Origin of the sequence: Belnapia mucosa, from assembly GCF_016775475.1 — a bacterium.
Taxonomy (GTDB): domain Bacteria; phylum Pseudomonadota; class Alphaproteobacteria; order Acetobacterales; family Acetobacteraceae; genus Belnapia; species Belnapia mucosa.
Genome location: NZ_JAEUXJ010000002.1, coordinates 1 through 221380 on the forward strand (window position 1 = coordinate 1; position 221380 = coordinate 221380).

Annotated in this window: 210 protein-coding genes, 2 tRNA genes and 2 pseudogenes (1 of these 214 cut by a window edge); 119 read left to right on the forward strand and 95 right to left on the reverse strand. The window is 70.3% G+C overall.

Translation table 11 applies throughout. The features are described from left to right. On the forward strand, window positions 1-153 hold a 153-nt coding region (locus tag JMJ55_RS04645; protein WP_202824357.1), incomplete at its 5' end, for a transposase. 284 nt (window positions 154-437) lie between these two features. Further along, entirely contained in the window at window positions 438-857 is a 420-nt protein-coding gene (locus tag JMJ55_RS04650; protein ID WP_202824358.1) for a response regulator, read from the forward strand. Here JMJ55_RS04650 and JMJ55_RS04655 read toward each other — a convergent pair. Further along, the gene (locus JMJ55_RS04655) at window positions 815-1534 is read right to left on the reverse strand and encodes a response regulator transcription factor (protein ID WP_202824359.1); all 720 of its coding nucleotides are present in this window, start codon (window positions 1532-1534) and stop codon (window positions 815-817) included. The genes JMJ55_RS04650 and JMJ55_RS04655 overlap by 43 nt on opposite strands. A 331-nt stretch (window positions 1535-1865) precedes the next feature. On the opposite strand from JMJ55_RS04655, the gene JMJ55_RS04660 reads away from it, so the two are divergent. After that, the gene (locus JMJ55_RS04660) at window positions 1866-2264 is read left to right on the forward strand and encodes an NAD-binding protein (protein ID WP_236033427.1); all 399 of its coding nucleotides are present in this window, start codon (window positions 1866-1868) and stop codon (window positions 2262-2264) included. A 462-nt stretch (window positions 2265-2726) separates the two neighbouring features. On the opposite strand, the gene JMJ55_RS04665 is transcribed toward JMJ55_RS04660, so the two are convergent. Then, complete coding sequence (locus JMJ55_RS04665; protein WP_202824361.1) at window positions 2727-4268, reverse strand: alkaline phosphatase; 1542 nt, start codon at window positions 4266-4268, stop codon at window positions 2727-2729. A gap of 194 nt (window positions 4269-4462) precedes the next feature. Between JMJ55_RS04665 and JMJ55_RS04670 the strand changes: the two are divergent. From JMJ55_RS04670 to JMJ55_RS04685, 4 genes and pseudogenes are all read left to right on the forward strand, one after another. Continuing rightward, window positions 4463-4834: pseudogene (locus tag JMJ55_RS04670) on the forward strand (IS481 family transposase); the annotation flags it as partial. 32 nt (window positions 4835-4866) lie between these two features. Next, entirely contained in the window at window positions 4867-5007 is a 141-nt protein-coding gene (locus tag JMJ55_RS31520) for a hypothetical protein (protein WP_202824362.1), read from the forward strand. Next, window positions 5004-5222, forward strand: a complete 219-nt coding sequence (locus JMJ55_RS04680; protein WP_202824363.1) for an NnrS family protein — start codon at window positions 5004-5006, stop codon at window positions 5220-5222. The genes JMJ55_RS31520 and JMJ55_RS04680 overlap by 4 nt, the downstream gene beginning before the upstream one ends. A 46-nt stretch (window positions 5223-5268) precedes the next feature. Then, window positions 5269-5616, forward strand: a complete 348-nt coding sequence (locus tag JMJ55_RS04685) for a carboxymuconolactone decarboxylase family protein (protein WP_202824364.1) — start codon at window positions 5269-5271, stop codon at window positions 5614-5616. 26 nt (window positions 5617-5642) lie between these two features. Here the strand turns inward: JMJ55_RS04685 and JMJ55_RS04690 are convergent, their stop codons facing one another. Beyond that, entirely contained in the window at window positions 5643-6332 is a 690-nt protein-coding gene (locus JMJ55_RS04690; protein WP_202824365.1) for an NnrU family protein, read from the reverse strand. Between the two features lie 41 nt (window positions 6333-6373). After that, window positions 6374-6829: a group III truncated hemoglobin gene (locus JMJ55_RS04695; RefSeq protein ID WP_236033428.1), complete on the reverse strand. Its 456-nt coding sequence runs from the start codon at window positions 6827-6829 to the stop codon at window positions 6374-6376. 75 nt (window positions 6830-6904) lie between these two features. Here JMJ55_RS04695 and JMJ55_RS04700 point away from each other — a divergent pair, with 75 nt between their 5' ends. Together JMJ55_RS04700 and JMJ55_RS04705 are read left to right on the forward strand one after the other, a co-directional pair. Then, on the forward strand, window positions 6905-7354 hold the full coding sequence (locus JMJ55_RS04700) for an RrF2 family transcriptional regulator (RefSeq protein ID WP_236033429.1): 450 nt from the start codon (window positions 6905-6907) through the stop codon (window positions 7352-7354). A 64-nt stretch (window positions 7355-7418) separates the two neighbouring features. Then, entirely contained in the window at window positions 7419-9845 is a 2427-nt protein-coding gene (locus JMJ55_RS04705) for a recombinase (protein WP_202824366.1), read from the forward strand. 18 nt (window positions 9846-9863) lie between these two features. Here the strand turns inward: JMJ55_RS04705 and JMJ55_RS04710 are convergent, their stop codons facing one another. The 6 genes from JMJ55_RS04710 to JMJ55_RS04735 all read right to left on the reverse strand — a co-directional run bounded on the left by JMJ55_RS04710 (window position 9864) and on the right by JMJ55_RS04735 (window position 17423). Further along, a complete protein-coding gene (locus JMJ55_RS04710) occupies window positions 9864-10826 on the reverse strand; it encodes a Bug family tripartite tricarboxylate transporter substrate binding protein (protein ID WP_202824367.1) in 963 nt (320 codons plus the stop codon). Between the two features lie 102 nt (window positions 10827-10928). Further along, entirely contained in the window at window positions 10929-12593 is a 1665-nt protein-coding gene (locus JMJ55_RS04715) for an ABC transporter ATP-binding protein (protein WP_202824368.1), read from the reverse strand. Next, complete coding sequence (locus JMJ55_RS04720) at window positions 12590-13450, reverse strand: ABC transporter permease (protein WP_202824369.1); 861 nt, start codon at window positions 13448-13450, stop codon at window positions 12590-12592. The genes JMJ55_RS04715 and JMJ55_RS04720 overlap by 4 nt, the downstream gene beginning before the upstream one ends. Then, a complete protein-coding gene (locus JMJ55_RS04725) occupies window positions 13447-14409 on the reverse strand; it encodes an ABC transporter permease (RefSeq protein ID WP_328702569.1) in 963 nt (320 codons plus the stop codon). Before JMJ55_RS04725 ends, JMJ55_RS04720 begins: the two co-directional genes overlap by 4 nt. Next, the gene (locus JMJ55_RS04730) at window positions 14406-15956 is read right to left on the reverse strand and encodes an ABC transporter substrate-binding protein (RefSeq protein WP_202824370.1); all 1551 of its coding nucleotides are present in this window, start codon (window positions 15954-15956) and stop codon (window positions 14406-14408) included. The genes JMJ55_RS04725 and JMJ55_RS04730 overlap by 4 nt, the downstream gene beginning before the upstream one ends. A gap of 105 nt (window positions 15957-16061) precedes the next feature. Then, a complete protein-coding gene (locus JMJ55_RS04735) occupies window positions 16062-17423 on the reverse strand; it encodes an LLM class flavin-dependent oxidoreductase (protein ID WP_202824371.1) in 1362 nt (453 codons plus the stop codon). A gap of 231 nt (window positions 17424-17654) precedes the next feature. On the opposite strand from JMJ55_RS04735, the gene JMJ55_RS04740 reads away from it, so the two are divergent. Then, window positions 17655-18347: a GntR family transcriptional regulator gene (locus JMJ55_RS04740; protein WP_202824372.1), complete on the forward strand. Its 693-nt coding sequence runs from the start codon at window positions 17655-17657 to the stop codon at window positions 18345-18347. Window positions 18348-18483: 136 nt separating this feature from the next. Here JMJ55_RS04740 and JMJ55_RS04745 read toward each other — a convergent pair whose 3' ends face one another. The 4 genes from JMJ55_RS04745 to JMJ55_RS04760 all read right to left on the reverse strand — a co-directional run bounded on the left by JMJ55_RS04745 (window position 18484) and on the right by JMJ55_RS04760 (window position 22101). Continuing rightward, entirely contained in the window at window positions 18484-18753 is a 270-nt protein-coding gene (locus JMJ55_RS04745; RefSeq protein WP_202824373.1) for a hypothetical protein, read from the reverse strand. A 293-nt stretch (window positions 18754-19046) separates the two neighbouring features. After that, entirely contained in the window at window positions 19047-20681 is a 1635-nt protein-coding gene (locus JMJ55_RS04750) for a flavin-containing monooxygenase (RefSeq protein ID WP_202824374.1), read from the reverse strand. Window positions 20682-20758: 77 nt separating this feature from the next. After that, entirely contained in the window at window positions 20759-21499 is a 741-nt protein-coding gene (locus JMJ55_RS04755) for an SGNH/GDSL hydrolase family protein (RefSeq protein ID WP_202824375.1), read from the reverse strand. 2 nt (window positions 21500-21501) lie between these two features. Further along, on the reverse strand, window positions 21502-22101 hold the full coding sequence (locus JMJ55_RS04760) for a hypothetical protein (protein WP_202824376.1): 600 nt from the start codon (window positions 22099-22101) through the stop codon (window positions 21502-21504). 176 nt (window positions 22102-22277) lie between these two features. Here JMJ55_RS04760 and JMJ55_RS04765 point away from each other — a divergent pair, with 176 nt between their 5' ends. Continuing rightward, the gene (locus JMJ55_RS04765) at window positions 22278-22829 is read left to right on the forward strand and encodes a hypothetical protein (protein WP_236033430.1); all 552 of its coding nucleotides are present in this window, start codon (window positions 22278-22280) and stop codon (window positions 22827-22829) included. A 40-nt stretch (window positions 22830-22869) separates the two neighbouring features. Here the strand turns inward: JMJ55_RS04765 and JMJ55_RS04770 are convergent, their stop codons facing one another. The 7 genes from JMJ55_RS04770 to JMJ55_RS04800 all read right to left on the reverse strand — a co-directional run bounded on the left by JMJ55_RS04770 (window position 22870) and on the right by JMJ55_RS04800 (window position 29427). After that, complete coding sequence (locus JMJ55_RS04770) at window positions 22870-23094, reverse strand: hypothetical protein (protein ID WP_236033431.1); 225 nt, start codon at window positions 23092-23094, stop codon at window positions 22870-22872. A gap of 121 nt (window positions 23095-23215) precedes the next feature. Continuing rightward, window positions 23216-24739, reverse strand: coding sequence for a hypothetical protein (locus tag JMJ55_RS04775; protein WP_202824378.1), 1524 nt, complete (start codon window positions 24737-24739; stop codon window positions 23216-23218). A 212-nt stretch (window positions 24740-24951) separates the two neighbouring features. After that, a complete protein-coding gene (locus JMJ55_RS04780; RefSeq protein WP_202824379.1) occupies window positions 24952-25098 on the reverse strand; it encodes a hypothetical protein in 147 nt (48 codons plus the stop codon). 144 nt (window positions 25099-25242) lie between these two features. Then, window positions 25243-26109, reverse strand: coding sequence for a Bug family tripartite tricarboxylate transporter substrate binding protein (locus JMJ55_RS04785; protein ID WP_328702586.1), 867 nt, complete (start codon window positions 26107-26109; stop codon window positions 25243-25245). 249 nt (window positions 26110-26358) lie between these two features. Then, a complete protein-coding gene (locus JMJ55_RS04790) occupies window positions 26359-28032 on the reverse strand; it encodes a GMC family oxidoreductase (RefSeq protein ID WP_202824381.1) in 1674 nt (557 codons plus the stop codon). Continuing rightward, window positions 28029-29117, reverse strand: coding sequence for a mandelate racemase/muconate lactonizing enzyme family protein (locus JMJ55_RS04795; RefSeq protein WP_202824382.1), 1089 nt, complete (start codon window positions 29115-29117; stop codon window positions 28029-28031). The genes JMJ55_RS04790 and JMJ55_RS04795 overlap by 4 nt, the downstream gene beginning before the upstream one ends. 13 nt (window positions 29118-29130) lie before the next feature. Then, on the reverse strand, window positions 29131-29427 hold the full coding sequence (locus JMJ55_RS04800; RefSeq protein ID WP_202824383.1) for a hypothetical protein: 297 nt from the start codon (window positions 29425-29427) through the stop codon (window positions 29131-29133). A 253-nt stretch (window positions 29428-29680) separates the two neighbouring features. Here JMJ55_RS04800 and JMJ55_RS04805 point away from each other — a divergent pair, with 253 nt between their 5' ends. Continuing rightward, window positions 29681-30172 carry an FCD domain-containing protein gene (locus JMJ55_RS04805; protein WP_202824384.1) on the forward strand — a complete coding sequence of 164 codons (492 nt, stop codon included), beginning with the start codon at window positions 29681-29683 and terminating at the stop codon, window positions 30170-30172. On the opposite strand, the gene JMJ55_RS04810 is transcribed toward JMJ55_RS04805, so the two are convergent. Then, window positions 30169-30441 carry a hypothetical protein gene (locus JMJ55_RS04810; RefSeq protein ID WP_202824385.1) on the reverse strand — a complete coding sequence of 91 codons (273 nt, stop codon included), beginning with the start codon at window positions 30439-30441 and terminating at the stop codon, window positions 30169-30171. The two genes, JMJ55_RS04805 and JMJ55_RS04810, sit on opposite strands and share 4 nt — an antisense overlap. Before the next feature lie 211 nt (window positions 30442-30652). Between JMJ55_RS04810 and JMJ55_RS04815 the strand changes: the two genes are divergently transcribed. Next, window positions 30653-30856, forward strand: coding sequence for a hypothetical protein (locus JMJ55_RS04815; protein WP_202824386.1), 204 nt, complete (start codon window positions 30653-30655; stop codon window positions 30854-30856). A gap of 67 nt (window positions 30857-30923) precedes the next feature. Then, on the forward strand, window positions 30924-31313 hold the full coding sequence (locus tag JMJ55_RS04820) for a DUF4112 domain-containing protein (protein ID WP_236033432.1): 390 nt from the start codon (window positions 30924-30926) through the stop codon (window positions 31311-31313). On the opposite strand, the gene JMJ55_RS04825 is transcribed toward JMJ55_RS04820, so the two are convergent. From JMJ55_RS04825 to JMJ55_RS04835, 3 genes are all read right to left on the reverse strand, one after another. Next, complete coding sequence (locus JMJ55_RS04825; protein ID WP_202824387.1) at window positions 31310-32464, reverse strand: NADH:flavin oxidoreductase/NADH oxidase; 1155 nt, start codon at window positions 32462-32464, stop codon at window positions 31310-31312. The two genes, JMJ55_RS04820 and JMJ55_RS04825, sit on opposite strands and share 4 nt — an antisense overlap. An 84-nt stretch (window positions 32465-32548) precedes the next feature. Further along, window positions 32549-33535: a Bug family tripartite tricarboxylate transporter substrate binding protein gene (locus tag JMJ55_RS04830; RefSeq protein WP_202824388.1), complete on the reverse strand. Its 987-nt coding sequence runs from the start codon at window positions 33533-33535 to the stop codon at window positions 32549-32551. A gap of 111 nt (window positions 33536-33646) precedes the next feature. After that, window positions 33647-34615 (reverse strand): Bug family tripartite tricarboxylate transporter substrate binding protein, encoded by a 969-nt coding sequence (locus tag JMJ55_RS04835; RefSeq protein ID WP_202824389.1) that lies wholly within the window; start codon window positions 34613-34615, stop codon window positions 33647-33649. A gap of 93 nt (window positions 34616-34708) precedes the next feature. On the opposite strand from JMJ55_RS04835, the gene JMJ55_RS04840 reads away from it, so the two are divergent. Continuing rightward, the gene (locus JMJ55_RS04840; RefSeq protein ID WP_202824390.1) at window positions 34709-35752 is read left to right on the forward strand and encodes a TauD/TfdA family dioxygenase; all 1044 of its coding nucleotides are present in this window, start codon (window positions 34709-34711) and stop codon (window positions 35750-35752) included. A 62-nt stretch (window positions 35753-35814) separates the two neighbouring features. Further along, complete coding sequence (locus tag JMJ55_RS04845) at window positions 35815-36822, forward strand: Bug family tripartite tricarboxylate transporter substrate binding protein (RefSeq protein WP_202824391.1); 1008 nt, start codon at window positions 35815-35817, stop codon at window positions 36820-36822. A gap of 9 nt (window positions 36823-36831) precedes the next feature. On the opposite strand, the gene JMJ55_RS04850 is transcribed toward JMJ55_RS04845, so the two are convergent. Further along, window positions 36832-37713, reverse strand: a complete 882-nt coding sequence (locus JMJ55_RS04850; protein WP_202824392.1) for an LLM class F420-dependent oxidoreductase — start codon at window positions 37711-37713, stop codon at window positions 36832-36834. 171 nt (window positions 37714-37884) lie between these two features. Here JMJ55_RS04850 and JMJ55_RS04855 point away from each other — a divergent pair, with 171 nt between their 5' ends. Continuing rightward, window positions 37885-38175 carry a hypothetical protein gene (locus JMJ55_RS04855; RefSeq protein WP_202824393.1) on the forward strand — a complete coding sequence of 97 codons (291 nt, stop codon included), beginning with the start codon at window positions 37885-37887 and terminating at the stop codon, window positions 38173-38175. Between the two features lie 9 nt (window positions 38176-38184). Here the strand turns inward: JMJ55_RS04855 and JMJ55_RS04860 are convergent, their stop codons facing one another. Then, complete coding sequence (locus JMJ55_RS04860; protein ID WP_202824394.1) at window positions 38185-40227, reverse strand: hybrid sensor histidine kinase/response regulator; 2043 nt, start codon at window positions 40225-40227, stop codon at window positions 38185-38187. A gap of 563 nt (window positions 40228-40790) precedes the next feature. Here JMJ55_RS04860 and JMJ55_RS04865 point away from each other — a divergent pair. From JMJ55_RS04865 to JMJ55_RS04920, 12 genes are all read left to right on the forward strand, one after another. Further along, window positions 40791-41945 (forward strand): 2-methylaconitate cis-trans isomerase PrpF family protein, encoded by a 1155-nt coding sequence (locus tag JMJ55_RS04865; protein ID WP_202824395.1) that lies wholly within the window; start codon window positions 40791-40793, stop codon window positions 41943-41945. A gap of 26 nt (window positions 41946-41971) precedes the next feature. After that, the gene (locus JMJ55_RS04870) at window positions 41972-42361 is read left to right on the forward strand and encodes a VOC family protein (protein ID WP_202824396.1); all 390 of its coding nucleotides are present in this window, start codon (window positions 41972-41974) and stop codon (window positions 42359-42361) included. Window positions 42362-42675: 314 nt separating this feature from the next. Continuing rightward, window positions 42676-43662, forward strand: a complete 987-nt coding sequence (locus tag JMJ55_RS04875) for an ABC transporter substrate-binding protein (RefSeq protein WP_202824397.1) — start codon at window positions 42676-42678, stop codon at window positions 43660-43662. A gap of 13 nt (window positions 43663-43675) precedes the next feature. Then, window positions 43676-44416: an ABC transporter permease gene (locus tag JMJ55_RS04880; RefSeq protein WP_236033433.1), complete on the forward strand. Its 741-nt coding sequence runs from the start codon at window positions 43676-43678 to the stop codon at window positions 44414-44416. Further along, entirely contained in the window at window positions 44395-45204 is an 810-nt protein-coding gene (locus tag JMJ55_RS04885) for an ABC transporter ATP-binding protein (protein ID WP_202824399.1), read from the forward strand. Before JMJ55_RS04880 ends, JMJ55_RS04885 begins: the two co-directional genes overlap by 22 nt. Then, window positions 45201-45980 (forward strand): ABC transporter permease, encoded by a 780-nt coding sequence (locus tag JMJ55_RS04890; protein WP_202824400.1) that lies wholly within the window; start codon window positions 45201-45203, stop codon window positions 45978-45980. The genes JMJ55_RS04885 and JMJ55_RS04890 overlap by 4 nt, the downstream gene beginning before the upstream one ends. A gap of 23 nt (window positions 45981-46003) precedes the next feature. Beyond that, on the forward strand, window positions 46004-47044 hold the full coding sequence (locus tag JMJ55_RS04895) for a uroporphyrinogen decarboxylase family protein (RefSeq protein WP_202824401.1): 1041 nt from the start codon (window positions 46004-46006) through the stop codon (window positions 47042-47044). After that, window positions 47045-48010 carry a Bug family tripartite tricarboxylate transporter substrate binding protein gene (locus JMJ55_RS04900; protein WP_202824402.1) on the forward strand — a complete coding sequence of 322 codons (966 nt, stop codon included), beginning with the start codon at window positions 47045-47047 and terminating at the stop codon, window positions 48008-48010. Further along, window positions 48007-49593 (forward strand): FAD-dependent oxidoreductase, encoded by a 1587-nt coding sequence (locus tag JMJ55_RS04905; protein ID WP_202824403.1) that lies wholly within the window; start codon window positions 48007-48009, stop codon window positions 49591-49593. Before JMJ55_RS04900 ends, JMJ55_RS04905 begins: the two co-directional genes overlap by 4 nt. Window positions 49594-49683: 90 nt before the next feature. Continuing rightward, window positions 49684-50607, forward strand: coding sequence for a 2-dehydropantoate 2-reductase (locus JMJ55_RS04910; RefSeq protein ID WP_202824404.1), 924 nt, complete (start codon window positions 49684-49686; stop codon window positions 50605-50607). A gap of 24 nt (window positions 50608-50631) precedes the next feature. Then, entirely contained in the window at window positions 50632-51423 is a 792-nt protein-coding gene (locus tag JMJ55_RS04915) for an SDR family NAD(P)-dependent oxidoreductase (RefSeq protein ID WP_202824405.1), read from the forward strand. 5 nt (window positions 51424-51428) lie between these two features. Beyond that, a complete protein-coding gene (locus JMJ55_RS04920; RefSeq protein WP_202824406.1) occupies window positions 51429-51935 on the forward strand; it encodes a DUF1993 domain-containing protein in 507 nt (168 codons plus the stop codon). Here the strand turns inward: JMJ55_RS04920 and JMJ55_RS04925 are convergent. After that, window positions 51917-55090, reverse strand: a complete 3174-nt coding sequence (locus JMJ55_RS04925; protein ID WP_202824407.1) for an efflux RND transporter permease subunit — start codon at window positions 55088-55090, stop codon at window positions 51917-51919. The genes JMJ55_RS04920 and JMJ55_RS04925 overlap by 19 nt on opposite strands. 24 nt (window positions 55091-55114) lie before the next feature. Further along, on the reverse strand, window positions 55115-56308 hold the full coding sequence (locus tag JMJ55_RS04930; protein ID WP_202824408.1) for an efflux RND transporter periplasmic adaptor subunit: 1194 nt from the start codon (window positions 56306-56308) through the stop codon (window positions 55115-55117). Window positions 56309-56443: 135 nt separating this feature from the next. On the opposite strand from JMJ55_RS04930, the gene JMJ55_RS04935 reads away from it, so the two are divergent. Next, the gene (locus JMJ55_RS04935) at window positions 56444-57031 is read left to right on the forward strand and encodes a TetR/AcrR family transcriptional regulator (protein ID WP_202824409.1); all 588 of its coding nucleotides are present in this window, start codon (window positions 56444-56446) and stop codon (window positions 57029-57031) included. A 16-nt stretch (window positions 57032-57047) separates the two neighbouring features. Here the strand turns inward: JMJ55_RS04935 and ku are convergent, their stop codons facing one another. Further along, window positions 57048-57932: a non-homologous end joining protein Ku gene (gene ku, locus JMJ55_RS04940; protein WP_202824410.1), complete on the reverse strand. Its 885-nt coding sequence runs from the start codon at window positions 57930-57932 to the stop codon at window positions 57048-57050. Window positions 57933-58088: 156 nt separating this feature from the next. On the opposite strand from ku, the gene JMJ55_RS04945 reads away from it, so the two are divergent. Next, window positions 58089-58502 carry an Hsp20/alpha crystallin family protein gene (locus JMJ55_RS04945; protein WP_202824411.1) on the forward strand — a complete coding sequence of 138 codons (414 nt, stop codon included), beginning with the start codon at window positions 58089-58091 and terminating at the stop codon, window positions 58500-58502. 14 nt (window positions 58503-58516) lie between these two features. Continuing rightward, entirely contained in the window at window positions 58517-60907 is a 2391-nt protein-coding gene (lon, locus tag JMJ55_RS04950) for an endopeptidase La (RefSeq protein WP_202824412.1), read from the forward strand. Here the strand turns inward: lon and ligD are convergent. Further along, entirely contained in the window at window positions 60904-63480 is a 2577-nt protein-coding gene (gene ligD / locus JMJ55_RS04955; protein ID WP_202824413.1) for a DNA ligase D, read from the reverse strand. The genes lon and ligD overlap by 4 nt on opposite strands. Window positions 63481-63534: 54 nt before the next feature. After that, entirely contained in the window at window positions 63535-66105 is a 2571-nt protein-coding gene (locus tag JMJ55_RS04960) for an HWE histidine kinase domain-containing protein (protein ID WP_202824414.1), read from the reverse strand. A 263-nt stretch (window positions 66106-66368) separates the two neighbouring features. Here JMJ55_RS04960 and JMJ55_RS04965 point away from each other — a divergent pair, with 263 nt between their 5' ends. Next, window positions 66369-67847 (forward strand): NAD-dependent succinate-semialdehyde dehydrogenase, encoded by a 1479-nt coding sequence (locus tag JMJ55_RS04965; RefSeq protein WP_268885249.1) that lies wholly within the window; start codon window positions 66369-66371, stop codon window positions 67845-67847. Window positions 67848-67945: 98 nt separating this feature from the next. Here JMJ55_RS04965 and JMJ55_RS04970 read toward each other — a convergent pair whose 3' ends face one another. Beyond that, window positions 67946-68689 carry a tetratricopeptide repeat protein gene (locus JMJ55_RS04970; protein ID WP_202824415.1) on the reverse strand — a complete coding sequence of 248 codons (744 nt, stop codon included), beginning with the start codon at window positions 68687-68689 and terminating at the stop codon, window positions 67946-67948. A gap of 142 nt (window positions 68690-68831) precedes the next feature. Here JMJ55_RS04970 and gorA point away from each other — a divergent pair, with 142 nt between their 5' ends. From gorA to JMJ55_RS04985, 3 genes are all read left to right on the forward strand, one after another. Continuing rightward, entirely contained in the window at window positions 68832-70211 is a 1380-nt protein-coding gene (gorA, locus tag JMJ55_RS04975; protein WP_202824416.1) for a glutathione-disulfide reductase, read from the forward strand. A gap of 79 nt (window positions 70212-70290) precedes the next feature. Then, a complete protein-coding gene (locus tag JMJ55_RS04980; RefSeq protein ID WP_202824417.1) occupies window positions 70291-71664 on the forward strand; it encodes a class II 3-deoxy-7-phosphoheptulonate synthase in 1374 nt (457 codons plus the stop codon). Next, window positions 71661-72824: a beta/alpha barrel domain-containing protein gene (locus JMJ55_RS04985; protein WP_202824418.1), complete on the forward strand. Its 1164-nt coding sequence runs from the start codon at window positions 71661-71663 to the stop codon at window positions 72822-72824. The genes JMJ55_RS04980 and JMJ55_RS04985 overlap by 4 nt, the downstream gene beginning before the upstream one ends. A 261-nt stretch (window positions 72825-73085) precedes the next feature. On the opposite strand, the gene JMJ55_RS04990 is transcribed toward JMJ55_RS04985, so the two are convergent. The 4 genes from JMJ55_RS04990 to JMJ55_RS05005 all read right to left on the reverse strand — a co-directional run bounded on the left by JMJ55_RS04990 (window position 73086) and on the right by JMJ55_RS05005 (window position 78064). Continuing rightward, the gene (locus JMJ55_RS04990) at window positions 73086-74168 is read right to left on the reverse strand and encodes an SMP-30/gluconolactonase/LRE family protein (RefSeq protein ID WP_202824419.1); all 1083 of its coding nucleotides are present in this window, start codon (window positions 74166-74168) and stop codon (window positions 73086-73088) included. 82 nt (window positions 74169-74250) lie between these two features. Beyond that, window positions 74251-75864, reverse strand: coding sequence for an ABC transporter substrate-binding protein (locus tag JMJ55_RS04995; protein ID WP_202824420.1), 1614 nt, complete (start codon window positions 75862-75864; stop codon window positions 74251-74253). Window positions 75865-75916: 52 nt separating this feature from the next. Continuing rightward, a complete protein-coding gene (locus JMJ55_RS05000; protein WP_202824421.1) occupies window positions 75917-77293 on the reverse strand; it encodes a dipeptidase in 1377 nt (458 codons plus the stop codon). 45 nt (window positions 77294-77338) lie between these two features. After that, window positions 77339-78064 (reverse strand): class I SAM-dependent methyltransferase, encoded by a 726-nt coding sequence (locus JMJ55_RS05005; protein WP_202824422.1) that lies wholly within the window; start codon window positions 78062-78064, stop codon window positions 77339-77341. Window positions 78065-78125: 61 nt separating this feature from the next. On the opposite strand from JMJ55_RS05005, the gene gloB reads away from it, so the two are divergent. The 4 genes from gloB to JMJ55_RS05025 all read left to right on the forward strand — a co-directional run bounded on the left by gloB (window position 78126) and on the right by JMJ55_RS05025 (window position 81687). Next, window positions 78126-78854, forward strand: a complete 729-nt coding sequence (gene gloB, locus JMJ55_RS05010) for a hydroxyacylglutathione hydrolase (protein WP_202824423.1) — start codon at window positions 78126-78128, stop codon at window positions 78852-78854. A 32-nt stretch (window positions 78855-78886) separates the two neighbouring features. Then, on the forward strand, window positions 78887-79294 hold the full coding sequence (locus tag JMJ55_RS05015) for a cupin domain-containing protein (RefSeq protein WP_328702570.1): 408 nt from the start codon (window positions 78887-78889) through the stop codon (window positions 79292-79294). A gap of 79 nt (window positions 79295-79373) precedes the next feature. Next, window positions 79374-80579, forward strand: coding sequence for an MFS transporter (locus tag JMJ55_RS05020; protein ID WP_202824424.1), 1206 nt, complete (start codon window positions 79374-79376; stop codon window positions 80577-80579). A gap of 10 nt (window positions 80580-80589) precedes the next feature. Beyond that, window positions 80590-81687 (forward strand): mandelate racemase/muconate lactonizing enzyme family protein, encoded by a 1098-nt coding sequence (locus JMJ55_RS05025; RefSeq protein WP_202824425.1) that lies wholly within the window; start codon window positions 80590-80592, stop codon window positions 81685-81687. A 40-nt stretch (window positions 81688-81727) separates the two neighbouring features. Here JMJ55_RS05025 and JMJ55_RS05030 read toward each other — a convergent pair whose 3' ends face one another. The 6 genes from JMJ55_RS05030 to rpsU all read right to left on the reverse strand — a co-directional run bounded on the left by JMJ55_RS05030 (window position 81728) and on the right by rpsU (window position 85886). Continuing rightward, window positions 81728-82921: a pyridoxal-phosphate-dependent aminotransferase family protein gene (locus tag JMJ55_RS05030; protein WP_202824426.1), complete on the reverse strand. Its 1194-nt coding sequence runs from the start codon at window positions 82919-82921 to the stop codon at window positions 81728-81730. A 34-nt stretch (window positions 82922-82955) separates the two neighbouring features. Further along, entirely contained in the window at window positions 82956-83396 is a 441-nt protein-coding gene (locus JMJ55_RS05035) for a hypothetical protein (RefSeq protein ID WP_202824427.1), read from the reverse strand. A 110-nt stretch (window positions 83397-83506) separates the two neighbouring features. Further along, window positions 83507-84058 carry a carboxymuconolactone decarboxylase family protein gene (locus JMJ55_RS05040; protein WP_202824428.1) on the reverse strand — a complete coding sequence of 184 codons (552 nt, stop codon included), beginning with the start codon at window positions 84056-84058 and terminating at the stop codon, window positions 83507-83509. 11 nt (window positions 84059-84069) lie between these two features. Further along, a complete protein-coding gene (locus JMJ55_RS05045) occupies window positions 84070-84942 on the reverse strand; it encodes an MBL fold metallo-hydrolase (RefSeq protein WP_202824429.1) in 873 nt (290 codons plus the stop codon). Between the two features lie 14 nt (window positions 84943-84956). Then, window positions 84957-85586: a glutathione S-transferase family protein gene (locus JMJ55_RS05050; protein WP_202824430.1), complete on the reverse strand. Its 630-nt coding sequence runs from the start codon at window positions 85584-85586 to the stop codon at window positions 84957-84959. Window positions 85587-85682: 96 nt separating this feature from the next. After that, complete coding sequence (gene rpsU / locus JMJ55_RS05055; protein ID WP_007006360.1) at window positions 85683-85886, reverse strand: 30S ribosomal protein S21; 204 nt, start codon at window positions 85884-85886, stop codon at window positions 85683-85685. Window positions 85887-86118: 232 nt separating this feature from the next. Between rpsU and def the strand changes: the two genes are divergently transcribed. From def to bfr, 6 genes are all read left to right on the forward strand, one after another. Next, window positions 86119-86622, forward strand: a complete 504-nt coding sequence (gene def, locus JMJ55_RS05060) for a peptide deformylase (RefSeq protein WP_202824431.1) — start codon at window positions 86119-86121, stop codon at window positions 86620-86622. Then, window positions 86619-87200 (forward strand): COQ9 family protein, encoded by a 582-nt coding sequence (locus tag JMJ55_RS05065; RefSeq protein WP_202824432.1) that lies wholly within the window; start codon window positions 86619-86621, stop codon window positions 87198-87200. Before def ends, JMJ55_RS05065 begins: the two co-directional genes overlap by 4 nt. A 61-nt stretch (window positions 87201-87261) precedes the next feature. Next, complete coding sequence (locus JMJ55_RS05070) at window positions 87262-88050, forward strand: HpcH/HpaI aldolase family protein (RefSeq protein WP_236033434.1); 789 nt, start codon at window positions 87262-87264, stop codon at window positions 88048-88050. Window positions 88051-88121: 71 nt separating this feature from the next. Further along, complete coding sequence (locus tag JMJ55_RS05075; RefSeq protein ID WP_202824433.1) at window positions 88122-89159, forward strand: extracellular solute-binding protein; 1038 nt, start codon at window positions 88122-88124, stop codon at window positions 89157-89159. A 13-nt stretch (window positions 89160-89172) separates the two neighbouring features. Beyond that, window positions 89173-89367 (forward strand): (2Fe-2S)-binding protein, encoded by a 195-nt coding sequence (locus JMJ55_RS05080; protein WP_202824434.1) that lies wholly within the window; start codon window positions 89173-89175, stop codon window positions 89365-89367. Between the two features lie 58 nt (window positions 89368-89425). Then, window positions 89426-89926 carry a bacterioferritin gene (bfr, locus tag JMJ55_RS05085; protein ID WP_202824435.1) on the forward strand — a complete coding sequence of 167 codons (501 nt, stop codon included), beginning with the start codon at window positions 89426-89428 and terminating at the stop codon, window positions 89924-89926. On the opposite strand, the gene JMJ55_RS05090 is transcribed toward bfr, so the two are convergent. The 6 genes from JMJ55_RS05090 to JMJ55_RS05115 form a co-directional block, all read right to left on the reverse strand. Then, window positions 89902-91479 (reverse strand): GH3 family domain-containing protein, encoded by a 1578-nt coding sequence (locus JMJ55_RS05090; RefSeq protein ID WP_202824436.1) that lies wholly within the window; start codon window positions 91477-91479, stop codon window positions 89902-89904. The genes bfr and JMJ55_RS05090 overlap by 25 nt on opposite strands. Beyond that, the gene (locus JMJ55_RS05095; protein WP_202824437.1) at window positions 91476-93734 is read right to left on the reverse strand and encodes a penicillin acylase family protein; all 2259 of its coding nucleotides are present in this window, start codon (window positions 93732-93734) and stop codon (window positions 91476-91478) included. Before JMJ55_RS05095 ends, JMJ55_RS05090 begins: the two co-directional genes overlap by 4 nt. 78 nt (window positions 93735-93812) lie before the next feature. Beyond that, window positions 93813-94193, reverse strand: a complete 381-nt coding sequence (locus JMJ55_RS05100) for a response regulator (RefSeq protein WP_202824438.1) — start codon at window positions 94191-94193, stop codon at window positions 93813-93815. Then, window positions 94190-95731, reverse strand: a complete 1542-nt coding sequence (locus JMJ55_RS05105) for a sensor histidine kinase (RefSeq protein WP_202824439.1) — start codon at window positions 95729-95731, stop codon at window positions 94190-94192. Before JMJ55_RS05105 ends, JMJ55_RS05100 begins: the two co-directional genes overlap by 4 nt. 177 nt (window positions 95732-95908) lie before the next feature. Then, on the reverse strand, window positions 95909-97534 hold the full coding sequence (locus JMJ55_RS05110; protein WP_236033435.1) for an ABC transporter permease: 1626 nt from the start codon (window positions 97532-97534) through the stop codon (window positions 95909-95911). A 13-nt stretch (window positions 97535-97547) separates the two neighbouring features. Then, window positions 97548-98186, reverse strand: a complete 639-nt coding sequence (locus tag JMJ55_RS05115; RefSeq protein WP_202824441.1) for a flavin reductase family protein — start codon at window positions 98184-98186, stop codon at window positions 97548-97550. Between the two features lie 123 nt (window positions 98187-98309). Between JMJ55_RS05115 and JMJ55_RS05120 the strand changes: the two genes are divergently transcribed. The 4 genes from JMJ55_RS05120 (at window position 98310) to JMJ55_RS05135 (ending at window position 103324) form a co-directional block, all read left to right on the forward strand. Next, window positions 98310-100631, forward strand: a complete 2322-nt coding sequence (locus JMJ55_RS05120) for a methyl-accepting chemotaxis protein (RefSeq protein ID WP_202824442.1) — start codon at window positions 98310-98312, stop codon at window positions 100629-100631. Between the two features lie 52 nt (window positions 100632-100683). Further along, on the forward strand, window positions 100684-101553 hold the full coding sequence (locus JMJ55_RS05125) for an MBL fold metallo-hydrolase (RefSeq protein WP_202824443.1): 870 nt from the start codon (window positions 100684-100686) through the stop codon (window positions 101551-101553). 206 nt (window positions 101554-101759) lie between these two features. Then, window positions 101760-102176 carry a Zn-ribbon domain-containing OB-fold protein gene (locus tag JMJ55_RS05130; RefSeq protein ID WP_202824444.1) on the forward strand — a complete coding sequence of 139 codons (417 nt, stop codon included), beginning with the start codon at window positions 101760-101762 and terminating at the stop codon, window positions 102174-102176. Continuing rightward, on the forward strand, window positions 102176-103324 hold the full coding sequence (locus JMJ55_RS05135; RefSeq protein WP_202824445.1) for a thiolase C-terminal domain-containing protein: 1149 nt from the start codon (window positions 102176-102178) through the stop codon (window positions 103322-103324). The genes JMJ55_RS05130 and JMJ55_RS05135 overlap by 1 nt, the downstream gene beginning before the upstream one ends. 39 nt (window positions 103325-103363) lie before the next feature. Here the strand turns inward: JMJ55_RS05135 and JMJ55_RS05140 are convergent, their stop codons facing one another. From JMJ55_RS05140 to JMJ55_RS05150, 3 genes are all read right to left on the reverse strand, one after another. Continuing rightward, window positions 103364-104587 carry a carbohydrate-binding domain-containing protein gene (locus tag JMJ55_RS05140; protein ID WP_202824446.1) on the reverse strand — a complete coding sequence of 408 codons (1224 nt, stop codon included), beginning with the start codon at window positions 104585-104587 and terminating at the stop codon, window positions 103364-103366. A 440-nt stretch (window positions 104588-105027) separates the two neighbouring features. Beyond that, window positions 105028-105195, reverse strand: a complete 168-nt coding sequence (locus JMJ55_RS05145; RefSeq protein ID WP_202824447.1) for a hypothetical protein — start codon at window positions 105193-105195, stop codon at window positions 105028-105030. A 223-nt stretch (window positions 105196-105418) separates the two neighbouring features. Next, window positions 105419-105493 (reverse strand) — tRNA-Val (locus JMJ55_RS05150). Between the two features lie 101 nt (window positions 105494-105594). Here JMJ55_RS05150 and JMJ55_RS05155 point away from each other — a divergent pair. Next, window positions 105595-106479 (forward strand): N-formylglutamate amidohydrolase, encoded by an 885-nt coding sequence (locus tag JMJ55_RS05155; protein WP_202824448.1) that lies wholly within the window; start codon window positions 105595-105597, stop codon window positions 106477-106479. Window positions 106480-106659: 180 nt separating this feature from the next. On the opposite strand, the gene JMJ55_RS05160 is transcribed toward JMJ55_RS05155, so the two are convergent. Together JMJ55_RS05160 and JMJ55_RS05165 are read right to left on the reverse strand one after the other, a co-directional pair. Next, window positions 106660-107790, reverse strand: coding sequence for a CaiB/BaiF CoA transferase family protein (locus JMJ55_RS05160; protein WP_202824449.1), 1131 nt, complete (start codon window positions 107788-107790; stop codon window positions 106660-106662). Between the two features lie 2 nt (window positions 107791-107792). After that, window positions 107793-108962, reverse strand: coding sequence for an acyl-CoA dehydrogenase family protein (locus tag JMJ55_RS05165; RefSeq protein WP_236033436.1), 1170 nt, complete (start codon window positions 108960-108962; stop codon window positions 107793-107795). Window positions 108963-109096: 134 nt separating this feature from the next. Between JMJ55_RS05165 and JMJ55_RS05170 the strand changes: the two are divergent. Next, window positions 109097-109960: pseudogene (locus tag JMJ55_RS05170) on the forward strand (LysR family transcriptional regulator); the annotation flags it as partial. 55 nt (window positions 109961-110015) lie between these two features. Here the strand turns inward: JMJ55_RS05170 and JMJ55_RS30830 are convergent. The 3 genes from JMJ55_RS30830 to JMJ55_RS05180 are packed head-to-tail and all read right to left on the reverse strand — an operon-like array spanning window position 110016 to window position 113671. Beyond that, window positions 110016-111626: a thiamine pyrophosphate-binding protein gene (locus JMJ55_RS30830; protein ID WP_236033437.1), complete on the reverse strand. Its 1611-nt coding sequence runs from the start codon at window positions 111624-111626 to the stop codon at window positions 110016-110018. 1 nt (window position 111627) lies between these two features. Continuing rightward, window positions 111628-112818 (reverse strand): vWA domain-containing protein, encoded by a 1191-nt coding sequence (locus JMJ55_RS05175; protein ID WP_202824451.1) that lies wholly within the window; start codon window positions 112816-112818, stop codon window positions 111628-111630. A gap of 4 nt (window positions 112819-112822) precedes the next feature. Next, window positions 112823-113671, reverse strand: coding sequence for an AAA family ATPase (locus tag JMJ55_RS05180; protein ID WP_202824452.1), 849 nt, complete (start codon window positions 113669-113671; stop codon window positions 112823-112825). 89 nt (window positions 113672-113760) lie between these two features. On the opposite strand from JMJ55_RS05180, the gene JMJ55_RS05185 reads away from it, so the two are divergent. Then, entirely contained in the window at window positions 113761-114309 is a 549-nt protein-coding gene (locus JMJ55_RS05185; protein WP_202824453.1) for a DUF1003 domain-containing protein, read from the forward strand. Here the strand turns inward: JMJ55_RS05185 and JMJ55_RS05190 are convergent. Genes JMJ55_RS05190 through JMJ55_RS05200 form a run of 3 tightly spaced genes read right to left on the reverse strand, consistent with a single transcriptional unit; the run spans window position 114306 to window position 117299 of the window. Further along, window positions 114306-115283 (reverse strand): tripartite tricarboxylate transporter substrate binding protein, encoded by a 978-nt coding sequence (locus JMJ55_RS05190; RefSeq protein ID WP_202824454.1) that lies wholly within the window; start codon window positions 115281-115283, stop codon window positions 114306-114308. The genes JMJ55_RS05185 and JMJ55_RS05190 overlap by 4 nt on opposite strands. Window positions 115284-115315: 32 nt before the next feature. Further along, window positions 115316-116827 (reverse strand): tripartite tricarboxylate transporter permease, encoded by a 1512-nt coding sequence (locus JMJ55_RS05195; RefSeq protein ID WP_202824455.1) that lies wholly within the window; start codon window positions 116825-116827, stop codon window positions 115316-115318. 4 nt (window positions 116828-116831) lie between these two features. After that, on the reverse strand, window positions 116832-117299 hold the full coding sequence (locus JMJ55_RS05200) for a tripartite tricarboxylate transporter TctB family protein (RefSeq protein ID WP_202824456.1): 468 nt from the start codon (window positions 117297-117299) through the stop codon (window positions 116832-116834). Between the two features lie 148 nt (window positions 117300-117447). On the opposite strand from JMJ55_RS05200, the gene JMJ55_RS05205 reads away from it, so the two are divergent. From JMJ55_RS05205 to JMJ55_RS05215, 3 genes are all read left to right on the forward strand, one after another. Then, window positions 117448-118407 (forward strand): AAA family ATPase, encoded by a 960-nt coding sequence (locus JMJ55_RS05205; protein ID WP_202824457.1) that lies wholly within the window; start codon window positions 117448-117450, stop codon window positions 118405-118407. Then, on the forward strand, window positions 118404-119705 hold the full coding sequence (locus JMJ55_RS31885) for a VWA domain-containing protein (protein WP_202824458.1): 1302 nt from the start codon (window positions 118404-118406) through the stop codon (window positions 119703-119705). The genes JMJ55_RS05205 and JMJ55_RS31885 overlap by 4 nt, the downstream gene beginning before the upstream one ends. A 69-nt stretch (window positions 119706-119774) precedes the next feature. Next, the gene (locus JMJ55_RS05215) at window positions 119775-120209 is read left to right on the forward strand and encodes a hypothetical protein (RefSeq protein WP_202824459.1); all 435 of its coding nucleotides are present in this window, start codon (window positions 119775-119777) and stop codon (window positions 120207-120209) included. On the opposite strand, the gene JMJ55_RS05220 is transcribed toward JMJ55_RS05215, so the two are convergent. Next, window positions 120199-120897 carry a hypothetical protein gene (locus tag JMJ55_RS05220; protein WP_236033439.1) on the reverse strand — a complete coding sequence of 233 codons (699 nt, stop codon included), beginning with the start codon at window positions 120895-120897 and terminating at the stop codon, window positions 120199-120201. The genes JMJ55_RS05215 and JMJ55_RS05220 overlap by 11 nt on opposite strands. 101 nt (window positions 120898-120998) lie before the next feature. Between JMJ55_RS05220 and JMJ55_RS05225 the strand changes: the two genes are divergently transcribed. Together JMJ55_RS05225 and JMJ55_RS05230 are read left to right on the forward strand one after the other, a co-directional pair. Further along, entirely contained in the window at window positions 120999-121868 is an 870-nt protein-coding gene (locus JMJ55_RS05225) for an SDR family oxidoreductase (RefSeq protein WP_202824461.1), read from the forward strand. Window positions 121869-121978: 110 nt separating this feature from the next. Further along, window positions 121979-122719, forward strand: a complete 741-nt coding sequence (locus tag JMJ55_RS05230) for a YopT-type cysteine protease domain-containing protein (protein ID WP_202824462.1) — start codon at window positions 121979-121981, stop codon at window positions 122717-122719. Here JMJ55_RS05230 and ygfZ read toward each other — a convergent pair. Then, complete coding sequence (gene ygfZ, locus JMJ55_RS05235) at window positions 122716-123525, reverse strand: CAF17-like 4Fe-4S cluster assembly/insertion protein YgfZ (RefSeq protein WP_202824463.1); 810 nt, start codon at window positions 123523-123525, stop codon at window positions 122716-122718. The two genes, JMJ55_RS05230 and ygfZ, sit on opposite strands and share 4 nt — an antisense overlap. A 60-nt stretch (window positions 123526-123585) precedes the next feature. On the opposite strand from ygfZ, the gene JMJ55_RS05240 reads away from it, so the two are divergent. The 5 genes from JMJ55_RS05240 to asnB are packed head-to-tail and all read left to right on the forward strand — an operon-like array spanning window position 123586 to window position 129068. Continuing rightward, window positions 123586-124491 carry a glycosyltransferase family 9 protein gene (locus JMJ55_RS05240; RefSeq protein ID WP_202824464.1) on the forward strand — a complete coding sequence of 302 codons (906 nt, stop codon included), beginning with the start codon at window positions 123586-123588 and terminating at the stop codon, window positions 124489-124491. Continuing rightward, a complete protein-coding gene (locus tag JMJ55_RS05245) occupies window positions 124488-125249 on the forward strand; it encodes a glycosyltransferase family 2 protein (protein ID WP_202824465.1) in 762 nt (253 codons plus the stop codon). The genes JMJ55_RS05240 and JMJ55_RS05245 overlap by 4 nt, the downstream gene beginning before the upstream one ends. Beyond that, on the forward strand, window positions 125249-126268 hold the full coding sequence (locus JMJ55_RS05250; RefSeq protein ID WP_236033481.1) for a glycosyltransferase: 1020 nt from the start codon (window positions 125249-125251) through the stop codon (window positions 126266-126268). Before JMJ55_RS05245 ends, JMJ55_RS05250 begins: the two co-directional genes overlap by 1 nt. Then, window positions 126265-127308: a glycosyltransferase gene (locus JMJ55_RS05255; protein WP_202824467.1), complete on the forward strand. Its 1044-nt coding sequence runs from the start codon at window positions 126265-126267 to the stop codon at window positions 127306-127308. The genes JMJ55_RS05250 and JMJ55_RS05255 overlap by 4 nt, the downstream gene beginning before the upstream one ends. Next, window positions 127308-129068: an asparagine synthase (glutamine-hydrolyzing) gene (gene asnB / locus JMJ55_RS05260; protein WP_202824468.1), complete on the forward strand. Its 1761-nt coding sequence runs from the start codon at window positions 127308-127310 to the stop codon at window positions 129066-129068. Before JMJ55_RS05255 ends, asnB begins: the two co-directional genes overlap by 1 nt. A gap of 12 nt (window positions 129069-129080) precedes the next feature. Here the strand turns inward: asnB and JMJ55_RS05265 are convergent, their stop codons facing one another. Then, window positions 129081-129281: a hypothetical protein gene (locus JMJ55_RS05265; RefSeq protein ID WP_202824469.1), complete on the reverse strand. Its 201-nt coding sequence runs from the start codon at window positions 129279-129281 to the stop codon at window positions 129081-129083. A 178-nt stretch (window positions 129282-129459) separates the two neighbouring features. On the opposite strand from JMJ55_RS05265, the gene JMJ55_RS05270 reads away from it, so the two are divergent. After that, window positions 129460-130788, forward strand: a complete 1329-nt coding sequence (locus JMJ55_RS05270) for a dihydroorotase (RefSeq protein WP_202824470.1) — start codon at window positions 129460-129462, stop codon at window positions 130786-130788. Window positions 130789-130894: 106 nt separating this feature from the next. Here the strand turns inward: JMJ55_RS05270 and JMJ55_RS05275 are convergent, their stop codons facing one another. After that, window positions 130895-131248: a hypothetical protein gene (locus JMJ55_RS05275; RefSeq protein WP_202824471.1), complete on the reverse strand. Its 354-nt coding sequence runs from the start codon at window positions 131246-131248 to the stop codon at window positions 130895-130897. 81 nt (window positions 131249-131329) lie between these two features. Here JMJ55_RS05275 and JMJ55_RS05280 point away from each other — a divergent pair, with 81 nt between their 5' ends. From JMJ55_RS05280 to JMJ55_RS05300, 5 genes are all read left to right on the forward strand, one after another. After that, window positions 131330-131974, forward strand: a complete 645-nt coding sequence (locus tag JMJ55_RS05280) for a tetratricopeptide repeat protein (RefSeq protein ID WP_202824472.1) — start codon at window positions 131330-131332, stop codon at window positions 131972-131974. Then, window positions 131974-133323 carry an outer membrane protein assembly factor BamB family protein gene (locus JMJ55_RS05285; RefSeq protein WP_202824473.1) on the forward strand — a complete coding sequence of 450 codons (1350 nt, stop codon included), beginning with the start codon at window positions 131974-131976 and terminating at the stop codon, window positions 133321-133323. Before JMJ55_RS05280 ends, JMJ55_RS05285 begins: the two co-directional genes overlap by 1 nt. Before the next feature lie 34 nt (window positions 133324-133357). Next, window positions 133358-134701 (forward strand): ribosome biogenesis GTPase Der, encoded by a 1344-nt coding sequence (der, locus tag JMJ55_RS05290; RefSeq protein ID WP_202824474.1) that lies wholly within the window; start codon window positions 133358-133360, stop codon window positions 134699-134701. 45 nt (window positions 134702-134746) lie between these two features. Then, window positions 134747-134837: transfer RNA gene (locus JMJ55_RS05295), tRNA-Ser, on the forward strand. Between the two features lie 221 nt (window positions 134838-135058). After that, window positions 135059-135430 carry a transposase domain-containing protein gene (locus JMJ55_RS05300; RefSeq protein ID WP_268885261.1) on the forward strand — a complete coding sequence of 124 codons (372 nt, stop codon included), beginning with the start codon at window positions 135059-135061 and terminating at the stop codon, window positions 135428-135430. A gap of 470 nt (window positions 135431-135900) precedes the next feature. Here JMJ55_RS05300 and JMJ55_RS05305 read toward each other — a convergent pair whose 3' ends face one another. Both JMJ55_RS05305 and JMJ55_RS05310 read right to left on the reverse strand, forming a co-directional pair. After that, the gene (locus JMJ55_RS05305; protein WP_202824476.1) at window positions 135901-136497 is read right to left on the reverse strand and encodes a hypothetical protein; all 597 of its coding nucleotides are present in this window, start codon (window positions 136495-136497) and stop codon (window positions 135901-135903) included. 640 nt (window positions 136498-137137) lie between these two features. After that, complete coding sequence (locus JMJ55_RS05310; RefSeq protein ID WP_202824477.1) at window positions 137138-137611, reverse strand: Lrp/AsnC family transcriptional regulator; 474 nt, start codon at window positions 137609-137611, stop codon at window positions 137138-137140. A gap of 93 nt (window positions 137612-137704) precedes the next feature. On the opposite strand from JMJ55_RS05310, the gene JMJ55_RS05315 reads away from it, so the two are divergent. From JMJ55_RS05315 to JMJ55_RS05360, 10 genes are all read left to right on the forward strand, one after another. Beyond that, complete coding sequence (locus JMJ55_RS05315; protein WP_202824478.1) at window positions 137705-137947, forward strand: DUF6356 family protein; 243 nt, start codon at window positions 137705-137707, stop codon at window positions 137945-137947. A 33-nt stretch (window positions 137948-137980) separates the two neighbouring features. After that, window positions 137981-139423 carry an NAD(P)-binding domain-containing protein gene (locus JMJ55_RS05320; protein WP_202824479.1) on the forward strand — a complete coding sequence of 481 codons (1443 nt, stop codon included), beginning with the start codon at window positions 137981-137983 and terminating at the stop codon, window positions 139421-139423. Window positions 139424-139526: 103 nt separating this feature from the next. After that, window positions 139527-139802 (forward strand): exodeoxyribonuclease VII small subunit, encoded by a 276-nt coding sequence (locus tag JMJ55_RS05325; protein ID WP_202824480.1) that lies wholly within the window; start codon window positions 139527-139529, stop codon window positions 139800-139802. A 13-nt stretch (window positions 139803-139815) separates the two neighbouring features. Continuing rightward, entirely contained in the window at window positions 139816-140727 is a 912-nt protein-coding gene (locus tag JMJ55_RS05330) for a polyprenyl synthetase family protein (protein WP_236033440.1), read from the forward strand. Then, on the forward strand, window positions 140728-142650 hold the full coding sequence (gene dxs / locus JMJ55_RS05335) for a 1-deoxy-D-xylulose-5-phosphate synthase (protein ID WP_202824481.1): 1923 nt from the start codon (window positions 140728-140730) through the stop codon (window positions 142648-142650). A 7-nt stretch (window positions 142651-142657) separates the two neighbouring features. Further along, complete coding sequence (locus tag JMJ55_RS05340; protein ID WP_202824999.1) at window positions 142658-143404, forward strand: TlyA family RNA methyltransferase; 747 nt, start codon at window positions 142658-142660, stop codon at window positions 143402-143404. Then, complete coding sequence (locus JMJ55_RS05345; protein WP_202824482.1) at window positions 143401-143823, forward strand: PaaI family thioesterase; 423 nt, start codon at window positions 143401-143403, stop codon at window positions 143821-143823. The genes JMJ55_RS05340 and JMJ55_RS05345 overlap by 4 nt, the downstream gene beginning before the upstream one ends. A 26-nt stretch (window positions 143824-143849) precedes the next feature. Further along, window positions 143850-145052 carry an acetyl-CoA C-acyltransferase gene (locus JMJ55_RS05350; RefSeq protein ID WP_202824483.1) on the forward strand — a complete coding sequence of 401 codons (1203 nt, stop codon included), beginning with the start codon at window positions 143850-143852 and terminating at the stop codon, window positions 145050-145052. Between the two features lie 22 nt (window positions 145053-145074). Next, entirely contained in the window at window positions 145075-146667 is a 1593-nt protein-coding gene (locus JMJ55_RS05355) for an ABC transporter substrate-binding protein (RefSeq protein ID WP_236033441.1), read from the forward strand. Continuing rightward, a complete protein-coding gene (locus JMJ55_RS05360) occupies window positions 146664-148103 on the forward strand; it encodes an amidase (protein ID WP_202824484.1) in 1440 nt (479 codons plus the stop codon). Before JMJ55_RS05355 ends, JMJ55_RS05360 begins: the two co-directional genes overlap by 4 nt. Window positions 148104-148138: 35 nt before the next feature. Here the strand turns inward: JMJ55_RS05360 and JMJ55_RS05365 are convergent, their stop codons facing one another. Further along, window positions 148139-148480, reverse strand: coding sequence for an SWIB/MDM2 domain-containing protein (locus JMJ55_RS05365; RefSeq protein WP_202824485.1), 342 nt, complete (start codon window positions 148478-148480; stop codon window positions 148139-148141). Window positions 148481-148795: 315 nt separating this feature from the next. On the opposite strand from JMJ55_RS05365, the gene JMJ55_RS05370 reads away from it, so the two are divergent. Both JMJ55_RS05370 and JMJ55_RS05375 read left to right on the forward strand, forming a co-directional pair. Continuing rightward, window positions 148796-149398, forward strand: coding sequence for a DUF2383 domain-containing protein (locus tag JMJ55_RS05370; RefSeq protein WP_202824486.1), 603 nt, complete (start codon window positions 148796-148798; stop codon window positions 149396-149398). Between the two features lie 13 nt (window positions 149399-149411). Next, window positions 149412-150443 (forward strand): glycoside hydrolase family 43 protein, encoded by a 1032-nt coding sequence (locus JMJ55_RS05375; protein WP_202824487.1) that lies wholly within the window; start codon window positions 149412-149414, stop codon window positions 150441-150443. On the opposite strand, the gene JMJ55_RS05380 is transcribed toward JMJ55_RS05375, so the two are convergent. Both JMJ55_RS05380 and JMJ55_RS05385 read right to left on the reverse strand, forming a co-directional pair. Next, window positions 150375-151649: a beta-glucosidase gene (locus JMJ55_RS05380; RefSeq protein ID WP_202824488.1), complete on the reverse strand. Its 1275-nt coding sequence runs from the start codon at window positions 151647-151649 to the stop codon at window positions 150375-150377. The genes JMJ55_RS05375 and JMJ55_RS05380 overlap by 69 nt on opposite strands. Continuing rightward, window positions 151646-153178, reverse strand: coding sequence for a family 1 glycosylhydrolase (locus tag JMJ55_RS05385; RefSeq protein ID WP_202824489.1), 1533 nt, complete (start codon window positions 153176-153178; stop codon window positions 151646-151648). The genes JMJ55_RS05380 and JMJ55_RS05385 overlap by 4 nt, the downstream gene beginning before the upstream one ends. 416 nt (window positions 153179-153594) lie before the next feature. Between JMJ55_RS05385 and JMJ55_RS05390 the strand changes: the two genes are divergently transcribed. Beyond that, window positions 153595-155253: a GMC family oxidoreductase gene (locus JMJ55_RS05390; protein ID WP_202824490.1), complete on the forward strand. Its 1659-nt coding sequence runs from the start codon at window positions 153595-153597 to the stop codon at window positions 155251-155253. Here the strand turns inward: JMJ55_RS05390 and JMJ55_RS05395 are convergent. Beyond that, a complete protein-coding gene (locus JMJ55_RS05395) occupies window positions 155250-156068 on the reverse strand; it encodes a carbon-nitrogen hydrolase family protein (RefSeq protein WP_202824491.1) in 819 nt (272 codons plus the stop codon). The genes JMJ55_RS05390 and JMJ55_RS05395 overlap by 4 nt on opposite strands. A 302-nt stretch (window positions 156069-156370) precedes the next feature. Between JMJ55_RS05395 and JMJ55_RS05400 the strand changes: the two genes are divergently transcribed. The 4 genes from JMJ55_RS05400 to JMJ55_RS05415 all read left to right on the forward strand — a co-directional run bounded on the left by JMJ55_RS05400 (window position 156371) and on the right by JMJ55_RS05415 (window position 160522). Beyond that, the gene (locus JMJ55_RS05400; protein ID WP_202824492.1) at window positions 156371-157531 is read left to right on the forward strand and encodes a 2-aminoethylphosphonate--pyruvate transaminase; all 1161 of its coding nucleotides are present in this window, start codon (window positions 156371-156373) and stop codon (window positions 157529-157531) included. Next, on the forward strand, window positions 157528-158931 hold the full coding sequence (locus JMJ55_RS05405) for a glutamine synthetase family protein (protein ID WP_202824493.1): 1404 nt from the start codon (window positions 157528-157530) through the stop codon (window positions 158929-158931). The genes JMJ55_RS05400 and JMJ55_RS05405 overlap by 4 nt, the downstream gene beginning before the upstream one ends. Before the next feature lie 42 nt (window positions 158932-158973). Next, entirely contained in the window at window positions 158974-159756 is a 783-nt protein-coding gene (locus tag JMJ55_RS05410) for an inositol monophosphatase family protein (protein ID WP_202824494.1), read from the forward strand. A gap of 193 nt (window positions 159757-159949) precedes the next feature. Continuing rightward, entirely contained in the window at window positions 159950-160522 is a 573-nt protein-coding gene (locus JMJ55_RS05415) for a YgjV family protein (RefSeq protein ID WP_202824495.1), read from the forward strand. Between the two features lie 19 nt (window positions 160523-160541). On the opposite strand, the gene JMJ55_RS05420 is transcribed toward JMJ55_RS05415, so the two are convergent. The 3 genes from JMJ55_RS05420 to JMJ55_RS05430 form a co-directional block, all read right to left on the reverse strand. Beyond that, window positions 160542-161918, reverse strand: coding sequence for an NAD(P)/FAD-dependent oxidoreductase (locus JMJ55_RS05420; RefSeq protein ID WP_236033442.1), 1377 nt, complete (start codon window positions 161916-161918; stop codon window positions 160542-160544). A 140-nt stretch (window positions 161919-162058) separates the two neighbouring features. Beyond that, entirely contained in the window at window positions 162059-162199 is a 141-nt protein-coding gene (locus JMJ55_RS05425; protein WP_202824497.1) for a peptide chain release factor 1, read from the reverse strand. A gap of 85 nt (window positions 162200-162284) precedes the next feature. Beyond that, on the reverse strand, window positions 162285-163535 hold the full coding sequence (locus JMJ55_RS05430) for a hypothetical protein (RefSeq protein WP_202824498.1): 1251 nt from the start codon (window positions 163533-163535) through the stop codon (window positions 162285-162287). Window positions 163536-163677: 142 nt separating this feature from the next. Between JMJ55_RS05430 and JMJ55_RS05435 the strand changes: the two genes are divergently transcribed. Then, window positions 163678-165288, forward strand: coding sequence for a M10 family metallopeptidase (locus JMJ55_RS05435; RefSeq protein ID WP_202824499.1), 1611 nt, complete (start codon window positions 163678-163680; stop codon window positions 165286-165288). An 88-nt stretch (window positions 165289-165376) separates the two neighbouring features. Next, entirely contained in the window at window positions 165377-171622 is a 6246-nt protein-coding gene (locus JMJ55_RS05440; RefSeq protein WP_202824500.1) for a calcium-binding protein, read from the forward strand. 160 nt (window positions 171623-171782) lie between these two features. Here JMJ55_RS05440 and aroC read toward each other — a convergent pair whose 3' ends face one another. Next, window positions 171783-172886, reverse strand: coding sequence for a chorismate synthase (aroC, locus tag JMJ55_RS05445; protein ID WP_202824501.1), 1104 nt, complete (start codon window positions 172884-172886; stop codon window positions 171783-171785). Window positions 172887-172898: 12 nt separating this feature from the next. After that, window positions 172899-173732, reverse strand: coding sequence for an enoyl-ACP reductase FabI (fabI, locus tag JMJ55_RS05450; protein WP_202824502.1), 834 nt, complete (start codon window positions 173730-173732; stop codon window positions 172899-172901). Between the two features lie 113 nt (window positions 173733-173845). Between fabI and pdxH the strand changes: the two genes are divergently transcribed. The 6 genes from pdxH to JMJ55_RS05480 all read left to right on the forward strand — a co-directional run bounded on the left by pdxH (window position 173846) and on the right by JMJ55_RS05480 (window position 180880). Then, the gene (pdxH, locus tag JMJ55_RS05455) at window positions 173846-174433 is read left to right on the forward strand and encodes a pyridoxamine 5'-phosphate oxidase (protein ID WP_202824503.1); all 588 of its coding nucleotides are present in this window, start codon (window positions 173846-173848) and stop codon (window positions 174431-174433) included. Continuing rightward, window positions 174430-175896 (forward strand): bifunctional aminoglycoside phosphotransferase/ATP-binding protein, encoded by a 1467-nt coding sequence (locus JMJ55_RS05460; RefSeq protein ID WP_202824504.1) that lies wholly within the window; start codon window positions 174430-174432, stop codon window positions 175894-175896. Before pdxH ends, JMJ55_RS05460 begins: the two co-directional genes overlap by 4 nt. A 34-nt stretch (window positions 175897-175930) precedes the next feature. Then, on the forward strand, window positions 175931-176809 hold the full coding sequence (locus JMJ55_RS05465) for a universal stress protein (RefSeq protein WP_202824505.1): 879 nt from the start codon (window positions 175931-175933) through the stop codon (window positions 176807-176809). Window positions 176810-176878: 69 nt separating this feature from the next. Next, complete coding sequence (locus tag JMJ55_RS05470) at window positions 176879-177865, forward strand: TAXI family TRAP transporter solute-binding subunit (RefSeq protein ID WP_202824506.1); 987 nt, start codon at window positions 176879-176881, stop codon at window positions 177863-177865. 54 nt (window positions 177866-177919) lie between these two features. Continuing rightward, window positions 177920-179833: a TRAP transporter permease gene (locus JMJ55_RS05475; protein WP_202824507.1), complete on the forward strand. Its 1914-nt coding sequence runs from the start codon at window positions 177920-177922 to the stop codon at window positions 179831-179833. Window positions 179834-179851: 18 nt separating this feature from the next. After that, window positions 179852-180880 carry an amino acid ABC transporter substrate-binding protein gene (locus JMJ55_RS05480; protein ID WP_202824508.1) on the forward strand — a complete coding sequence of 343 codons (1029 nt, stop codon included), beginning with the start codon at window positions 179852-179854 and terminating at the stop codon, window positions 180878-180880. Between the two features lie 4 nt (window positions 180881-180884). On the opposite strand, the gene serA is transcribed toward JMJ55_RS05480, so the two are convergent. The 6 genes from serA to aroQ form a co-directional block, all read right to left on the reverse strand. Beyond that, window positions 180885-182132 (reverse strand): phosphoglycerate dehydrogenase, encoded by a 1248-nt coding sequence (serA, locus tag JMJ55_RS05485; protein ID WP_202824509.1) that lies wholly within the window; start codon window positions 182130-182132, stop codon window positions 180885-180887. 45 nt (window positions 182133-182177) lie between these two features. Continuing rightward, window positions 182178-182951, reverse strand: a complete 774-nt coding sequence (locus JMJ55_RS05490) for a hypothetical protein (protein ID WP_202824510.1) — start codon at window positions 182949-182951, stop codon at window positions 182178-182180. Then, window positions 182948-183622, reverse strand: a complete 675-nt coding sequence (gene aat / locus JMJ55_RS05495; protein ID WP_202824511.1) for a leucyl/phenylalanyl-tRNA--protein transferase — start codon at window positions 183620-183622, stop codon at window positions 182948-182950. Before aat ends, JMJ55_RS05490 begins: the two co-directional genes overlap by 4 nt. Before the next feature lie 129 nt (window positions 183623-183751). Beyond that, window positions 183752-185104 (reverse strand): acetyl-CoA carboxylase biotin carboxylase subunit, encoded by a 1353-nt coding sequence (gene accC / locus JMJ55_RS05500; RefSeq protein ID WP_202825001.1) that lies wholly within the window; start codon window positions 185102-185104, stop codon window positions 183752-183754. A gap of 94 nt (window positions 185105-185198) precedes the next feature. Further along, window positions 185199-185687 carry an acetyl-CoA carboxylase biotin carboxyl carrier protein gene (accB, locus tag JMJ55_RS05505; protein WP_202824512.1) on the reverse strand — a complete coding sequence of 163 codons (489 nt, stop codon included), beginning with the start codon at window positions 185685-185687 and terminating at the stop codon, window positions 185199-185201. 8 nt (window positions 185688-185695) lie between these two features. Continuing rightward, window positions 185696-186160, reverse strand: coding sequence for a type II 3-dehydroquinate dehydratase (aroQ, locus tag JMJ55_RS05510; RefSeq protein WP_202824513.1), 465 nt, complete (start codon window positions 186158-186160; stop codon window positions 185696-185698). Between the two features lie 131 nt (window positions 186161-186291). Between aroQ and thiS the strand changes: the two genes are divergently transcribed. The 4 genes from thiS (at window position 186292) to JMJ55_RS05530 (ending at window position 189373) form a co-directional block, all read left to right on the forward strand. Continuing rightward, window positions 186292-186504, forward strand: coding sequence for a sulfur carrier protein ThiS (gene thiS / locus JMJ55_RS05515; RefSeq protein ID WP_202824514.1), 213 nt, complete (start codon window positions 186292-186294; stop codon window positions 186502-186504). A gap of 3 nt (window positions 186505-186507) precedes the next feature. Next, entirely contained in the window at window positions 186508-187305 is a 798-nt protein-coding gene (locus JMJ55_RS05520) for a thiazole synthase (RefSeq protein ID WP_202824515.1), read from the forward strand. A gap of 428 nt (window positions 187306-187733) precedes the next feature. Beyond that, window positions 187734-188864: a type III PLP-dependent enzyme gene (locus JMJ55_RS05525; protein WP_202824516.1), complete on the forward strand. Its 1131-nt coding sequence runs from the start codon at window positions 187734-187736 to the stop codon at window positions 188862-188864. 44 nt (window positions 188865-188908) lie between these two features. Then, on the forward strand, window positions 188909-189373 hold the full coding sequence (locus JMJ55_RS05530) for an Lrp/AsnC family transcriptional regulator (protein ID WP_202824517.1): 465 nt from the start codon (window positions 188909-188911) through the stop codon (window positions 189371-189373). 12 nt (window positions 189374-189385) lie between these two features. Here the strand turns inward: JMJ55_RS05530 and JMJ55_RS05535 are convergent, their stop codons facing one another. Further along, window positions 189386-190975: an ABC transporter substrate-binding protein gene (locus tag JMJ55_RS05535; RefSeq protein WP_202824518.1), complete on the reverse strand. Its 1590-nt coding sequence runs from the start codon at window positions 190973-190975 to the stop codon at window positions 189386-189388. A 353-nt stretch (window positions 190976-191328) separates the two neighbouring features. Between JMJ55_RS05535 and JMJ55_RS05540 the strand changes: the two genes are divergently transcribed. Genes JMJ55_RS05540 through JMJ55_RS31525 form a run of 6 tightly spaced genes read left to right on the forward strand, consistent with a single transcriptional unit; the run spans window position 191329 to window position 196846 of the window. After that, window positions 191329-192828: an ABC transporter substrate-binding protein gene (locus JMJ55_RS05540; protein ID WP_328702571.1), complete on the forward strand. Its 1500-nt coding sequence runs from the start codon at window positions 191329-191331 to the stop codon at window positions 192826-192828. After that, entirely contained in the window at window positions 192825-193799 is a 975-nt protein-coding gene (locus tag JMJ55_RS05545) for an ABC transporter permease (RefSeq protein WP_202824520.1), read from the forward strand. Before JMJ55_RS05540 ends, JMJ55_RS05545 begins: the two co-directional genes overlap by 4 nt. Then, complete coding sequence (locus JMJ55_RS05550; protein ID WP_202824521.1) at window positions 193796-194710, forward strand: ABC transporter permease; 915 nt, start codon at window positions 193796-193798, stop codon at window positions 194708-194710. Before JMJ55_RS05545 ends, JMJ55_RS05550 begins: the two co-directional genes overlap by 4 nt. Continuing rightward, window positions 194707-195687, forward strand: coding sequence for an ABC transporter ATP-binding protein (locus JMJ55_RS05555; protein WP_202824522.1), 981 nt, complete (start codon window positions 194707-194709; stop codon window positions 195685-195687). Before JMJ55_RS05550 ends, JMJ55_RS05555 begins: the two co-directional genes overlap by 4 nt. Next, the gene (locus JMJ55_RS05560; protein WP_202824523.1) at window positions 195684-196721 is read left to right on the forward strand and encodes an ABC transporter ATP-binding protein; all 1038 of its coding nucleotides are present in this window, start codon (window positions 195684-195686) and stop codon (window positions 196719-196721) included. The genes JMJ55_RS05555 and JMJ55_RS05560 overlap by 4 nt, the downstream gene beginning before the upstream one ends. Further along, window positions 196718-196846, forward strand: coding sequence for a hypothetical protein (locus JMJ55_RS31525; protein WP_268885250.1), 129 nt, complete (start codon window positions 196718-196720; stop codon window positions 196844-196846). Before JMJ55_RS05560 ends, JMJ55_RS31525 begins: the two co-directional genes overlap by 4 nt. Here JMJ55_RS31525 and JMJ55_RS05565 read toward each other — a convergent pair. From JMJ55_RS05565 to JMJ55_RS05590, 6 genes are all read right to left on the reverse strand, one after another. After that, window positions 196831-198036, reverse strand: a complete 1206-nt coding sequence (locus JMJ55_RS05565) for an MFS transporter (RefSeq protein WP_202824524.1) — start codon at window positions 198034-198036, stop codon at window positions 196831-196833. The two genes, JMJ55_RS31525 and JMJ55_RS05565, sit on opposite strands and share 16 nt — an antisense overlap. A 24-nt stretch (window positions 198037-198060) precedes the next feature. Then, window positions 198061-198864 (reverse strand): NAD kinase, encoded by an 804-nt coding sequence (locus JMJ55_RS05570; RefSeq protein ID WP_202824525.1) that lies wholly within the window; start codon window positions 198862-198864, stop codon window positions 198061-198063. A 7-nt stretch (window positions 198865-198871) separates the two neighbouring features. Further along, the gene (locus tag JMJ55_RS05575; RefSeq protein ID WP_202824526.1) at window positions 198872-199726 is read right to left on the reverse strand and encodes a carbon-nitrogen hydrolase family protein; all 855 of its coding nucleotides are present in this window, start codon (window positions 199724-199726) and stop codon (window positions 198872-198874) included. A 63-nt stretch (window positions 199727-199789) separates the two neighbouring features. Beyond that, on the reverse strand, window positions 199790-200158 hold the full coding sequence (locus tag JMJ55_RS05580; RefSeq protein WP_202824527.1) for a hypothetical protein: 369 nt from the start codon (window positions 200156-200158) through the stop codon (window positions 199790-199792). A gap of 5 nt (window positions 200159-200163) precedes the next feature. After that, entirely contained in the window at window positions 200164-201156 is a 993-nt protein-coding gene (moaA, locus tag JMJ55_RS05585; RefSeq protein WP_202824528.1) for a GTP 3',8-cyclase MoaA, read from the reverse strand. A gap of 110 nt (window positions 201157-201266) precedes the next feature. Further along, entirely contained in the window at window positions 201267-201416 is a 150-nt protein-coding gene (locus JMJ55_RS05590) for a DUF3553 domain-containing protein (protein WP_202825002.1), read from the reverse strand. A gap of 110 nt (window positions 201417-201526) precedes the next feature. Between JMJ55_RS05590 and JMJ55_RS05595 the strand changes: the two genes are divergently transcribed. From JMJ55_RS05595 to JMJ55_RS05620, 6 genes are all read left to right on the forward strand, one after another. Then, window positions 201527-202150, forward strand: coding sequence for a histidine phosphotransferase family protein (locus tag JMJ55_RS05595; RefSeq protein ID WP_202824529.1), 624 nt, complete (start codon window positions 201527-201529; stop codon window positions 202148-202150). A 67-nt stretch (window positions 202151-202217) separates the two neighbouring features. Beyond that, window positions 202218-204785 (forward strand): hybrid sensor histidine kinase/response regulator, encoded by a 2568-nt coding sequence (locus JMJ55_RS05600; protein ID WP_202824530.1) that lies wholly within the window; start codon window positions 202218-202220, stop codon window positions 204783-204785. A gap of 12 nt (window positions 204786-204797) precedes the next feature. Continuing rightward, window positions 204798-205292, forward strand: coding sequence for a chemotaxis protein CheW (locus tag JMJ55_RS05605; protein WP_202824531.1), 495 nt, complete (start codon window positions 204798-204800; stop codon window positions 205290-205292). A gap of 20 nt (window positions 205293-205312) precedes the next feature. After that, complete coding sequence (locus JMJ55_RS05610) at window positions 205313-205708, forward strand: response regulator (protein WP_202825004.1); 396 nt, start codon at window positions 205313-205315, stop codon at window positions 205706-205708. Then, window positions 205705-206784, forward strand: coding sequence for a chemotaxis-specific protein-glutamate methyltransferase CheB (gene cheB / locus JMJ55_RS05615; RefSeq protein WP_407927527.1), 1080 nt, complete (start codon window positions 205705-205707; stop codon window positions 206782-206784). Before JMJ55_RS05610 ends, cheB begins: the two co-directional genes overlap by 4 nt. Next, complete coding sequence (locus JMJ55_RS05620) at window positions 206781-207602, forward strand: CheR family methyltransferase (RefSeq protein WP_202824532.1); 822 nt, start codon at window positions 206781-206783, stop codon at window positions 207600-207602. Before cheB ends, JMJ55_RS05620 begins: the two co-directional genes overlap by 4 nt. A 183-nt stretch (window positions 207603-207785) precedes the next feature. Here JMJ55_RS05620 and ctrA read toward each other — a convergent pair whose 3' ends face one another. Further along, window positions 207786-208529 carry a response regulator transcription factor CtrA gene (gene ctrA / locus JMJ55_RS05625; protein ID WP_202824533.1) on the reverse strand — a complete coding sequence of 248 codons (744 nt, stop codon included), beginning with the start codon at window positions 208527-208529 and terminating at the stop codon, window positions 207786-207788. Window positions 208530-208675: 146 nt separating this feature from the next. Between ctrA and JMJ55_RS05630 the strand changes: the two genes are divergently transcribed. The 3 genes from JMJ55_RS05630 to JMJ55_RS05640 all read left to right on the forward strand — a co-directional run bounded on the left by JMJ55_RS05630 (window position 208676) and on the right by JMJ55_RS05640 (window position 210752). Further along, entirely contained in the window at window positions 208676-210013 is a 1338-nt protein-coding gene (locus tag JMJ55_RS05630) for a FliI/YscN family ATPase (protein WP_202825005.1), read from the forward strand. Further along, window positions 210003-210395 carry a hypothetical protein gene (locus JMJ55_RS05635; protein WP_202824534.1) on the forward strand — a complete coding sequence of 131 codons (393 nt, stop codon included), beginning with the start codon at window positions 210003-210005 and terminating at the stop codon, window positions 210393-210395. The genes JMJ55_RS05630 and JMJ55_RS05635 overlap by 11 nt, the downstream gene beginning before the upstream one ends. A gap of 96 nt (window positions 210396-210491) precedes the next feature. Then, the gene (locus JMJ55_RS05640; protein WP_202824535.1) at window positions 210492-210752 is read left to right on the forward strand and encodes a hypothetical protein; all 261 of its coding nucleotides are present in this window, start codon (window positions 210492-210494) and stop codon (window positions 210750-210752) included. A 1-nt stretch (window position 210753) separates the two neighbouring features. Here JMJ55_RS05640 and hppD read toward each other — a convergent pair whose 3' ends face one another. Beyond that, a complete protein-coding gene (gene hppD / locus JMJ55_RS05645; RefSeq protein ID WP_202824536.1) occupies window positions 210754-211857 on the reverse strand; it encodes a 4-hydroxyphenylpyruvate dioxygenase in 1104 nt (367 codons plus the stop codon). A gap of 12 nt (window positions 211858-211869) precedes the next feature. Continuing rightward, window positions 211870-212703 (reverse strand): phenylalanine 4-monooxygenase, encoded by an 834-nt coding sequence (gene phhA, locus JMJ55_RS05650; protein WP_202824537.1) that lies wholly within the window; start codon window positions 212701-212703, stop codon window positions 211870-211872. 113 nt (window positions 212704-212816) lie between these two features. Here phhA and JMJ55_RS05655 point away from each other — a divergent pair, with 113 nt between their 5' ends. Next, a complete protein-coding gene (locus JMJ55_RS05655) occupies window positions 212817-213290 on the forward strand; it encodes an Lrp/AsnC family transcriptional regulator (RefSeq protein ID WP_202824538.1) in 474 nt (157 codons plus the stop codon). On the opposite strand, the gene JMJ55_RS05660 is transcribed toward JMJ55_RS05655, so the two are convergent. After that, the gene (locus JMJ55_RS05660) at window positions 213262-214530 is read right to left on the reverse strand and encodes a flavin-dependent oxidoreductase (protein WP_202824539.1); all 1269 of its coding nucleotides are present in this window, start codon (window positions 214528-214530) and stop codon (window positions 213262-213264) included. The two genes, JMJ55_RS05655 and JMJ55_RS05660, sit on opposite strands and share 29 nt — an antisense overlap. Before the next feature lie 137 nt (window positions 214531-214667). Here JMJ55_RS05660 and JMJ55_RS05665 point away from each other — a divergent pair, with 137 nt between their 5' ends. After that, on the forward strand, window positions 214668-216104 hold the full coding sequence (locus JMJ55_RS05665; RefSeq protein WP_202824540.1) for an alkaline phosphatase D family protein: 1437 nt from the start codon (window positions 214668-214670) through the stop codon (window positions 216102-216104). 80 nt (window positions 216105-216184) lie between these two features. Here JMJ55_RS05665 and JMJ55_RS05670 read toward each other — a convergent pair whose 3' ends face one another. Beyond that, window positions 216185-216565 (reverse strand): hypothetical protein, encoded by a 381-nt coding sequence (locus JMJ55_RS05670; protein WP_202824541.1) that lies wholly within the window; start codon window positions 216563-216565, stop codon window positions 216185-216187. Between the two features lie 165 nt (window positions 216566-216730). Between JMJ55_RS05670 and mmsB the strand changes: the two genes are divergently transcribed. Genes mmsB through JMJ55_RS05690 form a run of 4 tightly spaced genes read left to right on the forward strand, consistent with a single transcriptional unit; the run spans window position 216731 to window position 220154 of the window. After that, window positions 216731-217609 (forward strand): 3-hydroxyisobutyrate dehydrogenase, encoded by an 879-nt coding sequence (gene mmsB / locus JMJ55_RS05675; RefSeq protein ID WP_202824542.1) that lies wholly within the window; start codon window positions 216731-216733, stop codon window positions 217607-217609. A gap of 42 nt (window positions 217610-217651) precedes the next feature. Further along, window positions 217652-219460: a sensor histidine kinase gene (locus tag JMJ55_RS05680; protein ID WP_202824543.1), complete on the forward strand. Its 1809-nt coding sequence runs from the start codon at window positions 217652-217654 to the stop codon at window positions 219458-219460. 35 nt (window positions 219461-219495) lie between these two features. Then, window positions 219496-219732, forward strand: a complete 237-nt coding sequence (locus JMJ55_RS05685; protein WP_202824544.1) for a hypothetical protein — start codon at window positions 219496-219498, stop codon at window positions 219730-219732. Continuing rightward, window positions 219729-220154 carry a putative toxin-antitoxin system toxin component, PIN family gene (locus JMJ55_RS05690; protein WP_268885262.1) on the forward strand — a complete coding sequence of 142 codons (426 nt, stop codon included), beginning with the start codon at window positions 219729-219731 and terminating at the stop codon, window positions 220152-220154. Before JMJ55_RS05685 ends, JMJ55_RS05690 begins: the two co-directional genes overlap by 4 nt. Before the next feature lie 4 nt (window positions 220155-220158). Here the strand turns inward: JMJ55_RS05690 and JMJ55_RS05695 are convergent, their stop codons facing one another. Together JMJ55_RS05695 and JMJ55_RS05700 are read right to left on the reverse strand one after the other, a co-directional pair. Beyond that, window positions 220159-221040, reverse strand: coding sequence for a lipid A biosynthesis lauroyl acyltransferase (locus JMJ55_RS05695; RefSeq protein WP_202824546.1), 882 nt, complete (start codon window positions 221038-221040; stop codon window positions 220159-220161). Between the two features lie 2 nt (window positions 221041-221042). Further along, window positions 221043-221380, reverse strand: partial view of a zinc-binding dehydrogenase gene (locus JMJ55_RS05700; protein WP_202824547.1) — the end only. The gene runs 685 nt beyond the window's last position; 338 of the gene's 1023 nt are visible here — the last part of the coding sequence; its start codon lies beyond the right edge, outside the window; the stop codon is at window positions 221043-221045.

Below are 221380 nucleotides of genomic sequence, written 5' to 3' on the forward strand. Positions count from 1 at the left end.
GTCATCCCGCGCCGGTGGGTGGTGGAGAGGACCTTCGCCTGGCTGTCGCGGTCGCGCAGGTTCGCGCGTGACTACGAACGACTGCCCGAAACAGGGGAAGCCATGATCCACGCAGCAATGTCCCGCATCATGCTCCGGCGCATCGCCGCTTGATGGGCATTCCCACACAGTCAGTTGAAAGCCGCATCCCAGGGGCGGCCTTTTCTCTCGGTCTTTTGGTCGCTCGGCGCTTCGGATGCGCCACCAGCGCCGGCAACAGCCCCTTCAGGATTAAGCCTCGAAGAAGAGTCCACAACCACAAGATGCATCCGAAATTTTCCACAACTTATACGGGTAACTTGATCGTAATGTCCCTGCTCCGTGATCTCCCTGCTCATCAATATGGGAGCACGCTTTCACCCTGAGGTAGCGGACCTCAGGGAAAGAGGAACAGGACCATGACGGTGCTGCTGGTCGAGGACGACCTTATCGTACGCCTCACCCTGGCCGACTTTTTCGAGGAAGCCAGGCTCAACTTCCTCGAAGTGGGCAATGCCGAGGATGCCCTGGCCATCATCGGGAACCCGTCGCACTCTATCGACGTGCTGGTCACGGACCTCGACCTGGGCGCGGGCGACAACGGCCTGGTCCTGGCTAGTAAGGCCCGGCAGGTCCGCCCTGGGCTGACGGTTATCTACCAGACCGGCAGCCCCGAGATGTTCGCCGGGCACAGCTTCCTCCCAGGCGAGAGGGTCTACTACAAGCCCTTTGATCCGAGAGCCCTGGCAGCGACGGTCGCCTTGCTTGGAGAGAAGCGCCCAGCGACCCGGCGGCGTCAGCGGCTGGCGGCGAGGAGGACGCTCGCGTCCAATCTATAGCCGCGATTGTCAGTCAGCAGCAGGCGCGGCTGAGCGGGATCGGCCTCGAGTTTCTGGCGTAGCCGATGAACATGCGTCTGCAGCGTGTGTGTGGAGACAGCGCCACTGTAGCCCAGGACCTCGTTCAGCAGCACCTGACGCGGCACCCGCTTGCCCCCGGCGCGGTAGAGGAACTTCAGGATTGCGTTTTCCTTGTCGGTCAACCGCACCATGCGATTGCCCCTGCTGTCCTGCAGCAGTCGCCGGCTAGGGCGAAAGACAAAGGGCCCGATCAGCAAGGTGGCATCCTCGGAGTTGTCGAACACCCGCAGCTGGGCCCGCACCCGGGCCAGCAGCTCCGGCAGGCGGAAAGGTTTGGTTAGATAGTCGTTCGCGCCGGCATCGAGGCCGCGGACCACGTCCTGCTCGGTATCAGCGCCGGTGACCATGATGACCGGCATCTGCTGCCCGGCCCGACGCAGCTTGGCGCAGAACTCGCGCCCATCGGCATCGGGTAAGCCGACATCGAGCAGGATGGCGTCGTAGCGGGCGTCCGCGCAGTCGAGCTTGGCCTCAGCCTCGGCTGCGCTCGCCGCCTCGTCCACCGCGAACTCGCCGTCGAGCAGGATTTGCTCGGCCAGGGTGGAGCGTAACGCGGCATCGTCCTCGACGATGAGGATCCGGCGCAAGGCGGACATCGAGGTCTCCAGGGAAGAGAGGACCTCATCTCGGCCCTGGAACATCATCTACAGGTTGATAGTAATGGGCAAAACACACTCGAATGCGAGGCTTGCTCAACATTCTGCGGGCGGCTGTCGGCCTGATCCCCTCAAGGCGGCCTACAGGTAAGGTAATCCAGCGGCGCGGAGCTTGTCGGCTACGCTCTAGCGCCGACGCCGCTCGCGCCCGGTAGTGATCTCAACCGCCTTGCCGTCTATGGCCTTACAGCCGTCCTTACGCACGACGTTAGGGCCGCCGCGCTCCGCGCAGGTCAGCCCAGGCGGAAGGCGGCGCAGGCCGGACGCTCTGATGTCCGCAGTCAGTACATACGGGCGCGTGAGCTCGCTCGTTTACGGCAGGGCTGCGTGCCATCGGACGTCCCGTGCTGGTGATGGGGACACGGAGGAGGCTGTCACGGCGGCGCGGGCGGTGGACGTCGAAACGGTTCAGGGCAACGCCGCCGACCCTGAGGTGCTGGCGGCCGCCAATCTGCCTGCCACACGCCGGCTGTTCGTGACGGTTCCAGAAAGGCTCGAAGCCGGGCAGGCGGTGCAGCAGGCTCGCGCTGAGAACCCGGAGTTGAAAAACCACGCTCGCGCCCACTCCGAGGCCAGCGTAAGCCATCTGCAGCGGCTGGGCGCTAACCGCGTGATTATGGCAGAGTGGAAGGCCACCCACCGGATGCTGGATGATACGGCGGAGGCTTAGCTCAGGCTCCACCCCGGCGTGAAACCTTCGGGACCTACGACGCCGCTTGTCTGATCACGCTGAGTGCAGCGGCCGCAAGGTGCGGCGGGGCTGTGAGGTTCTCGCCGAAGCGAAGGCACCGACGGCGGAGACTCCGATAGCTGACTTAGAGCCCATCCGGGAAGTTTGTGTTTATGCTGAGGGTTTCGCAGCCAGACGCCTGAACATGAAGCGGATCATGGCGATGCGAGTGAAGGCGGCGGCGATGCGGCAGTGTCGCTCGAAGTCGCGCGCCAAGCGGCGGTTGCGGCTGATCGAGGCGAGGATGCGCTCCTGCTCGGATACCGCTCCCTGCGCCAGTTCATCCGTGCCACGTTAACAGCCTGACCCGGTCCGGGCATTCGGGGGCAACAACACCCAGGCCGATCCGCCCCGATTGACCGAGTGCGCATCCGAGCACCCGGTCGTCGCGTCAGGCGACCGTCAGGAAAAGAACCACTGACCAGTCTCGGCATAGTTCGCCAGCACCCGCTCGGCGGTGGCGTTCCAATCAACGGTCTCACCGAGCTGGAACTGGTCCAGCACGTAGTCCCCTAGTTCCGCCTCATCAGTATAGGTGCGCCCGCTGCCGCCAATCGCCTGACCTTGCTCATTTCGTACCACATCGACCTGGTCCGACAAGGCAAGCGTATCACCTGCATTGGCCCCGGTGGTGTAAAGGGGAACCAGCTGGTTTGAATGGTTGTTGCTGAACCAAGCATATTCCGGCACACCGTCGCCGTCCTGGTCCGGCAGCACCGGCTGGTAGGGAATGGTAGCGCCGTCAGGGCCGAAAAGCAGGTGGTCATGGTCTGCGGTGACAATGAGGAGCGTGTCCTCAAAGGTTGCCCGGCTTTCTTCCGAGTTCACCCAGTCGACCACGTATTTCACAGCGTCATTGAAGTCGACGTATTCCTCAATCATTCGGCCGAAGTTGTTGGCGTGCATGGCGCGGTCCACGGCGCCGCCTTCGATAGAGATGTAGAGGCCGTCCTCATCGGCGTTCAGCCGGTTGAGCGCTGCGGCCGAAAGCTCGGTCAGGGTCGGTGAGCTTTCCAGGCGCGGCACCGAGAACGGGATTTCCGTCTCGCCAGCCGCACTGGCCCCCGCCCGATAGAAATTGCTGCCGGTGAAAGCCTCGACCAGGATGGCCAGACGCTCATCGGTAGGGGCGCCAGTGCCCGCCGCGATGATGTCGGCACGGTCTTGGAGCAGTTCCCAAGTGCCGCCATCAGACGAACTATAGGAGTCGTTCTTCAGGTCATTCCAGATATCCGGGCCAATCCACTGGTAGTTTGGCGTGGCACGCAGTTGACCGTCATCATTGTAGTCTGGGTTGCCCGTTCCGGCGATGACATCGAGAATGCCCGCGCCGAACATCTCAGCGGCGATATCTTGGGCATTGGAGCGGGCAACGTTATGGGCGCCACCGCCGGCTGCAGGCGTTGCATCCGAGAACTGAACGGTGGACACCACACCAGTGGCCTTGCCGAGCGAATGCGCCAACTCGGCAGTTGAAAGTTGTGCGTCGCCGCTCCCATCAACGTTGATGGCGTTGTTATAAGTCTTCTGGCCGTCCGAAATCGCCGACGCGGTGTTGCCCGAATCCGGGTAGGTCGCGCGGTTCCAATCGTAGCCTGCGAAGGCGCGAGGATAACCAGCGGCATTGGTGCCAGCGACAGGCGTGGCATCGTAGTTCTGCTCCGGGTCATAGATGACATCCGGATTTTGCTCATCGCTGCCCGGAACGGTGCGGGTATCGAGCGGGTAGACCGACTGCATGGTGTTGGTGAACCCAGGTCCATCAACCACCAAAGAACCAGCGGTGCCGCCGCGCTCGTCGCCAGGGGGCAGGCTTTGAAGGTAAAGTCGAGTTGCCTCCAGGGTGTTCGCTCCGGCGCCATCGGCAATCATGAGAATGACGTTCTTGATGGGGCTCAGCGTGGGAAAATCATCGCCTGCGCCAGTGGTCCTGATGTCGCTCATGTCTGCTCCGTTTGGTGCGCCATTCTTAGGACGCCCTGACCAATTCATGTAACGTCTGTCACATTTGGTCGACGCAGTTTCGGTGTCAGTTAAATGATGTTCTGCCTCTAATCTGACGGGACGGCGACGCCGCACTAGGTCTTTGATCCCGGGGTTTGATGGTGCAGCCTTTTCCAGGCATGGAAGGCCGCGCTATGGGCCAGGTTCTCCACGGCAGCGCCACCGTGACGGAGGCGGTCCGTCGCGCGATCCAGCATAGTCGAGCGAGCCTGAGGGAGTTGGCGCGACGCTACGGGGTAAACCCCAACACGATCGCCAAATGGCGCAAGCGGACCTCAGTTGCTGACCTGCCGACCGGCGCACGGGAGCCACGGTCCTCCACGCTGTCGGCCAAGGATGAGGCGGTCATCGTGGCCTTCCGGCGTCACACGCTCTTGCTGCTGGATGACTGCCTCTACGCTCTGCAACCCACCGTGCCGCAGCTTACGCGCTCAGCCCTGCACCGCTGCCTGCATCGCCACGGCATCTCCCGGCTGCCAGAGGTCGAGGGCGATAAGCCAGCCAGGGGCTGCGGACGCTCGGGCGCCCGATCCTGCCGGTGCTGCACCTCGCCTATTTCATGGTCCCGGTCGCCCTGGCGGTGAAGGCGGTGCATCGCCTCGGCGGCGCGGCCTGGGCGGCGAACTGGCTGCACCTGCAGGGCATCGGCGCCGTCGCCTTGATGATCCTGGCCGCATGACGCGGGCGACGCTCGGCCATACCAGGCATCCGCTCCTCGCCTCGCCCGCCATGCTGGCGGCCTGGGCGCTGCTGCGCGCCTTCGGCCCGGCGGTCCTGCCGGGCCTGCTGCCCTACGCGGCCGCCGGGGCGCTCTGGGCGCTGGCCTTCGGTCTGTTCCTCCTGGCGCATGGGCCGATGCTGATCCGGCCGCGGGCGGATGGGAAGCCGGGCTGAGCCTGGCGCGTTGCACGCGGCGTTTGAAGGATGGGAGACGGCACCGATGCAACAGGATGAGGAACTCCCCGCCGCGGCGGGGCAGGTGGCACGGGCCTATCCGGAGCTCTACCGTGCCTATGCCGCCCTCGGCGAGGCCTGCGCCAAGGCGGGCCCCATCGAAGGCGAGGCGCTGCGGTTGGTGAAGCTGGCGCTCGCCATCGGCGCCGGCTCGGAGGGGGGCGTCCACTCGCACTGCCGCCGCGCCCTGGAGGAGGGCGTATCGAATGAGGCGCTGAAGCAGGTGGCGCTGCTGGCCGTCCCGACGCTGGGCTTCCCGCGGGCGGTCGCGGCCCTGACCTGGATCGAGGACATCACCGACGGACAGCGCGGCCCGGCGCAGCCCCGCGGCTGAGGCGGATCGGCCGGCTTGCGCAACCGTCAGGGCGGCAAGGGCGAGACGCCGATAACCGGCCCATGCAGCAGGAGAAGGGCGAGCCATAGCAACGCCGCCGCGGCGAGCCGCCAGGGGGAGGGCAGGGCGGTAGGTCGCCACCGTCCGGCGGCCAGCGCCGCGCCCGGCAGGAGGGAGGTGCGGTGGGCGAGGCGCGCCCAGGCCTCGGCACCGAACTGCCGCTGGCGGCGCCGGTCGATGACCCGCACGCCGAGCAGCGCGAAACCCGCGAAGCCGCCGAAGAGCAGCAGATGCGCGAGGTCGCCATTCGGCACGACATGCGCCCCGGCCCAGAGCACGAGGGCCCAGAGCAGCGGATGCCGGGTCAGGCCCGCGATCCCCGGATGCTCCGGATCGAACCCGGCGCCGCGGCCACCGAGGGAGAGCGGGTTCGGCGCGGCCGTCCCGAAGGCCACCAGCAGGCAGGCGGGCGGCATGGCGAGGTTCGGCACCCACCATTGCCAGGGCGCCATGTCCCAGAGCGCGAGATAGGGCGCCCGCCCGGCCGCCACGACCAGCCAGGCGAGCGCTGCCAGCGACAGGAGGCTGTAGAGGGCGAGATAGCCGCCTTCCCCGAGCGCCCCGACAAGGCGGCGGCGCAGCGCGGGGCGTGCGGGCAGCGCGTGCGAGAGCAGGAAGAGACCGAAAGCCCCGGCGAACTCGCCCCAGCCGCCCATACCTGCTCAGGTCATCTCGTGCTGAGGAGCCAGAGCTTCCGTCAAGGCCGCGCTCCTGTCGCCGTTGCGCGGACCCTGGCCGGCAGCGCGAGGGGAATGAGCCCCATCTCCAGGCTGCGGGCGATGCGCCGGGCACGTTCCAGCATGTGCTCGGCACCCTCCGCGGTGAAATGCGCCCGGGCCGTCGCCTCGAACAACGTGAGCCAGCGGGCGAAATGCGCCGGGGTGAGGGCCAGATGCGCGTGGGCCCGCATCGGCTGGCCGTGATAGTCCCCGGTCATCAGCGCGACCGAACCCCAGAACCGGGTGAGGGTGGCGATATGCCGCTCCCAGTCCTCCACTCCGGCAAAGGCCGGGCCGAGCAGCGGATCCTGGCGGGCGGCGCCGTAGAAAGTGCGCAGGAAGGCCTCGATGCGGGCCTCGTCGAGGCCGGTCTGGGCGGCGATCTCGCGGGTCAGGGCGGCCCGGCGCTCCGGGGTCTCGGGGATGGCGGACAAACTGGTATCTCCAATCCCAGTTAATTTCACTCCTGATTGTGGTATCGTCAATACCAGATTCGAGGAGCCTTCCGGTTGCGCCTGCTCGCCTCCACCGACATCGCCCTGCGCCTGCTGATGCGGCTCGCCGCCGAGCCCGGCCGGGTGCGCAATGCCGAGGAGCTTTCCGGCGAGGTCGGGGCGCCGCGCAACCACCTGCACAAGATTATCCAGGACCTGGCGGGAGCAGGGCTGGTGCGGACTCTGCGTGGCGCCCGCGGCGGCGTGCTGCTGGCCCGCCCGGCGGCGGAGATCCGGATCGGCGAGGTGGTCCGCCTGCTGGAGGAAGGGCAGGCGCTGGTCGAATGCTTCCGCCCGGATGGCGGCGCCTGCTGTCTCTCGGCCGATTGCCGCCTGCGGGGCGTGCTGGCCCGGGGACGCGTCGCCTTCCTGGCGGAACTCGACGCCGCGACGCTGGCGGACTGCCTGCCCGGTTTAACCGAGACCCTGCGTTCCCTATATGTGGGGGGTGACACTCCGGTCTGATCACCATATACTGTTTTCGCCGACTCGCTCAGACTGGCGGACGGCGAGTACAGGGATGCCCCCGATGGATGGTTACCTCTCGCGCGCCCCCGAGGCGCGGCAGGCCCCGAGCCCCGGTGCGAGCTTCGGCACCGCGCCGCTTCCTGCCCGCGCGCTCGATCCCGGGATGGGACTGGCCGTGGCTCGCCGGACGGTATTCCGCCCCGCGGACGGGGAGGATTTTGGCCGCGTGGCCGAGCGGGTGGCCGCGGGCAACATGGCGCTGCTGGGTGACGCGGCGGACCCGGTGGACCAGGCGCGGTTGCGCAATGCCATCGCCACCGGTGCCCTCATCACCTCCGGCCGGCACCTCCAGCATGGCGATCGGGACCAGCCCGGCCGGAACATGGAGGTCTTCACCAACTGCTCGACCGCGAATGCCTCCTTCACCCTGTTCTACCTGCTGCTGAATGGCAGCGGCGTCGGCCGGGCCTATGATGACGAACTGGTCGTGGTGGATTGGGGCCGGGCGCCGCGGCTGCTGCTGCGGTTGGACTCCACGCATGCCGATTGGCCGCGTACACGCGCCGACCTGCACCGCTTCGGTGCCGAATTCGGCCTACTGCCCTGGGGCACCAGCCTCGACGCCTTCTCCGAAGCACAGGAGGCGGAGATCCGCGCCTGGATCGCGCGGGAGTTCACGGAGGCGGCCGCCGGGGAGCTGCCTCCCGGCACCATTCGCCACGAGATCGCTGACAGCCGCGAGGGTTGGGGCAAGGCGGTAGAGCTGCTGGAGAGCCTGGCCTTCGAGGGTGCCGCCGACCGCACCCTGCTGCTCGATTTCTCGGCCATCCGGCCGCGCGGCGCGCCGATCGGCGGCATGCAGGGCCGTCCTGCCTCCGGCCCGATTTCCTTGATGCGGGCCTTCGTGAACCTGCGCCATCAGGTCATCGAGCCTGCCCGGCATCGTGCGCCCGGGGACGAGGCTCTCCAGCCCTGGGAGCAGGCGCTGCTGGTGGACCACCATCTTTCGGTCGAGGTGCAGGTGGGTGGCGCCCGCCGGGCCGCACGCATGGCGACCAAGTCCTGGCGCGACCCGGGCATCCTGCGTTTCATCCGCGCCAAGTCCGAGGGCGGGCTCTGGACCGCCAACAACTCCGTCATGGTCGATGCGGAATTCTGGGAGGGCGTGCGCGCCGCCCGTGCGGGCAGCGCCGAGCCCTCGCATCGTCACGCGCTGGCGGTCTTCGATGAGGCGACGCGCTGCGCCTATATCAACGGCGAACCAGGCTTCATTAACGGCGACAAGCTGGAGGATGCGCGCACCGGCGATGCCTGGCGCAAGCCCGTGCATGAGGATGGCCGCGACATCCGCTCCGCCCGGTACCGGGCCGATCTCGCGGTGCCGCTGCTCGCCGAGCTGGCGCGCCGGGCGCAGACCGCGCGCTTCCCGGTCACCACCAATCCCTGCGGCGAGATCACGCTGCATGTCACCGGCGGCTATTGCGTCATCGCCGATTTCGCGCCGCTCTTCGCCTGCCCCGTGGATCTCGCCACGGTCACACCCGGCCTCGTGCCGGACGATCTTGCTGCCGAGTGGGATGCGCGGGTCGAGGACAGCGTCCGCCTCGGCGTGCGCTTCCTGATGCGTGCCAACACCATGGATGCCCTCTATGCGGAGGAGGTGCGGCGCACCAACCGCATGGGCATCGGACCGACCGGCCTGCACGAATGGGCCTGGATGCGCTGGGGCCTCGGCTTCGACGACCTGCTGGACGAGGTGCGATCCGCCCCCTTCTGGGCCATGCTCAACCGGCTTTCGGCGGCCGCGAAGGAGGAGGGGGTCGCATATGCCGAGGAGCTCGGCCTCGAAACGCCGGTCACCGTCACCACGGTCAAGCCGGCCGGCACGACCAGCAAGCTCTTCGGCCTGACCGAGGGCGCCCATCTGCCCGCACGGCGCCAATATCTGCGCTGGGTCCAGTTCAAGGGCACCCGCGACGGCACGGAAAGCTGGGCCACCGACAGCGACCCGCTGCTGGCGGACTACGAGTCCCGCGGCTACCCGGTGCGGGTGCTGCGTTCCTTCCCCGGCATGTCGGTGGTGGGCTTCCCGACCCTCTCGCTGATCCAGCGGCTCGGCATCGGGGAGCGGCTGGTGACGGCGCCCGAAGCCTCGCCCGAGGACCAGTATCGCTGGCTGACCCTGCTGGAGCGGCATTGGATCGGTGCCGACCGCGGCAACCAGGTCTCCTACACGCTCAAGGTCTATACCGACCGGCACGACCTGGAGGCCTTCCGCGCCATGCTGCTGGAGCACCAGCCACGCATCCGCTGCTGCGCCATCCTGCCGAGCCGGCCGGACCAGGCGCTCGGCTACGAATACCTGCCCGAGGAGGAGGTGCCGATGGACCGCTTCGCCGCGCTGGTCGAGGGCATCCGCGACCCGGCGCTGCATGAGGCAATCGACCTCGCCCATCTGCAATGCGCCTCGGGCGTCTGCCCGATCTGAGACCCTGCCGCGCGATGATCAGTCCACCCCGATCCGCGCCGCCTGCACCACGGCACGCCATTTCGTGACCTCCTCGGCCATGAAGCGCGTCGCCTCCTCGGGGCTGCCCGGAAGCGGCTCCACCCCCTGGGCGGCCAGCTTGCGCACGGCCTCGGGGTCTGCCTGCGCTGCCCGCAGGGCCGCATTCAGCCGAGCGGTGGTGGCGCTCGGCAGGCCACGCGGGGCGACCAGGGCATACCAGTTCAGCACCGCATAGCCTTGCACCCCGGTCTCCGCCATGGTCGGCAGCCGGGGCATCAGCTCGGACCTTTGGGCCGAAGGCACTGCCAGCGCCCGCAGCCGCCCCGTCTCAACATGCTCCAGCGTGGTCGCCGCGGTGGCGAAGGCGAAATCGAGCTTGCCCGAGAGGATATCCGTGATCAGCTGCCCGCCGCCGCGATAGGGCACGTGCACGCATTCGGTCCCCGCCACCTGGTCCAGCAGCGCCCCCGCCAGGTGCCCGGCCGAGCCGACGCCGGAGGAGCCGTAGGTCAGCATCCCCGGCCGCGCCTTCGCCGCCGCCACCAGCTGCGCCACATCCCGCCAGGGTCGGTCCGCCGGCACGACCAGCAGGTTGGTCACCTGCACCGCCAGCCCGATATGGGTGAAGTCCCGCAGCGGATCGACCGACAGGTTGCGCTGGATCAGCGGATTGACCACGAGATTGCCGATGGTGCCCATCTGCAGGGTATGGCCATCCGGCGCGGCCTGGGCCAGCAGCTCATTCGCCAGATTGCCGGACCCGCCGGGGCGGTTGTCGGCGACCAGGGGCTGACCCAGCTCGGCCGCCATGCGCGGGATGAGGATGCGGGTGGAGGTATCCGACCCACCGGCTGCGACAGCGGGGACGATGATGCGGAGCGGGCGGCTGGGAAAGGCCTGCGCTCGCGCCAGGGCAGGCGCGGCCAGGGCGGCGAGCAGCACGGCGCGACGTGCGGGCATGGGGTTTCCTCCGGTTCTTGCCGTGGAGGATAGGGCCGGACCTGGCGGAATGCGCGAATCCCGCATGCCCTTGTGCCCCCTGCGGTGCCTGCCGCCCCGGTCTTACAAGGCCGGCACCTTCGCCTCCTGCCCCTCGGCAGCCTCCTGTATCCCGGCCCTCAGGCGAATTGCCTCCTCGAGCCAGCCGGGTCGCAGCTGCGGCACCGAGCTCACCAGAAGGTGGGTGTAGGGGTGCTGCGGCGCGCTGAAGATCCGCGCCGGCGCACCCTCCTCGACGACCCGCCCGCGGCGCATCACCTTCACCTCATCCGCCAGCCCCGCGACCGTCGGCAGGTCGTGGCAGATCAGCACCACGCCGAGTTGCCGCTCATAGCAGAGGCGCGCGATGAGCCGCACCACCTCATCCGCGATCACCGTGTCGAGCGCCGAGGTCACTTCGTCGCAGATCAGCACATCGGGCGAGGCGGCCAGGGCGCGGGCGAGATTCACGCGCTGCTTTTCCCCGCCCGACAGCTCCCGGGGCGTCCGGCCCGCATGCTCCGGCCGCAGCTGCACCATGGCGAGCAGCTCCTGCACCCGCGCCTGCCGCGCCCGGCGGCCGAGGCCGAAGCAGAAGCGCAGCACCCGGCCCAGAATCCGCTCGACCGTGTGCCGGGGGTTCAGGGCCGTGTCGGCGGATTGGAACACCATCTGGATCCGCCGCCGCTCGTCCCGGCTGCGGGCCGAGGCCAGCCCGGCCAGGGGCTTGCCATCCAGGACCACGCCGCCCGCTCGCGGCGCGCAGAGCCCGGCGATGGCCTGTGCCAGGGTGGTCTTGCCGGAGCCGGATTCCCCGATGACCGCGACCACCTGCCCGGCCCGCACCGTCAGGTCGGCCCGGTCCACCGCCAGGAAGGTTGCCTCGCCCTCGCCGAAGCCGACGGTCAGGCCCCGGGCCTGCAGCAGCACCCGCGCGGTGGAATCCGGCTGCCGAGGCGGCGCCGCGCCGCGCCGATGGAAGGCCCCGAGGAGGGAGCGCGTATAGGTCTCCGCCGGCGCATCCAGGATCTGCCGCGCCGGTCCCTCCTCCACCAGCCGCCCGTGGCGCATGACCACGATGCGGTCGGCGAGCTGCGCCACGACAGGCAGGTCATGGGTGACGAAGAGAGCGGCGGCATTGCGCCCCTCGATCGCGGCACGGATGGCGGCCAGCACCTCCACCTGCGTTGTCGGGTCCAGCGCGCTGGTCGGCTCGTCGAAGACGATCAGGCGCGGCTGTTCCACCATCGCCATGGCCAGCATGAAGCGCTGCAACTGCCCGCCGGAAACCTCGTGCGGGAAGCGCTCGCCGATCCGGCCGGGCTCCGGCAGCTCCATGCGGTGATACAGCGCCTGCGCCGCCGCCAGCGCCGCCGCCGGCGGGCGCGAGCGGTGCAGCCGTGCCGGCTCCGTCACCTGCGCATTCAGCCGGAAGGCCGGGTTGAAGGCCGCGGCGGCGCTCTGCGCGACATAGGCGACGACCTGGCCGCGCATCCGGCGCACCTCCTCCCGTCCGGCGCGCAGCATGTCGACACCGTCGAGCGTGACCTGCCCGCCGCGGAAGGCCAACCCCGCGCGGATATGCCCGAGGGCGGAGAGCGAGACGGTGGTCTTGCCGGAGCCGGATTCCCCGATCAGCGCCACCACCTCCCCGGGCGAGACGGAGAAGGAGACGTCGCGGACCACGGCCGGACCGCCGGTCAAGGGGCCGATGACGAGGTTCTCGACCCGCAGCAATGGCGCGCTCAATGCAGCGCCTCCCGCGGCCTGGCCGTGGAGCCCCAGCGGTCCACCAGCAGGTTCAGGGCGATCGTCACGCTGCCGATCGCCAGGGTGGGATAGAGCGCGGCCGGGGAGCCGGAGGCCAGGCCCTCCAGATTCTCCCGCACCAGCCCGCCCCAATCCGCCGCCGGCGGCTGAAGGCCGAGGCCGAGGAAGCTCAGATTGCTCATGAACAGGATGGAAAAGCTCATTCGCAGCGCGAAATCCGCTGCCAGCAGGGGCAGCATGTTCGGCAGCAGCTCCCCGAAGATCAGCCATCCCATGCTCTCGCCGCGCAGCCGTGCGGCGCGTATGAAATCGAGGGCGACGAGGTCGAGCGCGATCGCGCGGGAGATGCGGAAGACGGTGGCGGCATAGACCGCCGCGGTGACGGCGACCAGCACCGTCGCGGAAGGCCCGACCACGGCGATGACGACCAGTCCGACGATCAGCTTCGGCATGGAGAGCATGACCTCGGCCACGCGGCTCAGCACCTGGTCGAGGACGCCGCCCCGGAGCGCCGCGAGAATGCCGAGCGTATCGCCGATGAGATGCGCGCCGAGCGTCGCCAGCAGGCTGATCGCCAGGGTGGAGCGGGCAGCGGCCACCAGCCGCGCCAGCATGTCCCGCCCGAGATAATCCGTGCCGAGCGGATGCGCGGCGGAAGCCGGGGCGAAGCCGTCATCGGTGACGAAATCGGCCGGGCCATGCGGCAGCAGAGCCGGCCCGGCCAGCGCGGCCAGGATCCAGAAGCCCAGCACGGCGAGCGAGAGCAGGGCGGCGGTCGGTGGCAGGCGCGACCCCAGGCGCTGCGCCGGGCCGGCATCCGCGGCGAGGTCGCTCATCGGGCGCTCCGCCGCAGGCGCGGGTTGAAGGCGGCGCCGAACAGGTCGGCTGCCAGCAGCAGCAGCACATAGGTCGTGCAGAAGATCATCGCGCAGGCCTCGACCACCGGCATGTCGCGGTTGGAGACGGCATTGATCATCAGTTGGGCCAGCCCGGGCACGGCGAAGATCGTCTCCACCACCACCACGCCGCTGACCAGGAAGGCGATGTTGAGCGTGACGATATTCGCCAGCGGGCCGATGGCATTGGCCAGCGCATGCACCAGCAGGACCCGCAGGCGCGACGCCCCCTTCAGCTGCGCCATCTCGATGAAGGGGCGGTCCGCCAGGCCCACCAGGGTCGCCCGCGTCATGCGTGCGATCTGCGCGACGATGATGAGGGAGAGGGTCAGGACCGGCAGGGCCAGTGCCCGCGCCGCATCTGCCAGCCCGGCATCAGGACTGACGCTGCTGATCGCCGGCAGCCATTGCAGCCGCACCGCGAAGACCAGCACGCCGGCGGTTGCGATCAGGAATTCCGGCATGGCGGAAAGCCCGAGCAGCAGGACGGAAAGGCCCCGGTCGAAGACGGTGCCGGCGAACAGCGCCATCAGCACGCCGAGGCCGAGCGCCACCGGGACAGCCACCAGCACCGTCAGCACGGTCAGCAGGGCGGTGTTGCGGGCCCGCACCGGCAGGATCTCGCCGATCGGTCGCTTGGTGGTGTAGGACACGCCCCAGTCGCCCTGCGCCATGCCGCCGAGCCAGTCGAGGTAGCGCTCCGGCGCCGGGCGGTCGAGGTTCAGCTGCCGCCGGAGCTGCGCCACCTCCGCCTCGCTCGCCCCTTCGCCCAGCATGATCTGGGCAACATCGCCGGGCAGCATCTCCCCGCCGGCGAAGACCAGCAGGGAGACGGTCAGCAGCACGGCGCCCGCGCCGAGCAGCCTTGTCGCCAGGAGGCGGCCGAGACCGCGCCTCACGCCCCAAGCCACGCATTCTGGATGCCGTTGAAGCCGCCGAGATAGCCGACCGGCACCGGCTCGATCCCCATGACCCGATTCGAGATGCCGTCCACATAGCTCTGCATCGCCGGGATCACCTGCGGGGTCGTGTCATGGATCAGCTTCTGCATGCGGAAATACAGCTCCCGCCGCTTGCCCTGGTCATGGGTGGCCCGCGCCTCATCGGCCAGGGCGTCGAAGCCCGGGGCGGTGAAGCGGCATTTGTTGAAAGCGCCGTTGGATTTCCAGAACAGGGCAATGTTCATGTCGTCGGAGGGGCGCGGCGTGACCTGGTTGTTGGTGAAGGGGTGCATGCCGGAGACATTGACCCAGTAGCCATCCGCCGGCACGCGCTTGAGCGACAGGTTCAGCCCCGCCCGGGCCGCTTCCCGCTGCAGGAGCTGGCCGATATCGATGCCGCCATTCGCCGCATCGGTCACATAGACCTCGACCGGGGCGGAGCCGATCCCGGCGCGGCCGAGATGGAACTTCGCCCGGTCCGGATCGAGCGCCCGCTGCGGCAGGTCCGTGTTGTAGAGCGGGCTGGTGGAGAGGATTGGGACATCGTTGCCCAGCACCGCCTGGCCGCGCAGCACCACCTCCACGAAGCGCCGGCGGTCCATGAGATGGGCGAGGGCGAGGCGGAGGTCGAGATTGTCGGACGGCTTCATGTCCACCCGCATATGGACGCTGGCGAAGCCTGCGGTCGGCGTGGTTAGCAGCTTCGCCGCGGTGGATTGGCGCACCTGGTCGATGCCGACCCCGCGCAGGTTCACCGCCAGGTGGACATCGCCCGCGAGCAGCGCATTGACGCGGGACTGCATGTCGGACAGCGGGATCAGCTCGAACCCGTCCACATAGGGGCGGTCGGGCACCCAGTATTCGGGATTGCGCGTGCCGATGGTCCGCACGCCGGGCTGGAAGGTTTCGATCCGGAAGGGCCCGGTGCCGATCGGCCGGCTGAACTCCGTCGTGCCTTCCTTCACGATGGACATATGCAACTCGCTCATCGCCAGCGGGAAGCTCACATCCGGGGAGGTCAGGGTGAAGACCACCGAATCCGGCCCGTCCGCCGCCACGGAGGCGACATTGGCGACGATGGCGCTGCCGAGGGAGGGGCCGGTCTTGTGCCGCATGATGGAATAGACGACATCGGCCGTCCGCACCGGGCTGCCGTCATGGAACCGCACGCCCTTGCGCAGCCGGAAGACCCAGCGCATCGCCTGCGGGTCGGATTCGAAGGATTCCGCCAGGTCGGGCACCGCCTCGGCCCGGCTATTCACCCAGGTCAGCGCGTTGAAGGCAGCCTTGGCCCGCAGATAGTCGGAGCCGGAGCGGGCGAGGACCGGGTCGAAGGTGTCAGTGCTGCTCTGGTCGGCTGCGGCGATGCGGAGGATGCCGCCGCGACGCGGCCTCGCCTCCTGCGCCTGGGCGCCGAATGTGGCCGCGAGCGCACCAGCTCCGGCCCCCTGCAACAGGCCCCGGCGGGAGAGGGGAGGAGATGAGGCAGGTCCGGTCCCGATCATGATGCGCTCTCCTTCTCAAATGGCAGGCCGCCGCTACAGGCCGGGTCGACAACCGGCGCCTCGGGCAGGACCTCCTTCCCCACTATGCAGACCCGGTCGCCCCGTTCAGGCGGAGACCGGTTCGGGCGCGGCCTGCCGGCTGTAGCGGTTCACATGCGGCTTCAGGCCGAGATTCTCCCGCAGCGTCTTGCCTTCATAGGCGGTGCGGAACAGGCCGCGGCGCTGCAATTCCGGCGTGATCATCTCGACGAAATCGTCGCAGCCGCCGGGCAGGATGGACGGTGTGATGTTGAAGCCGTCGCAGGCCTCCGCATCCATCCACTCCTCCATCACATCGACGATCTCGGCGGCAGTCCCAATCAGGTGGAAGCCGCCGGCCCCGGCCTTGTGTTCATACAGCTGGCGGATTGTCAGGTTCTTCTCGCGCACGAGCTGCACCCAGCGCTCGGAGAAGCTCTTCAGCTCCTGCGGGCCGAGCCGGTCGAGCGGCACCGGTCCATCGACGTCGTAGCCGGTCAGGTCGCCGAAGGTGCCATAGAGCCGCTGCAAGCCCACCATGGGGTCCAGCAGGGATTGCAGTTCGTCGAATTTCGCCTGTGCCTCGGCCGCGGTGCGGCCGACAATAGGCCGCAGCGCCGGCATGATCTTGAGGTCGTCCCAATCCCTGCCATAGCGCGACAGGCGCCCCTTCACATCGGCATAATAGGCGCGCGCTGCGCCGATCGTGTCATGCGCGGCATAGATGACATCGGCCGAGGCGGCTGCCATCTCCCGTCCCTGCTCCGAGGCGCCGGCCTGGAACAGTATGGGCCGGCCCTGCGGCATCTCGCCCACATTCAGCGGCCCGCGGACCTGGAAATGCTTGCCGCGATGATTCAGCACATGCGCCCGGCTCTCGTCGTAGAACAACCCGCGCGCCTTGTCGTAGAGGAAGGCGCCTTCTTCCCAGCTGTCCCAGAGACCCGTGACCACCTCGACGAATTCCGCCGCGCGCTCGTAGCGCGTGTCGTAATCCAGGTGATGCTCCCGGTTGAAGTTGCGCGCCTCTGCCTCGGACCAGGAGGTGACGACATTCCAGCCCGCCCGTCCCTCGCTGATCAGGTCGAGGGTCGCGAATTTGCGGGCGATGTGGAAAGGCTCGTTATAGGTAGTGGAGGCGGTGGTGACGAGGCCGATCCGGCTGGTGCGCGCCGCCAGGGCCGGCAGCAGCGTCATCGGCTCCATCTCGATGATCTCGTAGCCCGAGCGCGCCAGCGCGCCGCGCGGCTGGTCATGCTCGCGGATGCCGATGCCGTCGGCGAAGAAGATCATGTCGAACAGCCCACGCTCCGCGGTCTGCGCGTTCCGCAGGTAGTGCTGGAAGCTGACGGTGCCGTTCGCCGGCACATCGGGGTGGCGCCAGGCCGCGGGGTGATAGCCAAGGCCCCGCATCGACATGCCCAGCCGCATCATCCGCTTCGAGCCCATACTACCCTCCCTGCTTCTGCCACGAGAAAGCCGGCTGGCCGGAAGAACCCGGCCTTGGGTCAGTCTAGGCAGTGAAGAATTCGCAATGCAATCCTGTATGCAGCTCTGTGGTATGGACTTTTCAGGCCAACTTCAGGCAGATAGGCCAGGATTGCAAAAAGGCTGGACGGTCTGCCCAAAGCCTGGGCACGAGCATCCGGGTCAGATCCATGGCCCAAGGAGGACGCCGGCATGAAGACGGTCAGAAATTCGGCCGTGAATCCGGCCTCAACCGGCCGCGTCTATGAGCGCATCAAGGTCATGGCGATGACCTACCAATTCCGGCCTGGGGAACGGATCAACGAGATCGCCCTGGCGGAACAGCTCGAGGTGAGCCGCACGCCGCTGCGTGAAGCGCTGAATCGGCTGGTCTCGGAGGGCTTCGTCACCACCGTGCCGGGGCGGGGCTTTTTCGGCCGGATGCTGGACGCGAAGGAGATTCACAACCTCTACGAATTGCGGGTCTCGCTGGAGGAGGCGATCATCCGCCTTGCCTGCGAACGGGCGACCGAGGAGGAGCTCGCGGCGCTCGAGGAATTCGCCCAGTCCCGCCCGACGCAGGAGAATGGCAAGAGCCTGGAGGCGCTTCGCCATGATGAGGAGTTCCATCTGCGGATTGCGGGCATGACGCACAACCCGGAATTCGTCCGCCTGCTGGAGAGCATTAACAGCCGCATTCACTTCGTGCGCTGGATCGATATGCGCCGGCGCGAGAGGCTGGACATGATGGCCCATGTCCGCTTCGCGCAGCTCCTCCGCAGGCGCGACGTCGCCGCCTGCCTGACGGATAGCAGCATCGTCATCCGCCGCCGCTACAGCGAAATCGTGGATGTCATCCGCAGCGGCATCGCCGAGATCTACATGGCGCCGGATGAGCGCATATAGGCTGGTCCGCCCAGCCGCATCCCTGGCCGGTGGGCAGACGCCCAGGCCGTGGAAGCTGAGATGAATTCCAGGAGCGCGGCGCCATCAGCGCCGCCTCCGTTATCCCAAGGTGCTGCGCATCAGGTCGCAGGACGCGTCATCGATATGCCGGCTCATGTTGCGGTGTAGCCCGCACGGTCGTGTTGTCGCCATTCATGCCGTCGCTCGGGGCCACGGGATTCGTGGTGACGATCGTCAGCACATCCGTCCCCTGGCTTTTGACGATGATCAGAATCCCAGAGATCATGACAAGGAACGCCGCTGGCGTGGCAAGCCCCGCCCAGCCCAAGGCAAGGCCAAGCACAAGCAATCCGGCAATCCAAAACCAGACATGGTCGCGCATATGCGCCAGAACCGGGTGCCTCATCGCGTCCTCCCCTCCGGGTCTTTTGCCCGAGATTGCAAAGCCGCAATATGTAAGACATTCAGCTTACAGAAATGCAAGCGGGTTGGATGGTCCGCAAGCTGATATGCCGGTGCGCTGCACCCGGTGGACCCTAAGGCAAGAGAATACGCCTCCGCTTCAACCAGCGGCTGAGTCGGAAGCCCGGTATTGAGGGGCGAGCCAGGAGATGCATCCGGCGAAACCGTCATCTGGCTGCACGACCTAATGCCGAGTTTGCCGCCCAACTGCAGCGGGATGTGCCGCCAAGCCGAACCCTATCGCAGCATCAGCTCCTGATACCCCTTCGCCGCCACCGCATCGCACCAGGCCCGGTAAGCCGGAGCGCTGCCGGCATAGCGCGCGATGGTGCGGGTCTGCTTGCCCTCGACATTGCGGTTGACGCCCGTCATCCAAGAGTCGACCTCGAAGGTCAGCAGCCCGGCCGCACAGGATTTCACATGGTCGGTCCAGGCCTGCACCGCCTCCGGCCTCGCCTCGACCCGGGTCAGGCCATGCTCTTGCATATGGCGCAGGAGATCGCTCACCCATTCGACATTGTACTCGATGCTGCGCGGAATATTGCCCAGGGCGGTATGCGGCCCCAGCAGCATGAGCATGTTGGGGAAGCCTTCCACCAGCATGCCCATGAAGGTCTGCGCGCCGCCTGACCATGTCTCCTTCAGCCGCTGGCCGTCCGTGCCGCGGATATCGATGCGGTCGAAAGCGCCGGTCAGGGCATCGAAACCGGTGGCGTAGATGATGATGTCGAACTCGAACTCCGCCTCGCTGGTCTTGATGCCGGTCGGCGTGATGCGTTCGATGGGTGTCGCCCGGCTGTCGACCAGGGTGACGTTGTCCTGGTTGTAGACCTCGTAGTAGCGCGTCTCCAGCGGCAGGCGGCGGGTGCCGAAGCCGTGATTCTTCGGGATCAGCATCTCCGCGAGCCTGGGATCCTTCACCCGCTGCCGGATCTTCCGCGCGACGAAGTCCGAGATTTCCCGATTCGCCGCAGGGTCGGTGAGCATGTCGCGGAAATTGCCCACCCAGATGCCGAAGCCCGGTGAGGCGTAAAGCTCCTCGTAGAAGGCCTCCCGTTCCTCCGGCGTGACCTCGAAGGTGCCGCGCGGATCGGGCGTGTGGAGGAAGCAGGAGAAGGTCTCCTGGCAACGGCGGAAGATCTCCGGATAGCTGGCCTTGATGCGCTGTTGCTCGTCCTCGGTGATGGGGCGGTTGTGCAGCGGGGCGCACCAATTCGGGGTACGCTGGAAAATCGTGAGATGCGCTGCGGTCTTCGCCACCTCCTGGATGGTCTGGACCCCCGTGGCGCCGGTCCCGATCACTGCGACACGTTGGCCGGTGAAATCCACCTTCTCCTTCGGCCAGCGCGCGGTGTGCCAGGATTGGCCCCGGAAGCTCTCGATCCCAGCGATGCGCGGCAGGGTCGGGGCGGAGAGGACGCCGATGGCGGTGATCAGATAGCGTGCCCGATACCGGCTCCCATCCTCCAGCGTGACGGTCCAGCCACGCCAATCATCCGCGTAATGGGCGCTGGCGACACGGCTGTTGAACTGGATATCGCGGCGCAGGTCGTATTTCTCGGCGACATGGTTCAGGTAGCGCAGCGTCTCGGGCTGCGGGGCGAAATGCTCCGACCAGCTCCATTCCTGGAGCAATTCGGGATCAAAGGAAAACCCATAAGAATAGCTTTCGGAATCGAAGCGCGCCCCAGGGTAGCGGTTCCAGTACCAGGTCCCGCCGACATCCGTCCCGGCTTCGAAGACCCGCCCCCGCAGGCCGAGCTGGCGCAGCCGGATGAGCTGATACATCCCCGACATGCCGGCCCCGACGACGATGGCGTCGTAGTCGAGAGCCTGGTCGGTCGCAGCCGGGAGCGTTTCTGAGGACGACATTCTGGGTTTCCGCCTGTGAAGGAGCAGTTGAAGCGCAGAATGCGGCGATCACCACGTCCGTCCAACCTGTTTTCGAGTCATCCGGCACTGCCCCCATAGACGACGGAGCGGTGCGGCCGCGGCTCGGGCTCCTGAGCGAAGCGGGCAATGGCCGCCGCGATCTTGGCCCCGCCCTGCACCGAGGGCTCGATCGCATTGGCGAAATCCGCATCCTCGTTACAGACCAGGCGGAGGTCGATCAGCGGCAGGCCGCGCTGAAAGGCCTCCCGCCCGATCACATCGTTGAACAGGGTCAACCCGGCCACCGCCAGGCGTCGCCGCTGCGGGTCGGGGAAGCGCGGGTCATAGACGGTGCAGAGCGCCATCGGGATCCTTCGCGCCAGCACCCGATCGAGCATGGCCCGGTATTCCTGGCGGAACCGGTCCGCCATGCTGGCCAGCTGCGCCAGGCCTTCGCCCACTGTCCGTGCCGGATTGGCCAGCACGCCTTCCTGCCGCCCGGCATCATTGCCGCCGACGCTGATGACGAGATGGGTGGCGCCGGCCGGGATACTGGCCAACTGGCGCGGGACGTCGGCGGTCACGCTGCCGCCCACCGCCGCCAGAGTGGCCCGCCACCCTGCGGGCAGCCGGCTGCGCAGATGCCCGACCACATCCGGCCCACCGGCTACATAGGGCTTGTTGTCGAAGATGGAGTCGCCCAGCAGGACGACATGCCCCGCGGCGCCCGCCCGGGCCTGCGCGCCGCCGCCGGCGACTGCGGTGAGGCTGACACCGAGCGCGACCCGGCGCGGGGTAGGGGAGGCCGGCGCTGCCATTCTCAGGCCCCGGCCGTGTCGCCGGGCACAGCCTGGCCCGCCGCGTTCATCGCCATCAGCCCGGTCGCCAGCCTGGTAAGGCACCGCGCCGCCCGCAGGCGCACCGCGGCCTGGCCATCCACCCCATCGGGCAAGGTGCAGCCGGCCAGGGTGATGGCCGTGCCGAGGATGCGTGCCTCGAGCGCCGCGGTCATCGTCTCGGGCGCCGCATCGCGGCCCAAATGCTGGTCGATCTCCTCTCCGGCCCGGTCGATCTCGGCCTCGACCTGTGCATCATGGGCCTTGATGCCGAGAATCTCGGCCGGGGGATCCGGCTCCTCATCCGCCAGGATCGCCAGCAGCCCCATGGCGGCGATCAGGGTCTGGATCGGCCCACCATCGCCGCCGCGGGAGGCGAAGGCCCCGAAGGCAACGGCGAGCGCCGCCTCGCCGAGCACTTCCCGGGCCTCGTCATCCATGGCGGCGATGGCGGGGGAGGCTGCTTCGATGGAAGCATCCCCCGGCGTGGCATCCTCGCCCTGGAGACTGGGGATGCCGCCTTCCGCAAAGGCCCGGCTGAGGGTGGCAAGGGCGTCGAAGAGGCGCTGTTCCGAGATGGCCATGATGTCCTCGCGGCGGAGATGATCGAAAGGGAACCTACGGGACTTGCCCCGGTTGCGAACCGGAGCGGCGGCTTCGAGGGGAGGGGCTGGTCTGGCCGCGCCCGCGTCCCATCACGCTCGCGCAAACATGGCATCCCGGGCAAAGGCCAGCCGTTAAGGAGGGTATGGCAGTTTGGATGTCTGACCGGCGTGCAGGCCGGAAGCCACTATCGGGGATGCGGCCGTGGCGGCGCCTTGCGCTGGCATCGGCGCTGCTTCTGCTGCCGGGCTGCGAAACAATGGCCCGGATGGATTATCTCGACCAGTTTTTCGACCCCGAAGCCTATGCCGCGCGGCATTCCAGGTCAGCAGAGCCTGCCAACCCCAGGCGGGAACAACTTCAGGTTGCGTTGCCGCAACCTCCGGTGACCGCTGCCCGGGCTTCGCCGCCCGCCGCCACCGAAGCTCCAGCACCGTCCGTGCCGGAGCGGGATGATGGCCAATGGGTCCGCGGCACCGTGCGGCAGAACCCCTGGCTTGCGATGGATTGGGAACGGTTGACGCCGGCGCAACAGCTTCGCGTCGAGCGCCAGTTGCGAGGCTCGGGCGCACCACGTGAGGCTGCCGCCGCCTGGGATACCATGGGCTTGAATGAGCGTACGCGCCTCGCCTTCGGCTCGCCCTCTCCGTCGCAGCCCGGCGAGGCCCCGTCGATGCAGGATGCCTCCTTCCTCGCACGCCGACCCTAGCGAATGCCTGCCAGGGTCGGCGTGCTGTGAGGATCGTGCCTCAGTAGCGCCTCGGCGCCGTCAATGCGCCACCGGCCGCGCCCACGCCGCCGCCGATCAGCGCACCCGTGCCGACACTGCCGCCGGTCAACGCGCCCACGCCGGCGCCGGCGCCGGCACCCAGCAATCCGCCCGACACGGCCCGGCCGCCCGGACTCGTGCCGCATGCCGCCAAACCGAGCGAAACCGTCATTGCCAGCAGAATCGTCTTGATGTTGGAATGCAAGGTCGCTTCTCCCTTGTTGGTGCGTATAAAACGTACCAAGAGGAGAAAGGCTGGGACGTCGCGCCTTCACAACTCCGCTTTCTTTCGGATGCGGAGAGTCTGCCGTCGCGCTGGCGATCGGTCACACGCCACCCTGGGGCCAGCAGCGTGCCAGGGCATCCGTCTGCGTATGGCGGAAGTTCGGTGGGGCGAGCCAGGTCTGCAGCGAGCGATCCGGCCAGGTCACAACGTAATGCGACCAGTCGGTGGATCCGGTGAAGACGGATTGCCGTGCGGCCTCGGGCAGGGAGCAGTCCCGGCTGGCCGGCCAAGCGACGTGGGTGACGATCAGGCTCCCCTCCATCGCCGAACCAGCCGCAGCGAGGGCCGCGCAGGCGACCAAGCCCACACGGCCGAGCGGTTGCAAGCGGCCATTCACCGGGGCCAGCAGCCCCGCAATGGCGGCGACGGCCAGCACGACTAACGGTGCGATGCCGCCACGCATTGTCATCTCATTCCCGGGTCCAAACACGTAGCCGGGCAGCAGGCATAACAAGACGAGAGAGGCCGTCAGCAGTTTGCCGCGGACCAGCAGCAGCGCACAGGCTGCCCAGGACAGCACTTCGATCGCCAGGAACAGCAGCCAACGCCCGGCCGCCCAAGCCTCCGGATGCTCCCAGAGCAAGGGATGGTGCGGGATCGCGGTCGAGCCGGCCGTGAGGTAGAGGCAGAGTGGGATGGCGACCACGACAGCCAGAAGGTTGGGGGGCGCGAAAGCCGCACGCAGCGCCGCCCCGACGCCGCCCCGGAGCAGGGCAACCATGGTCAAGGCTGCCGCGCCTGCGGCGGAAAGCGGGCTCCAGAAGACGCCCGCCGCCAGCGGCAGGGCTGCGGCGCGTGCGAAGCGCGCTTCAGAGCCATGCCGCAGCAGAAGGAGCGCTGCGAGCCAGGCTGGCAACGCGTGATTGGGCGCCCAGAGCAGGAGCGTGACATGGCCGGAATACTGGAACAGCCGCGCCCACCAGTCCCCGCCACGACCCCAGCTCGCCCATGGGCCGACGCCCGCCCGCCAGTCGAGCCAGATATTCGGCAGGATATCGAGGCCGCCGAAAGAGATGAACAGTGCCCCTGCCACCGCGAAGGCTACCCAGCCTCGCCTCGCCGGGACCATCGCGCTGGTGAGGCAGGCCAGCAGCGCCAGCGTCAATCCCAGCCCCAAGCCGGTCCAGGCCCATAAGGCCGCCTGCGCCGCGCCGAAGCCCAGGACATGGCCGATCAGGGCAGCGGGCATGTAGTAGCCGAGCGGCGCACGCAGCAGCCATGTCTGCTCGCCGACCGTATAGGCGACCGGCCCGGGCTGGATCGTGAGATCGAGCAGTACCGCGTCCCGGATCTGCCAATCCGCGGCGCTATAGAGAAGATGGTGCGTCCCCGTGGCCCCCACCGCCCAGAGCAGGCCCAGCGCAAGGCAGGCTGCTGTCATGCCGCGCCCGACGGGCCAAGGGCCATACCAGCCAGGCGTCAGCGCCATCGCAGCCAGCGCAATCAGGACCACCGGCAGCGCCGCCCAGACAGCGAGCCAGGTGGCAAGGAAGAGCAGCACCGGCACCATCAGATAGGCCATGACCAGGATCGTCAGGCGATCCGGCGGCGCATGTCCCAGCACCGCATCGAGATCAACCCTGCCTGTCCCCTTTGCCGAAAATTCCCGAGAGGCAATCCCAGGCGGCCGGCATTCTCGCATATTCCATGATCTCGCCTATTGGCAGTACGATATGTGGCGGCTCCCCAAGCGCAGTCGGCGTGGCGACGAACGGCGCGGGGTGTGAATGGCGGCCAAGGACAGGGGCGGCTTTCTCGACCGACATCCCGTACAAATCAATGCATGTCGGTCAGGCTGCGCCATACAAGCCGGGCCAGCCACAGAATGCCGCCCCAGAGTGGAAGCGACAGAAGGACCGCGAGCAGAGCCGCGAAGCCGAACCCCAAAGGAGGCCGCTCACCGTTGTCGCGCTCGTCCGGCATGGTGGCTCCGCGCAGCCTGTGGCACTGCTGCCATAAGCCCCTGGGGCGTGGAAGTTGCCTTTGTTGGCCTGCTAATTCTCGGTTTGCACAATGGTGCTGAGCGGGACCGTACAGAGCGAGATGGCGGGCAGAGCTCCGGCTCTGCTACTCGGGCTGAATGCCCGCCGCGCGCAGGATGGCCGTGTAGCGTTCTGCCCCTTCGCGCACCAAATTCATCACCTGCTCGGGCGTCTCGAAACCTGCACGCGGCGCGACGCCGGCCAGTTCGATGAGCTTCTCGGCACTCTGCTGGATCGCACCCCGGAAGGCGGTGCCTAGCGCAGCTACGACGGGTGCCGGGGTGCCGGTAGGGGCGAGGATGGGGAAGAACTCCTCATGGATCAGCCCCGGCAGACCGGCTTCGGTTGCGCTCGGCACATTCGGCAAGGCCGCGGTGCGTTGCTCCGCCATGACCGCGAGCGCGCGCAGCCCCCCGCCGCGCACCTGCCCGATCGCGGAGGCCATGGTTGGGGTGCCGACCTCCGCTTCGCCGGAGACGAGTGCGGCAACGCTCGGGCCGCCGCCGCGGTAATGCACCACTTCGACCTCAACCTTGAAGGTGCTGCGGAACAATTCCCCGCCCAGATGTACGCCGCTGCCCTTGCCGGCCGTGGCGAGATTGTAGCGACCCGGATTGGCCCGCAACAAGGCGACGAGCTTCTGCGCCGTATCCGCCGGCAGCTGTGGATTGACGACGACGACATAGGGGGAGAAGCCGGCAACCGCCACGCCGACGAAATCCTCAACCGTCTGATACGGCACGCGCGCGACGATCGCGGGTATCGTCGAATGCGAGCTGTTGATGAGCAGCGTGTATCCATCCGGCGCCGCATGCGCGACATATTCGGCGCCGATCACGCCACCGGCGCCGGCGCGGTTCTCCACGACGATCGGCTGGCCGAGCGCCTGGCCCGCCGCATCCGCGATGATCCGTCCGACGATGTCGTTGGAGCCGCCGGGGGCAAAGGGCACGACCAAGCGGATGGGCCGATCGGGCCGCCAGCCTGGGGCGGTCTGGGCATGGGCGAGCGATGGCGCCAGAAGGGCAGCGAGGCCAAGCCTGCGGCGGCTGATGGGCATGCGAGACGTCTCCCCGACTTCGGCTCCGCGACGTCCGGAGAGAACGGCGCGTGCCCTTATTATGCCCCGACCATAGCGCGATCCCGGGCCGGTGCCAGGGGAGGTATCCTATTCGTCAGCCGGAGAGGGTCTCGACGCAGATCAGGGGGCCGTCACCGCAAACCGGTCTGCCGGTCCCCCAGACGCCCCCCGACGCTCGGCATCTTGCAAGACGAATTCGGCACAGCGACTTCCCAGCATCATGGCGGGGGCATTGGTGTTGCCCGCATTGATATCCGGCATCGCCGAAAGGTCGCAGACGCGCAGATTGCCGAGCCCCCGCACCCGAAGGCGTGAGTCGAGCACCGCGAGTGGGTCGGCCGCCGAACCCATCCGGCAGGTTCCGGCCGGGTGGTAGTTGGTTTTCACGAAGCGCCGGCAATGCCGCATGATCGCTTCGTCATCCAGCCTGGCAGGATCGGGGATGGCGATGGAGGCGATGCGCTCCGCCATTGGGCTGGTCTGGAAGGCGCGGAGGAAGAAGCGCTGCCCCTCGATCATCGCCCGCGCATCCTCGGGGTGCTGAAGCAGGTTCGGCGAGACAAGCGGCATGGCATCCGGATCGGCCGAGCGCAGTCGCACATGGCCGCGCGACTTCGGCTTCACCACGACGGTCGTGACGGTGACGCCGTAGCTGTCCTTCACCAGCGTCAGCGTGTCGCGGTCGAGATAGACGATGGGCACGCAGAAGGCCTGGATCGTCGGCTCGTCATCGCGGTCGATCGGGTTGACGAAGGCGCCGGCTTCGACCCCGGCAGAGAGGATCGGCCCCGTGCCGAGCAGCTTGAACTGCAGCCCGTTCAGCAGCATCCGCCAGCCGACGCCCTGCCGGAAGTAGCCATGCTTTCCATTGGCCATGGCGATGATCGGGACTTCCGGATGGTCGATCAGGTTCTCGCCAATGCCGGGATGATCGATCAGGCAGTCGATGCCCATCTCCTGCAGCTGCGCGGCGGGACCGATGCCTGAGAGCATGAGGAGCTGCGGCGTGACGAGGGAGCCAGCGGCGAGGACGATCTCGCCATCGGCCGCGGCACGGTGCTCGCGGCCCTTCGCATCCTGCCAGACAACACCGACGGCGCGACCACGCTCGATGACGACACGGCGGACGCGTGCCTGCAGGCGGAGGGTGAGGTTCGGGTTGCCCTCCAGCGGGGCGAGGAAGGCATAGGCGGCGCTGCTGCGCCGGCCGCGGCGGTTCATGAACTGGTAGAAGCCGACGCCGCGCTGGACCGGGCCATTGAAGTCGTGGTTATAGGGCTCGCCCAGCGCCTGCACCGACTGGATGAACCAGCGCGAAACCTCGTTGATATGACCGGGATCGGAGACGAGAAGCGGGCCGTCGCTGCCATGCAGCTCGTTATGCAGCCGGTCATTGCCCTCCATGCCGCGAAAATGCGGCAGAACATCCGTCCAGCGCCAGCCGGGATAGTCGTTGTCGCCGCGCAGCGCCTCGTGCCAGGCGTCATAGTCGGAGGGGCGGCCGCGCATATAGACCTGCGCATTCACGGAAGACCCGCCACCCAGCACATTCGCTTGCGGAATGTCGTGCACACGCCCGTCCAGATGCTCCTGCGGCACCGTCCGATGGTAGCGCATGAACTTGCTGCCGTTGATCATCTTGAAGATGCCCGGCGGCATGTCGAGCAGCGGATGGCGATGGGAATGGCCAGCTTCCAGCAGCAGCACGCGGGCGCCGCCCGCGACCAGCCGCGCCGCGGCAACGCAGCCGGATGAGCCGCCGCCGATGACGATATGGTCGTAACGCTCCATCATGCCTTGAGCCGCGCCAGGCTCTCCCAGTCGAAGGCGATGCCATGGCCGGGCCGGTTGGGCGCAATGGCGAAGCCCTCCTCGATCCTCAGCGGCTCGGCGATATAGCGTTCGAGGCCGAAGCCATGCGCCTCCAGATAGCTGCGGTTCGGGCAGGCGGCGAGGAGATGCACCGTCACGTCATGCGCGCCATGCGAGGTGACGGGCAGGTTGAAGGCCTCGGCCAAATGCGCGATCTTCATGAAGGGTGTGACGCCGCCGCAATTGGTCACGTCCGGCTCCGGGTAGCTCACGGCATCCGTGGCGATGTATTGCTTGAAATCCCAGAGCGTGCGGAGGTTCTCGCCGGCGGCCACGGGCAGGCCGCCCTCGCGCAGGATGCGGGCATGGCCGGCCGGATCGTCGGGGATGGTCGGCTCCTCGATCCAGGTCAGGTCGTGCGGGGCCAGGGCGCGGGCGGCGCGGATCGCCTCATCGACCGTCCATTTCATATTGGCGTCGGCCATCAGCGGGAAACCCTCGCCGAGATGGGCGCGCATGGCGGCGACGCGGGCGACATCCTCGGCGAGGCGTTTGCGGCCGACCTTCATCTTGATGGCGCGGAAACCCTTGGCGAGGTTGCCGTCCGTCTGCTTCAGCAGCGCATCCAGTGGCAGGTCCAGATCGATGCCGCCGGCATAGGCGGGTACCTTCGGATCGTAGCCGCCGAGCAGGTTCCAGAGCGGAAGACGGGCACGGCGTGCCTTCAAGTCCCACAACGCCATATCCACGGCCGAGAGAGCGAGGATGGTTGGGCCGCCGCGGCCGCCATAATGCAGCGCCCACCAGGCCTTGTGCCAGAGGCGCTCGATACCGTCGGGGTCCTCGCCGGTGATGATCTCCGGGAATTCGCGCGACAGCACGGCATCGACGGCGGCGCCATTGCGGCCGACCGTGTAGGTGTAGCCGGTGCCCTCGGCGCCATCGGCATCGCGGATGCGGACGGTGTTCAGCTCAAAGGCGCGCATCTCGCCATGCATGCTGTCGGTCAGAGCCTCCGGCAGGGGAATGCGGTAGAAGCCGGTCTCGATCGAGGCGATGCGGGGCATGATGTGGGCTCCTTCAGCGGGCGGGCGCGGTGCGGGTAGCCAGCAGCCGCGCCTGCAACAGGACGACGACAAGCAGGAACAGCCCGCGGATCACCGATTGCCAATAGACGGAAAGGCTGATCGTGCCGCGCCCATTCTCGAAGTTGAGGATGTTGAAGATGAGGCCGAGCAGCAGCACGCCCGCCAGCGTGCCGCCGACGACCGTCGCGGCAATGGCGAAGAGCTCCTGCGCCTCAAAGCGCATGCTCTCGGTCTGGGAGAAGCCGACGCGGTAATGCAGCTTGCGATCCAGCGGCGGCAGGCAGGGCAAGGAGGGTCCCGCGCGGGATGCTCATTCCGGTCGGTCCTCCTGATCCGGCGCTGGCTTGGGCCGGTCGCCTGCCTCGCCTGCGGCGATGGCGCTTGGCCGGGCGTTTGGTCCGACCAGACGGGAGTCTGGCGCGGCGCACACGTCCGCGTCACCGCGCAATATCGCGATGCCGCTACCGCTTGGTCCGCCCGAATTTGATGCTGTTTGGCACCGAATGCCTTGGCCGTGCCCCTGTTTCTCCGGAAGCTGGGCCATGGACCACCTGCAGGAGCCCCGTCGCCGCACCTCTCCGCGCCTGGCCGATACGGTCTCGGCCGAACTCGCGCGCCTCATCGCCACCGGCGGCTTACCTTCCGGCGTTCGCCTGCCGACCGAACGTGAGCTGATGCGGCGCTTCGGCGTCAGCCGCTCCGCTGTGCGGGCGGCGATCGGCGATCCCGAGCGCTTCTACGCCACCGATGCCGCCTTCCACGCCTTGCTCTATCGCCTGCCACGCAATCCGATCTTCCCGGAAGTGCACCGCGCCTATGTCGAATGGCTGCAGGACCATTGGCGATGCATGCCGCGCGGGGCGGAATACGACCGGCTGAACCATGCGGCGCATGCCGAGATCCTGGCCGCGATCATTGCCCGGGATCCCGATGCGGCGGAGGCGGCATTGCGGCGCCACCTGACGACCGCATGGGAATTGCTCCGGGCCGCGCTGCCCCCCGCCTTGCCGGCGGAGGGCAGCCGGACCCGCTAGCGCCAGCCGTAATGGTGAGGCCGCGGATGGTGCCAGGAGCGATGCGGCGGAGGCGGCGGCGCATAGCGGTGCCAGTGATGCCGCGGCGGCGGCGCATAATGCGGCTGATGATAGCCGCGATGATCATAGCCGCGCTGATAGTGGACCGGGATGGCCGATTGGGCGAGACCGGCTGGCGCCTGCGCAGGGAAAGGCGCTGCGGCGGCGTCCTGGGTGCCGGCCGAGAGCAGCCCAAGGCCCAGAGCGGCTGCGACGAGAAGGCTACGCATGGTGTCCTCCTTTGGAAGTCCGAGGAGGCATAGTGGCTCCCGCGGCAAGGCCGGATCAGGGCTGGATTGCCGCCATCCCAAGGCAGACTGTAACGGCCTGTATGGCACCCCGAGGCGCATCGCAGGCCGGTGCTGTGGATAGCGGGGACAAGCCGGCCCGCCCCGCCTTTGGCGGTGTTGTCGTGTTCATGGTGTGTTCTAGGCTGCGGGCATGCCCGACGATTCCCTGCCTGCCCGTCCCGCACAGTTCGACCATTTCGAGCCGAAGGCGCTGCGAACCTCGCCAGATGAGCGGCAACTCGTCGAGGATTGCGTGGCGCGCGCGCTGGCGGCGCATCCGGCCTGGCCCTGGCCGCTGATCGAGGAAGAGGGCCGACGACGCGCCGAGGAAGTCCTCGCGGCCTCGCGCCGATGATGTGGTGCGCCGCCACCATTGGCCGCGCGCGGCGTTCCTTCGGTGGTATGTCCTTGAGGAGAGCAGGATGAGGAGCCTCGCGGTCGCAGATGTCAGGGAGGCCGGAGGCCGCCGCGAGCAGGAGACCTATGCGCGGCTGGAGATGATCGCACGCCTGCTCGACACCAAATGGCACATCCCGGGAACCGGAATCCGCTTCGGGGCGGATGCGCTGCTGAGCCTGCTGCCCGCTGTCGGACCGGTGGCTTCCACGGCCGTCTCGGCCTATCTGATCTGGGAGGCACGCCGGCTCGGCGTCTCCACCGGCCTGCTGATCCGCATGCTCGGCAATCTTGGTCTGGATGCGCTCATCAGCGCGGTGCCCGTGGCGGGCTCGATCGGCGATGTCTTCTTCCGCGCCAATCTCCGCAACATGGCCCTGCTGAGGCGGCACCTGGAGCGGCGCGGCAGGCCCTAGCCGGCTCCGTCCTGGCGGGAAGCCGCCGCGGGCGGCCAGCCGAGCGAGCCTTCCGGGCCCGGCCGGTTGCGCAGCCACCAGGACCAGTCCTCCGGCAGCAGGGACAGCGGATCCGGATGGCCAAGCTCCCGCGCGGCCCAGACCGGCCAATGAGGATTGGACAGGGCGGGCCGCCCCAGGAAGACGAGGTCGATCTGCTCCTCGCGGATCACCCGATCGGCGACCGCAGGAATGCCGAGATTCCAGCTCACGCCCACCGGGATGCCGACCTCGCGCCGCACGCGATGCGCCCGCTCGACCATGAAGGCCACCTCGCCGAAGGGCAGGTCCCTCACCGCATCCGTATTCATCCCGAGGCTGAGATCGGCGAGATCGAGGCCGTGTTCCTTCATGGCGCCGACTGCCCAGACCGCATCGTCGAACTGCACGCCCGCCTCGTTGAAGTCGTCGGAGCCGAGCCGCATGGTCAGCGGCAGCCGTTCCGGCCAGACCGCCCGCACCGCATCCAGCGCCTCGCGGTGGAAGCGCAGCCGGTTCTCGAGGCTGCCGCCGTATTCGTCGGTGCGCTGGTTGGCGAGCGGGGAGAAGAAGCTGGCGCCGAGATAGCCATGGGCGAAATGCATCTCCAGCCACTCGAACCCGGCCGCGAGGGCCCGCCGGGCGGCCTCGGCATAGGACCGGTGCAGGTCGTGGATCTCGTCCGCGGTCAGCGCGTGGACCGGGTAGGTGTAGCGCCCGCCATAGGGGATGGCCGAGGGCGCGCGGACCTGCCAGCCATCCGGATGGTCGGGCGGCAGCTGCGTCTTGCCATGCCAGGGCTTCTTCTCGCTGCCCTTCCGGCCGGTATGGCCGAGCTGGATGGCGGGGACGGCGCCCATGTCGCGGATGATCGCCGTGACGCGGGCGAGGCCTTCGATCTGCGCATCATCCCAGATGCCGGCGCAGCTCGTGCCGGTGCGGCCATCCGGCGTGATGGCGATCTGCTCGGGGAAGACGAGGCCGAAGCCACCCGCTGCGCGGGACCCCATCAGCATCACATGGAAGTCGCCCATGCGGCCCTCGACCGAGCGGTACATGGTCATGGGCGACATGGCGATGCGGTTGCGCAGCGTCACGCCCTTGAGAGTGAAGGGGCTGAAAAGATTCGGCATCGGACAATAGGCCCGTGAGGATTAATGCCGAAGCATAGGGGACCCTGACCCCGCGGCAATCTCCTCGTCGCGGCCTCGGGCCCGTTATTCCGCCTTGATCCCCATGCTCTGCGCGATCTCCCGCCAGGTGGCGACCTCCGCGCGGATGCGCGCGGCGAATGCCTGCGGTCCCGTGAAATCCGGCACCGCGGCCTGGGTGGCAAGCTTCGTCCGGGTCTCGGCACTGCCGGTGACGGCCTCCAGGTCACGCGCCATGTGCGAGACGAGGGGGCCCGGCGTTCCGGCCGGGGCCATGATGCCGAACCACAGGCCGGAATCCGGCACGGGATGGCCCAGCTCCGCCATGGTCGGCACCTCCGGCAGTTCCGGGGCGCGCTTCGGCCCGAGAACGGCGAGGGGCCGGATCTGCCCTGCCTGGTAGGGGCCCACCGCGCCCGCCATCCCATGCGCCAGCAACGGCACCCGGCCGCCGATCACGTCCTGCAGCAAGGGCGCGGTGCCGCGATAGGGCACATGGCTGAGCGAGATGCCGAGCGCCCGGCACAGCGTCTCTCCGCCGAAATGCCCGGTGCCGCCGACACCGGTGGAGCCATAGGCGAGCGCGCCTGGCTGGGCGCGGGCCGCGGCCGCTACCGCGCCCAGGTCCCGCCAGGGCTGGTCCGCGGCGCACCAGAACAGGTTGGGCGCGGTGCAGAAGGTGCCGATCGGCGCGAAGCCATCCGGCAGGGCATAGGGCAGGTTGGGATGGACCGCCGCGTTCAGCACGACGGCATTGGAGGCGAAGAACAGGGTCAGCCCATCTGGCGCGGCGCGCGCCACCACCTCCGCCGCAACCGAGGAGGAGGCACCGGCGCGGTTCTCGACCACGACGGTCTGCCCCCAGGCCGACTGGAGGCCGGCGGCGGCAAGGCGGCCGATGAAATCCGTCGGCCCGCCGGGCGGGTAGCCGATCAGCAGCCGCACCGGACGGTCGGGCCAGGGGGCCTGAGCCTGAGCCCGGCCGAGGGTGGCGGTGAGCAGGCCCGGCAGGGCCAGCATCGCGCGGCGCGTCGCCGCGGCGGTGGTGTTCATGTCCGTTTCTCTCCCAGCCCCCGCGGGCGCGGGAAGGCGCGCTGCGGGGGACCGGGACGGTAGCGCGGGACGCGTGGGCCGCGACAGCCGGGCCTGCGTGACCCCGGCGGGCTATTCGATGCGGATGCCCTGGGCGCGGATGATCTCGCCCCAGCGGGCGCGCTCCTCCGTCACCCGCCGCGCGAAGACACCGGGATCGTTGGGCAGGTAGATGAGGCCCTGATCGGCGAGGAAGCGCTGCGTCTCCGAGGTCAGCGCGACGCGGACATATTCGTCGTGCAGCCGTTCGATGATCGGCGCCGGCGTCCCGGTCGGCGCGATCACCGCATACCAGGTCGAGACATCGATATCCGGGTAGCCGGATTCCATCAGAGTCGGCACGTCCGGAAGCTGCGGCGCCCGCACGGGCGTGGTGACGGCCAGGGGGCGCACCGCGCCGGCGCGGATCTGCGGCAGCATCAGGGGCAGCGTGTCGAACATCGCCTGGATGTCGCCGCGCATCATCGCCGGCAGGCTCTCATTCGTGCCGCGGAAGGGCACGTGCTCCATGGCGATGCCGTCGCGCCGCTTGAACATCTCGAAGATCAGGTGCTGCGCGGTGCCGACGCCGACGCTCGCGTAATTGGCGCGGTCGGGCCGCGAGCGGGCCCAGGCGATGAATTCGGCCACGGTGTGGGCCGGAACCTCGTTCGCCACCACCAGCACCAGGGGCGAGGCGGCGAACATCACGATCGGGATCAGGTCCTTCCCGGCATCGTAGGGGATATCGCGGAACAGGTGCGGGAAGATGGTCAGCGGGCCGAGATTGCCCATGCCGATGGTGTAGCCGTCGGGGACGGCACGCGCGACCTCCGCCACGCCGATGCGGCCCCCGGCGCCGGAGCGGAAATCATTGACGATGGGCTGGCCCAAGGCCCGCGAGACCGGGTCGTTGAAGGCGCGCGCCACAAGGTCGTTCAGTCCGCCCGGCGGCCAGGGAACGACGAAGCGGACGGGGCGGTCCGGCCAGGCCCGCTGCGCCAGGGCAGGCGTGGCGAGCGGCAGGGCGAGGGAGGCGGCGAGAAGGTTGCGGCGCAGCATGGGCGGACTGTGCCCCGGAACCCGAACGAAAGCCAGACCACCCACCGCGACAAGTCCCGCCGCCGGGTGTAGCCTCGCCTCAGGAGATCGCCCATGACAGCCCAGACCCTTTCCCCCATCGGCGGCCGCGCCGCCTGGACCGGCGCCGAGCTGGCGCGCGACCCAAGCTGGATCCTGGCGCTACCCCCGGCCGCCCTCGACGAGATCGATGCGGCGCTGGCCGGGCTGGAGGGGCGCGTGCCGCCCGCCTTCGATGCCCGCCACTTCCCCCTGCCGGAGACCGCGGCCTTCCTGGCCGGGGTGGCGCGCGAGCTGGAAGGGGGGCGCGGCCTGGTGCGCCTCACCGGCCTCGACCCGGCGCGCTGGAATGCGGCGGATCTCAAGCGGGTCTTCTGGGGACTGATGTGCCATCTCGGCACCCCCCTGCCGCAGAACACCACCGGCGAGATCCTGGCCGAGGTGAAGGACGAGACCGGCTCGGGCCAAGCGGTGGCGAGCGGCACGGCACGGGCGCGCAGCCGTTCCACCGGGCCGCTGCGCTTCCACACCGACAAATGCGATCTGCTCTGCCTGCTCTGCGCCTCGAACGGCATCGATGGGGGCGTGTCGCGCATCGTCTCGACGGTTGCGATCCATGACGCGCTGGCGGAGCGCCGCCCCGACCTGCTGGAGGTGCTCTACGGCGATTTCTGGCGCGCGCGCCCGGCCGATGAGGAGGGCGAGGGCATGGCCTCCAGGCCCTTCCCGATGCCAATCTTCGCGCGCGGGCCGGATGGCAGCTTCACCAGCCAGTACAGCCGCACCTATGTGGAACTCGCGCAGGGCCAGCCCGGCGTGCCGCCGCTGACGCCGAAGCAGGTCGAAGCGATGGATGCGCTGGCGGCGCTGGCCGATGAGCTCTGCGTCGAGATGCCCTTCGAGCCGGGGCAGATCCAGCTGATGAACCAGCACGTCACCTATCACGGTCGCACCGCCTATGCGGATGGTGCGGGCGGCAAGCGGAACCTGCTGCGCATCTGGCTGGCGAGCCCGCTCAGCCGCGCGCTGCCGGCGGGCCATGCCGGTCAGTGGGGCGATGTGCGGGCCGGTGCGCTGCGCGGCGGCGCGATGCCGGGCCGGAGCGCGCTGGCCGCCTGAGGGGCCGGAATGGTTGACTGCCACCAGGCGCGCATAGATGCGCCGGCATGGGGAGAGAATGCATGGCCCGCAGGGCTCCATCTGCCCGGATTCCGCGCCGGGAGGTCCTCGCGCTCGGGGCCGGCCTGACGCTGCCGGCTCTCGCGCGCGCCCAGTCCGGCCGCTTCCCGGACCGGCCGATCCGCCTGGTCGTGCCATTTGGCGCCGGGGGCAATCTCGATACCCTGGCCCGGCTGCTGACGCCGGGCATGGCGGAGCGGCTGGGCCAGCCGGTGGTGATCGAGAACCGCGCCGGCGCCGGCGGCAATCTCGGCACCGAACTGGTCGCGCGGGCGCAGCCGGATGGCTATAGCCTGCTACTCGGCTCCAATGGCGGGCTGACCATCAACCCCCTCATCATGGAGCGGGTGCCCTATGACCCGGCGCGGGACCTGCTGCCGGTCGCGCTCTGCTTCCGCACGCCGAATGTGCTGGTGGCGAGCCGCAAGCTGCCGGTCGCGACGCTGGCCGAGTTCATCGCCTATGCGAAGGCCAAGCCCGGGCAGGTGCAATGCGGCTCGGCCGGCAGCGGCACCTCCAACCACTTGATGATCGAGTTGCTGAACGCCGCGACCGGCATCGGCCTGGTCCATGTCCCTTACCGCGCGAGCGGCGCGGCGACGCCCGATCTGCTGAGTGGCGTCTTGCCGGCCTCGATGGAGCAGATCACCATCGCCCTGCCGCTGCACCGCGACGGCCAGCTCCGCATCATCGGCATAGGCCTGCCCGAGCGATCGCCCCTGCTGCCCGAGGTGCCGACTTTCGCCGAGGTGGGCGTGCCGGATGGCGGCCTCGTCTCCTTCATCGGCATCCTCGTGCCGACCGGCACGCCCGAGCGCGTTATTGGACAGCTGCGCGACGCCATCGCCGGGGCACTGGCGGATCCCGCGCTGCGGGCCCGGGTGGAGGAGACCGGCAGCCTGGTTGCGGGGGCGGAGGCCGCGACCCCGGCGGGCTTCGGCGCGCTGCTGCGGCGCGAGGCGGACCTGTCCCGCCGCGCCGCCGCCGCGGCCGGCATGCTGGTGCGCTGACCCCGGGCGTCAGGCCGCGAAGGCGCGGATCACCCTCTCCCCGAAGCGGGGCAGGCTCTCCTCCAGATCCGGCAGGAAGGCGCCGACGGGCAACACGATGCGGCCGATGCCCCGGCGGCGCCGTTCCTCGACCGCCGCGCAGGCGTCCTGGCCGGAGCCGGGCAGGGCGCCCGGGCAGCCGGTGAGGATCTCGATCGCAGCCGGGTCGCGCCCTGCGGCCTCGGCACTGCGGCGCACGACATCGAGCAAGGGCATGGTATCGACCTGCGCCCCGATCGAGGGGAAGAAGCCATCGCCCAGCCGCCCGGCCCGCCGTGCCGCCGCCTCGGAATGCCCGCCGATGATGATCGGCACGGCCCGCGCCACCGGCTTCGGATCGCAGCTCACGCCCTCGAAGCCCACATAGCGGCCGCTGAAGCTCGCCCCATCCGCACGCCAGAGGGCGCGCATGGCGGCGACATACTCATCGGCGCGGCGCCCGCGCTCGGCAAAGGGCACGCCGAGGGCGTCGAACTCCTCCCGCAGCCAGCCGACGCCGATCCCGAGCTCGATCCGCCCCCCGCTCATATGGTCGAGCGTCGCTACCTGCTTCGCCAGCACCAGCGGATTGCGCAGCGGCAGGATGATGACGCCGCTCATGAGGCGCAGCCGCGTCGTCGCCGCGGCGGCAAAGGCCATCCAGATCAGCGGGTCCGGCATGGCGGTGAACTGGGTGCTCGGCAGCCGCCCGCCGGCGTCATAGGGGTAGGTGCTCTCATAGGTATCCGGCAGCACCACATGGTCGACGGCGAAGACGGAATCGAAGCCGGCCGCTTCGGCCAGCCGCGCCAGCCGGGCGGCACCGGTGCCATCGGGGAAGGTGTTGTTGCCGAAATGCAGGGCGAATTTCATCTGGCCGTCCCCCTGGCGGCAGGATGCTGGCCCGGCCGCTCCATGTTGCAGGCAGCATGGCAGTGCGGCGCGCACCGCGTCCAGCAGGGCGCGATGCGGCCCCGGCGAACCGATCAGGGCGCAAATTGTTCAGAGGGCGAACGGAGTTGCTGCCGGCCCGGAGGGAAAGCCTTGAACCAGCTCATCGCGGAGGCCATCGAGCAGCGACTCCTCCTGAAGCTCACCTATTCCGCCGGCAACCGCATCGTCGAGCCGCATGTCTATGGCCAGGACGGCGAGGGCCAGGAGCTGCTGCGCTGCTACCAGATCGCCGGCGAGAGCAGCTCGCGGGAGCGTGCGGGCTGGAAGCTGCTCCGGGTGCAGGATGCGACCGCGGTTGAGATCCTCGATGTGCGCTTCCTGCCCCGCGCCGGCTACAACCCGGACGACCCGATCATCCGCGAGCCCCGCCTGCGCGTCTAGCGCCTCGGGTTACGCCCGGGCATCCCGGCTTCCATGGCGCAGGCGCGAACCGGCTGCCGATGGCATGTCCCAGAGCGGCGGCCGGGTCTGCGGCAGCGGGGCGGAACTGGCCCTCGCCAGGCTGGCATCCATAGCCCTGATCGCATGGGTCAGCTCGAGGGCGGTGAACGGCTTGTGCAGCACCGCGAATTCCTGCTGGATCGTATTGATGTCTCCAGCATAGCCGGTGGCGAGCAGCACAGGCAGGTCGGGCCACTGGCGCCGAATGGCGCGCGCCAGTTCGACGCCGTTCATGCTGCCGGGCATGACCACATCCGACAGCACCATGTCGAACCGCTCCTCCTCGGCCAGCCTGTGCAGGGCCGCATTCGGCTCCGTCACGGCGATCGCGCGATGTCCCATGCCTTCCAGCATGCCGACCGTCAGCCGCGCCACGGCCGCATCGTCATCCACCACCAGGATGCGAAGTTCCTTGGGCAGCGGCGGCGGGGGTTCGTCCTGCTGCCCCACGCCGTCCTGCTCGCGCTCGATTTCGGACTGCGAGGCGGCAGGGAGCAGAAGGGTCACCTCGGTGCCCTCATTCACCGTGCTGGCGATCGTGACCGCACCGCCGGCCTGTTGGGCGAAGCCATGCACCTGGCTGAGGCCGAGCCCGGTGCCCTTGCCGACCGGCTTGGTGGTGAAGAAGGGCTCGAAGATGCGGCTCAAAACCTCCTCGGGAATGCCGAGGCCGGTATCGCGCACGGAAACTGCCACGAAGGGACCGCTGAGGCCCTGCGGCTCGCCCTTCAGGGTGACGTTCCGCCCGCTGACATGCAGCGTCCCGCCATGCGGCATGGCATCGCGCGCATTCACCGCGAGATTCAGCAGGGCAACCTCGAATTGCGAGGCATCGATCCGGACCGGCCAGATATCCGGCTCGATCTGCATCTCGATCGCGATATCGGCGCCGAGCATGCGGCCGAACATCTCGACCGATTCCACGATGCCCTTGCCCGTATCCACGGTTTCGCGATGCAGCGGCGCACGGCGGGAGAAGGCCAGAAGCTGCTTGGTCAGGCCGGTGCCGCGCGTCGCGGCATTGCGCATCTCGGCAAGAATCTGGCCCAGCCTGGCGCTGCCGGCCGGAAGCTTCTCCGCGAGGGTGAGGCCCGCCGAGATCACCTGCAGGATGTTGTTGAAGTCATGCGCGACGCCGCCGGTCAACTGGCCCAGCGCTTCCAGCTTCTGCGATTGCACCAGTTGCGCGCGGGTCTCCTCGACCACCCGTTGCGCCTCGCGGCGCTCGGTCAGGTCGCGGGTGACCTTGCCGAAGCCGATGATCTGGCCCTGTTCGTCGCGGATGGCGTCGATGACAACACTGGCCCAGAAGCGGCTTCCATCCTTGCGGACGCGCCAGCCTTCGGCCTCGAAGCGGCCGGTCGTCCTGGCCTGGGCCAGAGCGCGCTGCGGCACGCCGGCAGCCTTGTCCTCCTCGGTATAGAAGCGGGAGAAATGCTGGCCGATGATATCTACGGCCTCATAGCCCTTAATCTGCCGGGCGCCCGTATTCCAGTTCGTGACTCTGCCTTCGGGGTCGAGCATGAAGATGGCGTAGTCGGTGACGCCCTGCACCAGCAGCCGGAACCGCCGCTCGCTCTCGAGCAGGGCCTGCTGCGTTGCATGACGTTCCGAGATGTCGCGGGTGACCTTGGCAAAGCCGATGAGGCGCCCGGTCTCGTCATGCACGGCATCCAGCACGGCCAGGGCCCAGAACCGCCTGCCATCCTTGCGAATCCGCCAGCCTTCGCTTTCGTAGCGGCCAACCCGGCGGGCCGTGGCGAGTGCCGCTTCCGGCCGGCCGGCCTCGCGGTCCTCCTCGGTGAAGAAGATGGAAAAGGGCTGGCCGATCACCTCCTCCGCCGCATAGCCCTTGATGCGCTGCGCGCCGGAATTCCAGGTGCTGACCCGCCCTTCGGGATCGACCATGTAGATCGCATAATCGACCACGGCCTCGACCAGCATGCGGAAGATGCGGTCCTGGTCCTGCATGGGGGCTGCGGCCATGCTCATAATCGGGCAATCGTCCTCGTGAATGTCATCCTGTGTGACAGCACACAGCGACCCTGAAAAGCGCAAGAAACGGCGACGCGGCCCAGGATGGATCGCCGAGGATTGGTCCAATGCGGCAGGCCGGTCGCGTCAGGGTTGATGCCCCATACTGTGAGCCCGGTGGATGGACGGGAGCGTTGTCCGCGGCCGCCCATTGGGCAGCCTAGGCCGATGGGCGCCAGGGCGCTCCACACAAGCGCCTGATGGGGTCCGGTCAGGCCGCCGGGATTGACGGCCGAGGGCTTATCGGGCTGCCTGGACGGGGGAGGGGGCTGTGCTGCTTCGCCGGCACCCGCGCCGCCGGGACGCCGCCTAGCCCAAGCCCATCAGGAGGAGGTCCGGATGCTCCGTAAGGCAGGCCTGCGGCCATCCCCCAGCCCTGCGCCCCCGAGATGCCGCAGCCTCTTCACCACCCAATCCCATAGCGGCTGCAGGCTCCTCGCCCGCATGCCCGAGCCCGGTGTCGTCCTGCGCCCGAATCGCGCGGAGCTCGACTGCCATCCCTGGTTCCCGGAGGAGACGCCATGACCCAGATTGCCATTCCCGCCGTCTTCATGCGCGGCGGCACCAGCAAGGCGATCATGTTCCATGCCCGCGACCTCCCGGCCGACCGCGCGGCCTGGGATGCGATCTTCACCGCAGCAATGGGCACGCCGGACCCCAATGGCCGTCAGCTCAACGGCATGGGTGGCGGCGTCTCGTCGCTGTCCAAGGTCTGCGTTCTGGCGCCCTCGGCGCGCGAGGATGCCGATATCGACTACACCTTCGGCCAGGTCCTGATCAAAGAGGCCCGCGTCGACTACAAGGGCAATTGCGGCAATATGAGCTCCGCCGTCGGCCCCTTCGCTGTCGATGAGGGTCTGGTGCAGGTGGAGGGCGATACCGCCACGGTCCGCATCTACAACACCAATACGAAGAAGATCATCCATGCGACCTTCCCGGTCGCGGAGGGCCGGGCCCGCACCGAGGGCGAGCTCGAGATTCCCGGCGTCGGCGGCACCGGCGCGCCGATCCGGCTCGACTTCATCCAGCCCGGCGGCGCCACCACCGGCCGGCTGCTGCCGAGCGGCAAGATACGCGACTACCTGGAAGTGCCGGGCTTCGGCACGGTCGAGGTCTCGCTGGTCGATGCTGCCAATGCGGCGGTCTTCATCCGGGCCCGCGATGTCGGTCTGACCGGGCGGGAACTGCCCGATCAGCTCGAGGCCAATCCGGATGTGCTGACGCTGCTCGATGCCATCCGACTCCAGGCCTCGGTGCGCATGGGCATCGCGCCCGACCTGGAGGCGGCGCGCGGCATCAGCACCGTGCCCTATGTCGGCCTCGTCAGCCCGGCCGCCGATGCCCAGACCCTGTCGGGCGGCACCATCCGCGCCGGGGAGATGGATTTCGCTGCCCGCGTCATCTCCAACGGCCAGCCGCATCGGGCGCTGCCGCTCACCGTCTCGCTCTGCACCGCGGTCGCGGCGCGGATCGAGGGCAGCGTGGTGGCGGAGGCGCTGCCGCCCGGCTTGGCCGCCACCGGCCCGCTGCGCCTCGGCATGCCCTCCGGCATCCTCACCGTGGGCGCCGAGGTGGCGGAGGAGGGCGGCGCCTGGGTCGCCCGGGCCGGTTCCTTCTACCGCACCGCCCGCCGCCTGTTCGACGGGCGGGTCTGGGTTCCCCGGGCCGCGGCCTGATCTCTGTTGCAAGGACCAGCATCACCATGGCCATCACCTACACCGCCGACCACATCCATCTGCGCAGCGCTGATCCGGTCGCCGCCGCGCGCTTCTATGTGGAGGCGCTCGGCGCCAAGGAGGCCAGCCGGGTCGATGTGAACGGTGCCCTGCGCATCATTCTCGATCTCGGCAGCTTCCGGCTTTTCCTCGAACAGGTGCCGGAGAGCACGGCGCGGACGCCGGAGCCGCCCTTCATCGGCATCGAGCATATCGGCCTCGGCGTAAACGACCTCGACGCCGCGGCGACCGATCTGCGCGGGCGCGGCGTGCGCTTCACCACCGAGCCCCGGGAGGCGCGACCCGGTGTGCGCATTGCCTTCATCGAAGGCCCCGACCGGGTCCGGATCGAGCTGATCGAACGCCGCGGCGCCTGAGGCCGCGGCCCCGGAGACCTGCATGCCGGCGCCGAACATCGCCCAGGACCAAGGGCCACCGAGCCGGTTGCGACCGCCTCCGCGTCGGCCATGCCAGCGGCACCGAGCAGGCGGTCGCCTGAATGCTCGCCACGTCTCCGGCGAGCCTTCGGTCAGCGCCGGTTCAGGCGGCCTGGTGCAGCAAGGCGTGAGGCGTCCGGGCATGCCCTGGACGGGGATCGCAAGCTCCGTCAGGATCGGCCCGTAATCATCCGCGGCGGCCTTGCGGCCGATCCAGCGACGGACGACACGGAAAAATCGGGAAAGGGACCAGCATGGCCAAGGAGGAATTGGTCGGGATCGGCCGCCGCAAGCTGCTCGCGGCCGGCCTGGGTGTCGCGGCTGCCGGCCTCGCCATGCCGGCCCTGGCGCAGAGCCACGGACAGATCCGCGTCGGCGTGCCGACCAAGGCCTATTGGCCGACGATCATCGCACTCGCCACGCTGCGGCAGAAGCTGTTCGAGAAGACGGGCCTCGCCGGCGAGATGACGGTCTATCGCAGCGGCGCCGAATGCTTCGAGGCGATGGCGGCGGGCGCGGCCGACATCATCCTCGACCCGCCCTCGCTGGTGGCGGCCGGGCTCCGCCGCGGCGTGCGCTCGAAGCTCGTCGCCGGCGCGCAGGATGCCTACTACGGCTGGCACCTGATGGTGCGCCAGGACTCGCCGGTGACGAAGCCCGAGGAACTGGCCGGCAAGAAGGTCGGCATCACTGCGGCCGGCTCGGGCTCGGACCTGCTGGCGCAGTGGACCATGCAGGATCGCAAGATCGACTTCACCCGCGTGCCGGTCGGCGGCGGCGGGCTGGTGCCGAACCTGCGCTCGCGCAACCTGGATGCGGCGGTAATCTATTCGCCGCTGACCTTCCAGCTCATGCGGGCCGGTCAGGCGCGCAGCCTGATCGACTTCACCACCGCCGTGCCACGCCACTGCGTCGGCGGCTGGATCGTGCCCGACAAGCTGATCGAGCAGCGGCCGCAGGCGGTGCAGAGTGCGGTGAACGCGCTCTATGGCGGCCTCGCCTGGCTGCGCGCCAACCGCGAAGGCGCCATCGCCCTGATCGCCGAGAACAACGAGATTCCGCCCGAGATCGCCACCATCGAATATGAGGAGACGATCCTCAAGCTGCGGACCGATGGCGGGCTGACGCGGGAGGAGGTGGCGACAGCGCTCGAGCTCTCGCGCCTCGGCGGCATGACGGACCTGGCGCCGGCCGAGGAGTGCTTCACCACCGCCTTCCGCCCGACCCCGACCGCGGCGTGAGGCAGAGGGCGTGATGCTGGTGCTCGGCAGGCTGGCGCTGCTGGCGGGGTTCTGCGCCCTGTGGGAAGCGCTGCCGCGCGTCGGCCTGGCCGATCCAGAATTGCTGCCGCCTTTCTCCACGGTGCTCGCCACGCTCGGCGAATTGCTGGCGCGGCCGGCGCTGCTGGCGGATCTCGGCACGACGACGCTGGAACTGCTGGTCGCGGTGGCACTCGCCCTGCCGCTCGGCACCCTGCTCGGCCTGGCGCTGGGCGAGAATGAGCGGCTGGCGCGCATCTTCGACCCGCTGGTCTTCTTCCTGTTCAGCATCCCGAAATCGATCTTCCTGCCGCTCTTCATCCTCACCATGGGCATCGGCTTCTGGCAGAAGGTCGCCTTCGGGGTCTTCTCCACCCTGTTCATCGTGCTGATGAGCGCGGCGGCCGCGGTACGTTCGGTGCGGCCGGACCATGTCTTCACGGCCCGTGCCTTCGGCGCCAGCCGGGCGCAGATCGCCTGGCGGGTCTATCTGCCCAGCATGCTGCCGATCCTGCTGGAGGGGTTCCGGCTGGCGGTGATCTTCGGCTTCACCGCCGTCCTGCTCGCTGAGATGTATGCCTCCCGCACCGGAATGGGCCATCAGATCGCCAGCTGGGGCGAGAATTTCATGCTGCAGCGGCTCTTCGCCGGCGTTCTGCTGCTGTCGGTTGTGGCGATTGCGATGAACGAGGCGATCCGGGGGATCGAGGCACGATGCAGCCATTGGCGGAGCTGAACCGCGACGCGGCCCCGGCGCCGCGCGGCATGATCGAGGTCTCCGGCCTTAACCACGCCTATGCCACTCGCCAGGGGCCGGTGCAGGCGCTGGAGAATGTCGCGCTGACGGTGGGGCAGGGGCGCTTCACCGTCATCGTCGGGCCGAGCGGCTGCGGCAAGTCCTCGCTGCTGATGATGCTGGCGGGGCTGCGCGCGGCGAGCGCCGGGCAAATCCTTTGCGCCGGGCGGCCGATCACCGCGCCCGACCCCGACCGGGTCGGCGTGGTGTTCCAGGAGGCCAATCTCTTCCCCTGGCTGACCGCGCTCGACAATGTCGCCTTCCCGCTCACCCTCCGCCGTGCCCCGAAGGCTGAGCGCCAGGCGCGGGCCCGGGCCATGCTGGAGCTGGTCGGCCTCGGCGATGCCGCCACGCGCTACCCGCATGAGCTCTCGGGCGGGATGAAGCAGCGCGTGTCTATCGCCCGCGGCCTGGTGCAGGATCCGCCGGTGCTGCTGCTCGACGAACCCTTCGCCGCACTCGACGAGCAGACCCGCATGGCGATGGGCGAGGAGCTGCTGCGCATCTGGGCGGCGACGCGGAAGACGGTCGTCTTCGTCACCCACAGCCTGACCGAGGCGGTCTACCTCGCCGATGAGGTGCTGGTGATGTCGGCCCGGCCGGGCCGTATCATCGACCGCATGCCGGTGCCGCTGCCGCGGCCGCGCAGCTACGAGATGATGGCGAGCGCCGAATTCGGCCGGCTGCGCGACCGCATCTGGCAGCAGATCAAGGCCCCGGCGCGATGAGCCCCGGCCGCATCCGCGCCCTCATCATCCTCGCGGTTCTGGTGCTGTGGGAGGCGCTGCCGCGCAGCGGCCTGGTGCCGGTGCTGTTCCTGCCGCCGCTGAGCCTGACGCTCGCGGTGCTGGCGGCGGATTGGCCGACCTTCGCCGCGGCGCTCGGCGTGACGCTCTCGGAAGTGGCGGTGGCGCTGGTCTTCGCGGTGGGGGGCGGGCTCCTCACCGGAGCGCTGGTCGGCGGGCTGGCCGGGCCGCGGCGCCTGCTGCTGCCGGTCTTCTCCAGCCTCTATGCCGTGCCGCTGGTCGTTCTCTATCCGGTGATGACCGCCTGGTTCGGCATCGGCGCGGAATCGAAGATCGCCTTCGCCTCGGTCTATGGCTTCTTCCCGACCATGCTGGCCACCGCCGCCGGCATCCGGACCATCGACCCGCAATTGCTGCTGACCGCCCGCAGCATGGGTGCCACGCCGGCGCAGCGGCTGCTGCTGGTGATCCTGCCCGCCGCCATCCCCACCGTGCTCAGCGGGCTGCGGTTGGGTGGCGCGCTGGTGATCGTGGGCGTGGTGGTGGCGGAGATGCTGATCGCCTCGGCCGGCATCGGCTACCTCGTCACCTTTGCCCGCACCGTGCTCGACAGCCCGCGCGTCTTCGCCGGGGTGCTGCTGGTGCTGCTGATCGCCATCGGCTTCGACCTCGCCATGCGCTGGGTGGAGCGCCGCTGCGCCCTCTGGAGCACCGCCGGCCGGCCGCAATCCGCCCCCGCCGCGGCCGTGCCGACCTGACCGATTTCAGGAGAATACCGATCATGACCCAGACCCTGCCGATCCTGCCGACCACCGTGGTGGGCAGCTACCCGCAGCCGGAATGGCTGGTGGACCATGAGGCGCTGCGCAACCGCATGGTGCCGCGCGTCCGCGCGCCCGAGATCTGGCGCGTGCCGGAGCCCTTCCTCGCCCAGGCGCAGGACGATGCCACGCTGGTGGCGATCCGCGACATGGAACGCGCCGGGATCGACATCATCACCGATGGCGAGATCCGCCGCGAAAGCTATTCCAACCACTTCGCCTCGGCGCTGGAGGGCATCGACCGCAGCGGGCCGGGCGAGGTGATCGGCCGCACCGGCAAGCCGACCCTGGTGCCGCGCGTCATCGGCCGGGTCAGCCGCGCCGCGCCGGTCGAGGTGCGCGACGTCGCCTTCGCCCGCGCCAATACCGATCGCGCGGTGAAGATCACGCTGCCCGGGCCCTTCACTATGACCCGCCAAGCGAAGAACGACTTCTATGCGGACGATGCCGAGCTGGCGATGGATTTCGCCGCCGCCCTGAATGAGGAAATCCGCGAGCTGAAGGCCGCCGGCGCCGATGTCATCCAGCTCGACGAGCCTTGGATGCAGGCCTTCCCGGATGAGGCGCGGCGCTATGCCGTGCAGGCGATCAACCGGGCGCTGGAAGGGATCGAGGGCACGACAGTGGTGCATCTCTGCTTCGGCTATGCGGCGATGGTGGATGAGAAGCCCTCGGGCTACTCCTTCCTGCCGGAACTCTCCGGCGCGGCGGCGGCACAGATCTCGATCGAGGCGGCGCAGCCCAAGCTCGACCTTGCCATCCTGCGCGACCTGCCGGGCAAGACGGTGATGCTCGGCGTGCTGGATCTCGGTTCCTCCGAAGTGGAGACGCCGGAGGTGGTAGCGGATCGCATCCGCGCCGGCCTCAAGGTGCTGCCGGCCGAGCGGCTGGTGGCGGCGCCGGATTGCGGCATGAAATACCTGCCCCGCGAGCGCGCCTTCGGCAAGCTGCGCGCCCTGGCGGAGGGCGCGGCGATCGTCCGGCGCGAGCTGGGCGCCTAGATGCGCCCGCCCCGCCGCGCCCTGCTGGCCTTGCCCGCATTGCTGCCCGGGCCGGTGCGGGCGCAGCCGGCCTGGCCGACGCGGCCGCTGCGGCTGGTCGTGGCCTGGGCGCCGAGCGGGGCGATCGACACCATCGCCCGGCGACTGGCGCAGAAGCTGACCGAGGCCCTGGGCCAGAGCGTGGTGGTGGACAACCGCTCCGGTGCCTCGGGCAGTATCGGCGCGGCGGAGGTGGCGCGGGCCGCGCCCGACGGATACACGCTGCTGGCGCTGGACAGCACCTACGGCATGATGCCCTTTCTGGTCAGCAGCCTGCCCTTCAACCATGCCGAGGCCTTCCGCCTCGTCACCATCAGCGCCTTCACGCCGGTGGTCGCCGCCGTCCATCACGACTCCCCCTACCGCACGCTGCGCGACCTGACCGAGGCGGCGCGGCAGCGGCCGGAGACGATCAGCTATGGCAGCGGCGGCGTCGGCAGCTCGGTGCAATTCGCCACTGTCGCCTATGAGCTGGCGGCGGGCCTGCGGCTGTTCCATGTGCCCTATCGCGGCGGCGGGGAGGCGGTGACGGCTCTGCTCGGCAGGCAGGTGGATGTGGTCTTCGCCTCGCCGAGCGCGGCGATGATGGGTGGCGCCAACGCAGCGCTGCGGGGCCTTGCTATCAGCGGTCCGTCGCGCCTGGCCTCGCTGCCCGATGTGCCGACCTTCGCCGAGGCTGGGCTCCCGGGCTACGACATCCTGCACTGGTCGGGTCTTGCGGTGCCGCGCGCAACGCCGGATGCGGTGGTGGATCGGCTCCATGCGGAAGCTGCCAAGGCGCTGGCCGCGCCCGACATGACCGCCTTCCTCGCCTCCATCGCCGCGCTGCCCGGCGGCATGCCGCCGGCCGAGGCGGAGCGGCGGCTGGCCGAGGATACGGCGCGCTGGCGGGAGGTCGTCGCCGCCGTGGGTATCCGCCCGCAATGAGCAGCCCGGACGTGCTGGTGGTCGGCGGCGGCTGCGCCGGCCTCTGCACCGCCATCGCCGCGCGCCGGCTTGGGCTCGAGGTGCTGCTGCTGGAAGCGGCGGAGCGGCTGGGCGGCGGCACCGCCAATTCCAGCGGCTTTCTCTGGGTCGGGGCGAACCATCTGCAGGCCGCGACGGGCGGCAATGACACGCCGGAGGCGGTGCGCGACTATCTCCGCTATGTCGCCGGCGGCGAGGCCGATCCCGAACGCCTGGAGGCCTTCGCCAGCACCGCCCCCGAGGCGCTGCGCTTTTTCGAAGAGGCCGGCATCCCCTTCCGCCTCAGCCCCCGCATCGACCATTACGGTATGGCGCCCGGCGCCATGGCCGGGGGCCGCATCCTCGACACGCCGGCCGTGGATGAGGCCATCCTGGGCGAATGGCGGAACCGCATCGCCTGGCCGCCCGGCCCGCTGCACCGGCTGGGCGGCAGCGAGGCGGTCCGGCTCGGCGGCGCCAACCGCCAGCCGACCTGGGACGCCGCCCTGGCCCTGGCGCGGGACCAGCCGGGCCAGCGCGGGGCGGGGGCCGCGCTGATGGTCTGGCTCACCGCCACGGCGCTGCGGCTGGGGGTTGCAATCCGCACCGGCGCGCCGGTGGCGCGGCTCACGATGCAGGAGGGGCGCGTCACCGGCCTCGTCACCGGCGATGGGGACGTGCTGACCGCCCGGCGCGGCGTGGCGCTGGCCTCGGGCGGCTATGAATCCAGCCCCGATCTGGTGGCGCGGTTCGAGGCACTGCCGGGTTGGCAGTCCATGTTCCCCGACAGCCTGCGCGGCGATGCCCTGGTCATGGGCGCCGAGCTGGGCGCCGCGCTGCATGTCATCGGCAACAACCTCTCGGTCTTCCTCGGCTTCCGCAACCCGGAGGAGGAGCCCTCGCTCTGCCGCCTGTCCGGCACGCAGGAGCTGACGGCGCCGCACACCATCGTGGTGAACCGCGCCGGGCACCGCTTCGGCGATGAGAGCTTCTTCCAAGCCATGGCGCCGCAGCTCCGCCGCTTCGATGCGCGCAGCGGCACCATGCCGAACCTGCCCTGCTTCCTGGTCTTCGATGCGCAATATGGCGCACGGCAGTCCTTCGGCGGCCGCCCGCCGGGGGCGCCGATCCCGGATTGGGTCGCCCGCGCCGAGAGCCTCGAGGCGCTGGCCCTCGCCTTCGGCATCGCGCCGGAGGGGCTGGCGGCGACGGCCGCGCGCTTCAACGCCGATGCGCGGCAGGGGCGGGATGGGGAGTTCGGCCGTGGCGCCACGCCCTGGGGCTTGGCGCGGCTGGGGCCGGAGGCGACGCTCGGCCCCATCGAGAGGCCGCCCTTCTACGGCCTCCGCCTGCATCCGACGGCGCTGGCCTCGGCCGGGCTGCTGGCCGATGCTGCGGCGCGGGTGCGTCATGTCCGCGGCCATGCCATCCCAGGTCTCTATGCCGTGGGCAATGCCGCCGCCCGCACCGAGACCGGCGCGGGCTATCAGACCGGCTATTCCCTGGCTTCCGGCATGACCTTCGGCCTGATCGCCGCACGGGGGATGGCCGCCGCCGCAGGCTGACCGCCTCGGCTTGACAGTTATGATAATGAGCGCAATGTAAAATACATTGCGCCCGTCATCAATGGGCGCCTCCCCTTGGAGGCCTGGCCTATGCGAATCCTCGTCCTCGGTGCCGGTGGGATCGGCGGCTACTACGGTGGGGCGCTGGCCGCGGCAGGCGCCGACGTCACCTTCCTGGTGCGGGAAGGCCGGGCGGCGCAGCTGGCCCGCGATGGCCTCGTCCTCGCCAGCCGTGGGGCGGAGACCCGTCGCCCGGTGCGGCATATCCTCGCCGCCGGACCGGGGGAGGGCTTCGACCTCGTCCTCCTCACCTGCAAGGCCTATGACCTCGACGGCGCCATCGAGGCGATCGTGCCCGCCGTCGGGCCGGAGACCGTGGTGCTGCCGCTGCTGAACGGCCTCGCGCATGTCGAACCGCTGGATGCGCTCTTCGGCACCGGCCGCGTGCTCGGCGGCGCCTGCTACATCGCCGTCACCCTCGGCCCCGACGGCACCATCCGCCATACCAGCCCGGGCGACCTGATCCTGTTCGGCGCCCGCGAGGGCGATACGCCCTGGCAGATCGAGGCCCTCGCCGTGCTCTTCGCCCGCACCCCGGTCACCGCCCGCGCCTCCGACGCGATCCTCCAGGACCTGTGGGAGAAGTGGTGCATGCTCGCCGCAGGCGCGGCGCTCACCTGCCTGATGCGCGGCACCGTCGGCGAGATCATGGCGACCACGGCCGGCCGCAGCCTGGCCGAGGCGATGATCGAGGAATGCCGGGCGATCGCGGCCGCCGCGGGCCATGCGCCGCGCCCGGCCTCGGCCGAGCAGACCCGCCGCATGCTGACCGACTCCGGCTCGCGCTGGGCCGCCTCGATGATGCGCGACCTCGAGGCGGGCGCGCCGCGGCTGGAGACCGAGGCCATCCTCGGCGACCTGATCCGCCGCGCCGCCGCCGCCGGCCTCGCCGCGCCGCTGCTGACCGCGGCGCATTGCCAGCTCCAGGTCCATGGCGCCCGCGCCGCGGCCTGACCCCATCTGGAACGGAGCCATTCGATGTCCCCATCCCCCATCGCCCTCGTGACCGGCGCTTCCGCCGGCATCGGCGCGGTCTATGCCGAGCGCTTGGCCCGGCGCGGCCATGACCTCATCCTCGTCGCCCGCAGCGCGGCGCGGCTGGAGGCGCTGGCCGCCCGGCTGCGCGACCAGACCGGCCGCCGGGTCGAGCCGCTGCCGGCCGACCTGCGACGCCGCGAGGATCTGCTGCGGGTGGAGCACCGCCTGCGCGAGGACCGCGGCATCGCCATGCTGGTGAACAATGCCGGCATCGCCCTGGCCGGTCCGGTGGTCGGGGCCGATCCCGAACGGCTGGAGGCCATGGTGCAGCTCAACATCCTGGCTGCCATGCGGCTCGGCGCCGCCGCGGCGGCCGGGTTCAAGGCGCGCGGGGCCGGCACGCTGGTCAATGTCGCTTCGGTCCTTGCCTTGGCGCCGGAGCGGTTCAACGGTGGCTATGCCGGCAGCAAGGCCTTCGTCCTCGCCTTTACCCAGTCGCTCGCCGCCGAATTGCAGGGCAGCGGCGTCCGGGTGCAGGCCGTGCTGCCGGGCGCGACGCGCACCGCCATCTGGGAGGGCGCCGGCGTCGATCTCGCCAGCCTGCCGCCCGAGATGCTGATGGAGCCGGAGGAGATGGTCGATGCCGCCCTCGCCGGTCTGGATGCTGGCGAGCTGGTCACCATCCCCTCTCTGCCCGATGCCGCGGATTGGGAGCGGATGGATGCGGCGCGCCTCGCCCTTGGCCCCAACCTCTCCCGCAACCGCGCCGCCGCGCGCTATCTGGGGCGATAAGCGCCATGCCGCTCAGCCTGTATGAGGCCTCGGTGCCGGTCTTCCACCGGGGCCTCCGCGTGCTCGGTACACTGCTCGGCCGGGCGGAGGCGCATGCCGCAGCGCAGGGAATGGAGCCCGCGGCGCTGATCGGGGCCCGCCTCGCGCCCGACATGTACACCCTGGCGGGGCAGGTGCAGTGCGCCAGCGATGCGGCGAAGCTCTGCGCCGCCCGCCTCGCCGGCGTGGACCGCCCGAGCTTCGCCGATACCGAGGCGAGTTTTTCCGAGTTGCATGACCGCATAACCCGGACGGCTGCCTTCCTCGACAGCCTCAATCCGGCAGCCGTCGAGGCAGGGGGCGAGCGTGCCATCCCGCTCCGCCTCGGCGGCGTGGAACGGCAGGTGACCGGCAGCGACTACCTGTTGCAGGTCGCGCTGCCGAATTTCTTGTTCCACGTCACCACCGCCTACGACATCCTGCGCCACCAGGGCGTGGCGCTGCGCAAGGCGGATTACCTCGGCGCTTCCTGACCGATGGCGTGGCCGGTGGCCGGCTCGGGCCGCCGGCGGCGCGCCAGGGCGCGCGCCACCACATAGAAGACCGGGGTGAAGATCAGGCCGAACAGCGTCACCCCCAGCATGCCGTAGAAGACGGCAACGCCCAGGCTCTGGCGCATCTCGGCGCCGGCACCGGTCGCCACCGTCAGCGGCAGCACGCCGAGGATGAAGGCGAGGCTGGTCATCAGGATCGGCCGCAGCCGGGTCCGCGCCGCGGCGACGGCCGCGTCCCAGCGGCTCATCCCCTCATCCTCGGCCGCACGGGCGAATTCGACGATGAGGATGGCGTTCTTCGCCGCCAGCCCGACCAGCACCACCAGCCCGACCTGGACCAGCACGTTGTTGTCGAGCCCGACATGCTTCACGCCGAGCAGCGCCGCCAGCACCGACATCGGCGCGATCAGCACCACCGCCACCGGCAGCAGCCAGCTTTCATACATCGCCGCTAGCACGAGGAAGACGAAGACCACGGCGAAGCCGAAGGCGATGGGCGCGGTGTTGCCGGCGATCCGCTCCTGCAAAGCCAGCTCCGTCCATTCGTAGCCGAAGCCCTCGGGCAGGTTCGTCCTCAGCACCTCCTCCATGGCCGCGATCGCCTGGCCGGTGGAGACGCCGGGTAGTGCCGCCCCCTGCAGCTCTGCCGCCGGGTAGAGGTTGTAGCGCGGCACGCGATAAGGGCCGGAGGTTTCGTGGAAGGTGGCGAGGCTGCCGAGCGGCACCATCGCCCCGTCATCGGCCCGGGTCCGCAGCCGCGCAATGTCCTCGACTCCCATGCGGTGCTGCATGTCCGCCTGGGCGGTGACGCGCCAGGTGCGGCCGAGCAGGTTGAAGTCGTTGACGAAGGCGGAGCCCATATAGATGCCCATCGCCTCGTGCACGCGGGAGATCGGCACGCCGAGCATCTCCGCCCGCGTCCGGTCGATATCGGCGCGGATCTGCGGCGTCGCCGTGTTGAACAGGCTGAAGGCGAAGGCGATGCCCGGCGTCCCGTTCGCCGCCATCATCACCTGCCGCGTCGCCGCCTCGAGCGCCTGTGGGCCACGGCCGGCACGGTCCTGGATCATCAGCTTGAAGCCGCCGCCCGTGCCGATGCCGGGCACCGGCGGGGGCGGGATGACGAGCACCTGCGCATCCGGGTCGCCCATTAGGCGGCGCTGGAGGTCGGCCAGGATGCCGTTGCCTGTCAGCCCCTCATGCGTCCGCTCCTCGAAGGGCTTCAGGCTGGCGAAGACCACGCCGGTGTTCGGCGCATTGGTGAAGGTCGCGCCGTCGAAGCCGACGAAGGCGACGGCGCTCTCGACGCCCGGCGTCGCCAGGATCGCGTCGGACGCACGCCGCACCACCGCATCCGTCCGGCTGAGGCTGGCGCCCGGCGGCAGCTGGAAGGCGGCGATGAAGTAGCCGCGGTCGAGCGGCGGGATCAGCCCGGTCGGCGTGGTCAGCACGGTCTGCCCGGTCAGCGCCAGCAGCCCGGCATAGACCAGCAGCAGCAGGACGGGCAGCCGCACCAGCCGCCGCGTCAGCCCGCCATAGCCGAGCGAGAGCCGGTCGAAGACCCAGTTGAAGCCACGGAAGAACAGCCCGACCGGCAGCAGCCAGCGCGAGCGCGGCGCATGGCCGTGCGGCTTCAGGAGCAGCGCCGCCAGCGCGGGCGACAGGGTCAGCGAGACTAGCGCCGAGAGCAGCGTGGCGACCGAAATCGTCGCCGCGAACTGCTTGTAGAAGGCGCCGGCGATGCCGGTGATGAAGGCCGTCGGCAGGAAGACCGCGACCAGCACCAGGGCGATGGCGATCAGCGCGAAGCCCACCTCGTCCATCGTCCGCCGCGCGGCTTCCAGCGGCGACATCCCCTCCGCCATGTGCCGCTCGGCATTCTCGACGACGACGATCGCGTCGTCGACGACGATTCCGATGGCCAGGATCAGGCCGAACATGGTGAGCGAGTTCAGCGTGAAGCCAAGCGCCAGCAACACGGCGAAGGTGCCGATGATGGAGACCGGGATGGCGAGCAGCGGGATCACCGCCGCCCGCCAGTTCTGCAGGAACAGGATCACCACCAGCACCACCAGCGCGACGGCCTCGGCGAAGGTGTGCAGCACCGCTTCCATGCTCTGGGCGATGAAGCGCGTCGGGTCGTAGACGACGCTGTAGCCGATGCCCGTGGGGAAGGTCGGCACCGCCTCCTCCATCGTCGCCCGGACCGCGGCCGCCGTCTGCAGGGCGTTGCTGCCCGGCCGCTGGAAGATGACGATGGCGGTCGCCACCTGGTTGTTCAGCAGCGCGTTGATCGTGTAGTCGGCGGCGCCGATTTCGGTGCGCGCCACGTCGCGCAGCCGCACCGGGGCGCCGCCCGCGCCGGTCGCCACCACCTGCTCGTCGAACTGCTCGGGCGAGACGAGGCGGCCCTGCGCCTGGACGCTCACCTCGAAGGCGCCGGCCTCCGCCGAGCGGGGCGCCTGGCCGATGGCGCCGGCGGCGACCTGTGCGTTGGCCCGCTGCAGGGCCTGCACCACGTCGCCCGGCGAGAGGCCGCGGGCGGCGGTGCGGTCCGGGTCGAGCCAGACGCGCATCGCATAGTCCCGCGCGCCGAAGACCTGGGCATCGCCCACGCCGTCCAGCCGCGTCAGCCGGTCCTTGATCGCCAGCGTGGCGAAATTCGAGACATAGTCGGGGCTGCGGCTGCCATCGGGCGAGGTGAGGTGCACGACCATCAGCAGGTCGGGCGAGGCCTTCTTCACCGTGATGCCGAGGCGGCGGACATCCTCCGGCAGGCGCGGCTCCGCAATGGCGACGCGGTTCTGCACCAGCACCTGCGCCTGATCGACATCGACGCCCTGACGGAAGACGACGCTGATGGTCACCCGCCCATCACCGGTCGACTGGGAGGAGAGGTAGAGCATGCCGTCCACCCCATTCACCTCCTGCTCGATCGGCCCGGCAACGGTGCCGGCGATGGTCTCGGCGGAGGCGCCGGGATAGAGCGCAGTCACCTGCACGGTGGGCGGCGCGATCTCGGGGTATTCGGCGATGGGCAGGCGCAGCGCGGCCAGCGCGCCTACCAGGGTGATGGCGATCGACAGCACCGCGGCGAAGACCGGGCGGTCGATGAAGAAACGGGCGAGGCGCACGGCACGGGGCCTTTCAGGGTGCGGTTATTGCGCGGCGGCGAGCGGGCTCGGGCCGATGCGGCCCTGCTCGGTGGCGACCTTGGCGCCCGGCCGGGCGCGGTGCAGGCCGCCGATCACTACCCGGTCCTCGGGCCCGAGGCCGTTGCGGACCATGCGCAGCCCGTCGACCAACGGGCCAAGCTGCACGGTGCGCGGCGCGACGGTGCCGTCCGGCGTCACGGTCAGCAGCATCCGCCCTGACTGGTCGGCCACCACCGCCGCATCCGGCACCATCAGCGCCGAGGCTTCCCCGGCCTGGAGGCGGAGGCGGGCGAAGCTGCCAGGCGTCAGAAACAGGTCGGGGTTCGGCAGCACGGCGCGGCCGCGGATGGTGCCGCTGCGCGCATCGAAGGCGCTGTCCACGAAGTCCAGCCGACCCTCATGGCCGAATTCCGTCTCGTCCAGCAGGCGGAGCTGCACGGTGGCGCCGCCCTCGCGCATCCCGCCTGGGGCATGGCGGGCATAGCGCAGATACTGCGCCTCACTCGCATCGAAGGTGGCGTAGACAGGGTCCAGCGCCAGCAGCATCGTCATCAGGGTCGTGCCCTGCTGCACCAGGTTGCCGGCATCGACGCGGCGGTCGCTAACGCGGCCGGGGCGTGGGGCGCGGATCTCGGACCATTCCAGCTCCAGCTCCGCCTGGCGCAGCGCGGCGCGGGCGGCGGCGAGGCCGGCCTGCGCCTCGCGGAGCGCGCTGCGGCGGGTATCGAGCTCGGATTCCGGGGCGAAGCGCTGCTGCACCAGGGGCGTGCTGCGCTGCACCTGCTGCTCGGCGAGGGTCAGACGGGCCTCGTTGCGGGCGACCTCGGCCCGGGCCGTCTCGACCGCGATCTGGAAGGGCCGCTGGTCGAGGGTGAAGAGCAGGTCGCCGGTGCGGACCAGGGCGCCATCGCGGAAATGCACCTGGGCGACCTGGCCGGAGACGCGGGGGCGGATCTCGACCCGGGCCGAAGGCTCGATCCGGGCGGTATGCTCATCCCATTCGGTGACCTGGCGGGTGAGAGGGGTGGCGACGGTGACGCTCGGGGTCGGGCCTCCCTGGGCGGCAGCCGGGCCAGCCAGGGCCGTGCCGGCGACCAGGGCGAGGGTGGCGGGCGCGGGCAAGGTGCGGCCAAGCCAATCGAGCCAAGGATTTGCGGCCTTCGTTGCGAGCGAGGCCTTGCGGGGATCGGGGGACATCGCTTATCTCCGGGGCCGGATGTTACCGACCGGTTCGTCCCACATAGTAAGTGACCGGTCAGTATCATCAAGGGCCATTTTTGCGGTGCCGCATGATTTCGCTCTGCGAGGATGCGGCTCGCGAAGAAGGGAGCAATGATGTCCAGCGCGACCGCCGACAGGCCCAAAGCCGCCCAGCGCATCCAGAGCGCGGCCAAGGATCTGTTCTACCGCCATGGCATCCGGGCCACCGGGATCGAGGAGGTCTGCCGGGCCGCGGAGGCGACCAAGATGAGCCTCTACCGGAGCTATCCGAGCAAGGATGCGCTGGTCGCCGCCATCCTGGAGGAGGATGCGGCCGCCTATGACGCCTGGTTCGCTGCCGCGACAGCCGGGGCGGCGACGCCCGCGGAGAAATTGCAGGCCCTGGCCGAAGCCGTGGCCGACAAGCTGGAGCGGCCGGAATATCGCGGTTGCCCGCTGCTGCTGGCCCAGGCGGAATTCCCCGACCCCACCCATCCGACCCATTGCCTGGTCGCCCAGCACAAGACCCGCATGCGGCAGCAATTCGCCGCGCTGGCACGGGAGGCCGGCGCCCGGGATCCCGACTGGCTTGGCGATGCGATGGCGCTGCTGATCGACGGCGCCTGGTCCAGCCTGCCCTATATGGGCGGCGCCCGGGCCGCCGCGGTGCTGCGGCAGGGCACGGCGGCGATCCTGCGGGCCAGCCTGGCCCCGGCCTAGGCCGGAGCGGCCGGGCTCAGCGCGCGGCGGCCCGGCGCTTCGGCGCCGCCGGCTTCGCTTTCCGGGCCGCAGCGGCCGGCGTCTTGGCCTTGCGCGCTGCCGGCTTGGTCGGCTTCTCCTCCTCGCCCAGGCTGCGCTTCAGCGCGGTCATCAGGTCGATGACATTGTCGCGCCGCGGCTCCTCCTCCGGCTCGGGCTCTTCCTCGCCGCGCAGCTTCGCCTCGATCACCTCACGCAGCCGCGCTTCGTAGCGGTCCTCCATATCGGCCGGCTCGAAACGCTGGGTCTGCCGGTCCACCAGCTGCGTCGCCAGACGGACCATGGCGGCATCGGGCTTGCCGCCATGCAGCCCGCCGAACAGCTCCTCCGGCTCGTGCAACTCCTTCGGGTCATTCAGCGTGTGCAGCACCAGGCCGCGGCCGAGCGGCATGATCGCGACCGACCGCTCCCGCCGGGCGATCACCAGCCGGGCAAGGCCGACCTTGCCGGCCTTGCCGATCGCCTCGCGCAGGACGGCATAGACATCCTCGCCCGCCTCGCCATCCGGGACCATGTAGTAGGCGGCATCGTAGTAGATCGGGTCGATCGCCTCGGCGGGCACGAATTTGTCGAGCGTCAGCACGGTGGAGCTGTCGATCTTCGCGCGCTCGAAATCGGCATCCTCCAGCAGGACATAGGTGTCCTTCTTGAATTCATAGCCCTTCACGAGGTCGGAGCGGCGCAGCTCCTCCTCGGTGCCGGCATCGAGGGTAACCATCCGCACCCGGTTGCCGGTCTTCGGGTTGATGAGATGGAAATGCAGCTCTCCGGAGGCCTGCCGGGCGCTGTAGAGCGCGACCGGGCAGGAGACCAGCGCCAGCCGGAGATGGCCGCGCCAGATCGGATGTTGATGCTCGGCCATGAATGGGTTTCCCTCAGTAGCCGCATGATCCGGGATCAACATGGATCACCGGCCCCGGTTTCCCCCCGCCTCAGCGAACCCGGGGCGCCCGCATGCGTAGCAACCGGCGACCCGGGGCAGTCGCCAGCCCCGACCGACTGGAAGCGCACGGATATCATGGCAGGACGAGACGATCCCGAAGGCCAGATGTGGGCCGAGGCCTGCGACATGCTGCAGCGGGCCGAGCGGCTGCACCGGCAATTCTTCCTCCCCCGCCATGCCGTGGCGCCGCTGCCGGTCTGGCACCCGCCGGCCGATATGCTGGAGACTGAGGCGGAAGTGCTGATCCTGATCGCTCTCCCCGGCGTGCCGCCGGAGGCGGTGGAGGCGGTGATCGAGGATGGGGCGCTGCGTGTCGCTGGGCTGCGCCTGCTGCCCGCCGAATTGCGGAATGCCGCCATCCATCGGTTGGAACTGCCCCAGGGCCGGTTCGAGCGGCGGATTCCGCTGCCGCCCGGCCGCTACACGACGCCCGTCCGCCACAGCCTAGTCGATGGCTGCCTGCTGGTCCGGCTGGAGAAGGCCGGCTGAGCCGGGAGCATCCCATGCATCATCATCGCGCATCCCGTCTCCTCGCCCCCGATCTCGGCCCGGCCCCGGGCGGCAACGGCTCCGCCGGCCTCCCGCCGGATGGGCTGGCCATCCTGCCGGTCCGCGAGACCGTGCTCTTCCCCGGCGCCGTGCTGCCCATCGCGGTCGGCCGGCCCGGTTCGGTTGCCGCCGTGCAGCAGGCCATGCGGGACGGGCAGCAGATCGGCGTGCTGTTGCAGCAGGACCCGCAGGTACAGGATCCGGGGCCGGAGGGGCTGCATCGCACCGGGACGGTGGCCAATGTGCTGCGCTGGCTGACCGCGCCCGACGGCACGCATCAGCTCATCTGCCAGGGGGTGCAGCGCTTCCGCGTGCTGGACTGGATCGGCGGGCATCCCTTCCTCGCCGCCGGCGTGGTCCGGCTGGAAGAGCCGGAGGTGAGCGGGGCGGAGATCGAGGCGCGGGTGATGCATCTGCGCGGCCAGGCGCTGGAGGCGCTGCGGCTGCTGCCGCAGGTGCCGGAAGGGTTGGTGAACACGGTGCAGGCGCTGGACTCCGGCGCGGCGCTGGCCGACCTGGTCGCCGCCACCATGGACATTCCCTCGGCGGAGAAGCAGGCGATCCTGGAGACGCTGGAACTGGCGCCCCGGCTGGATCGTGTCTCCGCCGCGCTTGCCGGACGGCTCGAAGTGCTGCGGCTGAATGCCGAGATCGGCCAGCGCACCCGCGCCAGCCTCGATGCCCGGCAGCGCGAGATGCTGCTGCGCGAGCAGATGGCGTCGATCCAGAAGCAGCTCGGCGAGGATGACGGCAAGGCGGTCGAGATCGGGGAGTTGACCGCGGCCATCGAGAAGGCCGGAATGCCGCAGGAGGTCGAGGCGGCGGCCCGCAAGGAGCTGCGCCGGCTGGAGCGTATGCCGGAGGCCTCGCCCGAGCATGGCATGATCCGTGGCTATCTCGACTGGCTGATCGACCTGCCCTGGCGCTTGCCGGAGGAGAAGCCGATCGACATCGCCGAGGCGCGGCGCATCCTCGACGAGGACCATTTCGGGCTGGAGCGCATCAAGCGCCGCATCGTCGAATATCTCGCGGTGCGGAAGCTGGCGCCGCAGGGCAAGGCGCCGATCCTCTGCTTCGCGGGACCGCCGGGCGTCGGCAAGACCTCGCTCGGCCAGTCCATCGCCCGCGCGATGGGGCGTCCCTTCGTCCGCGTCTCGCTCGGCGGCGTGCATGACGAGGCGGAGATCCGCGGCCATCGACGCACCTATATCGGCGCGCTGCCGGGCAACATCGTCCAGGCCATCCGCAAGGTCCATGCGCGGGACTGCGTGATGATGCTGGACGAGATCGACAAGATGGGGCGCGGCATCCAGGGCGATCCCTCGGCCGCGATGCTGGAAGTGCTCGACCCCGAGCAGAATGACAGCTTCCGCGACAACTACCTCGGCGTGCCTTTCGATCTCTCGCGCGTGGTCTTCATCGCCACCGCGAACATGCTCGACACCATTCCCGGCCCGCTGCGCGACCGGATGGAGATCATCGAGCTCACAGGCTATACCGAGGCGGAGAAGCTGCAGATCGCGCAGCGCTACCTGGTCCGCCGCCAGCGCGAGGCGAACGGGCTGCAGCCGGAGCAGGTGGAGATCACCGAGGCGGCGCTGCGCTCCATCATCCAGGACTATACGCGCGAGGCCGGCGTGCGGGGGCTGGAGCGTGAGATCGGCCGGGCGTTGCGCCATGCCGCGGTGCGGATCGCGGAAGGCAGCGCGGCGACGGTGCGGATCGATGCCGCTGATCTCGGCGGCATCCTCGGTGCCCGGCGGTTCGAGAGCGAGGTGGCGCTGCGCGTCGCGGTGCCGGGCGTCGTCACCGGCCTCGCCTGGACACCGGTCGGTGGCGACATCCTCTTCATCGAGGCGACGCGGACGCCGGGCGGCGGACGGCTGATCCTGACCGGCCAGCTCGGCGAGGTGATGCGCGAGAGCGCCCAGGCGGCGCTGAGCCTAGTGAAGAGCCGCGCGGTGGAATTCGGCATCGACCCGGCGCTGTTCGAGCGGTCCGACATTCATATCCATGTTCCGGCCGGCGCCACGCCGAAGGACGGGCCGAGCGCGGGCGTCGCCATGTTCACCGCCCTGGTCTCGCTGCTGACCGGCCGCACGGTGCGGCGGGACACGGCGATGACCGGCGAGATCAGCCTGCGCGGCCTGGTGCTGCCGGTGGGCGGAATCCGCGAAAAGGCCGTCGCCGCGGCGCGGTCCGGCCTGACGCGCGTGCTGATGCCGGCGCGCAACCGCAAGGACTATGAGGAGATCCCCGAGGACGCCCGCAACCGGCTGGAATTCGTCTGGCTGGAACGGGCGGAGGAGGCGATCGACCAGGCGCTCGCCCCGGCTGGCAGTTAAGTCTCCGGCAGGCGCTGGTCGGTCTTCGCCATCTCCGCCCAGGGATCGCGCCGCTGCCGGCGCAGGCGGTCCGGCACGGTGGCGATGGTGAAGCGCTGCGGATCGAGCTTCGGCGTGACTTCCCGCCAAGCCAGTGGCGTCGCCACCGTGGCGCCGGGCCGGGCGCGCGGTGAGTAGGAGCAGATGGCGGTCGCGCCGACGCCATTCCGCAGCCAGTCGACCAGGATGCGGCCGCGGCGCCGGGCCTTGGGGAGGGTGGCGACGAAGCGGTCGGGCGCCTCCGCCTCCAGCGCCTGGGCGAAGCCCTGGGCGAAGCCGCGCACCGCATCCCACCCCGCCTCCGGCCGCAGCGGCACCACAAGGTGCAGCCCCTTGCCTCCGGTGGTGCGGCAGAAGGAGGCGAGCCCCATCCCCTCCAGCCGCCGGCGCAGATCGAGCGCGGCCTGCACCACCACGGGGAATTCCACCCCCTCGCCAGGATCGAGGTCGAAGACCACCCGGTCCGGATGGCTTGGGTCAGAAAGGCTCGCGCCCCAGCCATGCAGCTCGATCGCCGCCATCTGGGCGCAGGCGATCAGCCCTTCCTCGCTCTCGATGGCCAGATAGGGCTGGTCCTCCGCGCTGCCCTCGCGGATGGCGGGCGGCATGCCGCGATTGCCATGCTTCTGGAAGAAGCGCTCGCCGGCGATGCCTTCGGGGCAGCGCAGCAGCGCCAGCGGCCGCCCGGCGATGCCCGGCAAGGCCCGCGGCGCGACCTGCCGCCAGTATTCCGCCAGATCCTGCTTGGTGATGCCGGGCCAGAGCTCGCGGTCGGCATGGGTGATCCGGGTCGTGCCGACGCGTTGCGCGCCGGCGGCCGGCTTCGGCGCATGGACGATGGCGGCGGTGGCGCGGGCGCGCGGCTGGAAGGGCAGGCGCTCGACCTCCGGATAGGGCAGGTCGCGCACCACCTCCTCCGCGCCCTTGTCCTCGCGCAGGCCGAGATAGACGGCGTGGCGCAGCCGGCCGAAGCGGGTCCAGCCGATATACTGCACCTCCGCCACCAGCTCCGGTCGCACCCAGTTGATCGCCGGATCGGGCGGCTCGCCGGCCAGCAGCAGACCGTCGGGCGGTGTGCTGACCAGGCGGGCGAGGCGGCGGCTGAGCGCGCCCAGTTCCTTCTCGGTGAAGCCGGTCCCGACGCCGCCGACATAGTGCAGCCGCCCGCGCTCGTCATGGAAGCCGAGATGCAGCGAGCCCAGCCCCTGGCGGCTGCCGGCCGGCGGCGTCCAGCCGAGGATGATGAACTCATCGCGGCCCTGGCACTTCACCTTGACCCAGTCCCGCCTGCGCTCGCCGCGATAGGGCGCATCGGCACGCTTGCAGATGATGCCCTCGAGCCCCATCGCGCAGGCCTGCCGGCGGACCCGCAGCGTCTCGCCATCCAGGTGGTCGCTGAAGCGCAGCACGCCGCGCCAGTCATTCATGCCGCGCAGCAGGACCTTGCGGTCGGCCAGCCGGGCCTCGCGCAGGTCCCAGCCATCGAGGTGCAGCAGGTCGAAGAGGTAGAGGAACAGCCCGCCCCGGTCGCCGCCATTGGCCAGCGCCGCCTGCAGGCTGGCGAAGGAGGAGAGCCCATCCTCCCGCAGCGCCACCAGCTCGCCATCCAGCAAGGCGTCCTCAGCCTTCAGCCGTGCCACGGCGCGGACCACCTCCGGCAGCTTGGCGCTCCAGTCGAGGCCGTTGCGGGTGATCAGCCGGACATCGCGGCCATGCTTCTGGATCAGCAGGCGGTAACCGTCGAATTTCACCTCGCTCAGCCAGCCTTCGCCTTCCGGCGGCTCCTCGACCAGGGTGGCGAGCTCGGGCTTCTGCTCTTCCGGCAGCGGGGCCGGCACGGCGCCGGCGATGGGTGCATCCCCGGCCGGCCGGGGCGGCGGCGCGACCGGCTTCGCCGCGACGATGGTGCCGGGCCGGGCTTCCGGCGCGGAGGCTACGGCCCGCTTTCCAGCCGCCGCCTTCCCGCCGCGGGGCGGCTTCGGCGCCGGCAGCGCCTCCAGCGCCGCGGCATCGGCGCCGGGCCGCTCCGCCTCGTCATGTTCCTTGATCAGCAGCCAGTTCTCCGCCCGCTCCCGCCCGCGCCGCTGCATTCGCACCAGGACAAAGCCGCCGCGGAGGCGCCCGCCGGAGAGGCGGAATTTCAGCTCCCCGGCGGCGAGGCCGGCGGCGGGGTCACCGAGCGGCTCCCATTCCCCGGCATCCCAGATCTCCACCTCGCCGGCGCCGTAATGCCCTTCCGGGATCCGGCCCTGGAAGCCGGCATAGTCGATCGGGTGATCCTCGACCCGCACCGCCAGGCGCCGGTCGGCGGGGTCGAGCGAGGGGCCCTTCGGCACCGCCCAACTGACCAGCACGCCCTCATGCTCCAGCCGGAAATCCCAGTGTAACCGGCGGGCGGCGTGCTTCTGCACGACGAAGTGGCGATGCTGGCCGGTAGCCTGCTGGGACGGGGCAGGTTCCGGCGTCGCGGTGAAGTCGCGCTTGGCGCGGTAGGTGGCGATCGAGGTGTCGCGGGCAGCGGGAGCGCGGACCATGATGCGGCGCCAACGTTGCCAGGGCGCGCCGGTTTCGGCTCCTCGAAGGGCGGCTCAGCCGCCGCTCAGCGTCCGCCCGACCAGCTCCGCGATATCCTGCCGCCGATAGGGCTTCGGCACCACCCGCGCCACCTCGGCCAGGGCGGGCGGCAGGGCGAGCCCGGCGCCATAGCCTGTGGCGAAGGCGAAGGGGATGCCCGCCTCGTGCAGCGCCTCGGCCACCGGCAGGCTGGTCTCGTTGCCGAGATTGACGTCCAGCAGCGCGAAGGCGAGGTGCGAGCCGATCCGTTCCAGCACCGCCATCGCGGCGGCGACCGTCCCGACCGTCTCCACCCGCTCGAAGCCCAGCTCCAGCAGGATCTCCTCGGCATCCATAGCCAGCAGCGTGCTGTCCTCCAGCACCATGGCGATCCCGGAAACGCGGGGCGGCGGCCCGCTGCGGGTGGGGGGATGGGTCTGCGGCGGCGGCTCGGCGCCGATCTGGACGAAGCGGGCGGGGACGGTGAAATCCGCTTCCAGTCCTCCCCGCGCATAGCGCAGCTCCGCCGTCCCTTGCAGCTCGAAGGGGATGGAACGCTCGATCACGGTGGTGCCGAAGCCGCGCCGATTGGGCGTCGAGACCGCCGGCCCGCCGCGCTCCCGCCAGCTCAGCAGCAGCGACTGGTCGGGCTGGAGCTGCCAGCGCACCGCGACGGAGCCCTCCCGCTGGGACAGCGCACCGTATTTCGCCGCATTGGTCGCCAGCTCGTGCATCACGAGCGCCAGCACGGTCAGTGCCTGCGGCTCCACCAGCACCGGCGGTCCCGAGAAGCTGGTGCGGTCCAGCCGGTCGCCGAGATAGGCGTGGAACTCGCTCTCGATCATCCCGCGCAACGCGACGGGGCCCCAGCGGTCGTCGGTCAGCTGGTCATGCGCGCGGGCGAGGGATTGGATGCGGCCGTTGAGGACGGTGACGAAGCTTTCCAGCGTCTCGGCCGATTCCCGGCTGCGGGAGACCAGGGCGCGGATCAGCGCCAGGACGTTGCGGACGCGGTGGTTCAGCTCGGCGATCAGCAGCTCCTGCCGGTCAGTGGCGCCGCGGCGCTCATCCGCCAGGCCGACTGAGAGGCGCAGCATCACCTCCAGCAGGGTGACCCGCAGCGCCTCCGCCACCCGCCGCTCGCTCTCCAGCCAGGGCGAGGATTGGCCATGCACGGTTTGCTGCCAGGTCTCGAAGCTGCGGCGCGGATGCAGCCGGTCATTGCCCTGCTCCACTGCCTTCTCGGGGTTGCCAGCCCAGGCGACGGTCCGGACCAGCTCCCGCCGGAACAGGATCAGGTAGTCGCGGGCGGTGCGGGAGGCCGGGATGGCCAGCATGCCCGCCGCCGTCGCCACCTGTGCCGCGGCCGGCGGATAGTGGCGGGCGATCTCCTCGGTGGCGAAGATGCGGGAGGCATCGCTGCGGTCGAGCGTGGCGACGATGCCATCCAGCGTCGCCGCATCCGGCGTCATCCCGCTGGCATCCTTGAACTCGGCGGTGCGGATGGCGATGCCGTCGCAGGGGATCAGCTGCCGCACCTCCTCGGCCATGCGGCGGAGGCTGCGGATCGGCGCCTCCTCCTCCGAGAGGGAGGCGAGCACCCGGTCGCGCGCCGCCTGCGCCTCCTGCTCCTGCCGCGTCGCCTCGGCCCGCTCCAGGCTCTCGATCTGGAGCGAGTAGAGATGGCCGAACAACTCCGCCGCGCTGCGCCGCTGGAAGCTCGGCAGCAGCGGGCTGGCGTGGTGGCAGGCGATCAGGCCCCAGAGCGCCTCGCCGCGCATGATGGAGATCGAGAGCGAGGCCCCGACGCCCATATTGCGCAGATACTCCAGATGGATCGGCGAGACGCTGCGCAGGACCGAGGAGGAGAGGTCGATCGGCGCCTCGCCGGGCGCCGGCTCCGGCAGGATCGGCACCGTATCCGCCCCGACATCGGCGATCAGCCGCAGCCAGTTGCGGCAATAGAGGGCGCGGGCCTGCTGTGGAATGTCGGAGGCCGGGAAGCGCAGCCCGCGGAAGGAATCCACGCGGTCCGAGGCCGCTTCCCCGACCACCTCGCCACTCTGGTCCGGGTGGAAGCGGTAGATCATCACCCGGTCGAAACCGAGTACCGCCCGCACCTGCCGCGCGGCGCGGTCATGCATCCCGGCCAGGTCGCGCGCCCGGAGCAGCCGCGACATCATGCCCTTGACCATGCCAACCGCATCGAAATGCGGCTCGGCGGCGGAGGGCTCGGCCTCCACCACGAAATGCGGCACCTCGCCCGGAGCGAAATGGATCGCTACGTCATAGGGCGGCTGGCCGGCGACCAGCGGCAGGGCAAAGAGCCGGTCGATCTGCTGCTGCCCGCGCAATCCCTGCAGGCGGGAGCGGATATCGTGCAGGGATTTGCGCTCGAGGAGGAGGTCGAGTCGCCGCCCGATCACCGCCTCGGCGGGCAGTCCGAGATGCTCGGAGATATTGGCCGAGGCGTGGCGGATAGTCCCGTCCGTGGTCGCCGAGAGGAGGAACCCCCAGGGCTGGATCCTGCCGAGCTGGTGGATCGGTTCACGGTCGCAACTCGTCAGGTCGGGCGGCATGTCGGCCGCGATGGCTGAAGGCATCATACAATTGGCAAGATGCCGATCCTGCAGCCGCTGTCGATGGGCAGGATTGTCATCTTGGCGTGTGCAATGGCGGATCTTTATTGCCCCAGGATTGCGATCGCCCGGGTCCGACCGCCGAGCCTGCTGCCGGCCTTGAGCGGCGTGGAGTGGAACGCCCCTCTCTCCCCGGTGTTGGCAGAAGCCTGGGCCGGGCGCCCCCGCCGGCCAGCGCGGTGACAGGGCCGGGGAAGGGGGCCTATCCTTCCCGCCCAGGAGGAACCCCCATGCTCGACGCACTCGCCAAGCTGCCCCTCAAGGACCCGGATCTGTTCCGCCAGGCCAACTGCATCAACGGCGAATGGGTGCAGGCCGACAGCGGCAAGACCATCACCGTCCGCAACCCCTCGACCGGGGAGGCGGTCGGCACCGTCCCCGCCCTCGGCACCGCCGAGACGCGCCGCGCCATCGAGGCCGCGCACCGCGCCCAGCCCGCCTGGCGCGCCATGCTGGCGAAGGACCGCGCGGCCATCATCCGCCGCCTCTTCGACCTGATGATCGCCAATACCGACGACCTCGCTGCCATCATGACCGCCGAGCAGGGCAAGCCGCTCAGCGAGAGCAAGGGCGAGATCGCCTATGCCGCGAGCTTCCTCGAGTGGTTCGCCGAGGAGGGCAAGCGCGTCTACGGCGAGACCATCCCGCAGAACGCCAAGGGCCGGCGCATCATCGTGACGAAGGAGCCGATCGGCGTCTTCGCCGCCATCACGCCCTGGAACTTCCCGGCGGCGATGATCACCCGCAAGACCGGCCCCGGCTGGGCCGCCGGCTGCACCGGCGTCATCCGCCCCGCCTCGCAGACGCCCTTCTCGGCGCTGGCGCTCGCCGTGCTGGCGGAGCGCGCCGGCATGCCGCCCGGCGTCTGCAACGTCATCACCGGCCCCTCCGGCGAGACCGGCAAGGAGCTGACCTCCAACCCGCTGGTCCGCAAGCTGACCTTCACCGGCTCCACCGATGTCGGCCGCATCCTGCTCCAGCAATGCGCGCCGACCATCAAGAAGACCTCGATGGAGCTCGGTGGCAACGCGCCCTTCATCGTCTTCGACGACGCCGACCTCGACGCCGCGGTGCAGGGCGCCATGGCCAGCAAGTACCGCAACACCGGCCAGACCTGCGTCTGCGCCAACCGCATCCTGGTGCAGGACGGCGTCTACGACGCTTTCGCGGCCAAGCTGAAGGCCGCCGTCGAGGCGCTGAAGGTGGGTGACGGGATGGAGCCGGGCGTGACCCAGGGCCCGCTCATCAATGAGGATGCGGTGAAGAAGGTCGAGGAGCATATCGGCGACGCGCTGCAGAAGGGCGCCAAGGTGGTGACCGGCGGCAAGCGCCACAGCCGCGGCGGCAATTTCTTCGAGCCGACCATCCTCGCCAATGTCCCGCATGAGGCGATGATCTTCACCGAGGAGACCTTCGGCCCGGTCGCGCCCCTCTTTCGCTTCAAGACCGAGGAGGAGGCGATCGCGCTCGCCAACGACACCCCCTTCGGCCTCGCCGCCTATTTCTACGCCCGCGATGTCGGCCGCATCTTCCGCGTGGCCGAGGCGCTGGAGGCCGGCATGGTCGGCATCAATGAGGGGCTGATCAGCACCGAGGTCGCGCCCTTCGGCGGCGTGAAGCAGAGCGGCCTCGGCCGCGAGGGCAGCAATCTCGGGATCGAGGAATATCTCGAGGTGAAATACCTCGCCCTCGGTGGCATCGGCACCTAAGCGCCGCCACTCCCGCCCCCGTCATGCCCGGGCTTGTCCCGGGCATCCCGGATGGCCGGATCAGGTCCGGCCATGACGGTGGGGAAGGGCGCCCCCGTTCAGGCGGCCGCCGCCGCGATCTCCGCAGCCAGGGCCCGGAATTCGGGCTCCGGCCGCCCTGCCAGCCGTTCCCGCATGCTGTTGCGGAAACGTGCCGGGCTGCCCACTGAGGCCCGGCGGAACCAGGTCAGCGCCGCCTCCGTCTCCCCCGCCGTGGCCAGCAGCGTCGCCAGGTTGAACTGGCCGCGGAAATCGCCACCCTCGGCGGCCCGGCGATAGAGGGCGGCGGCGGCGACCGGGTCGGCCGGCGCCTCCCAACCTTCTTCCAGGAAGCGGCCGAGGATGTTCAGCGACTTGGCATGGCCCTGGTCGGCCGCGCGGCGATACCAGGCGAGCGCCTGCTTGCGATCCTGCGGCGTGCCGGCGCCGCGCCAGAGCATCCCCGCCAGGTTGTATTGCGCCCAGTCATGCCCGGCCTCGGCCGCCTGCCGGTAGCAGGCCAGCGCCGCTGCCTCATCCACCCGGCCGCCCCAGCCCATCTCGTGGCAGCGGCCGAGCATGTTGCGGGCCGCGAGGTTGCCTGCCTCAGCGGCGGCGCGGAACCAGCCCCGGGCGGCGACGTGGTCGCGCCGCACCCCGCGGCCGTCCAGCAGGATCTGGCCATAGAGGAGCTGCGCCTCCGGCATGCCATAGCGGGCGGCGGCGTCGATCCAGCGGGCCGCCTCCTCCGGCGGGCCGGCGAAGGCGGCGGCCAGCGCCTCGGGACTGGCCTCGGCAAAAATATCGAGCGGGAGCGGCTGCATGGCCGCCGCATAGCGCGATTGCGAATGAATCTCAACAAGCCGCCGGCGCTTGCTGGAACCGCGCACCCGGCGCAGGCTGGACGCGCCCCGCCCGGGAACCCAGATACCGGGCCAGGTACCGGGTCGCCACGGGATGATACGCATGAGCAGCTACGACTTCGACCTCTTCGTCATCGGCGGCGGCTCGGCCGGCGTCCGCTGCGCCCGCATTGCCGCCGGGCATGGCGCCCGGGTCGGGGTGGCGGAGGAGCGGTTCTGGGGCGGCACCTGCGTCAATGTCGGCTGCGTGCCCAAGAAGATCATGGTGAATGCCGCCGAATATGGCCAATGGACCGATGATGCGCTGTCGTTCGGCTGGCAGGTGACCAAGGGCGGCTTCGACCTCGCCACCCTCAAGGCGCGGCGGGATGCCGAGGTGGCGCGGCTGAACGGCATCTATGGCCGGCTGCTGGGCGGCGCCGGCGTCACCAGCTTCGAGGCGCGCGCCACCTTCATCGATGCCCATACCCTCGATGTCGGCGGCAAGCGGGTCACCGCGGAGCGGATCGTCGTCGCCGTCGGCGGCCGCGCGGTCCGGCCGGATATCCCGGGCGCTGAACTCGGCATGCTGTCTGACGACGTCTTCGACATGACCTCGGTGCCGAAGCGCCTGCTGGTGGTCGGCGCCGGCTATATCGCCCTCGAATTCGCCTGCGTCTTCCAGGCGCTCGGCGCCCAGGTGGATGTGGTCTATCGCGACGTGCTGCCGCTGCGCGGCTTCGACCAGGATATCCGCGAAGCCCTGCCCGAGGCGCTGGAGGCCCAGGGCATCCGCCTGCATCCGAACAGCCGCCTGGCCCGGCTCGACCGGCAGGGGGATCATCTCAGCCTCAGCCTGATCGGCGGCGAGGCGGTGGCGGCGGATGCCGTGCTGTTTGCCACCGGCCGGGTGCCGCATACCAATGGCCTGAACCTGGCGGCCGCCGGGATCGACTGCACCGCCCGCGGCGCGATCGAGATCGATGCCGAGCACCGCACCACCGCCCCCAATATCTGGGCGATCGGCGATGTGACCGACAAGCTGAACCTCACCCCGATGGCGACCGCGGTCGGCCATGCCCTGGCCGATACCCTGTTCGGCAACAATCCGCGCCGGGCCAGCTACCAGAATGTCCCGACCGCGGTCTTCACCTCACCCCCGATCGGCACGGTTGGCCTGACCGAGGCGGATGCGGTGGTGCAGGGGCCGGTCGATATCTACCTCGCCCGCTTCACCCCCATGCGCCACACGATCAGCGGCCGGCCGGGGCGGAAGACCCTGATGAAGCTGGTGGTCTGCCAGTCCACCCGGCGGGTGCTCGGCGCCCATATGCTGGGCGAGGACGCGCCCGAGATCATGCAGGGCATCGGCATCGCCGTCAGCATGGGCGCCACCAAGGAGGATTTCGACCGCACCATCGGCATCCACCCGACCGCGGCCGAGGAATTCGTGACCATGCGGACCCGGACCCGGGAAGCCGGGATCCGTGCAGCGGCGGAATAGCAGGCCCGTGGCGCGGTTCGGGTTCACCCGGCCGTGCGATTCGGTTAGGGTCTCGCCCCTTCAAGGGAGAACGCAGAATATGGTGGCGCGCGGCTGGCATCCCGGCAGTTGGCGGGACATGCCGATCCGGCAGGTGCCGGACTACCCCGATCAGGCGAAACTGGCCGAGGTCGAGGCGCGGCTCGCCCGCTTCCCCCCGCTCGTCTTCGCCGGCGAGGCCCGGCGCCTCCAGGCCGCGCTGGCCCAGGCGGGTGACGGCCAGGGCTTCGTCCTCCAGGGCGGCGACTGCGCCGAGAGCTTCTCCGAGTTCACCGCCAACATCATCCGCGACACCTTCCGGGTGCTGCTGCAGATGGCGGTGGTGCTGACCTTCGGCGGCGGCACGCCGGTGGTGAAACTCGGCCGCATGGCGGGCCAATTCGCCAAGCCCCGCTCCTCCGATACCGAGAGCAAGGGCGGCGTCACGCTCCCCTCCTATCGCGGCGACATCATCAACGCCCCCGACTTCACGCCGGAGGCCCGCATCCCCGACCCGGCGCGGATGGAATTCGCCTACCTCCAATCCGCCGGCACGCTGAACCTGCTGCGCGCCTTCGCAACGGGCGGCTATGCGGATCTCCATCAGGTGCATCGCTGGAATCTCGGCTTCGTCGCCCGCAGCCCGCTCGCCGATCGCTACCAGGACCTCGCCTCGCGCATCGACGAGACGCTCGGCTTCATGCAGGCCTGCGGCATGGATGGCTTGCCGCAGGTCCGCGAGACGGATTTCTACACCTCGCACGAAAGCCTGCTGCTGCCCTATGAGGAGGCGCTGACCCGCGTCGATTCCACCACCGGCGACAGCTATGCCTGCTCGGCGCATTTCCTCTGGATCGGCGACCGCACCCGCCAGCCCGACGGCGCCCATGTCGAGTTCCTCCGCGGCGTGAAGAACCCGATCGGCATGAAGGTCGGGCCGAGCATGGACCCGGACGAGCTGGTCCGCCTCACCGAGATTCTGAACCCGGCGAACGAGAAGGGGCGGCTCACCCTCATCTCCCGCATGGGCGCGGACAAGGTGGAATCCAAGCTGCCGCCGCTGCTGCGCGCGGTGAAGCGCGCCGGCCGCAACGTGGTCTGGCTGAGCGACCCGATGCACGGCAACACCACCAGCGTCGGCAGCTACAAGACCCGGCCCTTCGACGCGATCCTCACCGAGGTCCGCCGCTTCTTCGACGCCCATGCCGCCGAGGGCACCCAGCCCGGCGGCGTTCATGTCGAGATGACGGGGCAGGAGGTGACCGAATGCCTCGGCGGCGCGCATCGCCTGTCCGAGGCCGATCTGGCCCTGCGGTACCAGACCTTCTGCGACCCGCGGCTGAATGCCGAGCAGTCGCTGGAGCTCGCCTTCCTCATCGCCGCCGAACTGAAGGCGCGCCGCGTCCCGGCCATGCCGGCCCAGGCGGCGCAATGACCGGGGCGCCGGACGATCTCGATGCGGCGATCGCCGGCCGCACGGATGTCTATTTCAACCGCACCCGGGCCATCGTCGAGCATTTCGGCGATTGCCAGGTCACCTATGCGGTCTTCCTCCGCCGTCCCGTGGTCAGCGCGCCGCGGCTGATGGTGGAGTGGCTGGAGAGCGTGGCGCAGCACCGCGGCACGCGCTTCGAAATCGAGGTGATGCACGCCGAGGGCACCTGGGTCGGCGCCGGCGATCCCATCCTCTACCTCACCGGCTCCTTCGCCCAGCTCGCCGATCTCGAGACGCTCTATCTCCAGAAGCTCGGCCCGCCCTGCGTCGCGGCGCATAACGCCTATCAGATGTGCCTCGAACTCCCGGCCGTTTCCTTCCTGGCGATGGATGCCCGCCACTGCGCGGGCGCCGAGATGCAGGAGATGATGGCCTATGCCGCGAGCGTCGGCAGCGCCGCCGCCCAGCGGGAGGGCGCGCGCGGCTTCGCCGGCAACGCGACCGACGCCACCGCCCATTGGTTCGGCGCCCCGCGCGGCTTCGGCACCATGCCGCATGCGCTGATCGGCTATGCCGGCAGCACCCTCCGCGCCGCGGAGATGTTCCATGAGGCCTATCCGGAGGAGAACCTCACCGTCCTGGTCGATTATTTCGGCCGGGAGGTGACGGATGGGCTGGCGGTCTGCCGCCGCTTCCCCGAACTCGCCGCGGCCGGGCGGCTGGCGGTGCGGCTTGATACCCATGGCGGCCGCTTCCTCGAAGGTCTCGACCCGGGCGAGAGCTATGGCGTGCTGGAACGCCATGTCCCGGGCGCCATCCGCCGCTACCGGTCCGAGACGGAGCTGCGCCACCTGGTCGGCACCGGCGTCTCCGCCGCCGCCGTCTGGCGGATGCGCGAGGCGCTGGACGAGTCCGGCTTCCCCAAGGTGCGGATCGTCGCCTCCTCCGGCTTCGGGGTCGGCAAGTGCCGCGTCATGGCCGAGGCCAAGGCGCCGATCGACGTGGTCGGCACCGGCAGCTTCATCCCCGATACCTGGTCCGAGACCTATGCCACGGCCGATATCGTCGCCTATGACGGCGTGGCGCGGGTGAAGATCGGGCGCGAATTCCTCCTCAAGCGCAATGGGGCGCGGAAGCGGAACGGGCAGGTCGTGCCCTAAGGCCGGCTGACGAGGGGGCGTCGCCCCCTCGCGCTTCCCCACCAAGGGCCGAAAGGCCTTTGGAACCCGGGAGTTTGGCGATAGCGCCGAAGCGGCAGCTTTCGGACAAAAGGACTGGCGGGGCGTTCGGCCGGTTCGGCGGGTTTCGGACAAATGCCCTATCGGCCCAGGCGCGGGCCGATAGGAAGGGGGAGGGGGTTGACCTTGCGCCATGTTCGGAACATATAGAGAACGAAACGATATCGCAAGAGATGCCTGGCCTCAGCAGAAATGCGCCCCCTTTGTCTCGACCGGGACCATGTAGAGCGACTGGCTGGCGGTCATGTACAGGTGGTTCCGCCGCGCCCCGCCGAAGCAGACATTGGCGCAGGTCTCCGGCAGCCGGATCTGGCCGATCCGCTGGCCGTCTGGGGCGAAGACATGCACGCCGTCATAGCCCTCGCCCACCCAACCGGCGCCGACCCAGAGATTGCCGTCGATATCGCAGCGCATCCCGTCGCCGAAGGCGGACTTTCCGCCCAGCTCCATGTCGCAGAAGGTCCGCGGGTTGGTCAGGCGCGGCCCGTCCACGTCATAGGCCCAGATGATGTTCTTCGCCTCCGGGTAGTGGGTCTGGCCACTGTCGGCGACATAGAGCCGGCGGTAATCGGGCGAGAAGCAGAGCCCGTTCGGCTTGAAGGGCTGGTCGGCGAGCTTGGTCACCTGGCCGGTCTGGGCATCGATCCGATAGATCGCCTCCTTGATGAAGGGGCGGGGGCTCTGCGCCGCTTCCGGCGCCCGCGTGCCCTCATAGAAGCCGAGCGCGCCATAGCCCGGATCGGTGAACCAGATGGAGCCGTCCTGCGGATGGACGACGCCGTCATTCGGGGCGTTGAAGGGGCCATCCGGGCCGCGGGCGGCGAGCACGGTGGTGCTGCCATCCGCCTCGTAGCGGAGCACGTCCCGGTGCAGGTGGCGGAAGGCGATCTGCCGTCCCTCCCGGTCGAAGGTATTGCCGTTGGAGAAGCCCGAGGGGCTGCGGAAGCGGCGATGGATCGACTGGTCCTCCTCGACCAGGCGGAGGCATTCGTCGTTCGGGATGTCGGACCAGATGAGGAAGCGGCCGGTCGGGTGCCAGGCCGGCCCCTCGGCCCAGCTATAGCCGGTGCCGAGCCGGCGGATGGTGGTATTGCCGATCTTCGCGGTGAAGCGCTTCGGGTCGATGGCGACGATGTCGGCATCCGGGTAGCGCACCGGCGCGGCGCCGCGATCGTAGCGCTGGGCATGGGCCGGGATGGCGGCACCGGCCGCGAGCGCGCCGGCCAGGGCGCCGAAGGACCGGCGCCCGAGACTGGACTCTGCCATGCGTTTCTCTCCCTCGCCGCGTTTCGCGCGGCGGGGGAAGGCTGGCATGGCGGCTTCCGCTTGAGCGGTCGCGATGGCGCGATTACGCCAGCGTGGTCAGGTCCTGGAACCAGTGCTGCGCCTGGGTGTAGCCGCGCACCTTGCCGGTGGCGACATGCGGGTTGGTGTCATGGACGACGAAGACCAGCAGCGCCTCGTCCACCGCCTTCTCATGCACCTTGGCCATCAGCCGATCCACCTCGGCAGGGTCGAAGGTCTGGGTCGCGGTGTCGATCAGCCGGTCCATCTCCGCATTGCGGTAATGGCTCCAATTCACCCCCGTGGGCGCGATCTGCTTCGAATGGAAGAAGCGGATCAGCGCATAGAGCGGGTCGCTGGTGACATAGGCGACGTTGTTGGCGGTGACGTTCCTGGCGAGATCGCCGGCCGCGCCCTGGCGCCAGCAGGTATAGAGCACCTCGAGCTCCACCGGCTCGAACTCGACCTCGATGCCGACCTCGCGCCAGCTCTGCTGGATATACTCGTTCATCGGCATCGACAGCATCTGGCCGCTGCCGCCGGTCGCCACGATGAAGCGGGTCTTGAGCGGATTGCGCGGCGAGAAGCCGGCCTCGGCCAGCAGCCGCTTCGCCTCGGCCGGATCGTATTTCACCTTGAAGCTTGGGTTGCCGAACCAGGGGGAGCTGGGATCGACCACGCCGACCGCGGGCTTGGCGAGCCCGTTCATCAGCGCCACCACCCCGTCGCGGTCGATGGCGAGGTTCGCCGCCTTGCGCAGCCGGATGTCGCGCCAGGGCGAGTTCTCCAAGAGGCTCAGATGGTAGTTCCAGACATGCGGCGTGACATTCTCGATGATCCGCGCGCCGGACTGCTTCAGGCGCGGGACCAGGTCGGGGGCCGGCGTCTCGATGAAGTCGACCTGGCCGGTCAGCAGCGCATTGGTGCGCGTCACCGCATCCGGGGCGCAGACCAGGATGATGCGGTCCGCCTTCGGCATCCGCTTCGGGTCCCAGTAGCCCGTGTTGCGGACCAGCTCCGCGCTCGCCCGCGGCGTCAGCTTGGCCAGGCGGAAGGGGCCGGTGCCGCTGGGCTCGAAGGCGAATTTCTCCCAGGACCGGCCGAGCTTCTCGTATTGCGCCGGGGAGGAGATGAGGAACCAGAGCATCTGGTAGGGGAAGATGCTGTCCACCGCCTTGGTCGTGACCTCGACCGTCATCGCATCCAGCTTGCGCCAGGCCGCGACGGAGGGCAGGCGGGGCCGGACCTGGGCGGCCTGGCGGTTGTCGAAATGCGGCGCCTGCGGGTTCAGCACCTTCTCGAAATTCCAGATCACCGCATCGGCGTCGAAGCCAGCGCCGTCGTGGAATCGGACGCCCTCCCGCAGCTTGAAGACCCATTTGGTGCGGTCGGCCGGGTCCGCTTCCCAGCTTGTCGCCAGGCCCGGGACCAGCTTCCCGGGCCGGTCGGCCACATCCATCTCCCAGGCGACCAGCGGGTCGTAGATCGTGTGGCCGGTGAACTGGTAGGCGCCGGCGCCGCGATCCGGCTGGCCGGTGGTCTGCGGGATATCGGCCATGGAGATGCCGTAGCGGATCACCCGTTCGGGGCCCTGGGCGGCAGCCGGTGGGATTGCCCAATCGCTGGGCATGAGGGCGAGGCCGGAGGCGCCGAGTAGGGCGCGGCGGGAGAGGGACATGGACGGATTCCCGGGCTTGGTGTCGCCCGGTCATTGCAATCGGTGTGCCGGATCAGCCCGGCAGCACCGCCGCCAGCACCCGCGCATAGTTGCCCCCCAGCAGCTTCGCCGCCTCGGCGCGGCTGAAGCCGGTGGCGAGCAGCGCCGCGGCCAGTTCCGGCGTCTGGCGGTAATCGCCGAAGGCGGCGGGGGAGAGGAGGCCCTGCATGTCGCTGCCGATGCCGACATGCTCGACTCCGACCACATCCACCATCCGCGCCATCCCCTCGGCATAGGCGCGGAGCGTCGGGAAGATCGTGGTCGGCGGCCAGATGCCGATCACCCCGCCGGTCGAGGCCACCAGCCGCGCATGATCGGCGGTGATCTGGCGCGAGCGCGGCCCCGGCCGCGGGGTGATCGAGGTATGCGAGAGCACGAGGGGCCGCGCCGTAGCCTCCACCACCCCCTTCACCGTCAGGAAGGTGGCATGCGCCACATCCACCACGATGCCGCGCCGGTTGCAGTCCCGCACCACCGCGGCGCCGAAGGGGGTCAGCCCGTCATGCACCGGCGGCTCGGTCTGGATGTCGCCGAGCTCGTTCACCCGGTAATGGACGAGCTGGAGGTGGCGCAGCCAATGGGCCGTGAAGGCCGCCTCCAGCGCCTCCAGCCGGCCTTCCAGGAAATCCGCCCCCTCGGCCGCGACCACGATCCCGGGCCCGGCGCCCAGGGCGCGGAGCGAGGCCTGGTCGGTCACCACCGCCAGACCCTGTTCCCGCACGAGGGTGGCGAGCCGGGCGAAGGCCGCCTCGCCATGCGCGGCCAGCTCGCCCGGTTCGGGACGGCGGAAGGCCTGGATCCGGTTGTCGCCGGTGACATGGGTGGTCAGCGTATCCGCCACGATGGCGAGGGCGATGAGGCGCATCCCGCCATCGCGCATCGGCGCCGCCACCGGCTCGAACGGCCGTTGCCGCAGGCGGGCGAGGATGACCCGGCCGGCATGGCTGTGCAGGTCCATCGGGCTCGCCTCGGCCAGCAGCGCCGCCGTTTCGGCGGCGGCCGGCGGGGCAGAGCAGGCGGTGGTCGCGGCGACGCAGGCCAGCGGCAGGCTGGCCAGCAGCGCCCGGCGGGCCAGCCAGGGACCGGGTGCCTCGGCGAGGCCGGCATAGCGCGCCTCGCGCAGCTGCCAGCGCCAGCCGGCCGGGTCGTCCGCCGGCAGGCGGTGCCAGCGGCCGGTCAGGCGGATGCGGCCCGGCCGGGGGGCGATCGGCGCCGCGGCCAGCACCTCGACCATGCGGGCGGCATCGGGCGGGCAGCCGGGGCAGCAGGGGGCCTCGGGGCCGAGGATGAAGCGGCGGTCCTCGCCGCTCGGGTCGGGGATGGCGATCCAGCCCGCGATCTCGACCGGGGTATCCTGCGGCGTCTCGGGGCCGGGCCATATGCTTGCCATGCCGGCACGATGCGCCTGCGTTCCGGCCTGCAGCAAGGGTTCCGATCAGGCCCCCTCGGCCACCACCACCCGCCGCCGCCGTGCCGTGGCGGGCTTTGCCCCGGCCGGGACCAATTCCGAAAAATCCTTGGTCGCCTCCACCAGCGTGACGCCGCCGAAGCCGGGGCAGAGTTTCGGCCCCAGCCGGTCCCAGACGCCGGCGCCGCGCAGCAGCAGCCGCTTGCGGAAGGGCGGCACGAAGAGCGCCGTCTCCCGCCGCGTCACCGCGAACATCTGCCGCCGCAGCAGGCGGTCGAGCTGGCGGGTGGAATAGGGCTCCCCATGGCCGAAGGGGGTGTGTTCCAGATGCGCCCAGAGCCCGTGCCGGTTCGGCACCACCACCATGATCCGCCCGTCATCCTTCAGCACCCGCCAGGCCTCGCGCAGCAGGCGGCGGACATTCTCGGCGTGCTCCAGGCCATGGACCAGCAGGATGCGGTCGAAGGCGAGGTCGGGGAAGGGCAGGGTCTCGGGCTCGCCGATCGCGGTGCGGCTCGCGGCGCTGCGGGGCCAGCGCCAGGGGGGCAGGTGTTCTGGCACCAGACAGATGCAGCGCGCCCCGCCCTCGCCATTCCAGAGCCGGAGGAAGGGGCTGGCATAGCCGAGGCCGAGCACCGACCGGCCAGGCAGGCGCGGCCAGACCTCGCGCAGCCGGGCGCGCAGCAGCCGGGCCGCCACCAGCCCTGCCGGCGTGGCATAGAAATCCCGCAGCCCGTGGACCTCATGGCGCATGGAGGGGATATAGGACGGAAGTGCCGGACATTTCACGCCCCGGCCATGAGGAGAACCCGCGATGCCCGTCTCCGCCACCGCCATCCCCTGCCTGTCCGATAATTACGCCTGGCTGCTGCGGGATGCGGCGACCGGCACGGTGGCCATCTGCGACCCCGGCGAGGCCGCGCCCATCATCGCCGCGCTGGAGGCGGCGGGCGGGCGCTGCGACCTGATCCTGCTGACCCACCACCATGGCGACCACGTCGCGGGGGTGGAGGAGGTGCGCGCCCGGTTCGGCGCCAAGGTGGTCGGCGCCGCCGCCGATGCCCACCGGCTGCCGCCGCTCGACCAGGCGCTGCGCCCGGGGGAGCGGGTCTCGGTCGGGGCGACCGAGGGGGAGGTGATCGACACGCCCGGCCATACGGTCGGCCATATCGCCTTCCATTTCCCGGAGGGCGGCGTGCTGCTCTGCGGCGACACGCTGTTTTCCCTCGGCTGCGGGCGGCTGCTGGAGGGGACGGCCGAGCAGATGTTCCACTCGCTCCGGGCGCTCGCGGCCCTGCCGGAGGCGACGCTCGCCTGCTGCGGCCACGAATATACCGAGAGCAATGCCCGCTTCGCCCTGACGGTGGAGCCGGACAACGCCGCGCTGCGGACCCGGGCCGAGGAGGTGAAGGCCCAGCGCGCCGCCGGCCAGGCGACCGTGCCGACCACCATCGGGCAGGAACGGGCAGCGAACCCCTTCATCCGCGCCACGGATGTGGCGCGGCTGGCTGCGATCCGCACGGCGAAGGATAATTTCCGCTGAACCTGCGGGATCCGGGGCTCGACCCGGCGGCGGTGATCGCCGCCCTCGACCTCCGCCCGCATCCCGAGGGCGGGCATTACCGCGAGACCTGGCGGGATGTGCCGCCGGGCGGCGGGCGCGGAGCGGGGACCGCGATCCTCTATCTGCTGGCGGCGGGGGAGCGGAGCCATTGGCACTGTGTCGATGCCGCCGAGGCCTGGCACTGGCATGCCGGGGCGGCCCTCGCCCTCGACCTTTCGGCTGATGGCCGACAGGTGGAGGCGCGGCGGCTCGGCCCCGATCTCGGCGCCGGGGAGATGCCCTTCGCCCTGGTGCCGGCCGGCTGCTGGCAAGCGGCGCGCAGCCTCGGCGGCTGGACGCTGGTGGGCTGCACCGTCAGCCCGGCCTTCGAGTTCAGCGGCTTCACGATGGCGCCCGAAGGCTGGAGGCCCGAGGGATGATGCTGGGGTAGCGGGATCGCCCGAACGGCGCCACCATGCCGCGAAAGGCGCTGCATGCCGCCGGGAGGAAACGATCAGCGTGACCGCATCCGCGGCGGTGCCGCCGCGACTCTTTGCCGAGCCGGACTTCATTCGCCTCTGGGGCGTCGGCCTGGTCGTCTTCCTGGTGCGCTGGCTGGAATTGCTGGCGGTCGGGCTGTTCGCCTGGCAGGCCACCGGCTCCGCCTTCCTCGTCACCATGCTCGGCATGCTGCGCATCCTTCCCATGGGCCTGTTCGGCGCGGTGATGGGCGCGATGGCGGAACGGGTGGAGGCGCGCACCGCCCTCATGGTGATCGTGCTGACCAGCCTCGCCACCTCGCTCGCCCTCGCGCTGCTCTCCGCGGCGGGGATGCTGGCGGTCTGGCATCTGGCCATCGCCAGCTTCGTCAACGGCCTCGCCTGGGCGGCCGACAATCCGGTGCGGCGGATGATGATCGGCCAGGTGGTCGGCGCGGCGCGCATGGGGGCCGCCATGTCGGCCGATGTCGGCAGCAACAATGCCAGCCGCATGCTGGGCCCCACCATCTCCGGCCTGATCTTCGCCGCGGTCGGGATCGGCGGCGCCTTCTTCGTCTCCGTCCTGCTCTATCTGCCCGCGGTCGCGGCGGTGCTGACGCTGCGCTACCGGAGCGGCGTCGCCGTGGCGGGCGGGGAGGGGGTGCTGGCCCGCATCCAGGAAGGCGTCCGGGCCGTCCGGCGTGACCGGCGGCTGGTCGGCACGCTGGTCGTCACCGTCATCTTCAACATCTTCGGCTGGCCCTTCACCAGCCTGATCCCGGTGATCGGCCAGGGCAGCCTGGCGCTCGGGCCGGAGGCGGTCGGGCTGCTCGCCAGCATGGATGGCGTCGGCGCCTTCCTCGGCGCGCTGGCGATGGCGGCCTGGGCCAAGCCTGCGCTCTATGCCCGCTGCTATGTCGGCGGCATGGCGATGTATCTGGCGATGCTCACGGTCTTCGCCCTGGTGCCGCATCCGCTGCTGGCCGGGGCGGCGCTGCTGCTGACCGGCTTCGGCCAGGCCGGCTTCAGCATCATGCAGGCGACGCTGGTCTATACGCTGACGGCGCCCGAGCTCCGCAGCCGGGTGCTCGGCCTGCTCTCGGTCTGCATCGGGCTCGGGCCGATCGGCTTCGTCCATCTCGGCCTGCTGGCGGATGCGGTCGGCGCGCCAGCTGCCTGCGCCATCAGCGGGGTGGAGGGGTTGCTGGTGCTGCTGGCGACGCGCAGGCTCTGGCGCGCGATCTGAGGGGAACGCCATGAACGACCTGACCATCCGTGCGCTGCGGACCACCCTGCTGCGCCTGCCCTGGGCCGATGACCCCTGGCTCGCCGGCCATGCGCTCGGCCCGATGCGCGACCTGGTGGTGGTCGAGGTGGAGACCGCCTCCGGCCTCACCGGCATGGGCTACCTGCACCTGCTGAATCTGCCCCTGCAGCGGACCATTGCCGCCTGCCTCGAGGAGGCGATGGCGCCGCGCATCATCGGCCGCAGCGCGACCGAGGTGGAGGGCATCTGGCAGGATCTCTGGAAGTCGACCGTCACCGGCGGCCGCGGCGGCGTGACGATGATGGCGCAATCGGCGATCGACATCGCGCTCTGGGATATCCTCGGCCAGTCGGCCGGGCTGCCGCTGCACCGGCTCTGGGGCCATGTCCGCAGCACCATCCCCACCTATGGCAGCGGCTGCTTCCGTGGCGCGCTGGGCGAGGGGATGGCGGCCAAGGCGAAGCATTTCGCCGAGCGGGGCTTCAAGGCCATCAAGATGCAGGCGGCGCATATCGGCGACTGGCGGCAGGATGTGCGGAACCTGCGGATGGTGCGCGACGCGGTCGGCCCCGATGTCGAGATCATGATCGACATCAACATGGGCTGGACCGCCGACCAGGCGATCATCGCCGGCCGCGCCTTCGAGGACTACGATCCCTACTGGATCGAGGAGCCGGTGATGCCGGACGACTATGCCGGCTACCTCCGCTGCGCCGAGGCGCTGACGACGCGCGTGGTGGGTGGCGAGACGCATTTCGGCCGCGCCGACCTGAAGCCCTTCCTCGAACATCCCCGCCTGCCGATCCTGCAGCCGGACCCGATGCGGGGCGGCCTGACGGAGCTGCGCAAGATCGCCACCGTCGCGGAGACCTGGGGCATGACCTTCGCGCCGCATCTCTTCCCGGAGCTGAACGTCCACATCCTCGCCAGCATCCCGAACGCCGCCTGGGCGGAGCAGATGGGGCTGCTGGACGATCTCTGGGTGGAGCATCCGCGGATCGAGGCGGGCATGATCCATGCGCCGGAGACGCCGGGGCATGGGCTCGCCTTCAAGCCGGAGGTGCTGCGGGACTTCGTGCTGAAGTAGCGGCGGCAGGGGCGGGGCTTCGGCCCCGCCCCATGGCCGATCAGTCCGCCAGCGCCGCGATCGCCGCATCCACGCCGCCCGGTGTATGCGGCACGCCGGCGGTCTTCATCGCCAGCTCCACCGTCGCCAGCGTGCCGAGGATCATCGGCTCGTTCAGGTCGCCGAGATGGCCGATGCGGAAGACCTTGCCGCCGAGCGGCCCGAGCCCGCCGCCGAGCGAGACATTGTAGCGCTTCAGCGCCACGCCGCGCAGTTCGTCGGCATTGATGCCCTCCGGCATCAGCACCGCCGTCACGCTGTCCGAGTAGCGGGAGGGGTTGAGGCAGAAGAGCTGCGGGCCGTTATTGCCCGACCAGTGCTGCACCGCGGCGCGCACGGCGTTGCCGAGGCGGTGGTGGCGGGCGAAGACATTCTCCAGCCCCTCCTCCTGCTCGATCAGGCGGAGCGCTTCCTGCAAGCCGTAGAAGAAGCTGATCGGCACGGTGCCGACGAAGCTCTTGTGCGGCCGGGCCAGCATATTGGTCCAGTTGAAGTAATGCTTCGGCAGGCGGGAGGTCTTGTGCGCCTCCATCGCCTTGTCGGAGACGCCGGTGAAGCTCATCCCCGTCGGCAGCATCAGCCCCTTCTGGCTGCCGCCCACCGCGGCATCCACGCCCCATTCATCCATGCGGAAATCGAGCGAGCCGAGCGAGGAGATGGTGTCGGCCAGCAGCAGCGCCGGATGGCCGGCGGCATCCATCGCCGCGCGAACCTCGTTCACCGGGATCATCATGCCCGTCGCCGTCTCGTTATGGACGACGCAGACGGCCTTGATGACATGGCTCTTGTCGGCGGCCAGCGCCGCCTGGACCGCGCCCATATCGACGCCGCGGCGCCAATCGGCCGGGACGGTCTGCACCTCGACCCCGAGATCGGCCGCCATTTTCGCCCAGGAGATGGAGAAATAGCCGCTCTCCAGGATCAGCACCGTGTCGCCCGGCGAGAGCAGGTTGACGAAGCTCGCCTCCCAGGCGGCATGGCCGGAGCCGGTGTAGAGGAAGATGTTCTGCTGTGTCTTGAGGATGCGCTTCAGCCCGGCGATGCAGGCGTCATAGACCTCGATGAAATGCGGGTCGTTGAAGTCCATCGTGTGATGGGCGGTCGCCAGCAGCACGGAATCCGGGATGTTGGTCGGACCGGGATTGGCGAAGAACTGGCGGCCGCGGGGCTTCCGGGCGGGCTGCGTCGCGCTCATGGCGTTCCTGTCCCTGTAGGCTTCGGTCAGATGGTCATCCCATGCCTCGCGGCCGTTGCCCAGGGGAAAGCATGGCAGGAGGCCGAGCCGGCCAGGCGGCCTCTCCCGCCGAGCCGTCGAGGAAGAGCAGGCTGTGCCGCCCCCGCCGCTCGAAATGCAGCATGCCCTCGCCGGTCAGGCCGCGCGTGGTCACGACCATCCCATCCTCCACCCGCCGCCCCGCCGAGGCGAGCAGCCGCAGCGCCGCCCCGGCCTGGGCCACCGCCGCGGCATTGTCCGCTGCCTCGATCCGCACCGAGGCGCCGAAGGGGATGAGGTCGAGCAGCGCCGCCGCCTGCCGCGGGTCCAGCCGCCCGTCCGCCGCCATCGGGCGGGGCCGGCGGAGCCGCCGCGGCCAGCCGAGGATCGAGGCCGAGGCGGTGAGCGCGCAGACCAGGGATCCCGCGCCGAGCGCGAGGAAGGCCGGGGGTGTCATACCCCGACCTCGGGATGGGTCTGCATGCGGGCGGCGCTCCTGCCTGTGGCGCCACGATCAGGCGCCAGTGGCGGATGGAGGCGCAACTGAAGCTTGTTTCATCTCCCGCGTCAGTCGCGGGGCAGGGGGTATTTCTCCAGATAGGGGCGGTAGCTGTCCTCCACATCGACCTCAAGCGAGGCCAGCACCCGCACCACGGCGCAGTAGAAGGCAGCGGTCAGCACGACATCCATCAGCCGCGGCGGGTCGAGCGACTGGGCCAGCTCGGCGAAGGTCCCGGGCGCGATACCCGGCCCGGCATAGGCCTCCCGCGCCGCGCGCAGCACCAGCCGCGCCAGCGGCTCCAGCGCCGAGGTCTCGCCGCGGCTCTCGGCGATCAGCGCATCGATATCGGCGTCGGTGACGCCGAAATCGTAGCCGATCTTCACATGATGCGACCATTCATAGGGCGAGCGCGCCATCCAGCCGACCTGGAGGATCGCCAGCTCCCGCAGCCGCGGGTCGAGCGCGGTGCCGTGGCGCAGATACTGGCCGAGCCCGGAGAAGGCGCGCGCCGCCGCCGGGTTGTGGGCCAATACCTTGTGCAGGTTGATGTCGCGGGCGAGCAGCGACTGGTGCTCGGGCGCGAGGTCGGACTTCTCCAGATAGGGCAAGCGGGCCATGGCGCCTCTCCTCAATCCTGCAGGAAGCGGTAGCGGAAGCCGTCGGCGCCCGCGGTGACGCGGCCGGCGGTGCGCCCGGGGAAATGCACCGGCAGCACCACGGTCGGCGTCTCCGCCACCTCGGCGAGGAAGGCGCGGCGGGAGGCGATGCCCTGTTCGGCATTCCAGTCGAAGACGGTGGACCAGCCCGGCTCCCGCACCTGCAGGGCATGGTGCATCAGGTCGCCGGTGACGACGGCGCGCTGGCCGCGGGAGGTGATGTTCACGCAGCAATGGCAGGGCGAATGGCCCGGCGTAGGGGAAAGATGGATGCAGTCGTCGAGGGCGAAGTCGTCATCCACCAGCAGCGCCTGGCCGGCCGCGACCACCGGTTCGCAGTTGTAGCGCCAGACATTGCCGGGCGGGGTGGCGCCGCGCCCGGTCGCTTCCTCCCAGGCGGCATACTCACCCTTGTGGAAGACGTATTTGGCCTTCGGGAAGGTCGGCACCCAGCGGCCATCGACGAGGCGGGTATTCCAGCCGCAATGGTCGATATGGAGATGGGTGCAGAAGACGTAGTCGATATCCTCGAAGCGAAGCCCCTCGGCGCGGAAGCCGTCCAGCCAGGGCGCCTTCGGGAAGTCCATCGGCTGCGGGAAGCCCTTGTCCTCGCCGGTGCAGGTATCGACCAGGATGGTGTGCCTGGGCGTCCGCACCACGAAGGTCTGGTAGGTGATGACCATCTGGCCGCTGGCCGCGTCGAAGACCACCGGGTCCATCTCTGCCAGATGGCGGGCGCCGACCGCCGGATCGTAGCCGGGGAACATGTCCTCCGGCCGTCGCCAGGGCCCGTCGCGTTCGATGATGCTGGTGATGCTGACGTCGCCGATCTGCAGGCGCTGCATGGCCGCTCTCCCCCTCAGGCGTCGATATGCGCGGTGGCCTGCACCGCCGGCCGGGCGCTGAAGCCGGCATGCCAGGCGGCGAGCCGCGGCTGCGCCGCGCGCCAGTCGTACTCGCCCCAGCGGAAATCGAGATAGGAGAGGCTGCAGCCGATCGCGACATGGCCGATATCGTAGGGTGTTGCCTCGAGGGTCGGGACCAGCGCCTCCAGCGCCGGCAGCACCGCCTCGCGCTTCAGCTCGAAGCCTTCGATGACGATAGGGGAGCGGACCTCCCGCAGGGATTCGCCGCGCCAGAGCAGCAGCATCTCCATGAAGCCGGTGCCGAGGGCGTGGCGCTGCAAGGCCTCGATCCGCGCCGGCCCGGCTTCGGGGAAGAGCCGCGGCGCATCGCCCAGCCCGTCCAGATATTCGCAGATGACGACGGAGTCGAAGAGGACGCTGCCATCCGGCCGCACCAGGGTCGGGATGCGCCCGAGCGGGTTGCGGGGCAGCAGGCCGTGTTCGACCCGGGTGAGCGCGACGACCGTCGGGATTCGCTCGATCAGCCCTTCGAGTCCGCGCTCATGCACGCAGACCATCACCTTGCGGACGAAGGGGGATCGGCTCGACCAATGCAGTTGCATGGTCCCCTGCGGTGCCGGCATCGCATTCTCCCCCCTGATGTTCAGGGGGAGTGTGCCGTGCCGCGCGGGACATGCAAGACCGGGCCCGGGGGTGGTCAGCCGCCGGGCAGCCCGGACTCAGAAGCCTTCGCGCTCCAGGCGCTTGCGCTCGACCTTGCGGGCGCGGCGAACGGCCTCGGCGGCCTCGCGGGCGCGGCGCTCGGACGGCTTCTCATAATGGCGGCGCAGCTTCATCTCGCGGAACACACCCTCGCGCTGAAGCTTCTTCTTGAGCGCCTTCAGCGCCTGGTCGATGTTGTTGTCACGGACGACGACTTGCACGCGGCCCAACCTCCTTGATGGCTTTGGCGAAGAAATACGGATCGCCGCTCAGGGGGCGCGGTTCCAGGCGGCCCGGCAAGACCGGACCACCTTCGCCATCCCCACCCTGATGCGGAGGACGCTTCCCCTAGCATGGAAGGAACCGATGCGGGAAGCCCCCTCCCGTTTTCGCCCCACCGGCCCCAAATCCGCGCCGAGGCCCCGAAGCGGGTGCCCCCTTGGGAGGCAGGCCATGGCCATATTGAAGATCGCCCGCATGGGCCACCCGGTGCTGCTGCGCGAGGCGGAGCCGGTGGACGACCCGACCCATCCCGAGATTCGCCGCCTGATCGCCGATATGGCGGAGACCATGCTGGACGCCTCCGGCATCGGCCTCGCGGCCCCGCAGGTGCATGTGCCGCTGCGGCTGTTTGTCTGGCGCGGCCCGACCGGCGTCGCCGCCCTGGTCAACCCGGAGCTGGAGTCGCTGGGCGAGGAGCTGGAGACCGCCTGGGAGGGGTGCCTGTCCATCCCCGCCCTGCGCGGCGCGGTGGAGCGGCCGCGGCGGATCCGCTATCGCGGGTTGGACGCCGAGGGCAGCCCGGTCGAGGGCGAGGCGGAGGGCATGACGGCCCGGGTCATGCAGCACGAGACGGACCATCTGGACGGGATCCTCTACCCCATGCGCATGACCGACCTGTCCCTCTTCGGCTTCACCGAGGAATTGGCCCGCGCCGCCGGGAGCCCGGCACGATGACCGAACGCTCTGCGATCCGCGACGCCGCCATCCGCGCCATGCTGCCCATCGCGGCCGAGGAAGGCTGGACCTGGTCCACGATCCGCGCCGGCCTCGCCGCCGCTGGGGAGGACCCGGCGCTCGCCGAGAGCCATTTCCCGACCGGCCCGGCCGGCGCCGTCGCCGCCTGGATCGACCTCTCGAACCGGGAGATGGAGGCGGCCGCGGAAGCCGAGGATGTCGCCGCGCTGCGGGTCCCGGCCCGCATCCGCCGGCTGGTGGAGCTGCGCTTCCAGGCGGTCGCACCGCACAAGCGGGCGCTGCGCCGGGCGCTCAGCCTACTGGCGCTGCCCTGGAACACGCCGGTGGCGCTGCGGACGACGGCCGGGACCGTGAGCGCCATCTGGTATGCGGCGGGCGACACTTCGGCCGATTTCTCCTGGTACACCCGCCGGGCGACCCTGGCTGGGGTCTATGGCACGACGCTCGCCTATTGGATGCGGGATGACGACCCGGACACCGCCGCAGCGATGGAATTCCTCGACCGGCGCCTGGCCGATGTGGCGCGGCTCGGGCGGATGCGGCGCCGTGCCGCCTGATTGACGGGCGGCCGGGCGCGTGCTGCGCTCGGCCGCAAGCAATCATGCGGGGGAAACAACCATGCCCATCGTGCCGAACCTGGCCCGCCGGCGGCTGGAAGCCGGGCAGCTTGCCCTCGGCTTCGGGGTGCATCACCTGCGCGGCAGCGCGGTCGGGATGATCGCCGCCGCCACCGGCTATGACTGGCTCTTCATCGATATGGAGCATGGCGCGACCTCGGTGCAGGAGGCGACGCAGATCGCCATCGCGGCGCTGAACCAGGGCGTCACCCCGATCGTCCGATGCTGCAAGGATGCGCTCTTTGAGGGCACGCGGGCGCTCGACAACGGCGCCATGGGCGTGGTCGTGCCGCATGTGGATACGGTGGAGGAGGCGCGGGCGGTGGCTGCCGCCTTCCGCTTCCCGCCGCTCGGCACGCGGTCCTGGGGCGGCCCGCCCTTCGCCTACAACTTCCAGCCCCCCGCCACGGCCGAGGCGCAGGAGGAGCTGAACCGCGAGATCCTGGTTGCCTGCATGATCGAGACGCCGGAGGCGGTCGAGAACGCCGCGGCCATCGCCGCCGTCCCCGGGGTGGATGTGCTGATGATCGGCACCTCCGACCTCACCGCCTCCATGGGCATCGCCGGGCAGATCGGCCATCCGGATATCCAGGCGGCGTATCGCAAGGTCGCCGCGGCCTGCCAGGCGGCGGGCAAGATCCTCGGCATGGGCGGCGTCTATGACGAGGAATGGGCCCGGACCTACATCCAGGGCGGGGCGCGCTTCCTGCTGAGCGGCTCCGACCATGTCATGATCATGACGGCCGCGAAGGCGCGGAGCGGCTTCCTGCGGGGCCTCCAGCCTGGATGAGTTGCCCCCATATCTACTTGCGAATGGTTCTCACTTCCATTATCACTCCGGATGCCAGTCCGGAGTAGCCAATGCCCCGCCGCGCGCCGCGCCGTCTGTTTGCCCTCGCCGCCGCCTGCCTCGCCGCCTGGACCGCCCCCGCGATGGCCGAGCAGCAGGTCAATCTCTATTCCTCGCGCCATTACGACAGCGATCGCGCCCTCTATGAGGCCTTCACCCGCGAGACGGGGATCAAGGTCCGGCTGATCGAGGGCGATGCCGACCAGCTCATCGAGCGCATCCGCAACGAGGGCGCGAACAGCCCGGCCGATGTCTTCATCACCGTGGATGCGGCGCGCCTCGCCCGCGCTGGCGCGGCCGGCATCCTGCAGCCCTTCCGCTCCTCGGTGATCGAGAGCCGCATCCCCGCCGGGCTGCGCGATGCCGGCGGGCTGTGGTTCGCCGTCTCGAAGCGCGCCCGCGTCGTGATGTATGACCGGGAGCGGGGCGCGCCGGAGGGCCTCGCCCGCTACGAGGACCTGGCCGATCCGCGCTTCAAGGGGCAGATCTGCGTCCGCACCTCGGCACATCCCTATAACACCAGCCTCGCCGCCTCGATCCTCGCGGCCGACGGGCCGGAGCAGACCGAGGCCTGGGCCCGCGGCCTCGCCGCCAACCTGGCCCGGCCGCCCCAGGGCGGCGACCGCGACCAGTTCCGCGCCATCCCGGCCGGGCAATGCGGCCTGGCCATCGCCAACACCTACTACCTCGCCGCCATCGGCGCCTCCGACCGGGCCGAGGACAAGGCGCTGTTCGCCCGCATCGGGGTGGTCTTCCCGAACCAGGGCGAGGGCGACCGGGGCACGCATGTGAACATCTCCGGCGCCGGGCTGGTGCGGACCGCGCCGAACCGGGAAGCCGCCGCCCGCCTCCTCGAATACCTGACCGGCGATGCCGCCCAGCAGGCCTTCGCGCTCGGCAATATGGAATATCCGGCGGTGGAGGGCGCGCCGCTGCACCCGGCGCTGGCCGCCATGGGCCGCTTCCGGCCCGAGCCGGTGGATGCCGAGAAGACCAATGCCAATGCCGCCCCGGCGCTGCAGATCATGCAGCGTGCCGGCTGGCGCTAGGGGGGACGCCGCCATGATCCTCTGTCTCTGCAACGCCCTGTCGGACAAGCAGGTCGGCGATGCCGTGCGCCAGGGTGCCGCCCGCCCGCGCGACGTCTATGCCCATTGCGCCTGCAAGGCCCAGTGCGGCACCTGCACCCGGACCATCCTGGCGATGATCCGCGACGTCGCCACCCCGGCCCAGGGTGCGGCTCAGGCGGCCTCGTGAACCAGGCCGATCCGGTGTAGGCTCCCCGGCCCTGAACCCATAAGCCGGGAACCCGCATATGAAGGCCGACCCCAAGGTCATCGAGCATCTGAACACCCAGCTCACCAACGAGCTGACCGCGATCAACCAGTATTTCCTGCATGCCCGGATTCTCCGCCACTGGGGCGTGACGAAGCTCGGCGAGCATGAGTACAAGGAATCGATCGAGGAGATGCGCCATGCCGATTGGCTCATCGAGCGCATCCTCTTCCTCGGCGGCCTGCCCAATCTGCAGCGGCTGAACCAGGTGCTGGTCGGCCAGACGGTGGAGGAGATCCTCCGCGCCGACCTCGCCATCGAGGAGAAGGCGACCGGCGACCTGCGCGAGGGCATCGCCTATGCCGAGAGCGTCCGCGACTTCGTCTCCCGCGACCTGCTGCTGAAGATCCTGGCGAATGAGGAGGAGCATGTGGACTTCCTCGACCGCCAGTTCGACCTCATCAAGCTGATCGGGATTGAGCGCTACATCCTGCTGAACAGCGCCGCGGCACCGGATCAGGGCGGCGACGCCGGGGACTGATCCAGGGCCGCCGCCGCGGCGGCGAAGCGGGCGGGATCGGCCAGAACCCGGGGCACCTTGTGCTGGCCGCCCAGCTTGCCCTGGGCCCGCATCCAGGCAGCGAAGGCGCCGGGCGCCAGCAGCGCCAGTTCCGGCGCTGCCATCTGCCCGCCCTGGCGATGCGCCGCATAATCGGCATTGGCCGCGACCAGCCGGGCATCGATCTCCGCCGCCAGCCGCGCCGCCAGCGCGGGATCGGCGGCCTCGACGGGTTCCACCAGCCAATGATGGCCGCCGCGGGCGCCATGGAAGACCGGCCCCACCGTGTAATCGGCGATGGTCAGGCCCAGCGCGGCCGCGGCGCCCAGCAGCGCCGCCTCGATCTCCTCGCCCCCCAGATGCTCGCCGAAGGCCGAAAGGCTGTAGGAGGTGCGTCCCGTCACCAGCAGCCGCGGCGGCGCGCGATCGACGAAGCGCACCACATCACCCAGCACATAGGACCAGAGCCCGGCGCAGGAGGTGACGATGACCGCATAGTCGATGCCGGTCTCGATCGTCGCCGCCCAGTGGCGGGTGGGGTTGGGCGAGTCGAGCTCCTCCATCGGCACGAATTCCCAGAAGACGCCGGCATCCAGCGTCAGCCGCATCCCCTCCCCATCGCCGCGATCGGCGACGGCGCCGAAGCCCTCGCTGGCCGCATAGACCTCCCGCGTCGCGCAACCCTCGGGCAGGAAGGGGCGCAGCCGGTCGCGATAGGGCGCCCAGGCGATTCCGCCATGCACCAGCAATTCGAGATTCGGCAGCGGCGGCCGTCCATGCCGCTCCGCCAGCCGCTCCAGCAGGACCAGCAGCCAGGAGGGCGTGCCGGTCAGCACCCGGATCGCGGCCGCCGGCGTCCATTCGGCCAGCGCCGCCAGCTTGCGGTCCCAATCGGCGATCAGGGCGAGGTCCGCCGGCGGGAAGCTCCAGCCCGAGAGCAGGGAAGGGACCTCGACCGCGGCGATACCGGAGAGATCGCCCTGCCGCACGCCGGACGCCACCCGCTCCAGCGCCGTCGAGCCGCCGAGCATGAAGGACTGCCCGCCGAAGACCCGGCTGCGCGGATGGTGGTGCAGGTGCCAGCCCAGCACATCGAGCGCCGCCCGACGGTTGCCCCGCACCATCGGCGCGGTGACGGGGATGTATTTGGTGCTGCCCGAGGTGGTGCCGGAGGAGAGGGCGAAATAGGGCACGCGGCCCGGCCAGGTGGCGTTGCGCAGCAGCGGGTATTCCGGCTGCCACCAGTCGCGCCAGAACTCCTCGTAGCGGCGGAGCGGCAGGCGCGCCTGGTACTCCGCGACGCTGCGGATGGCATCGAAGCCATGCGCCTGGCCGAAGCGCGTCCCGCCCGCCCGCCGCAGCAGGCGCCCGAGCAGCGCCGCCTGGGTCGCCGCCGGGTCCATCCGTTGCAGCCGGACGATGCGCGGCGCCAGCACCGCGCGCAGCAGCGGCGTCGCGTCGAAGGGCGGCAAGCTTCGGCGCGGCCGATTCAGGCCGCCGCGCCCTGCGGCGCTTTGGCCATCGGACGCGCTCACGGCCGCAGCTCCGTCACCAGCGGGAATTCCGCCGCCACCGTGGCCGGGCGCAGCGGCAGGCGGATGCTCCGCCCCTCGCGCCAGAGCGGGATCTGGTCGGCGAAGGCGGCGCTGCCGAGCCAGCCATCCTGGCCGCCGAACAGGGTGAACCAGTTATGGTCGGGGTCGGAGAGGTCGGCGACGAAGCGCGCCATGGAGCCGAAGCTCACCTCATGCGGCCCGGTCACCAGCCCATGCCCGGTCTTCATCGGCGTCTCGCGCGAGCCGCCGACCGGCATGTCGCCGAGGACGAAGGCGCGGCCGAGCACCGGCAGGTTCACCAGCCAATGCGCCGCCCGCAGCCGGTGGACATCGCCCCAGACCCGGCCGGGCGGGGCGGCCGGCGCCGCCTCCTCCACCGCCCGACGCAGCAGGGTGGCCCGGCGCTCGGCCGGCAGCGCATCCAGGTCGCGCAGCAGGAAGGTGGTGATGAAATTCCACCCCGTCTCCGGCCCCCGCGCGCCGCGGCCCTCCGGCAGGAGGCCGGGCAGCAGCCGGGCGAGGATCGCCTCGAAGACCAGCGCGGCGCGGCTGCCGGCGGCATAGTCGCCATCCCAGCCGCGCAGCGGGGCGAGGAAATCCGGCAAGGGCGGGCCGCCCGGCAGCGCCTCGATCCGCGCCAGCAGCCCGGCGGCCAGCACCGCCGCCTTGGGCGCGACGGTGTCGCGTTGCAGGGCGGCGAGATCCTCGGGCCCGAGCCGCGGCTTGGCCAGGAGCAGGGCGCGCAGCCGCGCCACGCGGTCGCCATCGCTGAAGAAATAGCCGATGGGTGGCGGGTCCTTCACCCAGCTCGTGGGATTCTCATTGGCCGAGGCCAGCACTCCCTCCGGCGGATCCTCCAGCGCCGGCAGGTCGCCGGCCCGCCGGAGCCGACGCCAGGGCCCGGTCGCGGCCGGGTCGGTCGCATCCAGCACCGGGCCCTCGGCCGGGAAGCCCTGGCGGGAGGGAAGGATGGCCGCGGTCAACCGGCCGATCCGCCCGCCGCGATCGGCATAGAGCATGTTCTGCGGCGAGACCGCGAAATCCCCGAAGCTGGCGCGGAAGGCGGCGCCATCCCGGGCGCGGGCGGCGCGCAGCAGGGCGGTGATCTCATCCGCCGGCTCCTGTCCCGCCCAGCGCAGCGCGATCGGCTCATTGGGGCGGGAGGGCACCACGGAGGCATCGGTCAGCACCGGGCCCTCCGGCGAAACCCGCACCCGGCGGCGGGCCGGGAACCAGAAGCGCTGGCGGATCACCGCCTCGCTTTCGGTGAAGCCCTCGGGCGGCAGGCGGGAGATGTCGAACAGGTCCGAGGAGGCGGCACGGAGATTGGTCCCGCCCCAGGCCAGGTCCGGGTTGCGGCCGAGGCCGATGATCGGCAGGCCCGGAATCATCATCCCGACCGCATGGAAGGAGGGCGAGCGCATCCCCGCCAGCAGCCAGAGATTGGGCAGGGAGAGGCCGAGATGCGGGTCGGAGGCGAGCAGCGCCGCGCCCGAGGCGCTGTGCGAAGGGGCGACCGCCACCGCATTGCTGCCCGCCCGGGCGAAATTGTTGAGCATCCCGGGCAGCGAGGCCTCGCCGGTCGGCGGGATATTCGCCCCCGCCTCCAGCGTCCGCCGCCAGGCGGCGGCGAAGCCCGGCTTGCCGCGTTCCGCCAGCAGGGAGAAGTAGGAGAGCCAGTTCACATCCGTCCCGGCCAGCCGCCCGATCGCCAGCAGGTCGGTCAGGGTGAAGGGCTCCGGCCGCAGGCCCAGCAGGCCGAATTCCGGCGGCCGCGGCCCCGTCGCGACCGAGTGGTTCAGCCCGGCGAGGAAGGCTTCCATGAAGGCCCGGGTCTCGGGCGGCCAGCGCCGCTCGATCTCCGGCGCCGCACGGGCGAAATCGAGGATGCGGAGCGCGTGGTCATAGTCGCGCGCCAGCGGCCCGGCCATTTCCGAAAGCCGGCCGCGCGCCACCATCCGCAGCAGCGCCACCTGCCCGCCGCGCAGATGCCCATGCACCAGGCCGAGCGCATAGGCGAGGTCATGATCGGACCGTGCTTCGATCCAGGGGACCAGATGCCGGTTCCAGCGGATGGTGACCGGGCCTTGCAGCGCCAGACCTTGCCGCGGCAGCGTCGCCAGCCGCTGCTCGATACCCGTCGGCTTTGGCGCCAGGGCGGCGCAGCCCGGCAGCAAGGCCAGCAGCGCCAGCAGCATCGCGGCCCCTGGCCGCCTCCCGGATCCCTCGGCCAAGGCGCATCCCCTGTCGGTCCGCCCAGAGGTTTGGGTGGCGGGCAGGGGCTGCAAGCCGTTGAAACGATTTGAACCGTTTCAGATCAGCCCGGCGACCATCCGCAGCGTATCGACCAGCCGGTCCAGCTCGATCGGCTTGGTGAGCAGTTCGAAAGGCCCGCTGCCGTCATGCAGGGAGGCGGAGTCCGCGCCGGGCGGGTAGCCGGTCATCACCACCACCGGCAGGTCCGGCCGGCGGGCACGCAGCCGGGCGATCAGCTCCCGCCCGTCCAGCCGCGGCATCCGCAGATCCGTCAGCAATATGTCGAAGCCGGCCCCGGCGGTGACGAGTGCCAGCGCCGCCTCCCCGTCATGGGCGGGCAGCACCTGGAAGCCGGCATCGGTCAGCCCCTCTTCCAGCACCTCGGCGGCGAGGACCTCGTCCTCGGCCATCAGCACCCGAAGGGGACTGGCGATCATGCTGGCTGTTCTCCCACGAGGGGTAGGGCCACCTGGAAGACCGCGCCGGCGCCGCGGTTGAGCCAGGCGAGCCGCCCGCCCATGCTGCGGAGGATGCCGGCGGCGATGGGCAGGCCGAGCCCGGTGCCCTCGCCTGGATCCTTGGTGGTCACGAAAGGCTCCAGGATGCGGGAGCCGAGGGTTTCCGGCACGCCGCCGCCGGTATCCTGCACTGAGAGCGTGATCTGCCCCGGCTGCGGCCCGGCGCGGAGCGTGACATGGATCTGCGCCGGCGCCTCCGGCTCCTGCCGCCGCCGGCGCAGCACCGCGTCGCGGGCATTCTCCAGCAGGTGCAGCAGCGCCTGTTCGAGCTGCGCGCTGCGGCCGAGCACGGGGGCGGGGCCGGCCGAGTCCAGCGTCACCTCGATCCGGTCGAGCGCCCAGGAGCGCCGGGCCACATCCACCGCCGCGGCGGCGGCCTCGGCGGCATCGAAGCGCTCCGCCGCGGCGGGCGTATCGCGGGAGAGTTCCCGCATGCGCTCCAGCAACGCGCCGAGCCGGCGGGTCTGGCCAAGGATCACCTCGATCGCCCGGCGCGGGCCCCGGGCGCCGGCCTCGACCGAGGCGCGGGCGCGGTCGGCCCAGAGGCCGATGATGTTCACCGGCTGGCTCATCTCATGCGCGACGCCGGCGCACATGGCGCCGATGGTGGCGCGGCGCGCCGCTTCCACCAGATCGGTCTGCAACCGGCGGAGCTCGGTCATGTCCCGCAGGCTGCCGAGCAGTCGGCGCGGCTCGCCGGGCAGGGAGGGCAGCGGGGCCAGCACGGCATGCAGGTGGCGGGTGCCATCGGGTCCGGTCAGGGCACTTTCCCATTCGCGCACCCGGCCGGTCGCCAATCCCGTGGTGAAGGCGGCGGCCAGCTCGGCGGCGGCGCTGCCCTCCGGCAGGCGCTCCGGCCCATGGCCCTCGATCGCCTCGCGGCTGGTGCCGAAGATTTGGCAGAAGCTTGGGTTCACCGTCTCGAAGACGAAGCCGTTCGCCTCCGCCCGCAGGACGAAAAGGGCATCGGAGAGATGCTCGAAGAAACCGGCCAGCCGCGCCTCGCTCTGCCGCGCCCGGGTCTCGGCCTCGCGCCGCTCCGCCACCTCGCGCGAGAGGGCGGCATTGGCGAGGGCGAGGTCACGGGAGGAGGGCAGCGCCAGCACCCGCGGCAGCAGCGGCCAGAGTGCGACGGCGGTGGCGACCGAGACCAGGGCCGTGACGGCTTTCACCGCGCCTTGCAGCCCGTAATCCGGATACCAGAGCGTCCAGATCGCCATGAAATGCGTGGCGCCGCAGGCCAGGATGAACAGCGCGAACAGCTCGAGCGTCCAGGGCAGGATCAGGTCACGCCGGCGCAGCGCCACGATGAACAGGACGACCGGGATCGACCAATAGGCCAGGCCGGTCAGCGCATCGGAGACGAGATGCAGCCAGAGCAGCTCCGGCCGCCAGAGAAGGCAAGTTCCATGCGGTGCCAGGGCCGCGGTGTCGAGAAGGGCGGTTAGAAAGGACATGAGGAGAACCACCGATCAATACGGAACACCGAATGCCTGCACGGGTTGCGGGTATCATGAAAAGCTATACAACCCGGACGTGTAGACAAGCGCAACACCAAGTCACGTCACCGCTACACAGCCCAACTGCAGCGATCACAATGCACTATTTCAGGAAACCGTGTAGATAAAGGGCCGTCAACCATCGCGGCCTGTCTGACGCATCGCCCGCGTCAGCAGCAGCACCGGCAGCAACCCCGCCAGCACGATCAGCAGCGCTGTGGTGCTGGCCTCCGCCAGCCGCTCATCCGAGGCAAGGCTGTGCACGCGCACCGCCAGCGTGTCGAAATCGAAGGGCCGGATCAGCAGCGTCGCCGGCAATTCCTTCATCGTGTCGACGAAGACCAGCAGGAAGGCGCCGAGCAGGCTGCTGCGCGCCAGCGGCCATTCGACGCGCGCGATAGCGGCACCGGGCCCGGCGCCGAGCGAGCGCGCCGCTTCGCGCAGGCTCGGGCGGATGCGCGCCAGCCCTGCCTCGACCGAGGCCAGCGCGACGGCGAGGAAGCGCACGAGATAGGCGAAGACCAGCGCGGCAATGCCACCCGAGAGCAGCAGCCCGGTGCCGATGCCGAAGCGCGCCCGCATCCAGGCATCGAGCGCATTGTCGAACAGCCCGAGCGGCACCAGCGTGCCGACCGCGATGACCGAACCAGGCACCGCATAGCCAAGCCCGGCGATGCGCCGTGCGGCCCGCAGCGTGGGGCGCGGATGCAGCCGCGCCGCCCAGGCCAGCAGCGCCGCCAGCGCGACGGCCAGCAGCCCGGCGATCCCTGCCAGCACCAGGCTGTTCCGCGCATAGGGCAGGAAGCGCGTCGGTGAGAGCGGGTCGCCCACTTCGACCATCAGATGCAGCAGCACGCCGGCCGGCACCAGGAAGCCAAGCGTGACCGGCAGGGCGCAGGCCAGCAACGCCGCCGCCGCCTTCCAGCCCGGCAGCGCCACCGGCCGCAGCGGCGGCTGCCGCGTGGTGGTCGGGTGGAAGCGCCGGCCGCCGCGGGCCAGCGCTTCCAGCGCCAGCAGCAGGGCGACCAGCCCCATCAGGCAGGCGGCGAGGCGGCTGGCGGCGCCGCGATCGCCCATGCCGAACCAGGCTTCGTAGAGGCCGGTGGTGAAGGTGCGCAGCGCGAAATGCTGCACCGTGCCGAAATCCGCCAGTGTCTCCATCAGCACCAGGGCGAGGCCGCCGACCAGCGCCGGCCGCGCCATCGGCAGGGCGAGGCGGAGGAAGCTCCGCGGCAGGGTCAGGCCAAGGTTGCGCGAGGCTTCCAGCAGCGCCGGTCCCTGCTGCTCGAAGGCGGTGCGGCAGAGCAGGTGGACGTAAGGATACAGCACCATGCCGAGCATCATCGCCGCACCCGGCAGGCTGCGGATCTCGGGGAACCAGTATTGCCCCCAGCGCAGGCCGGTCGCGGCGCGCAGCGCGGATTGCACCGGCCCCGCCACATCCAGCAGCCAGGCATAGGCATAGGCGCAGACATAGGCCGGCATCGCCATCGGCAGCAGCAACGCGACGTCCAGCACGCGCCGGCCGGGAAAGCGGCAGGCGGTGACCAGCCAGGCGGTCAGCGCCCCGGCCGAGCCGGCAATCGCCCCGACCAGCAGGGCGAGCAGGCCGGTATTGGCCAGCATCTCCGGCAGGGTGGTCGCGGCGATATGGCGGAAGGCATCGCCCGCGGCCGGTGCCGCGGCGGCGGCGAGCACCGCCGCCAGCGGCGCCGCGATCAGCGCCGCCAGCGGCAGGGCCAGCAGGGTCCAGACCGGCAAGTGAGGACGTGGCCTATTCGGCGGCCTTGCGGGCTTCCCATTCCGCCACGGTGAGGCGCGGCACCTCGATGCGGTCGGTGGTGCGGGCGTACCAGCCGCGGCCATGCATGCGGCCGACCAGGTTCAGCTTCGGCGTATCGACATAGCATTTCGCCTGATCGAGCACGCAGTCATCCTGGATATGCACCGCGACCACGCGGCCGAGGACGATGGTGTGCTCGCCGGCCGGGACCAGCTGGAAGGTCACGCATTCCAGCGCCACCGGGCTTTCCGCGATGCGCGGCGGCTTCACCTTGGCCGAGGGCAGGCGGGTGAGGCCGGCCTCGGCGATCTCATCGACGCCATGCTCGAAATCCACCGCGGTGGCGTTCATCTGGTGGATCGCCTGTTCCGGCACCAAGCAGACGACGAACTCGCCGGTTTCCTTGATATTGGCGCAGGTATCCTTCAGCGCGCCCGGCGCCCGGGCGCCGCAGCCGATGCCGACCACCACCGGGTCGGAGGAGAAGGCATTGAAGAAGGAGTAGGGCGCGGCATTGGTCACGCCCTGCGCATCCTGGGTGACGACCCAGGCGATCGGCCGGGGCACGACCGAGGAGACAACCAGCTTGTAGCGGTCCTGCGGCGGCAGCGTCTCGAAATCGAACAGCATCGGTCGGTCCTCGGCTTGGCTTTGGGCAGCGGCGGAACGTGGCGCCTGGGGCCGGGGCTGTCGAGTGGGACATTTGCCGGATCTTAAGCCATGCCGCGCAACCTCCCCGGAAAGGAGACGCATATGCGCATGTTCCGGGACCTTTCGGTCGGCCGCAAATTCGCCGCCGGCGCCTGCCTCGCCCTGCTCCTCCTCGCGGCGCTGCTGGCGCTGGTCCGGCACGAACTGCGTTTCGCCGGGGACCAGCAGGCGGCCGAGCGCGCCGCCGTGGCCGCGGCCGGGGCGGCCAAGGACGCCGCTCTCCATGTCGCCAGGGCCGCCGGCGCGCTGCGCGGCCTGCAACTCTCCCAGGCCCTGCAGGCCGTCGAGCAGGACGCCGCCACCGCCATGCAGGAGATCGGCGAGGCCCGCACCGCGCTGGCCGCCGCGCGGGGCGGCCTGACCGTGGCCTCCGGCGCCGGGGTGGCGCTGGATGCGGCGCTGGCCGCGCTCGAGGATTATGGCGCCGTCGTCGGCGAGCACGCGATCCTCCGCTCCCGGCTGATCGCCGAGCGGGACGGGCCCTTGCAGCGCGCCAGCCAGGATTACGACCACGCCTTCGAATCCGTCTCCGCCATGATGGATATCGACGTGCCGCAGGAGGCGCGGGAGGAGGGGCGGCAGCGCCTCGGCACCTTCCATGCCGCCGTGAATGAGGTGCGGCTCGGCACGCAGCGCTTCCTGGCGACGGGGGAGGAGGCGCAGTCGCGCCGGGTGCAGCGGGCCGCGGCGCAGCTGCGCGTGCATGCCCGCTCCCTCGGCACCGTCCCGGCCAATGGCACCGGCACGGCCGAGCTGCGGCGGCTCCTTGCCCAGGGCAATGCGGTGGTCTCCTCCGCGCAGGAGGTGATCCGGTTGGTCGAGGAGGCGGCCACGCTCCGCACCGAGCGGGGCACCCCGATCCGGGCCCGGCTCGAGGCCGATACCGTGGCCGCCGGGGAGAGGCTGGCCGGCGAGGCGGCGAACCTCGCCGCGGCCAGCGCCGCCGCGGGGCAGCGGCTGGAGCGCAACGTGTTCGGCATCGGCCTGGCGGTCGCGGTGCTGCTGGCCCTGCTGGGCTGGGTGAACACCCGGATGATCGGCGCGCCGTTGCGCCGCCTGGCCGGCGCGGTCCGGGTGATCGCCGCCGGGGATGCGGGCCAGCCGGTGCCGGACCGCGACCGCCGCGACGAGATCGGCAGCATCGCCATCGCGCTCGAGGAGCTGCGCGGCACGGTGCAGCGGGCCTTCGCCCAGCAGCAGATGCTGGAGCAACTGCCGATCGCGGTGATGACTGCCGATCCGGGGGATGATTTCCGCATGAACTACCTCAATCCGGCCAGCCTGGAGCTGTTCCGCCGGAGCGAGCACCTGCTGCCCTGCAAGGTCGAGGCGCTGCTGGGCCAGAGCATCGATATCCTGCACAAGAACCCCGGCCATCAGCGCATCCTGCTCTCCGACCCCAGCCGCCTGCCGCATCGGGCCCGCATCCGGCTCGGCGAGGAGGTCCTAGACCTGACGGTCAGCGCCATCCGCGACGCGACGGGGCGCTATGCCAGCGCCATGCTGGTCTGGTCGCTCGCCACCACCCAGGCCCGGCTGGCCGACCGGTTCGAGGCGGAGATCGGCGGCGTGGTCCAGGCGGTGGCCGCCGCCGCCACCCAGGTGCAGGGCGCCGCGAAGGCGCTCACCGCCGCCTCCGAGACCAGCGGGCGGGAGGCGGAGGCGGTGGCCGAGGCCGGCAACCAGGCCGGCGCCGATGTGCAATCGGTCGCCGCCAGCGCCGAGGAACTGGCCGCCAGCGTCGCCGAGATCGCCCGGCAGGTCGCCGATGGCGCCGCGGTGGCGCGCGAGGCGGCGGCCGAGGCGGAGGCGACGGATGCGACGGTCCAGGGCCTCGCCCAGGCGGCGCAGCGGATCGGCGATGTGGTGCGGCTGATCGGCAATATCGCCGGCCAGACCAACCTGCTGGCGCTGAACGCGACCATCGAGGCGGCGCGCGCCGGCGAGGCGGGCAAAGGCTTCGCCGTGGTCGCCGGGGAGGTGAAGCAGCTCGCCGGCCAGACTGCCCGCGCCACCGAGGAGATCGCCAGCCAGATCAACGGCATCCAGGCGGCGACTGGGGCGGCGGTGACGGCGCTGCGCTCCATCGGCGGCACGATCGAGCGGATCAATGCCGTTACCACGGCCATTGCCGGCGCGGTCGAGCAACAGGGCAGCGCGACGCGGGAGATCGCCCGCAGCGCCAGCCGGGTGGCCGATGGCACCGCGGCAGTCGCGCTGCGCATCCAGGATGTGCAGCGGGCGGCGCGGGAAACGGGCGAGGCCTCCTCCGGCCTGCTCGGCGCGGCGGAGGGTCTGACCGGGCATGCCGGAGCGCTCCGCGACCGGGCCGGGGAGTTCCTGGAGAATATCCGCCGGGCGTAGCGCCGGCGGCGGGGCTGGCCTAGCCTTCCCGCAAACAAGGGGAGCTACGGCCATGCCACCGCAGGAGCAGGTCCCGGCGGTCTATCACCGCCGCGTCGGCGACATCATCGTCACGGCCATCGGCGACGGCCATCTGGATGGGTCGATGGCCGTCATCCAGAACATCCCTCCAGAGGAGGCGGCGCAGATGCTGCGCGACGCCTTCCGCCCGGTTCCGCGCCGCACCGCGGTCAATACCTTCCTGATCCATTCCGGCGGCCGCACCGCCCTGGTCGATACCGGCTGCGGCACCGGCCTGGCCGCCAGCGCCGGCAAGCTGTTCCAGAACTTGAAGGCGGCAGGGGTGGCGCCGGAGGCGATCGATACCGTCCTGTTGACGCATATGCACCCCGACCATTCCAACGGGCTGGCGGAAGGCGGTCGCGCCCTGTTCCCGGAAGCCGAGCTGGTCCTGCATGAGGCGGAGCTGCGCTTCTGGCATGACGACTCCGCCATGGCCCGGGCCGATGAAAGCAGCCGGCAGCGCAATTTCCAGGCGGCGCGGGACCAGGCGGCGCCCTATCGCGACCGCACCCGCACCTTCCAGGGCGGCGAGGTCTTCCCCGGCGTCACCGCCATGCCCTTCCCGGGCCATACCCCGGGCCATACCGGCTACCTCGTCGCCTCAGGGGCCGAGACCCTGCTGATCTGGGGCGACATCATCCACCTGCCGGAAATTCAGATCCCCCGGCCGGAGGTGACCATGGCCTTCGATATCGACCCGGTGCAGGCCGAGGCGACCCGCCGCCGGGTCTTCGAGCTGGTGGCGAGCGAGGGGCTGGCCGTGGCCGGGATGCATATGCATTTCCCGGGCCTCCTCCACCTGACCCGCCGCGGCACCGGCTATGCGCTGCTCCCGGAGGCCTGGGCGACCGCGCTCTAAGGCCCGTAGACAAGGCCGGCGGTTGAGGGCCGGCGAGGGATTTTTTGGCCTGGGAAGGAGGACGGCGCCGCCGATGCTGGTTGCATCGGCAAGCCGGCCGACGCGCCCAGGGCGGAAAAGACCCGGCGGGCCGACCCGAGCGGCCTTATCTAACGGGCCTTAGCGTGGCAGGGTGCGCCGCCACCATCGCAAGGGAGGAATGGCGCATGCTCGCACCGGGCCGGCCGAAGCCGAAACCAACGCCGGAGACCAAGCATTTCTGGGACGGCTGCAAGGACGGGAAGCTGCTGCTGCAGCGCTGCGGCGATACGGGGAAGGCCTATTTCCCGCCGCGTCCCTTCAGCCCCTATACCGGCACCCGCAATGTAGAGGTCTTCGAGGCCTCCGGCCGCGCCAAGCTGCACAGCTACGTCATCCATCATCGCCCCGTCCCGGGCTTCACCCCGCCCTATGCGATCGCGGTGGTCGAGCTGGAGGAAGGCCCGCGGATGATGACCAATATCATCGATTGCGAGCAGACGCCCGAGGCGCTCCAGCTCGACATGCCGATGCAGGTCGCCTTCACCCCGCTGGATGAGGAGATCACGCTGCCCCTGTTCCGTCCGGCCAAGGAGTCGACGTGATGATCCGTCCCGGAGAGATCGCCGTCGTCGGCGCCGCGGAATCGACCAAGATCGGCGCCGTGCCCGGCATGTCGCAGATCATGCTGCATGCGGATGCCGCCCTGAACGCGATGGAGGAGACCGGGCTGAAGCCCGCCGATATCGACGGCGTCGCCTGCGTCGGCCCGATGATGCCGCAGCAGATCGCCCACTACCTCGGCATCACGCCGAAATGGGTGGACGGCACCGGCGTCGGCGGCTGTTCCTTCATGCTGCATGTGCGGCATGCGGCGGCGGCCATCCATGCCGGATATGCCAAGACGATCCTCATCACTCATGGGGAAAGCGGCAAGTCCCGCATCAATGCGACGCCGCGGCCGCCGGAGCCGGAGAGCCTGAACGGACAGTTCGAGGTGCCCTACGGCCCCTTCGGCCCGCCAACTCTGTTCCCGATTCCCGTGCTGCGCTACATGAAGGAACGCGGCGTCAGCCACGAGGACCTCGCCATGGTCGCCGTGGTGCAGCGGGAATGGGCGGCGAAGAATCCGCGCGCCATGTTCCGCGACCCGATCACGGTCGATGACGTCCTGAACAGCCGAATGATCGCCTATCCCTTCCGCATCCTGCAGTGCTGCCTGGTGACGGATGGCGGCGGCGCGCTGATCCTGACCAGCGCCGACCGGGCGAAGGACTTCCCGACCAAGCCGGTCTACATCCTCGGCACCGGCGAATCGGTCGAGACCAACATGGTCTCGCAGATGAAGGACTTCACCTCCTCCTCCGCCTTCCGCGTGGCGGGGCCGACCGCGATCGAGGCGGCGGGGATCGACCGTTCGGCGGTGGATCACATGATGATCTACGACGCCTTCGCGCATCTTCCGCTCTACGGGCTGGAAGATCTCGGCTTCTGCAAGCCGGGCGAGGCGGCGGGCTTCATCCGCGAGGGCAATACGCGCCCGGGCGGCAAGCTGCCGCTGAACACCAATGGCGGCGGCCTGTCCTACACCCATACGGGCATGTACGGCATGTTCGCCCTGCAGGAGAGCATCCGGCAGATGCGCGGCACGGCGCCGGCGCAGGTGCCGAATGCGAAGATCTCGGTCTGCCATGGCGTGGGCGGCATGTTCAGCGCCTCCGGCACCGTGGTCTTCTCGAACCAGAAGCCCTGACGGGCGGGAAGGGCGGGGTGACCCGCCCTTCCAACTTCCTTACCCGATGACGCTGTAGCTGGCGTCGTAGAAGGTCACGCTGTTGTCGCCATGCTGATAGGCGGCAGCCCAGCCCGCCTGCATGCCGACGCCCGGCACCTCGTTCTCGCCGCCATGGGCGAAGTCCTTCGGCACATTCTCGGTCGTCGTCCACTTCTCCTCGCCATCGACATAGAGGGTGATGCGACCATCCTCCCAGTCCATGCCGTAGGTGTGGGTCCGGGTCACGTCGACACCGTCCAGCCAATGCGACGCCTGGCCATTGCCGCCATTGTCGTCCCAATGCAGCGTCGAATAGGCGCCGCCGCCTGCATACACCTCGACCAGGTCGAGCTCCGGCCCCGGCCATTTGTCCGAGGCCGGCCAGAGGCAGGCGAAGACGCCCGGCGCCGTGCCGGTGCTGGCCGAGAGGGTGAACTCATACAGCCCGTAGCCGAAACCCTGATCGGCGCCGGTGGGCGCGACCATCACGCCCGAGGCGACCTGGTAGTTCTCGCTCGCATAGGCGGTCAGCGTCACCTGGCCGGGCGTGCCGGTATCCACATGACCATAGGCCCGGTCGAACATGCCGAGGCCATGGTCGAAGCTCTCATGCCAGACCTGGTGGAAGCCGGAGGGCGAGCCGGCGGCCGGCGCGGCCTCGACCGGCGTCGTCACCGGCACAGGCGCAGAACCGGTCGAGGCGTCATTCGCGGGGGCGTCCGGGGCCTGCACCGCGGCCTGGCCGATGGCGAAGTCATGCGAGCCCTGCGAGTTCAGGTCGGCCGCCTGCTGCGTGTTCGTGCCGTTGTAGCTGACGGAATCGACATGCAGGTTGCGGTCGGCATCCCAGCTGCCGCCCCAGGCATCGTTCAGGAAGGTCACGGTCACCCGGTGCTGGGCATTGCCCCAGTCGCCATGCAGGGTGACGGTGTCGCTGCCCTGGCCATGCAGCGAATGCGCGGTCAGCACATCGCCGATCTGCTGGCCGTCGATGGCGATGGTGTATTGCGCATCGCCGTCATAGGCATCCTGGCTGATCTTCAGCACCAGCCTATCCGCACCGGAGCCAAGCTGCGTGTCGCCGCCAGAAGCGCCAGTCACCGTGTCGCCGGTGGCGGCGGCAGGCACGGGGGCCTCCGCGGCGCCATTCCAGTCCCAGGTGCCGGTCTGCTCGAAATTGGCGATAACCGTGGCAGCGATGGCGTTCCAGTCGGTCGCCTGGGATGCTGTGGTCTCAGCCATGCCTGATCTCCAAGCCCGCAATCACGGAGGCGTGATCGCTTCGGGCGTGGTCACGGTTTCTTGTATTCAATCTACGATGGCAAACGCTGTTACATTACGAAATATACAGAGAGCCAAATCGAATGGTATTCGTAACGGCAGCTGAACCGCAGCCAGCCGGGCGCAAATGGGGTGCAGACTGGCATATCAGCGGTTGTGGGTGGGGCGTCGTGAGGGGCGCCAAAACGCGGGCAAGGCGGCGATTCCGGCCACCATTCTTTCCCGCCATGGCGCGATTCAACCGACAGGCGACAGGCCGCATGCGGCCCCAGTGGGGCCTTGGCAGGGCGGTGCGAGCCCGTCATCGGACAGGCTGGCGGCGCGCCATAGGCGCGAGCGCATCGAGGCAAACATGCGGCACGGACCCGAGAGGACCCGTGCCGCGTTCGGGCTGACCAGCCCTACCGAACCATTACGGTGGAGGGCGGCGTCTGCTGCGGCACCACGATCGTCGTCGGCTGCTGCGGGGCGCGCTCGCGCTCGACATAGGTGCGGGTGCAGGCGCTGAGCGCCAGGGCGGCAAGAACCGGAACCGCCAGCAAGGCGGCCATCCGAGGCAGGCGAGACATGCGCATGGGTGTTCCTCCGGAAGTTGGCTGCCTCTGCGGAACGAGGCCGTTCCCTAAACTTCCGTTCCGGGTGTCGGTGCTGTGAGGATCGGTTGAAGACCGCGTGAGACGGCTAACCCCCGCGGCCTTGAGCCAGCGCGAATGCCTGTCGCAGGCTGCCCTGGACTGGGCCAGGGGCGCCGTGAATCCGGCGCCGCTAAATATCTGAATTCAGGGGATGGCGTGGTGGGCGCAACAGGGATTGAACCTGTGACCCCTACCGTGTCAAGGTAGTGCTCTACCGCTGAGCTATGCGCCCACGCCGTGCGGAGCGGCTATCTAGCCCGACCGCTCGCCGGGGGCAAGCCATCACCCGCCACGGGATGACAGTTTGCGGCGGCTATGGCTTGATCGAGGATAATGGACCTTCCCCTCGACCCGGTTGCCGTGCCGCCTCTCGCTGATGCGCCGGCACCCTACTGCCTGTTCCGCCCCGCCGCGCATGCTGCGCCCCTGATCTTCGCCTCGCCGCATTCCGGCCGCGCCTATCCACCGGATTTCGTCGCCGCCGCCCGGCTGGATCCGGTGGCGCTGCGGAAGTCCGAAGATGGATTCGTGGATGAGCTCTTCGCCGCAGCACCGGAGCGCGGCGCGCCCCTGCTGGCCGCCACCTTTCCCCGCGTCTTCTGCGACGTGAACCGGGAGCCCTGGGAGCTCGACCCGGGCATGTTCGATGGGCCGCTGCCGTCCTGGGTGAATACCGCCTCGCCCCGGGTCGGGGCCGGGCTCGGCACCATCGCCCGGGTGGTGGCGACAGGGGAGGCGGTCTATCGCCGCAAGCTCCAGTTCGCCGAAGCGGAGGACCGGATCCGCCGCTTCTGGCAGCCCTATCATGCGGCGCTGGCGGCGCTGATCGCGGAGACTCGGGCCGAATTCGGCACCTGCCTTCTGATCGACTGCCATTCCATGCCGACTCATCCGGCCCAGGCGGCGAATCCGCCGGATTTCGTCTTGGGCGATGCGCATGGTACCGCCTGCGCCCCGCGCGCGACCCGGCTGGTGGAGGAGGCGCTGGCCGGCATGGGCTACCGGGTGCGTCGGAACGACCCCTATGCCGGTGGCTATGTCACCCGCCATTACGGCAGGCCTCGGGAGGGCGTGCATGCCCTGCAGATCGAGATCGCCCGGCCGCTCTATATGGATGAGACGCGGATCGAGCGGCTGCCGCGGATGGTGACCCTCCAGGCTGATATCACCCGGCTGATCGCCCAGCTCCTCGCGGCCGATTGGCGTTTCCTGGGCTGACGCCCTGACCCCCGGACAAAAAAAGGGCGGTGGCTTGCGCCACCGCCGAGTTTAGGGAGGAAACGTCCAAGAAAGACAGACAACCCGGCAACGCCGTGTTGCTGCGATGCACAATCTAGGTCCGGCGCGGACGGATTGCAAGCGCGATTTTGCAGCGCAGCATCGCAATGAGCGCATGGGTCATCTGGCGGCGAATTCCGCCCGGATAGTCTCATCATGCTGGCCGAGCCGGGGCACCGGCCCCAGCTCCCGCGCCCCATCCGAAAGGCGCGCCGGCGGCGCGCCGACGGCGATCGGCCCGGCCTCCGTCTCGACCGTCACCCGGCGATAGGCGGGGTGGGTCCGCAGCCCTTCGCAGTCATTCACGAAGCCGAAGGCGATATTGGCCCGTTGCAGCTTCGCGGCGCAGGCGGCGCGGTCGAGCGTGGCGAAGACGCGGGCGATATGGGCATCGACCATCGGCCGGTGCGCCACGCGTTCATTGTTGCTGCGGAAGCCCTCGCGCCCGGGCAGGTCCGGCTCCTCGAGGAAATGGGTGCAGAAATTGGCCCATTCCCGCTCATTCTGGATCGAGATCAACACCGGCACGCCGCCCGCCGTCTCGAAGGCGCCATAAGGGCAGATGGAGGGATGGGCGAGGCCGATGCGCGGCGGGTTCTTCCCCGTGCCCTCATATTGCAGCAGCGGCACCGTCATCCAGTCGGCCATGCCGTCGAAGAGGGAGACGGCGATGCCCTTGCCGCGGCCGGTGATGCCGCGCTCGATCAGCGCCTCCAGCACCGCCGCATGGGCATGCATCCCGCAGGCGATGTCGCAGGCGGAGACGCCGACCCGCCCCGGCCCTTCGGCCCGGCCGGTGATGCTGGCCAGGCCCGATTCGGCCTGCACCAGCAGATCATAGGCCTTCATCTTCGCGTATTCGCCCTCCTCGCCATAGCCGGAGATATCAACGGTGATGAGGCGCGGATGGCGGGCGCGCAGCTCGGCCGAGCCGAAGCCGGCGCGGGCCATGGCGCCCGGGGCGAGGTTCTGGATGAAGACATCAGCCCGGGCGATCAGCCGCTCCAGCAGCGCCTTGTCCTCCGGCGCCTTGATATCGAGACGGAGGCTCTCCTTCCCCCGGTTCAGCCAGACGAAATAGGTCGAAAGGCCCTTGGCCGCCGCGTCATAGGCGCGGGCGAAATCGCCCTCGGGCCGTTCGATCTTGATGACCCGCGCCCCGGCATCGGCGAGGCGCGAGGCGCAGTAGGGCGCGGCGACGGCCTGCTCCATTGAGACGACGAGCAGGCCCTTCAGCGGCTGACTGCCCATCGTCAGTAGCTCCGCGGCATGCCGAGGACGTGCTCGCCGATATAGCTCAGCACCAGGTTGGTGCTGATCGGCGCCACCTGATAGAGCCGCGCCTCGCGGTATTTCCGCTCGACATCGTATTCCTCAGCGAAGCCGAAGCCGCCATGGGTCTGGATACAGGCCTCGCCGGCCGCCCAGGCGGCCTCGGCGGCGAGCATCTTGCCCATATTCGCTTCCTCGCCGCAGTTCTCGCCGCGCTCAAACTTGGCGAGGCCAAGCTTCAGCAGTGCCTCGGCGGCGCGCATCTGCGCATAGGCCTTGGCGATCGGGAACTGCACGCCCTGGTTCTGCCCGATCGGCCGGCCGAACAGCACGCGTTCCTTGCTGTAGTCCACCGCCTTCTTGATGAACCACTTGGTGTCGCCGATGCTCTCGGAGGAGATCAGCAGCCGCTCGGCATTCATCCCGTCCAGGATGTAGCGGAAGCCGCGGCCTTCCTGCCCGACCAGGTTCTCGGCCGGCACCACCATGTTGTCGAAGAAGACCTCGGTGGTGTTGTGGTTCATCATGGTGCGGATGGGGCGGATGGTCAGGCCATTCCCCAGCGCCGCCTTCATATCCACGATGAAGGTCGAGAGGCCATCGGTCTTCTTCGCCACTTCGCCGCGCGGCGTGGTGCGGGCCAGCAGCAGCATCAGGTCGGAATGCTCCGCCCGGCTGGTCCAGATCTTCTGGCCGTTGACGATATATTTGTCGCCCTCACGCTTGGCGAAGGTGCGGAGTGCGGTGGTGTCGGTGCCGCTGGTCGGCTCGGTCACGCCGAAGGCCTGCAGTCGCAACTCGCCGCTGGCGATCTTCGGCAGGTAGCGCTGCTTCTGCTCCGGGCTGCCATGCCGGAGGATGGTGCCCATGATGTACATCTGGGCATGACAGGCGCCGGCATTGCCGCCGGAGCGATGGATCTCCTCGAGGATCGCCGCGGCGGCCGAGAGGGGCAGGCCCGCCCCGCCATATTCCTCGGGGATCAGTGCGCCGAGATAGCCGGCCTCGGTCAGGGCCTGGACGAATTCGGTGGGATAGGCGCGGTCCCGGTCCACCTGCCGCCAGTATTCACCGGGGAAGCGGGCGCAGAGCTTGCCCACCTCCTCCCGGATCTCGGCATGCGGATCGGCGGCGAGCATCGGCTGGTCCATGACATATCCTCCGGAAGAGCGGATTAGGGCTGGGGGGAGCCACTGGCAAGGATAGGGAAGGTGGCCCTGGCCCTGCCTTCGCGGAATTCGAAAACGCCGATACCGGATATAACGGTCTGCTATATCTGCCGCCCATGGACCTGAAGCAGCTCCGCACCTTCCGCGAGGTCGCCGATTCCGGCTCGCTCAGCCGCGCCGCGGACCGGCTGCATCTCGCCCAGCCCGCGCTCTCCCGCCAGATCCGCCTGCTGGAGGAGGAGATCGGCCTGCCGCTCTTTGCCCGGCACGGGCGGGGAATGCAGCTGACCGAGGCCGGGACCGCCCTGCTGGAACGGATCGATGGCCCGGTCCGCCAGCTGGAGCGGGCGGTGGCGGAGGTGCGCGGCCTCGCCGGCGCGGTGACCGGGCAGGTGGCCTTCGGGATGATGCCGACCATCGCTTCGGTCCTCGCCGGGCCGCTGGCGCGGCGGGTGGCCCTCGACCATCCCGGCCTCTCGCTCCGCATCGTCGAGGGCTATACCGGCCATCTGGTCGAATGGGTCCAGCGCGGGGTGACGGATGCGACCCTGCTCTATGGCCCGGCGCCGGCACTGCACCTCCGGGTCACGCCGCTGCTGATCGAGGAGATGGTCCTGGTCGGCGCCGCCGGCAGCGGGATCGGGCCGGGGCCGGTGCCCTTCGCCAGCCTCGCCGGCCGGCGGCTGGTGCTGCCCAGCCGCCAGCATGGCCTCCGCCGCATCGTCGAGGCCGCGGCCGGACGGGCCCGCATCGCCCTCGATGTCGCCTTCGAAGCCGACAGCTTCGGGGTGCTGAAGGAGCTGGTCGAGAGCGGCATCGGCCAGGCGGTGCTGCCGCGGTCCGCCATCCGGGCGGAGGAGGCGGCCGGCCGCCTGCTGGTCGCGCCGCTGGTCCGCCCGGTGCCGCGCCGCCAGGTGGTGCTGGCCCTGCCGCCGGACCGCGCCCCGAACCGCGCCGTGGCGCTGGTGCTCGACCTGCTGGCGCAGGAGGTCGCGGCGCGCGAGGCGGCCGGCGACTGGCACCGGATGGAGGGCGCTACTTCGGCAGCACCGCCTCCAGCGAGGTCCGCACCACCACCGCCGAGATCCCCGGCGCCCGCAGCGCCGCCTCCAGCGCCGGCAGGTCGGCCTGACTCTCCACCACCGTCACCGGCACCCGGAAGGCGGCGCACCAGGCGGCGAAATCCGGATTGATCAGGCTGGTGCCGGAGACGCGGCCGGGATGCGCCCTCTCCTGATGGATGCGGATGCTGGCATAGCTGCCATTGTCGGAGAGGATCAGCGTCATCGGCGCCCCGCGCGCCACGGCGACGGCGAATTCGCCACCCGTCATCAGCGCCCCGCCATCGCCGACGAGGCCGATGACCCGCCGATCCGGATGGCGGAGCGCGGCGGCGACGGCCGCCGGCACGCCGAAGCCCATGGCGCCGGAGACAGGGGCCAGCAGCCGCTGCGGCGGGCGCCAGCCGACCTTGCGGTAGAAAGGCGCGCCGAAGGTGCCGGCATCCAGCGTGACGATGGCATCCGCCGGCGCTACCCGCTCGATCAGCTTCGCCACCTCGGCAAAGGCGACGCCATCCTCCCAGACGCGGGGCGTGACCTGGCAATCCGAGAGATGGAGGTCGTGCAGCCGCGCGGTCCAGGCGGCGCGGCCGGCCGGGGCGCCGGCAGACTCGGTCCCCAGCGCCGCGATTGTGGCGCGGGCATCGGCGGCGATGGCGAGCTCCGCCGGAAAGAGCCAGCCGAGAAAGCGCGGATCGGCGCAGACATGCACCAGCCGCTGCCCCGGCACCGGCCAGGTCCAGCCCTGGGTGGTGATGTCGGTCAGCCGCGTGCCGAGGGCCAGCACCAGATCGGCCTCGGCGAAGGCCGCCCGCTGCGCATCCGGATTCCGAAGGCCGAGATCGCCGGCATAGAGCGGATGCCGGTTGGGGAAGAGGTCCTGCCGCCGGAAGGAGACGGCGACCGGCACCTGCCAGGCCTCGGCGAAGGCCAGCAGCGCCTCCCGCCCGCCCTCGGCTTCAAAGCCATGGCCGGCGAGCAGGATCGGGCGTTCCGCCCCGCGCAGCAGCACGGCGAGGCGTGCGGCATCGGCGGGGGAGGGGGGCAGGGGGCTCGGCAGGGTCGCGGGCAGCGCCGGGGCGGCGCAATCCATCGCCAGCACATCCTCGGGCAGGGAGAGCACCACCGGTCCCGGCACCCCGCCGCACGCCTGCGCATGGGCGCGGGCGATCAGCTCCGGCACCTGCTCGGGGTCGGTCGCCTCGCCCACCCATTTGGCGACGCCGCGGAACATGTTGGCGTAGTCGATTTCCTGGAAGGCGTTGCGTCGCAGGTCACGCCTCTCCACCTGCCCGACCAGCAGGATCAGCGGTACCGCATCCTGCTCGGCGGTATGCACGGCGATGGAGGCATTGCAGGCGCCGGGTCCGCGCGAGACCAGCACCACGCCCGGCCGCCCGGTCAGCTTGGCATCGGCCACTGCCATGAAGCCCGCCCCGCCCTCGCTCCGGCAGGTGACGAGGTCGATGGCGGAGCCATGCAGCGCATCGAGCAGGGCGATATAGCTCTCGCCCGGCACGCAGAAGGCGCGGTCGATGCCCTGTGCGGCGAGGAATTCCACGATCCGTTCGGCGGCAGTCGTCATCTCAGCGGCTCAGCTCTCGCGTCATGGCGTCGATCCCGCCCAGGGTGAGGGGAAACATCCTGTCCTCCAGTAATTGGCGCACCAGGCCGATGGAGTGGGTATGGCCCCACCCCGCCTGCGGCATCGGGTTCAACCAGGCGGAGCGGCGGAAATGCCCGGTGATCCGGTTGAGCCAGACGCTGCCCGGCTCCTCGTTCCAATGCTCGACGCTGCCGCCGGGCTGGATGATCTCGTAGGGGCTCATGCTCGCATCGCCGACGAAGACCGCCTTGTAGTCGGGCCCATAGGTCCGCAGCACCTCATGGGTCGAAACCTCGCTGTCGCGCCGCCGCCGGTTGTCGGTCCAGAGCCGCTCATAGGGGCAGTTGTGGAAGTAGAAGTGGGCGAGGTGCTTGAACTCCGCCCGCGCCGCCGAAAACAGCTCGGCCGAGGCTTTCACATGGTCGTCCATGGAGCCGCCGATATCGAGGAAGAGCAGCACCTTCACCGTGTTGTGCCGCTCCGGCACCATCTTCAGGTCGAGCGATCCGGCATTGTTGGCGGTGGAGCGGATGGTGTCCGGCAGGTCCAGCTCGGTCGCCGCGCCCTGGCGCGCGAAGCGCCGCAGCCGGCGCAGCGCCAGCTTGATGTTGCGGGTGCCGATCTCGACATTGTCGTCGAGGTCGCGGAACTCCCGCTTGTCCCAGACCTTCACCGCGCGGCGGTTGCGTCCCTCGTCCTGCCCGATGCGGACGCCTTCCGGGTTGTAGCCATGCGCGCCGAAGGGGGAGGTGCCGGCGGTGCCGATCCATTTGCTGCCCCCCTGGTGCCGGCCCTTCTGCTCCGCCAGGCGTTCGCGCAGCATCTCCATCAGCTTGTCGAAGCCGCCGGCGGCTTCGATCTGCGCCTTCTCCTCATCGGTCAGCAACTTCTCGGCCAGCTTGCGCAGCCATTCCTCCGGCAGCTGGCGGACGAGATCGGCGAAGGCGGCGCCCTCCGGCGGCTCCAGCCCCTTGAACACCTCGCCGAAAACCCGATCGAAGCGGTCGAGATGGCGTTCATCCTTCACCAGCGTCGCGCGGGACAGGTGGTAGAAGTCATCGACGCTGTAGTCTGCCACGCCCTCCTTCATGCCGCGCAGCAGCGTCAGGTATTCGGTGATGCTGGCGGGGATGCCGGCGCTGCGCAGCGCCATGATGAAGTGGGCGAGCATGGTGCTAGCGCTGCCGCTGGCGGGAGAGGAAGGCCAGCCGCTCGAACAGATGCACGTCCTGCTCGTTCTTCAGCAGCGCGCCATGCAGCGGCGGGATGGCGGTCCTGGGGTCGGAGGAGCGCAGCACCTCGGGCGGCAGGTCCTCGATCATCAGCAGCTTCAGCCAGTCCAGCAGCTCGGAGGTCGCCGGCTTCTTCTTCAGTTCCTGCACGCCGCGGACCTGGAAGAAGACGTTCAGCGCCTCGCGCGCCAGTTCCTGCTTGATGTCGGGGAAATGGGCCTGGACGATCTTCTCCATCGTCTCCCGGTCGGGGAAGCGGATGTAGTGGAAGAAGCAGCGGCGCAGGAAGGCGTCCGGCAGCTCCTTCTCATTGTTCGAGGTGATGATGACGATCGGCCGGTGCCGCGCCACCACCGTCTCCTTCGTCTCGTAGACGAAGAACTGCATCCGATCGAGCTCGAGCAGCAGGTCGTTGGGGAATTCGATATCCGCCTTGTCGATCTCGTCGATCAGCAGGACATGCTGCCGGTCGGCCGCGAAGGCCTCCCACAGCTTGCCGCGGATGATGTAGTTCGAGATGTCGTGGACGCGCTCGTCGCCGAGCTGCCCGTCGCGCAGGCGCGAGACGGCGTCGTATTCATAGAGGCCCTGCTGCGCCTTGGTCGTGGACTTGATGTGCCATTCGATCAGCGGCAGGCCGAGCGCCTCCGCCACCTCATGCGCCAGCACGGTCTTGCCCGTCCCCGGTTCCCCCTTCACCAGCAGGGGGCGCTGGAGGGCGACGGCGGCATTGACGGCCACCTCCAGGTCGCGCGAGGCGATGTATTTCTCGGTGCTCCTGAAGCCGGCCACGCCCGTTCCCTCTCTGCGTTCGGCTGGAAAGGTGGCCTCTCACCCGGGATCGGGCAAGCTATCTTCGGCTGGTCCAACGGAGCTCGTTCATGCCCGAAGCCACAACTTCCGATTCGGCGGCGCATCGCTGGTTCGGCCACAAGGCCCATGACCTCGGCCCGGCCGAGCGGCTGGTCCTGGCCGCGGCGAAGCAGCGGAGCGTCATCAGCCGCAATGTGGAACGGGATTTCGCCGGGGAGCTGACCTTCGGCCAGCGCATTGCCGACCGGGTCGCCGAATTCGGCGGCTCCTGGTCCTTCATCATCGCCTTCGGCCTGTTCCTGCTGGCCTGGACGGTGCTGAACGCCCTCCTGCCGCGGCCCTTCGACGCCTATCCCTATATCTTCCTGAACCTGCTGCTCTCGATGATCGCCGCGCTGCAGGCGCCGATCATCATGATGAGCCAGAACCGCCAGGCGGCGCGGGACCGGCTGGACGCGGCCCATGACTATGAGGTGAACCTGAAGGCCGAGATCGAGATCATGGCCCTGCACGAGAAGCTGGACCAGCTTCGCACGCGGGAAATCGAGGCGCTGCTGGCGCGTCAGCAGGAACAGATCGAGCTGCTGACGCGCCTGTTGCAGGAGAGGAGGGGTTAGGCCTTGGCCAGCCCCGCCGCCTTCATTGCATCGCCGAGGGACTTGTCCGCCGCTTCCAGCGCCCGTCCGGCGCCGGCGCCATCGGCATAGACGAGGCCGAAACCGCGGGCATTCATGAACTCCTGATATTCCTTGGAGTCGAAAACCTTCTTCAGCGCCGGCTCGATCGCCGCCTTCACCTCGGCCGGCAGGTTGCTCGGCCCGGCGATGATCCGCATCGCGCCGGCGGTGATGTCGATGCCCATCGTCTCCTTCAGCGTCGGGATGTTGGAGAAGGCCGAGAGCCGCTCCGGCGCCATCACCGCCAGGCTGCGCGCCCGACCGGCATCCAGCATCGCCCGCGCCTCGGGCACCGAGCAGGTGGTGAAGTCGAGCCCGCCCGCCGCCAGATCCTGCATCGCCGGCGCCGCGCCGTTGGAGGGCACCCAGCGCACATGATCCGCCTTCAGCCCCATGGCGCCGAGCCAGCTCGCCAGCGCCAGGTGCCAGATGCCGCCCTGGCCGGTACCGCTCGCCTTGAACTTGCCGGGCTGGCTCGCCTTGATCGCATCCGCCAGCTGCTTGACGTCCTTGTAGGCGGAGCTGGCATTCACCTGGATGCCCGGCGGGTCGTTGTTCAGCTGACCGAGCGGGGTGAAGTTCTTGTAGGTGACCTCCGTCAGCCCCTGCCAATGCAGCATGCAGATCTCGGAGGTGATGATGCCGAGCGTGTAGCCGTCCGGCGGGGACGCCGCGAGGGCGGCATGGCCGACGACGCCCGAGCCGCCGGTGCGGTTCACCACGTTGAAGGGCTGGCCCAGCTCCTTCTCCAGCAGGGTCGCGGCGATGCGCAGCACCGCATCGGTGCCGCCACCCGCGGCCCAGGGGCAGAGCATCTGCACCGGCCGCGCCGGCCAGCGCGACTGGGCGAGGGCAGGGGCAGCGAGCAGGGCGGCGCCGGCCCCGAGCAGGCTGCGGCGGTCGATCATCGTCATCACGTGTCCTCCGGCATTCATTGGTATCATTGCTACTCTGCCGCGCCCTGGGCCGGCAAGCGCCGCCCGCCTGTGCGGTTCCAGATCCAGACGCCGAGCGGCCAGAGCAGGGCGCCGATCGTCATCGTCGCCAGCACCGCCGAGACGGGCCTTTCGAAGAAGGGCAGCACATCACCGTCGGACTTGATGAGGGAGGTGATGAAATTCTGCTCCACCATCGTCCCCATCACGATGCCGAGGACGAGCGCCGCCACCGGATATCCGTTCCGGTCCATGACGAAGCCGAGGATGCCGAAGGCGCCGACCATCAGCACGGAGAAGAGGTTGTTGCCGGTGGCGTAGGCGCCGACGGCGCAAAGCAGCAAGATCACCGGCATGATCCCGGCGCGCGGCGCCCGCAGCACCTGCGAGGCCAGGCGAATCATCAGGATGCCCAGCGGGATCATGATGATATTGGCCAGGATGAAGATCAGGTAGAGCGCATACATCGAGGAGGCGCGCTCGGTGAACAGCGTCGGACCGGGATTCAGCCCCTTCATGTAGAGCACGCCGATGGCGATCGCCGTGATGGTGTCGCCCGGGATGCCGAACAGCAGCGAGGGCACCCAGCCCGATGCGAGGGAGGCGTTGTTGGAGGCGCCGGCCTCGACCAGCCCTTCCGGATGGCCGGTGCCGAATTTCTCCGGCTCCTTCGAGAACTTCTTCGACATGGCATAGCTGACCCAGGCGGCCATATCGGCGCCGGCGCCCGGCAACACGCCGATGATGACGCCGATGAAGTTCCCCCGCCACATCGGCCATTGGTATTTCTTGGTCAGTTTCCACTGTCCGGCGAGGATGGAGCCGAATTTCCGGTCCGGCAGCTTCGGCGGCTCCGGCGTCACCATCGCCCGCATCACCTCGCTCACCGCGAAGACGCCGACCAGGGCCGGGATCGGCTCGATCCCGCCCAGAAGGTCGGTCAGGCCGAAGGTGAAGCGCGGGGTGCCGGCCGGATTCTCCATCCCGATGCAGGAGACGAGCAGGCCGAGCAGCATCGAGGCGATCGCCTTGATCGGGCTGCTCCGCGCCACCAGCGTCGCGCACATCAGCCCGAGGAAGGCGAGCCAGAAATACTCGAAGGTCGAGAAGGACAGCGCCATCTCGGCTAGCAGCGGCGCCATCAGCACCAGGGACAGCGTCCCCACGATCCCGCCGATGGCCGAGAACCAGAGCCCGGCGCCGAGCGCCGTCTCCGCCTGGCCCTTGCGGGTCATCGCATAGGCTTCGTCCGTATAGGCGGCCGAGGCGGGTGTGCCCGGAATGCGCAGCAGGCAGCCCGGGATGTCGCCCGAGAAGATCGCCATGGCGGAGGCGGTGATGATCGTGGCGATGGCCGCGATCGGGCTCAGCCAGAAGGTGACGGGCACCAGCAGCGCCGTCGCCATGGTGGCCGAGAGGCCGGGCAGCGAGCCGACCACCAGCCCGTAGATGGCCGAGGCGACGATCGCGATCATCACATCGGGCGCCGCCACCAGCCGGACGGCTTCGAGAAGATCGTTCATGGTCCTACCACGGCGCCGGGAGAATGCCGGCGGGCAGGGGCACCCGCAGGAGTTTGTAGAAGGCGAGATGCACAAGAACCGGCGCGATGAGCGCGATCGGCAGGGCGAGGATCAGCCGGGCACCGAGCACCAGCGCGCCGACCAGCACTATGATCGCCGCCGTCGGCAGGAAGCCCAGCGGCTCCGCGGCCAGCACGTAAAAGAGCAGCAGCGCCGGCGGCACCAGGATGCGGAGGCCATAGAAGCTGGATCGCCCGGCCGGCGCCTCCTCTTCCTCGGGCACCTCGAAGCTGTGACCGATGCCGAAGGCGATCAACACGCCGCAGATCACGAGGCCGAAGCCGATCAGCATGGGGAAGGCGGCGGGTCCCACATCCTGCCCCGGCACGGCCGGCAGGCGGGAGCCACTCCAGGCGGCAAGGCCGCCCAACACCACGAGGACCGTGCCGGTCACCCGGTCGGATAGTAGCACGGGATCATTCCTCCCTTGGACGTCTTCCCGGCGGCAGTCTAGCTGTCCGAGGCGGGAGGTCCAGCCGGGCCAGCGGGCGGGCCGGCGGATTTGGCGCCGGGCCCGGGCCAGGGCATCATCCCCGGCCCATTTGGAGACCCCACCCTTTATGAGTCCAGCTTGGCACGGCCTGCTGACATCCATCGAGGCCACTGATCGCGGGCTGGAGAGCGCGGGCTATATCGCCAGCCGCCCCATCGCCACCTCCCTCTATCTGGCGCATCACCTGCGCAAGCCGATCCTGGTCGAGGGCCCGGCCGGCGTCGGCAAGACCGAGCTCGCCAAGGCCGCCGCATCCTGGCTCGGCCTGCCGCTGATCCGCATGCAGTGCTACGAAGGGCTCGATGAGAGCAAGGCGCTGTATGAATGGAAATACGGCAAGCAGCTGCTCTACACCCAGATCCTGAAGGACCGGCTCGGCGCCGTATTGGGTGAGGAACCGGGGCTGGAGGCGGCGCTGAACCGCCTGCACGGCTTCAGCGACCTCTTCTTCTCCGAGCATTTCCTGGAGCCCCGCCCCCTGCTGCGCGCGCTGCGCGAGCCGGGCGGCGCCGTGCTGCTGATCGACGAGGTGGACAAGGCCGACCAGGAATTCGAGGCCTTCCTGCTCGAGCTCCTTTCGGACTACCAGGTCTCCATCCCGGAAATCGGCACGGTGCGCGCGGATGTCCCGCCGCTGGTGCTGCTCACCTCGAACAACCAGCGCGACCTCGGCGATGCGCTGAAGCGCCGCTGCCTGCATCTGCATATCGGCCTGCCCGATGCGCGGCTGGAGGCGCGGATCATCGCCCGCCGTGTACCGGGGATCGAGGAAGGGCTGCGCCGCCGCCTCGTCGCCTTCGTGCAGCAGCTCCGCAGCCTCGACCTCAAGAAGCAGCCCTCGGTCAGCGAGACCATCGACTGGGCCCGCGTGCTGCTGCTGCTGCATGTGCGGGAGCTGGACGCAGGTCTGGTGCGGGAGACGCTGAACGTCCTGCTGAAATTCGAGAGCGATATCGAGGCCGCCGAGCCCCGGCTCGCGGAGCTGCTGACGGCAGCGCGGCCCGAGGCGGTGCCGGTCCGGTCGTGACCGGCCCGCTGCTCGATTTCTTCCGCGCCGCTCGCAGCGCCGGCCTCCGCCTCTCGCCAGCGGAGAGCATCGATGCGGTGCAGGCGGCGGAGGTGATCGGCTTTGCCGACCGCGAGGCGCTGCGCGACGCGCTCGGCCTGGTGCTGGCGAAGACGGTGGAGGAGAAGCAAGTCTTCGCCACCTGCTTCGACCTGTTCTTCGCCGCGCCCGCACCACCCGCGCCACCGCCCGATGAGGCGCCGGCGGCCGGGGAGGGGGAGAGCCCGCTCGGCCGGATGATCCTCTCGGGCGATGCCGCCGGCCTCGCCGCTGCGGCCGCGGCGGCGGCGGCCGAGGCGGATGTGACCAGCATCGCCATCTTCACCCAGGTCAATCTCTTCACCCGCCGCATCCTGGAACGCATGGGCCTCGCCGCGCTGGACCGCGAGATCGCCGCCGCACCGCCCGTGACGGCGCAGCGGCTGCGCGAGGGGCGCGAGGGGCTGCGCGAGACGGTGCGTGACGAGGTGCAGCGCAACCTCGCTCTCTATGCCGAGGGACGGAACGAGGAGTTCCGCCGCCGCACCCTGGCCCGCACGCGGCTCGCCGCCATCGATCGGCGCGACCATGAACGGATGCGCCAATTGGTCCGTGCCATGGCGCGGCGCCTCGCCAGCCTCTATGGTCGCAAGCGCCGGCGCGACCGCCGCGGCGTGCTGGATGTGCGCCGGACGCTTCGCCGCAACATGGCCTGGGACGGCGTGCCCTTCCTGCCGGTCTGGAAGCAGGAGGTCATCGCGCGGCCGAAGCTGATCCTGCTCTGCGATGTCAGCGGCTCGGTCGCCGCCATGGCGCAGTTCCTGCTGCTCTTTGCCTATTCCCTGCGCGAGGCGCTGGCCGGGCTGCGCGCCTTCGCCTTCACCGGCACGATGGTGGAGGTCTCCGACCTGCTGGAGGATCTGCCGATCGAGCGCGCCATCCCGGCGGTGCTCGACCGCGCCGGCTTCGGCTCCTCGAATTACGGCGCCGCGCTGGCGGATTTCGAGGCCGGCTTCATGGGCCTGCTCGACCACCAGACCACGGTGATCATCCTCGGCGACGGGCGCGGCAACCGCACCGACCCGCGCAGCGACATCCTGGCCCGCATGGCGGAGCGCGCGAAGCAGATCGTCTGGCTGAATCCGGAGACGCGCACCCTCTGGGGCACCGGCGATTCCGACATGCCCCGCTACGCCCCGCATTGCCGCATCGCCGCCCATTGCAGCACGCTCGATGGGCTGGAGCGGATCATCTCCGGCCTGTTGCGCGACGGGGCGTGACCCGGATGTGAGGATTGTTACCGACCGTATCATTGTATAATTTCCGCACCATCCTTGAGGAGAGATTGGATGCGGCGCACCCTTCTGGCGGTCCTCCTGGCCAGCCTCATCTGGGCCCCGGCCCGGGCCGAGCGCTTCGACAGCGGCTGGCGCCGCATCGCCGCGAATGCGCTGGCCGATCTCGACCTGGTCGGCGGCGATGTCCGCGTGAACAACCTGATCGTGGCGCCGGAGCGTGAGGCGGAAACCCGGCAGAAGCCGGAGCAGCTGGCGACCTATGTCTTCTCCCTCTCGGCGGTGAAGCGCGCTGCCGGCACCCGCAGCGCCTTCGTGCAGGTGGTCGGCATGACGGCGGGCGGCGTGCCGACGGTGATGTCCATCATCGCCATCAATTTCGGCGACACAGACACCAACCGCCTCCGCACCGACACCCACCGCTTCCCCGCCTTCCCGAAGGAGGTGGAGCAGACCGCGGACTACTTCGTCCGCCTGATCATCCAGTAGCCGGCCCGCCGCCCGGCCGCCGCGCCACCGCATAGGGCAGGGCGGCGAAGGCGCGCAGCCTGCCCTCGACCGCGGCGAAGGCGCTGCGGTCGGCGGGGCTGAGCGGTGCCTCCGGCGACGCGGTCCGATGCGCCAGGTAGCGGGCGACGCTGCCCGCGCCGCGCCGATGCGCCGCGGCGACCAGCCCGGCCTCGGTCAGCGGCACCGCCTGGCCGTCGAGCCCGGTGACCGCCCCGCCGGCCCGGGCGAGGCTGCCATTGCGCGCCAGCAGCTCCTCCGCCCGCCGCAGATAGGCGGCCATCGCGGCTTCCTGCGCCGCCGGGCTGGTGAGGAATTCCGCCTCCGACCGCACGCCCCATTCGGCGGCGCGGGCGGTCCAGCCGCCGGCCGTATCCTGCCAGCCGAGATCGCGCAGCGCCTGGGGCGTGAACTGGTAGCGGCCGAGCGCGCCGGAGGCGGGGTTGCGCGCCGCGAATCCGGCCTCGCCGCTTTCGGCCCGGGCGATGCGGGCGCGGAATTCGCCCGGCGGCACCGGAGCCGAATGTGGGGTCGCGCGTGGGGCCGGCAGCGGCGGCCCGGCGCCCTCCATGGCGCGGGCCATGGCCTGCTTGAACGCATCCGCCTTGGCCGGCCGCGCCGCGGGCGGGGCCATGCCGGCGCCGCGGGAGATGCCCTGCAGCTTGTCCATCGGGCGGAGGATGCCGGCCAAGGCTTAACCGACCGTTCCACGCGCGGGCCGCAACCCCCGCACCGCCCGCCCCGTTGCCGCGGCACGCAGGAGTGCTGCCCATGTCCGACCAGAAGACCCCCCAGCCGCCGCAACGCCAGGACCGCCAGCCCGGCATCGAGGCGGAGATGACCCCGCAGCCGCGCGACCGGATGGAGAATTGGCGCGCCAGCGGCAAGCTCGTCGGCAAGCATGCCGTCGTGACCGGTGGGGATTCCGGCATCGGCCGCGCGGTCGCCATCGGCTTCGCCAAGGAGGGCGCCGATGTCGTCATCCTCTACAAGGACGAGCATCAGGACGCCGCCGAGACCCGCCGCCTGATCGAGGCCGAGGGCCGCCGCTGCGAGACGATCGCCGGCGATATCGGCGATTCGGCCTTCGTGCGCGAGGCGGTGGACCGCGCCGCCGCTGCGCTCGGCGGCCGCATCGACATCCTGGTGAACAACGCCGCCGAGCAGCATATCTGCAAGGACTTCGCCGAGATCCCGGAAGCCCAGGTGGAGCGGACCTTCCGCACCAATATCTTCGGCATGTTCTGGGTGACCAAGGCAGCGCTGCGGCACATGCCGGAGGGCGGCGCCATCATCAACACCACCTCGGTCACGGCCTATAAGGGCAGCCCGGGGCTGATCGACTATGCCAGCACCAAAGGCGCCATCCTCGCCTTCACCCGCAGCCTGTCGCAGCAGCTTTATCAATCCCGGAAGATCCGGGTGAATGCCGTCGCACCTGGCCCGATCTGGACGCCGCTGATCCCGGCGAGCTTCGACGAGGAGAGCACCGCGAAGCACGGCCAGTCGGCGGAGATGGGCCGCCCCGGCCAGCCCGATGAATGCGCGCCGAGCTACATCTTCCTCGCGGCCGAGAGCGACAGCAGCTACATCAACGGCCAGGTGCTGCACCCGAATGGCGGGACGGTGGTGAACGCCTGACCGGGCCACTCACCATTCTGTGAAGTGCGGCGACATTTGATTCGTTGCCGCGCGTATCCAGGGCTGGCAGCAAAACCCTCGGTTGTTCACGACCGCGGGAGATACGCCTCATGCCATCCTGGTTGGAACGCTTCGGCCATTGGTGCGGCCGCACGGCCGCGCCGCTGGTGCAGCGCTCGGTTGCCAATCCGCAGCTCTGCACCTCCACCTTCAGCCAGTGCCGCGACCCGGTGCTCGGCATGATCACCCAGGACGAGGCGACCGCGGGCGGGGTCTGCGAATCCCTCTCCGGCCACTGGATCTGGTACCACGCCAAGGGTGATTCGCTCTGGAACTGGCTGACCCCGAACGGGCCGGACCAAGTGGCGCCGGGCCCGCTCTGGGCGGTGATGGCCTTGCAGCGCGAGGGCGACCGGGCGCCGAACCAGAACGCCGTCACCAACCAATTCCTGCGGGAGCGCGGCATCCTGCAGATGAAGTCCAGCGCGGATGCCTTCTCCTCCCGCGGGCGGCGCTATGGCACCGGCGAACTGCGCCATGCCGAAGGGAGTTCGGGCTTCTTCTCGGCCCGGACGCTGGCCGAGAGCATCGCCCGCGACTTCACCCGCGCCGGTGGGCGCAGCGCCGGGCAGTACAAGAAGATCGGCATCAGCGGGAAGGCAGGCGCGCATGCCATGGCCGCCTGGGTGGCCGAGGATGTCTGCTTCTTCGACCCGAATTTCGGCGAATACTGGTTCCCGAACGCGGCGAATTTCGTCACCTGGTTCGCCGGGTCCTTCTGGTATCGCTCGATGTATGCCGCCGGCCTCAGCGGCAGCTTCGAGATCGACTGCTTCGCCAAGGCAGCCTAGCCGGCGGGCAGCGCCATCCAGGCCGGGATGCGCGGGGCGAGCATCGCCCCGCCGCAGCGGAGCGGCCTGCCGTCCAGCGCCTCCAGCCGCAACTGCGCGATGCCGAATCCGTCCCGGCCGGAGCGCATCTCGCCGCACTCCGACTCGCCCGAGAGGATCGGCGTGCCGGGTTCCGGCAGCGCGCCGTCCACGGCCACCGGCACCAGCCGGCGCTTCAGCAGGCCGCGATATTTGGTCCGCGCCGTCAGCTCCTGGCCCATATAGCAGCCCTTGGTCCAGGAGACGCCGTGCAACTCGTCATAGCCGGCCTCCAGCAGCAGGCTCTGCTCCGCCACCATGTCGCGGGTGCCGTCGGGCAGGCCGAGCGCGAGTCGGTGCCGGTCATAGTCTTCCGCCGCAGCATCCGCCGCCGGCGGCGTGGCCGAGACCAGCCGCCACCCGGCTGCCTCCAGCCGAGGATCGGGCACCGCGCCGGGCGGCATCGGCGCCCCGCCCCAGCCGGCCGCGACGCGCAGCTCCTCGGACAGGTCGCGCAGAGCGACCTTCGAGCGCAGCCGGAAGCGCGAGAGGCGCAGCGCCAGCATCCCCGCCTGGGCCCGTTCGCAATCCAGCAGCAGCCGCTCGCCCTCGGCCAGGATGAAGAATTCGGCCAGCCATTTGCCCTGGGGCGTCAGCAGAGCGGCGAAGACCGCCCGGCCCGGCGCCGCGGCCGCCACGTCGTTCGAGACCAGCCCCTGGAGGAAGGCCACCCGGTCCTCCCCCGCCACTTCCAGCACGCCCCTCTCGGGCAGGATTGCAATCGGCATGCAACGGAGTTGGCCCCCCGGCCCCTCCGCGACAAGCCCATGGCGTGCTAAGGCCCCGGCGTGCGCATCCTCTTCATCACCGCGACCCGGATCGGCGACGCCGTCCTTTCGACCGGGCTGCTGGACCATCTCATCCGACGCTGGCCGCAGGCGAAGATCGTCATCGCCTGCGGCCCGGCGGCCGAGGGCGTCTTCGCCCGCATGCCCAACCGGGCCTGGACCATCCTGCTGACCAAGCGCCGCCTCCGCCTCCACTGGCTCGACCTGTGGCGGGAAGCGGGGCTGGAACGCTGGGACATGGTGGTCGATCTGCGCGGCTCCGCCTTCGCCTGGCTAGTCCGGGCAAAGCGGCGGGTGGTGATGCGGGGCGGCCGACAGCCGGGGCACCGGCTCGGCCATCTCGGCAAGCTCTTCGGCCTGGAGCCGCCGCCCCTGCCGGTCGCCTGGTTCAATGCCGCCGACCGCGCCCGCGCCGCCACGCTGCTGCCGGGGGAGGGGCCCTGGATCGGCCTCGGCCCCACCGCGAACTGGGACCGCAAGGTCTGGCCGGCGGATCGCTTCGTCGCCCTCTTCGAACGCCTCTCCGCGCCGGACGGGCCGCTGCCCGGGGCGCGGGCCGCGATCCTCGGCGGGCCGGGCGCGCAGGAAGCGGCGATGGCCGCGCCGGTGCTCGCCGCCCTCGGCGACCGCGCGGTCGATCTGGTCGGCCGCATCGCCCTGCCGGAGGCGGCGGCGGTGCTGGCCCGCTGCGCCCTGTTCGTCGGCAATGACAGCGGGCTGATGCATCTCTCGGCCGCGACGGGCACGCCGACGCTCGGCCTCTTCGGCCCTTCCCGTGTCGAGGAATATGCCCCGGCCGGCCGCCGCACCGCGACCGCCATCGCGCCCGGCGCGCCCGCCCTCGACAGCATGCCCGGCCTGACGCTCGAGGCGGCGCTGGCCGCCGCCCGGGGGCTGCTGGCATGAAGCTCTCGGCCCTGGTCGTGGCGCGGGATGAGGCGGCGCGGCTGCCGCCCTGCCTCGCCAGCCTGGCCCCGGCCGATGAGTTGGTCGTGGTGCTCGACCGCAGCACCGATGCCAGTGCCGAGATCGCCCGCGCCCATGGCGCCCGCATCCTGGAAGGCGCATGGGCGCTGGAGGGCGAGAGGCGCAATGCCGGCATCGCCGCCTGCACCGGCGACTGGATCCTGGAAGTCGATGCCGATGAGCGGGTCCCGCCCGAGCTCTGGCCCGTCCTCCGCCGGGTGATCGCCAGCTCGCCGCATGGCTTCCATCGGGTGCGGATCGACAATTACGTGGGCAAGCGGCTGATCCGGCATGGCTGGGGCGGCAGCTTCGGCACCACGCTCAAGCCCATCCTGTTCCGCCGCGGCGCCAAGCATTGGCGGGCGCAGCGGGTGCATCCCGGGCTCGACTGGACCGGCTCCGAGGGCGAGAGGATCGAGGGGATCGGCATCCGCCACGAGGTGGACCGCGACATCTCCGACATGCTCCGCCGGCTCGACCGCTATTCCTCGGCCAAGGCCGCGGACCTGCTGGCCGAGGGCCGGATCGGCTCGCTGCCCGACAATATCCGCCGCTGCCTGTCGCGGATCCTCAAATGCTATGTCGGGCGCGGCGGCTACAAGGAGGGCGGCTGGGGGCTGCTGATCGCCCTCTGCGCCGGGCTCTTCCCGCTGCTCGCGCATTTGAAGGCCCGGCTGGAGCCGGACCGGCACCGTTGATGCGCATCGTCATGGCGACGGCGGGGCCGCGCATCGGCCCGGCCGGGCTGGCGGGCCAGCCGCTCGGCGGGTCGGAGACGGCCTTCGCCCTGCTGGCCGGAGCGCTCTCTGCCCGCGGCCATGCGCTGGAGCTGCGCGCCGGCACGGCACCGGCCGAGATGCGGGACGGGCTGCGCTGGGCGCCGCTGGCGCCGGACGGGGAGGCGGCCGATCTCGTCATCGCCAATCGCCTGCCGCGGCTGTTCCGGGCCCTGCCGCGCGGGCGGCGGGTGCTCTGGCTGCACAATCCGGGCGGCTATCTGCGCAAGCCGCGGCACCTGCTGCCGCTGCTGGCGGCCTGGCCGCGGCTGGTGACGCTCGGCCCCGCCCATGCGGCGACGCTGCCGCCCTTCCTGCCGATGCGGAGGGTTTCCATCCCGCTCGCGGTCGCACCGCCCTTCGATTCGGGCGGCGTGGTGCGCCCGCCGCCCGCCCCGGTCGCGGTCTTCACCTCCAACCCGCTGCGCGGTCTCGACTGGCTGCTGGACCTCTGGACGGCGCGGATTCGGCCGGCGGTGCCATCGGCGGAGTTGCACCTCTATAGCGGCGCGTCCACCTATGGCGGCGATGCCCGCCTCGCTGCCCGCGCCGCCCCGGTGCTCGCCCGTGCCGCCGCCCTGGAAGGGCAGGGGGTGCGGCTGCGCGATCCCCTGCCGCGGCCGCTGCTCGCCGCCCGCCTCGCCGGGGCGCGGCTGATGCTCTATCGCGGCGATCCCGGCGAGACCTTCTGCCTTGCCCTGGCCGAGGCCCAGGCGATCGGCCTGCCCTGCATCGTCACCCCGCTCGGCGCCGTCGCCGAGCGGATCGAGGATGGCATGACCGGGGTGGTGGCGCGGGACGAGGCCGGCTTCGCCGAGGCTGCCATCCGCCTGCTGACCGGGGATGCCGCCTGGTCGGCGCTGCACCAGGGCGCCCTCGCCCGCGGCCCCGGTCCCTCCTGGGATGCGGTCGCGGCGCGGTTCGAGGCGCTGGCGGCATGAGGATCGCCCATGTCATCGCCGGTGCGCCGATGGGCGGGGCGGAGGCCTTCTTCGAGCGGCTGACCCTGGCCCAGCATGCCGCCGGGGAGCAGGTGCTGGCGGTGATCCGCGCCGATGCCGGCCGGGCCGCGCGGCTCCAGGCTGGCGGGCTGGTCCCGGTGCAGCTTCCCTTCGGCGGGGTCTTCGACTTCCGCACCGGCCCTGGCCTGCGGGCGGCGCTGGCCGGCTTCCTGCCCCAGGTCGTCATCGCCTGGGCCAATCGCGCCAGCCGCTTCGCCGGGCGGCTGCGCCGGCGTGGCGCCGCCTGGCCGCTGGTCGGCCGCATGGGGGGGTATTACGACCTGAAATACTATCGCGGCTGCGACCATATCATCGGCAATACCGAGGATATCCGCGCCTGGGTCGTCTCCCGCGGCTGGCCGGCCGAGCGGGCCCATTGCGTGCCGAATTTCGCCGCCGACCTGGCCGGCGCCACCCCGGCGCTGCTGCCCGCGCCGCCCGGCGCCCCGCGCCTGCTGGCGCTCGGCCGGCTGCATCCGAACAAGGGCTTCGACACGCTGCTCCGCGCCGTCGCTTTGGTCCCCGGCGCGCATCTTTCCCTGGCGGGGGAGGGGCCGGAACGCCTGGCGCTGGAGCGCCTCGCCGCCGAGCTGGGCCTCGGCCCGCGCTTCAGCCTGCTCGGCTGGCGGCAGGATACGGGGGCGCTGCTGGCCGCCTGCGACCTCTTCATCTGCCCCTCGCGGCATGAGCCGCTGGGGAATGTCGTGCTGGAGGCCTGGTCCGCCGCCCGCCCCGTGATCGCCACCGAGAGCCAGGGCCCCGCCATGCTGATCCGTCCCGGCGAGACCGGGCTCCTCGTCGCCAAGGACCAGCCCGAGGCGCTGGCCGCCGCCATCGCCGGGCTGCTGGCCGAACCCGCCCGCGCCGCCGCCCTGGCTGCCGCCGGCCGCGCCGAATACGCCGCCCGCCATGCCCCGGCCCCGGTGCTCGCCCGCTGGCGGGAATTCCTTGGCGGCCTCGCCCTGCCGGAGGCGCGCTGATGTGCGGCCTTGCCGGCATCGCGCTGCGGGTCGGGCAGGCGCCGCAGGGCGCCACCCTCGATGCGCTGACCCGGGCGCTGGCGCATCGCGGGCCGGATGGGCACGGCCATCATGTCTCGGGCAATGTCGCGCTCTGCCACACGCGGCTCTCGATCATCGACTTGGTCACCGGCGACCAGCCGCTCTTTGCCGGCGCCGCCGCCCTGGTCGCCAATGGCGAGGTCTACAACTACCGGGAGCTGCGCGAGCACAACCAGCTCTCCTGCTCGACCGGCAGCGATTGCGAGCCGCCGCTGCATCTGTTCCGCCGCGACGGCATCGGTTTCGCCGACAACCTGCGCGGCATGTATGCCATCGCCCTGCATGACCGCGGCAGCCGCCGGCTGGTCCTCTCGCGCGATCCCTTCGGCATCAAGCCGCTTTATCTGGCGGAGATACCGGGCGGCCTCGCCTTCGCCTCGGAGCCGCAGGCGCTGATCGCCGCCGGCCTGGTCGAGCCGCGCATCCGCCGCGAGGCCCGCGCCGAGCTGCTGCAGATCCAGTTCACCACCGGCGCCGAGACCATCTTCGAGGGCATCCGCCGCATCCTCCCCGGCGAGACGGTGGTCATCGCCGATGGCGCAGTGACCGAGCGCCATCGCCGCGCCGCCCTGCCCGAGGGCGGGCCGGAGCCGATCGAGGCCGAGGCGGCGCTGGCCCGGCTCGATACGGCGCTGGAGGAGAGCGTGCTGCTGCACCAGCGCAGCGACGTGCCCTATGGCATGTTCCTCTCGGGCGGGATCGACAGCAGCGCGGTGCTCGCCCTGATGGCGCGGCTGAACGAGACCCCGGTGTTGGCCTTCACCGCCGGCTTCGACGTGCCCGGCGCGGCGGATGAGCGTGCCGCCGCCGCGCATCTCGCCGCCGCCGCCGGTGCCCGGCACGTGACCGTCTCCGTCAACGAGGCGGATGTCTGGCGGCACCTGCCGGAGATCGTCGGCGCCATGGACGACCCGGCGGCCGACTACGCCATCATCCCCACCTGGTTCCTGGCGCGGCGGGCGCGGCAGGAGGTGAAGGTGGTGCTCTCGGGCGAGGGCGGCGACGAGCTGTTCGGTGGCTATGGCCGCTACCGCGCCGCGATGCAGCCCTGGTGGCTCGGCGGCAAGGCGCCGCGGTCGCGCGGCAGCTTCGACCGGCTGGATGTGCTGCGTGAGCCCCTGACCGGCTGGCGCGACGGCACCGGCGCCGCTGAGGCCGCGGCCGCCAGCCCCGGCCGCACCCGGTTGCAGGCGGCGCAGGCGCTGGATGTGGCGGACTGGCTGCCCAACGACCTGCTCATCAAGCTCGACCGCTGCCTGATGGCGCATGGGGTGGAGGGGCGGACGCCGCTGCTCGACCCCGGCGTGGCGGCGGCGGCCTTCCGCCTGCCGGATGCGCTGAAGGTGCGGCGCGGCAGCGGCAAATGGCTGCTGCGGCAATGGCTGGCGCGGCATTTCCCGGCCGCCGAACCCTTCAAGCCGAAGCAGGGCTTCACGGTGCCGATCGGCGCCTGGATCGAGAGCGTCGGCGACCGGCTCGGGCCCCTGGTCGCCGCACAGCCGGGCGTCGCCGAGATCGCCCGGCCGGACCGGGTGGCGGCGCTGTTCCGCCATGCCGGCAGCGAGAAGCATCGCGGCTTCGCCGCCTGGCACCTGCTGTTCTACGCCCTCTGGCACCGCCGCCATGTCGAGCGGCGGGCCGTGGACGGTGACGTGTTCGAGGTGCTGGGGGAGCGGTAGCGCCGCCCCCGCTCAGGTCTTGTGGCCGGGGCGGTTATGCGCCGTCTTGTCGCTGCCGGTGCCCTTGATGTCGCGCTGGTTGCCCGCCTCCTCGGCGCGGGAGGCAGAGGAGCTGCCCGGCCCCGCTGCGGTTCCGCCGGCATTGCCCGGACCGCTGCCCTGGCCGGAGCCGAGATTGGCGGCACGCTCATCGGCCTTTTTCTGCGTGGTCATGGTCTGGTGTCTCCCCTGGGCGGGAGGCGCCTGCTGCGCTCCGGCCCTGGCGCCAGACGCCGCGCGGGCGGGGCGGGTTCCCCTGGGTGGGCGGGGACAGGATCGGCGCCAGACCCCTTTCCCCCTCCCGTCCATCGCGGGATAACCCCCCTCCGAACCGCCGCGAGGAGAAACGCCGATGCCCGCCTTCGATCTCGTGCTGCGCGGCGGCACCTGCGTGCTGCCCTGGGGCCAGGAAACGACCGATATCGGCGTCCGCGCCGGCCGCATCGCCGCCATGGGCGACCTGCGCACCGCCGATGCCGCCGAGACCATCGACTGCACGGGCCTGCATGTCCTGCCTGGCCTGATCGACGCCCATGTGCATCTCCGCGACCCCGGCGACCCGGCGGTGGAGACGCTGGAGAGCGGCACCCGCGCCGCGCTGCTCGGCGGCCTCGCCGCGGTCTTCGACATGCCGAACACCGCTCCCTCTATTACGGACAAGGAGCGGCTGGACTGGAAGCGCGGCTATCTCGAGGGCCGGGCCTGGGTCGATGTCGGCCTCTATGTCGGCGCCTCCAAGAAGAACATCGCCGAGCTCGCCTCGCTCGAACTCCAGCCGAATGTCTGCGCCGTGAAGGTCTTCGCCGGCAGCAGCACCGGCGATCTCCTGGTGGAGGACGACGCCTCGCTGGAGGCGGTGATGCGCAATGGCCGGCGCCGCATCTGCTACCATTCGGAGGACGAGTATCGCCTGCAGGAGCGGAAGCCCCTGTTCCACAGCGGCATGCCGCATCGCAACCACATGGTCTGGCGCGACGTGGACTGCGCCCTCATCGGCACGCAGCGCCTGATGACCCTTGCCCGCAAGACCGGCCGCCCCGCGCATATCCTCCACGTCTCGACCGCGGAGGAGCTCGATCTGCTGAAGGATTACCGTGACGTCTCGACGGTCGAGGTCCTGCTGAACCACCTCACCCAGACCGACGAGGCCTATGACCGGCTCGGCGGCTATGCGGTGATGAACCCGCCCATCCGCGACGAGCGCCACATGCGCGCCGCCTGGGCTGCCGTTGCCGATGGCACGGTGGATGTCGTCGGCTCAGACCACGCCCCGCATAGCCGCGCCGCCAAGGAACGCCCCTGGCCGGATGGCGCGGCGGGCCTGACCGGCGTGCAGACCATCGTGCCGCTGATGCTCGACCATGTCAGCGCCGGCCGGCTCAGCCTCTCGCGGCTGGTGGACCTGATGTGCGCCGGGCCGGCGCGGGTCTATGGCGTAACCGGTAAGGGGCGGCTGGCCGCCGGCTACGATGCCGATTTCACCCTGGTGGACATGAAGCGGCAGCGCACCATCGAGGAGAGCTGGATCGTCTCCCCCTGCGGCTGGACGCCCTTCGCCGGCCATCGCTGCACCGGCTGGCCGGTGATGACCATCCTGCGCGGCGCGTTGGCGATGCGCGAGGATGAGGTGATTGGCAGCCCGCGTGGCACGGGCGTGCGCTTCGCCGAAGCCCGCGGCTAGAGCATTTTCAAGTCCGGCGTGTCGCCGGACGACTCGGAAAATGCAACCAAACAACAAGCTGGACCGCTTTCACCTGCGCTGCGCACAGGTGAAAGCGGTCTAGCCTCTACCACAGCCCCGGCCAGCGCCGGGTCCGGTGTGCCTCCTGCGCCGGGCTCAGCGCCGCCGGCCCGTCGGCGACGCCGCGCCGCCCCGGCAGCGGCGCCGTCCAGCAATCCACCTTGCCGAGGCTCCGCGTGCAGAAGGGCGGCGGGGCAGGGGGCGCCTCCTCCGGCCGGCAATAACCCTCCCCGCGGTCGAGCCGCACCACCGAACAGTCCCGCCCCGCCACCACCGAGACCACCGCATCCACCGGCGTCCGCCCGATCACGGCGACCGAGCCGGCGGTCACGGCGGCGCCGATCCCGAGGCCCTCACAGCCCGGCAGGAGCAGCAGCAGGAAGGGCAGGGTGCGGCGCATCGTCCACCGGCCTAGCCCGCCCGGGCTTAACGCCCCGCCAACGGGCTGCTATGCACCGGCCCCTGCCCAGGGAAGGACCGCGTGGCCGACATCTTCGACGAGGTGGAGGAAGACCTCCGCGCCGAGCGCATGCGACGCCTGCTGGCCCGCTATGGCGGGCTGCTCACCGGGCTGATGCTGCTGGTGGTCGCCGCTGTCGGTGCCTGGCAGGGCTGGCGCTGGTGGGAATCCCGCCAGGCGACGCAGGCCGCCGGCAGCTTCCTGGCCGTCAGCACGGAGGCCGCCGCGCCGGGCGCCGATGCCAAGGCGGCGGCGGATCGGTTCGCCGCCATTGCCGCCGAGGCGCCGCCGGGCTACCGCAGCCTCGCCCGGCTGCGTGCCGCGGCGCTGAAGGCCGAGTCCGGCGACCGTGACGGCGCCCTGGCCCTATGGGAGGAGATCGCCCGGGATGGCTCCATCGAACCGCTCTACCGGGACCTCGCCACGCTGATGTGGGGCCTGCATTCGCTCGATGCCGGCGACCCCTCCGCCATCGAATCCCGCCTTGCCCCGCTCGCCTCCGGCCCCTGGCGCGCTTCGGTGCAGGAGGTGCGGGCCCTCGCCGCCCTGAAGCGCGGCGCCACCGAGGAGGCCAAGACCCTGCTCACCCCGCTCACCACCGACCCCGCCATCCCGCAGGGCCTGCGCGACCGCGCCGGCCGGTTGCTCGCGGAGATCGGCAGCTGATGCGGCGCGGAGGGATCGGGCGGCGCGCCGCCCTGCTCGGCAGTGCCGGCCTGCTGGCCGGCTGCGAGACCATCACCGACACCTTCGACAACCTGTTCGGCGAGCGGAAGGTGCCGCTGCGGGGCGAACGCCTGCCGGTGCTCGCCGCCGACCGGCCGCTGGAGGTGGATGAAGGCAACCAGCGCCCGGTCACCCTGCCGCCGCCGGTGCTGAACCCGGACTGGCCGCAGCCGGGCGGGACGGTCAACCATGCGCCGGGCCATCCCGCCCTCGGCCTCCGCCTCGGCGAGGCCTGGCGCGGCTCGGTCGGCACCGGCGCGGCCTATCGGAGGCGGCTGATCGCCCCGCCGCTCGTCGCCGGCGACATGGTCTTCGCGGTCGATGCGCTCGGCCAGGTCTCGGCGCTGTCCATCGCCGATGGCCGCCGCCGCTGGGCCTTCGACAGCCGCAAGGAGAAGGACCGCGACGGCGCCCTCGGCGGCGGCATCGCCTTCGCCAGCGGCACGCTCTACCTCGCCACAGGCCTCGCCGAGGCGATGGCGCTGGACGCCGCGACCGGCGAGCCGCGCTGGCGGGTCGATATCGCCGCCCCGGCGCGCGGCGGCATCACGGTGGCGGATGGGCGGGTCTATGTCACCACCACCGAGAACCACCTGCTGGCCCTCTCGGTCGAGGATGGGCGGCGGCTCTGGACCTATCGGGGGCAGCCGACCGTCACCATGGCGCTCGGCCTGCCGGCGCCGGCGGTGGAGGGCGAGATCGTGGTTGCCGGCTTCGCCTCGGGCGAGCTGGCGGCGATCCGTGCCGGCGATGGCCGCGCCCTCTGGAGCGAGACCCTCACCTCCTCCCGCGGCGGCGGCATGGCCGATATCGCCGCCATCACCGCCCTGCCGGTAATCGATCGCGGCCGGGTCTTTGCCAGCGGCCTCGGCGGGATCACCATCGCCATCGACCTGCGCTCCGGCCGCCGGCTGTGGGAGAGGGACGTGGCGGCGGCGGAGACGCCCTGGGTCGCGGGCGACTGGGTCTTCCTGCTGACCACCGGGGCGGATCTCGCCTGCATCGGCCGGGATGATGGCCGGGTGCGCTGGATCACCCAGCTTGGCCGCTATCGGGACGAGCGGAGGCGGCGCGACCCGATCAACTGGGCGGCGCCGGTCCTGGCTGGCGGGCGGCTGCTGGTGGCCGGCAGCCATGCCCAACTGGCCGAGGTGGACCCCGCCACCGGCGAGATCGCCGGCCGCGTCCGCCTGCCGGATGGCGTGCTGCAGCAACCGGCCGTCGCCGGCGGGGTCATGTATGTGCTGACCGAGGATGCAGTAGTCGCCGCGATCCAGGGCGCCGGTTAGCGACACGGGCCGGCTTATGCGTTAGGGAGCAGCCATGCTCCCGACGCTCGTCATTCTCGGCCGACCCAATGTCGGCAAATCGACCCTGTTCAACCGGCTGGTCGGCCGGAAGATCGCGATCGTGGACGACACGCCCGGCGTGACCCGCGACCGCAAGGAAGCCGAGGCACGCATCGCCGGCCGCGATGTCCGCCTGCTGGACACCGCCGGCCTCGAGGAGGCGGCGCCGGAGACCATCCAGGGCCGCATGCGCGCCAGCTCCGAGGCGGCGCTGCGCGAGGCGGACCTCGCCATCTTCGTCATCGATGCCCGGACCGGCCTGACCCCGGCCGACCGCGCCTTCGCCACCTGGCTGCGCCGCCAGCACGTGCCGGTCGTCCTCGTCGCCAACAAGACCGAGGGCCGCTTCGGCGGCCAGGCCGCCTTCGAGGCCTATGAGCTCGGCCTCGGCGACCCGGTGGCGGTCTCGGCCGAGCATGGCGACGGCATGGGGGAGCTGCATGATGCCATCCGCGAGCACCTGCCGGAGCGCCCCGAGGCCGAGGAGGAGGATGCCGACCGGCCGCTGCGCCTGGCCATCATCGGCCGCCCCAATGCCGGCAAATCGACCCTGCTGAACGCCCTGCTGGGCGAGGAGCGGATGATCACCGGCCCGGAGCCCGGCCTGACCCGCGATTCCGTCGCCGTCCAGTGGCGGGACGAGACGGGTGCCCTGGTGCGGCTGGTCGATACCGCCGGCCTGCGCAAGAAGGCCCGGATCGAGAAGGCGCTGGAAAAAATGTCGGCCGCCGCTTCCATCGCCGCGCTGAAGGAATGCGAGGTGGCGGTGCTGGTGCTGGATGCGCTGCTGGGGATGGAGGAGCAGGAGCTTCGCCTCGCCCGCCTGGCCGAGCGGGAGGGCCGGGCGGTCGTCATCGCGCTCAACAAATGGGATGCGGTGGAGGACCGGCCCGGCACCCTTCGCCACCTGAATGACGTGCTGACCGCGAGCCTCGCCCAGTTGCGCGGCATCCCCGTGGTGCCGCTCTCGGCCCAGACCGGCCGCGGCGTCGAGAAGCTGATGCCGGCGGTGCGCGAGGCCTATGCGCATTGGAACCGCCGCATCCCGACCGGCGAGCTGAACCGCTGGTTCGAGGCGATGCTGACACGCCACCCGCCGCCGCTGGCCGAGGGACGGCGGATCAAGCTGCGCTACGCCACTATGCCGAAGGCCCGGCCGCCGACGGTGGTGGTCTTCGGCACGCGGGCGGAGCAGCTGCCGGAGGACTATCGCCGCTACCTGGTGAATGGCTTCCGCGAGGCCTTCGCCATGCCCGGCGTGCCGATCCGGCTGCAGCTGCGCGGCACGACCAATCCATACGCCGAGGCCGACACTTAGCGGGTTGCCCAGGGCGAGCGGCCTGATTATGGTCCCGCGCCCTGAGGACAGGTGGCCGAGCGGTCGAAGGCGCGCGCCTGGAAAGTGCGTATACGTCAAAAGCGTATCGTGGGTTCGAATCCCACCCTGTCCGCCAGTTCCCATGCCGCCTATCCCCAATGCTGTTCATTTCGAAGGGCAATGCGCTTAGGTCGTGCCCCCTCGGTGACACAGGATCGGCAGCCATGGCCGGTATTGCTGCTGGCTGGCCGGGGTTCGTCTGAGTGACCACATCAGCCTCGGCGTGATCGCCCGGGCTGTGCCGTTGGCGCAGGTAGGCGAGGTGTTGGCCGAGGCCGGCCAGGCGAGCGAGCGCATCTGCCGGCGCCGGTGATGGTCTACCATGCCATTGCGATGGCCCTTTACATGGGTTTGAGCACGCGCGAGGTGCTGCGCTGCCTGTTGGAAGGCCTGCGCTGGCTCTGGGGCGCCAAGGCGGTGCGGGTTGCTGGCATGAGCGGCATGTCGCAGGCGCACAGCCGGCTCGAGGAGGTGCCGCTGCAGCGGCTCCACGAGGGGCTGGTGCAGCCGATGGCCACCCGCGCCAAGTACCGCGGCTGGCGGTTGGTCAGCCTGGACGGCACCTGCCTGGCGCCTGCCTGGACGTGGCCGCGTCGAGAGCAACCTGCGGCTGCCGCGCCAGCAGGTGCTGCCGGACGGCTCCTACCTGACCATGGTCTACCCGAGTGAGGCCGAACGCCGGCACCGCACCAGTGGCCTGCCGTTGCGCGTGGTGGAGTACCGGCTAGAGGGCAGCCCCGATGCTGAGCCGCTCTATCGCGTGGTGACCAGCATCCTCGACCCGCAGCGTGCGCCAGCGGCGGAGCTGGCCGCGCTGTACCACGAACGCTGGAAGATCGAGCTCAAATGCCGTGCACGTCGTCCGCCGCAAGATCCAGCACTTCGCGGCGCTTTTCCCCTCGGGCCAGGCGTGCCCTGCATAGGACGCTGCCGGAGGAGATCCTGGAGGAGCGCACGGTGAGTGGTCGCGGCCGGCAGGTGCCCGTGGGGTCAAGCGGAAGATGAGCAGCTACCCGCTGCGCCCACGCGCCCCGCAGCCGATCACCCATATTGCTTACCTAATCGGTTAGGTTCCCGTCAGGGAGGAGCAGCTTTATCCCGGTTGGTATTACTCGAAGCTGACGACAGATCCCACTAAGTCAGACGATTTGATAGTCAGCGACACCATGGACAAGGTAATAGGCGATTGAGTTCACATCAGTCGCCGCAAGATCAGAGGTGTGAGAAGAATAGTAAGTCTCGCCGAAGAAAGAATCGGGGTTGCGGTCCTCATGCCAGCTGAAGAAATCATAATTGAGTAGTGGCTTTATCTCCGCGGCGCCATCTGCGCTCCGCGCCGTGTAGAAATACGAATCAGAGATTAGGCTTGGGCTCCTGTCGGCACTGTCGGTGACTGACATACCGGGTGATCCAGGTGCGCCAGGCGACCCAGGTGCGCCGTTCGGACCGCCGTTGCCGCCTGCACCACCATCACCACCGTTGCCGCCTACACCGCCGTTGCCGCCTGCACCACCATCACCACCATTACCGCCATTACCGCCGTTGCCGCCTGCACCACCGTTACCGCCGTTGCCGCCCGCACCACCGTTACCGCCGGTCCCAGCTTGAATCTGGTCGTTTTCCTGACTGCGAAAGGAAAATGCATCGCTGTTTGTCGCGAAGCCGCTCGCACCTCTAGACAAGTCCAAGCTAGGGGTGATGAGATTAGTGCGGATCGCGTTGGCTATTATTGCCATTTGTTTCCTCCCAGCGACGAAGTGAATTCGCCACCGCAAGAGTAACTTCCGGCGACCGTAGAAATTAGGCTTTTTCGAATGACTGCTTGCAAGCTGTTGTATGCAGTCTTGGTTTGAACTTCCCGAGAGCTTCGGTCTCGGGTGGCATCCGGGCCGTGGCATCCCCAGGGCCGTTCCGATAGGGGTGGGTGTCGTGATGCCTCGCTTATCCAATTCGCGGCCAGCCATCCGCAACCGGGTGGTCTTCAACCGGTCAGCGGTGCTCTTCGGGCGTGATCTTCGGCTTCGCGGCGGGATCTGGTCAGGGGGCGGCAGGCTCATGCCGCGGATATTGGTCGCCGCCGACAATGAGGCGCGGCAGAGCCGCTGCGGAGAATGCCCGGGTATCGTGTTTGTGGCGCAGGCCAATTTCTGAGCATCTTCCTCCTCAACCTGAACCACATGCTCAAATGGAGCAAAGCTTGTGAAAGCAACATTTGCCGCGCTGGCTCTTGCGCTGGCGCTGCTGGGATGCGCGGACTTGGTGCCTCCAGAGGAACGCTACTTCGTCAATCCTTGCCCTGCAGGAAAAACCTACATGAGGGCGTTCAACAGCTGCTGGTCGCTGCGGGCGCAACCCGCTCAGTGAACGGTATGGCGCCTAACCCGCATACCCCGTCGGCAGCGCCGTGGTGTATTTGATCCGCTCCATCGAGAAGCTGGAGCTGACATCCAGCAGTTCCCCAATGGCGATCAGCCGCTTGTAGATCGCGTCATAGGCCGCAATGTCCGGCACCACCACGCGCAGCAGGTAGTCGACCGTCCCGCTCATGCGGTGGAATTCCACCACCTCCGGGATGGCCGCGACGGCGCGGCAGAATTCCTCGGCCCAGGCGGTGTTGTGGCGGCTGGTGCGGATGCTGACGAAGACCGTCACGCCGACCCGCAGCTTCTCGGCATCCAGCAGCGCCACCCGGCGGCGGATGATCCCTTCTTCCTCCAGACGTCGGATCCGGCGCCAGCAGGGGGAGGGGGAGAGGCCCGCCCGTTCGGCAATGGTGGCCACCGGCAGGGTCGCATCCTCCTGCAACAGGGCAAGGATGATGCGGTCTATGCCGTCCAGTTGGAATGCCATGCCCTATCCTGGCAATTCCGCGCCCGAATTTGCAATCCATTGCCGGTCCGCGCGCCGCATGCTTGTCGCCATCCCCATCCCGGAGGCATTCGCATGGCCCGCTGGTCCTTCACCCGCCACCCCGCCTCGGTCAACGAGACCTATCTGGAGCATATGGCGACCGCCGCCGGCTTCGGCTGGCGGATGTTCACCGCCTCGCTCGCCTGCTTCCTCCATGCCCTGTTGCCCTTCGCCTTCGAGAAGACCGGCTCCACCGCCATCCGGGAGCTGCACGACCGGATGGTCACCAACCGCATCCGCCAGGCAGCGCCGGGCAACGCCCAGCCGGCCCCCTGACGCGCGGCGCCGCAGGGCTTATGTTGCGGCGCAATGAACAGCCTTCCCCAGCCCGATCCGGCGCGCCTCGCGGCGCATGAGCGCGGCGTCGCCCGCGACCTCGAATTGCTCGGCCTGCCGCCCGCCAACTGGCCGGCGACGGTGGCCGGGCCGGATGGGCGGCCGGCGCTGGATGTCCTGGTCATCGGCGCCGGGATGTATGGGGTCGTTGCCGCCGGCGCCCTGCTGCTGAAGGGCATCCGCAACCTCCAGGTGCTGGATGCGGCGCCCGAGGGGCAGGAAGGCCCCTGGGTCACCTATGCGCGGATGGAGACGCTGCGCAGCCCGAAGCACCTGCCCGGCATCGCCCTCGGCATCCCGAGCCTGACCTTCCGCGCCTGGTACGAGGCCCGGTTTGGCGAGGCCGCCTGGGCCGCCCTCTACAAGATCCGCAATGCCGAATGGCAGGACTACATCCTCTGGGTGCGGCGGATGCTGGGCCTGCCGGTCCGCAACGGCGCCGCCGTCACCGCGCTGCGGCCGACAGCCGGGATGGTCGCCGCCACGCTTGCGACCGGGGAGGTGATCCAGGCCCGTCGCGTGGTGCTGGCGACCGGCCGCCCGGGGACGGGCGGTGCCTTTCTGCCGCCCGGGATCGATCCCGGCCTCTGGCCCGACCTCGCCGCCCATACCGGGGAGGCGATCGACTTCGCCCGGCTGCGCGGCCGGCACATCGCTGTCATCGGCGCCGGTGCATCCGCCTGGGACAATGCCGCGACGGCGCTGGAGGCCGGGGTGGCGCGCGTCGACATGCATGTCCGCCGCACCAGCCTGCCGCAGATCAACAAGGGCCGCGGCTCCGCTAATCCCGGCTTCTTCGAGGGCTGGGCCGGCCTGCCCCCGGCCGAGAAATGGAGCCTCCTGGTCTATCTCGACCAGGTGAAGGCACCGCCGCCGCATGAGACGGTGCTGCGGACCCTGCGCCAGCCCGGCTTCCATACCCATTTCGGCAGCCGCCTCCGCACCGCCCGCCGCACGGAGGGGGCGGTCGCCCTCGGCTTCGAGGAGGGGCGCGAGGAGGCGGTGGATTTCCTCATCCTCGGCACCGGCTTCGCGGTGCGGCTGGAGGGGATGCGGGAACTGGCCGACCTTGCCCCCCACATCGCCACCTGGGCAGACCGCTTCACCCCGCCGGAAGGGGAGGCGAATGAGGGGCTTGCCGGCTTCCCCTGGCTCGGCGAGGGGTTCGAGCTGGAGGAGCGGGAGCCCGGCGCCTGCCCTGGCCTCTCCCGCATCCATCTCTTCAACCATGCGGCCGCGGCCAGCATCGGCGCCATTGCCTCTGACATTCCCGGCGCCTCGGTGGGGGCGGAGCGGCTGGCGCACCGGATCGCCGCCCATCTCTTCCGCGAGGATTTCCCGGTAATGCGGGCCCGGCTGGAGGCCTTCGACGAGCCGGAACTGGGCCCGACGCCCTTCTTCCTGCCCCGCGACTGATCCGTTCCTGCCCGGAAAATTACGTCATCGGTGCCCTGTCACGCGGATGGTATTGCCGGAAGCCTAAGGGCTGTATGCTGGGGGATCGACTTTGGAGACCCGAATGGGAGAGGCGCCAAGCCAGCCGCCCCCCGCCCGGCGGCAAGCCCCGCCGGCGGACGACCTGAACGCGCTGTCCTTCGAGGACGCGCTGGCGGAGCTGGAAGAGATCGTGAAGTCGCTGGAAGGCGGGCGGGGCACGCTCGCCCAGGCCATCGCCGATTACGAACGCGGTGCGGCGCTGCGCCGGCATTGCGAACAGAAGCTGGCGGAGGCGGAGGCGAAGGTGCAGGCGATCGTCGATGCGCCCGGCGGTCCCACCCTCCGCGACGTGGAATAGGGCCCCATCTGGAATGACCACCATCACCGAGACCCTGGACCTCCGCCGCGCCATGGCGTTGGCGGCGGAGGAGATCGATCAGGCGCTGGATATCCTGCTCCCGCCCGAGCAGGGGCCCGAGGCCCGGCTCTATGCCGCCATGCGCTATGCGGCCATCGGCGGCGGCAAGCGGCTGCGCGGCTTCCTGGTGCTGGAGGGCGCCCGGCAATTCGGCGTCTCCCGCCATGCCGCGCTCCGCGTCGCCGGCGCGATCGAGATGCTGCACGCCTATAGCCTGGTGCATGACGACCTGCCGGCGATGGATGACGACGACCTCCGCCGCGGCAAGCCGACCGTCCACAAGGCCTTCGACGAGGCGACCGCCATCCTCGCCGGCGATGCCCTGCAGACCCAGGCCTTCACGGCCCTGGCGCATGAGGACACCCATCCCGACCCCGCGGTCCGGGTGGAGTTGGTCCGCTGCCTGGCCCATGCCGCCGGCGCCCGGGGCATGTGCGGCGGGCAGATGCTGGACATGCTGGCCGAGGAGGGCGGCGCGCCGCTCGATGAGGCCGCGATCGGCCGATTGCAGACGCTGAAGACCGGCAAGCTGATCGAATTCTCCGCCGAGGCGGGGGCGGTCCTGGGCAAGGCCGCCGCTTCCCAGCGGCATGCGCTGCTCGGCTATGGCCGGGATCTCGGCGCCGCCTTCCAGATCGCGGATGATCTATTGGACGCCACCGCGACGGCGGAGGAGACGGGCAAGCGCACCGGCAAGGATGCCGAGGCGGGCAAGGCGACCCTCGTCTCGCTGCTGGGCCTCGAACGGGCTCGGCTCCAGGCCGAGCGGCTGGTGGCCCAGGCGAAATCCCACCTTGACGGTTTCGGAGAGAGGGCAGACCTGTTGCGCATGCTCGCTGATTTTGTGATCGAGCGGAGGAGCTGAATGTCCGTCCCCTCCGCCACCCCGCTCCTCGACCGCGTCAAGATCCCGGCCGATCTGCGCAACCTCTCCTCGGAGCAGCTGAAGCAGCTCGCCTCCGAGCTCCGGGCCGAGACGATCCATGCGGTCAGCCAGACCGGCGGGCATCTCGGCGCCTCGCTCGGCGTGGTCGAGCTGACGGTTGCCATTCACGCCGTCTTCGAGACGCCGCGCGACCGGCTGATCTGGGATGTCGGCCACCAAGCCTATCCCCACAAGATCCTGACCGGGCGGCGTGACCGAATTCGTACGCTGCGCCAGGGCGGCGGCCTCTCCGGCTTCACCCGCCGCAGCGAGAGCGAATACGACCCCTTCGGCGCGGCGCATTCCTCGACCTCCATCTCCGCCGGCCTCGGCATGGCGGTGGCGAGCGAGCTGAAGGGCGATCCGCGCAACGTCGTCGCCGTGATCGGCGACGGCGCGATGAGCGCCGGCATGGCCTATGAGGCGATGAACAATGCGGGCGCGGAGAAGTCGCGCCTCATCGTCATCCTCAACGACAACGACATGTCGATCGCGCCGCCCGTCGGCGCGATGAGCGCCTATCTGTCGAAGGTCGTCTCCTCGCGGCCCTTCCTCTCGATCCGCGACATGATGGCGAAGCTGGCGCGGCGCTTCCCGGCGCCGATCGAGCGCGCCGCGAAGCGGGCGGACGAATATGCGCGCGGGTTGCTGACCGGCGGCACGCTGTTCGAGGAGCTGGGCTTCTACTATGTCGGCCCGATCGACGGGCACGACCTCGACCACCTGCTGCCCGTGTTGCGCAACCTGCGCGACACCGAGCTCGGCGAGCCGGTGCTGCTGCATGTCGTGACGCAGAAGGGCAAGGGCTATGCGCCGGCCGAGGCGAGTGCCGACAAGTATCATGGCGTGGTCAAGTTCAACGTCGTCACCGGCGAGCAGCAGAAGCCGCCGCCGGGGCCGCCGAGCTACACCAAGGTCTTCTCCAACGCGCTGATCGCCGAGGCCGAGGCGGATAGCCGGATCGTCGCCGTCAATGCGGCGATGCCGGCCGGCACCGGCCTCGATGCCTTCGCCAAGCGCTTCCCGAAGCGCAGCTTCGATGTCGGCATCGCCGAGCAGCATGCGGTGACCTTCGCCGCCGGCATGGCGACGGAGGGGATGAAGCCCTTCTGCGCCATCTACTCGACCTTCCTCCAGCGCGGCTACGACCAGGTCGTGCATGACGTGGTGCTGCAATCGCTGCCTGTCCGCTTCGCCATGGACCGCGCCGGGCTGGTCGGCGCCGATGGCGCGACGCATGCCGGCAGCTTCGACATCGCCTATCTCGGCTGCCTGCCGGGCATCGTGCTGATGGCCGCGGCGGATGAGCTGGAGCTGATGCATATGGTCGCCACCGCGGCCGCCATCGACGACCGGCCGAGCGGCTTCCGCTATCCGCGCGGGGAGGGTTTCGGCCTTGAACTGCCGAAGCGGGGCACGCCGCTCGAGATCGGCAAGGGGCGTATCCTCAAGGAAGGCACCAGCGTCGCCATCCTTTCCTATGGCGCGCGGCTGCGCGAATGCCTGAAGGCGGCGGAGGAGCTCGGCGCGCGTGGCCTCTCCACCACCGTCGCCGATGCGCGCTTCGCCAAGCCGCTCGACACCGATCTGGTGGAGCGGCTGGCGCGCGAGCATGAGGTGCTGATCACCATCGAGGAGGGCTCGGTGGGCGGCTTCGGCAGCTTCGTGCTGCAGCACCTGGCGCTGCGCGGGATGCTGGATCATGGGCTGAAGGTGCGGCCGATGTGCCTGCCGGACCGCTTCATCGACCATGAGAATCCGAAGAAGCAGTATGACGAGGCGGGGCTGAACGCGGCCCAGATCGTCGCCATGGCGGTCTCCGCCCTCGGCGCGAACGCGGCCGCGCAGCCGGCCCGGGCCTGAGGCGGCCATCGCCAAGGAACGGGCCGACCAGGCGCTGGTGGACCGGGGGCTGGCCGAAAGCCGCACCCGGGCCCAGGCGCTGATCCTCGCCGGCAAGGTCTTCTCGGCGGAGCGGCGGATCGAGAAGGCGGGGCAGATGCTGCCTCCTGGCACGCCCCTGGAAGTGCGCGGGCAGGACCACCCCTGGGTCTCGCGCGGCGGGGTGAAGCTGGATCATGCGATCCGGCATTTCGGCCTCTCGCCCAAGGGCAAGGTGGCAATCGATATCGGCGCCTCCACCGGCGGCTTCACCCATGTGCTTCTGCATCACGGCGCGGCGCGGGTCTTCGCCGTGGATGTCGGGCATGGACAGCTGGCCTGGAACCTCCGCAACGACCCGCGTGTCACGGTGATGGAGCGGGTGAATGCCCGCTACCTCGAAGCCGGGCAGCTCGATGCCGTGCCGGAGGTGCTGGTCTGCGATGCCAGCTTCATCGGCCTGCAGGTGGTGCTGCCGCAGCCGCTCTCGCTTTGCGCCCCGGGCGCCTGGGCCGTCGCGCTGATCAAGCCGCAATTCGAGGTGGGGCCGGCCATTGCCAAGGGCGGGGTGGTGCGGGATGCCGCCGTCCATCGCAGCGTCTGCCGCAAGATCGAGGAATGGTGGGGCGCGCTGCCCGGCTGGCGGGTGCTCGGCGTCGAGCCGAGCCCGCTGCTCGGCCCCGAGGGGAACCGCGAGTTCCTGATTGCTGCGGTGCGGGATAAGCTGCCCGCATGAGCGACACACCGATCCCCTTCGACCCCGCCGCCGCCGGCTGGAAATCCCTGCGGCCGGAGGGCTACCCCGCCCTGATCGGACCCTTCTGGTACAAGCGCGAGGAGGGCGGCTTCCGCTACGGCTTCCCGGCCGAGCCACGCCACATGAACAATGGCGGCGTCGTCCATGGCGGCATGCTGATGAGCTTCGCCGATGACGTGCTCGGCATGACCGTCTGGGAGGCCGGGGGCCGCAAGCCCTGCACCACGGTGCAGCTCAGCACGCAGTTCGTCTCGCCGGCCCGGCCGGGTGATTTCGTCGAGGGTCGGGCGGAGGTGCTGCGCACCACCCGGACCCTCGTTTTTGTCCGGGGCCTGATCACCATCGGCGACCGGACCGTGCTCCATGCGGATGGGATCTGGAAGATCCTCGGCGCCTGAGTTCGACCAGTTGGGAGGAAGCAAGAATGCGTACCGCCGTCCTCGTCTCCACGGCCCGCACGCCGATCGGCCGGGCCTATCGCGGCGCCTTCAACGACACCCAGGCCCAGGGGCTGGGCGGCCATGTCATCGCCGAGGCGGTGAAGCGGGCCGGCCTCGACCCGGCCGAGGTCGAGGATGTGGTCATGGGCGCCGCCCTCCAGCAGGGCAGCCAGGGCAGCAACCTCGCCCGGCAATGCGCGCTGCGGGCCGGGCTGCCGCAGACCGTGCCGGGAATGACGGTGGACCGGCAATGCTCCTCCGGCCTCATGGCCATCGCCACCGCGGCGAAGCAGATCATCGCCGATGGCATGCAGGTGGCGGTAGGCGGCGGGCTGGAGTCCATCTCGCTGGTGCAGAACGACAAGATGAACCGGCACCGCACGCGCGACCCCTGGCTGACCGAGCATGTGCCGCAGCTCTACATGTCCATGCTGGAGACGGCAGAGATCGTGGCGGAGCGCTACGGCGTCCCGCGCGAGGCGCAGGACGAATACGCGCTCCGCTCCCAGCAGCGCACCGCCGCCGCCCAGTCCGCCGGGCGCTTCGATGCCGAGATCGTCCCCCTGCCGAGCGTGATGGCCGTCGCCAACAAGGAAACGGGCGAAGTCAGCCAGAAGCCGGTGACGCTCACCAAGGATGAGGGCAACCGGGCGGATACCACCCTCGCGGGCCTGTCCGGGCTGAAGCCGGTGCTGGCGGAGGGACAGCGGGTGAAGCAGGGGCGGTTCATTACCGCCGGCAATGCGAGCCAGCTCTCGGACGGCGCCTCGGCCGCGGTGCTGATGGAGGAGGGCGAGGCTTCCCGCCGCGGCCTGCACCCCTTGGGCATCTATCGCGGCATGGCGGTCGCCGGCTGCGATCCGGCGGAGATGGGCATCGGCCCGGTCTTCGCGGTGCCGAAGCTGCTCGCGCAGCATGGCCTCAAGGTCGAGGATATCGACCTCTGGGAGCTGAACGAGGCCTTTGCCTGCCAGGTCCTCTATTGCCGCGACCGGCTCGGCATCCCGGATGAGCGGCTGAATGTCGATGGCGGCGCCATCGCCGTCGGCCACCCCTATGGCATGAGCGGCGCCCGCATGGCCGGCCATGGGCTGATCGAGGCCAAACGCCGCGGCGGCCGCTATGTGGTGGTGACCATGTGCATCGGCGGCGGCCAGGGCGCCGCGGGCCTGTTCGAGGTCGCCTGACCGGCGTGGCGACAAGGAGGGCATGAGGATGACGGGTGGCGGCATCGCGCGACGCGCGCTGGGGCTTGGGACGGCCGGGCTTCTCGCGGCGCCGCGCCTGGCGGCGGCCCAGGCCCCGCGCGTGCTGAAGGTCATCCCGCGCGGGGATCTCCCCGTCCTCGATCCCCTCTGGACCACCGCCTACCAGACGCGGGACCACGCCTATCTGGTCTTCGACACGCTCTTCGGCCTGGATGCCGCCTTCCGTCCGCAGCCGCAGATGCTGGCCTCCGCGACGACCGAGGAGGAAGGGCGCCTCTGGACGCTGCGCCTGCGCCCGGGCCTCCGCTTCCACGACAACGAACCGGTGCTGGCGCGGGACTGCGTGGCGAGCATCCGCCGATGGGCGGCGCGCGATGCCTTCGGCCAGACCCTGATGGCGGCGACGGAGGAACTCTCCGCCCCGGACGACGCCACGATCGGCTTCCGCCTGCGGCAGCCCTTCCCGATGCTGCCCTATGCGCTCGGCAAGGCCAGCCCGAATATCTGCGTCATTATGCCGGAGCGGCTGGCGCGGACCGATCCCTTCACCCGCGTGAACGAGATGGTGGGCAGCGGCCCGTTCCGCTTCCTCGCCAGTGAACAGGTGCCGGGCGCCTTCATCGCCTATAGCCGCTTCGAGGGCTATGTGCCGCGCGAGGGCGGGACGCCGGAATGGACCTCCGGCCCGAAGCGCGTGGAGATCGACCGGCTGGAGATGCATGTCATCCCCGATTCCGGCACCGCCGCCGCCGCCTTGCAGAGCGGGGAAGTGGATTGGTGGGCCTGGCCGGAGGCCGACCTCCTGCCGGTCCTGCGCCGCGCCCGCGGCATCGAGCTGCGCGAGGCCGATCCCATGGGGCTGATCGGCACGCTGCGCCTGAACCACCTGGCGCCGCCCTTCGACAAGCCGGCGATCCGCCGCGCCGTGCTGGGCGCCGTCTCCCAGGCCGATTTCATGGCGGCCGTGGCGGGCACGGACCGGGCCTATTGGCGCGACGGGGTCGGCTTCTTCGCCCCGGCCTCGCCCCTGGCCAGCACGGCAGGGATGGACGCGATGACCGGCGATATCGAAGCCGGCCGCCGCGCGCTGCGGGAGGCTGGCTATGCCGGCGAGCCGGTCGTGCTGCTCGGCAGCAGCAATATCGCCATCCTGAAGGCGGTCAGCGATGTGGCCGCGGATCTGTTCCGCCGCCTGGGCCTCAATGTCGATTACCAGGTGATGGATTGGGGCACGGTGGTGCAGCGCCGGGTGCGGAAGGAGCCGCCAGGGCAGGGCGGTTGGAGCGCCTTCGGCACCTTCTGGAGCGGGCTCGACCATCTCGACCCGGCCGTGCACGCCTTCCTGCGCGGCAATGGCGCGCAGGCGGCGCCGGGCTGGCCGGACAGCTCGCGGATCGAGGCGCTGCGGACCGAATGGCTGGCCACCGCCGATCCGGCCGCCCAGGCCCGCATGGGCGAGGCGATCCAGCGCCAGGCCTTCGAGGACGTGCCCTATATCCCACTCGGCCAGCAGCGCAGCATCACCGCCTATCGCCGCAACGTCAGCGGCATCCTGGATGGCGTGCCTGTCTATTGGAATGTGAGGCGCATATGACGGAGGCTCTCTGCCGCCTGCCGGCGACGGTTCTGCGGGTGCTTATCGCGCAGAAGCAGGTCTCGCCGGTCGAACTCACCCGGGCGGTGCTGCGCCGCGCGATGGAACTGCAGCCGGTGCTGAACTGCTTCATCACCCTCGCGCCGGAGCCGGCACTGGCTGCGGCGGCGGAGGCGGAGCGGGCGGTGATGGCCGGTGAGGAACTCGGCCTGCTGCACGGTATCCCCTGCAGTGTGAAGGACATCGTCAACACCGCGGGGATGCGGACCACCTTCGGCTCGCGCCTCCTGGCGGAGAATGTGCCCGCCGAGGATGCCGCAGCCGTGGCCCGGCTGCGGGGCCATCGCGCCATCATTTTCGGCAAGACCACCACGCCGGAATTCGGGACCAAATGCGTGACCGATGCGCCGCTGTTCGGGCGCACCCGCAATGCCTGGTCCGCCGGCGCGACCAGCGGCGGGTCGAGCGGCGGCGCGGCGGTGGCGGTGGCCTCCGGGATCGGGCCAATCGCCGTCGCGACCGATGGCGGCGGATCCACCCGCATCCCGGCTGCCTGCAACGGGGTGGTAGGGCTCAAGCAGAGCCTCGGCGCCATCCCGCATAGCCAGGTGCCGGATGCCTTCGGCAATTACACCTATGTCACGCCCACGACGCGCACGGTGGGCGACACCGCGCTGATGCTGCAGGCCATGGGCGGGCCGCATGACAGCGATCCCTGGTCGATCGGCGTGCCCGTGCCGGACTATTTGGATGCGGCGCGGCCCGAGGGTGACCTGTCCGGCAAGCGCGTCCTGTTCTGCGCCGCGCCGCCCGGTCGCCCGCTGGCCGTGGAGGTGGAGCGCGCCTTCCGCACCGTGCTGGGCCATCTGGAATCGCTCGGCGCCAAGCTTGAGGAGTTCGACGGCGCGGAGCTGGAGGTCGAGCCGATCTGGCGCGCCATCAACCACACAACTTGGCGGGCCCGCTTCGCCCCGATGGCCGAGCGGGACGGGGACCGGATGTGCCCCTCTCTGCTGAAGCAGCTGGCCGCGGTGCGGGAGGTGAGCGGCGTCGAATACCAGCAGGCCATGTTCGATCGTGCCGCGCTGTTCCGCCGGGTCCAGGCCCTGTTCGGCCGGGCGGATTTCCTGGTGACGCCGACGCTGATGCGGTCCGCCCTGCCGATCGAGGCCGATCCCTTCGCCCGCAATCCACAGGGCGAGATCGAGATCGACGGCGTGACCCATGAAGGCGTGCGGTCCAATTGGTTTCCCTGGACCATGCCCTTCAACCTGACCGGGCATCCCGCCATCAGCCTGCCCGCCGGATTCGATGAGGCCGGCCTGCCGCTCGCGGTGCAGCTGGTCGCACCGCTGCGGGCGGATGCCCCGCTGCTGCGCGCTGCCGCGCTGCTCGAGGCGCAGCTCGATCTCCTGGGACGCTGGCCGGATCCGTAACTCGGCTTTCCGTCCCAGGGGCGGCTGCGGGCCGCTTACTTCAGATGCTGAGCGAGGTGCTTGTTCATCTCGAACATGGTCACCTTGTCCTTGCCGAAGACCTTGCGCAGCTTGTCGTCGGCAATGATCTCGCGCCCATCATCCGGGTTCTGCAGCTTGTTTTCCTTGATATAGGCCCAGACCTTGCTGACGGCCTCGCCGCGGGCGAGCTTGCCTTCACCCAGCACCGCCGCCAGTTCCGGCGAGGGCTGGAGCGGCTGCTGCAGCGCATTCGGCTTGTTGCCCTTGGCGGGCTTCGCGACCTTGGTCGCCTTCGCCGGCTTGGCTTCGCCGGAGGTTTCCTGCTCTGGCTTCTTCGGATTCGCCTTGCTGGGCATTGAAGCACTCCTGGTCGTTATTGATCGTGGCACTTCATTCGTGGCCGCCGGGTTGGAGCGCAACGGCGCCCATGGTCCCCAGTTTCCCGTAGTCACTTCCCGGCGGCAGGTCAAACGCCACCTACGAGACCTTAGACCACTCGCCGACAGGGCGAGATGAAAGAACGGCATAATACTGTCACCGCCGTGCCCGGCGGCCCGGATGGGGTCTCCGCCCTTGGTTGTCGAGCGTAAGGGTCGCGGCCGACTCCAGCCGCATGCAACGGAGCCGCGCCTCCGCTGTTTCACCGGGACGCGAGCAGTGAGACCGGGATCATGAGCGAAGCGAATACCGAGGACCGGCCGGCCGATACGGCGCCCCTGCTGGCCGACCTGACCGATCTGCTCCAGCTGGAGCATGACGCGCTGCCGGCCTATGCGGCGGCTATCTCCGCATTGCGGCGCCCGGATCTCCGCGAATCCCTCCAGCGCTTCCGGGAGGATCATGAGCGGCATGTCACGGCGCTCTCGGCTGAGATCGAGGCCATGGGCGGCGTTCCGGTGCAGGTGCCGCATCTGCCGACCGGGCTGTTCAAGCTTGCGGTGCAGCTTCTCGGCCTGCCCGGCGGGGACCGCGCCATCCTGATGGCCTTCGTCTCGAACGAATGGCAGTCGCGCGAGAAATACGCCCGCTACGCCGCCCGGCCCTATCCGCCGCGCCTGGCCGCCCTGCTGCGCCAGCATGCCGAGGACGAGGCGCGCCATTACGACTGGGCGACCGCCGCGCTGGAGGAGATGGGCTGCGGGGCGGCGACGCCGCTCGGGCAGGCGACCCATCTGTTCGCCCGCTTCCACGGCACCACCGCCGATGCGCTGGAGGCGGTCGGTCGGAGCGGCGTCGAGGCAGCTGCCCGGCTGCTGCGCTCGAATCGGGCCTGACCGGGGACCCCGCTTGGCCAGCTATCTCGAGACCACCTACCGCAACCCCGTCATCGAGGAGGTCTGGGCCGATCCCGCCATCGCGGGACCGGACGGGGAAGGGTTCTACTGGTCCTATGCCACGGATGACGACCACGAACCCCTGCCGCGCCGCCAGTTCAAGCTCGCCCGCTCCCGCGACCTGGTACATTGGGAAAGGCATCCGCCCGGCGCGGAGGGCGGCGCCTTTGCCGCGCCGATCCCGAATTACGGCCGCTACCGCGCGGCCTGGGCGCCGGATGTCCGCCAGCTCGGCGCCGCGGACTGGCGCTTCTACGGGACGCTGAAATTCGACGACCATGCCGATGACGGGCCCGCCGGGCATGGGATCATCGCCGCCCGCTCCGCCGGCCCGACCGGCTTCGCCGAGCCGACCGTGCTGCAGCGCGGCCCGGGCTTCACCGTCATCGATCCCTGCTTCTACCGCTCGACGCGGCTCGGCCGGAATTTCCTCTATTGGGGGTCCGGCCATGCGCCGATCTATGGGCAGGAGCTGGCGGAGGATGGGATGGGCTTCGCCCCCGGCTCGGCGCCGCGCCCCGTGCTGGCCCCGACGCCGGGGGACTGGTCGGACCGGCTCTGGGAAGGCGTGCATGTGATCGAGAACCCCGAGACCGGGGAGCCGATCATGCTCGCCTCCAAGGTCGATACCTGGGTCGGGCCCTACCAGGCCTTCGCCCTTCGGGGCGGCCCCCATCCGCTCGACCCCTTCACCGCGCTGCCGGGGCGTGCGCCGCTGCTGGCGGAGAATGCGGTCTGGAACCGCTGCGGCCAGGTCTTCGTCCAGGCCGATGCCATAGGCCAGCTCTGGATGTTCTATCACGCCGTGCGCGGCGATGCGGTCATCCCCGGCACGGAGGAGTTGGAGGCGAATGGCCGCCGTGGCATCCCGCTGCGGCAGATGTGCATGGAACGGCTGCTCTTCGACAGCGCCGGCCTACCCTATGTCGAGGGTGGCGGCCCGTCCTCCACGCTGAAGACCGGGCCGGTGGTGCGCCGGGACTGAAGCGGTCGCCACCTGGAACCCGGTGCCGAGGCGGACCGGCGCCGCCGTGGCTGGCCCGAACAGCGCCTGCTGGCGCGCCAGCTCGGCTGCCAGAGGGGCATCGACGACCCGCCGCCTGCCTTCCGTCGCCATCTCGAACAACCCGTTCGGGCAGTAGCGGTCGTCATCCCAGCCGGGATGGCTGAGCACGGGGTAGAGGCAGATACCCCCCACCGGCACGCCCGCCGCCATCGCCGCTCGCACCTCCTCGCAGACATGGCGGAGCCAGTCGGGGCGGGCTGCGGCCTCGATGCTGGTTTCGGCGACGAAAAGCGGGCGTCCGTAGCGGGCATGGACCTCGGCCAGCATGGCCCGGAAGGGACGCCAGCGCGGGTCATAGGGCGAGAGCGCATCACGGGAGGGACGCCAGTCCGGCCCCGCATCCGGCGGCCGGGCGGCATCGGGGAAGAGCCACTGGTTGTTCCAGTAGAAATTTACCCCGATGGCATCGATCGCGTCCGGGCTGCCGCCGAGCTCCGGCTCCCGCCGCCCGGTCAGCATGTCCCAGCCCTCATATTGCTGGGCGGAGAAGTGGCGGGCGAGGTCGGGATCCGCATGCGGCCGCGGGACTATATGGATCAGCGGATCGATGGCGAAGATCCGGCTGCCGGGAACCGCTGCCCGCACTGCGGCGCCACCCGCCAGCGCCGCCCGGACCAGCTGCCGCTTCAGATCATCGCCACGGCCATGGGCACAGGGATTCATGATCGCCACATCGCCGCCGGCCCAGGCGAGGAAGGCGATCTCGTTCACCGGGCAGATCAGTGGCGGCCGCCCGGTCTCCTCCCGGTGCAGCCGGGCGAAGGCGGCGGCATAGGCCGCAAAGGCCTCGACGAAGCCGGCGGACCAGATATCAAGGTGGTCCGGCCAGCCGTAATGGCAGAGATCCCAGATCACCTCGGTGCCCGCCGCCTCCGCCGCCCGCAGCATCGGCAGCACCGAGGACCAGTCGTATTCGCCGGGCCGGACTTCGATCAGGTGCCAGCGGATACCGTCGCGGATGGTGCGGATGCCATGCTCCGCCGCCTGGCGGTAATCCTCCGCCGCCCGCCGGTCATGGCCGGTGGCGGCGAGCAGATCCAGCCGCCGCCCATCGGCCCGGCGATGGGTCGAGCATTCGAAGCCGCCGAGGAAGAAGCTGCGGAACATGGGCGGCCGCATGGTCATGCCGCATCCGCCCCGGTGGCCGGCTTCGGCGGGACGAGGAAGCGGTCCTCCCGCCGCCACCAGCCGGGCTCTTCCAGCAGCGGGTGCTCGAATCGCTCGCCCTTGGCGATGGCCGCAGCGGCCTCGGCGATCAGCCGCGGCTGCGGCTCCCCGCTCGGATGGCGCATGTCGAAGACGCCCGGTTCGTAATGTCCGGTCTGCCGGGTGAGCAGGCTGTTCCAATCCACCGCGCCGAGCACCGACCAGATCGTCACCGCCCTGAAATCCGCGCCCTCGGCCCGGAGCCGTGCCGCCGCATCCCAGGCTTCGAGGAACCAGCGGACCTGCTCATGCTCCGGGCACCAGCCGATATGCGCTTCTGTGATCGACAGTGGGATGGAGCCGTAGCGCTCCCAGGCCTCGCGCAGCCGGGGCTCCCAGCCGGTGCCCTCATGCGGCGGCAGCGGCACCCGCGCCGCCTCGATATCGGCATAGGCGTCGCGGCCATTGCCGCCATGCATATGCTGCGGGTAGAGCGCCAGGCGGTGGTCAAGGAAGCGCTCGCTGGTGATGTAGTAGTTGAAGCCGATCACCATCGGCTGCGGATCCCAGCCGAGGAATTCCTCCAGCACCGCCTCGGGGGCACCGGCGGCGACTAGGCGCGGCCACCAGGGATGCTCCCGGCCGATGCGCCCGGTCAGCAGATCGAGGCTGAGCCAGCGCCGTTCATTCTCGTCCGCCGCCTGATAGGCGAGGTGCGGCGTGCTGAAGGTCTTCCCGAGATCTTCCGTCTGCACCAGCTCGGCATCGGGGATGACGCTGCGGATGGCGCGCATGGCGAGCATCACCGCGCGGCATTCATTCACCAGGATGCGGAGGAAGGTGGCCTCGTCGGTCCCATGCGGGAACCAATGGCCATAGAGGCCCGAGAAGCGTGCCGTGGTCAGCGGCTCGTTCACCGGGGTCCAGGACTTGATCCAGGGATAGCGACGCGCGGTGCGTTCCGCCTGCTCGGCGAGCATCGCCGGGAAATTCGGATCGAGCAGATTGGTGTAGTGCGGCCCACCGCCATGATGCACGAGGCCGGCGATCGGCGTCAGGCCCAGCGCGCGCAGCCGGGCCAGCCGCTCGTCATGCCAGCCCCAGTCGCATTCGCCGGGCTGCTCCGGCGCCACATGCTCCCAGAGGACCGGATAGCGCAGCTTGCGGAAGCCGAGGCCGGCGACGGCATCGAGATCCTCGATGCGGTCGTAATGGCCGCTTTCGCGCAACTGGTCGCGCCACATATCGCCGACGCGGAGCACGGTGCATTCGACACCGCCCCAGAGTTCGAGCTCCGTGGAGGCGCGCCGCATCGCTGCCTCGGTGGAGCCGAGATCATTGGCTGGCTCCGTCTCCAAGGCCTTGAGATCGTCGAGGACGGGCGATGACCAGCCAGCCTCCACGCAATCCCCGCGCGGCCCGGGCGCGGGGTGCTGGTCCGCAGGGGCGAGCTGGGACCGGCCACCCGATCCATCATCGGGTGCCTTGAGGTTGGCGCTTCTGGTCATGCGGTATGTCCCGGCAGAAGATGCATGGGGTTGCAATCACGCGCCGGCCTTCCGGTTCGCGTATCGCTTGCGGATTGCTTTCACGCTGCCGGGTGGGCGAAGCCCGAATTGCGCGTCCATGGCGAGTGGGAAAGAAGCCCAAACCCTTTCCTGAAGCGGCGCAGCGGGCATCCGGTTGCATCCGTCTGTCCGCTTGCGCACCACTTGGTCCGGCAGGATGGCGAAAGACCACGTTTGAGCCTGCAATAAACGGCGAAAATGCTCGTCGTTGCGGCCGGGACGCGAAACCTCTATCCGTTCGCCTCCCAAAAGAAGACACAGCCGCGACTGGGCAGGGGATCAAACAAAAAAGAGTGATGGACGCCCGGGATTTTGTTGGGAACTCTGTCGGCATTCACCAAGCCCCAGGGACTCCCATGCCATTCAATGGCGCCATGATCGAAGCCGATATCGTCATCGTCGGTGCCGGCAGCGCCGGCTGCGCGCTGGCCGCGCGGCTCTCGGCCGATCCCGGCCTCCGCGTGTTGGTGCTGGAGGCAGGGCGGCGCGACCGGCTCGGCATCACCCGCCTGCCGGCCGCCCTGCTGCGGACCATCGGCAACCCACGCTACGACTGGGCCTATCAGTCCGAGCCCGATCCGACGCGGAATGGTCAGTCGGAGCTCTGGCCACGCGGCAAGACCCTCGGCGGCAGCTCCTCCATCAACGGCATGATCTATGTCCGCGGCGCCGCCGCCGATTACGACGCCTGGGCGGCGATGGGCTGCGGCGGCTGGGGCTGGGAGGACGTGCTACCCATCTTCCGCCGGCTGGAGACGGCCGATGCGCCGGATGCCACGCATCGGGGCGGGGAGGGGCCGCAGCGCGTCTCGGCGCTGCGCTGGCGGCACCCATTGGCCGCGGATTTCATCGAGAGCGGCGTCGCCTGCGGCATTCCCCGCTTGGCCGATCTCAACGGCCCGGAGCATGAGGGTATCGGCTGGAACCAGGGATCCATCCGGGAGGGCCGGCGGCATTCGGCCTATGACGCCTTCCTCGCCCCGGTGCTCGGCCGGCCGAACCTCACCGTGCTGGACGATGTGCTGGTGGAGCGGCTGAGCTTCGCCGGCCGCCGCGCCACCGGGCTCGAGGCGCGGCGTGGCGGCGTGCCGCTTCAGGTCGTGGCGCGGCGCGGCGTGGTGCTGACGGCGGGCGCCATCAACACACCGCAGCTGCTGATGCTCTCCGGCATCGGCGCCGCCGAGGAGTTGCGGCGCCTCGGCATCGCGCCCGTGCTGGACGCCCCCGAGGTGGGGCGGAACCTGATGGAGCATCCCGGCCTCTATGTGCAGGCCGAGATGACCGAGCCGACCGCCAACCGCGAGACGACGCCGCTGCGGGCGGCCTATCACCTCGCCCGCTGGCTGGTCCGGCATGACGGCCCGGTCAGCGTGCCGACCGCCCAGGCCCTGGCCTTCTTCCGCTCGACGCCCGAGGCGGCGGAGCCAGACCTGCAATTCCACATCTTCCCCTATGGCTCGACCATCGGCCGCGGCGGCAAGCGGGTGATCCCGCGCCGCAACCTCGCCACCATCTTGATGAACGCCAATTTCCCCCGCTCGCGCGGCTGGCTGGAACTGCGCTCGGCCGATCCGGCGACGCCCATCGCCATCCATCCACGCCTGCTGGAGCATGAGGATGACGTGGCGACGCTGATGCACGGGCTCGACTGGGTGCGGCGCATGGCGAGCACCGGGCCCTTCGGCGCCGGGCTGCGCTGCCTGCTCGGCGTGCCGCCGGCGGAGGAGGGGCGGGCGATGGATCTCGCCTATCTCCGCGCCGCGACCCGGCCCTTCTACCACCCGGCCGGAACCTGCCGGATGGGGCTGGATGCTGGCGCGGTGGTCTCGCCCGATCTCGCCGTGCAGGGGGCGGAGGGGCTCTGGGTCGCCGATGTCTCGATCTTCCCGCGCCATATCGCCGGCAATACCAATGCGACAGCGCTGATGATCGGCGAGCGGGCCGCCGACCTCATCGCCGCGGCGCTGCGGCCGGGGGCGGCGAGGCCAGTGGAGGCGGTCCTGGAAGCCGCTTAACGGGTCTCCAGCCGGTAAATATCGCTGCGGCGGTTGGCGAGGGCCGGGAGCTCGGCCCGCAGCGCCTCCTGCCGCGCCAGGTCGAGCGTCGCAGTGACGATGCCCACCCCCTCGGGCCGGCAGGCCAGTACCTGGCCCCAGGGATCGATGATCATGCTGTGGCCGAAGCAGGCACGCCCGGCTACCGACTCGCCGACCTGCGCCGCGGCGATGACGAAGCACTGGTTCTCCACCGCGCGGGCGCGCAGCAGCAGCTCCCAATGCGCCTGGCCGGTATGTTGTGTGAAGGCGGCCGGCACCAGCAGCAGCCGGGCGCCGGCCAGCATGTGGAGCCGGTAGAGCTCCGGGAAGCGGATGTCGTAGCAGACCGAAAGCCCGGCCCGGAGCCCCTCGATCTCCGCCGTCACCACCCGATCCCCGCCGCCGACCGTCGCCGACTCGCGGTAGCTCGGCTGGCCGGCTAGGCCGATATCGAAGAGGTGCAGCTTGTCGTAGCGCGCCGCGATCCGCCCCTCCCGGTCGAAGAGCAGGCTGGCATTGCTGCAGCGCCCATCCGCCGCCCGTGCATGCATCGAACCCGCCAGGACCCAAAGGCCGAGCTTCCGCGCCCGCGCCCCGATCGCCTCCGAGAGCGGGCCGGGGATCGGCTCAGCCGCGGCCAGTGCACCCTCATCCGTGCCGAGATAGTCGAAATACTCCGGCAGCACGGCGAGGTCGGCGCCATGGGCCGCCGCCTCGTCCAGCAGGTCGAGCGCGATGGCGAGGTTGGCCGGCTTGTCCTGCCGGGAATTCATCTGGCATGCCGCGACGCGCATCGCACGCTGCTCCCGCTGAACGGTGAATGGATTGGCCAATCCTGGTTCGCTTCACGGCTGCCGTCCAGCAATAACCGGCATCGGTCATCGCGTTTCGGGATGTACGGCGTAATACATTCTGCGAAGCTGATTGGGAGTTTCTTGCCGATATTGCCCGCGCGCGATGAACTAGTCTTGCCGCCTTGGCGTTTGCCCGGCCACTGCCGCCTTTACCGCCTCGCTACAGCGGGAATCGCGGCGGGTAACAACGCCAGCGCGATGGGCGACCGGAACACGGCCCGGGATGCCCCAAGGAAGCACCAATGAATTCGAAAAACCCCCGTCTCCTGACGCCCGGGCCGCTGGCCTTGGCGGAGGAGGTCAAGGCCGCGATGCAGACCGATCTCGGCTCGCGCGATGTCGCCTTCCGCCGGGTGACCCAGGATATCCGCCAATGGGTCCAGGACGTGGCGCATGCCGCGCCGGAGTACAGCACGATCCTGATGCAGGGCAGCGGCACCTTCGCCATCGAAGCGGCGCTGACCACCTTCCTCAAGGACACGGACAGGGTCCTGGTCTGCGCCAACGGCGTCTATGGCGAGACCGCGGCGAAGATCCTGCGCCGCCACCGGCTCGACCATGCCGTCATCACCCGCCCGATCACCGAACCGGTTTCGGTCGCCGAGGTCGAGGCACGGCTCGCTGCCGACCGGCGCATCACTCATCTCTACTTCGTCCATTGCGAGACAACCTCCGGCATTCTCAACCCGCTGCCGGAATTGCTGTCCCTGGCGCGGCGCCGCGGCGTCACCAGCATCGTCGATTCCATGAGCGCCTTCGGCGCAATCGAGGTGGATGCGGAGCGGCATCCCTTCGACATCCTCATCTCCTCGGGCAACAAGTGCCTGGAGGCGCCGCCCGGCATCGCCTTCGCGATCGTCCATCGCGCCCTGCTGACACCCGAGCAGACCGTCTCCCGCACCTACACGCTCGACCTGTTCGACCAGTGGCGCGGTTTCGAGGAGACCGGCGAGTGGCGCTCGACCCCGCCGACCCATGTCGCCCAGGCGCTCCGCGCGGGTCTGATGGGGCTGCGGCAGGAAACGGTGGCGGGCCGACATGCGCGCTATGCGGCCATCCGCGACCGGCTGATCACCGGGATGCGGCCGCTCGGCTTCCTGCCGATCCTGCGGCCCGAGCTGCAGACGCCGATCTGCGTCGCCTTCCGGCATGACGGGCTGGTGCCGGATGCAGTTGCCTTCGCCGATTACTACCGGCATCTGCGCGCCGCCCGGCTGCTGATCTATGCCCGCTTCCACGAGGCCACCCGCAGCTTCCGCATCGGCTGCATCGGCCGCATCGAGCCCGCCTGGGTGGATGAGTTGGTGGAGGCGACGCGCGCCTTCGCCATGTCCCGTCGCTGGTCGGGCGGCAGCGCGGGCCTGGCCCGGCGCGCGGCAGCGGCGCCGGAGCGCCGGCCATGAGCCGCGGCGCCACCCGCCCGGTCGCGGTCGCGGCGGCCTCGCCGGCAGCCAACGATGCGCCCGCGGAGGACAACCTCCGCCGGCTGCTCGCCACCGAGGGCACCGACACCCTCCTGGTTTGCATGGTGGACATGCAGGGCCGGCTGGTCGGCAAGCGCCTGACCGCGCGCCAGGCACGGGAGGCGCCGGGCGAGGACATGCATGCCTGCGACTACCTGCTCGGCGTCGATGCCGAGATGGTGCCGATCCCCGGCCTGCGCAGCAGCGGCTGGGAGAGGGGTTTCGGCGATTTCTCCATCCGGCCCGACCCGTCCACGGCGCGGCTGCTGCCCTGGCAGCCGGGCACGCTGCTGGTGCTCGGCGATACCGTGGACCATGAGGGCCGGCTGGTGCCGCATGCGCCGCGCAGCATGCTGCGCCGGCAACTGGAACGGCTGGCCGCGGCGGGCTTCACCGCCAGCATGGCCTCGGAGCTGGAATTCACCGTCTTCCAGGGTGACTGGCAGCAGCTTCGCGCCGGGGCCTATCGCGGCCTGACTCCGGACGGCTTCTATTCCGAGGATTACCAGGTCTTCCAGGGCACCGGGCGGGAGCCGCTGATCCGTGCCATCCGCAACAACATGGAAGCCGCCGGCATCCCGATCGAATCCTCGAAGGGCGAGGGCGGGCCGGGCCAGGCGGAGATCACCCTGCTGCATGCCCCGGCGCTGGAGAGCGCCGACCGGCATGTCATCTACAAGACTGGCGTGAAGGAGATCGCCCAGGCCGCCGGCAAGACGGCGAGCTTCATGGCCAAGTGGCACGAGGCGCAGCCGGGCAGCAGCGGGCATATCCATTTCTCGCTCTGGACCCCTGGCGGCGAGCCGGCGACGGCGGGGCCGGAGGGCCTTTCCGCCGAATTCGGGCATTTCCTCGCCGGGCAGATCGCCCTGCTGCGGGAGATGACGCTGTTCCTCGCCCCGGTGGTGAATTCCTACAAGCGCTTCCAGCCCGGCTCCTTCGCGCCGACCAAGGCGGTCTGGAGCCGCGACAACCGCACCGCCGCCTTCCGCGTGCTGGGCCATGGGAAAAGCCTGCGCGCCGAATGCCGCGTGCCGGGCGCCGATGTGAATCCCTATCTCGCCTATGCCGCGCTGATCGCGGCGGGGCTGCACGGCATGGAACAGCGCCTGCCGCTCGACCCGCCGGCCGAGGGCAATGCCTATCTCGTCGAAGGGCTGCCGGAGATCCCGACCACGCTGCGCGAGGCGATGGCGGCGCTCGACCGCTCCGCCGTGCTGCGCGCCGCCTTCGGCGATGCGGTGATCGACCACTATGTCCGCGCCGCCGCCTGGGAACAGTCGGAACACGACCGCCGCGTCACTGACTGGGAAATCGCCCGCTATCTCGAGCGGGCCTGAAGGATCATTGATGCCAGACGACCAGACGATGCGAGTGATGGCGTGACCGAGGCCGCCTGGATTGCGGCGGCGGAGGCTGCGGCGGATGTAGCGGGCGCCGTCATCCGCCCCTTCTTCCGCGCCGCCCATGGGATCGACGCGGCGCTGAAGGAGGATCGCAGCCCCGTCACCATCGCCGACCGCACCGCCGAGTTGGCGATGCGGGCCGTGCTGGCCGAGCGCTGCCCGGATCACGGCATCCTGGGCGAGGAATTCGGCCTGCAACGGCCGGAGGCGAGGCTGCGCTGGGTGCTCGACCCGATCGATGGCACCCGCGCCTTCATCACCGGGCGCCCCATCTTCGGCACGCTGGTCGCGCTGCTGGAGGGCGACCGGCCGATCCTCGGCGTGATCGACCAGCCGGTCACCGGGGAACGCTGGGTGGGTGTGGCGGACCAGCCGACGCGCTTCCGTGGCCCCTTCGGCGGCCGCCCCGGCTGCCGCGCCTGCCCGGACCTGGGTGCGGCTGAACTGTCCTGCACCAGCCCGGCGATGCTGAATGCCGAGGAGACGCCGCGCTGGCGCCGGCTGGCGGACCGGGTCGGCCGCGTCTCCTGGGGCGGCGATTGCTACGCCTATGGCCTGCTGGCGCTGGGGCAGCTCGACATCGTCGCTGAATCGGAGATGAAGCCCTGGGACTGGGCGGCCATCGTCCCGGTGGTCGAGGGCGCGGGCGGCCGCGTCACGGATTGGCAGGGCCGGCCGCTTCGCGCCGATGGTCCAGGCCAAGTGCTGGCCGTCGGCGATCCCGCCCTGCTCGACCAGGCCGTCGCTTTGCTGCGATGAGGTGGTGTGACCTGGGGGGCACATCGCCCACTAGTTGATTTGAATACAATCACACGATCTTGAGTTCACGAGTTCGTTGATGCTTTCTGGCGCCACGCCCGGCTGGCGATTCGGCCGCGGCGAACAGCCAGGACCGACTTCCCGTGACTTCTCTCCCGTTCCGCTCCGCGGACGCTCGCCCGGGCGTGCCGCAATGATCTTCCTTCTCGCCCAGGGCTTCGGCTTTGCCGGCAGCCTGGCCTGCTGCCTCTGGTCCTTCGCCAGCACCCGCCGCACCATGCTGCTGGTGCAGATGCTGGGCTCCGTCTGCTTCCTGCTGCACTGGATCCTGCTGGGGCGCGAGACGGCCGCGGCCATGACCGCGCTGCTGCTCGGCATGGCGGGCTTGGCGCTGCTGCTCAATGCGCCGCCAGGCTCGCCGCAGCTGCGCATCGTGCGCGGGATCTATCTGGCGGCGCTGCTGCCCATCGCCGCGCTGGCAGTGCTGACCTGGGCGGGGCCGCAATCCTTCTTCGCCGCCATCGGCACCGCCATGTGCTGCCATGGCCGCTGGCAGACCGACCGGGACCGCCATCGCGCCATCCTGCTGGCCTCCTCGGTGCCCTGGATGGTGCATAGCGCCATCGTCGGTTCGATCCCCGGGCTGTGCACCGATCTCTTCGCGCTGGGCCGGGCCGGCTGGCTGGCCTGGCAGCATTGGCGGGCCGGCCGGCAGGCGCAGCCCGCGCGCTTCCTTCTGCCAGGCGCGGTGGCGAAGGCCGGCTGACCAGCCGGGCATCCGCTGCTCAGCCCCAGAGGCGCTGCGCCTGCCGCGTGTTGTCGTTCTGCGCCTGCGGGTCGGCAACCAGCGCGCCACCATCCTGGCCGGGCACCGGCGTGGCATTGCCGCCGGGCGGCTCCCGCCCGGTGATGAGGCGCGCCCCGCGTTGATAGGTCAGGTAGCTCCAGAGCCATTCGAAGGAGACGACGACCCGGCTGCGGAAGCCGATCAGGTACCAGACATGCGCGAGGCCCCAGAACCACCAGCCGATCAGGCCGGTCAGGCGCATGCTGTCGAGCGCGACCACCGCGGAGCGCCGCCCGATCGTGGCGAGGTCACCGTGATGGCGGTAGGTGAAGGGGCCGGGCTCCGGCCGCCCGGCTGCCCGCGCCGCCAGCAGGGTCCCGACATGGCGGCCCATCTGCTTCGCCGCCGGCGCGATGCCGGGCACGCGCCGCCCCTTTGCATCCGTCGCCGCGGCGATATCGCCGATGGCGAAGATGCCAGGATGCCCCGGCACCGACAGGTCCGGTCCCACCTGGATGCGCCCCGCCCGGTCGCGCTCGGCACCGATCCAGGCGCCGGCCGGCGAAGCGACGACGCCGGCCGCCCAGACGATGGTGCTGGCGCCGATCCGCTCCTCGCCGCATTCCACGCCATCCGCGGTGCAGCGGGTGACGCGGGTGCCGGTCAGCACCTGCACGCCCATCCGCTCCAGGGAGCGAAGCGCGACCCTGGACAATTCCTCGGGCAAGGTCGGCAGGATGCGCGGCCCGGCCTCGATCAGGACGATGCGCGCCATGGCGGGATCGACTTGGCGGAATTCGCGCGCCAGCGCATTGCGCGCCAGTTCCACCATGGCGCCGGCGAGTTCCACGCCGGTCGGGCCGCCGCCCACCACCACGAAGGTGAGGAGGCGCCGCCGCTCCGCCTCATCGCGCGTCACCTCGGCCCGCTCGAAGGCAAGGAGCAGGCGGCGGCGGATATCGGTCGCGTCCTCGATCTGCTTGAGGCCGGGCGCGACGGGGGCCCATTCGTCATGGCCGAAATAGGAATGCGTCGCGCCGGTGGCCAGCACCAGCGCGTCGTAGGGGAAAGCGAGCCCGTCGCCGGCATGCACGAGCTTCGCCGCGGGGTCGATCCGCGTCGCCTCCGCCATCACCACCGTCACATTGCGCTGGCGGCGGAAGATGGAACGGATGGGCCAGGCGATGTCGCCGGGCGAGAGGGCCGCGGTGGCGACTTGGTACAGCAGCGGCTGGAACAGGTGGTAGTTGTGCCGGTCGATCAGCGTGACCTCGACCGGTGTCCGTGACAGCGCCCGTGCTGTCTCCAGCCCGCCGAAGCCGGCGCCGAGGATCACCACCCTAGTCAAGCCAGTTGCCGCGTCCTGATCGGCCATGTCCCAACCCTCCGCCCCGTGCCGGTGCATGACGGGGTGATCGCGGCGGCACGCCTCAGGGTTTGCGGATATTCCGGTCTCCCGACCGCCATTACGCGGCTATCCCGGTGGCGCGTGTTGTGGGGCGGCGAGGGGAAGCGCTAACTGGCCGGGATGCGTGCTTCCTGCGCGCTGATCTCGGCCAGCAGGGTCCAGACCCGGTGCGGGTCCATGCGGATATCGGGATCGTTCAGCAAGCGGTCCAGCTCATCGAGCTTGGCCTGGAATTCGCGGTCGGTCATGCGGCTCCGTCCCTAGGCTGCCAGGCTCATGCGGCAGCGTAGATCAATGCCGCATGGAAACGTGGCAGTCCGAAGACAGTCGCTGTCACATGGAGGAGAGGATGGCCGGTGCCAGCGCCGCCAGCTTCGCCGCCGGATGCGCCGGGTTGCGGAAGCGCAGATGCGGCTCCGCCGCCGCATCCGGGGGCGGCGCGCCGAACATCTCGAAGCGCGAGGCGCAGGTAACGGCGACGATCCGCCGCGCCGGCGGCGTGGTCATGAAGCGGCGGACCGCACCCTCCAGCTCCAGCCGCTCGCGCAGGCCGCGCCACTCGCTACGGTCGAGATCCTCGAGAAAGACCGAGGCGATGCCGGGCCGCTTGCCGGAGAGCCGCGCCTCCGCCACCTGGCCCAGCCGCCGCGCCACGGCGCCGGCGACCTCATTCTCCCGTCCGGCGCGGGCGGCCAGCACCAGCAGGCCGCCGCCGGGCTCGGACACCATGGCCAGATGCGCCTCCGGCCCGAATTGGGCGCGCAGCTGGGCCGGCAGCGCGGCCCCGCGCTCGCCCCCCAGCAGCAGCGGGTCGAGCTTCAGCACCGCCTGGGTGCCACCCGCCTGCCGCTGGCCGGCGGCCAGCATGCCGGTGATGGCGGCATGCAGGGCCGGCAGCTGCTCCGGCCCGGCGATGCCCTCCGGCAGGGTCATCTTCAGCAGGTAGCGGCCGGGATGCACCGCCAGCCATGCCTGCAGCTCGAGCGTGATCCGGTCCACCAGCGCATACCAGTCGGTCCGGTGCAGCGGCCGGCCTTCCTCGGCGGAGACGGTCTCGCAGGCGATCTCGGCGGCGGCGCCCTCGCGTTCCGCCACCAGGTCATGCGGCGTGCCCTCGGCGAGGCCGGTGAAGCGGATGGCGAAGCCGCTCTCGCGCAGCAAGGCCGCGGTGCGGAGCAGGTGGAAGAGGGGGATGAGCGTCGCCTCGCCGGTGAGCCCGGCCACCAGCAGGTCGCGCAGGCGCGCGCGAGGGCCCTCGGGCAGGCTGTCGGCCAGCCGCACCGCTTCCTCGGCGAAGGCGCAGATGCGGCGTTCGGCGCTGGTCGGGCGGGTCAGGGCGCGGCGGCCGACCAGCCGGGCGAGGGCGAGTTCCAGTGCGTGGCGCTGCTGCGCCGCCCGGCCGCTGAGGGATTTCGCCCCGGCTCGATTGCCGAGATCCGCCAGCCGGGCCGCCCAGGCCGCCTCGCCGCAGAGGGCAACGAAGGCATCAAGGCCGGGATTGTCGCTGCCCGGAGGGGCTGGGAATTGCCCATGCGGAAAGGTTGCGGCCAGGGGATCAGCAGCCTGGGGATCGGCGAAGGTCATGGCTTCGTCTCGTCCTTCTCGTCGCATCTGCTAAGCCCGCATTGGCGGTAACCGTCAAGGGTGGTGTCTGCGTTCCTGTGACTGCCCGGCCTTTCGCATGATACTCACCTTTTCGTGCGGCTGGTGGGTGTAAGGACAAGCCATGAGCGTCTACGATCCGCTGCTCGAAATCCTCGATGGGCAGCCCACCGCGCGGTGGAATTATCCGGCCGCGATCGGCACGCCGCTGGCGAGCCCGGGTGGCCTCGGCACCCATGCCGACGTCACCTACAGCTTCATGACGGGTTTCCCAGGCTATTACGACATCCAGGCCCATTATCCGGGGGCGGGTTTCGTCCCCATGTCGGCGGCGATGCAGGCGGCGGCGAAGCAGGCCCTCGCTGCCTGGGCCTCGGTCGCCGATATCGGCTTCACCCAGGTCGCCGATGCCGGCGCCGGCGGCGAGATCCGCTTCGGCCAGCATGCCATGACCGGCAGCGGTGGCTATGCCTATTTCCCGAGCTTCGGCACCACCTATTCCAGCGGCTCGGCCACGATCCTCAACACCTCCGAGGTGCCGATCGGCGGCGATGTCTATATCGCCACCCAGCCGGCGAATGACCGCTTGCAGCCCGGGCAATATGGCTATGACACGCTGGTGCATGAGGTCGGCCACGCGATCGGCCTGAAGCACCCCTTCGAAGGGGCGCTGACCCTGCCGGATTCCACCGACGATACCGCGCATACGGTCATGGCCTATGCGCCCCCGGCCAATGCCGGGATCGTCACCGTGACCGGCACGGCCAGCGGCTACCAATACACTACGGATGTGATCTACCCGAGCGGCCCGATGCTCTACGACATCGCCGCCGTGCAATATCTGTATGACGCAAATACCCATACCGCGACGGGCGACGATTCCTATGTCTGGCCGACGAATGCCCGCTTCTTCCAGACCATCTGGGATGCCGGCGGCACCGACACCATCGACGCGCATAACCAGACCCTGCCCAACATCATCGACCTGCGCGATGGCCACACCTCCTCCATCGGCCTGCGCCAGACGGATGCCGAGAAGCGGCTGGAAATTCCCGCCTTCGCCACCCAGGCACCGACGCCGAGCTATGACGGGCACGACAACCTCGCCATCGCCTTCGGGGCCGTGATCGAGAACGCCGTCGGTGGGAGTGGCCAGGACACCTTGATCGGCAATGCCGCCGCTAACCGGCTCGACGGCGCATCCGGCCATGGCGAGGCGGATTATCTGCTGGGCGGCGCCGGCAACGACACCTATCTCGTGGACAGGGCTTCCGACATCGTCACCGAGGCGCCGAATGCGGGCACTGATACCGTCCTGGCGCGGATCGATGGCGGCGGCTTCACCCTCGGGGAGAATGTCGAGAACCTCACCCTGCTCGGCGCCACGACCTATGGCCGCGGCAATGCGCTGGCCAATGCCATCACCGGCGATGCGGCGGCCAACTGGATCCTCGGCGGCGGCGGGGCGGATACGCTGGATGGCGGCGCGGGCAATGACATGCTCTGCGGCCAGGATGGGGCGGATCTCTTTACTTTCGCCCCGGGCTGCGGCGCCGACATCATCTGCGACTTCGCCCCGGGCAGCGACCGTATCCGCCTCAGCGGCTTCTCCGACCTTACCCAGGTCGCGGACAACCAGGGCATGGCCTTCATCGATCTCGGCGGTGGCGACAGCATCCGGCTGCTGCATGTCGCCGCGGCATCGCTGCAGGCGTCGGATATCCTGATCGCTTGACCGCCGCCTCAGCCATTCCTTAAGCCCCGCCTCGCTACACCCGTCGCGACTGGCCCGCCGATCCCGGCCGGCCGCGGCGGGGAGTTGCATGGCCACGGTCACCGGCACCGCGGGGCCCGATGGGCTGCCGGGCAGCGAGGGCAGCGATACGCTGCTCGGCCTCGGCGGCGATGATACGCTGCTGGCCGGAGCCGGGATCGATTCCCTCGATGGCGGCGCCGGCACCGACCGCGCCGTCATCGACCGCTCCGCCGCAACTTCGGCCATCCGCTTCTACCTGCTGGCCCCCGGACTGGTCAGCCAGATCGACGGCACCCAGGTCACCGGCGTGGAGCAGCTCTGGTTCACCGCCGGTTCGGGCGATGACGGGCTGGTCGGCGGTGCCGGGGATGACAGCCTGGCCGGTGGCGCCGGGACGGATGCCCTGCAGGGCGGTGCCGGGGCGGACAGCCTCCTGGGCGGCGAGGGCGCCGATACGCTGCTCGGCGGCGCCGGCGGTGATTGGCTGGCCGGCGGAGCGGGGGCGGACCGCTTCATCCTCCAGGGCAGTGGCGCGATCGGCAGCAGCCTCGCCGCGCCCGACCGCATCGCCGATTTCAACGCCGCCGAGGGCGATCTGCTGGTCCTGCGCGGGGAAGCCGTCGGCACGGGCCTGCTGCCCCTCGCCACCGGCAGCTTCGGCCTCTCCGGCCAGGCGGCGCTGCCGGTCGGTTTCGGCGGGGCGCTGGCGGCGCGCGCCGCGCCCCTGGCCGGGATGGCGCTGCCGGATGCGACGGGCGGCGAGGGCCTGACGCTGTATTGGCAGTCGGGCTTCGGCGCCGGCGGCTGGCTGCTGCTCGATCTCGACCGTGACGGCATCCTCGGCGCCGCCGATCTGGTGCTGCGGCTCGACCTGCCCGCGGGCATCGCCATCGGGGCCACGGATTTTCTCCCTGGCACCTTTTCCCTCCTCGGCACCGCCGGCGCCGACAGCCTCGCCGGCAGCGCCGCGGCGGACAGCATCCTCGGCTTCGCCGGGGCGGATAGGCTCGCCGGCCTCGATGGCGACGACACGCTGGCGGGCGGGGCGGGGAATGACAGCCTGCTCGGCGGCGCGGGTTTCGACAGCCTGCTGGGCGGGGAGGGCGAGGATGCGCTCGATGGCGGCGCCGGCACGGATGTGCTGGATGGCGGCGCCGGCGACGATAGCCTGACGGGCGCCGAGGGCGACGACCTGCTGCTCGGCGGCGCCGGCGCGGATGCGCTGGGTGGCGGCGTTGGGGATGACAGCCTCCAGGGCGGCTTCGGCGCCGATACGCTGGAGGGTGGGGCCGGCGCCGATACGCTGCTGCTCCAGGGCATGGGGGAAGCCGCCTGGTCGAGCCTCGCCGGCATGGACCTCGTCACCGGCTTCAGCCGGGCGGAGGGCGACCGGCTGCGGATCAGCAATGCCTGGTTCGGCCGCAGCGATGGCAGCGGCGCCGATGCCGGGACCTATACAGGGGCGGATGGCATCGCCCGCGCCCTGGTCTTCAGCGGCAGCACCGGCCGGGTCATCGCCGCGCCCCTGGCCGGCATGGCGCTGCCGACCCAGGCCCTCGATGCCTATCAGCTCTACTGGCTGCCGGGCGCGGGCGGCGGCTGGATGGTGCTCGACCTCGACCGCAACGGGCGGCTGGATGCGACGGATCTGGTGGTGCAGTTCGATGGCATCGCCGGCCTCGCTCCGGCGGATTTCGTGGACGGCACCTTCCTGAGCCTGTCGGGCGGGTCGGTCATCGCCGGCACGGCCGGGGATGACAGCCTCCAAGGCGGCAGCCTCGCCGAGACCTTCCTCGGCAGCGCCGGGCGCGACCGCATCGCCGGCGGCGCCGGGGCGGGCAATGCGCTCAGCTATGACGGGCTGGTCGGGCCGGTCGCCGTCACCATCGCCGGCACCGCCGCCGGCAGCACCGCCAAGCCGGGCGGCGGCGTGGACAGCTTCACCGGCATCCAGCTCATCGCCGGCACGGCGGGGGCGGATACGCTGGATGCCTCCGGCGCCAGCGCCGGCTTCTTCGCCCTCAGCCTCGAGGGCAGGGCGGGGAATGATCTCCTTATCGGCAATGGCACCACCGCCGTCCAGGCCGCCTACGCCACCAGCCCGGGGCCGATCGCCATCGACCTCCAGGCGGGCAGCGGCCAGGATGGATGGGGCAGCACCGATACCTTGGTGAATATCCGCCGGGTCGCCGCCCTCTCAGCCTACGGCGACACCGTCATGGGCTCGGCCGGGGACGACCTCTTCCTCTCCGGCCGTGACGGCAACAAGAGCTTCGACGGCCGGGCCGGGCAGGATGAATGGCGCTATGCCGGCGATGGCGCCGTCACCGTCGTGCTCACCACGCGCGTCTCGGGCGGCTTCACCATCGGACCCTATGCGCTGAAGCCCGGCGGCACCGACCGGCTGGCCGGGATCGAGATCGTCGCCGGCGGGCCGGGCAACGACAGCATCGGGGGCTCCGCCGCCGATGAGCGCCTGGGCGGCGCTGCGGGCAATGACACGCTGGATGGCGGCGGCGGCTTCGATACCGTCGCCTATGAGAATGGCGGGCTGGCGGCCACCGGCGTGGTGGTCGATCTCACCGCCGGCATCGGCCATGACCAGTGGGGCGGCACTGATGTGCTGCGCAATATCGAATCCGCCTGGGGCACGCCGCTCGGCGACGACCTGACCGGCTATTCGGTCGGCGGGGCCTATACCTGGCTGCGCGGCCTGGCCGGCAACGACACGCTGCGGGCGCCGACCCTCGGCACGCTGATCGGCGCCGATTACGCCGGCGACCCCTCCGGCATCGCCGCCGATCTCGCCGCCGGCACGGTGCGGGATGGCTGGGGCGGCATCGACACGCTGGTGAACATCGCCCTCCTGCGCGGCTCTGCCTTCGATGACAGCCTGGCGGGCAATGGCGCCTGCATCCTGATCGGCGGGCCGGGCAACGACAGCTACCGCATCGGCCCCGGTGACGCGGTGATCGAGGCCGCGGGCGAGGGCAGCGATACCATCATTGCCGCCCAGGCCTGGGGGCTACCGGTCAATATCGAAGGGCTGGTGCTGACCGATGCCGCCGGCGACGCCAATGGCTGGGGCAATGAGCTGGACAACATCCTCCTCGGCAATGCGGGCGCCAATGCCATGGATGGTGGCGCCGGGCAGGATACGCTGCGCGGCGGTGACGGCGCCGATACGCTCTATGGCAGCGCCGGCGATGACCTGTTGCAGGGCGAGGTCGGGATCGATGCGCTGGTCGGCGGCCCGGGCGCCGATACGCTCCAGGGCGGTGCGGGCGACGACCTTCTCTATGCCGAGGCGGACACCCGCTTCACGGGCACGCTGCTGCTGGATGTTGGGAAGGCCATGCCATGGCGCATCGCCCTGGCCTGGATCGGCGTCTCGGCGGATGGGGTCGATGGTGGGCCGGGCTATGACCGATGGATTGCTCCGGTCGAGGGGCTGCTGCTCGATCTGCGGATGCTGCCGGGAATGGCGATCGGGGTGGAGGAGTTCATCGGCTCCTCCGCCAATGACGTGCTGCTGCTGGCCCCCGGCCAGGCGCCGGCCAGCCTGCATGGTGGGGCGGGGGACGACACGCTCTCCGGCACAGGCGGGGCGGATTGGGCCTATGGCGCCGAGGGCGCCGACCTGCTGGCGGGGCAGGTGGGGAATGACATCCTCTCCGGCGGCGACGGCGAGGACACGCTGCTGGGCGGCGCCGGGAAGGACTGGCTGGACGGAATGGCCGGGCCAGACGCCCTGGCCGGCGGCCTGGGCGATGACACGCTGGTGTCCGGCGATTGGGACGCGGTGCTGGATGGCGGCGAGGGGGTGGATCTTGGCCATCTCGACCGGGGCTCCGCCACGGCGGCGCTGCGGCTGGATGCGCGGGCCGGGCTGCTGACTGATGGCACCGCCACCACGCTGCTGCGCGGGCTGGAGGCCCTGTCCGTCATCGCCGGCGCGGGCGATGACCGGCTGATCGGCGGCGAGGGAGCGGATAGCCTGGCCGGCGCGGCCGGGGCCGATTGGCTGGAGGGGGGCGGCGGGGCCAATCGCCTCGATGGCGGCGTCGGCGACGACACGCTGGTCTCTGCCGCCTGGGATGCGGTGCTGGATGGGGCTGCGGGCCAGGATCTCGGCCTGCTCGACCGCGGCTTCAGCGAGTTGGCGGTGGTGCTGGACGCCGCCGTCGGGCGGCTGAGCGATGGCACGGCCACGACGCTGCTCTCTGGGCTGGAGCGCCTCTCCGTGACCGGCGGCGCGGGGGATGACAGCCTGCACGGCGGCGACGGCGCGGATAGTCTCGCCGGCAGCGGTGGCGCGGACCGGCTCGATGGCGGGGCCGGGGCCGATGCGCTGGATGGCGGCGCCGGTGAGGACACTCTGGTCTCGGCCGGCTGGGACAGCCTGCTCGATGGCGGAGAGGGAGCGGATCTCGCCATCCTCGATCGCGGCTTCAGCGGAACGGGGCAGTTGCTGGATGCGCCGGCTGGGCGGCTTGGTGACGGCACCGCGACGACGCTGCTGCTCGGCATCGAGCGCCTGTCGGTTCTCGGCGGCGCCGGCGCCGATACCCTGTTGGGCGGGGAGGGCGCCGATACCCTGGCCGGCGGTGGCGGGGCGGATTCGCTCGATGGCGGGGGCGGGGCCGATGCCTTGGATGGCGGCGCGGGCGATGACACGCTGGTCTCCGCCGGTTGGGATGCTGTGCTCGATGGCGGTGCGGGGCTCGATCTCGGGATCCTCGACCGCAGTGCCGGCACCGCGACGCTGCTGCTGACGGCGACGAGCTTGTCGGATGGCAGCGCCACGACCCTGCTGCGGGGCCTGGAGCGACTCTCGGTCACTGGCGGCCTGGGGGACGATACCCTGCTGGGTGGCGACGGGGCGGATATGCTGCGCGGTGGGGCTGGGGAGGACCGGCTGGATGGCGGGGCCGGGGCCAATCTGTTGGATGGCGGCGCGGGCGACGACACGCTGGCTTCAGCGGGCTGGGATGCGGTGCTGGACGGGGGCGCGGGCTTCGACCTCGGCCTCCTCGACCGTAGCACCGGCACCGCGAGCCTGGTCCTGACGGCAACGAGCCTCTCAGATGGCAGCGCGACGACGCTGCTGCGGGGGCTGGAACGGGTCTCGGTCACTGGCGGCGCCGGGGCCGATACGCTGCTGGGCGGCGATGGCGCCGATACGCTGGAGGGTGGCGGCGCGGATTGGCTCGATGGCAGGGCCGGGGACAATGCGCTGGAGGGCGGCGCGGGGGAGGACACGCTGGTCTCCGCCGCCTGGGGTACGGTGATGGACGGCGGCGCCGGCCTCGATCTCGGCATCATCGACCGCAGCAGCGGTATTGCGGGCCTGGTTCTGGCAATGGGCAGCCTCACGGACGGCACCAGCACCACCCTGCTGCGCAATCTCGAACGCCTCGAGGTCACCGCTGGCCTTGGCGCGGATAGCCTGTTCGGTGGCGCGGGCGCGGATACGCTGCGCGGTGGGGCAGGAGCCGATACGCTGGATGGCGGAGGCGGCGCCGACCGACTGGAAGGTGGCCTGGGCGATGACCTCTACCGGATGGACGAGGCCGGGGTCACGATCATCGAGGCGCCCGGGGAGGGGGGCGACACCATCCTTGCCTCGGTGGACGCCACGCTGCCGGCGAATGTCGAGGCGCTGCGGCTGGTCGGCGCGGCCCGCAATGGCAGCGGCAATGCCGGCGACAACAGCATCACCGGCACCGCCGGGGCCAATCTGCTGCGTGGCCTGGGTGGCGACGACAGCCTCGATGGCGGCGGCGGGGCCGATCTGCTGATCGGCGGCCCGGGCGATGACCGCTACCTGATCCATGGCGGGGGCGAGCGGGTGATGGAACGGCCGGGTGGCGGTTGGGACACCGTTCTGGCCAACATCCCGGGCGGCGGCGCGACCCTCCCCGAGAACGTCGAGGCGTTGGTGCTGCTCGGCACCACGCTGTTCGGCCGCGGCAATGCCGGCGACAACAGCCTCACCGGCAGCGCCTCGGCCAATTGGCTCCTCGCTGGGGCCGGCGCGGATACGCTGGATGGTGGCGGCGGCAACGATACCCTGTTCGGCGGCGCGGGCGCCGACCTGTTCCTGGTCGGCCAAGGCGCGACCTTGATCGGCGACTTCACCCCAGGCGCCGACCATCTGCGCTTAAGCGGCTTCGCCAATTTTGCCGCGGTGCTCGCCGCCACTACCGAGCGAGCCGGCAGCGCCGTCATCGATCTCGGCGGCGGCGACAGCCTGACCCTGCTGCACGTCCCGAAGGCCGCGCTTGTGGCCGATGACGTGCTGCTCGGCTAAGGCCCGTTAGACAAGGCCGATCGGGTCGGTCCGGCGAGTCTTTTTCGCCCCCGGTGCGTCGGCCGGCTTGCCGATGCAACCAGCATCAGCCTCGCCGTCCTCATTCCGGGGTCAAAAAATCCCTCGCCGGCCCTCAACCGCCGACCTTGTCTAACGGGCCCTAATTCCGCGGCAGCCGCGCCTCGCTCGGCGCGTCCGGATTCTGCGCCCGATGCCGCAGGAGGTGGTCGGCCAGCACCAGGGCCAGCATCGCCTCTCCCACCGGCACGGCGCGGATGCCGACGCAAGGGTCGTGTCGGCCCCGGGTCAGCACCTCCACCTCCTGCCCGAACCGGTCCACCGAGCGGCGCGGCGTCAGGATCGAGGAGGTGGGCTTCACCGCGAAACGCGCGACGATGGGCTGGCCGGTCGAGATGCCGCCCAGCACACCGCCCGCATGATTGTCGCCGAAGATCACGCGGCCATCCGGCCCCATCCGCATCTCATCGGCATTGGCCTCGCCGGTCAGGGCGGCGGCGGCGAAGCCCTCGCCGATCTCGACCCCCTTCACCGCATTGATGCCCATCAACGCCGCGGCGATATCGGCATCGAGCTTGCCATAGATCGGCGCGCCGAGGCCGGGCGGCACACCTTCCGCCACCACCTCGATGACGGCGCCGAGGGAGGAGCCGGATTTGCGCGCCTCCAGCAGCCGCTGCTCCCAGCGGGCGGCGGCGGCGCGGTCGGGGCACCAGAACTCGTTCTCCGCGGTTGCGGCCCAGTCCCAGGCGGCGCGGTCGATGCGGTCATCGCCCATCTGGACCAGCGCCCCGCGGATGGTGACGCCATCGAGCACCTTGCGCGCCACCGCGCCGGCCGCGACCCGCATCGCCGTCTCCCGCGCCGAGGAGCGACCGCCGCCCCGATAGTCGCGGATGCCGTATTTCAGCTCATAGGTCAGGTCGGCATGGCCGGGGCGGAAGCGGTCCTTGATCTCCCCGTAATCCTTGCTGCGCTGATCCTGATTCTCGATCAGCAGCGAGATCGGGGTGCCGGTGGTCAGCCCCTCGAAGGTGCCGGAGAGGATGCGGACCTGATCCGGCTCCTGCCGCTGGGTGACGAAGCGGGAGGCGCCGGGGCGCCGCAGGTCGAGATAGGGCTGGATATCCGCTTCGGTCAGCGCGATCCGCGGCGGGCAGCCATCGACGACGCAGCCGATGGCGGCGCCATGGCTCTCGCCCCAGGTGGTGACGCGGAAGAGGTGGCCGAAGCTGTTATGCGACATGCGCGGGGACGATCAGACGGTGCTGATATCCGGCGCATCCACCGACTTCATGCCGACGACATGGAAGCCGCTGTCCACGTGGTGCACCTCGCCGGTGACCCCGGCCGAGAGGTCGCTCAGCAGATAGAGGCCGGCGCCGCCCACCTCCTCGATGGTCACGTTGCGCTTCAGCGGCGCGTTGTACTGGTTCCACTTGAGGATGTAGCGGAAGTCGCCGATCCCGCTGGCGGCCAGCGTCTTGATCGGCCCGGCCGAGATCGCGTTCACCCGGATTCCGATGCCACCCAGATCGACTGCCAGGTAGCGTACGCTCGCCTCCAGCGCTGCCTTCGCCACGCCCATCACGTTGTAATGCGGCGTGACGCGCTCGGCGCCGAGATAGCTCATCGTCAGCAGCGACCCGCCTGGCTTCATCAGCGGCACGGCGCGCTGGCTGACCGAGACGAAGGAGAAGGTCGAGATGTCGAGCGCCTGCAGGAAGACATCGCGCGGCGTGTCGAGGTAGCGGCCGCGCAGATAGTCCTTGTTGGCGAAGCCGATGGCATGCACCAGGAAGTCGAGCCCGCCCCAGGCTTCCTTGATGGTGGCGAAGGCGGCGTCGACGCTGGCATCGTCCGTCACGTCGCAGGGCAGGACCAGCTTGCTGCCGACGCTCTCGGCCAGCGGACGAACGCGGCGCTCCAGCGCCTCCCCCTGATAGGTGAAGGCAACCTCAGCGCCCTGGGCCGCCACAGCCCGGGCAATGCCCCAGGCAATCGAGCGGTCATTGGCGACCCCCATGACCAGGCCGCGCTTGCCCGCCATGAGCGTGCCGGTTGGGGCGTCTGCGAGGGGCGCATCGGACATGGGACAGGGACCGGAAATGCCGTGGGTGTTGTGATAGCCCTTGGGTGGTGGCACACCCCCGCCCGGCGGGCAAGCCTTCCCGCCCGCACCCCTCGTTACCCGGGATTACCGCCATGGACAGCAGCGCCGCCGATCCGATCGCCCGCTTCGAGGCCTGGATGGCGGAAGCGGCCCAATCCGAGCCGAATGATCCGAACGCGGTCTGCCTCGCGACCTGTACGCCGGATGGGTATCCCTCCGCCCGGATGGTGCTGCTGAAGGGCGTCGATGCGCGAGGCTTCGTCTTCTATACCAACCTCGAAAGCCGCAAGGGCGGGGAGCTGCAGGCCAATCCCCGCGCGGCCCTCTGCTTTCATTGGAAGAGCCTCCGCCGCAGCGTCCGGGTCGAGGGCGCGGTCGAGGCGGTGAGCGGGGAGGAGGCGGATGCCTATTACGCCTCCCGCGCGCGTGGATCGCGCATCGGCGCCTGGGCCAGCCGGCAGTCCCGCCCGCTCGAAAGCCGCTTCGCGCTGGAGAAGGCGGTGGCCGAATACACGATGAAATTCGGCATCGGCGAGATTCCGCGTCCCGAATTCTGGTCCGGCTTCCGGATCCTGCCGCGGCGGATCGAATTCTGGCGCGACATGCCCTTCCGCCTGCATGAGCGGCAGGTCTTTCACCGAGAGGCCGAGAGCTGGAGGGTGGAGGCGCTCTACCCGTGAGCATCCCGGCGCCGCAGGAGGAAGCCGCTGCCCTGTTGCGGCGCCTCACCGGCGCGGCGCCGATCGAGACGCATATCTCGGCCGTCTTCGTCGGCCCGGAAGATGCCTACAAGCTCAAGCAGGCGGTCGCCCTCGGCTTCCTCGACTTTACCCGGCTGGAGGAGCGGGAGAGGCTGCTGCGCCGCGAATGGGCGCTGAACCGTCCCTTCGCCCGCGACATCTATCGGGAGATCCTGCCCATCACCCGCGGTCCCGATGGCAGCCTGGCGCTCGGTGGGACAGAGGAGGCGGTGGAGTGGGTGCTGCGGATGGCCCCCGTCCCGCCGGGGGATTTCCTCGAGGCGGTGGCGGAAGGCGGGCTCGATCCGGCCCGGCTGGATGCGGTGGCCGATGCCGTCGTCGCCATGCATGCCGCCCTGCCACCCGCCGCCGCCCCCGATTTCGCCCCGGTGCTGGAGGGCAACCGGCGCGCCGCGCTGGCGGCCGGCCTGCCCGCCGGGCGGGTCGAGGCCTGGGCGCAGGCGGCCCGCGCTGCGCTCGCCCGGCTCGCCCCGTTGCTGGCAGCGCGCGCCGCATCGGGGCGGGTGCGGCGCTGCCATGGCGACCTGCATCTCGGCAATCTCTGCCTCTGGCAGGGCCAGGTGACGCCCTTCGACGCCCTGGAATTCGACGAGGCGCTGGCCACCATCGATACCGGCTACGACCTCGCCTTCCTGCTGATGGATCTGGAGCATCGGCTGGGCCGCGCCGCCGCCAACCGGGTGCTGAACCGCTATGTCGCGCGCAGCGGCGATGCTGGACTGGTCGGCGCCCTGCCGCTCTGGCTCTCGCTCCGCGCCATCATCCGGGCGCATGCCACCGCCAGCCGCGGCGCCGATGGCCTGCCCTATCTGGCGCGGGCCGAGGCGATGCTGGCGCCCACCCCGCCGCGCCTGGTGGCGGTCGGCGGCTTGCAAGGCACGGGCAAGAGCCGGTTCGCCCGCGCGCTCGCGCCGGAGCTCGGCGCCGCGCCCGGTGCGCTGGTGCTGCGCTCCGACGAGATCCGGAAGCGCCAGGCCGGCCTGCCGCCCGAACAGCGCCTGCCGCCCGAAGCCTATACGCCCGAGGCAAGCGCCGCGGTCTTCGCTGAACTCGCCGCGACGGCCGAGGCGGTGCTGCGCGCCGGCCATGCGGTGGTGGCCGATGCCGTCTTCTTGCGGCTGGAGGAGCGTGCCGCGATCGAGGCTGCGGCGCGGGCCGCTGGCGTGCCCTTCACCGGCTTCTGGCTCACGGCCCCGCGCGCGGTGCTGGAGGCGCGGATCGCCGCCCGTACCGGCGATGCCTCGGATGCCGATGCGGCGGTGCTGGCCGCGGCTGCGGCGCGCGATCCCGGCGTGGTGACATGGCAGCCCCTCGACGCCGCGGGGGACCCGCTGCCGGCGGCCTTGGAAGGGCTTGGCATCACCCCCGCCGATCCGTGCTAGGAATAGTGCTTCCGCGCCGTTTGGGAGACGCGCCATGGCCTATCGTCGTCTGCTGCTGCCCCTGACCGGTACCGCTGCCGGGGAAGCCGCGCTCGCCACCGCCCTGATGGTGGCGCGCATCTGGAACGCGCATGTGCATTGTCTGCATGTCCGGGTCGATGCCCGGGATGTGGCGCCGCTGGCCGGCGAAGGCCTGTCGGGCGCCATGATCGAGGAGATGATGGCCGCGACCGAGCGCGAGAGCGGCGACCGCGCCGGCCGCGTCCGCGCCCTGTTCGACCGCTTCGCCGATACCGCCGGCGGAGTCGCCATCGCCAACAGCGCCGAGACGGCGCTGAAGACCGATGGCCCGACCCTGTCCTTCGAGAGCATCGCCGGGCGCGAGGAGGATGTGGTCGCCCAGCAATCGCGCCTCTACGACATGGCGGTGGTGCCGCATCCGGAGGCGGATGAGGACGTCTCCTCCTCGGATGCGCTGCATGCCGTGCTGTTCGATTCCGGCCGGCCGGTGCTGATCGCCCCGCGCCAGGTGCCGGCCAGCATCGGCACGCGCGTCTGCTGCGCCTGGAACGGCTCGGCCGAGAGCGCTGCCGCCGTCGCCGCGGCGCTGCCCTGGCTGCACCGTGCCAACGCCGTGCGCCTGCTCTATGCCGACGAGTACCAGCGGCGCGGGCCGAAGGTGGAGGGCATCCGCAGCTATCTCCGTTGGCACGAGATCGAGGCCGAGCCGGCACTGTTCAAGCCGCTGACCAAGGATGTCGGCGCGGGGCTGCTGGGCGCGGCGCGGGACTTCCAGGCCGACCTTCTCTGCATGGGCGCCTACAGCCATTCCCGGCTGCGCCAGCTCATCCTCGGCGGCGTCACCCGGCATATCCTCGAGAACAGCGACATGCCCGTGCTGATGTGCCGCTGAGCGGGAATGGTTGCGGCCGCCGCTGCGCGGCCGCATGATCCCGCCCCGGTTTCGGCTGGGAGAGTGAGCATGAACACCCTTTGGACCCGGCGCGCCCTTGGTGGCGGCGCCCTGGCCCTGCCTTTCATCCGCACGGCTGCGGCGCAGCAGACGCTGGAATGGGTGGCGGGCTCGCTCGGTGGCGGCTGGTACACCATCGCGGCCGGCCTGTCGGCGCTGATCAAGGACGAGAATCCGGACCTCCAGATCCGCGTCGTCCCGGGCGGCGGCCTGGCCAATTCCACCCGGGTCAACCGCAACCAGTCGCAGATGGGCTGGGGCATCGACACCTTCGCCGCTGCCGCCCGCGCAGGCGAGGAACCCTATTCCGAGAAGCACGAAGCGCTGCGCTGCCTCGGCACCGGCTATTCCCCGACCGAGCATCATTTCCTCCGCCGGGCCGATGGCGGGCCGACGGACATGCGCTCGATCCTGACGCAGAAGGGGCTGCGCCTCGCCTGCCCGCAGCGTTCCTCGACCGATGAGATGACGCTGCAGCGGATCCTGAAATTCCTCGGCACCAGCCCGGACAAGATCAGGGCCGAGGGTGGGCGCTACCTGACCGGCAGCTATGCCGATATCGGCGCCGCCTATTCCGATGGCCAGGCCGACTACCTCTATGCCGCACTCGCCCGTCCGGCGGCGATCTTCAGCGAGATCGCCCAGGGCCGCCGCACCGGCGTGCTGACCGAATTCCCGGCCGATGTGCGCAAGCACCTGATCGACCGCTATTCCTATGCCGAAGGCATCATCCCGGCCGGCACCTATCCCAGCCTGCAATCGGGCGATGTGCCGGTGACGATGATGGACAGCGTGCTCATGGTGCATGAGAGCCTGTCCGAGGAGGTGGCCTACAAGGTCACCCGCACCCTGATCCGCAACAAGGGCCAGCGCCTGACCTCGATCCATGCCAGCATGGCGGCCTGGAACCCCGAGGCTTCGGCCAAGTATCAGGGCGTGCCGCTCCACCCCGGCGCGGTGAAGGCCTTCAAGGAGGCCGGCGCGCTGCCCGCCTAGCTTGGCGTCGACAAGTCGTTTGCAGCCGGCAAGGCGTTTGCATAGGGAAGCACCATGCGCGACCTTGCCGGACCCCTGAAGCTGATCGTGACCCTGTGGCTGGCCGGTGCCTCGGCCATCCACCTCTATTTCGGCGGCTTCGGCTTCCCTGAGCCGATCACCCTCAGGGCCTTCCACCTGCTGGTCTTCGTCCCGCCGCTCTTCCTGCTCTATCCGGCGCGGCCCGGCCGCTCCCCGGCGCATCGGCCGAGCCTGCCGGACTGGCTCTGGGTGCTCGCCGCCGCGGCGCCGCATGCCTGGGTGATGTGGCATTGGGACCGGGTCGCCGACCGGATGGAATATGTCGATCCCTTCGGGCCGGAGATGATGGTGCTGGCGGTGCTCGCCATCCTCACCCTGCTGGAGGCAACGCGGCGGGCGGTCGAGGTCGGGCTGGCCTGGATGATCATCATCTCCGTCGCCTATATGGGCTTCGGCCACTATATCCCCGGCCTGCTGAACAGCCGTCCCTTCACGCTGGCGGAGATCCTCGAAGCCTCCTGGCTGGTGCCGACGGCGGGCGGGGTCTATGGGCCGCTGACCGGTATCGTCGCCACCACCATCGCCGTCTTCATCGTCTTCGGTGCCTTCATGCAGGGCAGCGGGACGGGTCGGCTGTTCAGCAATCTCGGCGCCGCCGCGGCCGGGCGCTTCTCCGGCGGGCCGGCCAAGGTCGCGGTCGTCACCTCCGGCCTGTTCGGGACGATGAGCGGCTCCTCCGTCTCCAACGTCATCACGACCGGCGCCATGACCATCCCGCTGATGATGCGGATCGGCTACCGCCCCGTGGTCGCCGCCGGAATCGAGAGCGCGGCGAGCGTCGGCGGCGCACTGATGCCGCCGGTGATGGGTGCCGCCGCCTTCGTCCTCGCTGAGATCACCGGCATCCCCTATGGCGAGATCATCATCGCCGCGGCGATCGGCGCGGTGCTCTACTACTTCGCCATCCTCGCTGCGGTGCATTTCGAGGCGAAGAAGGCCGGCATGGCGCCGATGCCGCTGCGCGACATCCCCGCCTGGCGGGAGGTGGCGCAGGACGCGCATCTCGTCATCCCGATCGCCGTGCTGGTCTGGCTGATGATGGACCGCTGGAGCGGCAATTTCGCCGCTTTCTGCGCCACCCTCGCCATGGTCGGCATCGCCGCGCTCCGTCGCCGCAGCCGCATGGGCTGGCGGCAGGTGCTGGAGAGCCTGACCAATGCCGGCCTGACCATGGCCCCGCTCGCCGTCTCCATCGCCGGCGCCGGCATCGTCGTCTCGGCCCTGACCGCGACCGGCCTCGTCGTCGCGCTGGGCGGCATCATCAAGGATCTGGCGGCGGGGAATTTCGCCCTGCTGCTGGTCCTGCTTGCCGTCACCGTCCTCATCCTCGGCATGGGCATCCCCACCACGCCGAGCTACATCATCGCCGCCGCCATCGGCGTGCCGCAGATCCTCGATCTCGGCTCCAAGGCGCTCGGCCTGTCGCCGGCCGAGCTGCTGCTGCCGGCGCATCTCTTCATCTTCTATTTTGCCGTGCTGGCCGATGCCTCGCCGCCCGTGGCGGCCGCGGCCTTCGCGGCGGCGGCCATTGCCCGCGCCTCGCCGCTGATGGCCAGCATGCATGCGACGCGGCTCGGCATCGCCGGCTTCACCGTGGGCTTCGCCTTCCTCTACGATCCGGGGATCATGCTGCGCGGCTCGCTGGCCGATATCCTGGTGGCCACCGCGATCCAGCTCGGGGCGCTGACCGCGATCTGCGCCGCCTATGCCGGCTTCCTGCTGGCGCCGATGGGAATGGCGGTGCGGCTGCTGCTCGGCGCCGCCGGGCTCTTCGCCGCCTTCTACCATGGCGTGCCCGACCTGGTGCGGCTGGCCGTGGCGGTGCTGGTGCCCGCCGCCATTGCCCTGGCGCAGGGCCTGCGCGCCCCCCGGCCCGTCCGCCCTTAACCTCTCCGGAGACTTCGTATGTCCATCCGTTCCATGCTGGCCGCGGCCCTGCTGCTGCCTTCCCTCGCCCTCGCGCAGCAGGCGGCGAGCCCCGGCCCGACCCTGCAGGCCGTGCGGTCCCGCGGCGCGCTGTCCTGCGGCATTTCCACCGGCGACCCGGCCTGGAGCCAGCCGGACAGCCGCGGCACCTGGCAGGGGATGGATACCGATCTCTGCCGCGCCGTGGCCGCCGCCACCCTTGGCAGCGCGGAGAAGGTGGTCTGGCAGCATCTGACGGGCCAGAACCGCTTCCCGGCCCTGGCTTCCGGCCAAGTGGAGATGCTGACCCGCACCACCACCTGGACCCTGACCCGGGATTCGATGCTCGGCCTGAACTTCACCGCGCCGAATTTCTATGATGGCCAGGGCTTCCTCGTGCATGCCGAGGCCGGCATCACCAGCAGCCGCCAGCTCGATGGCGCGACCATCTGCTTCGTCTCGGCCAGCACGCATGAGCTGAACCTGCAGGACTGGTCACGCAGCCAGAATATCCGCTTCACCCCGGTGATCTTTGCCGACAAGGACGAGGCCCGGCGGGCCTATGAGAGCAACCGCTGCGACAGCTACACGGGCGATGCCAGCCAGCTCGCCGCCGTCCGCGCCGCCTTCCCGGAGCCGGCGAAGCATGTCCTGCTGCCCGAGCGGATCAGCAAGGAACCCTATGCGCCCTCGGTCCGCCAGGGTGACGACCAGTGGTTCGACATCGTCCGCTACACGATCTACGGCTTGGTCGAGGCGGAGGAGCTCGGCATCACCCGCGCCAATGCGGACAAGATGCTGGCCGAGAGCCCGAGCCCGGCGGTGCAGCGCCTGCTCGGCAAGACCGGCGATCTCGGTTTCACCCTTGGCCTCGAGCGCGCCTGGATGCTGAATGCGATCAAGGCCGTGGGGAATTACGGCGAGATCTATGAGCGGCACCTGGGCAAGGACAGCCCGGTTGGGCTGCCGCGCGGGCTGAACGACCTCTGGACCCGCGGCGGGCTGATGATGGCGCCGCCGATGCGGTGAGCTGCTACTCCCGCTCGTAGATCAGCCGGGCACGCACGGTGCCCGGCAGCGCCCGCAGCTCGGCCAGGATCGCTTCCGCCTGGTCGCGCGCCTCGACGCTCTCGACCACGACGAAGCCGAGCTCCGCCTGGGTCTGGTAGTACTGGGCCGCGATGTTGAGGCCCCGGCGGCCGAAGGCCTCGTTGATGCGGGACAGCATGCCGGGTGCGTCGCGGTGGACATGGATCCAGCGCGCCCCGCTGGCCCGGGCCGGGAGCTGCACCTGGGGGAAATTCACCGCCCCCATGGTCGCGCCGGTATCGCTGAAGTCGATCAGCTTCCGCGCCACCTCCTGGCCGATGCGGGACTGCGCTTCCTGCGTGCTGCCGCCGATATGCGGGGTCAGGATCACATTGGGCAGGCCCTGCACCGGGCTTTCGAAGCGCTCGCCGTTGCGGGCCGGCTCCTCGGGGAAGACATCGGCGGCGAAGCCGAGCAGGTGGCGCGACCGCAGCGCCGCCGCCACGGCGTCCAGATCGACCAGCGTGCCGCGGGCATTGTTGATGAGGATGGAGCCCGGCTTCATCGCGGCCACTTCGGCGGCGCCGATCATGCCGATGGTCTCCGGCGTCTCCGGCACATGCAGCGTGACGATATCGGCCGCGGCCAGCAGCTCACCCAGCGTGGCACAGGGCTGGGCATTGCCATGCGGCAGCTTGGTGGTGTGATCGTAATAGATCACCCGCAGGCCGAAGGCCTCGGCCAGCACCGAGAGCTGGCTGCCGATATTGCCATAGCCGACGATGCCGAGGGTGCGGCCGCGCACCTCGTAGCTGCCCTCGGCCGACTTGTCCCAGCCGCCCTGATGCGCCGAGCGCGACCGGTCGGGGATGCCGCGCAGCAGCATCACCACCTCGCCCATCACCAGCTCGGCGACGGAGCGGGTGTTGGAGAAGGGGGCGTTGAAGACCGGGATGCCGCGCAGCCGCGCCGCGTCCAGGTCGACCTGGTTGGTGCCGATGCAGAAGCAGCCGACCGTGATCAGCCGGTCGGCCGCTGCCAGCGCCGTGGCGGTGAGCTGGGTCCGTGAGCGGATGCCGAGGATATGGACGCCCTGCAGCGCCTCGGCCAGGGCCGGCCCGTCCAGCGCCTTGGGCAGGCGGGTGACGGTCTCGTAGCCGGACGCCGCCAGCAGCTCCACGGCGCTGTCGGAGATGCCCTCCAGCAGCAGGACCCGGATGCGGTCCTTGGGGAGGGAGATGCGGTCGGACATGGAAGGCTCCGAGGGGAGGACAGCAAGGGCGCGCTTCTTGCGCCCTTAGCCGCCATCCGCCAAGCCCGGGGCGCGCGGCGGCAGGTCCCGGGTGCGGTAGCGGGAGACCGGCTGGCCCGACGGCACCTTTTGGAAGACCAGAAAGTAGCTGTGGTTCTTCCGGGCATGAACCTGCCGCAGCAGCCGCGCCACGCCCGGCCGGTTGGGCCGGACCAGGACGAAGAGATCGCGGGCATAGAAGCCCAGCTCCGCCAGCCCGGTCACGATCTGCACATGGGTCAGCTCCTGTCGGTTGGCGCTGACTTCGTCCTGGCATTTGACGATGAGGATGCCGTGGTCGCGCAGCACCCGCCGCGCCTCCCGCCCCGCATCCAGATAGAGGTCGAGCACTGCCTGATGCCAACGCCCACCCCCCGGCGCCTCGCCCCCGCCGCCGGCGGCGTAGTAGGTGCGCAGCCCGGCATGGCTGCCCTGGCCGCCGCGCGTCCCGGCCTTCGGCCGCAGCAGCCCCTCCATATAGGGCGGGTCCAGCACCAGCGCGTCGATCGCGCCATCCGCATGGGGCAGGGCCCGGCAATCCGTCCCGGTGGCGAGGTCGGAGGCGAGCAGCCGGTAGCGCCCGGGCGGCACGCGCTGCCAGAAGACGCCCTGGCCATAGGTGACATCGGCGACCACCGCGCCCTCCGGCACATGCAGGGCGAGGATCTGCGGGAAGAGCTCCGCATTGCCCCCGCCATGCGCCGAGAGCACCACATCCGCCGTGGCGCTGCCGCCCTGCACCCGCTTCGGCCGCGGCGGGCCGAGCGCCACCTCGCTCATGCCGGGCCGGCCGCGGGGCGGAGGGCGCGGATCTCCGCCTCCAGCGCCGCCGGATCGGGCGCCGTGATCCAGCGCGCCGCGCCCAGCATGGCCGTGGACAGGCGCCGTTTGTAGTCGGCGCGGGGGATTTCATGGGCGCCGAATTGCGCCAGGTGCTCGGTCAGGAATTGGCTGTCGAGCAGGGTGAAGCCGCCGAGCCGCAGCCGCGCCACCAGATGCACCAGCGCCACCTTGGAGGCATCGCGGGCCCGGCTGAACATGCTCTCGCCGAAGAAGGCGGCGCCGAGCACGACGCCATAGAGCCCGCCGACCAGCCGCCCGCCCTCCCAGACCTCGACCGAATGGGCATGCCCCTGCCGGTGCAGGGCGGTGAAGAGGTATTCGATCTCCGGGTTGATCCAGGTGTCCTCCCGCCCCGGCGCCGCCTCGGCGCAGCCGGCGATGGTCGCGGCGAAATCCGCATCGGCGGTGACGGTGAAGGGGCCGGAGAGCACGGTCCGCAGCAGCCGCCGCGGCAGGTGGAAGCCGGCATCGAGTGGGATGATCCCCCGCCGCTCCGGATCCAGCCAATAAAGACGGTCGCCGCCGCGGCTTTCCGCCATGGGGAAAAGCCCGGCGCGATAGGCGCGGAGCATCAGCTCCGGCGTGATGTCGATATGGCGGCGGCTCATGCGGCGGCCGGCGCCAGGGGAACCCGCCGCCTTACCGGCGCGGGGCGATGGTCCCTGGCCCTGGCCCTATGGCGGCTCGACATGGCCGGATCATACCTGCCCCGCTGCCGCCCCGCCATCGCAAAGCCGTCAGCCGCCTTCGAGGCGGCGGGCGACGAAGCGTTCCAGCCAATGGATGGTGTAGTTCCCGGCCTGGAATTCCGGGTCCTCCATGATGGCCAGGTGCAGCGGCAGGGTGGTGCTGATGCCGTCCACGACCATCTCGGCCAGCGACCGGCGCAGCCGCGCGATCGCCTCGGCCCGGGTCGCGCCATGGACGACAAGCTTGGCGATCAGGCTGTCGTAATGCGGCGGCACCGCGTAACCGGAATAGAGCGCGCTATCGACCCGCACGCCGAGCCCGCCCGGCGCATGATAGGTGTGCACCCGACCGGGGGAGGGGGCGAAGGTGTCGGGGTCCTCGGCGGTGATCCGGCATTCGATGGCATGGCCATGGAAGCGGATCTCGGATTGGCCATAGCCCAGCGCCTCGCCGGCGGCGACGCGGAGCTGTTCCTTCACCAGGTCGATGCCGCAGACCATCTCCGTCACCGGATGCTCGACCTGCAGGCGGGTGTTCATCTCGATGAAGGCGAACTGACCGTCCTGCCAGAGGAATTCCAGCGTGCCGGCATTGCGGTAGCCGAGCTCGCGCAGCGCCCGCGTCACCTGCGCGCCGAGCGCATCGCGCTCCGCGGCGTTCAGCACCGGCGAGCCGGCTTCCTCCACCAGCTTCTGGTGGCGGCGCTGGAGGGAGCAATCGCGCTCGCCGAAATGCACGACATTGCCGTGGGTGTCGGCCAGCACCTGCAGCTCGATATGCCGCGGCCGGTCGAGATATTTCTCGAGATAGACCTCGTCATTGCCGAAGGCGGCCTTGGCCTCGGTGCGGGCGACGCGCCAGGCCTCCTCCAGCTCGTCCTCGGAGCGTGCGACCTTCATGCCGCGCCCGCCGCCGCCGGCGGCGGCCTTGATGAGGACGGGATACTTCACCTCGGCCGCCACCTGCCGCGCCTCCTCGATCGAGGAGAGCGCCCCGAGGCTGCCGGGGACCAGCGGCACGCCGAGGCGCCGCATCGCATCCTTCGCCGCGATCTTGTCGCCCATCATGCGGATATGCGCCGGCGTCGGCCCGATGAAGGCGAGGCCATGCGCCTCCACCATCTCGGCGAAGGAGGCATTCTCCGACAGGAAGCCATAGCCCGGATGCACCGCATCGGCGCCGGTAATGGCGGCGGCCGAAAGGATCGCCGGGACGTTCAGATAGCTATCGCGCGCCGGGGGCGGGCCGATGCAGACGCTCTCATCCGCCAGGCGCACATGCATGGCGGCGGCGTCGGCGGTGGAATGCACCGCGACGGTGCGAATGCCCATCTCCTGGCAGGCGCGATGCACCCGCAGCGCGATCTCGCCGCGGTTGGCGATCAGGACTTTCCCGAACATCATGAGTCGCTCGCGCTACGCGCGAGGGCCGGCCGATTCACGTCTCCGCGCCATCCGGCGCTCCGACGATCGGACGGCATGTCGCTGCGCTCCATCATTCTACGATCAGCAACGGCTCGCCATATTCGACCGGCGTGCCGGATTCGACCAGGATCCGGGTGACCGTGCCGGCACGCGGCGAGCGGATCTGGTTGAAGGTCTTCATCGCCTCGATCAGCAGCAGGGTCTGGCCCTGGGCGACCTTGGCGCCCAGCGTCACGAAGGGCGGCTGCCCCGGCTCGGGCGAGAGATAGGCGACGCCGACCATCGGTGAGGCGATGAGGCCGGGATGCTTGGCATCCGGCACCTCGGAGGCCTCAGAGGGCACGATGGCAGCAGCCGGCGCCGCGGCCGGCATTGCCGGCGCCTGCATCATGCCGGCCGGCCAGGCCATGGGGGCCGGGGCAGGGGCGGCCGCGGGTTCCCGCGCCACCCGGATGCGGCTGTCCTTCTCGACCAGCTCGATCTCGGTCAGGTCGGTGTCCCGCAGGATCTGCGCCAGGGCGCGGATCGCCTCGGGGTCGAATTGGATGCCGTTGCTCATGCGCGTCCTCAGGCCTCGTCGTCTGGCGCCTCGGCGCCGATCAGCCCGGCCATCGCCTCCAGCGCCAGGGCGTAGCCCTGCACGCCGAGCCCGGCGATGACCCCGGTGGCCGCCTTGGAGACGAAGCTGTGATGCCGGAATTCCTCCCGGCGATGGATGTTGGTGATATGGACCTCGATCACCGGCAGCTCGACCGCCAGCAGGGCGTCCATCAGCGCGATCGAGGTGGTGGTGTAGCCCGCCGGGTTGATGACGATGCCGGCAGCCCGGCCGCGGCATTCCTGCACCCAGGTGATCAGCTCGCCCTCGCCATTGGTCTGGCGGAAGTCGATCGCGAGCCCCAGCCCCTCGGCCACCTCGGCGCAGAGCGCCTCCACGTCGTCGAGGGTCGCGCTGCCGTATTTATCCGGCTCCCGCACCCCGAGCAGGTTCAAGTTCGGGCCATTCAGGACGACGACCAGCGGCGGCGACATGGCGGGCGGTTCCGAGGGGTGGGGCGGGGCGGTTGCGCTAGCACGGAGGGGTTTCCGCCCGCAAGCGGAGCGGTTCTGCCCTGCGCCGGCGGCGCCTTGCCCCGGGGCCCGGGCTTCGCCACATTCGTCCCATGGAGGCGACGATCCCGATTTCCGTGAATGGCGAGGCGCGGCAGGTGCCGGCCGCCGCCACCCTGGCCGATCTGCTGGCGCAGATCGGGCTCGACATCCGCAAGGTGGCGGTCGAGCGTAACCTCGAGATTGTTCCCCGCTCCCGCTATGCCGAGACCCCGCTCGCCGCCGGGGACCGGCTGGAGATCGTGCATTTCATCGGCGGAGGCTGAACTATGGATGGATTGCCCATCGCCGCCCAGGACGACAGCTGGGAGGTTGCCGGCCGGCGCTTCCGCTCGCGCCTCATCGTTGGCACCGGCCGCTACAAGGACCTGGAGGAAACCGGCCGCGCCATCGAGGCGAGCGGGGCCGAGATCGTCACCGTCGCGGTGCGCCGGGTCAATCTCGGCGACCCGAAGGCGCCGATGCTCCAGGATTACGTCGATCCCCGGCGCTATACCTACCTGCCCAATACCGCCGGCTGCTTCACCGCCGAGGACGCCGTCCGCACCCTCCGCCTCGCGCGGGAGGCGGGGGGCTGGAACCTGGTGAAGCTCGAGGTGCTGGGCCCGCCACCGTTCCTCTATCCCGATATGCGCGCGACCTTCGAGGCGCTGGAGGCGCTGCTGAAGGACGGGTTCGAGGTGATGGTCTATTGCTCGGACGACCCGATCGCCGCCAAGCGCCTGGAGGAGATGGGGGCAGTCGCGGTGATGCCGCTCGGCGCCCCGATCGGCTCGGGCCTGGGGATCCAGAACCCGGTGATGATCCGTTCGATCATCGAGAATGCCAAGGTGCCGGTGCTGGTCGATGCCGGGGTCGGCACCGCCTCCGACGCCGCCATCGCCATGGAACTGGGCTGCGACGCGGTGCTGATGAACAGCGCCATCGCCCATGCCAAGGACCCGGTGCAGATGGCCCGTGCCATGAAGGCGGCGGTGGAGGCGGGGCGGCTGTCCTTCCTCGCCGGGCGGATGCCGCGCCAATACGCCGCCGATCCGTCGAGCCCGCTGGCAGGGCTAATTCGGTAGCCGGCGAACCGTTGCCGAATCGCCCTCGGCAAAATCGCCGGTTCGGGAGCGTCCCGGCCGGCGGAACAGCGGGAACTCCAGCGGCCTTCCGGCGGAGTTTCCGGCGGCCCGGCTAGAGCGCGGGAAAAAAATCCGGCAGCGCGCATTTTCCGCTTTGCGTGCCGAGGGGCGGGGCCTATATGCCCGCCCAGACGCAGTACGCACGTGCCTCTGGCCCCAAGCCCACGGAACCCGGCGCCCCTCCACAACGGCGCAGACTAAGGACGGTCACCGCGGCGCAAGGTTTACGCAACGACGTCAAGCGTTCTGGCAACCCCGGGGGGCGCGATCCTTCCGGTCCGTTTGGTCGCTGGTTCGTTCGACCGTTTCGTCAATCTGGGGCCGCCGCCCACTTCGGGGCGGTCCTACTGTCTGTAGGGAATGGTGCGATGACCCCCAAGGTCTCCCGCTTCCTGCGCGATCACGCGCCGGCAACGCCTTGCCTCGTCCTCGATGTCGATCGGGTCGAGGAGAATTACCGCCGGCTGAACGCGGCGCTGCCGCTCGCCCGCATCTACTACGCCGTGAAGGCGAATCCGGCGGTGCCGGTGCTGGAGCGTCTGGTCGGCCTCGGCTCCTCCTTCGATGCCGCGAGCTGGGAGGAGATCTCCTCCTGCCTCGCCGCCGGTGCCCGGCCGGAGGCGATCAGCTACGGCAACACGGTGAAGAAGGAGAGCGCGATCCGCGCCGCCTATGCCGCCGGCGTCCGCATGTTCGCCTTCGATTCGGAAGCCGAGCTGCGCAAGCTCGCCCGCTCCGCCCCGGGTGCCCAGGTCTATTGCCGCATCCTGGTCGGCAATGTCGGCGCCGAATGGCCGCTCTCGAAGAAATTCGGCTGCGAGCTGGAGATGGCGCGGGAGCTGATGATCCTGGCCGGCGAGCTCGGCCTCGATCCCTTCGGCCTGTCCTTCCATGTCGGCAGCCAGCAGACCCGGACCGACGCCTATGAGGCGGCGATCGCCAAGGTCGCCATGCTCTTCACCGATCTCCGCGACGCGGGGGTGAAGGTCCGCATGGTCAATCTCGGCGGCGGCTATCCGGTTCGCTATCGCTCGGAAGTGCCGGAGATCGACGATTTCGGCGCCGCCATCATGGGCGCCATGGCGGAGCATTTCGGCAATGCCCTGCCCGACATCGTCATCGAGCCGGGGCGCTTCATCGTCGGCGATGCCGGCGTGGTCAGCGCCGAGGTGGTGCTGGTCTCGCGCAAGGCGAAGGACGATCCGGTGCGCTGGGTCTATCTCGATATCGGCCGCTTCGGCGGGCTCGCCGAGACCGAGGGCGAGGCGATCAAATACGCCTTCCGCACCCCGCATGACGGTGGGGTGGATGGCCCCGTGACCATCGCCGGCCCGACCTGCGACAGCACGGACACGCTCTACGAGAAGTCCAACTACCGCCTGCCGCTCGCCCTCGATTCCGGCGACCGGGTGGAGCTTCTGGCGACGGGTGCCTATGTCACCACCTATGCCAGCCAGGCCTTCAACGGCTTCCGGCCGCTCGCCGAGCACTACGTCTGATTCTTTCCGTTCCCAAGGCTGTTCGCGGCGCATAATCTGGCGCCATGGACGAGATCGACCGGAACATCGCCGTCGCCCTGCAACTCGATGGCAGCGCGGGACTGGCGGAGCTGGCGAAGGTGGCGGGGCTTTCGGTCTCCGCCACTGCGGAACGGGTGAAGCGGCTAGAGGAGCGCGGCGTCATCCGCGGATGGCGCGCCGATCTCGATCCCGTTGCGGCCGGCTGCCCGCTGCTGGTGCATATCCTCGTCACCGTCGCGCCTGGCCGCGACGAGGCCGCCTTCCGCAAGGCCATGCGGCGGCAGGAGGCGGTGCTGGAATGCCACGCCATCACCGGTGACTGGACCTATCTGCTGAAGGTCCGCCTGGCCGACCTGCCGGCCCTGGATGCCTTCCTGAACGATGAGCTGCGGGCGCAGTCGGGCGTGCAGCGGGTGGAAACGCTGCTTGCCATCGCGACCGTCAAGGAAACCTCCATCCTCCCGGTCGCGCCAGCGACCGAGGAGTAGGGGAAGGCGGCGCTACTGCGCCGCCCGAACCGCCATCGCCGTGGTGCGCTCGTCCATGCGCGCCTCATAGGTCAGGCCGCGGCGCAGCGCCCAGGAATTCACCAGCTGGAACATCGGGATGATGGCGGCATCGTCCGTCACCATCTTCACCGCCTCGCGCAGCAGCCGCTCGCGCTGGGCATCATCGATGGTGGCGGCGGCGCGCGCGGTCAGCGCATCCAGCTCCGGATTGGAATAGCGGCCGCTATTGCTGGCGCCGGTGCGCCGCTCCCGGTCATAGGTGCCGAGAATATTGACCAGCGCATAGCTCGCCTCGCCCGTCACGCTGCCCCAGCCGGAGAGGCGGATGGCGTATTCCTGCCGGTTGGAGCGCTGCGAGAAGCTGGCCCAGGGCACCGCATCCACCTCGGTGCGGATGCCGATTCGGGTGAACATCTGCGCCACCGCCTGCGCCGTCTTGGCGTCGTTCGGGTAGCGGTCGTTCGGGCTGTGCAGGGTCATGCGGAAGCCCTGCGGGAAGCCGGCCTCGGCCAGCAGCCGCTTCGCGCCATCCGGGTCGAAGGCGGTCGGGCGGACATCCGGGTTGTAGCCGAAGGTCCCCTCCGGCAGCCATTGCCCGGTCGGCTGGGCGGTGCCCTCCATCACCCGTTCGGACAGCGCCTGGCGGTTGATGGCCATGGACAGCGCGCGGCGCACCCGGACATCGTTGAACGGGTTGCCGGGCAGCGGCTTGCCGTCATTGTCGCTGATGAAGGGCACGTCGCGCTGCCGCGAATGGTCCATCACCAGGTAGATCAGGCGCAGGCCCTGGACCTCGGAGACGGCGACCTTCGGTTCCCGCTTCATCCGGGCGAGGTCGGTCGAAGGCACCTGGTCGATCAGGTCCACATCGCCGGCGAGCAGCGCCGCGGTCCGCGCGCCGTCATTGCCGATGAAGCGGTAATTCACCCGCGCCCAGGGCTCCGGCCCGCGGAAATAGGCCTCGTTCCGCGCCAGCTCGGTCCGGTCGCCGGAGCGGTAGGCGATGAAGCGGTAGGGGCCGGTGCCGATCGCGGCCTTGCCGCTGTTGTAGTCCTCGGTGCCCGCGCCCTCGGCCGCATGCTTGGCGATGACGGCGACCGAGGCGAGCTCGGTCGGCAGCAGCGGATGCGGCCGAGCGGTGTGGAAGCGGATGGTCAGCGGGTCCACCACCTCGACGCGCTCGATGGCGCGGACGAAGCCGCCGAATCCGCCCGGGCTGCCCGGCACGTTCGGCGTGCGCTGGATGGTGAAGGCCACGTCCTCGGCCGTGAAGTCGCGCCCGTCATGCCATTTCACGCCGGGCCGCAGCTTGAACTCCCAGACCGTCTCGCCGATCACGCGCCAGCTCTCGGCCAAGCCCGGATAGGGTTGGGCCCGCGCATCGCGCTCCACCAGCCGGTCGAAGATATGCATCGCCAAGCTGTTGTTGGGCGAGGCGTTGTAGAAATGCGGATCGACCGAAGTGACGGCGCCGCCGATCCCGATATTGAGGGTCGGGCCCCCCTGGCTCCCCCCTTGACCCCAGGCGGGCGCGGCGAGGCTGAGGGCGGCGGCGAGGCCGAGCAGTGGGCGGCGGTGCATGACAGGTCTCCCGGATTGCGGCGGAGACTAAACTCGGTTGCGGTGCCGCGCCAACCGGCTGGCATCCGCCTTGCGATGGCGGGCGGGCTGAACGGGTGGGGCAGGGGCCAGACCATGGAATTGCATAGGAACTGGCCAGGGCCACCCCCATTGCCCCCGCTCTGGGCAGCCGGGGGCCGAGTCCCGGCCCGGCCAGCCTGCCTGCTGGCGGGGCGTTAGGCAGGATGCTAGCGTTCGGCTCGCTGGGGCTTCCGAGGGACATAATGAGCGGATTTCGTCACGCGGCCGGTTTGGCCGCTGGTCTGGCAATTGCGGCATCCGTCGTCCTGCCGGCCGGGTCGCAAACCCTGACCATGGGTGTCGGCGCCCCCGTCACCTCGATCGACCCGCACTACCACCAGCTCTCGCCGAATACGGCGGTGGCGGAGATGATCTTCAGCGCGCTGACCCAGACGGATGCCCATGCGCGGGTCACGCCGGACCTGGCCGAGAGCTGGCGCCCGGTCTCCGACACGGTTTGGGAGTTCAAGCTGCGGCAGGGCGTCACCTTCCATAACGGCTCGCCCTTCACCGCCGAGGATGTTGCCTTCACCTTCGAGCGAGTGCCGAAGGTGCCCAATTCGCCCTCCTCCTATGCCATCTACACACGGCCCATCACGCGGGTGGAGATCGTCGACAGCCATACGCTGCACCTGCACACGGCCGTGCCCTATCCGCTGATGCCGGTCGACCTGGCCAGCGTGAAGATCCTCGACCGCGAGACGCATGCGACCGCGACGACCGAGGCCTTCAATGCCGGCCCGATGGCGATCGGCACCGGCCCCTTCCGCATGGTCAGCCACCGCAATGGCGACCGGATCGAGTTCGAGCGCAATGACGGCTATTTCGGCGCGCGCCCGGCCTGGAGCCGGGTGAACTACCGGATGATCACCAATGACGCCGCCCGCACCGCCGCGCTGCTCGCCGGCGATGTGGATGTGATCGATCAGGTGCCGACCAGCGACCTCGCCAAGCTCCGCAATGACCAGCGGCTGACGCTCGCCGAGACCACCGGGCTGCGGATCATCTTCCTCAGCTTCGACCATATACGCGAGGAGTCCTCGCCCTTCGTCCTCGACAATGAGGGCAAGCCGGTGCCGCGCAACCCGCTGAAGGATGTCCGGGTCCGCCGCGCGCTCTCGATGGCGATCGACCGCAATGCCATCACCGAACGGGTGATGGAGGGTGCCGCCATCCCGGCCGGGCAATTCCTGCCGGAGGGCAGCTTCGGCTATGTCCCCGGCCTCAACCCGCCGCGGGCGGATGCCGAGGCGGCGAAGCGGCTGCTGGCCGAGGCGGGATTCCCGCAGGGCTTCCGCATCACCCTGCATGGGCCGAACGACCGCTACCCGAATGATGCCCGCATCATCCAGGCCATCGGCCAGATGTGGACCCGCGCCGGCGTGCGGACCGCGGTCGAGGCGCAACCCTGGACCACCTTCGTCGGCCGCGCCGCGCGGCAGGAGCTCTCGGCCTTCCTGATCGGCTGGGGCACCTCCTCGGGCGAGGCGTCCAACCCGCTGCGCAACCTGACGGCGACCTTCGACCGCGAGAAGGGCTACGGCGCCTCGAATCGCGGCCGCTATTCCAACCCCGAGGCGGATCGCATCCTGGAGCAGGCCATGCGCGAACTGGACGACCCGAAGCGCGAGGCCCTGCTGCAACAGGCGACGCGCATGGTGATGGAGGATGTCGGCATCCTGCCGCTGCACATCCAGAAGAATGCCTGGGCGCTGCGCCGCGGCTTCACCATGGACGCGCGGTCGGATGAGCTGACGCGGGCGCAGGATGTGCGCCCGGCGGCCGCCCGATGACCGCCTTCCTGCTGCGCCGCTTGATCCAGGCGGCCGCCGTCGTCCTGGTGATGTCGCTGCTGGTCTTCCTCGGCGTCTTCGCCGTGGGCGACCCGATCGAGATCCTCATCAGCCCCGAGGCCGACCAGTTCGAGCGGGAGCGCGCCATCAAGGCGCTCGGCCTCGACCTGCCGCTCTGGCGGCAATACCTCGTCTTCCTCGGCAATGCGCTGCGGGGCGATCTCGGCCGGTCCTTCGTCTTCAACGAACCGGCGCTCCGGCTCATCCTCGACCGCATGCCGGCGACGCTGGAACTCGCGGTCGGCGCCACCGTCGCGGCGCTGATCATCGGCCTGCCGCTCGGCCTCTATGCCGGGCTGAAGCCGAACTCGCCGCTCAGCAAGGGAATCATGGCGACCAGCATCCTCGGCTTCTCGCTGCCGACCTTCTGGGTCGGGCTGATGCTCATCATGGTCTTCGCGGTGCAACTCGGCTGGTTGCCCTCCACGGGCCGGGGCGAGACGGTGACGATCCTCGGCATGCGCTGGTCCTTCCTGACGCGGGACGGCATCGCCCATCTCATCATGCCGGCGCTGAACCTCGCCTTGTTCAAGATCAGCCTCGTCATCCGCCTGACCCGCGCCGGCGTGCGGGAGACGATGCTGATGGACTACGTGAAATTCGCCCGCGCCAAGGGCCTCAGCCCGGCCCGTGTCACCTTCGTGCATGTCTTCAAAAACATCCTGATCCCGGTCGTGACGGTGGTGGGGCTGGAATTCGGCGGCACCATCGCCTTCTCCGTGGTGACGGAGAGCGTCTTCGCCTGGCCGGGCATGGGCAAGCTCATCATCGACAGCATCAACGTGCTGGATCGTCCGGTGATGGTCGCCTATCTGATGATGATCGTCCTCCTCTTCATCACCATCAATCTGGTGGTCGACATCACCTATTCCCTGCTCGATCCGCGCGTCCGGCTGGAGGGCAAGTCATGAGCACCACCACCATCGCCGCCGCCCCCGCGGCGCCGAAGGTCGAGACGCCCTTTCAGCGCTTCGTCTCGGAATTCGCCGCCTCCCGCATCGCGCTCTTCGGGCTGGTGCTGTTCCTCGCCATCGTCGCCATCGCGGTGCTGGCGCCCTTCATCGCGCCGCAGAATCCCTATGACCTCGCCCAGCTCGACATCATGGACGGGCGGCTGGAGCCGGGGACGGTGGGCGCCGGCGGCTTCACCTACTGGCTCGGCACGGATGACCAAGGGCGGGACATGCTCTCGGGCATCATGTACGGCCTCCGCATCTCGCTGATGGTGGGCGCCGGCTCGGCCATCATCGCCTGCCTGGTCGGCGCCTCGCTCGGCATGCTGGCGGCCTATGCCGGCGGGCGGACCGACAGCCTCATCATGCGGCTGGTCGACCTGCAGCTCTCCTTCCCGGCCATCCTCGCCGCGCTGATGATCCTGGCCTTCCTCGGCAAGGGCATCCTCAACGTCGTCTTCGCGCTCGTGATCGTGGAATGGGCCTATTACGCCCGCACCGTGCGCGGCTCCGCCCTCGTCGAGCGCCGCCGTGAGTATATTGAGGCGGCGCAATGCCTTGCTTTGCCGACGCGGCGCATCATCTTCCGCCACCTGCTGCCGAATTGCCTGCCGCCGCTGATCGTCGTCGGCACCATGCAGGTGGCCCGCGCCATCGCGCTGGAGGCGACGCTCTCCTTCCTCGGCCTCGGCGTGCCCATCACCGAGCCCTCGCTCGGCCTCCTCATCGCCAATGGCTACGAATACATGCTGAGTGGAAAATACTGGATCAGCTTCTATCCCGGCATCGCCCTCCTGGTGACCATCGTCTCCATCAACCTGGTCGGCGACCAGTTGCGGGACGTGCTGAACCCGAGGCTGAAGCGATGAGCGCGCCGACACTCGAGGTCCGCAACCTCAAGACGCATTTCTTCACCCGCGGCGGCGTGGTGAAGGCGGTGGACGATGTCTCCTTCACCGTCGAGGCGGGCAAGGTGCTCGGCCTCGTCGGCGAAAGCGGTTCGGGCAAGACCGTCACCGGCTTCTCGATCCTCGGCCTAGTCGATCCGCCGGGCCGGATCGCCGGCGGGCAGATCCTGTTCAAGGGCCGCGACCTCGCCACCCTCCCGGAAGCCGAGATGCGGGGCCTGCGCGGCAACCGCATTGCGATGATCTTCCAGGACCCGATGATGACCCTCAATCCGGTCCTGCGCATCGACACGCAGATGATCGAGACGGTGCAGGCCCATGCCAAGGTCAGCCGCGAGGAGGCCCGCCAGCGCGCCCGCGACGCGCTCGGCCAGGTCGGCATCCCGAGCCCGGATGAGCGGCTGAAGAGCTACCCGCACCAATTCTCCGGCGGCATGCGCCAGCGCGTCGCCATCGCCATCGCCCTGCTGCACAAGCCGGACGTGATCGTGGCCGATGAGCCGACCACCGCGCTCGACGTCACCATCCAGGGCCAGATCCTGGCCGAGGCGCAGAAGCTCTGCGCCCAATTCGGCACTGCCCTGGTCTGGATCACCCATGACCTCTCGGTCGTCGCCGGCCTCGCCGACGATATCGCCGTGATGTATGCCGGGAAGGTGGTCGAGAGCGGGCCGGTCGCGCAGGTGCTCGATGCGCCGCTGCATCCCTATACCCTCGGCCTGATCGGCAGCGTGCCCAGCCGCAACCATCGCGGCGAGCCGTTGCGGCAGATTCCCGGCATGACGCCCTCGCTGCTCAACCTGCCGGCTGGCTGTGCCTTCCGCTCCCGCTGCCCGCGCGCCGAGCCGGGCTGCGCCGAGCCGCCGCCCTTCGCCGAATACCGTCCGGGCCAGCATGCCCGCTGCATCCACCCGCATCAGGAGGCCGTGGCCGCATGAGTGCGACCCTGGTGGCACCCCCCGCCGCCGAGACCCTGGCCGAGCCCATCATCGAATTGCGTGGCGTTTCCAAGCGCTTCTCGAAGACCCTCGACTTCGCCGGAAGGCTGGCCAAACGCCTCGGCGCCAATCTTCGCGAGGAGGTGGTGCATGCGGTGGACGGCGTCGACCTCACCATCCGCAAGGGCGAGGTGGTCGGGCTGGTTGGCGAGAGCGGCTGCGGCAAATCGACCCTCGGCCGCATGGTCGCCGGGATCATGCCTCCGAGCGACGGCACCATCCTCTGGCGCGGCCGCGACCTCCGCAGCCTGAATGCGGCGGAGGCGCGGAATGCCAAGCTCCGCACCCAGATGATCTTCCAGGATCCCTATGCCTCGCTCAACCCGCGGCTGAAGGTGCAGGAGATCGTGGGCGAGGCGCCGCTCTTCCACGGCATGGCCAAGCGCAGCGAGATCGGCACCTATGTCGATGAGCAGCTCCGCCGTGCCGGCCTCGACCCGTCATTGAAGGCCCGCTACCCGCACCAATTCTCGGGTGGCCAGCGCCAGCGCATCGGCATCGCCCGGGCGCTGGCGGTGCAGCCGGAATTCCTGGTCTGTGACGAGGCGGTGGCGGCGCTCGATGTCTCGATCCAGGCGCAGATCCTCAACCTCTTCATGAAGCTGCGGCGGGAGCTCGACCTCACCTACCTTTTCATCAGCCATGACCTCGGCGTGGTGGAGCATCTCTCCGACCGCGTCGTCATCATGTATCTCGGCCGCGTGGTCGAGGAGGCGCCCGCCGAGGAGGTCTTCCGCCACCCCAACCATCCCTACACCAAGGCCCTGCTGGCCGAGGTGCCGCGGATCGAGGCGCGCAAGCGCGCCTTCGCCGGGGTGAAGGGCGAGATTCCCTCGCCGCTGAACCCGCCCTCCGGCTGCCACTTCCATCCGCGTTGCCCCTTCGCCTTCGACCGCTGCCGGGTCGAGCGCCCGGCGCTCAAGCAGGTCGGGCCCGGCCATCGCAGCGCCTGCCACCTGAACGACGCCGCATGAGGGCCGCGCTTCTCCTCGGCCTGCTGCTGCTTGCCGCCTGCCAATCGGGTGGCGGCAGCAGCAGCGGCCCCTATATCGGCGGCTCGGTCGGGACCAATCTGCGGGAGGATCAGCGGCTGCGCTGAGCCGCCGCGGCGGCGAAGCAGGCGGCGCCGATGGCGCCGAGCCCGGCCATCAGCCAGGGCACCGGCCCATAGCCCGCCTCGCCTTCGGAGATCAGGGCGATGGCGACCGGCGCCAGCATCCGCGGCAGCACCGCGATCATGCTGAGCGCCCCGGTCACCGCCCCATAACCGTCGCGCCCCAGGATCTCGGCGACGCCGGCGGCGCGGACGATGGCCATCAGCCCATCCGCCATGGCCCAGGCGAGGACATAGAGGACCAACCAGCCGAATTCGGACGGGGCCAGGGCCAGCAGCAGCATCGCCACCGGCAGCAGGGCGGAAGCGAGCCGCCCCACCCCCCGCATCGTCACCCGCCGCCCGAGCGCGAAGAGCACCGCCCGCGCCGCCACCTGGAACGGCCCGTGCAGCGAGACCAGCAAGATGACCGAGGATTCCGGCAGCCCCCGTTCCCGCAGCAGCGGAATCGCATGCGCGCCGAGCCCGACCCCGATGAAGGCATGCGCCGAGAGCGCCCCGGCGAGGCTGAGAAAGGCCGGCTGCCGCATCGCCCGGCCGAGATCGAAACCGCCTGCGCCGCGCGCCCGATCCCGCGGCGGATCCGGCGGCAGCAGCCAGAGCGTCAGCAGGCCGGGCAGGGCCTGCATCGCCGCCAGTGCCAGCAGCGCATCCCGCCAGCCCAGCCGGTCGATCAGCAGCGCGGTCAGCGGCACGAAGATGGTCGCGGTGAAGCCGGTGACGAAGGTGATCCCGGTGATGGCCCGCACCGGATCGCGCGCCTGGATCACCACCACCGCCATGGCCGGGGACCAGAGGGCAGTCGCCTGCACCAGCCCCATGCCGATCCAGATCGCCCAATAGGCCGGGAGCGTGGAGGCCTGCGACCAGGCCGCCAGCAGCAGCGCCCCGGCCCAGCCGCCCAGCGCCAGCAGCCAGCGTCCGCCCCGCCGGTCCACCCAGCGCCCGGCCGGAATGGCGGCGAGGCCGGAGACCAGCAGCGCCACGGTCAGCCCGGCATTGAACTCGGTCCGTGTCCAGCCAAGCTCCGCCTCGATCGGCGCCCCGAAGAGCGGGAAGGCGGCGAAGAGCGTGCCCCAGCCGATGGTCTGACCGATGGCGGTGCAGATGACCAAGCGACGGTCCGAGGCCGGCTTCTCGCTGCGGCCCATGGCCTTTGGAACGCTGCCCTCCATGGATCGGAGCCTAGCCGATGCTCCTCAGACCGTGAACTGTTCGGCGATGATCCGCTCGGACAGGCCGTGATCGGGATCGAAGAGCAGGGTGATGGAAATGCTGCGGTCTTCCCGCACCTCCACCCGGCGCACGTCGCGCACCTCGGTATAGTCGGCGACCGCGGCGACCGGGCGCTTGCCGGCCTCCAGGATCTCGAACACCACCTGCGCGTCGCCCGGCAGCAGCGCGCCGCGCCAGCGCCGCGGCCGGAAGGCGGAGATCGGCGTCAGCGGCAACAGGTTGGCGCCGAGCGGCACAATCGGCCCATGCGCCGAGAGGTTGTAGGCCGTGCTGCCGGCCGGCGTCGCCACCAGCACGCCGTCGCAGATCAGCTCCGCCAGCCTTTCCTTGCCGTCGATCAGAATGCGAATCTTCGCCGCCTGCCGCGTCTCGCGCAGCAAGGAGACCTCGTTGATCGCCAGCGCCTCCGCGGCGCTTCCATCGGCCGAGACGGCGCGCATGCGAAGGGGATAGAGGGTCGCCGCCTGCGCCTCGGCCAGGCGTTCGAGCAGCGCATCCTCGCGGAAGTCGTTCATCAGGAAGCCGACGCTGCCGCAATTCATCCCATAGACCGGCAGGTTGCGGCCGAGCAGCCGGTGCTGCGTCTCCAGCATGCAGCCATCGCCGCCGAGGGAGACGACGGCCGTCGCCGCCTCGGACGGGGCTTCGCCATAGCGGGCCACCAGCCGCGCCTTGGCGGCCTGGGCGACATCGGTATTGGCGGCGTGGAAGGCGATGCGGCCGGTGAAATCCTCCGGCCGCAGGGGTAGCGTCGGGAGGTCGCTCACGCGCCGGTCACAGGCTGATCGGCCGGGCGGCGCGGTGTTCCATCACCGGCATGTCGCGCCGCACCCGCTCGAGGATGGCGCGGTCGAGCCGCGCCGTCGCCCAGCCCGGCCCGTCCGAAGCCTTGGCGACGACATGCCCCCAGGGATCGGCGATCAGGGAATGCCCATAGACCGCGCGCGGCTGGCCGCGTTCCAGATACTGGCCGGAGGAGGCGGCGGCGATGACCCAGCACTGGGTCTCGATGGCGCGCGCCCGCAGCAGCACCTCCCAATGGTCCTTGCCGGTCTGGAGGGTGAAGTTGGAGGGGACGAGCACCGCCTCCGCCCCCAGCCGCCGCAGCGCGACATATTCCTCGGCGAAGCGGATATCGAAGCAGATGGTGCAGCCGAAGGTGAAGCCGCCGGCCTCGAAGGTCACCAGCCGGTCGCCGGCGCCGTAGAGCGCGCTCTCGCGGTAGCCGGTGCCGTCAGGGGCCACCATGTCGAACATATGGACCTTGCGATAGCGGGCGATTTCCCGCCCCTCCGGGTCGAAGACGACGGTGGTGTTGTAGAGCTTCTCCGGGTCGTCGCCCGACCCCGGCGCCTCGACGATCGAGCCGCCATGGACATGGACGCCATGGCCGCGGGCGAGGCCGCGGAGCAGCTCATAGGCCGCACCGCCCGTCTCGCCGGGCGCGGGCAGCCGCTCCGCCGCGGCCAGTCGGCTTTCCCGCCCGCCGCCGAGATTGGTCCAGGTCTCGGGCAGGGAGACGAGGCCCGGCCGGTCCGCCGCGATGGCGGCCTCCACCAGGCGCCGCGCCTGATCGAGATTGGCCGCCTTGTCGCTGCCCTGGTTCATCTGGATGACGCTGACGCGCATCGCCGCTCTCCGCCGGATGCGCGCATCAAGCCCCGGCCGGGGCGGGAGGGCAAGCCGGGGGGCTTAGTCGAGCCTGGGCTCGGCCCGGCCGCGGCGCGGCGGCTCCGGCCAGGCGGGGGGCGGCGGTACCGGCGGGGCGGCGCGCATCACCGGCGCCTCCACCCGGGCCGGCGGCGCATCCATCCAGTCCTCGGCGGCGGCGAGCCGGCGCGGCGGATCGGCCGAGCGCATGCCCATCATCCGGATCTCGCCCTGGAGTTCGTCGAGCTGCGCCTCGATCGAATCGAGCCGGCCTTTCAGACCGAAGACGCTGAAGGGCATCAGCAGATAGGCAAGCCCCGCCAGCAGCAGGATCAGGAGGGCAAGCAGCCCGGTCCAGTCCGGCAGGCCGGGAATGACCAGCCGGGATGCCAATTCCTGCAGCAGGGCCATCACGCTTAGCCTCCGGTCACGCTCATGTGGCGCGCCACCGCCGGGCGGGCCTGCCGCCGGTCGATGACGAAGTCATGACCCTTCGGCTTCCGCAGCATCGCCGCCCGGATCGCCTCATGCAGCCCTTCCTCGCCGGCGGCGGGGTCGCGCAGCACCTGGCGGAGATCGGCTGCATCCTCCTGCCCGAGGCACATGTACAGGGTGCCCGTGCAGGTGAGCCGGACCCGGTTGCAGCTCTCGCAGAAATTATGGGTCATGGGCGTGATGAAGCCGATCCGCCTTCCGGTTTCCTTAACCGTATAGTATCGCGCCGGCCCGCCGGTCCGATAATCGGTCTCCTGGAGCGTCCAATGCGCCCGCAGCCGGTCCCGCACCACCGACAGCGGCAGGTATTGGTCCATCCGGTCGCCGGTGATCTCGCCGAGCGGCATGGTCTCGATCAGCGTCAGGTCGAAGCCGTGCTCGCCGCACCAGGCGAGCATGCGGTCATACTCGCCCTCGTTCACGCCCTTCAGCGCCACGGCATTGATCTTCACCGCGAGCCCGGCAGCCTTGGCGGCGAAGATGCCGTCCAGGGTCTGGCCGATCTCGCCCCAGCGCGTCACCGCCTTGAACACCGCCGGGTCCAGCGTATCGAGCGAGACATTGATCCGCCGCACGCCGGCCGTGTAGAGGTCATCCGCCATCTTCGGCAGCTGGGTGCCGTTGGTGGTGATGGTCAGCTCCTTCAGCCCGCCGCCGCCGATCCGCCCGCCGAGGTTGCGGATCAGCCCGATCACGCCGCGCCGCACCAGCGGTTCGCCACCGGTCAGCCGGATCTTCTCGACGCCGAGATCGATGAAGGCGCCGCAGAGCCGGTCGAGCTCCTCCAGCGTCAGGACCTCCCGCTTCGGCAGGAAGGTCATGTCCTCCGCCATGCAGTAGACGCAGCGAAGGTCGCAACGATCGGTCACGGAGACGCGAAGGTAGGAGATCCGTCGTCCGAACGGATCGATCATGGATGCCATTCCCTTAGGGGAGAGGGGTCGTTCCATCCCATTTGGTCCGCTCCCCCCCGATGGTGCAAGACCCGGGCGCGCAGGGCAGGGCTGCAATCCGTCCCCGAGGGTCAACCGCCGGGGAGCGGTTCCAGCGTGACCAGGGCGGCATTGATCAGCACCTTGCCGGCATGCTCGAAATTCACCGTGACGCGGTCGCCGATCACGGATTGCACCTGGCCGATGCCCCAATCCGGCTTGGCCGGGTGGACCACCCGCATGCCGGGCTCCAGATCGCTTGCCACGGCCTTCCCCTCTTCTTGAACCAAGGGCGCAACGCTTCGCTAAGCTGTTGAGGCTAGCCGAAAGGGCGACCGACAGGAACCCGCCCATGCCCGCGCATCCCGAGACCAGCCTTGCCCGCCTGCTCTGCGCCCGGCTTTGCCATGATCTCGGCGGGGCGATCGGCAGCATGACCGGGGCGCTCGACCTCGCCCGGCCCGGCGAGGACGAGCTGCTGGCGCTGGCCCAGGAAACCGGCGCGGCGCTGCGGCAGCGGCTGCGGCTCTATGCTGCCGCCTGGGGCGGGGCGGGTGCCGAACTGCCGGCGGAGGAACTGGCCGGGCTGCTCGCCGCCACCCCGGCCGCGCCGCGGGTGCGCTTCGATCTCACCGGCCTCGCCCCGGGCGGGCGGCTGCCGGCGGCGCTCGTGCCGCTCGCCCTGAATGCGGCCCTGCTGGCGGCCGAATCCGTGACGCGACGTGGCATCGTCCATCTCTCCGGCACGGCGGAGACGGGGTTGACGGTGTTGCCGGTCGCCGATTCGGGCGCCAGCCCGGCCGCATGGCCCGGGCATTTCCTCGCCCTGCTGGCTGGTGACGCTTCGGCGGAGCTCGGCCCGCGCCAGGTGGTGGCGCCGTTGCTGCTCGCGCTGCTGGAGGAGGCGGGCTGGCGGGCCAGCCTCGGGCATGGCGCCGGGCCGGGCGCGGCGCCGCTGCTGCTGACCCCGGCCTGAGGCGGCCTTTACCGAATCTTCGGCGCTCCCCGCGCAATCTGCCCCGGCCGATTGCCCGAGGATCGCCATGGACGACCTGCTCGCCGATTTCCTGACCGAGACGCAAGAGGGACTGGTCGCGCTCGACGCGGCGCTGGTCCGCCTGGAGCGGGCGCCGGAGGATACCGCGACCCTCTCCGAGGTCTTCCGCATCGTCCATACCATCAAGGGCACCTGCGGCTTCCTCGGCCTGACCCGGATGGAGGCGGTGGCGCATGCGGCGGAGAATGTCCTCGGCCGCTACCGCGACGGCACGCTGGCGGTCAGCCAGGCCGGCATTTCGCAGATTCTGGGCGCCATCGACTGCATCCGCGGCATCACCACCGGGCTGGAGGCGACCGGCGCCGAACCGGAAGGCGAAGACGCCCCGCTGATCGCCGCGCTGAATGCCGTCGCCGCCGGGGAGGCCGCAGCGGCCGCGCCGCGCCCGGCCCCGGCCGCCCCGCCGCCTGCCATGCCCGCCGCCCCGGTGGCCGTGGCCCCTGCGGTTGCCCCACCCGCCATCCCGCCCACCGCCCCCGCCGCCGAGAACGAAGCCGGCGGTGCCAATGCGCCCCCCCAGACCATCCGCGTCACCGTCGAGGTGCTGGAGGGGCTGATGATGCTGGTCTCGGAGCTGGTGCTCACCCGCAACCAACTTCTGCAACTCTCGCGCAACGGCGCCGACAGTGCCTTCGCCGTGCCGCTGCAGCGTCTGTCCCACATCACCTCCGACCTGCAGGAAGGGGTGATGAAGACCCGCATGCAGCCGATCGGCAATGCCTGGGCCAAGCTGCCGCGGCTGGTGCGCGACCTCGGCGTCGAGCTCGGCAAGAAGATCGAGCTGGAGATGCGCGGCGCCGAGACCGAGCTCGACCGGCAGGTGCTGGAGCTCATCAAGGACCCGCTCACCCATATGGTCCGCAACTCGGCCGACCATGGTCTCGAGACGCCGGAGCAGCGCGTGGCCGCCGGCAAGCCGGAGGCCGGGCGGATCATGCTGCACGCCTCGCATGAGGGCGGGCACATCATTATCGAGATCGCCGATGACGGCCGCGGCCTGAATGTCGAGCGCATCCGCCAGAAAGTGTTGTCCCAGGGCCTCGCCACCGAGGCCGAGCTCGCCGCCATGCCGGAACGCGAGGTCCAGCGCTTCATCTTCCGCGCCGGCTTCTCCACCGCCGCCGCCGTCACCGCCGTCTCCGGCCGTGGCGTCGGCATGGATGTGGTGAAGACCAACATGGAGCGGATCGGCGGCACCATCGAGGTCCGTTCGAAGGAAGGCCGCGGCACCGCCTTCATCGTCAAGATTCCGCTGACCCTGGCCATCGTCTCCGCCCTCATCGTCGAGGCGGGCGGCGAGCGCTTCGCCATCCCGCAGATCGGCGTGGTCGAGCTGGTGCGCGTCGGTGGGGAGGGCGCACCGCAGCTGGAGCGCATCAAGGACAGCGCGGTCTTGCGGCTGCGCGACCGGCTGCTGCCTCTGGTCAACCTCGCCGGCCTGCTTCATCTCGACAGCCCCGCCGCCGAGGAGAATGCCTTCGTCGTCGTCACCCAGGTCGGCCCGCATGTCTTCGGCATCATCGTCGACCGCGTCTTCGACACGGAGGAGATCGTGGTGAAGCCGGTGGCGCCGATCCTGCGCCATGTGACAATGTTCTCCGGCAATACCATCCTCGGCGATGGCAGCGTCATCATGATCCTCGATCCGAATGGCATCGCCCGCGCCACCGGCGTCGGCGCCGAGAGCGGGGAGGGCGAGCCGGAGCGGGATGGCAAGCGCCAGGCCCTGGCCCATCGCTCCGACCAGCGCACCGCGCTGCTGCTCTTCCGTGCCGGAGATGCGACACCGAAGGCGGTGCCGCTCGGCCTCATCGCCCGGCTGGAGGATGTGGAGCGCGAGCGGATCGAGAATGCCGGCGGCCGGCCCCTGGTGCAGTATCGCGGCCAGCTGATGCCGCTGGTGCCGATCAGCGGCCATTGGGACCCGGATCTGGCGCCCGCGCGCCAGCCGGTGCTGGTCTTCTCCGATGGCGACCGCGCCATGGGGCTGATGGTCGACGAGATCCTCGACGTGGTCGAGGAACGCATGGCGATCGACGGCGCCGGCGAGCGGCCGGGCTTTCTCGGCACCACCGTCATCGGCGGCAAGGTCACGGAGATGCTGGACACCGCCTGGTGGCTGCGCCAAGCCGGCGAGGACTGGTTCGGTGGCGCCGCGGACCGCGCCCGGGGCAGTGGCCACCGCCTCCTCGTCATCGAGGACAGCCCCTTCTTCCGCAACCTTGTCGTCCCGGCGCTGGGCGCTGTCGGCTATGAGGTCACTGCCGTCGCCGATGCCGAGGAAGCGCTGCGGCTGCGCGAAGCCGGGGCCAGCTTCGAGGCGGTGATCTCCGACATCGTCCTGCCTGGCATGGATGGCTTTGCCCTGGCCCGCACCCTGCGCGAGGGCGGCGCCTGGCGCGACCTGCCGCTGATCGCGCTCACCGGCCGCATCGACCCGGCCGATATCGAGCACGGCCGGGCCGCGGGCTTCACCGACTACGTCGCCAAATTCGACCGTGCGGCGCTGCTGGACAGCCTCCGGCAATGCCTCACCGCCCCGGTCGCCGGCTGAGGAGCACACGTCATGCAGACCCAGACCTCCACCGCCCCGACGCCGGGCGTGCTGGCGCGTGGCGCCGTCCCGACCGATGCGGCGGATGACATCTTCCTGACGCTGACCGTCGCCGAACAGCTCTGCGGCGTTCCAGTCCTCGCCATCCGTGACGTGCTCGGTGTGCAGGCGATCACCCGCATCCCGCTCGCCCCCGCCGAGGTGGCGGGCAGCCTCAATCTGCGCGGCCGCATCGTCACCGCCATCGATCTCCGCCGTCGCCTCGGCCTGCCGCCGCGCAGCGAGGGCCATGCCGGCGCGATGAGCATCGTCGTCGAGCGCGATGGCGAGCTCTACAGCCTGCTTGCCGACCAAGTGGGCGAAGTTCTGCCGCTGCCACGGGTCGAGCGTGCGCCCAATCCGGTCACGCTCGACCCCGTCTGGCGCGACATCTCGGACGGCGTCCACCGCATCGGTGAGCGGCTGCTGATCGTCATCGATGTCGAGCGGATCCTGGCGATCGGCTGAGCCCCATGGGAGAGACCCCTATGCAGACCGGCGGCCCCGCCACCTTCCTCGTCGTCGATGACAGCCGCACCGTGCGCAAGGCCGCGCGGCGCATCCTGGAGAAGCTCGGCTTCACCGTCGCCGAGGCGGGCGATGGGGTGGAGGCGCTGGCTGCCTGCCGCGCCACGCTGCCACAGGCGGTGCTGCTCGACTGGAACATGCCGGTGATGGACGGCATCACCTTCCTTCGCGCCGCCCGCGCCGAATTCGGCCCGGACCATCCGGTCATCCTGCTCTGCACGACCGAAGCCGCGATGGAGCGGATCGTCGAGGCGCTGGGTGCCGGTGCGCAGGAATATCTGATGAAGCCCTTCGACGAAGAATTGCTGCGTGACAAGCTGACCCAGGCCGGGCTGCTGCAGGACCGGGCGGCGTGAGCGCCGATCCCGTCCGGGTCATGCTCTGCGACGACAGCACCACCGTCCGGGCCGCCCTGGCCCGGGTGCTGGAAGCGGATGCGGAGATCCGCGTCGTCGCCCGCGCCGGGGATGGCCGCCAAGCCGTCGCCGCCTTCGCCGCCCTGCCGCCCGCGGGGCGGCCGCAAATCGTGCTGCTCGATCTCGAAATGCCGGTGATGGATGGGATGACGGCGCTACCGCTGCTGCTGCAGCAGTCGCCGCGGCCGGCTGTGATCGTCGCCAGCGCCCTGTCCCAGCGCGGCGCCAGCGCCACCATGGCCGCGCTCCGGGCCGGCGCCGCCGACTATATCCCGAAGCCCGGCGCGGCCGGCGGGGGCCTCGCCGATCCTGCCTTCCGTGCCGAGCTGATTGCCAAGGTGAAGGGCTGGGCCAGGGTCGGCCGTGCCGCTCCTGTTGCACGCCCGGCCCCGCGCCCGCCGGCGCTGCGCCCAACACGGGGGCTGCGCGCCATCGGCATCGGCTGCTCCACCGGCGGGCCGCAGGCCTTGGCCCGGCTGGTGCGTGGGCTGACCACGCCGCTCACCGTGCCGCTGATCACGGTGCAGCATATGCCGGCCGGCTTCACCGCCATGCTGGCCGACCATCTGGACCGGCTCGGCGGCCCCGGCTGCGCCGAGGCGCGGGATGGCGAGGCGCTGCGGCCCGGCCGGATCTACCTCGCCCCGGGCGAGCACCATCTGCTGGTGGAATCGCGTGCGGATGGCGGGCTGCTGGCGCGGCTCTCCGATGCGCCGCCCGAGAATTTTTGTCGCCCTGCCGTCGATCCCATGCTGCGCAGCTTGGTCGCGTGCTGCGGCGGGGCGGTGCTGGCGGTGATCCTCACTGGCATGGGCCAGGACGGGTTGCAGGGATGCCAGGCGGTGGCCGCCGCCGGCGGCACCGTGCTGGCGCAGGATGAGGCGAGTTCGGTGGTCTGGGGCATGCCGGGCGCCGTTGCCCGCGCCGGCCTGCCCCGCGCCCTGCTACCGCCCGAGGCGCTGGCCGAGCAGATCCTCGCCGCCGCCGGAACCGCCAGGCAGGGAGCCCTCGCATGAGCCCGGACAGTTTCGCCTTCATCGCCGCCCTGGTGAAGGGACGCTCCGGCCTCGTTCTGACGCCGGATAAGGGGTACATGCTCGAAACCCGGCTCGGCCCGATCCTGAAGCGGGAGGGCTTGGCGAATCTCGATGCACTCGCCGCCCGGCTGCGCGATCCGCGCGCCGCCTTAATTGCCGAGGCGGTGACCGAGGCGCTGACCACCAACGAGAGCAGCTTCTTCCGCGACGGCAAGCCCTTCGAGCATCTGCGCCGGCTGCTGCCCGCGCTGGCGCGGGCGCGGCCCTCCGGTGCCACGCTGCGGATCTGGTCCGCCGCCTGCTCCACCGGGCAGGAGGCCTATTCCATCGCCATGCTGCTGCGCGAGCTGGCGCTGGAGGGGCGGCGGGTCGAGATCATCGGCACCGACATCGCCGAAAGCGTCCTCACCCGTGCGCGCGATGGCTACTTCACCCAATTCGAGGTGCAGCGCGGCCTGCCAGCCCGGCTGCTGGTGCAGCATTTCCGGCAGGAAGATGGGCGCTGGCGCGTGGCGCCCGAGCTGCGCGGCATGGTCCGCTTCGAGCGCGGCAATCTTCTCGGCGATCTGCGCGGTGTCGGCCGCTTCGACGTGATCTTCTGCCGCAACGTGCTGATCTATTTCGATGCCCCGACCAAGGCGCGGGTGCTGAACGCGCTGGCGGCGCAGTTGCAGCCGGATGGCGTGCTCTATCTCGGCGGGGCGGAAACGGTGCTCGGCCTGACCGAGCGGTTGGTGCCGGTGCCGGGCGAGCGCGGCGCCTATGGGCTGCTGCGGGAGGCGGCGCTGGCGGTCTGAGCCCATCGGCGCTGTCTGGTCAGGCGAAAGCCCTGTCCGGCAGCGCCACTGCCCTGGCATTCCCTATGGGTATCGCGGATCCGCTGCGCCTCGGCCTTGGAGCCTTTCACCGCGCGAACATCATCCTTGCCACCGTCTCGCGGCATCGCCGGGCCTGGCGCCCGGCGAGCCTGCGGGCCTTGATCAGGCCACTTGCCGCGCCAGCGGCGCCGGCACCGGCGGGCGGCCATTGAGGAAGCTGCCGCTCAGGCGCGCCTCCGGGTCGCGCAGCATGTAGCCGCGGCCCCAGACCGTGCCGATCAGGTTGTCCGCCCCTGCCTGGGCCAGCTTCTTCCGCAGCTTGCAGATGAAGACGTCGATGATCTTCACCTCGGGCTCATCCATCCCGCCATAGAGGTGGTTCAGGAAAGCTTCCTTGGTCAGGACCATGCCCTTGCGCAGCGTCAGCAGCTCCAGGATCGCATATTCCTTGCCGGTCAGATGCACCGGCTGCCCGGCCACCGTCACCTCGCGCGAGCCGAGATGCAGGGTCAGCGGCCCGACCGACAGGCTGGGCTGGGAGAAGCCCTTGGCCCGCCGCACCACCGCCTGGATGCGCGCCAGCAGTTCCTGCCCGTCGAAGGGCTTGGTGATGAAGTCGTCGGCGCCGACGCCGAAGCCCTTCACCTTGGCCTGCGGCCGGGCGAGGCCGGAGAGGATCAGCACCGGGGTCTCGATCCGCGCGGCGCGCAGGCGGCGCACCACCTCGTACCCCTCCATATCCGGCAGGACCAGGTCGAGGACGACGATGTCGTAGTCGTAGAGGCGGACCAGCTCCAGCGCCTCCTCCCCGGTGTCGACGGCGTCCACGACCATGGCGGAGGCCTTCATGATCGCGACGATGCCGCGGGATGTGGTCAGGTCGTCCTCAACCAGTAGAACACGCATGTTGCGCTCTCCTGCACGTTTAGCGTGTGTAGAGATACCACCGACGCGCGCAATTGGAAGAAGCTATTCATCTTTGAGACGTATGAAGATGCGAGACAGCGTTCCAAAAACTTAACCACTCGGCCCAGGACGGAGCCTGCATGGAAATGAAAGCAAGCTTTTCCAGCCAGTTGCCGGCACTCACCCGGTTCGACCCGTACCGGCTGCATGGCACGGTCGCCGCGGCGGCCGGTCTGCGGCTGGTGGTGGAGGGGCTCGCGCCATGGTTGCAGTTAGGTGCCCGGCTGGAGCTGGAGGCTGCGGGCCGCCCGCCGGTCCCGGCCGAGGTGGTCGGCTTCGAGGCCGGTCGCGCCACCGCACTCGCCTTTAGCCCGCTGGAGGGCATCGGCCCCGGCACCCGTGCCAGCCTTGCGCCCGCCGCCGCGCTGCCGGTGGCAGAGTCCTGGCTCGGCCGGGTCATCGATCCGCTGGGCCGGCCGATCGATGGGCGAGGCCCGCTCGCGCCCGGCGCGCAGCCGCGCCCGCTTCGCGCCCCGCCGCCCGAGGCCGGCACCCGCGCGCGGCTCGGTCCGCGACTCGATCTCGGCGTCCGCGCCCTCGATGCCTTCGCCACCTGCCGGCGCGGCCAGCGTCTCGGCCTCTTCGCCGCCTCGGGCGTCGGCAAGTCCACCTTGCTCTCCATGCTCGCCGCCGGCGCCGATTGCGATGTGGCCGTCCTGGCCCTGGTCGGGGAGCGGGGGCGGGAGCTGCGGGAATTCCTCGAGGAGGATCTCGGCCCCGCCGGCCTCGCCCGCAGCACCGTGATCTGCGCCACCTCCGACAGCCCGCCGCTGATGCGGCGCGAGGCGGCCTATGCGGCGCTCGCCGTCGCCGAGCATTTCGCGGAGTCCGGCCGGCAGGTGCTGCTGCTGATGGACAGCGTGACGCGCTTCGCCCTGGCGCTGCGCGAGATCGGCCTCGCCGCCGGGGAACCGCCGGTGACCCGCGGCTATACCCCCGGCGTCTTCGCCGAGCTGCCGCGGTTGCTGGAACGCGCCGGCCCGCGCGCCGAGGGCTGCCCTGGCGCCATCACCGGCCTTTTCACCGTCCTAGTCGAGGGCGACGACCATGACGAGCCGGTGGCCGATGCGGTGCGCGGCATCCTCGACGGGCATGTCGTGCTGGACCGCGCCATCGGCGAGCGTGGCCGCTACCCGGCCATCGACATCCTCCGCAGCCTCTCCCGCACCGTCCCCGGCTGCCTGGCGCCGGAGGAGGCGGCGCTGATGCGCCGGGCGCGGGCCATCCTCGCGCTCCATGCCGAGATGGCGGATCTGGTCCGCCTCGGCGCCTATCGCCCCGGCTCCGATCCGGCGGTGGATGAGGCGATCCGCCTTGTGCCTCGGATCGAGGCCATGCTGGCCCAGGGCAAGGGGGAACGGGGCACCGTCGCCAGCGCCTTCGCCGCGCTGGCCGTCGCGCTGGAGGATGCGGATGCAGCGTGACCCGCTCGCCGCCCTGGCCCGCCTGCGCCGGCTGGAGACGGATATGGCCCGCCGCGCCCTGGCCGAGGCCGAGGCCCGCCTCCTCGCCGCCGAGGCCCGCGCCTCCGCGGCGGATTCGGCCCTGTCGGCGGAAGCGGGGGAGGGGATGCCGGCGGAGTATGGCGCCTGGCTGCGGCGCGGCCTGGCGGAGCGCGACCGTGCCGCCCGGTCGCTCGGCTTCGCGGAAGGGGGCGCGGCCCAGGCCCGGGCGGTGCTGGCCGGGCATCGCGCCGCCGAACGGGCGCTGGCCAATCTCCGCGAGTCCCGGGCCGAGGCGGAGCGCCGCGCAGCCGCACGCCGCGCCCAGGCGTTATTGGACGAGGCCGCGATCCTGCGCCGATGACAGGTCGTGGCCATGGCGGGGACATCCCGGCCGGCGCAGCCTGGCATGTCCTGGAAAGGAACCGGCGTGATGCACGACCTGGCAAGGCGGCCCCTGTTGGCCGCGATCCTTCTCCTCCTCGCGGCGGGCCCGGCCCTGGCCCAGGCCGATACCCCGCCGCAGCGGATCGGCCCGGAATGGGACTGGCATAAGCACCAGCCCAACCCGGCCGAGATCGAGGCCCGCGCCCGGGCCCGCAACCGCCCCGTCGCTACCGAACAGCGCCAGGGCGCGGAGGTGGACCGGCTGTACCGCGACCTCACCGGCCAGGACCCGGCCGCCGCGCGAGTGGATGCCCGCGCCGCCGACCGGCGCTGACCTACTCCGCCGCCAGCACGCCGCGGCGGATCTGGTCGAGTTCGATGCTCTCGAACAGGGCGCGGAAATTGCCCTCGCCGAAGCCCTGGTCACCCTTGCGCTGGATCAGCTCGAAGAAGATCGGGCCGATGACGGTGCCGGTAAAGATCTGCAGCAGCCGGCCGCCCTCCGGCGTCGGCGCGCCGTCGGTCAGGATGCGGTTGCGCTGCAGCCGGCCGATCTCCTCCGCCGTCAGATCGGGCATGCGCTTCGGCAGCAGCTCGTAATAGGTATCCGGGCTGTCCATGAACTCGATGCCGCCGGCGCGCATGCCTTCGACACTCGCAAAAATGTCGCTGGTGCCGAGGGCGATGTGCTGGATGCCCTCGCCGTTATAGGCGCGGAGATATTCCTCGATCTGCGACTTGTCGTCGCTGCTCTCGTTGATCGGGATGCGGATCTGGCCGCAGGGCGAGGTCAGCGCGCGGGACTTGAGCCCGGTCAGCTTGCCCTCGATGTCGAAGTAGCGGATCTCGCGGAAATTGAAGAGCTTCTCGTAGAAGCTCCACCACACATCCATCCGGCCGCGATGCACATTGTGCGTCAGGTGGTCGATGACCGTCAGGCCCTGGCCCTCCGGGCGCGGATTGGCACCCTCGATCCAGCGGAAATCGACATCGTAGATGCTGCCCTTCGCGCCATAGCGGTCGACGAAATAGAGCAGGCTGCCACCGATGCCCTCGATCGCCGGGATGTTCAGCTCCATCGGCCCGACCTTGCCGGTAACGGGCTTGGCGCCGAGCTCGATCGCGCGCTTGTAGGCGGCGGCGGCGTCCGCCACCCGGAACGCCATGGCGCAGGCGGAGGGGCCATGCACCTTCTGGAAGGCGCTCGAAAAACTTTCCGGCTCGGCGTTCAGGATGAAGTTGATGTCGCCCTGGCGCCAGAGCGAGACCTGCTTGCTGCGATGCACCGCGACGCGGGTGAAGCCGAGCCGGCCGAACAGCGCCTCCAGCGCCGGCATGTCGGGGCCGGTGAACTCGACGAATTCGAAGCCGTCCGTGCCCATCGGGTTCTGGTCGGAGATGGCGCCTGCGAAGGCCGTGCGATCGGGGGGGATGTCCATGCCTCGGTCTCCTCAGATGGGTTGGTCGCCGGGGGCGGCGGCCCCTGGCGCGATGGATTGGGCATCGCGCGCCTCGGCCAGCAAACGCGGCAGGTCCTGCATCGCCGCGAAGAGCTCGGCGTAGGAGTCGATGGCGAAATAGGTCGGCTGCAGGTCGTCGATGAAATACTCGCTGCGCAGAACGCGCCGGACGTCGAAGCGGAGGCGCCGCGGCTTCGGGCTTTCCGTCGCATGCACCGTCTCGACCGAGGAGGACAGGATGCCGGCGCCATAGGCGCGCAGGGCGCCGCCCTCCTGGATCAGGCCGAATTCCACCATGTGCCAATACAGCCGCGCCAACGGCTTCAGCGCGCCGATCCGCGCCGCCGTCTCGCCCATGCGGCCATAGGCGGCGAGGAACTCGGCGAAATCGGGCTGGGTCAGCAGCGGCACATGGCCGAAGGCGTCGTGGAAGATGTCGGGCTCGACGATGTAGTCCAGCTCCTCCGGCCGGCGGATCCAGCAGGTGACGGGGAAGCGCCGCGCCGCGAGATGGGCGAAGAAGGCGTCATCCGGGATCAGCCCCGGCACCGCGACCAGGGTCCAGCCGGTGGCCGCCCGCAGCCGGGTGGAGCATTGCGCGAAATCCGGCACGCCCTCGGCGAAGGGCAGGCGCGCCAGCCCTTCACGGTAGGCGGCGGCGGCATGGCGCGGCAGCAACGCCGCCTGGCGCTGATAAAGGGTCCGCCAGGTCGCGTAATCCTCGGGCGCGTAGCGCGCCATATCCTGGACCAGGGTGAAGTCGGCCGCGGCGGCGGCGTAGTTCCCGCGCAACCCGGCCGGCAGGCCTTCGATCAGCCCATCCATGACGGACCTCCCATGCTTGCCTGAAGGTTAACGCAGGGGCAGGAGGGTTTTCCGGCGAAGTTCGTGCCCGGTGCGGCTAGTCTTGGCGGAATCCGCTACGGAAGCCCCGCATCATGGCGAAAACCCCCATCACCCTCGATGCGCTCGACCGCCGCATCCTGCGCGCCCTGCAACGCGATGGCCGCCTGCCGGTGGTGGCGCTGGCCGAGCAGGTCGGCCTTTCCCCCACCCCCTGCCAGCGAAGGGTGAAGCGGTTGGAGGAGGAGGGCGTCATCACCCGCTATGGCGCCGTGCTCGACCCCGCCCGGCTCGGCCTGCCCTTGCAGGCCTTCGTCATGGTGGCGCTGGAAAGCCATGCCGAGGAGGTGGTGGCCCGCTTCCACAAGGCGCTGGCCGAACGGCCGGAGGTGCTGGCCGCCTATGCGATGAGCGGCGAGATGGACTACCTGCTGCACGTCCTCGCCGCGGATTTCGAGGCCTATGCGGAATTCGCGCTCAAGGCCCTGCTGCGCATGCCCGGCGTGAAGGAGACGCGCAGCAGCTTCGTCCTCACGGCGCTCAAGCCGCCGGGCGAGGTGCCAGTGTAGGAGCAGTCGTGACGCTCCAGCTCTCCCGCGCATTCAACGTCGCCGGGTCGAAGCCGGCGATGCGCTTGTAGCCCATCACCGTCGCCTCCAGCTCCGCCCGGGGGACGACGTCCTCCAGCCGCTCGAAGCCCCAGGGCGCGCGTTCATGGACGATGTCCATCACCCGGTCCGGCCCGTCGCCGCGATTGGCCTCCACCACCGCCGCCGTCGCCGGCCGCCGCACCGCCTCATAGGCTACGAGTGCCGCGGGGATATCGGGCTGCGTTGCCAGCTGCAGCGCGAGGTACCGCGCATCGAGGATCGCCTGCGAGGCGCCGTTGGAGCCGATCGGATACATCGGATGCGCCGCATCGCCGAGCAGCGTGACCCGCCCCTCGGTCCAGCGCGGCAGCGGGTCGCGATCGACCATCGGGAATTCATAGACCGCCTCGGCGGCCTCGATCAGCGCCGGGACATCCAGCCAGGGGAAGCGCCAATCGGCGAAGATCGGCAGGAAATCGGATTTGCGCGCCGGACGGTTCCAGTCCTCCCGCGCCCAGGGCGTGCCGGCGGGGAAGCGCTGCTCGGCGATCCAGTTCACCACCGCCCGTCCGTCCTCGGCGCGGCCGATCGGGTAGCAGACGAATTTCGTGTCCCGGTGCCCGGCCTGCACCATGCTGGCGCCGGTGAGATAGGGCGGCGCCAGGCTGGTCGCGCGCCAGAGCAGCGCGCCATTCCATTTCGGCAAACCTTCGTTCGGCACGAGCTGCGCCCGCACCGCCGAATGGATGCCATCGGCGCCGATCAGCAGATCGGCCCGCACCCGGTCGCCATCGGCGAATTCTGCGGTGACGCCGGCTGCATCCTGCTGGAAGCCGGTCAGCCGCCGCCCGGTGCGCAGCCGCGCCGCGCCGAGCCGCGCCTGCGCTGCCTCCCAGAGGAGCATCTGCAGCCGGCCGCGATGGATCGAGTATTGCGGCCAGCGATAGCCGGCCGAGAGGCCACGCGGCTCCGCCCAGATGGTCTGGCCGAAGCGGTTGGCGTAGCGGAATTCCTGGGTGGCGATGCCGGTCGCCGCCAGCGCCTCGCCGAGGCCAAGCTCCGTCAGCTCCCGCACCGCATGGGGCTGGAGGTTGATGCCGACGCCGAGCGGTCGGACCTCCGGCGCGCTCTCATGCAGTTCCGCCTCGATCCCCGCCGCATGCAGGGCCAGCGCCGTCGTCAGCCCGCCGATGCCGCCGCCGATGATGAGCACGCGCATGATGCGCCTCCCTGTCCGCTCCCGGTTGGATTATGCAGCATAACTCGCCGAGGCGAAACAAGCCTTGGCGCCGCTGGCGCCGCCCCGGGCGCCGGCGCATGCTCGGCCGGATGCCCAGCCGCCGCAGCCTCCTTGCCATGCCCGCCCTGCTCCTCGCCGGCACCGGCTTCGGCCGGGCGGCGGATGCGCCCTTCACCCTGGGCGTCGCCAGCGGTGATCCCTGGCCGGACAGCGTGGTGATCTGGACCCGGCTGGCGCCCGAGCCCCTCGCCCCGCTCGGCGGCATGCCGCCCGGTGCCGTGGTCGAGGTCGGCTGGGAGGTGGCGGAAGACCCTGGCTTCACCCGCATCGTCGCCCGCGGCACCGAGACGGCCCATGCGGCGGAGGGTTTCTCCATCCATGCCGAGCCGCGCGGCCTTCGCCCCGGCCGGCCCTATTGGTATCGCTTCCATGCCGAAGGCGTGCCGAGCCCGGTCGGCCGCAGCCGCACGGCGCCGGCGCCCGGCACCGCCGCGCCGGTCCGCTTCGTCAATGCCGGCTGCCAGCATCTGGAACATGGCTGGTTCACCGCTTGGCGCCACATCGCGGAGGAAGAGCTCGAGTTCGTCTTCCATTATGGCGACTACATCTACGAATTCGCCGGCCGGCAGCCCGGCCAGGCGGGCGGCTTCGGCCCCACCATCCGCAGCCATGCCGGCGGCCAATGCCGCAGCCTGGAGGACTACCGCCAGCGCTACGCGCAATACCACGCCGACCCGGACCTCGCCGCCGCCCATGCGGCGCATCCCTTCATCGCCAGCTTCGACGACCATGAGGTCGAGAATAATTGGGCCGGTGCCCAAAGCCAGCAGGATGGCCGCAGCCGCCGCCATCCGGTCGCGTTGCCGAAAGCCGCCTTCCTCGCCCAGCGCGCCGCCGCCTTCCAGGCCTGGTGGGAAGCGATGCCGCTGCGCCGCGCCCAGCGCCCGCAGGGGGCCGATATCCTCGCCCATCGCCGGCTCGGCTTCGGTGGGCTGGTCGACCTGCATGTGCTGGACACCCGGCAATACCGCGACGACCAGCCCTGCGGCGACGTCAACGGCCCCGCCTGCCCGGAGGTGGCGCGGCCCGAGGCGCAGATGTTGGGCGCGGCGCAGGAGGACTGGCTGATGCGGGGCCTCGGCGCCTCCGCCGCGCGCTGGCAGGTGCTGGCGCAGCAGGTGATGCTCATGCCCCGGCGCTTCGCCAATGACGCCATCAGCATGGACAAATGGGATGCCTACCCGGCCGCCCGCGACCGGCTGCTGCGCGGCTTCGCCGAGCGCCGCATCGCCAATGCCGTGGTGCTCTCGGGCGATGTCCACAATGCCTGGGCCGGCGAGCTCGGTTGGACGAGGAGGGGCCGGTGGTGGCGGGCGAGTTCACCGCCACCAGCATCAGCAGCACCGGGGACGGGTCGGAGGCGTTGCTCTCGACCGCCGCCACCCTGGCGCGCAACCCGCATATCCGCTTCTTCAACAACCGCCGCGGCTATGCCCTGCACGAGGCGCGGACGGACCGGCTGGAGACGGTGTTCCGCGCGGTGCCGGAAGTGACGCACCCCGACGCCCCGCGCGAGGACCGCGCCCGCTTCGTCATCGAGGCGGGCCGGCCTGGATTGCAGCCGGGCTGACCGCTACCGCCCCATCCGCCGCCGCTCGGCATCCAGCCGGCGCTGTTCCTCATCGAGCTGCCGCTGCCGCTCCTCCAGTCGTCGATCGGCCTCGGTCATGGACCGGCCGCTGCCTTCCCTGTAGCGCCGATCCTCTGGCGACCGGTCATAGGCCGGGCTGCCGCTGCGCGGGTCCACCCGCGGGTCGTAGCGGGGATCCGCGCGCTGGTCGTAGCGAGGATCGGTGCGCTGATCGTAGCGAGGATCGACGCGCCGGTCCGGCGCCTGCTGCTGGCCCTGCAGGCCGTCCCAGGCCCGTTGCAGCCTCTCCCCGATATCCTGCGCTCCGGCCGCTACCGGGGCGAGCGCGAGGACGGCCACTGCCGCCCGAACCAACTGCCGCATGGGCTTCCCTCCTTGCTTGCTGCGGAGGAAAGCGCAGGCCGGGCGGCAGGGTTCTACTGGCAAGCCCGCCGCCGCGTTCCCCACGGCTGGTCCCCGCTGGCCGGGGGCGAAGGGGCGGGGCAGAATGGCACCGCTTTGGTATGCAGCAGGCAGGGGAGGGGGCACATGGCACGGATCGGCTTCGTCGGGCTCGGCAATATGGGCGGGCCCATGGCACGCAACCTGCTGAAGGCCGGCCATGAGGTGGCGGGCTTCGACCTCGTCCCTGCCGCGCTCGAGGCCCTGGCCGCGGCCGGCGGCACCGCCGCCGCCAGCGCTGCGGAAGCCGCGCGTGGTGCCGAATTCGTCATCACCATGCTCCCCGCCGGCCGGCATGTGCGCGACGCCTGGCTCGGCGCGGGCGGCATGGCCGCTGCGGCCTCGCCCGATGCCGTGCTGATCGACTGCTCCACCATCGATGTGGCGACGGCGCGCGAGGTGGCCGGGGCCGCCGGCCGGCCGATGCTGGATGCCCCCGTCTCCGGCGGCACCATGGGGGCCGAGGCGGCGACCCTCACCTTCATGGTCGGCGGGCCGGAGGAGGCCTATGCCCGCGCCACCCCCATCCTGTCCGCCATGGGCCGGACGCTGGTGCATTGCGGCGCCGCCGGCGCCGGCCAGGTGGCCAAGGCCTGCAACAACATGATGCTGGCCGCCAATATGATCGTCACCGCCGAGGCCTTCGTCATGGCCGAGCGGCTCGGCCTGACGCATGAGGCGCTGTTCGAGGTGGTGAGCAAGTCCTCCGGCCAGTCCTGGGCGCTGACGACCTATTGCCCGGTGCCTGGCCCGGTCCCCACCAGCCCGGCCAATCGCGACTACCGGCCCGGCTTCGCCACTGCGCTGATGGCCAAGGATCTCGGCCTGGCCCAGGAAGCCGCTGCCACCGCCGGCGCTGCAACGCCCATCGGGGCTGAGGCGTTGGCGCTCTACCGCCGCTTCCTGGAAGCCGGGAATGGCGATGTGGATTTCTCGGGCATCATCCGGATGATTCGTGGCTCATGACCAGCAGCGCGTCCTGCGCCTGATCCGTATCCCCGCGCCCTGATGCCGGCGGGCGAGCACGACTTCGCGGCCATGGCCGCCGCGGTGCTGGATGCGGCCCCGGTCGCCGCCCTGCTGCTCGCCCCCGGCAGCGCCACGGCCCTGGCGGGGAACCGTGAAGCCGCCCTCCTGTTCGGCTGCCCGGAAGAAGCGGTGGTCGAGGCCTGGGCGCATGCGCTGCGGGAGGCGCCGGATCTGGCGCGACGCCTCACCGCGGTGGAGGCCGAGCTGCGGGCCGAGATCTTCGACGCCCGGCTGCCCCGCCAGGGCCTCCCGCCCGAGGCGGTGCTGGTGCGCTGCCGCCGCATCACCCTGGCCGGCCGGCCGGTGCTGACCCTTGGCCTGGTGCCCGTCATCCGCCGCCGCCAGGCGGAGGAAGCGCTTGCCATCGCCAAGCAGCGGCTGGAGGTGGCGCTGGCCGGGGCCGATCTCGGCGCCTGGCATTGGGATGCGGGGACCAACTGCCTGGAGGTCACGCCCCGCTGGGCCGCCATGCTCGGCTTGCCCCCGCCGGAGGGGCCGTTGCCGCTCTCGGCCTGGGAGGCGCTGGTGCATCCGAATGACCTGCCCCCGACCCAGGCGCGGCTGGCGCCGATGCTGAAGGGCCGCACCGACCGCTACGAGGCGGAATTCCGCATGCGCCATGCGGCTGGCCATTGGGTCTGGATCCGCGCCCGGGGCCAGGCGGTCGGACGGGATGCCCAGGGCCGTGTCCGCGCCGTCGCCGGCACCCATTTCGACCTGACCGAGCAGCGCCAGGCCGCGGCCGCCCGCGCCGCCTCCGAACGGGAGGCACGGCGGCGCCTGACCGACCTCGAATCCCTCTACCGCACCGCCCCGCTCGGCCTGGCCCAGATGGATACGGAGCTGCGCTTCGTCCGCATCAACGAAGCCTTGGCCGATATCAACGGCTTCCCGATCGAGGCGCATCTCGGGCGTCGCTTCTGGGAGCTGCTTCCCGATATCCGCGCCGCGGCCGAGCCGCTGCTGCGCCGGGTGGCGGAAACCGGCGAGACCATCCGCGGCGCCGAGATCAGCGGCGAGACCGCCCGGGCCCCCGGCGTGCAGCGCGACTGGATCGCGCAGCTCTACCCGCTACGCGACCCCGAGACCGACGAGGTGACCGGCATCGGCATCGTCTGCGAGGAGGTGACGGAGCGCCGCCGTTCCGAGCGCGCGCGGGAACTGCTGCTGCGCGAGCTGGATCACCGAGTGAAGAATCTCTTCGCCGTCATCGCCGGCCTCGTCACCTATACGGCCCGCGGCGCGGCTTCGCCTGATTCCATGCACACCATGCTGCTCGGCCGCATCCAGGCGCTGGCCCAGGCGCATGACCTGGTGCGGCCGGCGCTCGGCGGGGCGCTGGCGATGGAGGAGGGGGGCACGGCGGTGCAGGCCCTGGCGACGGCCCTGATGAAGCCCTTCCGCCCCGGCAGCCTCGCCGCGCCGGGGCGAGTGGAGCGGGTGCTGCTCTCCGGCCCGCCGGTGCGGTTGGGCCCGACCGCCGCCCCGCCGCTCGCGCTCGCGCTGCATGAGCTGGCGACCAATGCCGCCAAATACGGCGCGCTGTCGCGCGAGGCCGGACAGGTGACGCTCTCCTGGTCGGTGCAGGACGCCGCCGAGGGCAATATGCTGCGCCTGCTCTGGCAGGAACGCGACGGCCCGGCGACTCACCAGCCCGGCCGCACCGGCTTCGGCCACCGCCTGGTGACCCAGAGCAGTGGCCAGCTCAGCGGCTCGGCGCAGTTCCACTGGGCGGAACCGGGGCTGACGGTGGAGTTGTTGCTGCCCATGGATCGGCTGGGGCGTTGACCTGCTATGCTGCCCAGCCCGACCGGAGCCCGGCCATGAGCCAGTTGTCGAAGATCGAGCTTCCCGTCCAGCCGGCCACCGCCGCCGCCCTCTCGGATGCCCGCCGGCGCGAGGCGGTCGGGCGGCTGGTGGATCGCTTGGTGCATCCCGGCGCCGATGATCCGCTCATCGCCCTGCTGGAGCTGACCGCAGCCGAGGCCCGTGAGGCCGGACTGACCGAGGCCGAGATCGAGGCCGAACTCGCCGCCTATAATGCGGAGCGGCGGGACTGAAACCCTGCGTCTTCGATGCGAATACGGTGGTCTCGGCCGCGCTCAATCCCGCCGGTCTGCCCCGCCGTGCCATCGCCCTGGCCCGGGCGCAGGGCGTCATCGCCTTGTCGGCGGCCGTCCATGACGAGATCGCCGAGGTTCTGGCGCGGCCGAAATTCGCCCGCATCCTGACCGGGGAGCGGCGTCGGGACATCCTGGAACTCTTGAGCGCCGCGGCGCTCTGGGTCGAGCCAACCGAGCGGGTGGCGGAATGCCGCGATGCCAAGGACGATCGCTACCTGGAATTGGCCCTGGCAGCCGGGGCCGGCGCCATCATCTCAGGCGATGAGGATCTGCTGGTCCTGCATCCCTGGCGCGGCATCCCGATCCTACGGCCCGCGGCCTTCCTCGCGGCCTTCGGTGACGAAGAGCCAACAGCCTGATACCCTACCGCCAGCGCCGATGCATCCAGAGCCATTGCCCCGGATGCTCCCTCACCCAGCCCTCGACGATGCGGTTCAGCAGTGCCGTCGCCGCATCCACATCCACCCGGCCCCGCTCGTCGCGCGGCAGTTCCACCGCCTCGGTCAGTTCCAGCCGGAAGCGCCCGCCTGGCAGGCGGATGGCGCGCGCCCCATGCACCGGGCAGTCGAAGCGGCGGGCGAGGCGCGCCAGCAGCGGGTTGGAATAGGCGGGACGGCCGAGGAAGGGCACGCGCGGCCCGCGGCTGAAGCGCTGGTCGATCAGCATGCCGACATGCAGCCCCTCGTCCAGCGCTTCCATCATGCGGATCGGGGCGGCGACGTCGGCGGCGATCAGCCGGCCCATGATGCCCTCGCGCAGCCGGCGGATATCGTGTGCCACCGCGGCATTGTTCGGCGTGCGGTAGAGCACGGCGGAAGGCAGCCCGTGCTTCGCCGCGGCCACCGCCGGCAATTCCCAATTCGCCAGATGGGCGGCGAAGAACAGCGCCGGCTTGCCGTCCTCGCGCAGGGCCAGGAAGCGCTCCACCACCTCCGGCGCGATCTCGATCCGCTGGCCCGCCGCCGGCCGGTCCAGGTCGAAATCCCAGATCCGGTCGAGATGGACGTATTCCGCCGCAGTCCGGCCGAGATTCTCCCAGGCCTCGCCGACGATCCGGGCGTGCTCGGCGGGCGGCAGTTCCGGGAAGGCGGCGGCGACATTGGCGAGGGCGATGCGATGCGCCTTGACGAAGGGGCCAAACCGCCGCGCCACGGCCGCGCCGATCGCCCCGGCCCGATCCGGCCCCAACGCGCCGACCAGCGCGAAGAGCAGCCGGACCAGCGCCGCGACGGCCCTGTCCCGCATCCTCAGAGGGTGACGACGATCTTGCCGAAGACCCGCCGCGTCTCCAGCCGCGCCAGCGCATCGGCGAAGCCCTCGAGCGGCGCGACGGTGTCGAGCACCGGCAGCAAGCCGCCCGCCATCTTGCCGAGCCCGTCGGCGACATTCCGCATCGAGGCGCCGAAGCTGCCGATCAGGCGGAGCTGCCGCTGGAACAGCATCATCAGATTGGTCTCGGCCGAGACGCCGGAAGTGCTGCCGCAGGTCACCAGCCGCCCGCCCATCTTCAGCGACAGCATCGAGCCGGCCCAGGTCGTGGCGCCGACATGCTCGAACACCACATCGACGCCGCGCTTCTTGGTGA

Excerpts from the sequence above, each read along its gene's own strand:
- JMJ55_RS04650 (WP_202824358.1), top strand. The coding sequence starts at position 438 with ATGACGGTGCTGCTGGTCGAGGACGACCTTATCGTACGCCTCACCCTG.
- JMJ55_RS04655 (WP_202824359.1), bottom strand. The coding sequence starts at position 1,534 with ATGTCCGCCTTGCGCCGGATCCTCATCGTCGAGGACGATGCCGCGTTA.
- JMJ55_RS04660 (WP_236033427.1), top strand. The coding sequence starts at position 1,866 with ATGTCCGCAGTCAGTACATACGGGCGCGTGAGCTCGCTCGTTTACGGC.
- JMJ55_RS04665 (WP_202824361.1), bottom strand. The coding sequence starts at position 4,268 with ATGAGCGACATCAGGACCACTGGCGCAGGCGATGATTTTCCCACGCTG.
- JMJ55_RS04680 (WP_202824363.1), top strand. The coding sequence starts at position 5,004 with ATGACGCGGGCGACGCTCGGCCATACCAGGCATCCGCTCCTCGCCTCG.
- JMJ55_RS04685 (WP_202824364.1), top strand. The coding sequence starts at position 5,269 with ATGCAACAGGATGAGGAACTCCCCGCCGCGGCGGGGCAGGTGGCACGG.
- JMJ55_RS04690 (WP_202824365.1), bottom strand. The coding sequence starts at position 6,332 with ATGGGCGGCTGGGGCGAGTTCGCCGGGGCTTTCGGTCTCTTCCTGCTC.
- JMJ55_RS04705 (WP_202824366.1), top strand. The coding sequence starts at position 7,419 with ATGGATGGTTACCTCTCGCGCGCCCCCGAGGCGCGGCAGGCCCCGAGC.
- JMJ55_RS04710 (WP_202824367.1), bottom strand. The coding sequence starts at position 10,826 with ATGCCCGCACGTCGCGCCGTGCTGCTCGCCGCCCTGGCCGCGCCTGCC.
- JMJ55_RS04720 (WP_202824369.1), bottom strand. The coding sequence starts at position 13,450 with ATGAGCGACCTCGCCGCGGATGCCGGCCCGGCGCAGCGCCTGGGGTCG.
- JMJ55_RS04730 (WP_202824370.1), bottom strand. The coding sequence starts at position 15,956 with ATGATCGGGACCGGACCTGCCTCATCTCCTCCCCTCTCCCGCCGGGGC.
- JMJ55_RS04735 (WP_202824371.1), bottom strand. The coding sequence starts at position 17,423 with ATGGGCTCGAAGCGGATGATGCGGCTGGGCATGTCGATGCGGGGCCTT.
- JMJ55_RS04740 (WP_202824372.1), top strand. The coding sequence starts at position 17,655 with ATGAAGACGGTCAGAAATTCGGCCGTGAATCCGGCCTCAACCGGCCGC.
- JMJ55_RS04745 (WP_202824373.1), bottom strand. The coding sequence starts at position 18,753 with ATGAGGCACCCGGTTCTGGCGCATATGCGCGACCATGTCTGGTTTTGG.
- JMJ55_RS04750 (WP_202824374.1), bottom strand. The coding sequence starts at position 20,681 with ATGTCGTCCTCAGAAACGCTCCCGGCTGCGACCGACCAGGCTCTCGAC.
- JMJ55_RS04755 (WP_202824375.1), bottom strand. The coding sequence starts at position 21,499 with ATGGCAGCGCCGGCCTCCCCTACCCCGCGCCGGGTCGCGCTCGGTGTC.
- JMJ55_RS04760 (WP_202824376.1), bottom strand. The coding sequence starts at position 22,101 with ATGGCCATCTCGGAACAGCGCCTCTTCGACGCCCTTGCCACCCTCAGC.
- JMJ55_RS04765 (WP_236033430.1), top strand. The coding sequence starts at position 22,278 with ATGTCTGACCGGCGTGCAGGCCGGAAGCCACTATCGGGGATGCGGCCG.
- JMJ55_RS04780 (WP_202824379.1), bottom strand. The coding sequence starts at position 25,098 with ATGCCGGACGAGCGCGACAACGGTGAGCGGCCTCCTTTGGGGTTCGGC.
- JMJ55_RS04790 (WP_202824381.1), bottom strand. The coding sequence starts at position 28,032 with ATGATGGAGCGTTACGACCATATCGTCATCGGCGGCGGCTCATCCGGC.
- JMJ55_RS04795 (WP_202824382.1), bottom strand. The coding sequence starts at position 29,117 with ATGCCCCGCATCGCCTCGATCGAGACCGGCTTCTACCGCATTCCCCTG.
- JMJ55_RS04805 (WP_202824384.1), top strand. The coding sequence starts at position 29,681 with ATGGACCACCTGCAGGAGCCCCGTCGCCGCACCTCTCCGCGCCTGGCC.
- JMJ55_RS04810 (WP_202824385.1), bottom strand. The coding sequence starts at position 30,441 with ATGCGTAGCCTTCTCGTCGCAGCCGCTCTGGGCCTTGGGCTGCTCTCG.
- JMJ55_RS04815 (WP_202824386.1), top strand. The coding sequence starts at position 30,653 with ATGCCCGACGATTCCCTGCCTGCCCGTCCCGCACAGTTCGACCATTTC.
- JMJ55_RS04820 (WP_236033432.1), top strand. The coding sequence starts at position 30,924 with ATGAGGAGCCTCGCGGTCGCAGATGTCAGGGAGGCCGGAGGCCGCCGC.
- JMJ55_RS04825 (WP_202824387.1), bottom strand. The coding sequence starts at position 32,464 with ATGCCGAATCTTTTCAGCCCCTTCACTCTCAAGGGCGTGACGCTGCGC.
- JMJ55_RS04830 (WP_202824388.1), bottom strand. The coding sequence starts at position 33,535 with ATGAACACCACCGCCGCGGCGACGCGCCGCGCGATGCTGGCCCTGCCG.
- JMJ55_RS04835 (WP_202824389.1), bottom strand. The coding sequence starts at position 34,615 with ATGCTGCGCCGCAACCTTCTCGCCGCCTCCCTCGCCCTGCCGCTCGCC.
- JMJ55_RS04840 (WP_202824390.1), top strand. The coding sequence starts at position 34,709 with ATGACAGCCCAGACCCTTTCCCCCATCGGCGGCCGCGCCGCCTGGACC.
- JMJ55_RS04845 (WP_202824391.1), top strand. The coding sequence starts at position 35,815 with ATGGCCCGCAGGGCTCCATCTGCCCGGATTCCGCGCCGGGAGGTCCTC.
- JMJ55_RS04850 (WP_202824392.1), bottom strand. The coding sequence starts at position 37,713 with ATGAAATTCGCCCTGCATTTCGGCAACAACACCTTCCCCGATGGCACC.
- JMJ55_RS04860 (WP_202824394.1), bottom strand. The coding sequence starts at position 40,227 with ATGAGCATGGCCGCAGCCCCCATGCAGGACCAGGACCGCATCTTCCGC.
- JMJ55_RS04865 (WP_202824395.1), top strand. The coding sequence starts at position 40,791 with ATGACCCAGATTGCCATTCCCGCCGTCTTCATGCGCGGCGGCACCAGC.
- JMJ55_RS04870 (WP_202824396.1), top strand. The coding sequence starts at position 41,972 with ATGGCCATCACCTACACCGCCGACCACATCCATCTGCGCAGCGCTGAT.
- JMJ55_RS04875 (WP_202824397.1), top strand. The coding sequence starts at position 42,676 with ATGGCCAAGGAGGAATTGGTCGGGATCGGCCGCCGCAAGCTGCTCGCG.
- JMJ55_RS04880 (WP_236033433.1), top strand. The coding sequence starts at position 43,676 with ATGCTGGTGCTCGGCAGGCTGGCGCTGCTGGCGGGGTTCTGCGCCCTG.
- JMJ55_RS04885 (WP_202824399.1), top strand. The coding sequence starts at position 44,395 with ATGCAGCCATTGGCGGAGCTGAACCGCGACGCGGCCCCGGCGCCGCGC.
- JMJ55_RS04890 (WP_202824400.1), top strand. The coding sequence starts at position 45,201 with ATGAGCCCCGGCCGCATCCGCGCCCTCATCATCCTCGCGGTTCTGGTG.
- JMJ55_RS04895 (WP_202824401.1), top strand. The coding sequence starts at position 46,004 with ATGACCCAGACCCTGCCGATCCTGCCGACCACCGTGGTGGGCAGCTAC.
- JMJ55_RS04900 (WP_202824402.1), top strand. The coding sequence starts at position 47,045 with ATGCGCCCGCCCCGCCGCGCCCTGCTGGCCTTGCCCGCATTGCTGCCC.
- JMJ55_RS04905 (WP_202824403.1), top strand. The coding sequence starts at position 48,007 with ATGAGCAGCCCGGACGTGCTGGTGGTCGGCGGCGGCTGCGCCGGCCTC.
- JMJ55_RS04910 (WP_202824404.1), top strand. The coding sequence starts at position 49,684 with ATGCGAATCCTCGTCCTCGGTGCCGGTGGGATCGGCGGCTACTACGGT.
- JMJ55_RS04915 (WP_202824405.1), top strand. The coding sequence starts at position 50,632 with ATGTCCCCATCCCCCATCGCCCTCGTGACCGGCGCTTCCGCCGGCATC.
- JMJ55_RS04920 (WP_202824406.1), top strand. The coding sequence starts at position 51,429 with ATGCCGCTCAGCCTGTATGAGGCCTCGGTGCCGGTCTTCCACCGGGGC.
- JMJ55_RS04930 (WP_202824408.1), bottom strand. The coding sequence starts at position 56,308 with ATGTCCCCCGATCCCCGCAAGGCCTCGCTCGCAACGAAGGCCGCAAAT.
- JMJ55_RS04935 (WP_202824409.1), top strand. The coding sequence starts at position 56,444 with ATGATGTCCAGCGCGACCGCCGACAGGCCCAAAGCCGCCCAGCGCATC.
- ku (WP_202824410.1), bottom strand. The coding sequence starts at position 57,932 with ATGGCCGAGCATCAACATCCGATCTGGCGCGGCCATCTCCGGCTGGCG.
- JMJ55_RS04945 (WP_202824411.1), top strand. The coding sequence starts at position 58,089 with ATGGCAGGACGAGACGATCCCGAAGGCCAGATGTGGGCCGAGGCCTGC.
- lon (WP_202824412.1), top strand. The coding sequence starts at position 58,517 with ATGCATCATCATCGCGCATCCCGTCTCCTCGCCCCCGATCTCGGCCCG.
- ligD (WP_202824413.1), bottom strand. The coding sequence starts at position 63,480 with ATGGTCCGCGCTCCCGCTGCCCGCGACACCTCGATCGCCACCTACCGC.
- JMJ55_RS04960 (WP_202824414.1), bottom strand. The coding sequence starts at position 66,105 with ATGATGCCTTCAGCCATCGCGGCCGACATGCCGCCCGACCTGACGAGT.
- JMJ55_RS04965 (WP_268885249.1), top strand. The coding sequence starts at position 66,369 with ATGCTCGACGCACTCGCCAAGCTGCCCCTCAAGGACCCGGATCTGTTC.
- JMJ55_RS04970 (WP_202824415.1), bottom strand. The coding sequence starts at position 68,689 with ATGCAGCCGCTCCCGCTCGATATTTTTGCCGAGGCCAGTCCCGAGGCG.
- gorA (WP_202824416.1), top strand. The coding sequence starts at position 68,832 with ATGAGCAGCTACGACTTCGACCTCTTCGTCATCGGCGGCGGCTCGGCC.
- JMJ55_RS04980 (WP_202824417.1), top strand. The coding sequence starts at position 70,291 with ATGGTGGCGCGCGGCTGGCATCCCGGCAGTTGGCGGGACATGCCGATC.
- JMJ55_RS04985 (WP_202824418.1), top strand. The coding sequence starts at position 71,661 with ATGACCGGGGCGCCGGACGATCTCGATGCGGCGATCGCCGGCCGCACG.
- JMJ55_RS04990 (WP_202824419.1), bottom strand. The coding sequence starts at position 74,168 with ATGGCAGAGTCCAGTCTCGGGCGCCGGTCCTTCGGCGCCCTGGCCGGC.
- JMJ55_RS04995 (WP_202824420.1), bottom strand. The coding sequence starts at position 75,864 with ATGTCCCTCTCCCGCCGCGCCCTACTCGGCGCCTCCGGCCTCGCCCTC.
- JMJ55_RS05000 (WP_202824421.1), bottom strand. The coding sequence starts at position 77,293 with ATGGCAAGCATATGGCCCGGCCCCGAGACGCCGCAGGATACCCCGGTC.
- JMJ55_RS05005 (WP_202824422.1), bottom strand. The coding sequence starts at position 78,064 with ATGCGCCATGAGGTCCACGGGCTGCGGGATTTCTATGCCACGCCGGCA.
- gloB (WP_202824423.1), top strand. The coding sequence starts at position 78,126 with ATGCCCGTCTCCGCCACCGCCATCCCCTGCCTGTCCGATAATTACGCC.
- JMJ55_RS05025 (WP_202824425.1), top strand. The coding sequence starts at position 80,590 with ATGAACGACCTGACCATCCGTGCGCTGCGGACCACCCTGCTGCGCCTG.
- JMJ55_RS05030 (WP_202824426.1), bottom strand. The coding sequence starts at position 82,921 with ATGAGCGCGACGCAGCCCGCCCGGAAGCCCCGCGGCCGCCAGTTCTTC.
- JMJ55_RS05035 (WP_202824427.1), bottom strand. The coding sequence starts at position 83,396 with ATGACACCCCCGGCCTTCCTCGCGCTCGGCGCGGGATCCCTGGTCTGC.
- JMJ55_RS05040 (WP_202824428.1), bottom strand. The coding sequence starts at position 84,058 with ATGGCCCGCTTGCCCTATCTGGAGAAGTCCGACCTCGCGCCCGAGCAC.
- JMJ55_RS05045 (WP_202824429.1), bottom strand. The coding sequence starts at position 84,942 with ATGCAGCGCCTGCAGATCGGCGACGTCAGCATCACCAGCATCATCGAA.
- JMJ55_RS05050 (WP_202824430.1), bottom strand. The coding sequence starts at position 85,586 with ATGCCGGCACCGCAGGGGACCATGCAACTGCATTGGTCGAGCCGATCC.
- def (WP_202824431.1), top strand. The coding sequence starts at position 86,119 with ATGGCCATATTGAAGATCGCCCGCATGGGCCACCCGGTGCTGCTGCGC.
- JMJ55_RS05065 (WP_202824432.1), top strand. The coding sequence starts at position 86,619 with ATGACCGAACGCTCTGCGATCCGCGACGCCGCCATCCGCGCCATGCTG.
- JMJ55_RS05070 (WP_236033434.1), top strand. The coding sequence starts at position 87,262 with ATGCCCATCGTGCCGAACCTGGCCCGCCGGCGGCTGGAAGCCGGGCAG.
- JMJ55_RS05075 (WP_202824433.1), top strand. The coding sequence starts at position 88,122 with ATGCCCCGCCGCGCGCCGCGCCGTCTGTTTGCCCTCGCCGCCGCCTGC.
- JMJ55_RS05080 (WP_202824434.1), top strand. The coding sequence starts at position 89,173 with ATGATCCTCTGTCTCTGCAACGCCCTGTCGGACAAGCAGGTCGGCGAT.
- bfr (WP_202824435.1), top strand. The coding sequence starts at position 89,426 with ATGAAGGCCGACCCCAAGGTCATCGAGCATCTGAACACCCAGCTCACC.
- JMJ55_RS05100 (WP_202824438.1), bottom strand. The coding sequence starts at position 94,193 with ATGATCGCCAGTCCCCTTCGGGTGCTGATGGCCGAGGACGAGGTCCTC.
- JMJ55_RS05105 (WP_202824439.1), bottom strand. The coding sequence starts at position 95,731 with ATGTCCTTTCTAACCGCCCTTCTCGACACCGCGGCCCTGGCACCGCAT.
- JMJ55_RS05115 (WP_202824441.1), bottom strand. The coding sequence starts at position 98,186 with ATGCTGTTCGATTTCGAGACGCTGCCGCCGCAGGACCGCTACAAGCTG.
- JMJ55_RS05120 (WP_202824442.1), top strand. The coding sequence starts at position 98,310 with ATGCGCATGTTCCGGGACCTTTCGGTCGGCCGCAAATTCGCCGCCGGC.
- JMJ55_RS05125 (WP_202824443.1), top strand. The coding sequence starts at position 100,684 with ATGCCACCGCAGGAGCAGGTCCCGGCGGTCTATCACCGCCGCGTCGGC.
- JMJ55_RS05130 (WP_202824444.1), top strand. The coding sequence starts at position 101,760 with ATGCTCGCACCGGGCCGGCCGAAGCCGAAACCAACGCCGGAGACCAAG.
- JMJ55_RS05135 (WP_202824445.1), top strand. The coding sequence starts at position 102,176 with ATGATCCGTCCCGGAGAGATCGCCGTCGTCGGCGCCGCGGAATCGACC.
- JMJ55_RS05140 (WP_202824446.1), bottom strand. The coding sequence starts at position 104,587 with ATGGCTGAGACCACAGCATCCCAGGCGACCGACTGGAACGCCATCGCT.
- JMJ55_RS05145 (WP_202824447.1), bottom strand. The coding sequence starts at position 105,195 with ATGTCTCGCCTGCCTCGGATGGCCGCCTTGCTGGCGGTTCCGGTTCTT.
- JMJ55_RS05155 (WP_202824448.1), top strand. The coding sequence starts at position 105,595 with ATGGACCTTCCCCTCGACCCGGTTGCCGTGCCGCCTCTCGCTGATGCG.
- JMJ55_RS05160 (WP_202824449.1), bottom strand. The coding sequence starts at position 107,790 with ATGGGCAGTCAGCCGCTGAAGGGCCTGCTCGTCGTCTCAATGGAGCAG.
- JMJ55_RS05165 (WP_236033436.1), bottom strand. The coding sequence starts at position 108,962 with ATGGACCAGCCGATGCTCGCCGCCGATCCGCATGCCGAGATCCGGGAG.
- JMJ55_RS30830 (WP_236033437.1), bottom strand. The coding sequence starts at position 111,626 with ATGACGACTGCCGCCGAACGGATCGTGGAATTCCTCGCCGCACAGGGC.
- JMJ55_RS05175 (WP_202824451.1), bottom strand. The coding sequence starts at position 112,818 with ATGCTCGCCCACTTCATCATGGCGCTGCGCAGCGCCGGCATCCCCGCC.
- JMJ55_RS05185 (WP_202824453.1), top strand. The coding sequence starts at position 113,761 with ATGCCCGAAGCCACAACTTCCGATTCGGCGGCGCATCGCTGGTTCGGC.
- JMJ55_RS05190 (WP_202824454.1), bottom strand. The coding sequence starts at position 115,283 with ATGACGATGATCGACCGCCGCAGCCTGCTCGGGGCCGGCGCCGCCCTG.
- JMJ55_RS05195 (WP_202824455.1), bottom strand. The coding sequence starts at position 116,827 with ATGAACGATCTTCTCGAAGCCGTCCGGCTGGTGGCGGCGCCCGATGTG.
- JMJ55_RS05205 (WP_202824457.1), top strand. The coding sequence starts at position 117,448 with ATGAGTCCAGCTTGGCACGGCCTGCTGACATCCATCGAGGCCACTGAT.
- JMJ55_RS05215 (WP_202824459.1), top strand. The coding sequence starts at position 119,775 with ATGCGGCGCACCCTTCTGGCGGTCCTCCTGGCCAGCCTCATCTGGGCC.
- JMJ55_RS05220 (WP_236033439.1), bottom strand. The coding sequence starts at position 120,897 with ATGGACAAGCTGCAGGGCATCTCCCGCGGCGCCGGCATGGCCCCGCCC.
- JMJ55_RS05225 (WP_202824461.1), top strand. The coding sequence starts at position 120,999 with ATGTCCGACCAGAAGACCCCCCAGCCGCCGCAACGCCAGGACCGCCAG.
- JMJ55_RS05230 (WP_202824462.1), top strand. The coding sequence starts at position 121,979 with ATGCCATCCTGGTTGGAACGCTTCGGCCATTGGTGCGGCCGCACGGCC.
- ygfZ (WP_202824463.1), bottom strand. The coding sequence starts at position 123,525 with ATGCCGATTGCAATCCTGCCCGAGAGGGGCGTGCTGGAAGTGGCGGGG.
- JMJ55_RS05245 (WP_202824465.1), top strand. The coding sequence starts at position 124,488 with ATGAAGCTCTCGGCCCTGGTCGTGGCGCGGGATGAGGCGGCGCGGCTG.
- JMJ55_RS05250 (WP_236033481.1), top strand. The coding sequence starts at position 125,249 with ATGCGCATCGTCATGGCGACGGCGGGGCCGCGCATCGGCCCGGCCGGG.
- JMJ55_RS05255 (WP_202824467.1), top strand. The coding sequence starts at position 126,265 with ATGAGGATCGCCCATGTCATCGCCGGTGCGCCGATGGGCGGGGCGGAG.
- asnB (WP_202824468.1), top strand. The coding sequence starts at position 127,308 with ATGTGCGGCCTTGCCGGCATCGCGCTGCGGGTCGGGCAGGCGCCGCAG.
- JMJ55_RS05265 (WP_202824469.1), bottom strand. The coding sequence starts at position 129,281 with ATGACCACGCAGAAAAAGGCCGATGAGCGTGCCGCCAATCTCGGCTCC.
- JMJ55_RS05270 (WP_202824470.1), top strand. The coding sequence starts at position 129,460 with ATGCCCGCCTTCGATCTCGTGCTGCGCGGCGGCACCTGCGTGCTGCCC.
- JMJ55_RS05275 (WP_202824471.1), bottom strand. The coding sequence starts at position 131,248 with ATGCGCCGCACCCTGCCCTTCCTGCTGCTGCTCCTGCCGGGCTGTGAG.
- JMJ55_RS05285 (WP_202824473.1), top strand. The coding sequence starts at position 131,974 with ATGCGGCGCGGAGGGATCGGGCGGCGCGCCGCCCTGCTCGGCAGTGCC.
- der (WP_202824474.1), top strand. The coding sequence starts at position 133,358 with ATGCTCCCGACGCTCGTCATTCTCGGCCGACCCAATGTCGGCAAATCG.
- JMJ55_RS05305 (WP_202824476.1), bottom strand. The coding sequence starts at position 136,497 with ATGGCAATAATAGCCAACGCGATCCGCACTAATCTCATCACCCCTAGC.
- JMJ55_RS05310 (WP_202824477.1), bottom strand. The coding sequence starts at position 137,611 with ATGGCATTCCAACTGGACGGCATAGACCGCATCATCCTTGCCCTGTTG.
- JMJ55_RS05315 (WP_202824478.1), top strand. The coding sequence starts at position 137,705 with ATGGCCCGCTGGTCCTTCACCCGCCACCCCGCCTCGGTCAACGAGACC.
- JMJ55_RS05320 (WP_202824479.1), top strand. The coding sequence starts at position 137,981 with ATGAACAGCCTTCCCCAGCCCGATCCGGCGCGCCTCGCGGCGCATGAG.
- JMJ55_RS05325 (WP_202824480.1), top strand. The coding sequence starts at position 139,527 with ATGGGAGAGGCGCCAAGCCAGCCGCCCCCCGCCCGGCGGCAAGCCCCG.
- JMJ55_RS05330 (WP_236033440.1), top strand. The coding sequence starts at position 139,816 with ATGACCACCATCACCGAGACCCTGGACCTCCGCCGCGCCATGGCGTTG.
- dxs (WP_202824481.1), top strand. The coding sequence starts at position 140,728 with ATGTCCGTCCCCTCCGCCACCCCGCTCCTCGACCGCGTCAAGATCCCG.
- JMJ55_RS05345 (WP_202824482.1), top strand. The coding sequence starts at position 143,401 with ATGAGCGACACACCGATCCCCTTCGACCCCGCCGCCGCCGGCTGGAAA.
- JMJ55_RS05350 (WP_202824483.1), top strand. The coding sequence starts at position 143,850 with ATGCGTACCGCCGTCCTCGTCTCCACGGCCCGCACGCCGATCGGCCGG.
- JMJ55_RS05355 (WP_236033441.1), top strand. The coding sequence starts at position 145,075 with ATGAGGATGACGGGTGGCGGCATCGCGCGACGCGCGCTGGGGCTTGGG.
- JMJ55_RS05360 (WP_202824484.1), top strand. The coding sequence starts at position 146,664 with ATGACGGAGGCTCTCTGCCGCCTGCCGGCGACGGTTCTGCGGGTGCTT.
- JMJ55_RS05365 (WP_202824485.1), bottom strand. The coding sequence starts at position 148,480 with ATGCCCAGCAAGGCGAATCCGAAGAAGCCAGAGCAGGAAACCTCCGGC.
- JMJ55_RS05370 (WP_202824486.1), top strand. The coding sequence starts at position 148,796 with ATGAGCGAAGCGAATACCGAGGACCGGCCGGCCGATACGGCGCCCCTG.
- JMJ55_RS05380 (WP_202824488.1), bottom strand. The coding sequence starts at position 151,649 with ATGACCATGCGGCCGCCCATGTTCCGCAGCTTCTTCCTCGGCGGCTTC.
- JMJ55_RS05385 (WP_202824489.1), bottom strand. The coding sequence starts at position 153,178 with ATGACCAGAAGCGCCAACCTCAAGGCACCCGATGATGGATCGGGTGGC.
- JMJ55_RS05390 (WP_202824490.1), top strand. The coding sequence starts at position 153,595 with ATGCCATTCAATGGCGCCATGATCGAAGCCGATATCGTCATCGTCGGT.
- JMJ55_RS05395 (WP_202824491.1), bottom strand. The coding sequence starts at position 156,068 with ATGCGCGTCGCGGCATGCCAGATGAATTCCCGGCAGGACAAGCCGGCC.
- JMJ55_RS05400 (WP_202824492.1), top strand. The coding sequence starts at position 156,371 with ATGAATTCGAAAAACCCCCGTCTCCTGACGCCCGGGCCGCTGGCCTTG.
- JMJ55_RS05405 (WP_202824493.1), top strand. The coding sequence starts at position 157,528 with ATGAGCCGCGGCGCCACCCGCCCGGTCGCGGTCGCGGCGGCCTCGCCG.
- JMJ55_RS05415 (WP_202824495.1), top strand. The coding sequence starts at position 159,950 with ATGATCTTCCTTCTCGCCCAGGGCTTCGGCTTTGCCGGCAGCCTGGCC.
- JMJ55_RS05420 (WP_236033442.1), bottom strand. The coding sequence starts at position 161,918 with ATGGCCGATCAGGACGCGGCAACTGGCTTGACTAGGGTGGTGATCCTC.
- JMJ55_RS05425 (WP_202824497.1), bottom strand. The coding sequence starts at position 162,199 with ATGACCGACCGCGAATTCCAGGCCAAGCTCGATGAGCTGGACCGCTTG.
- JMJ55_RS05430 (WP_202824498.1), bottom strand. The coding sequence starts at position 163,535 with ATGACCTTCGCCGATCCCCAGGCTGCTGATCCCCTGGCCGCAACCTTT.
- JMJ55_RS05435 (WP_202824499.1), top strand. The coding sequence starts at position 163,678 with ATGAGCGTCTACGATCCGCTGCTCGAAATCCTCGATGGGCAGCCCACC.
- JMJ55_RS05440 (WP_202824500.1), top strand. The coding sequence starts at position 165,377 with ATGGCCACGGTCACCGGCACCGCGGGGCCCGATGGGCTGCCGGGCAGC.
- aroC (WP_202824501.1), bottom strand. The coding sequence starts at position 172,886 with ATGTCGCATAACAGCTTCGGCCACCTCTTCCGCGTCACCACCTGGGGC.
- fabI (WP_202824502.1), bottom strand. The coding sequence starts at position 173,732 with ATGTCCGATGCGCCCCTCGCAGACGCCCCAACCGGCACGCTCATGGCG.
- pdxH (WP_202824503.1), top strand. The coding sequence starts at position 173,846 with ATGGACAGCAGCGCCGCCGATCCGATCGCCCGCTTCGAGGCCTGGATG.
- JMJ55_RS05465 (WP_202824505.1), top strand. The coding sequence starts at position 175,931 with ATGGCCTATCGTCGTCTGCTGCTGCCCCTGACCGGTACCGCTGCCGGG.
- JMJ55_RS05470 (WP_202824506.1), top strand. The coding sequence starts at position 176,879 with ATGAACACCCTTTGGACCCGGCGCGCCCTTGGTGGCGGCGCCCTGGCC.
- JMJ55_RS05475 (WP_202824507.1), top strand. The coding sequence starts at position 177,920 with ATGCGCGACCTTGCCGGACCCCTGAAGCTGATCGTGACCCTGTGGCTG.
- JMJ55_RS05480 (WP_202824508.1), top strand. The coding sequence starts at position 179,852 with ATGTCCATCCGTTCCATGCTGGCCGCGGCCCTGCTGCTGCCTTCCCTC.
- serA (WP_202824509.1), bottom strand. The coding sequence starts at position 182,132 with ATGTCCGACCGCATCTCCCTCCCCAAGGACCGCATCCGGGTCCTGCTG.
- JMJ55_RS05490 (WP_202824510.1), bottom strand. The coding sequence starts at position 182,951 with ATGAGCGAGGTGGCGCTCGGCCCGCCGCGGCCGAAGCGGGTGCAGGGC.
- aat (WP_202824511.1), bottom strand. The coding sequence starts at position 183,622 with ATGAGCCGCCGCCATATCGACATCACGCCGGAGCTGATGCTCCGCGCC.
- accC (WP_202825001.1), bottom strand. The coding sequence starts at position 185,104 with ATGTTCGGGAAAGTCCTGATCGCCAACCGCGGCGAGATCGCGCTGCGG.
- accB (WP_202824512.1), bottom strand. The coding sequence starts at position 185,687 with ATGAGCAACGGCATCCAATTCGACCCCGAGGCGATCCGCGCCCTGGCG.
- aroQ (WP_202824513.1), bottom strand. The coding sequence starts at position 186,160 with ATGTCGCCGCCGCTGGTCGTCGTCCTGAATGGCCCGAACTTGAACCTG.
- thiS (WP_202824514.1), top strand. The coding sequence starts at position 186,292 with ATGGAGGCGACGATCCCGATTTCCGTGAATGGCGAGGCGCGGCAGGTG.
- JMJ55_RS05520 (WP_202824515.1), top strand. The coding sequence starts at position 186,508 with ATGGATGGATTGCCCATCGCCGCCCAGGACGACAGCTGGGAGGTTGCC.
- JMJ55_RS05525 (WP_202824516.1), top strand. The coding sequence starts at position 187,734 with ATGACCCCCAAGGTCTCCCGCTTCCTGCGCGATCACGCGCCGGCAACG.
- JMJ55_RS05530 (WP_202824517.1), top strand. The coding sequence starts at position 188,909 with ATGGACGAGATCGACCGGAACATCGCCGTCGCCCTGCAACTCGATGGC.
- JMJ55_RS05535 (WP_202824518.1), bottom strand. The coding sequence starts at position 190,975 with ATGCACCGCCGCCCACTGCTCGGCCTCGCCGCCGCCCTCAGCCTCGCC.
- JMJ55_RS05540 (WP_328702571.1), top strand. The coding sequence starts at position 191,329 with ATGGGTGTCGGCGCCCCCGTCACCTCGATCGACCCGCACTACCACCAG.
- JMJ55_RS05545 (WP_202824520.1), top strand. The coding sequence starts at position 192,825 with ATGACCGCCTTCCTGCTGCGCCGCTTGATCCAGGCGGCCGCCGTCGTC.
- JMJ55_RS05550 (WP_202824521.1), top strand. The coding sequence starts at position 193,796 with ATGAGCACCACCACCATCGCCGCCGCCCCCGCGGCGCCGAAGGTCGAG.
- JMJ55_RS05555 (WP_202824522.1), top strand. The coding sequence starts at position 194,707 with ATGAGCGCGCCGACACTCGAGGTCCGCAACCTCAAGACGCATTTCTTC.
- JMJ55_RS05560 (WP_202824523.1), top strand. The coding sequence starts at position 195,684 with ATGAGTGCGACCCTGGTGGCACCCCCCGCCGCCGAGACCCTGGCCGAG.
- JMJ55_RS31525 (WP_268885250.1), top strand. The coding sequence starts at position 196,718 with ATGAGGGCCGCGCTTCTCCTCGGCCTGCTGCTGCTTGCCGCCTGCCAA.
- JMJ55_RS05565 (WP_202824524.1), bottom strand. The coding sequence starts at position 198,036 with ATGGAGGGCAGCGTTCCAAAGGCCATGGGCCGCAGCGAGAAGCCGGCC.
- JMJ55_RS05575 (WP_202824526.1), bottom strand. The coding sequence starts at position 199,726 with ATGCGCGTCAGCGTCATCCAGATGAACCAGGGCAGCGACAAGGCGGCC.
- JMJ55_RS05580 (WP_202824527.1), bottom strand. The coding sequence starts at position 200,158 with ATGGCCCTGCTGCAGGAATTGGCATCCCGGCTGGTCATTCCCGGCCTG.
- moaA (WP_202824528.1), bottom strand. The coding sequence starts at position 201,156 with ATGATCGATCCGTTCGGACGACGGATCTCCTACCTTCGCGTCTCCGTG.
- JMJ55_RS05590 (WP_202825002.1), bottom strand. The coding sequence starts at position 201,416 with ATGCGGGTGGTCCACCCGGCCAAGCCGGATTGGGGCATCGGCCAGGTG.
- JMJ55_RS05595 (WP_202824529.1), top strand. The coding sequence starts at position 201,527 with ATGCCCGCGCATCCCGAGACCAGCCTTGCCCGCCTGCTCTGCGCCCGG.
- JMJ55_RS05600 (WP_202824530.1), top strand. The coding sequence starts at position 202,218 with ATGGACGACCTGCTCGCCGATTTCCTGACCGAGACGCAAGAGGGACTG.
- JMJ55_RS05605 (WP_202824531.1), top strand. The coding sequence starts at position 204,798 with ATGCAGACCCAGACCTCCACCGCCCCGACGCCGGGCGTGCTGGCGCGT.
- JMJ55_RS05610 (WP_202825004.1), top strand. The coding sequence starts at position 205,313 with ATGCAGACCGGCGGCCCCGCCACCTTCCTCGTCGTCGATGACAGCCGC.
- JMJ55_RS05620 (WP_202824532.1), top strand. The coding sequence starts at position 206,781 with ATGAGCCCGGACAGTTTCGCCTTCATCGCCGCCCTGGTGAAGGGACGC.
- ctrA (WP_202824533.1), bottom strand. The coding sequence starts at position 208,529 with ATGCGTGTTCTACTGGTTGAGGACGACCTGACCACATCCCGCGGCATC.
- JMJ55_RS05630 (WP_202825005.1), top strand. The coding sequence starts at position 208,676 with ATGAAAGCAAGCTTTTCCAGCCAGTTGCCGGCACTCACCCGGTTCGAC.
- JMJ55_RS05635 (WP_202824534.1), top strand. The coding sequence starts at position 210,003 with ATGCAGCGTGACCCGCTCGCCGCCCTGGCCCGCCTGCGCCGGCTGGAG.
- hppD (WP_202824536.1), bottom strand. The coding sequence starts at position 211,857 with ATGGACATCCCCCCCGATCGCACGGCCTTCGCAGGCGCCATCTCCGAC.
- phhA (WP_202824537.1), bottom strand. The coding sequence starts at position 212,703 with ATGGATGGGCTGATCGAAGGCCTGCCGGCCGGGTTGCGCGGGAACTAC.
- JMJ55_RS05655 (WP_202824538.1), top strand. The coding sequence starts at position 212,817 with ATGGCGAAAACCCCCATCACCCTCGATGCGCTCGACCGCCGCATCCTG.
- JMJ55_RS05660 (WP_202824539.1), bottom strand. The coding sequence starts at position 214,530 with ATGCGCGTGCTCATCATCGGCGGCGGCATCGGCGGGCTGACGACGGCG.
- JMJ55_RS05665 (WP_202824540.1), top strand. The coding sequence starts at position 214,668 with ATGCCCGCCCTGCTCCTCGCCGGCACCGGCTTCGGCCGGGCGGCGGAT.
- JMJ55_RS05670 (WP_202824541.1), bottom strand. The coding sequence starts at position 216,565 with ATGCGGCAGTTGGTTCGGGCGGCAGTGGCCGTCCTCGCGCTCGCCCCG.
- mmsB (WP_202824542.1), top strand. The coding sequence starts at position 216,731 with ATGGCACGGATCGGCTTCGTCGGGCTCGGCAATATGGGCGGGCCCATG.
- JMJ55_RS05680 (WP_202824543.1), top strand. The coding sequence starts at position 217,652 with ATGCCGGCGGGCGAGCACGACTTCGCGGCCATGGCCGCCGCGGTGCTG.
- JMJ55_RS05685 (WP_202824544.1), top strand. The coding sequence starts at position 219,496 with ATGAGCCAGTTGTCGAAGATCGAGCTTCCCGTCCAGCCGGCCACCGCC.
- JMJ55_RS05695 (WP_202824546.1), bottom strand. The coding sequence starts at position 221,040 with ATGCGGGACAGGGCCGTCGCGGCGCTGGTCCGGCTGCTCTTCGCGCTG.